The organism is Flavobacterium sp. xlx-214, assembly GCF_013874595.1.
GTDB lineage: Bacteria > Bacteroidota > Bacteroidia > Flavobacteriales > Flavobacteriaceae > Flavobacterium.
This window is the reverse complement of sequence record NZ_CP059431.1, coordinates 2824838-3000622: the sequence shown is the minus strand read 5'-3', so window position 1 is coordinate 3000622 and position 175785 is coordinate 2824838. Positions and strand designations below refer to the sequence as shown.

Below are 175785 nucleotides of genomic sequence, written 5' to 3'. Positions count from 1 at the left end.
TATTGTAAGCAGAATTTAAAACAAATAAGCAAATTTTTAGACAAAATTTTTTATGAAAAAGCATGAAGTTAAGCTACGCGTGCGTTACGCTGAAACAGATCAAATGGGAGTGGTTTACCACGGTAATTATGCGCAGTATTTTGAAATAGGACGTGTTGAATGGCTTAGAAATCAAGGGGTTTCGTATAAATCGCTTGAGGAAAGTGCCATTATGCTGCCTGTGGTGTCTTTATCAATGAATTATAGGAAACCTGCTTTCTATGACGATGAATTAACCATTACTACCATTCTTAAATACATGGGTGGTGTGAAGATTGAATTTGACTACGAAATTACCAACCAAAATGGTGAGTTATTAACAACTGCTAACAGCGTTTTGGTGTTTGTTGATATGAAAACAAAACGCCCAATTTCGGTACCTCAATATTTAGATGATTTAATTAATAAAGAATAAATTACTAATTCGTTTTTTCTTTTTAAGAATTGTTGTAAATTAAATGAAAATTTAAAATAGTAAGCTATGAGAAATTTAGTGTTGTTCATTTGCTTGTTTTGTTCGTTTATTGGTTTTAGTCAATCACCAGTTGCGGTAAAAGTTCGTTTGTACAAATCCGATGCTAAAGCAGTGCTTTCTGTGCAAAAAAATAACGATCGTTCTGAAAAGATAGAGCAGAATGTTTTTAAAAATTTTGATTTAAAGACAAACGATGTTCTAAGTTTTTATATCAATAATAATTTGGTTGAAACATTAGAAGTTTCTTCAAAGGTTATTGAACGTAAAAGTTTAAGTGTTTTAATTACTGAATCAACTGTTTTGGATGAAGTTGAAATTGAATACACCAATTTAAATAATAAATTAGGTTTAGATGGTACAAAGTATACCAAAGCAGAACGGGCTGTAAAAAAAGATAAGCAGATTACTTATGATGATAAATACTCTGCAACAGGAAACATTAAGTTAGATGGTTTGGTTAACAAACTTTCGGGTAGAGCGAAAACCAATAAAAAAGTGCTTTCTGTAGAAAATGAAATTAATGCTATGGAACGATTTTTAAGTGTGTATTCTGCTGATTATCTATACAAAAATTACAAGTTGCCTAAAGAAAAAGCGCCTTATTTTGCCTTAAAAATGATTGATTACATTCAAAAAGATACCAAAATTGATTCTGATAGCTTTAGAATGTTAATGGAAGAACAGTTGTTGAATTTTAAATACGATTAAGCGTCTTTTTCTTTGATAGATACTTCAAAAATTTGATCAAAGGCATTGAAAATTTCTTCTTGTTGCGTTAAGCGACACGATATTTCAATCAAACAATCTAATTCTAAGGTTTGATTTACCACATGGATGTTTTTCTCTTTAATAACACGCATTACTTTGTTCATATTTTTATAATCAAAACGAATTAAAAAATGAACATCGATGGTTTTTTCAACAATATCTGCAACTTCTAAAGCCATTTGCGCACCTGTTTTGTATGCTGTAACCAAACCGCCAACGCCTAATTTTACACCGCCAAAATAACGTACCACAACCACCAACACATTGGTTACATCAAACGATTGTATTTGTCCGTAAATAGGCATTCCGGCGCTGTTGTTGGGTTCGCCGTCATCATTTGCTCTGTAGTTTTTTGTTTTGGTACCTATTTGGTACGCATAACACCAATGGCGTGCAGTGTAATGTGTCTTTTTTAACTGATCTAAAATAGGTTTTACTTCTTCCTCTGATTGAACAGGAAAGGCGTATCCAAAAAACTTACTATTTTTTTCTTTGAATAAAATTTCTTCGCTAGGTCCTTCTATCGTTTTATAAGTATCAATCATTAGTTGTTTGTGTTTTTATAAATAACCAACGTGTTGTTTGTTATTTTTTGGTGTGATGTTACTACAGCCGATGTTAACTGTGGGGCTTTAATGCCCTTTAAAATAACGGTTTCGCTTTTAAAAACACGGGCTTCATCCCAAATACCTGCATCAATAAATTGTTGTAAAGTGTTTAAACCTCCTTCTATAATAATCGATTGTAGTTTTTCATCGTAACAAACCTTACAAATAGCATCTACCAAATTATTAAAATCTACATCTTTATAAATAATATGCGCTATAGGATTTTCAGGAAGTTGATTTGTTAAACAAAGGGTTGTAGCCTCGGCATTTGTAACAGCAAAATGTTCTGTAATTTTGTGGTTAGCATCAATATATAATCGTGTAGGGTTTTTACCAACATAATCACGAGTAGTTAAACTTGGGTTATCATCTAAAACAGTGTTTGTTCCTACTAAAATAGCCATTTCTTCACTGCGCCATTTATGGGTTAATTGTCTGCTGTATTTGTTAGATAGCCAAACAGGTTTTTGCTCATTTTTAGCAATAGGTGCTATAAAACCATCGGCACTTTCGGCCCATTTTAAAATAATATGAGGTCGTTTTTTAAGGTGAAACGTAAAAAAACGTTTGTGACTTTCCACACATTCTTTTTCTAATACACCCACGGTAACTTTAATGCCCGCTTTTTCAAGTTTTGCAATTCCTTTACCAGCAACCTCTACAAAAGGGTCGGTACAACCAATCACCACATGTTGTATTTGGTGCTTTACAATTAAATCGGCACAAGGCGGCGTTTTTCCATAATGGCTGCACGGTTCTAAGGTAACATACAGCGTACTTTCTGTTAACAAACTTTTATCCACCACACTATTAATTGCATTCACTTCGGCGTGCGCACCACCATAAGCACTCGTAAATCCTTCGCCAATAATTGTATCTTTGCAAACAATTACAGCCCCAACCGATGGGTTAGGCATAGCCGCCGCTAAACCTTTTGTTGCTAAAAACAAAGCGCGTTGCATATAATGTTCGTGTGTTGGCATACTGTAGTTTTTTACAAAATTAAGAAAAGATGACCGTAAACGATTATAAAAAGCAATTTCAATTAGTACTTCCACCGTTTTATGATGAAATGGAACGAACAACTATTTTTTATTGGGCAATAGAATTTGTTTTAGGATATACCAAAGTTACGGCTGTTTTGAATGGAAATGAGTCGGTTTCTGATGAAAATCAATCAAAAATCAACCAAATCATACATCGTTTGCAAAATAACGAACCCATACAATACATAACAGGCAAGGGGTATTTTTTTGGATACGAGTTTAAGGTTACTTCGGCAACATTAATTCCTCGCCCCGAAACCGAGGAATTGGTTGATTGGGTTTTAACGGAAATGAAAAAGCAACCTGCTAAAAAATGGCGTGTTTTAGATATTGGCACTGGCACCGGGTGTATACCTATTACCATTAAAAAAGAATTTCCGTTGGCTGAAGTGAGTGCTATTGATGTTTCGACAGAAGCTTTAAACGTCGCAACCGGAAATGCAAAGCAACTAAATGCCGAAGTTACGTTTATGGAAAAAGATATTTTAACAGTGAAGGATTTAGATACCTATGATATTATTATTTCGAATCCACCTTATGTTCGAAATCTTGAAAAAGTAGAAATTAAAGAAAACGTATTGCAACACGAGCCGCATTTAGCATTGTTTGTTGATGATAACGATCCGTTGATTTTTTACAAGAAAATTACCCAATTAGCACACCAAATTTTAGCAGATGATGGTATGTTGTTTTTTGAGATCAATCAATATTTAGGAAACGAAACCCAAGAAATGATGCAACCTTACTTTAAGAACATCACCTTACAAACCGATTTTATGGGCAATAACCGTATGATGAAAGCTCAAAATAAATTGTAAAGTAATTTAATTAAGTATTACGATATAGTAAACTTTTGACTTTCCACTTTTCAACATTCAAACTATAACAACTATATTTGCATAAATAAAAATTAAAATGGCACAGAAACCAAGCATTCCAAAAGGTACAAGAGATTTTTCTCCAATTGAAGTAGCAAAGCGTCAATACATCATCTCTATCATTAAAAAGCATTTTGAGCGTAGTGGATTTCAGCCCATTGAGACACCTTCTTTTGAAAACTCTGAAACTTTAATGGGGAAATACGGAGAAGAAGGCGATCGATTGATTTTTAAAATTTTAAACTCGGGTGATTTTTTATCAAAGGTAAACGATGCGCTTTTAAACGATAAAAACAGTTTAAAAGTAACACCGCAAATATCCGAAAAAGCATTGCGCTATGATTTAACCGTGCCGTTTGCGCGTTACGTGGTGCAACACCAAAATGAATTAGAATTTCCTTTTAAACGCTACCAAATTCAGCCTGTTTGGCGTGCTGATCGTCCACAAAAAGGTCGTTTCCGCGAGTTTTATCAGTGTGATGCCGATGTTGTTGGATCAACATCGTTATGGCAAGAAGTAGAATTGGTGCAATTATACGATGCCGTTTTTACCGACTTAAATGTGGCAGGTGTTACCATTAAAATTAACAATCGAAAAGTGTTATCGGGCATTGCCGAAGTAATTGGCGCAAGCGATAAATTGATTGATTTTACGGTTGCTTTAGATAAATTGGATAAGATTGGCGAGGATGGCGTGAAAAACGAAATGATGGAGAAAGGTATTTCGGCAGAAGCTATTGAAAAAGTACAACCATTATTTAATTTCACAGGTTCGTTAACTGATAAGTTACAACAATTGCGCAATTTATTAGCTACATCTGAAGAAGGCACCAAAGGTGTTGACGAGTTAACGTTTATTTGCGAAACGGTTGAAGAATTAGGTTTGCAATCGGCAACGTTGAATTTAGATGTTACCTTGGCGCGTGGTTTAAACTACTATACAGGCGCTATTTTTGAAGTAGCTGCCCCAGAAACAGTAAAGTTAGGATCAATAGGTGGCGGTGGACGTTACGACGATTTAACGGGTATCTTTGGTTTAAAAAATATGAGCGGTGTAGGTATTTCTTTTGGTTTAGATCGAATTTATTTGGTGATGGAAGAGTTGTATGTTTTCCCTACAACGGTATCTAATGTAACAGATGTTTTGTTTTTAAATTTTGGCGATGCCGAAGCAAAATATTGTATGAAAGCCATTCAAACCTTACGCAACCAAGATATAAAAGCTGAGTTGTTTCCTGATAAAGCTAAAATGCCAAAGCAGTTTCAGTATGCTGAGAAAAAGGGTATTAAACATGTAGTTATTGTTGGTGAAACTGAGATGAACGAAAATATATACGCTTTAAAAGATTTACAAACAGGCGAGCAGCAAAAATTAACCCTTGAAAAGTTAATTGAAAAGTTTAAATAAAGAAAAATCCAATCATTTGATTGGATTTTTTTTATCTTTAAAATAAAAAGAACATATGAAAAAGTTGGTATTGTTAACTGCGTTTTTTGCTACGTGTACATCGTGGGCGCAAATAACCGAAAGTGTTGTAAATAAAGAGAAATTTGAAAATTCAGGTTTTCCTTTTAAAGGCAAACGTGTTTTAATGGTCGATAATATTTCGGCAAGTAAGGAAGAAAATTATTTTGTGTTTTCTAAAAATGCCCGCGATGAAGCTCAAGACCGTTTGTATATTGAACAGTTTACTAAAGTAGATGGAAAGTGGGAGTTAAAAGTAACTGATGAAGTGGCAGAACCTGATGTTGTAACATCAACTTGGAGTTCAAGAAAAGCATTTTCAGATGTTGATAAAGATGGCAAAGCAGATGTTATTTTGGTGTATTCAAAACATCCAAAAGGGGATATGGATACGCAGTTAAGCGTAGTGCAGGTTTTGTTTTACAAACATCAAATGTATTGGATATCAAGTGATGCAGCTTCTAATTACACAAAAGATACTTTTAGCAACAATTTTAAAGATTTGCCTGAAGCTTTAAAAGAGTTTGCTTTGAGTTTTTGGAAAAGATTGGATAAAGCCTAAAGAACAGAAAACACCAACGTTAATTTATAATTGATTTTGGTGTTTTTTAATCAATTCGGTCAGTAATTTTTTAGCGCGAAGAATCTTTATTTTTACATTATTCAACGGTTCATTTATTATTTCGGCAATTTCGTTGTAACTTCTTTCTTGAAAATAACGCAACTGAATAATTTGTTGGTAATGTGGTTTTAATTGTTTGATACACAATTTTAACGTAGCTAAATTTTGTTCAAAAATCAATTGATCTTCTAAAGTGTCTTCATCAATAATGGTGTTGAAAAAGTATTCTTCATCTTCATCCAAATTAATGGTTTCGTTGTTTTTTCTTTTTCTAATTAAATCAATATGTACATTTTTGGCAATGGCAATAAGCCATGTATTAAACGCAAATTCATCTTTATAAGAAGCTAATTTATCAAATGCTTTGGCAAATGTTTCAATAGAAATATCTTCGGCATCGGTTTCATTTTCGGTTCTTTTTAAAATGAAATGATATACTTCAGACCAATAAACATCTAACAAAGAAGTAAATGCAGATTGATTTCCTTTTTGTGCTTTTTTAATGAGTTCTTTTATTTCTTTTTGCGATGTACTTGTCAATTTACTTTTTGTTTTTAGTAAATAAATTGTTTAAAAACAATCTTAGTTGCATAAAGATATAAAACAAATCAAGAAGTGGGAAATAAACAATTAAATCTGGGTAATGAAGTTTTTTTGCTGTTTTGCCAAAAACAATCCAAAGAATTAAATAACGCAATAAAACAATTGCTAAAGTTATATACCAATATTCAGGCACTATAATAAAAGAAGCAATGGCAACAATTAGAAAGAAAAATTGCAGTGCATTAAAACACTTTATTTTAAAAGCGCTACTACCATTGATGTTTTTTAAAAACTGAGCTTGTTGTTTGTTGAAATATCTAAAATCTGCTTTTGGTAACGCATTAACTTCAATCATAGCATCATTATGTTCGCTTATGGTTGTGTTTTTAGATGTTGAAGCATCGTTTACAAAATATTCGTTTACAAACAACGGTTTTTGCATATGATTGATAAAGCCATTTACTTTATAAAATTCTTCTTTTTTAAAGGCAAGCTGATGCAAATTTAAACTATACGGTTTGCTTACTTTAGACCAAGATAAAGCCTGAAGTTGTTGCATGGTATGATTAAAACGAAAGAATTTATTGAAAAAACCTTTGGTTTTAGAAAAATAAGACAAGCCAACAACAATGGTTTTGTTTAAGGTAAAATGCGATGTTAATTGTACCAACCAATTGTTTGAATGTATTTTTTTATCGGCATCAATACAAACTAAATATTCATATCTACTTGCTTTAATTGCCAAAGTAAGGGCGTATTTTTTGTTGCCCCAAAAAGCTTCGTTATTTACAACATCAACAATTTTAATATTTGGGTAAAGTAAGGCGTACTCTTTTATTAAATGTAGTGTATTATCGGTTGATGCATTGTTAATTAAAACCAATTCAAACTGATGATAGTTTTGGTTTAACAATACAGGAATTAAGTTTCTAAGTTCGTTTTCGTTATTTTTAGCATAAACCAAAACCGAAACAGGGATTCTTTTTGCATTATTTTCGTGCGGTTTGCTAAAAGCTGTGCCCGAGAAAATACCTAAATAAAAAATTAGTAAAACAACAAATAATACCGCTAAAATATAAAGTAATAGTAATGTCATAATTTGCCCTTAAAGTTGCTGCAAAAGTACTTTAAATGTTAACGAAGTACAAACTTAAAACACTAAATAATATTTACTTCGGGCTCTATTGTAATACCAAACTTTTCTAAAACGGTAGCCTGTACGTACTTAGCCATATCAATAAGTTCTTGACCTGTTGCCAAACCATAATTCACTAAAACCAAGGCTTGTTTTGCATGTACACCTGCATCGCCTTTTCTAAAACCTTTTAAACCTGCATGTTCTATAAGCCAACCCGCTGGTACTTTAACTTGGGTTTCATTTACGGTATAATGAGGAATATCGGCGTTTTTCTCTAAAAGTTGATTGTAAAAATCTTTAGAAATAATTGGGTTTTTAAAGAAACTACCGCTGTTGCCAATTTCTTTAGGATCGGGTAATTTTGATTGACGAATAGCAATAACGGCATTGCTTACATCTTTTATAGTTGGGTTTTGTACGTTTTGTGCATCTAATTCTTGCTGTATGGCTCCGTATGATGTGTGTAAAGTATGCGGAACTTTTTTTAGTTTAAAAACCACAGAAGTAATGATGTATTTTCCTTTTAAATCATTCTTAAAAACACTTTCACGATACCCAAAAGCACATTGCGTGTTTGTAAAGGTTTCAATTTCTAAAGTATCTAAATTTAAAGCTTGTAAAGAATCAAACGTGTCTTTTATTTCAACGCCATACGCGCCAATATTTTGAATAGGCGATGGGCCAACTTTGCCAGGAATCAACGATAAATTCTCTAATCCACCTAAGTTTAAAGCAATGGTATGTAAAACAAATTCGTGCCAAACTTCACCTGCTTGCGCTTCAATCCATACAAAATCATCATCTTCTTTAATAATAGCAATCCCTTTTGTGTTGATGTGAAGAACCAAGGCATCTACATTTTTGGTAAGCAACATATTGCTGCCACCGCTTAAAACAAATAAAGGTAACCCAGCATTATTTTCTTTAATGACGCTTTTTAATTGGGTTGTTGAGGTAATTTCTTGAAAATGAGATGCGGTTACGTCTATTCCAAAAGTGTTGTATTTTTTTAATGATTGATTGAATTGCATAGCTTAAATTTTATACAAATAAACAAAAAAGAGCTTGAGTTTAGTTGGATATTTTAAAAATTTCGTAATCTAAATTGGTCGATTTTACAATAAGTTCGGTGCGTTCTTCGTGTGTGTCGGTAATAAACAACTGACCAAAAGTAACATCGTTTACCATTTCAATGATTTTTTGTACACGATCCGCATCTAATTTATCAAAAATATCATCAAACAATAAAATAGGAGCAACGCCACTTTGTTTTTTAATAAAATCGAACTGAGCTAATTTTAAAGCAATTAATAACGATTTTTGTTGTCCTTGCGAACCGTATTTTTTAATAGGATGCGCGTCAATTTCAAAAAGTAAATCATCTTTATGAATACCAACCGATGTGTATTGTAATAGTCGATCTTTCTGTAAGTTTTCTTGAAAAAGTGATGCTAATGTTTTTTCGTGTAATTGACTCTCATATTTTATCTCAACACGCTCACCATTATTGGTTATTTGCTGATGATATTTCGTGAAGATAGGGCTAAAAACAGTGATGAAATCGTTTCTTTGTTGATGAATTTCGGTACCCAATTCATGTAGTTGTTCGTTGTAAATACTTAAAGTATCTTCATCAAACACTCGGTTTAAGGCAAAATATTTTAGCAGCGCATTGCGTTGTGCAATTATTTTTTGATACTGAATAATGTGTTGTAAATAAACAGGATTTTGTTGCGAAATTACTAAGTCAATAAACTTTCTACGGGTTTCACTGCCTTCCGAAATTAAATCTTGATCGCTTGGTGAAATCATTACCAAAGGTATCAATCCAACATGATCGGCAAATTTATCGTACATTTTTCCGTTGCGCTTCAATACTTTTTTTTGTCCTTTCTTTAAGCTGCAAACAATTTGTTCTTTTTTATCAATTTTAGTAAACAAACCTTCCACCACAAAAAAATCTTCGTTGTGCTTAATATTTTGCAATGCAACGGGGTTAAAATAACTTTTACCAAAAGCCAAATAATAAATAGCATCAAGTAAATTGGTTTTTCCTTGACCGTTTTTACCCACAAAGCAGTTGATTTTTTTTGTAAAAATCAATGTTTTATCTGAAATATTTTTAAAATTAAGTACGTGTAATTGCTCTAAATTCACCAAAAAAATCTTTAAAAGATAGTAAACTACAAATTTCATAAAAATATCTAACAAATAGCCTTTTAAATTTGGATAAAAATCCTATTTTTGCCCAGATTAAAATAATACACCATTATGGCAACATATAATAAAAGAGGATATAAGCCTGAAAAACCAGAGGTTGAAAAAGAACTAGACGCTCATCAAGCAGTACTGAACGATCATAGCGAAACCAAAGAAGTTTTTAGCTCTTTAGATTCATCTGCAAATAAAATAGGAACTTGGTTTACTTTAAATCAATCAAAAGTATTTTATGCAGTTGGTGCTTTAGCTTTAGCGGCTGTTGGTTATTTAGGATATCAAAATTTTATTTTAGAGCCAAAAGAAGATGATGCTGCAAACGATATGTTTCAGGCGCAACAATATTATGAGCAAGCTCTTAACGGAGAAGCTTCTGATTCATTGTTTAACTTAGCTTTAAAAGGGGGCGAAGGTAAGCAAGGATTTTTAGCAATTGCCGAGACTTATAGCGGTACACAAGCAGGTAAGTTGGCGCATTATTATGCTGGAACTACTTATTTAAACTTAGGTAAATACAAAGAAGCTATTGCGCATTTAGAGCAGTTTAACTCAAAAGATATGTTTTTAAAAGCAATGTCTTTAGGTGCTATTGGCGATGCTTTTTCTGAATTAAACCAATACCAAGATGCTTTTGATTTCTATAAAAAAGCAGCTGCACATACTCCAAACGATTTTACAACACCTCGTTACGCATACAAGGCTGGTTTAATGGCTTTAGAGTTAGGTAAAAAAGACGAAGCATTGAAATTGTTTACAGATGTTAAAGAAAATTATAAAGGTTCTGTAGAAGCTGCAAATATTGATGTTTACTTAGGAATGGCTCAATAATTATGGCAACTGCTAATAAAAATTTATCAGAATACAACAAAGCCGATTTAATAAATGCAAAAGATTTAAAGATAGGTTTAGTAGTTTCTGAATGGAACGATAAAATTACAAACGGACTTTTTCAAGGGGCTTACGATGTATTGATTGATTGTGGTGCATTACCTGAAAATATTGTACGTTGGGATGTTCCAGGAAGTTTTGAATTGATTTTTGGATGTAAAAAAATGCACCAAACAGAAGAATTCGATGCTGTTATTGCTATTGGATGTGTAATTCAGGGTGAAACCAAGCATTTTGATTTTGTATGCGAAGGTGTTACCCAAGGCATTAAAGATTTGAATGTAATTTACGAAGTGCCGACCATTTTTTGTGTACTAACCGATAATACCGAACAACAATCGATAGATAGAAGTGGCGGTATTCATGGAAACAAAGGTACCGAAGCCGCAGTTGCTGCCTTAAAAATGATTGCTTTAAACAATAATAATTAAAGTCTGGATTTTTCCAGACTTTTTTGTTTTCTTTTAACTTTTACAAAGCATTCTTCTAAGAAAAATACCGTAGAAAAAGCGTATTTTTGTACTTCACTTAAAAACTAAAAACGATACATGTCTAGTGTTATACGTTTATTACCTGATCACGTAGCCAATCAAATTGCAGCAGGCGAGGTTGTTCAGCGCCCTGCGTCTGTTGTAAAAGAGTTGCTTGAAAATGCTGTTGATGCAGGCGCAACTGCTATTAAATTGGTGGTTAAAGATGCGGGTAAAACCTTGATACAAGTTATTGATAACGGTAAGGGAATGAATGAGATTGATGCGCGTATGTGTTTTGAACGTCATGCAACCTCTAAGATTGCACTTGCCGAAGATTTATTTCAACTACAAACCAAAGGGTTTCGTGGAGAAGCTTTGGCATCTATTGCTGCCATTGCGCATGTTGAATTAAAATCTAAAGAACATACTGCCGAATTAGGTACACACGTAATTATTGAAGGAAGTAAAATTGTTTCTCAAGAAGTGGCTGTGGTGCCAGATGGTACATCGTTTTCTGTAAAGAATTTATTTTTTAACATTCCTGCCCGACGTAATTTCTTGAAGTCAGATCAAGTAGAATTGCGCCATGTTATTGATGAATTTGAGCGTGTTGCTTTGGCGCACAATAACATTCAGTTTACTTTTATTCACAACGGCAGCGAACTATTTAATTTACCTGCATCCAATTACCGTCAACGTATTGTGAATGTTTTTGGTGGCAAAACCAATGAAAAGTTGGTGCCTGTACAAGAATCAACCGAAATTATTGAAATTCATGGCTTTGTTGCAAAACCCGAATATGCCAAAAAAAGTAGAGGAGAGCAGTTCTTTTTCGTGAACGATCGTTTTATAAAAAGCGGTTATTTACATCATGCAGTAACTGCCGCTTTTGAAGGTTTGTTGAAAGATGGTACACATCCAAGTTACTTTTTATACTTAACCTTGCCTGCAAATAGTATTGATATCAACATTCATCCAACCAAAACCGAAATTAAGTTTGATGACGAGCAAGCTTTGTACGCTATTTTACGAGCTACCATTAAGCATAGTTTAGGGCAGTTTAATGTGGCGCCTGTTTTAGATTTTCAAAAAGATGATTTAGATGTTCCATATAGTTATGAAGGTACCAAATCAGTAGAACCAACTGTTGAGGTAGATACTTTTTTTAATCCTTTTGAAAGCATGAAGTCGAGTTCTAATTTGGCAAACCAAATTGGGTCTACTATTTTGAAAGGTGATTTTAACCCTTTTGAAACGGTGAAGCCTAAATCGAGTTCTTTTTCTGGTGGATCAAATACTTCGTTTCAAGAGAAGAAACATAAATCAGGCGGATGGGAAACATTGTATGAAGGAATTTCTGATGCAAAGGAAATAATCTTAACATCTGCCAATCATCAGTTTGATGAAGAAGTAATTACAGGATCTTTGTTTGATGATGATAATGTACAAGCAACGCATCATCAGCAATCGTATCAAATTCAAAAAAAATACATCATAAGTCCTATAAAATCGGGTATGATTATTATTGATCAACGCCGGGCGCATCAACGTATTTTATACGAACATTACATACAATCGTTTACGGTGAAACAAAATGCGAGTCAGCAATTGCTTTTTCCGTTATCTTTGTATTACACGGTGTATGAAATGGAGTTATTGCGTGGTATTGAGAGTGAATTAATACAAATGGGTTTCTTGTTTGATGAAATATCCAACGAAAAAATCATTATTTCGGGCATTCCTGTTTCTATTACCGAAAGTGAAGTTTCTATCGTTTTAGAAGATTTATTGAATGATTTACAAGACAATGTACCAAGTGATGTAATGATTTTACACGATAGAATTTCAAAATCGTTGGCGCAAAGTTTGGCTGTAAAAACAGGTACGTACTTAACCGATAAAGAACAAGAAAATATTGTAAATAGTTTGTTTGGCTGTGAAAATCCGCAAACGTCGCCTTTTGGCAAAACTACTTTTATAACCATGAAGGTAGAAGATATTGATAAAAAATTTATGTAATGAATCAAATTACCGAAGTTGTAAAACAATTATTAATTGTAAATATTATATTATTTGTAGGAAGTTTATTGGTTCCTGTCTTAAATGATTATCTGCCGTTGTATTATTTTGAAAACCCTGCTTTTCAATTATGGCAACCTATAACGCACATGTTTATGCACGGAAGTGTTTCGCATATTTTATTTAATATGTTTGCGTTGTATTCTTTTGGATCGGTTTTAGAACAAATTTGGGGAGGTAAAAAGTTTTTTATTTTTTATATTTTATGTGGTTTAGGAGCTGCTTTTTTACATACTGCTGTAAATTATTGGCAAGTGCATGATGTTATGAATACATTGAATTTAAATGGCTTTACAAACGAATCAATTTACGAGTTACTAAACAAAACAATGATTGATACACGCTGGCAACAGTTTGTTTCATCAGAGCAAATTCAAGCAATGGGTTCTAGTTATTTATCTGTAGCAGTAGGTGCATCAGGTGCTATTTATGGTTTACTAGTAGCTTTTGCATTTATGTTTCCTAATGCGGGTTTATCATTACTTTTTATTCCTGTGCCTATAAAAGCAAAATATTTTGTACCCGGAATTTTAGTTTTAGATTTAGTTTTAGGATTTAAAGGAGCTGCTATTTTTGGTGGCGGAACAGGAGTTGCGCATTTTGCGCACATTGGTGGAGCTTTAGTAGGCTTTTTGTTAATGTGGATGTGGAAGAAAAAACAATTTGATCAATACCGTTGGGATAAAAAATAATGATGAAAGCGCTGCAAATAAATAAACTTACTATTGTACATAAATTACTTATTGCCATTGCAAGCATAAGTATATTTGTTATGCTTACTAAGTTGTTTAATGTAGCAGTGTATAAAACAATTATTGAACAGTTTGCCCTTTTTAGCGATTTTACTATTTTTAAATACCGCATTTGGCAATTTGTAACCTATAGTTTTTTACATGCCGATATTATGCATTTAGTGCTTAATATGGTTATGTTGTATTTATTTAGTCAGTTGTTTTTTACTTTTTTCAACGAAAAGCAATTGCTAAAAGCTTATTTTTTAGGCGGAATTGCAGCTGGTATTTTTTACTTTGCAATTTGTAATATATTTGGCTTAAAAAGTTTTGTAGTAGGCGCATCAGGTGCTATAATGGCTGTTTTTTTTACTGTTGTTGGTTACAATCCAAAAATGCGTGTTACCATAATAATTTTTGGAAACATTGCAATATATTACATTGCACTAGCGTTTATTGCTTTTGATGTGGTACAATTGTTTTTTAATAATGCTGGCGGACATCTAGCACATATTGGTGGAAGTATTTTTGGTTTTTGTTACGGCAAGTATTTAGGGGGATTTTTATGGACGAATAAACAACCAACAAAGAAAAAATCACCGTTACGTACTGTACATAAAGTCAATCAAGATCAAAGAAAAAGTGCCCAAAATGATGTTCAAAAGCAAATAGATATTATTTTAGATAAGATTAGTAAATCGGGATACGAGAGTTTAACTCAAGAAGAAAAAGAGTTTTTGTTCAAACAAAAATAACCTTATGAAAAATTTAGCGTGGTTTAATAAAATTGCCTTTTTTTTAAATATAGCATTGGTAATACTTACCTTAATGGGGTATGTGTTGCCATCTATGGCGCCTAAATTATTTCCTTTTTTATCTGTATTAACGCTTATTTTGCCAACACTTTTAATGCTTAACTTGGTATTTGTAGTGTATTGGTTGGTACAGTTAAAAAGACAAGTTTTCTTATCAATTGTTGTTTTTTTAATTGGCTACACATTTTTTACTAAGTTCTACAAATTCTCTGCAACAAACGAAGAGCCAATTGAGAGTGATTTTACCGTTTTAAGTTATAATGTACGTTTGTTTAATTTGTTTAAATGGATACCTAACGAAAACGTACCTGAAAACATCAAGCGCTTTATTGAAGAACAAAATCCTGATATTATTTGTTTTCAAGAGTATTCAAAATCAGCTGATTATGAGTTAGATGATTACAAGTTTCGTCATATTATCATGCATGGTAATCAAATCAAAACAGGTCAAGCTATTTATTCCAAATTTCAAATAATTGATGAAGGCGAAATAGCGTTACCTAATTCTGATAACAATGTGGTGTATGCCGATATTAAAAAAGACAATGATACTATTAGAGTGTATAGTATTCACTTACAATCAGTAAATATTAGTCCTGATATTAACGAAATTAACGAGAGTAAATCTAAACGTATTTTCAATCGATTAAGTGAAGCTTTTAAAGTGCAACAATTGCAGTCAGAATTGATTCAAGCACACATGGAAGACTTTAAAGGACATAAAATTATTTGTGGCGATATGAACAATACGGCTTTTTCATACGTTTATAAAAACATTAGCGGTAATATGAACGATGCTTTTGTTGAAGCAGGTAAAGGTTTTGGACAAACGTATAATTACAAATATTACCCAGCACGTATTGATTATATTTTAACCGATGATGTTTTTGAAGTAAAAGAATTTAAAACTTTTAAAGAGTTTAAAAATTCAGATCATTTTCCTATTATGGCACGTTTAAATATGAAAAACACACAAAAAAAGGATAACTAATTTAGTTATCCTTTTTTAATTTATCTTTTTAAATATAAATACGCTTCAGTTCCAGCTGGTGGAGTTTCTCCATCAGCAGAAACTAATTTAACTTTTAAATCAGTAGCTGTTAACGAAACAACTTCAGTAATTAACGTATAATTATCGTCAGAATCAATCATTGTAATTTGTTTCTTAGCTGCATCATAAGACCATGTTCCAGGGTATTCCTCTTTTGCACAATCGTTATCTTCATCATGATAAACCTCATCTTTAGTACCACCTGTTTTTAGATTATAATAATCATAATCACAACTTCCAGGTTTTAAATCGTCTTTAGTAGATGTACCATCTTCTATAGTTTCCGACTGAATTAAATTCCATTTACCTTCTAATTTTGGTTGAGTATTTGGATTTTCACCTCCTGGCTTGTCATCATCACCACACGCTACCAATGTCATTGAAAGCAATGCTGAAAGAAACACCAATTTTTTCATAAGTAATTATTGTTAAAATTTAAACAAAGATAATTTTATTATAACATAAAACAATAAAAATGATATTTTTAACATAATGTAATTTATTTTAGCTTTTCTAATTCATCATCAATATCTTTCATAAAAATTTCATCAAAACGTTCTACATAAGGCTCTACCATTTTATCGTTTTTAAGATATAACTCCTTTGCTTTTAAAAAATGTTGTTTTGCTTTATCTTTTTGGTTTTTCATGGCATAAATTTGTCCAGCATAAAAGTTAAGTTCTGCCTTTACACTATACGCCATATTTAATTGCTCTTCTAAGTAATGAAGTGATTTATCTAAATCACCCAATTTAAAATAGCTTCGGGCAAGATAGAAATTGACTAGAAAATCATCTTTCCTGTTTTGACCTTGTTTTTCAAGTAAATCCAATAAATAATTAAAAGTATCAATAGCTTTTTGATATTCACTTAACTGATAATACGCTTGCCCCTTTAAAAGTAAACACGATTCACCATGACATGCTTTGTGTGGTATTTTACTTATTTCAATTACTTTGTCAACATCTTTAATGGTACTTTCGTAATCATGGTAAAAATACAACATACTCCAGGCTTTGTATTCTAAAGCTCTTGTTTTACCATTAGCAGTATCTATTGCTACTGCTTTGTTAAGCATTTCCATTGCTTTTATATGTTCGCCTGCTTTTTTGTACGAATAAGAAGCACGTTCCATATATTCTACATGATCAGGTACCGCCATTAAAGCACTGTCTTTATAGATTCGATGAAGTTTTCCTGTTTGAAACCAAGGGTTAAACTTCATCGACTCTTCATGATAATGGTCTGCTAATTTTGCACGCTCTTCTGTTGAAAGATTTGCAAATGGATTTTCGTTTTTCTGTATTTTGCAAGAAAATAGAACAATAACGAATGCTATAAGTACTGTTTTTTTTATGGACATAAATCTACAATTTTCCCGTCTTTAATTTTAAACATAAAAAACGCATGAATATCTTTGTGGTAGCTTATTTGTTCAAAATTGGGCCAATCTTTTAAAAGTGTAATTTCGTTTATTAAATGTTTTATAAGTTCTGGATTGTACGTTGTGGGTTGATACAAACTAGTCATTTGTTCTACCCCAAATCTCCCAATTTCTTTAGCACAATTAATAGTGAAATGTATGGTTATATATCCGTTACCTTTCGCTAAAGGTGCATTTTTGCCTATTTTTGATAAGATATAATTATTACCTTTTGTATAGGTATAATCTCCGTTATAATATTCTTTAGGATGACTGTCTAAACAAACACTAAATTCTTTTTCGGGCATGTATTTTAGGGTTGATTTTTTAAATGTTTCAGTAATTTTTTCTCGTTGATCGTAATAAACTAAAGAAAGCGTTTTTTTGTTTAATTTGATAATTTGATACAGCCTTTTAGTATCGTTTTCTTTTGATTGCTTAATTTCCAAAAACAGTGAATTATTTTTTTGAAATAATTCATAAGGAACCAATTCTTTCTCGGCATACATTAATTTATTTTCTAAAAAATAATTGTTTATAATTAAAAGAGAATCTTTTGAGAAAGTATATGATTTTTTTATTTGTAAATCGCTGTTAGGACTGCTGAATGTTTTGTCTATTTGTGTTTCAAATGTACTTTTTGGAAGTATTTTTTTTATATTTTTCAAATCTATTGATACATCTTCTATTACTTTAAAAAAAGTGTAATCTACTTTTGTATTGTCCTCATTTATAAACTTTAAGACTATAGATTCTTTTCCTTTTTCAATCAATACATTTTGAATAGAATCTTTTGAAACTTTATTATTTTTGTAGGCTTGATAAATTTTGTTATTAGAATCAAAAAAATAAATAGAATCATTTCTTATTTCAAGAAAAAAGTTGGTAGGGTAATTAATGTTTTCAAAGACATATCCTAAAACATACAAATTGTTTTCTTTTATGGTTTGAGTCCACCCCAAAGTAAAAGAAAAAAAGGAGAGAAGTAGTAATAGTTTTTTAATCATAGGTATACGTTTGTTTTTGGTAATACCAAATGTATACAAAGCCTGTTGATATAAACCTATTTTAACAAAGATATAAGTGTTTTGTATATAAACAAAAAGGAGATTTCAATTTGAAATCTCCTTTTTTTATTTTACCAATGTTTGACTTTTTAAATAATCAACAGCGTAACGTCCTTCGTTAAACAACAAATCTAAAATACTTAAGTTGTTTAAGAACCCATGTTTTTCTTGAAAAACCTGCGTGTATGGTTCAAAGGTATTGATGTCTATTTTACCGTTTGCAAGAAATCTTAAATCGGTTTGCTCTGGAGTTTTAAAATATTCTTCGGTTTTGGTATAAGGCAATTTTAAACCCAAACAATCCATCAATATTTCATGAATTTCAAAATTCAAATCCATCATAAATTGATGCTTCTTTTCAAAAATCGGACGAATATCATCTTCGAAATATTCAAAAAAAGGCGATGTTCTATACGCAGCTTCTAATGATTTAAAATGCTGTTTTTGCCAATCAAAAGCGGTTTCTAAACGGGTATCTTTAAATAAACGTTTGCTTTCTTCTTTAGAATGTTTTACAGGAATGTTTAATAGTTGTAAACCATTAGGACTGTAAATATACATTCGGTTTCGGTTGGTTTGTTTCTGAAAATTATCTTCTACTTCAAAGGTAACGTTATTGGCTTGCACCATGGCTACAAAATGACTAATAGAAGGGAAATAGGTTGGATGTATTAAAACATTCATTAATAATTGTATTTTTTTGCTTTGCGTTTTTTGATAAAACTATAAATAAGGTAGCCTACTAATGAAATGGCAAAATAAATGAAAAACGAATGTGGTTTACCAGTACCGTGAACGGTTGTAAATAATCGATCCCAACGAATTTTATCAAACAATTTACCCATTGGTACATTAGGATCTAAACTCATCCAAATAAAAACAGGTTTTCCTACAATGTGATCTTCTGGCACAAAACCCCAATAACGACTGTCTTCTGAGTTATGACGGTTATCTCCCATCATAAAATAATAATCTTGCTGAATGGTGTAAGTTGTAGCAACTTTATCGTTAATATAAATAGCACCGTTTTTAACTTCTAACTTATTATGCTCATAATCTTTTATTATGGCATGATACATTGGCAAAGTTTCTGTGTTTAATTGTACTACTTCACCTTTTGCTGGAATATGCAACGGACCTAAATTATCTGCGCTCCAAGGTTTGTTATGAGGGAAAATTCTTGGATCAGCACTTTGATCATTAATTTTAGTAACATCTTTTATAGATGATAATTGCTTTAATTGTTCAGCACCTTCGATAGTTAATGCATTAATAATAAAGGTATCTGATGTAGCTTGCTGAACACCATCTGTAACATGTAAATCTTTAATTAAAAAGTTAACATCTAATGGCGCACCATTTGTAGTTACTCTATAAGCATACTGAATTTTAGCTCTATCGCCTAAATCTAAAACTTTATCATTAATATAAACAACACCGTCTTTTACTTGTAAATTATCACCTGGTAAGCCAACAGTACGTTTTACGTAGTTTGATTTTTTATCTAAAGGTTTATCGGCTCTTCTACCAGAACGATCAAAGAATTGATATACCGTGTCAATAGGCCAGTTAAATACCATAATGTCATTATGATCTGGTTTTTCAAAACCAGGAAGACGCATATATGGAATTTGAGGAAACTTACTGTATGATTTTACCTTAGCAACAGGAATGGTATCATGAACCATTGGTAACGCAATTGCTGTTTGCGGTAAGCGCGCACCATAGTTTACTTTACTTACAAATAAGAAATCGCCTACTAAAAGGGTTTTTTCTAATGAAGATGTAGGAATGGTAAATGGTTGAATAAAATAGGTATGGATAATAGTTGCTACTACCACTGCAAAAAGGATGGAACTTACTGTTTCACCAGCTTCAGTAGTTGGTTTAAGGCTTCTGTTAGGGATATAAGTTACATTTTCAAAGTAATTTACATAGTATACATAAAAACCTAGAGTTACAACACCTAAAACAGTATCGGTAACCGATTTTTTACCAAAACTACGTAATGTTTCAACCCAAACAACTGGAAACATAATTAGGTTTACAATAGGTATAAAAAGCAAAATTACCCACCATTTTGGTCGGTTAATAATTTGCATTAAAACAACTGCATTATAAACAGGTACTGCTGCTTCCCAAGCTTTTCTACCTGCCTTTATGTATAATTTCCAAGTTCCTAAAAAGTGTATTACTTGTACAACTAGGAAAAAGATAAACCATTGTGTAAATGTCATAAAATAATATTTTTAACGAATGTAATTTTTTTTGTGTTATTAACCTAAACTCAATACATCTTTCATACTGAAAATACCTTTTTTGCCTAAAATCCATTCAGCGGCAACTACGGCGCCTAATGCAAAACCTTGTCGGTTAAAAGCAGTGTGCTTAATTTCGATTTCATCAACCGCCGATTTGTAAAAAACACTGTGCGTTCCAGGAACATCAGCAATACGTTTGGCATCAATATGAATTTCATTTTCTAAAGGATTTTCTAAAGACCAAGCATTGTAGTTTGTTTCTTTAAAAATGCCTTCTGCTAATGATATGGCAGTTCCGCTAGGAGCATCTAATTTTTGTGTATGATGAATTTCTTCCATAGAAACATTATACTCTTTCACTTTAGACATCAACTTAGCAAGGTATGTGTTTAATTCAAAAAATAAATTTACACCTACGCTAAAATTCGATCCATATAAAAAGGCTCCGTTTTTTTCGTTACATAAAGCTACCATATCTTGGTAATTTTCTAACCAACCCGTTGTACCCGATATTACAGGGATATTATGGTTAAAACAAGTGCTAACATTTTCAATAGCAGCTGTAGGAATACTAAAATCAATAGCTACATCTGCATTTTCTAATCCTGAAAAATCGTTTTCTTCCGTTTTTCTTAAAACAATTTCATGACCACGTTCTAGAGCAATTTTTTCAATTTCTTTGCCCATTTTACCGTAACCTAATAACGCAATTTTCATAATTTAAAATTTATAAGACAATTTAGCCCCAAATTGATAGTTGTTATAATTAGGGTTGTATTCAAAAGCTGGTTTAAAACTAAGATCTTCATCTACATTAAATTGTTGTAAATGAGCATCAACATTAGCATCAACAATATTTAAAATATAAATACCCAAGGTTATAAACAAAGACAAATCTCTGTTTCTTTGTGCGGTGCGTTGTACAATTGCTAATTGTTCTTTAGTATAAGTACCCACTTTGGGGTTGTCGGTTTTTTCAACTCCCCTTAAACGCAATTTGTACTCATCACGTGCGCGGGTATATTTTTTTTGGTTATCTAAATAAAAATACAAACTGGTACCCATACCACCGTAAACCAATGGTATTTTCCAATAGCTTTTATTGTAAAATTGCCCCATACCTGGTACAATAGCCGAGTAAAAAGCAGCTTTGGAAGGCGCCAACGGATTTAATGCTTGTTCATTTAGTTTGGGTTGCTGAGGTACAACTAATTTCAATGAATCATTTTGTGCCCATAAACTACCTACAAACAAGCAAAATACAACCGTATATATTTTAGAAAACACTATGTATTTAAAAGTTTAATGATACGTTCTAAGTCTTCAGCAGAATGAAAAGGAATGTTGATTTTACCTTTGCCATTTGCCGCTATTTTAACATCTACTTTTGCTCCAAAAAACTCTGTGAATGCTTTTCTTTGAGAGTCAGAAACCGTATATGTTATTTTCTTTTTAGGAGCTGATGCTGGTGTGTTGTTTAACAAACCTTCATGATATGCTTTTACTAAAGCTTCGGTTTCACGTACCGATAAATTATCTAAAATGATTTTATGATAGATATCGGTTTGCGCTTCGAGATCTTCAATATTAATGATGGCTCTACCGTGACCCATTGAGATAAATCCATCGCGGATACCACTTTGGATAATAGGATCAAGCTTTAATAAACGCAAATAATTGGTAATGGTTGAGCGTTTTTTACCTACACGATCGCTCATTTGTTCTTGCGTTAACTGAATTTCATCAATTAAACGTTGGTACGACATGGCAATTTCAATAGGATCTAAATCATGGCGTTGAATGTTTTCAACCAAAGCCATAACCAAAGATTCGTTATCATTTGCAATACGTATATAAGCAGGAATGGTTAGTAAACCTGCTAATTTTGAAGCTCGTAAACGACGCTCACCCGAAATTAATTCGTATTTATTAAAATCAAGTTTACGTACTGTAATTGGCTGAATAACCCCTAATTCTTTAATTGAGGTAGCTAATTCTTTAAGCGTTTCCTCGTTAAAATGCGTACGCGGCTGAAATGGATTTACCTGAATAGTATCCAATTCTAACTCAATAATATTACCAACAACTTTATCTGCATTTGTATCTTCAACCGATTGTATATCGTTTGCAGGATCTTTTAAAAGTGCCGATAATCCACGTCCAAGCGCTTGTTTTTTTACTGCTTTTGCCATTTTAGTTGTTGCTGTTTTTCTGTATAATTTCCTGAGCCAAACTTAAGTAGTTACTAGCACCTTTACTTGCTGCGTCGTAATTAATAATGCTTTCGCCAAACGATGGTGCTTCGCTTAATTTTACGTTACGTTGAATAATAGTTTCAAAAACCATATCGTTAAAATGCTTCTGAACTTCATCAACCACTTGGTTTGATAAACGTAAACGCGAATCGTACATTGTTAGTAATAAACCTTCGATATCTAAATTAGGATTGTGTATTTTTTGAACACTTTTTATGGTGTTTAACAACTTACCTAAACCTTCTAAGGCAAAGTACTCACATTGAATAGGAATAACCACAGAATCTGCTGCTGTTAAGGCATTTAAGGTTAGTAAACCTAACGATGGCGCACAATCAATAATAATATAATCGTAATCGTCTTTAATAGATGCTAAGGCTTGTTTTAACATGTATTCACGATTTTCTTTATCAACTAATTCAATTTCAATAGCTACTAAATCAATATGTGCCGGAATCAAATCAACATTTGGTGCAGTACATTCTAAAGCAGCTTCTTTTGGTGTTACTGTATGTTCTAAAATTTGATAAGTACCTGCTTCAACCGATTCAACATCAATTCCTAACCCCGATGTGGCGTTTGCTTGCGGATCGGCATCAATCAACAAGATCTTCTTTTCTAATGCACCTAACGATGCCGCTAAATTTACAGAAGTAGTTGTTTTTCCTACTCCGCCTTTTTGATTGGCTATAGCAATGATTTTACCCATTTTTCTTTTACAAAAATTTCAAGTGTAAAAATACAATTAATTATCTTAACTAAAAACGCTAATGGTATTTTCTATATTCTTTTAGCTGCTTTTTTAGTGTATTTTTTGTATTGTATTTAATTTCAATTTGTAATGATATACTAAAATGAATGCGCTTTACGTTTATTTAACAAATTTAAAGATGGTTAATTGTTTTTAAGCATCATTTCAATTTGTAACTTTGTTTTTCTTTAGACAAAAAATGAACATTAAAACACTTATAATCATTGTCTTTGTTTTTACTTCTGCATTGGGTTGGTCTCAAAACGATTCTCTTGTAAAAAACATCGATACTTTATCAATTACCACAACTAAGGTAACAGATTCCTTGATGGTATCGCCTAAAAAAACAAACGATGCAGTACGTATTGTAGATGCTTTTGCATATACACTTTCATCACCTATTAGATGGGATAAAGAGGATTGGTTGTATTTTGGAGGATCAATGGTGGCTACTTCTATTATTTCTTTGGCCGATAAACCGGTTAATAGAGTAATTAACAAAAATGCTTCTGGTTTTTATAAAGAATTTGCCGATTTTGGATACCATAACGGAAAACCCTACGCTGCTGCAATTGTGGCAGGTGGTTTTTATGCTACGGGATGGATTATTAATGATGAATGGACAAAAGAAACCGGTGTTGCTTTAACAACAGCTTATATGACTTCGGGAATTTTACAAACAGCTTTAAAGAAAATTGTTGGTAGAGCCAGACCATCAGAAGGTTTAGGACCGTACGAGTTTAGACCTTTTAAAAACGATCCTGGTTTTAGTTCTTTTCCTTCGGGGCATTCGCAAATAGCTTTTGTAACCTCTATGGTTTTGGCAGAACGTGTAACCCAACCTTGGTTAAAAGTAGTTTTTTATACAGGTGCAGCACTTACAATGACTAGTAGAATGTATGCCAATGCACATTGGTTAAGCGATGTAAGCTTTGGAGGATTTTTAGGTTATGTTTGTACCAAAACGGTTTTAAAACGATTAAATCAGAATAAAAATAACGGTCCATGGGAAAATTATCGTAAAAATAAAATCACGTGGACAGCAACACCAACCGCTAATGGTTTTGGTATTATTGGCACTTTTTAAGTAAAAAAGCACTGTTTTAAAACAGTGCTTTTTTATTATTTACTTCCTTTAGCTTTTATCATTTGTTCTAACATATCCCACAATTCTTTTGGGATGTTTTCTAACATATTAAACTCGCCTGCGCCTTGTAACCATTCGCCACCATCAATAGTGACTACTTCACCATTAATGTAACTCGAGAAATCAGAAACCAAATAAGCCGCTAAATTCGCTAACTCTTGATGTTCGCCTACACGTCGTAACGGAACTTGTTTACTAATATCAAACTGATCTTTTAAATCACCTGGTAATAAACGATCCCAAGCACCTTTTGTAGGAAAAGGTCCTGGAGCAATGGCATTCATACGAATTCCGTATTTAGCCCATTCTACCGCCAAACTTCTGGTCATAGCCAAAACACCCGCCTTTGCAGTAGCGCTCGGTACCACATAACCCGATCCTGTCCACGCATAAGTAGTTACAATATTTAAAACCACTTTGTTTTTCTCGCCTTTAGCAATCCAATGTTTACCCAAAGCCAACGTGCAGTTTTTACTTCCTTTTAAAACAATATCAATAATGGTATCAAACGCATTCGCCGATAAACGCTCGGTAGGAGAGATGAAGTTACCCGCTGCGTTGTTCAATAAAACATCAACCTTACCAAACGCATTTAAAACTTCGTTCAGTATATTTTCTACCTGATCGTAGTAACGTACATCACAAGCCAATGGCAAACATGTACCACCTGTTTTTTCTTCTAACTCTTTGGCAGTAGTTTGTAGTTTGTCTAAATCGCGCGATGTAATGGCAACTTTAGCACCTAATTCTAAGAAATAAGTTGTCATAGCTTTACCTAAACCGCTACCGCCGCCTGTAACAATAATCACTTTATCTTGTAATGCATCATCGCGAAGCATTTTTTTAGTGTAATCCATAATTTTGTATTTGGTTTGTTAGTAAATATACAAAAATATATGCACGCATAGTATAAAAAAGAATGTATAGCTTTAAAAACAATCTTTTTATGAAATATGTTTAAACAAAAAAATCCTGAAGTGTAGTACTTTAGGATTTTTTATGTTTAAGTATTTTAATCTTTTATGATATATGATATTGTTGTTTTTTTACAGCGTAATAATCGCATAGTTTTGGTCAAGCGGATGTAAGTTTTGCAATAGGGCATCTATCATTTTTTGACCAAATTCAGTATAAAGCGTTGAAAAATTATCTACGCGTTCTTGTAAGCTGTTGTTAGGGAAAAGGGCTATTTTTAAATCGAGCATCCTATCTAACGCATCTTGGTTTTTTAAACGCTCGGCTTTAAAATAACGATTCTCTAAATGCTCTAATCCTTTAATTTGCTTTTGTTGTTGTGCTTTAACGGCTCCTAAAAACGATGGGTTTGTTTTTTGGGTTAACGCTAATAAATCATCAAACTGTTTGCGTAAAAAAGCTTTTTGTTGCTCAAAATCGAATGCGTTATCAGATAAATCGTGTGTTTTCTTTTGGGTAAAAGCTTCGGTTTTTAAAAACAATTCTTCCCAAGAAAGTTCCAGTTTTTCGCGCTTTTCGTTTTGCTTTTCGGTAGCCAATAATACCGAATTTCGCAACAATAACATTGGGAAAGGTGTGTTGTGTATTTGGAAAACCTTTTGTAATTCTAACCAATACGCTAACTCGCCACCACCGCCAATATAGCATAAATTAGGCAAAATAACTTCTTGATACAAAGGGCGTAAGATGACATTTGGACTGAATTTTTCGGGATGTGTATCAACCAAATCCAAAATCTCATCTTTTGTAAACTGCATATTGGTATGTAAAACCTTGTACACATCATCCTCAAAAACAATGCGTTCTCTTAAACCGTTTTCAATGTAAAATAAGTTGATTTCACGCGGATTTACCTGCACAAAATAATCTTTTAGCGTAGCAAAACTTTCTTCAACAGCCTTAATAGACGATTGATTGATTAATTCTTCCTTAATATGAGGGGCAAAAACATTTTTTAAAGCAGCATCGTCTCCATCAATAATTACCAAACCTTGCTCTTTAAATAATTCGTTAGCTAAATAACGGGTAGCATCTGCCAAGTTATCGTGCTGTAAATAAGCATTTTCAAACCAAGTAGCCAACTGTTTTGCGTTATCGCCGTGGGTTAAATAGTGCTTAAACTGATTAAAAACGGCTTCTAAACCTTGGGTTGATAATCGTCCAACGGGTCCTGAAACGTCTTTATTCCATTGAAACTTAATGCGGTTAAAATTAAAAAAGTTGATTTCCTCAAAATCGTGATCTTCCGTTGCCATCCAATAAACAGGTACAAAATGGTAATTTGGATACGCCTTTTTTAACTCTTTACACAAATTAATGGTTGAGATAATTTTGTATAAAAAATACAGCGGCCCCGTAAATAAATTTAACTGATGACCCGTTACCACCGTAAAAGTGTTGGTATTACCTAATTGCTGAATGTTGTGCAATGTTGCTGAGGTAGCGTTAACTTTTGCGTATTGTTTGGTTAATTGCTGTACTAATATATGGCGATTTTCTAAAGGAAAAGCCTGTTGTTTTTCTTCGATTTGAAGTTTAAAATTTTCTAACGTAGGAAAACGATTATATAAAGAAGTGATGTGATTGTCTTGGTTAAGATAATCAATCATTAGTTTTGAAAAATAGCCCGTTTGTGCGTAAGGGATTGAAAACATCATTTGTTTTTGATTTTTTCAAAGTTAGCAAATATGTGGTTATGGTGGGCATCTTTTTGAGTTAAAGAAATGTTGATAACTATATCGATATGAAATTGTACTTTTGCATAAATTACCATCCGTTGAAAACAGAAATCTTACTTATAACGCCGCCTTTTACGCAATTAAACACGCCTTATCCGGGTACGGTTTATTTAAAGGGTTTTTTAAACACGAAAAACATTACTTCGTATCAAGCCGATTTGGGAATTGAAGTGATTTTACAGTTGTTTTCTAAAAAAGGCTTGCAAGATTTGTTTGCGTTTATTGCACAAAATAATACCGATTTGGGCGAAAATGCACAGCGTATTGTAGCATTACAAGATGATTATATTCAGTCGGTTGATGCGGTAATTGGGTTTTTACAAGGGAAAAATCCAACGTTGGCAAACGCCATTGTACACGATGATTTTTTACCACAAGCATCGCGTTTTTCGCATTTAGAAGAGTTAGATTGGGCGTTTGGATCGATGGGTTTTCAAGACAAAGCCAAGCATTATGCAACATTGTATTTAGAAGATTTGTCGGATTTAATCATTGAAACCGTTGATGATAACTTTGGATTTAGCCGCTATGCAGAACGTTTGGGTAGATCTGCTAATTCGTTTGATGAATTGTATCAAAAATTAAACGAACAACCTACTTATATTGATGCCATTACACTACAATTGTTAGATGCTTTGGTACAAAAATCAAACCCTAAAATTATTGGTTTTTCGGTGCCTTTTCCAGGTAACTTATACAGCGCTTTTCGTTGTGCGCAATACATTAAAAATCATTATCCTAACATAAAAGTAGTAATGGGTGGTGGTTTTCCTAATACCGAATTGCGTAGTGTTTCGGACGTGCGAGTGTTTGAGTTTTTCGATTTTATTAATTTAGATGATGGCGAAGCACCCACCGAACAATTAATCAAGTTTGTGAATAATGAAATTGTTCAAAGTGAATTAAAGCGCACATTTGTTTTAGAAAATAATACCGTTCAATACATCAACAATCCTTTAATAAAAGATTACAAGCAAAACGAAGTCGGTTGTCCTGATTATTCTGATATTGATTTAAACCAGTACATTTCGGTCATTGAAGTGGTAAACCCTATGCATCGTTTATGGAGTGATGGGCGTTGGAATAAATTAACGATGGCGCATGGTTGCTATTGGGGTAAATGTACGTTTTGCGATATTTCGTTAGATTATATAAAAATATACGAACCTATTGCTGCAAAGGAAATTGTAGATAGAATGGAGCAGTTAATTGCTACCACAAAGGCTACAGGTTTTCATTTTGTGGATGAAGCTGCACCACCTGCGTTAATGCGCGAAGTAGCTATAGAAATCATTAAACGTAAGTTAACTGTTTCGTGGTGGACCAACATTCGATTCGAAAAAAGTTTTACATTAGATTTATGCAGGTTGCTAAAAGCATCGGGTTGTATTGCTGTTTCAGGTGGATTAGAAGTAGCATCAGATCGATTGCTTCAACTTATTGATAAAGGCGTAACTGTAGAACAAGTGGCACGTGTAAACCGCAATTTTACCGAAGCAGGTATTATGGTGCATGCGTATTTAATGTACGGTTTTCCTACGCAAACGGCTCAAGAAACCATAGATTCGTTAGAAATGGTGCGTCAAATGTTTGAGGTAGGCATTATGCAATCGGGGTTTTGGCATCAGTTTGCCATGACAGCCCATAGTCCAGTTGGACTAAACCCGGAAGCGTTTGATGTGATTAATCATTCTACCACTTTAGGAACTTTTGCCAATAACGATATGGTGCATGAGGATAAATCGGGTGCTGTACACGATAAATTTTCGTTTGGATTGAAAAAATCGTTGTTTAATTATATGCACGGTTTGTGTTTTGATTTTCCGTTGCAAGAATGGTTCGAATTTAAAATTCCGCGTACCAAAATAGCACCCGATTATATTGTATCGGTTTTAGAAAGCGAAGCTTTTTCTACGTATAAATCAACTCAAAAAGTGGTTTGGTTAGGAAGTTTGCCAACAATGGAGTTTTTTACGAAGACCAAAAAAGGAAGAACGTTTGAGAAAGCGCGATTGGTATTTCACTCTAAACACGATTTATTAGAATTGGAAGTTGATAAGGAAGTAGGCGAGTGGCTGCAAAATTTCTTAAACGAGCTAAAACAAAATCCAAAAGGTGTGTTGTCATACGGACAAATGAAACAAAGTTTTGAAACACAAACACAACAAGATTTAGAACCTTTTATTTTCTCTAAACAAGGAGAACAGCTAAAAGATTTCGGATTGTTGGTATTATAAAAAAAAGAAAAGAGCTTACCTTTTGGGGTAAGCTCAAGTTATCTAATATCTTGTTTTATTGAAAAAACAAGCGATTGATTGGTAAAACAAAAATACTATTTATTATTAAGTGGCTAATGAGTATTTTACTCACAATATGTTAATTGTGAATTTATTGATTAAATTTTCTTTAGTGCTTTTTCAACAACAACAATCATTGTAATAACTCCTATAAGAGGTAAGGCAACACCTAAGATTACATCTGTTTCTTCACTAGTTTTAATAACAACTTTAAAGAAAGATACAACTATTAAAACAATGCCCAAAATAAATAATAATTTGGCACTATATGTTTGAGAAAAATCCCATTTCTGTTGATTTTTCATAGAAGAGGCTGTTCTGTATCCATACAAACTATTAATTTTTTTTGGAGGAAAAACATACATAATACCTCCGGCTATAGCAAAAAGTAACCCCATTAAAAGTATCATTTGGTTACAGTAATTTAGAATTGTTTCCATAGTTTATTCAATTAAAAAAGTTCCTTCGTGTGTGTAAACTCCAATAGCTAAAAATAATCCAAGTAAAAAAAGAAATGCTAATACAAAATAATTAACGGCATACTGCCACTTAGGATATGTGTTTGGATCGTATTTTTTACCTAAGAAAAATAGTGGTATAAAACCCCAAGTACACGTTAAAGTTAATAATGCAGCCCAAAAATTTTCGTTTTCAAAAAAATAACTCAGTATACCTATTGCAACTAAAATTAATGCGATGCTAAAAAAAACGGTTTGAAAAACTTTTGCTATACCTTTAAAATCAACATTCTTCTTTTTTTCATCGCTCATGGTATTGTAGCCGCTAAGTAAGCCAGGAGCTGTTTCTTCGGTAACCATACCGCCAATAAAAAAAATAATAAATGCAATAACTAAACAAGGAGTTAACATATTATTTTACGGTTTTGTTTAACCAATTGCTAATATCTTCTAAAACTTTTGGTTCAATTGTGGTTTCAATTTCACCGTATTCTTCTGGCATACCTGTATTTGCGGTTTGAAACATATGGTTTAAATCGCGGTAAGCCATTACCACTAATTTATCTTTATTACCAATATGTGCTGCTATGCTTGCTAGGTTTTCCTTGGCAGGAACTTGAATGTCTTTATTACCATTTAAAGCTAAAACGTGGCAATTTATTTTTGATAAATATTCTTGCGAATTAAATTGTATGAATGCTTTCATCCAGTCTGTCGCTAACGAAGCTGCTTTTGCATTAATTTGACTGTCTTTTGCATCTTTATAATTTTTGTTTGATTTAAAATAAGTAACTAATTCTTTCTTAATAGATGCAATATCTTTTCCTTTTTTGATGATGCTGTAAACAGCTTTGTTTTCATCTTGTAGTTCGTCTATTTCTGATTGAGAAAGGTTTGCGTTTTCTGCAAGAGCTTTTGTTTGGTGCATCAAAATTTCATCTCCTCCAATGGCAGGAGAAGCCATTAAAATGATAAAATGTACCGAAGGATCTTGCGCAGCTACAATTTGCGCTACTTGTCCACCTTCGCTATGTCCCCAAATTCCAATTTTCTTTGAATCTATTTCTTTTCTCGATTTTAAATATTCAATCGCAGCTTTTGTATCATTTGCAAAATCAAAAACTGTCGCGGCAGCAAAATCGCCTTCTGAAGCAGCTACACCGCGTTTATCATATCTTAAAACGGCATAGCCTTTTTTGGTTAAATAATCGGCAATTACTAAGAAAGGTTTGTGACCAAAAAGCTCTTCGTCACGATCGTTCGGTCCGCTACCAGCAACCAAAATTACAGTTGGAAATTTTCCATTTCCATGAGGCGTCGTTAAAGTACCTGCCAATTTAATTTTTGCTTCTTTATTTTCAAAAGTAACATCTTCAATTTTGTAATTAAATTTAGGCTTAGGTTCTTGTGGGCGGTTGCGTTTAAACTCGCCTTGGGTTAAATCTAATGTAAAAGATTGACCACCCTGCATAAAAGTACCTTTAATAGTATTGTTGCTTTGCAATACACCTTTGTAGGTCATCATCATTTGCGGATGTTTTAAATGAAGTGTGTTTTCTTCAAAACGAATTTCAGGAATTTCAATACCAAAACCACCTTGGTCTGGACTATCAAAAGTTGCTTTTAATTGATTGTTTTCTTTTGTAACATGTAAAACAAAAGGTAATTTAACTGTTGGTAATTCAATAGCTCCGTTCCAAGTTCCTTCAATTTGTGCAAAGGTTGAAATACTGAATAACAGTGTAAATAATAAAAATAGTTTTTTCATAATGAGGTGTTTATATGTTTTTAATAATCAATGATGAGGTAATAATAAATATTAAAAGAGTGCCTATTAATAATAAATAATCAGTTGTTTTTTTAGCGTTACAAATTGTTTTAAAACTTCTGTAAACTGAAATGCCTATAACTACTAAAAAGCTTATAAGTAAAAAAAACATTGAATAACCAATAACCAGCTCAGTTATGTCATTAAATAAATTGGACTCCTTGTCTATGTTTTTGTTTGAAGTTTGATCACTAAATAAAAAAAACAAATTAATTAATGTTAAAAAATAATAAGGAATGCGTAAATACATAGCCAGATTTAAGCAATCTATAAACCTTGTTTTTCTATTGATTATTTTTGCTGCCAAAAAAAATGCCAAGCATAAGCTAATTATTGATATAGTATTTCCAAAGAATGTTTGCGCAGGCACCATTTTTTCAGAAAAATGTAAGCTAATTGGCGATTCAAAAGTTGCGTGCAACGCCACAGATAAAAGAGTGCCGCAAACAAAAATGATAAGATTGATAAGAAGCAGCTTTTTATCGTTAAAAAATTCAATAGGATTTAGAATTTTTTTCATACTTAAATTGAATTAATCAAACCAGATGTTAAAAGATCTATTGCAATTAAAATAACAAAGAACAAAAGGTAATGCCATATTTTTTTTGCATTAGTAGCTGTTTTAAAACCAACAAATAGTAAATAGATGTAATAAATAAAAAAGCAAAACCCAATTAAACCTACAATTATTAATAAAAAAGGAGGTGTTTGTGTGTAAATAGTTCCATCTTTTACTGCATTTTCAATTTTTGAAGTTTCATTAGATAAAAAACCATTAATATTTTGAAAAAGTGAAATGTAAAGAGGTATCAAACTAATTAATACACTACTTAAAATGTCAATAAAACGAGTTTTCTTATTGATAACTTTTCCTAAAATAAAAAAGCTTACAGTTAAACAAATTATAATAATTAAATGCCCAATAACAACCTCTAATAAGTTTGGTATTTTTAAGGTATTAATTCTTAATATTTGAAGCTGTATTTGAAATTGAAAAGCTAAAAAAACACCAATTACAAAAGCAACAACTCCTGTTAATAGTATTTGTTTATCGCTTAATACAGCAAACGGATTTTTTAATAGTAGTCCTATTTTTTTCATACGTAAAGGTTTAAACATTTAAATCTTTAATGTGTTGAATCATATCGTCTAATTGGTTGCGAACCGTTGGGTAAGAAATACCTTGTTGTGCCGCCATTTCCTTTAAACTACCACTTGATAAAAAAAACTGTAAAATAAATTCTTGTTCTTTTGGCGATAATTTTAAAAACACAGGCAATGGATAATTACCTTGTACTACGGTTTGGCAACTTTCGCAACTTAATTGCGATACGCTTAATAAGCTTTCGCAACTTGGACATAATGTTGGTAATTTAGCCTTCATTTAAATAAAATTAAGTTTTGTTTTAATTTTGTTAAGTCAAATATAAATATAATTTATTTTAAAATCAAAAAAGTCCATCAAAATTTAATTTGACAGACTTTTGTTAAACACATATTTATATTTCTTTTGTCTTTTTTAATAAATTCAAATTGATTAAAATAACGGCTGCCAAAATAATAAGGATACCCAACCATTGAATACCTAAAACTTGTTCTTTTAGCAGAAAGAAGGCAAATGTAACCGACACCGGTAGTTCTAAAGCCGATACAATACTGCCTAAACCAACACCGACAAGCGGAAACCCTTTGTTTAATAAAATTGGAGGTAACACCGTACCAAATAAGGATAGTAAAATACCCCAAGTGTATAAAATACTAAAATCAAAGCTTTTAATGGTAATAAATTCGGATCCTATTAAATGTATCTGAAAATAAGTAGGTAGTATTTGTGTTAGTAAGGTAAAAGTTAATACAATCATTCCTCCACCAAAAAGCATGAATAAACTGCGTTTATAAGCATGTAAATGTTTAGCAACGCTGTTGGTGCTGTAAAGTGTCATTGAAAATGAAATAGCTGCTAAAAAACCAAATAGGTATCCTTTAAAGTTAAAAACCAATTCATTATCAAGAATATTAGTAGCTAATGCGGTTCCAAATAAAACAAACAATACGGCTATTATTTTTGCTTTAGAAGGTTTCTGCTTGTTTAAATAAGCTTCTACAAACACCCCAATCCAAACCGATTGCATAAGTAAAACTACCGCGATACTTGCATTTACATATTTTACCGATAAGTAATATAAAACACTGGTAAAGCCCATTGAGGTTCCACTTAGGATGAGTTTTTTTAAATCGGTTGAAGAAGCAATTGCCTGGCTTTTTTTGGTAATAGCGTTTAAAAACAATAAACAAAGAATGGCAAAAACGTATTGAGAAGTGGTTACTTCTGCGGTAGTAAAACCTTGATCATAAGCTATTTTTACAAAAGTAGCCAACATGCCGTAACTACTTGCACCAAAAGCAACAAACAAGATTCCTTTTAAAGTAGGGTTCAAAATAATTGTTTTAGAGTGAATACAAAATTAAAACAAAAAATCCTGAAAGGTACATTTCAGGATTTTTTTGATTACATCATATCTTCCATATCTTCAGAAGATGGTCTGGTATTTTTATTTTTCTGTCTATCGGCTTTTGTTTGATTAAATCGATAGGTAAATGCTAAATTAATAGTACGTTCTCTCCATTGCATTTCAGAATAAGTATACGCTTGTGGTAAATTTGTTTCCATCATGCGTTTTCTAGAATTAAACAAATCTTGAACGTTTAAGGCAATACTTGCTTTGTCTTTTAAAACATCTTTACTTAATGCCATATTTACAGAAACGTTTCCTAATACTTTACCTTGTGCCGTGGTTTGCGGACCTTGATACATTACATTGGTTTGCCAATCTATTTTTGCAGGAAGGGTAACACGTGAATTTAAACGACCCGACCAAGTGAAGGTATCGTTATCAAAGTTTTGAGTAACAGTTTTTCCTTCAAAATCAACATAAGAATAATCGCCTCTTGTTGATTGTTGAAAAAGATTCATATTGGCATTTAAACGCCACCATTTAAACGGATTGTAGTTTAAGTTTAATTCTAAACCATAACGATATTCGGTTGCTAAGTTAATAGGACCGCTGATGGTAATTGGAATTCCTTCTTCGTTTACTCCATCAACTCTGCGAACAAATTGAACAGCATCGGTTGTTTTATTAAAATAAGCCGAAGCATTTAATGTAAACTGATTCCATCGTTTCATATATCCTAAATCAAAAGCATCTGTAAATGATGGATTTAAATCAGGATTACCCATAAAAAAGTTAATAGAACTTGAGTAGTTTGAAACTGGGTTTAACATGCGCCCGCGTGGTCTGCGTACTCTACGACTATAACTTGTTGAAACATTTTCGCTATCGCTAAACTCGTAATTTAAGAAAGCACTTGGGAAAAAGTTATTGTACGTTTTACGGTTAAAATCCATTGTTGTTAATTGGTTTACATCAATAGCCGAATATTCCCAGCGTAAACCTAACATATAGCTAAACTTATTTATTTTGTCACCAAACTGCGAATACAAAGCATGTACAGTTTCTTTGTAATCTAAATTGTTTTTAAACAAATCATTTGCAATATAATCACCGTTATCGTTTAATGAATTAATATTAAACTGGGTATTCAACTTATTAAAGTTACCCAAATAACCTGCTTCAAACTGGCTATTTTCATTAAAAGGTAATACATAATCTACACGTGCAATGTGTCTTAATTCATTTTCGGTTGCTTTTGTAATATCACTAGCATCAATAACATTGTTTAAACCATATGTGGTAATGTTAGAATCTTCAATATCCTTGTTTTTATTAACACTGCCCGAAACAAATAACTGATGTCCTTTATCATTGAATTTATACGTAAAATCGGTTGTATATTCAACGGTTTCTTTTAAATCATCTTCTTCGGTTTGACGAATGTTTCGGTACAATAAATTACGGTTTGCATCGTAATTATCGTAGTTTAAAGTACGTGGATTATCGCCTGTACTTTTGCGATACGTAAAACCTTGATTCCAAGTTAATTTATCGGTTAAATTCCATTCAAAACCAAAATTACCATTAACGCCTTCACGTAATCGTTCACTTTTAGAATATTCGTTTACATATTTAGAAGTATTTCCGTTTTCATCAAAATATTGCGATTCGTTTAAAGAGTTACCAAAAGTTTTGTTTTTAGAATAGCCTAAATTGGTGTAGAAATTATAGTTTTTTTCTCTAAAGTTTAAAGTTCCGTTTAAGCCATAACTTGTAGGATCGCCTACATTGGCAGTTACACTACCATTTACTCCGTTGTTACTTCCTTTTTTTAGAATGATGTTGATGATACCAGCGCCACCTTCCGCTTCATAACGAGCAGATGGATTGGTAATTACTTCTACGCGATCTAAGGCATCAGCAGAAATCATTTTTAAAGCATCGCCAATATTTGAAGCCATGCCCGAAGGTTTTCCATCAATTAAAACCTTAACCGATTCGTTTCCTCTTAAGCTTACATTTCCTTCAGAATCTACTTCAACAGAAGGTATATTATCTAGAACATCGCTTGCACTACCACCTTTTACAATGGTGTTATCGGCAACATTATAAATACGTTTGTCTAGTTTTAATTCAACCGCAGCTCTTTTAGCTTCAATAACAATGCCTTCTAAAACTTCAGAATCGCCAGCAATTTTAATAACCCCTAAACTGGTAGACGATTGAATTTCTTTAGCATCAATAACATACGTTTTATAGCCTAAGTATTCAATACGAATTTGATACGTATCTGGGGTTACAGGTATGTTGAAATTACCCGATGCATCGGTCATATCACCTGTTATGTTTTCTGGATTTGATGTACTTTCAATAGTAACACTTGCATACTCTAAAGGTGCATTGGTAGATGCTTCTATTACAGTACCTTTTACATACACTTGGTTATTGTCTTGTGCAAAACCAACCGTAGAAGCTAAAGCAAAAGCAGAACAATAAACGTAATTTATTGCTTTCATATATTTATTTTTAGTTCTTTAAATTTGTGGCAAAAATACTATGCGTTTAAGGATTAATTCTAAATTTATTGTTAAATGGTCTTAAAATGAGGTGAATTATAGTATTTCTGCGATTTTCTCTGCAGGTCTTGCAACAACTGCTTTTTTATTGTTTATAACAATAGGGCGTTCTATTAATTTTGGATGATCAACCATAGCCTGAATAATTGCTTCATCGGTTAGGTTTTTATCCTTAAAGTTTTCTTTCCAAATAGTTTCTTTTGTTCTAACTAATTCAATAGGTTTAATGTCCAAAAGGGAAATGATATTTTTTAATTCGTTGTAAGTTAAAGGATTTTCTAAGTAATTAATTACTTCAAAAGGTTGGTTTAGATTTTCAACAAAACACAAACCTGCTCTAGATTTACTGCAACGCGAATTGTGGTATATTTTTATCATTTTTTACAAAATTTAGTATCATCAAAATTACTTAACTTCGTATAAATAAGAAAGCATTTTATGTATTTAGAACAGTTTACAAAAGATTTAAAAAGTATTAAAAAATACTTTCCATTTGTTATTGGCTTTTTAGGCTTTATGGCATTTAATATAGGTGTTACCTACCTTATGAATATTGATAGCGCTGAAATGATTGAGAAGAACATTCAGTTACTTGGTAAAAACATTACCTTTTTAACGTTTATAATTCCTTTTTTGTTTTTCTTAGGCTTTCTTTTTTTATGGTGGATATTGGTTCATAAGTATTCTATTAAAGAATTAACCACTGCAAGGAAACGAGTTGATTGGAAACGTTTGTTTTTTTCCTTTGGTTTATGGATTTTCTTAAACACGATCATTTTTGCGGTAACTATTTGGTTAAATCCTGCCGATTATAAATTTCAATTTAATGTTTTGGCATTTGTACCACTACTTGTTATTGCCTTAATTTTTATACCAATACAAACCAGTTTTGAAGAGTATTTCTTTAGAGGGTATTTTATGCAATTTATGGCATATGTGTCTAAAAATAAAGGGGTTGCCTTGGTGGTTACATCAGTTGTTTTTGGATTAATGCATATGTCTAACCCAGAGGTTGATAGCATGGGATGGGCTATTATGATTTTTTATATTGGCTGTGGTTTTATGTTGGGTATTATTACTTTAATGGATGATGGTTTAGAGTTAGCCCTTGGTTTTCATGCAGCTAACAATCTTTTGGGTGCTTTAGTGGTAACAAGTAGCGGAGCCGTTTTTCAGACCGATGCTCTTTTTGTTTATTCTGGTGACGCAAGTATTAACGAACTTTTATTACAAGTTTTTATTATTTTCCCTATCTTGTTATTCATTTTTGCTAAAAAGTATCAATGGACAAATTGGAAAGAAAAATTATTTAAATCGATTTAGCTATGGAAAACAACATTTGTATACATCCCAGTTTTAGGCTTAACGGACATGCATTCACTAAAGAAAGTATTAGTGAAATGGCAATCTCGTTAATTAGAGAAGGCGAAGCTCATGAAAAAGATTTAGGAAACCTTATATTACAATGGTTCGATGAGAATGATTATATAGAACTTACTACATCTGGTACTACGGGAAAACCCAAGACCATTAAACTTTCTAAAGAAGCAATGGAACATTCTGCCTTAGCTACAGGAGAGTTTTTTAAGCTAAAACCGGGCGATTCTGCTTTATTATGTTTGCCAACGCGCTACATTGCTGGTAAAATGATGTTTGTACGTGCAGTTGTTTTAGGTTTGGCTTTAGATTATGTAAATCCAACAAAGGATCCTTTAAAAGGCAATAATAAAGTATATGATTTTGTTGCAATGGTTCCTTTGCAAGTTCATAATTCGATTACTCAAATTGAGCAATGTAAAATTTTAATTGTAGGTGGCGCAAAATTAAACAGTCTTACAAAAGAGATGCTTAAAGATATGTTGGTTGATGTATATGAAACATACGGAATGACCGAAACAATTACACATATAGCTGCTAAAAAAATAGACGATCCTTACTTTACCGTTTTGCCTCACGCCAATATATCTACCGATGATAGAGGTTGCTTAATGATTGAAGCACCACTTGTTGCGAACGGTTTGGTTGTTACCAATGATATTGTTGAAATGCAAAACGATATTCAATTTAAATGGATTGGCAGAATTGATAATGTAATCAATAGTGGCGGAGTTAAGTTAATACCCGAAAAAATTGAACAAAAACTGTCTGATTATATTCCGTATCGCTTTTATGTAATAGGTAAAAACGATGAAAGCTTAGGTCAGAAATTAGTTTTAGTTATAGAGCATGAACCTTATACATTGGTACCCGAAGCAATGGAAAGTTTAGAAAAGTTTGAAAAACCTAAGGAAATACTATTTGTAAATAAGTTTAAAGAAACCCCAACGGGTAAGATTTTAAGGAAAGAAACATTAGAAGTATAACTTTGGTATTATAAAAAAAGTGGATGTTAGCATCCACTTTTTTTATGAAGTAAGCTTTTTAGTTGCGGCTTATAGGTCTACTTTTTTATTTTAAAACTTCTTCTAAAAATAATAAAACATGTTGCCTTTTATTTTATTGAATGTTGAATATTTATAATTTCACACAGGATATTTATACTTGCAGCTACAATATTTATACTTGCAACTGCAATATTTATACTTGCAACTGTAATAATTCTAAATGCGTAAACAATAATTCTAATTGCACATGCAATAATTCTAATTACATATGTGATAATTCTACTAGCATAAGTAATAAATCTAATTGTAGATGTGATAAATCTAATCGCACATATAATAAACCTAATTACTTAAGTAATAATTTTTTTTACAATTGTGATATTTCGTTTTGGTTAAAAAGAATTACAATGTTATTAGTTATATTTTGAACCTATTTTTAATTAAGTACTAATTGTTTGTTTTTTAATATATTACTTATATCTTAAAAGTATTTTATTAGCAAAATCAATAGCCATTTCAGGAGTCATTGTTTTTTCTATTTTATCAACTTGTTGATTAATTTTATCTTCATCAAAATAATAGATATCTTCTTTTATAAATTCATATAAGGAGTTAAAAAAATTATTACCAGAATTTTCAATTCTGTTATAAAACTGCAAAATGTTTTCATGAGAAATTTGTGATTCATTTTTGAACTCATTAGGAAGTATTCTTGAATTACTTATTGAAGAATGTTTGATTGCATTGTTAACATTTCTTAATTCATCAATTTCTTTAAAACAATTAATTTTTTTAGGATCTATATTTTTTGATTTTAAGAAATCTAAAATTGTATCCCATTTATATAATTCAGATTTTTTTAATTCAGGATAATAGCTTTTTAATAGAGACTTCATCTGAAATACGATCAAAACTATTATTTTCATAATTTAGTATAAACACTGAAAACCCTAAATCTTCTGCTTTTCTATTATTCTTGTAAAGATTACTCATTGTTTTATCATTTTAAAAATTAATAAAAAAGAGGAATGCTATTCCTCTTCGTTATTGTAATCATCTTCAATATCAAAATCATCGTCGTCATCGTCATCTGATTCTTCTTGTTCGTATTCAAAAAATGAAAAAATAGAACCTCCGTATTTTCTACTGTTTGTGAAATGTTCTAAATGCTCCATTTTAGTGTATTGCGAATGTTCTATAATCAACAAACCATCGGGTTGTAATAAATCGTTTGCAAAAATTAATTTTTGAATGGTGTCAAACTGTTCTTGCGTAAAATCGTACGGTGGATCGGTAAAAATAATATCGTACTTCATTTTACTTCGCTCTAAGAATTTAAAAACATCACTTTTAATAGCGGTAATGTCCATATCAAACTCTTTAGCCGTTTTTTTTATGAAGTTTACGCAACCTAAATCGCCATCAACACAAGTAATAGGTTCGGCACCTCGCGATGCAAATTCGTAACTAATGTTGCCGGTGCCTGCAAATAAATCCAATACGTTTAATTCGCGAAACGAAAACTGATGGTTTAAAATATTAAATAAAGCTTCTTTGCTTAAATCGGTAGTTGGACGAACGGGTAAGTTTTTAGGCGGTGTTATGCGGCGACCTTTGAATTTTCCTGAAACAATTCTCATGCTTGTAATAAAATGTAATGTTGTTGTACTTGTTGTGTTGTTACCGATAGGGTTTGTGCTAATGTGTGTAATGAGGTTACGTGTACATTGCGAATAAATTGATAGGCTATTTGGTATAAAGGACTTTCTTCATCAACACAACCTATTAATTGTACTTTTTGTTCTTGGGTGTTTAGTTGTAATTGTTCAAAAACAAAGAGTAGGTAGTAAATAAAATCTTCTTTTGTTTGGTATTCGTAGCTGTTAAAAAACTGTAATTGTTTGTTTTGTACCAATACTATTTCAAAACGCGAAGCGGTGATGTGCACATAAAAATCGATGCCATTGCTACTTGCCGATTTATGTAAAAAATGCTGTACCAAGTTGGTGTTAATGTGCTGAAAATTAAAACCTCCAAACTTATCTAAAAAGTAATTGTTAAAGGCTACATAAGGCACATAAACGTTTTCCATTTTTGCTTGTTCTAAAGAATCGTGCGCAAAATAATCGGTAGGAAAAACCTTAACATTGTATTGCAAATAGCTTCCTAATGCGGTTTCATCAAACAAAGGGGTAGGTACAAAAGTGTTTAAATTATTATCGTGTAAAACCAACACATCTTCATACCCAGCTTGCAATGCTTCTTCTTTATCAAAAAAGAAATCTAATTGCTGCTCAATGGTTTTAAACGGATCTAAAGCAAAGGTTTTAAATCCTGTAATTTGATTGTTTACCTGATTTTTTATACAATAACTAAAATAATTTAAAGAAACTTGTATGTATAGTTTTTGAAACGAAGCGTTGCTCATATATCATAAATGTATGGAAATCAAAAGTACAATTATTTATTGATTTTTTAGGAATTACGCTATAGGTTTCTTTAAAAGGATAGAAGATGTTTATAAAAAAATCCTTACACAATGGGTAAGGATTTTTAACTAGGAATGTCTCATTTTTAATTTATTCAACATTTCATCAGTAATGTCTTCGCTATAAATACCGTAAGCGTTTACTAAAACACCTTTTAAATTGTATTTATCCGATGAAATTGCATATAAAATAGATTCTGCCGATGGGTCAGTATCGTCATCAAATCTATGGTATTCGTCTATTTCAAACTCGTTATGAAAAATTCTATAATTGCGATTTCTACATTCAATACAATTCTGCTTTAAATTAAAATCTTCGTCGTATCCACGGGCTTTTAAATCGTTTAAAGCTTCAACTAAATTATCGTATTCGTTCATAATTTTCTCTTATTTTGATTGTTGCACTAAGTTCTGCTTTTTTATTGATTTTAAAAAATGATCATCTTAAATAAATCGTTATTTATGAAAATCTTATGTAATTACAAACCACACTTTTTAAAAAGGCATTGTGTATCTTTGTTGAAACCCAAAGTTTATAATGACCATTACCCAGTTTTATCAGCAATTAGCAAACAGTTTTCCGTTTGATTTAACCTTAAAGCAAGATGCCTTTTTAAAAAAAATTGCACAATTTGTTTTAAGTGAAAATCAAGACGAACTATTTGTTTTAAAAGGCTATGCGGGTACGGGTAAAACCACTTTGTTATCTAATTTGGTGCATCAATTGCCATTGGTGCATAAAAAGTATGTAATGCTAGCGCCAACGGGTAGGGCGGCAAAAGTAATTTCTAATTACGCCAAACAACCTGCGTATACCATTCACAAAAAAATTTACTATCCTAAAAAAGATAAAAATTCGGGAATGGCTTTTACCATGCAAGCCAATAAGCATAAAAACACCGTTTTTATTGTAGATGAATCTTCGATGATTTCCGATTCGTTAACCGATGCAACCATGTACACACACGGATCATTGTTAGATGATTTAATGTATTATGTATATTCGGGGCAAAACTGTAAATTGATTATTGTAGGCGATACTGCACAGTTACCGCCTGTTGGAATGGATGAAAGCCCAGCTTTAAACGAACAAAAATTGGCAATGAATTACGATATGAAAGTCGATTTTATAGAACTTACTGAAGTAATGCGCCAAGAAGAAGATTCAGGTATTTTGTATAATGCCACCGAATTACGTGAACAATTACAACAAGAGTTTTACGATTTTTTTGAGTTTGATGTAAAACCTTTTAAAGATATTATTAGGTTACAAGACGGTTACGAAACCTTAGATGCTATTAGTGATGCTTTTTACAAAAAAGGATCCGAGGAAACCATTTTTATTGTACGCTCAAATAAAAGAGCCAATCAATACAACCAACAAATTAGAACTCGTATTTTAGATATCGACAGTGAAATTAGTGCAGGTGATTATATTATGGTGGTAAAAAATAATTATTTTTGGTTAAAAGATTCTAAGGTAACCGATTTTATTGCGAATGGCGATGTGTTGGAGATTTTACAAATTTACAGACATCACGAGCTGTATGGTTTTCGATTTGCTTCGGTGAAAGTTCGTATGATTGATTATCCCGATTTAGAGCCTTTTGATACCATTGTTTTGTTGGATACGTTACATTCTGAATCGGCAAGTTTAAGCTATGCAGAATCGAATAAGCTGTATCAGGAAGTTTTGTTAGATTATCAAGACGAAATTACAGCCTATAGACGGATGCAAAAAGTAAAAAACAACGAATATTTTAATGCCTTGCAAATAAAGTTTTCTTATGCAGTAACGTGTCATAAATCGCAAGGTGGGCAATGGGATACCGTTTTTATAGAACAACCTTATTTACCCGATGGTGTTTCTAAAGATTATATGCGTTGGTTGTATACCGCGATAACGCGTGCCAAAGAAAAAGTATATTTAATAGGATTTAACGACGATTTTTTCAATGAGTAAATTAAAAATAATAGCTGTAATACCAGCACGATATGCATCCACTCGATTTCCAGCTAAATTAATACAAGATTTAGGAGGTAAACCCGTTGTAGTGCAAACTTATTTAGCAACGGTTGCCACACAATTGTTTGATGAAGTTTTGGTAGCTACCGATCACGAAATTATTTATAATTTGTTACAACAGCATCAAGTAAACGTTGTTATGAGTAGTGATACGCATGAAAGCGGAAGCGACCGTATTGCAGAGGTTATTCAAAATGTAGAGTGCGATGTAATAGTGAATGTGCAAGGCGATGAACCTTTTGTAAGCAAAGAAAATTTACAAAGTTTAATTGAAGTTTTTGAAAAAGACAGTCAAAATGCAATTGATTTAGCTTCGTTAATGTTTGAAATTACAGATTTAGAGGTTATTCAAAACCCTAATAATGTAAAGGTGGTGATTGATGAAAATAATAAAGCCTTGTATTTTTCGCGTGCGGCTATTCCTTTTCCAAGAGATGGTAAAAGTTACGTGCCTTACTACCAGCATATAGGCGTTTATGCATATAGAAAACAAGCCTTGTTAGATTTTACTACCTGGCAAATGAAAGGCTTAGAAGCTACCGAAAAATTAGAGCAATTACGTTATTTAGAGCACGGTAGAACGTTGCAAATGGTAAAAACACAGCATATAGGCGTAGGTATTGATACTAAAGAAGATTTAGACAAAGCACGATTGCTTTGGAAATAAAAAATCGAGCTAATGCTCGATTTTTTATTTATGTAAAATCATTGAAATTTCAATATTTACGTTACGTGGTAATTTTTCAACCTGTACACATTCTCTTGCAGGTGCCGTTTCTGATGTAAAATAACTGCCGTAAATTTCGTTAATCAAACCAAAATGATCCATATTTCTAATAAAAATAGTTGCTTTTACAACATGCTCAAAAGTTAAACCAGCTTCTTCAATTATGTAAGCTAAATTTTGCATTACTTGTTTGGTTTCGTCTTGAATACCTGTTGTTACCAAAGTTTCGGTAGCTTGGTTAAAAGGTATTTGTCCTGATATAAAAAGCATATCGCCTACCATTACAGAATGGTTGTACGGACCAATAGGAGCAGGTGCTTTAGATGAATTGATTATTTTTTTCATTATATTAATTTTTATGAGATATCCTTATTTCCCTTTCTACTTTAAGACATTTGTCTTTCAACTTCATTATCTGTTTCTATAACGACGTTCACCAGAGTTTCGTTTTTCGTACTTAATATCTTGTAAGATTGTTGATTTAATTCCAATAAAGAACGTCCATTGTTTGTAATAACCGTTTGGTATCCAAGAAAAATCCATACGCCATGATTTTAAATCGCGCTCAAAACGTAATTGTGTATAAGTAACCCCTTTGTTTTTAAAATCGTATCCTGTAGAAAAACCTGTAATCCAGCCCGGAGCAAGTGTTACGTTTCCTGAAACCATTAAAGAGTTATTAGATATTTCTGAATTTCTACGAGCATTGTTGTAAGTTAAACTCCAAGCAAAAGTTAAATCCCAAGGAATATCGGTATTGTAAAACACCGTTTTCTTAGGCTTTTCTTTTTCCTCATCATCGTTAAACATCGATTTTTGTCTGTCAGCTAAATCAACTGATTGTCCAAATAAATCATCGGCTCTACCACCGTTTTGAACATTTTTATTATCGCTGCTTTTTACATCGGTACCACCAAATAATGGGTCGGTACTAGCTAATGAATAGTTTAATGTAACATTGGCGCTGGTTAAACGTAATAAACTACCACCGTTTGCAATGTTGAATTTATCAATACGATTTCCTGCGTTATCAATTGCCAAAGGATCTAAACTAGTACCTAAATTTAAGCGTAACTTATCTTTTAATAAATTGGTATTGGCACTCATACTAATAGGTGCTAACGCCAAATGCAATGAATCTGCTGTGAAATTGTATGAAGTCCCAAAATTTAACGAGTTTAACAACATTACTTTTTTAGGTTCGCCAGTGGTTGATTTATCATCGCGAACTTTCGCTTCAAAATTATTACCTAACGAAAAACTCATGATGTTAGACATACTTTGACCTGGAGCTCCGAACAAAGTACCTTCAAAACGCGAGTATTCTTCCATCGTAGTTCCTAAAGCATCTATAGCGTACGTATCATAATACTGCTTAAAACTTGGTGTATATGTGTACGAAACCGAAGGACGCATTACATGACGAATAGCTTGTATTTTAGCGTTTTTGTCAAAATTAAATGTACCATAAATGGTAGTTCCTATGTTGGCTGAGAAATTATACGTACGGTAACTATCAAAGCCATTATCGCGGGTAATTTCTTTTTGGTTTGTTAAGAAACTATAATTTCTTCTGAACGTATTTAAAACCCAAGTTTCGTTATAGTTTCCTGTTAACGAAACAGAAAAGTAGCGAAACAGTTTAAAATTGGTTGATAAAGGAATACTATGTTGTATACCAGCATTCATTTCATTGAACATTTCCTTTTTAAAGAACAAAGAATCGGTTGTTTGAAACTGATTTCTTCCACTTAAATTATATTGTAAGTTAATGTTTTGCAGGATGCCTTTTTTAGATCCGTTTTTAGGTGCAAAAGGATAAACACGATCAACACTTGCCTGAATATTAGGTAATGACATGTTGATTTGCTTTGTATTGGTGTTTTGCTGATGATTTGCCGAAATGGTATAGTTAACTTGTGGAACTGTTTGTAACGTTTTAGAATAACTTATAGACGATTGCATGGTGTTATTCATATTAGCACCAATGTTTTGCGTATTTAATGAGTTACGAAAATAATTACTACTACCTAAGTTAACCGATGCTGAAAAACGCGAATTTGGATTTGCTTTGGCATCTTGAGAATGACTCCACTGTATGTTGTAAATTTTTGTTTTACTGTAATCATTAAAACCACGCTCGCCTTCAATTAAATTTTCAAAACGAATATTAAAGTTACCATTGTACTTGTAGCGTTGGCGGTATTGCGATTGTGCATTTAAGGCAAAACTTCCGTTGGTGTAATAATCTCCTAATAAAGTTAAATCTATTTTATCACTTAGTGCTAAATAATAACCACCGTTTTGTAAATAATAGCCACGTAAATTTGTATCACCAAAACTAGGGAAAATAAAGCCCGACACTGCTTTCTGACTCATTGGAAAAAAAGCAAACGGCAAACCAATAGGGGTTGGTACATCTTCAATTACCAAATTGGTAACACCAGTAACTACTTTTTTACCAGGTACAAATTTTACTTTTCTTGTTCTAAAATAATATTCTGGGTGTTCAATATCTTCAGCAGTTGTAAAAATAACATCTTTCATAAAGTAAACAGAATCGTTTACTTTTTTTGTTTTTTCTGCTTTTATTCTAAAATCGTTATACGTAGTTCGGGTATTCCAAACAATCGCTTTTTTTGTTTTTGTATTAAATCGAATAGAATCTGGCTCAATAATTTGTGTACCTTGTTTAAATACAGGGCGCTGTATTAAATTTCCCAACGAATCTTTAATTCTACCTGCATAAACTTCTTCTTTGTCATAATCATATATAATGATACCCGCCGTAAGTTCATAGTCTTGATACTTAAACTCGGCCTCATTATATAAGGTAACTCGTTTGTTTTTTTGATCTAACTTTTCATAGTCCTTTGCTTTTCTAAACATAGGAGCTTCCAATTTCTGACCCTTTTTAGGCTTAATACTATCCTTTTTAATAGTATCTAAAACTTTAGTTTGTGGTGCAGCTGTTCTTAAAGTATCCCTTTTAGTATCAATGTTTAAACGCTTGTCTACATGAGGGAATTCTTGCGCCGAAACCTTTGATAAACCCGCAGGAATCAAAATCAAATTAAAAACGATATATATTACTTTTGTATGCAATTTTAAGATGCTATTTTGTAAAAAAGTGGGTTCGATTTTTAGACTTCAAACTTACTAATATTTTTTTTTAATTTTAGACTTTATAAATAAGAATCGAAAAATATAAAATATACCATGTTTGCAAATAAATTTAAAGTAGCTTTTGCCTCTCTTTTAATAGGTGTAATACCAAGTATTTATGCCCAAAATTTTAAAGTTGTTTTAGATCCGGGTCATGGTGGAAAAGATACGGGTGCTTTGTATGGAAAATTTGTAGAAAAGCAAATAGTTTTAGATGTAGCTTTAAAAGTAGGTGATATCTTAAAAAGAGACAAAGATTTTAAAGTAGTTTACACCCGTAAAACTGATGTATTTATTGAAGTTGCAGAACGTACTAAAATTGCCAATAGAGAAAAAGCAGATGTTTTTGTATCCATTCATATTAATGCCGCAAAAAACTTATCAGCTTACGGTGCCGAAACCTATGTAATGGGGGTAAGTAAAATGGCGTCAAACTTAGAAGTAGCAAAAAAAGAAAATGCCGCAATTACGCTAGAAGATAATTACCATGTAACGTATGCGGGATATGATCCTAATCGACCAGAGTCTTTAATTGGTTTAACATTAATTCAAGAACAGTTTGTTACTCAAAGTATAGATTTGGCTTCTAAAATTCAAACACGTTTTACCAACGATGTTCAAAGAGAAAATAGAGGGGTAAAGCAAGGTCCTTTCTGGGTTTTACACAGTGCTCTTATGCCTAGTATTTTAATTGAATTGGGTTTTATTTCTAATAAAGAAGAAGGTACTTTTTTACATTCTGAAGAGGGTAAAGAGCAAATGGCACAAGCTATTGCAAAAGCAATTATTGATTATAAAAAAGAAAATTTTGTTCGCTAAATAGCGTCTTTTTTACTTATTTGTTAAATTAATTTTGCTTTTTTTGAGAATGTATTTTTTAGTAACTACATTAAAAACGGTGTATATTACTTTTGTATGCAATTTTAATATGCTATTTTTGTAGCCTAATAGGTTTGTTTTTTAACAACTACAAACGTATTTTTTAATTTAAGCTTTTAAATAAGAAACCAAAATATAAAATTAGCTATGTTTATAAATAAAGTTAAAGCAACTTTTAGTGTTTTTTTAATATGCGTAGGGTCAAGTGTTTACGCTCAAAATTTTAAAGTAGTACTAGATCCTGGTCATGGTGGTAAAGATTTTGGTGCCGTACGTGGCGTATATGTTGAGAAGAAAATTGTTTTAGATGTTGCCGAAAAAGTAGGCGATTTATTAAAAAAAGATAAAGGTATTAGCGTTGTATATACAAGAAAAACCGATGAGTTTATTGAGTTAAGAGAACGTACAGCTATTGCCAATCGTGAAAAAGCCGATATTTTTGTTTCGATACATGCCAATGCTGTAAAAAACGCTCCAAGCGCATCAGGAACCGAAACTTTTGTAATGGGTCTTAGTAAAAACGAATCTAACTTAGAAATTGCTAAAAAAGAGAATGCCGTTATTACATTAGAGGATAACTACGAAAGTTCTTACTCTGGATACGATCCTTCTAAGCCGGAATCTTTAATTGGTTTAACCTTAATTCAAGAACAATTTGTAACCCAAAGTATTGAGTTGGCTTCTAAAGTTCAAACGCGTTTTACAAATGATGCCGATAGAAAAAATCGCGGTGTAAAACAAGCGCCTTTTGTAGTACTTTATACTGCTTTTATGCCAAGTATTTTAGTTGAATTAGGCTTTTTATCAAACAGTGATGAAGGAGAGTATTTAAATAGTGAAGAAGGTAAAAATGAGTTAGCACGCTCTATTGCAAACGCTATTATTGATTATAAAAAACAGTACCATTCTGCAAGCGATAATATTCCTGCTAATCGTACTACCACAAAACCTGTTGAACGCGATACACCTAAACAAGTTGATACAGTAAAAGCAAAACCTGTAGAACCTGCAAAAACATCTTCTGTTGATGCTTCAAAACCAGAAAAAGTAACCAAAGAAGGTATTACTTTTAAAGTACAAATTGCAGCTAGTGGAAAAGATATTGCTTTAACACCAAGTAATTTTAATGGGTTAAATAATATATCGGTTATTAAAGAAGGAAATACCTTTAAATATTTCTATAACGCTACAACCGATTACGATCACGCGCGTAAAGCGTTAGAAGTTGCTAAAAATAAAGGGTATACATCGGCATTTTTGGTAGCCTATAAAAATGGTAAAAAAATAAGCATACAAGAAGCAATAAAATAGTAATTTAAAGAAATAGACTTTGAAATCAATAATGTCAAGAGAAGTAAAAACAGCCGTGTTGGTGCTTTTATCTATAGGAATGTTAATTTGGGGATATACATTTTTAAATGGTAAAAATTTATTTAGCAGCTCGCGCACGTTTTATGTTGAATATGATAATGTAGAAGGTTTATCTACAGCATCATCAGTTACTATTAACGGAATGGTTGTAGGTAAGGTGCATCATATTTCTTTAAAAGGACAAGGTAAGTTGTTAGTTGAGTTAATGATGACTAATGATGTAGATGTTCCTAAATCGTCTAGAGCCGTTATTTATTCGCCTGGTTTTATAGGTGGAAAACAGATTGCTTTAGAAATAAATTACAAAGACCCAACTTTAGCAAAAAGTGGAGATTATTTAAACGGAGGTGTTGTAATGGGTATGATTGATGGTTTAGGTGACAAAGTAGATCCTATTGCCAAGAAATTAGATTCGGTATTATACAATGTAAACGTTTTAGTAGGAACTATTAATAAAACATTAGATCCTGTGGCGCAAAAAAACTTACAAAATGCTTTGGCTGAGTTAAACGCTACTATGAAAAATGCCAATGCTATTACAGGTAAGTTTGATAGAATTGTAACTACAAATGAATCTAAAATCAACAATATTGTAAGCGATTTTAATAATACTTCTAAAAATTTGTCTTCTTTTTCTAACGATTTAGATAAAATTCAATTACAAAAATTACAAGAAATTTTAAATAAATTTGATAGTGCTGCTTCTAATTTAGATCAAATGATGAAAGATGTAAACAGCGGAAAAGGAAATATTGGTAAGTTGCTTAAAGAGGAGCAAATGTATAACAACCTAGAAAGTGCTACCAAAGAATTAAATCAATTGCTAGAAGATGTTAAATTAAATCCACGCAGATACATAAATATTTCGGTTTTTGGTAAAAAAGCACAGCCTTATCAAGAAACGGTCAAGCCATAACATACAAAACCATACAAAACAAAATACAAACAAAACAATAATTAATTCATTACCTAAATGCAAATTTTAAGCAGTATTATATTTATAGCTTTAACTGTGGTAGGATTTGGTTTTTTTGCAATAAATGCTAAAAAAATCTATCGCAACATTATGTTAGGGCAAGCTGTAGACAGAACAGACCGATCTTCTGAACGATGGAAAAACATGCTTTTAGTAGCCTTTGGCCAAAAAAAGATGTTTGCTCGTCCTATTCCAGCATTGTTACACTTTGCTATTTATGCAGCTTTTATGATTACTCAAATTGAGCTAATCGAGATTTTTATTGATGGAATTTTTGGTACACACCGTATTTTTAAAGAACCACTAGGAGGCTTATATACTTTTATTATTAGCTTAATAGAAATAGTTTCTGTTGGAGCTTTAATAGCAACCATTTTCTTTTTATCACGAAGAAATTTATTAAAATTACCTCGTTTAAACATGAAAGAAATGATAGGTTGGCCAAAGAAAGATGCCAACTTAATTTTAATGATGGAACTTATTTTGGTTATCTGCATTTTTACAATGAATGGTACCGATGAAGTTTTATACAACATGGGTAAATCGCATTTTGAAGGTCAAGGCTCATTTAATTTTACTATTTCACAGTTTATTGGTCCTGCTGTTTTTGGATCTATGAGCGAGGGTACTTTGCATGTTTTAGAACGTATTGGTTGGTGGGGTCACTTTATGATGGTACTTTCTTTCCTAAATTATTTGTACTATTCTAAGCACTTGCACATTTTATTGGCTTTCCCAAATACATATTTTGCTAATTTAAATCCATTGGGTCAGTTTGATAATTTACAAGCAGTAACAAACGAAGTAAAATTAATGATGGATCCTAATGCTGATCCGTTTGCTGCACCTGCACCAGATGAGAATGCTGCACCAGCAAAATTTGGAGCTTCGGATGTTATGGATTTAAACCGCGTACAATTATTAAATGCTTATTCTTGTACAGAATGCGGGCGCTGTACTTCTTCTTGTCCTGCAAATATTACAGGCAAACAATTATCGCCTCGTAATATTATGATGAAAACGCGTGATCGTTTAGAAGAAGTTGGTAAAAATATCGACCTAAATAAAGGAACTTTCGTAGAAGATGGAAAATCATTATTAAACGATTATATTACACCAGAAGAATTATGGGCATGTACTTCTTGTAATGCGTGTGTTGAAGAATGTCCAATAGAAATCAGTCCATTGTCAATTATTATGGATATGAGAAGATATTTAGTTATGGAGCAAAGTGCTGCGCCAATGGAATTAAATACCATGATGACAAATATCGAAAACAACGGCGCTCCATGGCAATACAGTCAATTAGACCGTTTAAACTGGAAAGACGAAAATTAACAACACACTAAAAATTAAAAAATCATGTCAGAAAATATAGTAGTACCAACAATGGCCGAAATGATGGCTCGCGGAGAACAACCTGAAGTTTTATTTTGGGTTGGATGTTCTGGGAGTTTTGATGATAGAGCTAAAAAAATAACCAAAGCTTTTGTAAGAATATTAAACAAAGCAAATGTAAAATTTGCTGTTTTGGGTGCAGAAGAAAGTTGTACAGGAGATCCTGCAAAGCGTGCTGGAAACGAATTTTTGTTTCAAATGCAAGCCATGATGAATATTCAAGTATTTGATGGTTACGAAGTAAAGAAAATTGTAACAGCTTGCCCGCATTGTTTTAATACGTTGAAAAACGAATACCCTGGTTTAGGTGGTGCTTATGAAGTAGTACATCATACAGAATTTTTAAAATCGTTACTTGAGGAAGGTCGCTTAACAATTGAAGGCGGTCAGTTTAAAGGAAAACGCATTACCTTCCACGACCCTTGTTATTTAGGTCGTGCAAATAAAATTTATGAAGCACCTCGTGATTTAATCCAAAAATTAGATGCCGAGTTGGTAGAAATGAAACGTGCAAAAGCAAACGGTTTGTGCTGTGGTGCTGGTGGTGCGCAAATGTTTAAAGAACCTGAAAAAGGTAACAAAGATGTAAACATGGAACGTACCGATGACGCTTTAGAAGTAAAACCAGATATTATTGCGGCAGGTTGTCCGTTTTGTAACACCATGTTGACTGATGGTGTTAAATTTAATCACAAAGAAGGTGAAGTTCAAGTGTTGGATGTAGCTGAATTAATTTCAAATGCACAAGACTTATAATTATGTTTGTACCTTTTGAAGAGATGCCTAAAGCATCGCGTATTTGGATATATCAGTCAGACAGAAAATTGTCTGATGATGAAGTAGCAACAGCAAACGAATTGGTTTCAAATTTTGTTGAAAATTGGGCGGCACATAGTACTCCTTTAAAAGCTTCGTATCAAATAAAATACAATCGTTTTATTATTTTGGCGGTAGATCAAGAGTATCATGCTGCTTCGGGTTGTTCTATTGATGCTTCGGTTAAAATCATTCAAGATTTAGAACAAAAATTCAAAGTTGATTTGCTTGATAAAATGAATGTTACTTACAAAACAGGTGAATTCATTGCACATAAATCGTTGATTGATTTTAAGAAAATGGCAAAAGAAAAAGCAGTTAATGCAAATACCATTGTTTTTAACAATTTAGTAAATACTATTGAAGAATTTGAAGATTTTTGGGAAGTACCTGCTGGTGAAAGTTGGCATAGTCGCTTTTTTTAAAAGCTTCTACACAGTATATTTTTAAAACATCCTCAAAGTTTATTTTGAGGATGTTTTATTTTTACAAAATAGGTATATTAGTAGGACAAAGTTTTAAGCTCAAGAAATGAAAATTGAAATTGATGAGAAAGAGATAATTTCTCTATCTAGATTTGAACTTGGATGGAGATTCAATGAGATTAATATGAGTGAACAAGACTTGTCTCAATTATTTCCATTAAATGAAAATGAATCGAAAAAAATATATAAAATCATTCAATTTTATGAGAATGGTTTAAATATAAACGAAAAATATATAGAGACAAATTGGTTTCGAGCAAGTAGTGAAACTGAAGAAAAAATTCGGAGTTTTAGAAAGGTTCTTGAAAATAATTTAAGCCAGTATAATGAAGATTTAATTATCTCATGGCATCGAAAAACAAGTTTGAAAACTTCAAAAGATATTTTTATTAAATATTGGACAGCGTTTTTATATTCTGCTTCTGATGATGTAACAATAATTTCTGTAAATCTAAATTGGGTTTTAATTTATCATCATACCGAAGTGGCAAATCTTTGGATAAAAAAATAAAATCATGAAAACAATAATTACTTTTCTTGCCTTGTTGTGTTTTTCCGTTTGTTCTTTTGGACAATCAAAAGAAGTGCAACAACGTTTTAGGGCGCTTAAAGCAAACGAGTGGTTAGGTATTTGGGATAAAAACAACTCCGAACCAAAAATTAAAATAGATACTTTAAGCTATGATGATATTCCAAAATATTTAGATTTTAGAGGCACTGTTGTTGAGGCTTTAAAATGGAAAGATACATTGGGTGATAAAATGTTAATACAAACTGTAACAGGACAGTTTAATTGGAAAGATTACGAAAAAGCAACTAATGAATACACTATTCAAGACAAATCTGAATTATATGTGTATTTGTTTGAGCAAAAACAAGGTGAAACTAAATTTAGTCTTTCTTGGAAAATGTACGATTTTAATGAATGTTTTGGTGTTGATTGGTTTACTGGATTTATACCCAAGGCTACAACAATTACAGATTTAAACAATGATGGAATTTCTGAAATAACCATACCTTATGTTTTAATTTGTAGAGGCGGAATGGATCCCGGAACAATGAAAATAATACTATATACTAATGGCGAAAAATATGCATTAAGAGGTTCAACAATGTTAATGTGTGATACTAAAAATGCAAACGGAGGAGAACATACAGCAAGCGATAATTTAAAGTTAAATAAATTATTCTTAAACTTCATGATGAAGCGTTGGGATGTTCATAAATGTGAACAAAGCAGGTTCAACTAAAATTGAATTGTTTCAAAACTTGATTAGGTCACTTTTTTTAACGGAAAATTTCGAATTTATATTATTAATTTCATCTTCAAAAGTTTATTTTTGAGGATGTTTTATTTTACAACACTATGAAGAAAATCTGGTTATCACTTTTATATATACCTTTTACCGTTTTTGCACAACCAAAATCAAAATTTACATCACCTGAAAAATGGGTCGATAGCGTTTATAATCAAATGTCGTTCAATGAAAAAGTAGGACAGTTGTTTATGGTTGCAGCTTACTCTAATCGTGATGAAAAACATGTTAATGAGTTGTTAGAATTAGTAAAATCAAAAAATATTGGCGGCGTTATTTTCTTTCAAGGCGGTCCAGGTCGTCAGGCAACTATGACCAACAAATTACAAGCTGTTTCTAAAGTACCGTTGTTTGTAGGAATTGATGCCGAGTGGAGTTTGGGCATGCGTTTAGATTCTACCTATAGTTACCCTTGGAACATGAATTTAGGTGCAATTCAAGACAATAAGTTAATTGAACAAATGGGTGGGCAAATGGCAGAACAAGCCAAAAGAATGAATATACAGTTTATGTTTGCGCCTGTGGTTGATATTAACATCAATCCGTTAAATCCAATTATTGGCAATCGTTCATTTGGAGAAACCAAAGAAAATGTTGCCGATAAAGCGGTTGCTTTAATGCGTGGTTTGCAAGAAAATCAGGTTTTTGCAACAGCTAAACATTTTCCTGGGCATGGCGATACAGCAACTGATTCTCATTATTCTTTGCCGCATTTAGATTTTGATAAAAAACGTTTAGATAACATAGAATTGTATCCTTATAAAAAATTAATTAAGGATGGATTAGCTTCGGTAATGGTTGCACATTTAGATGTTCCTGCTTTAGAATCTACAAAAGGGGTACCTACATCGTTATCATACAATACCATTACAAAAGTTTTAAAAGACGAGCTTAATTTTAAAGGATTGATTTTTACTGATGCTTTAAATATGAAAGGTGTTGCTAATTTTAAATCGCCTGGTGAAGTTGATTTGGCTGCCTTTTTAGCAGGGAATGATGTATTGCTGTTTGCGGAAAACGTTCCGTTAGCAATAGAAAAATTCAATAAAGCGTATGAAAATAAAGAGTTTACTGATGAACGTTTGGCACATTCTGTAAAGAAAATTTTATTATATAAGTACAAAGCTGGTTTAAATAAGTACAAGCCTATTAATAAGAAAAATTTATACGAAGATTTAAATAAAGTTGCTTATAACGATTTAAGTTATAAGCTGTATGAAAATATGGTGACTGTTGTAAAAAACAATAAAAATATTTTACCATTCAATTCAACTACATCTCAAAATATTGCGTATGTAAAATTAGGCGATGATGTAAACGATACTTTTATTGAAGCGTTACAGGCAAATCAACCAATTACTGTTTTCAATCATTATCAAATTGAAGATCATTTAGACGATTTAAAAGGTTTTGATTTAGTAATTGTAGGATATCATAAAGCAGATGGTGTATGGAAAAAACACGATATGACAGCTAGTGAAGCTACTTTGTTAGATAAAATTGCCAATACCAATAAAACCATTTTTACATCTTTTGTAAAACCATATGCGTTAAACGCAGTTAAAGATTTTTCAAGATTTGAGGCTGTTGTTTTAGGATATCAAAACAACGTAATTGCGCACAGAAAAGTTACCGATGTAATTTTTGGTATGCAAGGTGCAAAAGGAAAATTGCCTGTATCTATAGGAAATCATTTTAAAGTAGGCACCGGAATTGAAACCAAAGCAAACAAAAATTTGTACTATGGTAGAGCTGCAGAAGCGGGTGTAAACGAAGAAAAATTAAATGAAATTGATGTTTTGGTTAATAAAGCAATCAAAAATCAATACACGCCAGGTGCTCAAGTTTTGGTTACCAAAAACGGAAAAATTATTTATAATAAATCCTTCGGTACCATGTCTTATGATGATCCTGAAAAAGTAACCAATCAAACCATTTACGATTTAGCTTCGTTATCAAAAATGTTAGGTACATTGCCAATGGTCATGAAAATGTACGATGATGGTAAATTGCGTTTTGATCAAAAATTAGGCGATTTGTTACCTGAATTTAAAAAAACAGACAAAGCAAATATCACTGTAAAAGAAATGTTGACTCATAATTCAGGTTTGGTTGCTTGGATTCCTTTTTACAAAGAAACCTTAGATGCTAATGGCAAGCCCAAAAAAGAATTGTATCAAGCAACTTCTTCAAAAGAGTTTAATATTCAAGTTTCAGAAAATTTGTATTTAAAATCCGATTATAAGAAAACAATGTTAGAAACAATTGCTGATTCTAAATTAGGTAAGAAAGAATACAAATACAGCGACTTGAATTTCATTTTATTGGCTGAAATTGTTGAACGTTCTTATAAAAAACCTTTGAATGAGTTGGTTAACACTTATTTTTATGAGAAAATAGGAGCAAACAATTTAACCTATTTACCTCAAACTAAATTTGATGTTTCGCAAATAGCTCCAACAGAAAAAGATAATTATTTTAGATATACAACCGTTCAAGGTTACGTACACGATATGGGCGCAGCTATGTTAGGTGGTGTTGCGGGGCACGCTGGCTTATTTGGTAATGCCTTAGATGTAGCTAAAATGATGCAATTGTTCTTAAATGAAGGATCTTTTAATGGTGAACGTTTATTGTCTGCTAAAACCATTAATGATTTTAATACATGTTATTATTGTAAAGAAGGAAATAGGAGAGGAGCTGGTTTTGATAAACCTCAGTTAGGTAAAAGTGGACCAACTTGTGGTTGTGTATCCATGAAAAGTTTTGGACATACAGGTTTTACAGGTACTATGGCTTGGGCCGATCCTGAAAAAGATTTAGTATACGTGTTTTTATCAAATAGAACATACCCTAATGCCGATGATAATAAATTGTCAAAAGCAAATACGCGCGAAGACATTCAACAAGTAATTTACGACGCGCTTACTAATTAATTTTTGATTTTATAAAATGAAAATAGCAATAGTTTGCTACCCAACTTTTGGCGGAAGTGGAGTAGTTGCAACTGAGTTAGGTATTGAATTAGCCAATCGTAATCACGAAGTGCATTTTATTACCTACAATCAACCTGTGCGCTTGGCACTTTTAAATAAAAACATTCATTATCATGAAGTGGTGGTACCTGAGTATCCCTTGTTTCATTACCAACCGTATGAGTTAGCTTTGTCAAGTAAGATTGTTGATACGGTAAAAGAGTTTGGAATTGAATTACTGCACGTTCATTATGCCATTCCGCATGCTTTTGCAGGTTATATGGCAAAGCAAATGTTGGCAGAGCAAGGCATTTCGTTACCTATGGTTACCACTTTGCATGGTACCGATGTTACATTGGTGGGTAATCATCCATTTTATAAAACGGCAGTAAGTTTTAGTATTAATCAGTCTGATTATGTGACTTCTGTTTCTGCTGATTTAAAAAAATCGACCTACGAATTGTTTGATACTATTAAAGAAATTGCTGTTATACCGAATTTTATCGAAGATAAAAATGTTTTAGATATTCCAGCTCATTGTAGAAGAAATTTGTTTGCTGAAAATGGAGAACGTATTGTAACGCACATTAGTAATTTTAGAAAAGTAAAACGAATTTTGGATATTGTAAAAGTTTTCAATGGTATTCAGAAAGAAATTCCTGCTAAACTAATGATGGTAGGCGATGGTCCGGAACGTTTAGGAGCAGAAAAATTAGTAAAAGAATTAGGAATAGAATACAAGGTTATTTTCTTTGGAAATTCAACCGAAGTAGATAGTATTTTAAAGTATTCCGATTTGTTTTTATTACCATCAGAAACCGAAAGTTTTGGTTTAGCTGCATTAGAAGCCATGGCAAATAAAGTACCTGTTGTTTCATCAAATACAGGCGGTTTACCAGAAGTAAATGTGGAAGGCGTTTCAGGATTTTTAAATAATATTGGAGATATTGAAGGCATGACTAAAAATGCCTTAACTATTTTAAAAGATGATGTTACCTTAAATAAATTTAAAGAGCAAGCGTATCAACATTCAAAAGAGTTCAGTGTAGAAAAAATAGTTCCTTTATATGAAGCTATTTATCATAAAGCATTAAAAAACACTCCTGTTTAGGAGTGTTTTTTGTTTTAATAATCTTTAGAATTTCGTTTTGGCTCTTTTACAGTTGGCCATTCAATATCTTTAGGTAAAGTTCGTTTTTCGTTTGAAATTTCGTTGGGGTCGTTGGCTGCTTCTAATGCCAGAATTGTGGTTGTAATTACATTTTTTTCTAATTCTTCAAAAACAATCTTATCGTAGGTATCGCGGTTGGTATGCCATGTGTATTGACCATAATCCCAATTTTGGGTACTTAAGTTAAAAGCTGGAATACCTGCTGCTATAAACGATGCATTGTCGGTTCCGCCACCTTGTGGCATTCCTGGAAATTCAGTTTTAATGTGTTTACGGATATTTTCGGGTACATTTTGCAACCAGTTTCCTAAATAATCATAAGATTTAGTAAAACCTTGTCCACCAATATAATTAATTCTACCCGTGCCACTGTCTTGATTAAATAGGACTTTTATTTTTTGAACTTCAGTCGGATGATCCATTATATAGGCACGCGATCCATTTAAACCTTGTTCTTCACTTCCCCAATGTCCAATTACAATGGTCCTGTCGTTATTTGGAGCATATTTCTGAATTAAGCGGGCAACTTCCATCATTAAAATGGTTCCTGTTCCATTATCAGTTGCTCCTTGAGCACCATCCCAAGAATCTAAATGTGCTGAAAGCATCACATATTCATTAGGCTTAGTTTTACCAGGAATTACAGCTATGGTATTATAGGTTTTTGTAGTGCCTAAATTCTTAGATTGTGTATTAATTTTAACTTTAGGCGCTTTATTGTTTTGCGCTAAACGATACAACAAGCCGTAATCTTCTAAGCTTACATCAACCATTGGAGTGTTTTTGGCAAAACTGTAAAAAATACGGTTGCTACCCATAGTTCCTGTAAAAAACGATTGTATAAAACCAGCAGTATTTTTTGTTTCTAGATATTCCACGATTTCACGCAAGGTTTTACCAGTTGTCTTGATACTGTTATTCCAAGCGGTTAGTTCATCTGCTTTTTGCTGTTTATATTTAGCAAAATCTTCTTCGGTAGCGTTTTCTTTCCATTGATTTTCTGGCCTGCCTGAAGAGATGTACTGAGAAATTAAAACAATTTTACCTTTAACAGAGTTTGACCAAGTTTCGAATTCTTGTTTTGATTTAAAAATAGGCATTATTACTACTTCAGCTTCTACAGCCTTATTTACATTCCAAGCCAATTGCATACCATCAATAGATTTGATACGCGGGTACGTCATTTCAACTTGAGTGGTACCTCGTTGCCAAGATTTCCATTCACCATATGGAATATTTTCTGCATTTATATTCCAATTTTTGTATTTGGAAATCACCCAATGATGTGCCTTTTCCATTTCTGGAGAACCTACTAACCGAGGACCAATTTCATCTAATAATTCTGAAGCCAATTGTTCTAATTCGTTATTAGATGAAACTTCATCTGAAATTTTTGAATAGATATTTTGTTTGTTTTCTTGAAATGATTGAGCTTTAGTTGTAATTGTACTTAAAAATAGAATTAGTGATACAATTAAAAATTTTCTGTTTTTCATAGAATTCACTATTTCTTAGAAGTTATTGTGCCAATTTATAACTTTCGTAACATTCGTTTACTGCGTTAAAAATTTGATAATCGTTTGCAGTATAAATAAATCGTTCTGATTGATTACAACGTTGTAGAACCTTAACAATTTCTTCTTTGCTTATATTTAACAAAGCTGAAACAGTTTCACGATCAAATTTTGTTTTCATTATTTCAATCAATTCTACTTCCTTTCGAATGGTTTCAATCTTTTTTCGATCTTTATTGTTGCGTTTTATAGCATTGTAAATTCCGTTAATGGGATTTAAACCTGTATTGTAAGCAACTGAATAACCTGTTGAAGATAGATCACGGTAATAAGGATAATCGGCCAAAGCAATTAGCTTGGTATCAACAGCTAAAATACCTGTCAGTTTTAAAGTGTTAATAACTACTTCGTCTAAAACAGTTGAGGTATCTTTAATGTAAATTTTTACAACATTTTCTTTAAACCAATCATTGGTAACCTTGATTTTCAATGCTCTAAAGCCATCTGCAGAGATATGCAATGTGTCATTTACCTTAGCTAAAATGGTGAAAGTACCATCGTCTGAGGTTTTAGAAGCCTTTAAATTGGAAAGATTAATAACACTAACTTTTCCTTCAGGAGTGTAGGATAGTTCGCTATATACAACTCCTTTCACATTTTTTTCTTGAGAAAAGGAAACGAAAGAAGATAGAAGAAAAAGTAAAACTGCAAAATGTCTCATAATGTTTTTAGTAATAAACCAAAATTAAAAGATATTTTGCAGTTTTATATGCTTATTTTGTAAAAATTAACAAGAATGTTAGTTTGAACGTCTTGGGCGATCGCCTCGAGTAGAACTTCTTTCGTTTCTTGGGCGATTTTCGTCGCGGTTACGTCCAAATCTACTTTCTGTTTTACGGTCGTTAAAACGATCTCCACCACCTGATGATCTTCTGTCTGAAGAGCGTTCGCCACGGAAACCTCCACTACGTTCTCCTCTAAAACCACCACCAGATCTTCCACGTCCGTTGTGATCTCTTCTAGATGATGATCCACCACCACTTGTAGAAATCTCAACATTTACTTGGCGACCTTCGTGGTTCATATTGTTTAAAATTTCCATAATACGTTCGCTATGAGCAGCATCGGTATTAAAGAAAGAGAAACCTTCTTTTACATCAACCTTAAACAAATCATCTCTACCTAAATCTAACGTTTCACGTAAGAAATCTTTTAAACTCATCCAGTCAAAGTTATCGCGAGAACCTAAGTTTAAGAAATAACGAACCGATCCATCAGAATTAACAGTTGCTTCACCTTTTTCACGAGCTTTAGGCGAATCCATCGTGTTTTGTTTTTTGTAGTATTCAATGAAACGATTAAATTCTACCGAAAACATTTTTTTGATTAACTCTTCTTTTGATAAATCGCCTAATAATTCTTCAATTTTAGGTAAATATTTGTCAATTTCAGCATCAACCTCAACTCCTTTAACTTTATTTGCCAAGTGAATTAATTGCACTTCACAAATTTCCATTCCTGTTGGAATTGATTTATGTTCGAATTTAGTTTTGATGATACGCTCAATCATCTGAATTTTTTTGTATTCAGACTTGGTAACAATTACAATAGATGTTCCTGTTTTACCTGCACGACCTGTACGACCAGAACGGTGGTTGTACGTTTCAACTTCATCAGGTAATTGATAATTAATTACGTGTGTAATATCATCAACGTCAATTCCACGAGCAGCAACGTCTGTAGCTACTAACATTTGAATTTGACGACCACGGAATGCTTTCATTACACCATCGCGTTGTGCTTGCGATAGATCGCCGTGTAATGCAGCAGCATTGTAACCATCTTCAATTAATTTTTCAGCAACTGCTTGTGTATCACGTTTGGTTCTACAGAAAATAACCGAGAAAATATCAGGATTCATATCTGCTAAACGCTTTAAAGCTGGGTAACGATCACGAGCACCAACTAAATAATATTCGTGAGAAACAGTTGTTGATCCTTGGTTTTTATGCCCCACCGTAATTTCTTGCGGACGCTTCATAAATTCTTTTGCAATTCTAGATACCTCTTGTGGCATTGTTGCAGAGAATAACCAAGTTTGTTTTTCATCTGGTGTATCTGATAAAATAGAAGTAATGTCTTCATAGAATCCCATGTTTAACATTTCATCTGCCTCATCTAATACACAAATTTGTATGTTTTTAATGTTAACAAGATTTCTGTTAATCATATCCTGCATACGTCCTGGTGTAGCCACAATAATTTGCGCTCCACGCTTTACATCTTTTGCTTGCTCTGTAATGCTAGCTCCACCATAAACCGCAACTGTATGTAAGCCCCTTACATACTTAGAATATTGCTTAATTTCATTGGTGATTTGTAAACACAATTCTCTGGTAGGCGATAGGATTAATGCCTGTGTGCTTCTGTTCTCTGGATCAATTTTTTGAATCAGAGGAAACCCGAAAGCAGCTGTTTTCCCAGTACCCGTTTGCGCCAGTGCAACAATATCAGTATCTTGTTGCAACAATAAGGGAATAGCTTTTTCCTGAACCTCTGAAGGGTTTTCAAAACCTAAGTCCTGAATTGCTTTTAATAACAATTCATTTAATCCTAATTCTTGGAATTTATTCATATAATTTTAAAATATCTGCAAAGGTACGTTATTTTTTACGAATATTAGAATTTGTTTTGTATATTAGCTATTTATTTTCAATTTTTGATAAAAAGATAACAAGCTGTTCTACAGCTCTTCCTCTGTGACTCATTTTATTCTTTTCTTCCATTGTCATTTCAGCGAATGTTTTTCCTAAATTTTCGGGTTCAAAAATAGGATCGTAACCAAAACCATTAGTTCCAGTTTTTTCATTTCTAATTTTACCTTCAACAATTCCAGTAAATAAAATCTGTTGATTATCAATGTTTAATGCGATTACGGTTTTGAATTGCGCATTTCGGTTTGTTGATGTACTTAATTTTTCTAAAACCAAATCCATGTTCTTATCGGCGTTTTTATCTTCACCTGCATATCGTGCCGAATACACACCAGGCTCGCCATTCAATGCTTCAATTTCTAACCCTGTATCATCTGCAAAACAAGGCAAGCCGTATTTTTCGGTAATATAATTGGCTTTAATAATAGCATTTCCTTCAATGGTAGTTGCGGTTTCTTCGATATCTTCAGTACAACCTATCTCTTCTAAAGTAACTATTTGAATGGATTTTGGTACTTGATTTTGAATTTCTTGTACTTTATTTTTATTGTTTGATGCAAATATGATCTTCATTTTTTAACTGATATAATTCCAAATATTATTTTTTCTTGCTAATAGTTCAAAAACGTATTTTAAGGCTTGATGTTCTGGTTTTTCTAAATTAATATCTTCTTTTAAAATTTCGATGGCTTTTACACGAGCTAATTTTAGAATGTCTTGATCTTTAACTAAATCGGCAATTTGTAAATTTAAAACACCACTTTGTTGTGTGCCCATAATATCGCCAGGTCCTCGCAATTTTAAATCGATTTCAGATATTTCAAAACCATCATTTGTACGGCACATTGCATCCATTCTAACTTTGGTATCGGTACTTAACTTATTACCTGTCATTAAAATGCAATAACTTTGCTCGGCACCACGTCCAACACGTCCGCGTAATTGATGCAGCTGACTTAATCCAAAACGTTCGGCACTTTCAATAATCATTACTGAAGCATTAGGTACGTTTACACCAACTTCAATTACCGTTGTTGCAATCATGATGTGTGTATCGCCTTTAACGAATTTTTCCATTTCGCCGTCTTTGTCTTTCGCGGGCATTTGACCGTGAACCACGCTTACTCGATATTCAGGAAAAGGGAAATCACGTGAAACAGCCTCATATCCTTCCATTAAATTTTTATAATCAAGTTTTTCACTTTCTTGTATCAACGGAAAAACAATATATACCTGACGACCTTTGGCAATTTCTTGTTTTACAAAATGCCAAACTTGCAAACGTTTGCTTTCAAAAAAATGCAAGGTTTGTATGGGTTTTCTACCCGGTGGTAATTCATCGATTATCGAAACATCCAAATCACCATACAAACTCATAGCTAACGTTCTTGGAATAGGGGTGGCGGTCATTACTAAAACGTGAGGAGGTAAACTGTTTTTTTTCCACATTTTTGATCGCTGTTCTACACCAAAACGATGTTGCTCATCAATAATAGATAAACCTAAATTTTTAAATTTCACTTTATCTTCTAACAAGGCGTGTGTACCTATAACTATATGAGTGGTTCCGTTTTCAAGTTCTTCATGAATTAACGTACGCTCTTTGGTTTTGGTTGATCCTGTTAAAAGCGCCACTTTAACACCTATTTTATCAGCCATTTCTTTAATACCAATAAAATGTTGATTTGCCAAAATCTCTGTCGGCGCCATTAAGCAAGCCTGAAAACCGTTATCTAAAGCCAATAACATACTCATAAAGCCTACTATAGTTTTACCCGCACCAACATCACCTTGTAATAAACGATTCATTTGCGCTTCGTGCGCCATATCGGTTCTAATTTCCTTAATAACACGTTTTTGCGCATTAGTTAATGGAAAAGGCAAATGGTTATGATAAAAATTATTGAAATAGTCGCCAACGTTTTCAAAAGCGAAGCCTTTTATTTTGTGCTTTCTTACTAAGTTTTTTGATAATAACTGCATTTGAATGAAGAACAATTCTTCAAACTTTAATCGAAATTGTGCTCTACTTAAAAGTTCGGCATTTTTTGGAAAATGGATATTAAAAAACGATTCGTTTTTAGGTAATAATCGCAATTCGTTGATTAAATTTTCGGGAAAAACTTCTTTAAATAAATGATGTGTTTCTATAAAAACCTGTTGCATCATTTTATTAATACTTTTGTTGGAAATGTTTTTTTTCTGAAGATTTTCAGTTGAAGGATAAACCGCCTGCATGGCAGATTTTAAACTTTTTTGATGTTCCTCAACAGTTTCCATTTCAGGATGAGGCATTGAAAAGGTTCCATTAAAATGATTAATCTTTCCAAAAACAACATAGGGTTCGTTTAATTTAATACTTTCTTGAATCCATTTAATACCTTGAAACCAAATGAGTTCCATTTGAGTACTGCCATCAGTAAAAATAGCTACTAAGCGCTTACCTCGTTTTTGTTCAACCGTTTTAATATGAATTATTTTACCAATAAGCTGAATTTCAGAACTCATGTTTGCAGATAACTCTGCTATTTTATAGTATTTTGTTCGATCTAAATATTTAAAAGGATAAAAGTTTATTAAATCTTTATAAGTAAAAATTTGCAACTCTTTTTTTAACACAGCAGCACGTTGCGGTCCAACGCCTTTAAGATATTCTATGGGAGTGTCTAAAATATTTTGCTGCATTTTTACTTTTTTGTAAAGTTAAAAGTATTTTGCGAAATTGAAAATTAGCACATCAAATTCCTATTAAATCATAAATTAATTTATATTTACAAGCAATTAACAATTATTTTATTTCTTATGAAAAAAATTATATTATTCTTTGGGCTTATTGCTACAATGACTGCTTGTAAAGACGATGCACCAACAGATGATAAACCAGCAGATTCTAAAGTAATAAACGTAAAAACGTTTGATAATGTAAAAGTTGCTTTTGGTGATGGCTTATCTCAAAGTGCTGAAGGAACATTTACATTTCCTGACAATTTAGACAATATTAAAACAGTTAAAATGTATATTAAAGATATTTGTCCAAATAAAGATTGTGACGAATGGGACAGATATGCAAATATTTATGTGAAAGATAAAACAACAGGTGTTTTCTATGAAATGGGGCGTTTTATTAATCCTTATTGGGTGGGTAATGAAAAATTAGAGCGCGGTTATGAAATTGATGTTACCGATTTTAAATCACTTTTAAGTGGTAAAACCGAACTTAAAATTTATACAGAAACTTGGAATGCAAAAGGAAGAAAGTACAGTGTAGAGTTTGATTTTGAAAAAGGAACTCCTGACTTTAAATATTCTGCGGTAATCCCTGTTTTTCAATACAATAAATCGTCTATAGATGGTGTGCCTTATGGAACTTCTTTTGATACCAATGTATTTGATTTAACGCAGTCTGTAAAAATACCAAGTAATGCAGAGGTAGCTTATTTTAGAACCATTATTTCGGGATGGGGACATGCTACTCCAAACGATAAAGAAGGAAATCGTCCTTGTGCAGAGTGGTGTTATAGAACACATCACATTAATATAAATGGTACGCAAACTTATGCACATGAATTAAAAGGAATGAGTTGTGCACAAAATCCTGTTAACAATCAAGCTCCAGGAAATTGGAAACCAGATAGAGCAGGTTGGTGTCCTGGAATGGTAGTACCAGCTCGTTTTGATAATATCTCTAAAAATCTATTCGGAAGCACTGTTAATTTTGAATATAAGTTTGAAGATTGGGTACGTGATGATGTTAAAGATAATAATGCATTTTACGCTATTTCAACTTTTATGGTAGTTAAAAGTAATACAGCAATTAGTTTGTAATTGTTTTTCAGATAACAAAAAAGGCTTTCAGTTTTGAAAGCCTTTTTTATTTTAAAATTTGGTTTGTATGTTCTTTGGTTTTTACCTTTTCAATGATATTTTCAATCACACCTTTTTCATCAATAATAAAAGTTGTTCTGTGAATACCATCAAATTCTCTTCCCATAAATTTCTTAGGTCCCCATACACCATACGCATTAATAACTGTTTTATCTTCATCAGCAATCAATGGGTATTGTAAATTATTTTTGAAAGCAAAATTAAGTTGTCTTTTTTGCGAATCGGCACTAACACCTATTACTTGGTAATTATTTGTTAAAAAACGATCTATATTATTTTGCAAATCACAAGCTTCTGCCGTACATCCTGGAGTAGATGCTTTGGGATAAAAAAACAAGACTACTTTTTTGCCTTTATAATCAGATAGTTTAATCATATTTCCGTTTTGATCTACTCCTTCAAAAAAAGGAGCTTTATCACCAATTTTTAATGTTGTCATAATTTCGTTATTTTTGTAAAGCTACAATCTAATAATAAAATGACCAAAAAACAAAAAGCGCAATATGTAATTGATACTTTAGAAATGTTGTATCCTGATGTGCCTATTCCTTTAGATCATAAAGATCCGTATACCTTATTAATAGCCGTTTTGCTTTCTGCGCAATGTACCGATGTTCGTGTAAATCAAATTACACCAAAATTATTTGCTATGGCTGATAATCCGTATGATATGGTTAAATTATCCATTGAAGAAATTGCAGATATTATTCGTCCATGTGGCTTATCTCCTATGAAATCGAAAGGAATTTACGGATTAAGTAAAATGTTAATTGAGCAATATAATGGCGAAGTTCCTGCCAATATACAAGCATTAGAATCTTTTCCGGCTGTTGGTCACAAAACAGCATCAGTAGTTATGGCGCAAGCTTTTGATATTCCCGCTTTTCCTGTAGATACACACATTCATAGAATTATGTATCGATGGAATTTAAGTTCGGGCAAAAGCGTAGAACAAACCGAAAAAGATGCTAAATTATTGTTTCCTGAAGATAAATGGAACAAATTGCATTTGCAAATGGTGTGGTATGGTCGAGAATATTCACCTGCAAGAGGATGGAAATTAGAAAAAGACATCATTACTAAAACCATTGGAACAAAGAAAATGATTGCCGATTTACTTAAAAACAACAAACAATAAAAAAAAGGAACTTTTTAAAGTTCCTTTTTAGTTTTGAAAAGTTATGAAATTAAATTTTCCCTTTTGTACAGCCTTAGTACTTTTTGAATAGTTAAGAATAAATTGTATTGTACTATTTTTTGGCATTAAGGGTGATTGTTTTTTGTTGTTGCTTTTGTAATTTTTTATCATATAATTTTTTATTTATAATGATAACGCAACATTGTGTATAATATTGTTAGTCGTTTAAAATAATTTGCTTTTTATCAATCATTTTACGCAAATTTATAATGGCATAGCGCATTCTACCTAAAGCGGTATTAATACTTATATTATTCATTTCTGCAATTTCTTTAAAACTTAAATCATCATAAAGACGTAAACGAATTATTTCTTGCTGATCTTGAGGTAGTTTTGCAATTAAACAATGCAAATCATCTTCAATTTGATTTGAAATCAATTGATTTTCAATATTTAAACCAGTATCCAAAATTCTACTAAAAATAGAAAATTCTTCGTGATCGCGTTGAAAAGTGACTTTGTTTTGTTTTCTAAAGTGATCAATAATTAAGTTATGAGAAATGCGCATTACCCAAGGTAAAAATTTGCCTTCTTCGTTATAATTTTGTTTTTTAATGGTATTTATTACCTTAATAAAAGTTTCTTGAAAAATATCATCAGATAAATCTCTATCTTTTATTTTAGAAAATATAAAACTGTATATCCGAGATTTATGGCGCTCTATTAATTGCGCTAAAGCCCACTCATTTCCAGAAGCGTATTCACTTACTAATACTGCATCTGGCAAAGTTTCTTTTGCCATCTTACTTATTTTTTAGGTTTTTACTATAAGTACAGATGTTTAATAGGCTTTTGTTTAAAGTTTGTAAAACAAATATATAAAAAAAACTTTCTTAAAAAAAACTTAAAGAAATTTTATTGTTAAATAACGCTTTTTTATGTTTTTCATTTCAATAATCTTCATTTAATAATTTGTAAATTTGTAGTTATTTTATAAAAAATGAAAAAAATAGATTTTTCTAAAATCAATCCTAAGCAAAATATCATCATAAAAGGGGCGCATCTTCATAATTTAAAAAATTTAGATGTTGTTATTCCTCGCAATAAAATGGTTGTAATCACTGGTTTATCGGGCTCTGGTAAATCAAGTTTGGCTTTTGATACACTATATGCCGAAGGTCAGCGCCGTTATGTTGAAAGTTTATCTTCATACGCTCGTCAGTTTTTAGGCAGAATTAATAAACCTAAAGTTGAATATATTAAAGGTATCGCTCCTGCTGTGGCAATTGAGCAAAAAGTAAACACTACAAATGCACGGTCAACCGTTGGTACTTCTACAGAAATTTACGATTATCTTAAATTGTTGTACGCGCGTATTGGCAAAACTTTTTCGCCTATTTCTGGTAACGAAGTAAAAAAACACACAGTAACTGATGTTATTGATGCTGTAAAAACTTTTGAAGAAGAATCAAAATGGTTGTTGTTGGCACCTTTATATGATTTAGATGGTAGAACGGTTATTGATCAATTAAAAATAGCGTTGCAGCAAGGTTTTGCCCGATTATTTTATAAAAACGAAACCAAAAGAATTGATGATTTTATTGATGAATTTTCGTCGAAAAAAATCGCAACAAAAGATATTCAATTAATTATTGATCGTTTGGTGGTTCGCCACGATGAAGATTTTTACAATCGATTATCAGATGCTGTAGATACTGCTTTTTTTGAAGGAAAAGGCGTTTTATATCTTTATGAATTAGGTACAGGAAATCAGTTAGAATTTAATAATAAATTTGAATTAGACGGAATTACGTTTTTAGAACCTAACATTCATTTATTCAGTTTTAACAACCCATACGGTGCTTGTCCTAAATGCGATGGTTTTGGAACCACAATAGGAATTGATGAAGATTTAGTGGTACCAAACACCGCTTTATCGGTTTATGAAAACGCAATCTATCCTTGGCGTGGCGAAAGTATGTCGTGGTATCGCGATCAATTGGTTAACAATTCACATAAATTTAATTTCCCTATTCACAAGCCTTATTTTGAGCTTAGTAATGACCAAAAACAATTAATTTGGGAAGGAAATACGCATTTTATCGGATTAAATGATTTCTTTAAAGAATTAGAAGAAAACAATTACAAAATTCAAAATAGAGTTTTATTATCTCGTTACCGAGGAAAAACAAAATGTGCCGCATGTCAAGGAAAACGCTTACGTGCCGAGGCTAATTATGTTAAAATTGATGCAAAAACAATTTCTGATTTAGTTGATTTACCAATTAATGAACTGCGTGATTTCTTTAAACAAATTACACTAAATGAATTTGAAGAAAAAGTAGCCAAGCGTTTATTGCTTGAAATTAACAATCGTTTGCAGTTTTTAAGCGATGTTGGTTTAGATTATTTAACCATTAACCGTAAATCGTCTACACTTTCTGGTGGTGAATCGCAGCGTATTAATCTGGCTACCTCTTTAGGTAGTAGTTTGGTTGGGTCGATGTATATTTTAGACGAACCAAGTATTGGTTTGCATTCCAGAGACTCTGAAAAACTAATTGAAGTTTTAAAAAACCTGCGAAATTTAGGAAATACCGTCATTGTTGTTGAACACGATGAAGATGTTATGAAAGCTGCTGACGAAATTATAGATATTGGTCCAGAAGCAGGTGTTTTAGGCGGAGAATTAGTAGCGCAAGGCACTTATAACGAAATTTTAAAGGCAGATACCTTAACAGGTAAATATTTAAGTGGCACTTTGTCAATTGAGGTTCCTAAAAAACGACGTGTTGTTAAAAACTTTGTCGAAATTAAAGGTGCTAGAGAAAACAATTTAAAAAACATAGATGTTGTTTTTCCTTTAGATTGCTTAACTATGGTAACAGGTGTTTCGGGCAGTGGAAAATCAACCTTAGTTAAAAAAATACTTTATCCTGCATTAGAAAAACAATTAACAGGCGTTAGTGAAAAAGTGGGACAATTTAATGAATTAACAGGCTCTTATTCGCATATAAAACATATCGAATATGTAGATCAAAACCCAATTGGTAAAAGTTCTCGTTCAAATCCTATCTCATACATTAAAGCGTATGATGATATTCGCGATTTATTTTCTAAACAAAAATTGTCTAAAAATAGAAATTATCAACCAAAACATTTTTCGTTTAATGTTGAAGGCGGTCGATGCGAAGTTTGTAAAGGCGATGGTACGGTAACTATTGAAATGCAATTTATGGCCGATGTACATTTAGAATGTGAAGTTTGTAAAGGCAAACGATTTAAAAAAGAGATTTTAGAAGTACAGTTTGAGGGTAAAAACATTTACGATGTTTTAAACTTAACAGTAGACCAAGCAATGGACTTTTTTACTTTACACAAGCAAGATAAAATTGCTCAAAAAATTCAGCCCTTGCAAGATGTTGGTTTGGGATATGTAGCATTGGGGCAATCATCATCAACTTTATCGGGTGGAGAAGCACAACGTGTAAAATTAGCCACTTTTTTAGGAAAAGGAGCCGTAAAAGAACGCGCCTTGTTTATATTTGATGAACCCACTACAGGATTGCATTTTAACGATATTAAAAAATTATTACAATCTTTTCAGGCGCTAATTGAAAAAGGACATTCTATTATTGTTATTGAACACAATTTAGACATGGTTAAATGTGCCGATTATGTTATTGACATTGGTCCTGATGGTGGTAAAAATGGCGGAACAGTTGTTGCCATAGGAACACCAGAAGAAATCGTAAAAAATAAAAAATCAATTACTGGTTTTTATTTAAAAGAAAAACTATAAAAATAAAAGCTAGTATTTACTAGCTTTTATTTTTATAGAAATTAACTTTTAAAATTTATCAAATCGCTTATATTTGCTATTCTAGTTAACTAAATAATGAAAAATATATATTTACCCCTAATTTTATTAGGGTTGGTAATGACATCTTGTGATAAAAACTTTGATATTGCGCAAGTTGTAAGAAAAAGAAGCGAGCTTTTAAAGAAAGAAAGTATAATACCTGAAGCAGATCCAAATTCTTTTGATGTAAAATTTAATCCTGTATCACCAAAATATAAATTAGAAACAAGAGAAATTGTTGAAACTTTTTACCACAACCGTATTAATAGAGGTGGTTTTTGGGGACAGTTTCTTGTTGCTAAAAATGGTGAGATTATTTACGAAGATTATCAGGGATATTCAAATTATCAAACAAAAGATAAAATAAACGATTCAACACCAATGCACGTAGCATCGGTTGGTAAAGTTTTTACAGGTGTAACTGTTTTACGTTTAATCAACAACAAAAAAATAGCTTTAGATCAAAAAGTAAATACCATTTTACCAGATTTTCCTTATGATGATATTACAGTTCGTTTATTATTAAATCATCGTTCTGGTTTGCCTTATTATGGTCATTTTACAGCAAAAAATAATATTTGGGACACTAAAAAAACAATCACCAATAAAGATGTTTTAGAGTTACTTGAAACTAAAAATATCAAGTTAGATTTTAAACCCAATACTAAATTTACTTATTCTAACACTAATTATGTTGTTTTGGCTTTAATTGTTGAGAAAATTACAGAAAAATCTTTTCAAGAAGCTATGAAAGAACTTGTTTTAGATCCTTTAAAAATGAACAATACTTTTGTGTTAGATAATCTAGAAAACAAAGATAAAATTACACAATCTTATCATGCTAATAATGCAAAAATGCATTGGGATTATTTGGATGGAACGTATGGTGATAAAAATATTTATACTACAGCGCGTGACATGCTAAAGCTTGATAAAGCTTTATACTCTGATAATTTTATTAGTAAAACGCTTAAGGATGAAATGTACAAAGGTTATTCTTATGAAAGATCGGGTGCTAATAATTACGGTTTGGCTATTAGAATGGTTGAACCTAAAAATAATGAAGGCAATTTGTATACCTTTCATAATGGATGGTGGCGTGGTAACAGAACATCATATGTAACCTTAAGAAAAGACACTATTACCATTATTTGCTTCAACAACCATAATTCGCAATTAGCTTATAAAACAAAAGAGTTGGCTCCTAGATTAGGTAATTATCCTTTTATTGAAATTAACGATTAATACAAAGCGACGCATGTCGCTTTTTTTTGAATATTATATGAAAAAAATACTACTTTTTTTAACATCATTGGTCATTTTATCGTGTGCTAGTCACGATAAGCATAATAAACACTACTATAAAAAGATAGAGCCTAAAAATTTAAAGAAAGATGTTGCGTATGTTAAGAAGAAACTTACCAAAATGCATCCTGATTTATATTGGTATATTTCGAAAGAAAATTTAGATAAAAAGTTTGATAGTTTAGCCAATAGCTTAAATCAGCCTTTAACACCAAATGAATTTTTCTTAAAGATAAGTCCTGTTGTAGCATCTTTTCATCAAGGACATATGAGCATGAGTATGTATTCGTTAACATCGCCAGATTCTTTAAAAAAGAAATACAAAAAATCTACCAATCCGTTAGAGAATTTGGAGTATGAGTATCTAGAAAACAGACTTTTTATTAAAAGAAATAAATCTGATAAAGACTCATTATTACAAGTAGGAACAGAAATTCTTGATATTAATGGTCTTTCACCCCAAAAATTGTATGCTAAATACAGAAAAACATTTACATCTGATGGATACAATCAAACAGCAATTCCTAAATTTTTTGCACGTAGAGCAAACAGCTTTTATATTAGCGAGTTAGGTTTTGTTGACAGTGTAAAACTAAATGTAACTTGTGCTGACACAGCTTTTTACTACACTTTAAAGCGAACGTTTAAAAAAGGAAAAGAAGTTACTCTTAACAAAGAAAAAGAGTCTAAAAATACTCAAACAGATACAATTCAGAAACTTACTAAAAAAGAAGAAAAGCTCAAAAAAGAAGCTTTAAATAAGAAACAAAAAAGCGAATATCGTAAAAAAGAATGGTATGGTTATGATGCCAAAACAAAGCTTTTTTCAAAAGAAGTAAGTTATCCAGTATCACAAGATAGCACTATTGCTGTATTAAAAATCCGCGACTTTGTTGAAGGAAAAGTAAAAGTATACGATACTATTTTTTCTGAATTTAAAAAGAACAATGTTCAAAACTTAATTATTGATTTAAGAGGAAACCCTGGTGGAAGAATTAATGATGTTTATAGATTATCGCAGTATTTAAATGATAGCAAATTTGCTTTTACACAACCAGCTACTATTACCAATAGAACCACATTTTTTAATGCTTTTAAAGGAAGAAGCGTTGTTGAAAAAGTATTTGCAGCGCCATTCTTAAGTATTTATGCAACTGTTAGGGGAATTTCGGCCAAAAGAGATGAGAACAATGTTCTAAAACTTCCTCTACAATCGTCTAAATATAAAGAACCTAAGTCGTTAAATTATAAAAATAAAATATACGTAATTACTGATGGAATGACATTTTCAGCTGCAGCTTTAATTTCATCGCATTTAAAAGGTAGAAACAGAGCTTTCTTTGTAGGAGATGAAACGGGTGGAACTTTTAACGGAACTGTTGCTGGTATAATGCCTGTGGTAAAATTACCAAATTCTAAACTTAAAGTTCGTATTGGCTTAATGACGATTAAACCTTTTGAGCAAACCACCGAAGAAGGTTTTGGAGTGAAGCCAGATGTACAAATTAAACCAACTATTAAAGAATTTATTGACGGTACTGACCCTGAATTAAATTGGATTTTACAAGATATTAACCAACAAAAAATGTTGAACAATTAAATTTTTAAAACGTTATTTAAATAAACAAAGAGCCTAATTAGGCTCTTTGTTTATTTAAATATGAATATACTTTATTTCGTTTTCGTAAGAGCGTATACCTCCATTTTTTAAAACAACTAACAAGCGTCCTTCATCACTCCATCTAGCTGCTTCAATTTCTTCGCCCACAAAAAGTTCTAATTCATGTCCTTTTTCGTCATAAATAAATAAAATTTGACCATGAATTTTAAAATTGTCTGATTTTCTAAAGTTTTCTGTAAATACCATTTCTAATTATTTTTATAGTAAAAATACAAAATGTTTTTATGATTATATCATTTACTATTTATTTTATTTATACAATTATAAGTAGTAATTTTGGTAATTAATTGATACATTTTAAACTATGTCAGACGATAAAAAAGTAATTTTTTCAATGTCGAAAGTAAGTAAAACTTACTCTTCAACAAATAAAACTGTTTTAAAAGATATTTATTTAAGTTTTTTTTACGGAGCTAAAATTGGTATTTTAGGTTTAAACGGTTCCGGAAAATCTTCTTTATTAAAAATTATTGCAGGTATTGATAAAAATTACCAAGGTGATGTTGTTTTTGCACCAGGTTATACCGTTGGTTATTTAGAACAAGAACCTCAGCTTGATGATACTAAAACAGTTATTGAAGTTGTGCGTGAAGGAATGGCAGAAACAGTTGCTATTCTTGATGAGTTCAACCAAATTAATGATATGTTTGGTTTGCCTGAGGTATATGAAGATGCTGATAAAATGCAGAAATTAATGGATCGCCAGGCTGAACTACAAGATAAGATTGATGCTGTTGGTGGTTGGGAATTAGATAATAAGTTAGAAGTTGCAATGGATGCGCTTCGTTGTCCTGAATCAGATACTCCTATTTCCGTTTTATCAGGAGGTGAACGTCGTCGTGTAGCTTTGTGTAGATTATTATTGCAAGAACCAGATGTTTTGTTGTTAGATGAGCCTACCAACCACTTAGATGCTGAATCGGTTCATTGGTTAGAACAACATTTGCAACAATATAAAGGAACCATTATTGCTGTAACGCACGACCGTTATTTCTTAGATAATGTAGCAGGATGGATTTTAGAATTAGATAGAGGAGAAGGTATTCCATGGAAAGGAAACTATTCTTCTTGGTTAGATCAAAAATCTAGTAGAATGGCTTTAGAAGAAAAAGTAGCTTCTAAACGTCGTAAAAACTTAGAACGCGAGTTAGATTGGGTTCGTCAAGGAGCAAAAGGTCGTCAAACAAAACAAAAAGCGCGTCTTCAAAATTATGATCGATTATTAAATGAAGATCAAAAACAATTAGAAGAAAAACTAGAAATTTATATTCCAAACGGACCTCGTTTAGGAACTAATGTAATTGAAGCTAAACACGTAGCAAAATCATTTGGAGACAAATTGTTGTATGACGATTTAAATTTCACTTTACCACAAGCAGGTATCGTTGGTATTATTGGTCCAAATGGTGCAGGTAAATCTACTATTTTCCGCATGATTATGGATGAACAAAAAGCCGACGGAGGTGAATTTGTAGTAGGGGATACTGTTAAAATTGCTTATGTAGATCAATCACATGCAAATATAGATACTGAAAAATCAATCTATGAAAACTTTGCCGATGGTCAAGAATTAATCATGATGGGTGGTCGTCAAGTAAATGCGCGTGCTTATTTATCTAGATTTAATTTTGGAGGATCGGATCAAAATAAAAAAGTTTCAACTTTATCTGGTGGTGAGCGTAACCGTTTGCATTTAGCAATGACTTTGAAAGAAGAAGGAAACGTTTTGTTATTAGATGAGCCTACGAATGATTTGGATATTAATACATTACGAGCTTTAGAGGAAGGTTTAGAGAACTTTGCTGGTTGTGCTGTAATTATTTCTCACGATCGTTGGTTTTTAGATAGAGTTTGTACGCATATTTTGGCTTTTGAAGGTGATTCTCAAGTATATTTCTTTGAAGGATCTTTCTCTGAATACGAAGAAAATCGTAAAAAACGAATTGGTGATATTGCGCCAACAAGAATTAAATACAAGAAATTAGTTAGATAATAAACAAAAAAGCTCTCAATAATTTGAGAGCTTTTTATTTACACTATTTCTTTAATTTCTTTTAAAATTCTTTCGGCTAAATCGTCAGCATTTTTTTGAGAAGGTGCTTCTGTATAAATACGTATAATAGGCTCGGTGTTTGATTTTCTTAAATGTACCCAGCTATCTGCAAAATCAATTTTTACACCATCAATAGTACTTACTTTTTCTGTAGCATATTTTTGCTTCATTTCCTCTAAAATTGCATCAACATTAATTTCGGGTGTCAATTCAATTTTATTTTTACTCATAAAGTACGCAGGATATGAATCGCGTAAGCTTGCAACATCTAAATCTTGATTAGCTAAATGTGTTAAAAATAAAGCGACACCTACCAAAGAATCTCTTCCATAATGTAATTCCGGATAAATAATTCCACCATTACCTTCACCACCAATTACAGCGTTATTTTTCTTCATTAACTCAACCACATTTACTTCGCCAACAGCCGATGCTTCGTACATTCCATTATGTTTTTCAGTAACATCTCTCAAAGCTCTTGAAGACGACATATTTGAAACCGTATTACCAGGCGTTTTACTTAAAACATAATCGGCAACTGCTACTAAGGTATACTCTTCACCAAACATTTCGCCATTATTGCTAATAAAAGCTAAACGATCAACATCTGGATCTACTACAATACCAAAATCAGCGTTTTCTTTAACAACTAATTCGCAAATATCGGTTAGATGCTCTTTTAAAGGTTCTGGATTGTGAGGGAAATGTCCGTTTGGTTCACAGTACAATTCAACCACTTCAACTCCCATCCTTTTTAGTAAAGCCGGAATTACAATTCCTCCCGATGAATTTACACCATCAACTACTACTTTAAAGTTTTTCTTTTTAACAGATTCAGCATCAACTAGTTTTAAATTTAAAACTTCCTCAATATGACGATCCATATAATCGGTTATTTCAGTAATGGTTCCTAACGAATCAACATCAGCAAAATTGAAATCATCTGATTCTGCAATTTCTAAAATAACAGCACCATCAGCACCACTTAAAAATTCACCTTTATTGTTTAATAATTTTAAAGCATTCCATTGTTTAGGGTTGTGTGATGCTGTTAAAATAATACCACCATCGGCTTTTTCCATCGGCACAGCAACTTCAACTGTAGGTGTGGTAGACAAGCCTAAATCAATCACATTAATGCCCAAACCTACTAAAGTTTGCATTACTAACTGATGAATCATTGGACCAGAAATACGAGCATCACGACCAATAACTACTGTTAAATTTTCTTTGTTTAAACTCTTTTTTAAGAAAGTTCCATAAGCCGATGCAAATTTTACTGCATCAATAGGAGTTAGATTATCGCCAACAATACCACCAATTGTTCCTCTAATTCCTGAAATCGATTTTATTAAGGTCATTTAATTTATTTTTTACTTAAAACAAATATAAAGAATGATTATCTTAGATGTACAATCTTTGAGTTATTTTTACGATATGAATTTTCTAGCACATATTTTTCTTTCTGGAGAAAACAAGCGCATTCAAATTGGTAATTTTATGGGCGATGGTATTCGTGGCAAAGATTATCTGCATTTTCATACAGACATTCAAATTGGTGTTCTTTTGCATCGATCAATTGATAGTTTTACCGATTTTCATCCTGTTTTTAGAGAATCAAAACATCGATTAATACCTAAATACAATCATTTTTCGGGTATCATAACAGATATGTTTTACGATCATTTTTTGGCAAAAGAATGGCATTTGTATCACAATGAAAGTTTAAGCAATTTTGTGCAAGCATTTTATCAAAATTTAGAAGAGCACAAAGCAGAATTAAACATTAAAACGCGAAATTTATTGCCGTATATGAAACAGCAGAATTGGTTAGAACGTTATGCTAATTTGGTTGATTTACAACAAATTTTAAAGCAAATGGATCAACGTTTTTCTTTTCCTTCAAATATGAATGAAGCAGTTGAGGATTTATACGAACATTACGATGCTTTTCAACGTGAGTTTCATTTGTTTTTTAAAGATTTAATGGTTCATGCTGAATCAGAAAAAAAACGAATTACAAAAGAGTTTGAAAAATAGTTTTTTATTAGTTCTCTGCGTTTTATTTTTGTGCTATGGATGAAAAAAACACACAAAAGAAACCCAAAAAGTTTTTTAGGACATTTAGATACTTAGAAGGTGTCTTGTATTTGCTTAAAACCATCATATCTGAACGTCAGTTTTTATATGTTTCTTGTGTTTTGGTTGGTGTTTCATCTGCATTAGCAGTAATTCTTTTAAAAACATTTGCTCATTCGGTATTTGAGTTTGTAACCTATATTGATACTTTATTAAAACTACCTTTTTCTAATAGTATTTTACCTGTAGTTGGTATTTTACTGACCGTTTTTGTGGTAAAAAAGTTTCTTGATGGATCAATAGAAAAAGGTACTAGTCAAATTATGATTGCGGTTGCCAAGCGTTCAGGTTACATGCCACGTAAACAAATGTACGCGCAAATCATAACAAGTTCGTTAACCGTTGGTATGGGAGGTTCTGCCGGATTAGAATCGCCAATTACCATTACAGGTGCCGCTTTTGGTTCTAATTTTGCGCAAAATTTTCGGTTTAATTATAAAGATCGTACTTTATTATTGGCCTGTGGTGTAGCATCAGGGATAGCTGCGGCTTTTAATGCGCCAATTGCAGGTGTTTTGTTTGCTATTGAAGTTATTCTGGCAGATATGAGCGTTTCGGCATTTATTCCATTAATGATTTCATCTGCAACAGGAGCCATTGTATCAGGAGTGGTTTTAAAAGAGAACATCATTCTTAATTTTAAAGAACAATTTACCTTTAACTATAGCAATACTTTTTATTATGTTTTTTTAGGAATTGCTGCAGGTGTTTTTGCTTTGTATCATGCCCGAATGTTTCGTAGAGTTGAAGAATACGCATCTAAATTGCCATTTAAAACGTACAATAAAGCACTTGTTGGAGCAGGTTTGTTAGCGGTGCTTATCTTTTTGTTTCCAACGCTTTTTGGTGAAGGATATGAAAGTATTAAAGCCCTAGCAAATAACAAGGCTAGTACTATTTTAGATAATTCTCTTATTGAAAAATTTAACGATAATAAATGGGTTGTTTTAGCGTTTGTTACCGCTACTTTATTTATTAAAAGTGTTGCAACTGGTTTAACTTTAGGTTCTGGAGGAAACGGTGGTAATTTTGCACCCGCACTTTTTGCAGGATCATATTTAGGTTATAGCGTAGCTAAGTTTTTTGAGTTAATTGGTGTTAAAGATTTGCCTATAAATAATTTTACTGTTGTTGGTATGGCAGGTGTGTTAAGTGGTTTATTTCATGCACCATTAACAGCTATTTTCTTAATTGCTGAAATTACAGGTGGTTACGGATTAATGATTCCTTTGTTAATTGTATCTTCTATTAGTTTTGCAATTTCTAAGCATTACGATAAATATTCAATGGATATTTTTACTATTGCCGATAAAGGTTGGGTTTTTACATCAGATAAAGACAAAAACATTCTTAATAAAATTGAACTTCACAATATTTATAATAATAAGGTAACCACCGTTACTTTAAACGATACTTTGTTTGATGTAAGGGCTATTTTTGTTGAAACCACTCAAAATTTTATTCCTGTTATTAATGATGAAAAGCACATAATAGGCATTATTTATTCGAATGATATTAGGCATTTATTGTTCAGCGATTTTAAATTAAGAGCTACAAACATTGAGCAAGAAATGAAAGAAGCTTTTACCGTTTCGTTATCTGAAAATACGGGGAATGCTATAAAAATAATGGAAGATCATGATTTAAAAGAAGTTCTATTAACACAAAATAATGTTTTAGTAGGATATGTTACCAAAGTGAAAATTTTAGAAATGTATCGCGAATATCTAAAAAGTTTAAGGATTGAGTAAATGGAATAGATATGAAAGATGATGTTTATATTTTAGATTGTTTTGAAATTGAAGATTTTGAAGCTCAGTTGCTTATTTTTATAGAACATTATAAAATTGAACTAAAAGAGCAAAAAACAAATGTCTTAAGTTTTAAAGAACTTGTCGAGCTAATTTTAAGTAGCATTAACTCTGAAGAATCTTCTGATTGTACCTTTCAACATATTTTTTATAAATTAAGAAGCAGTATTCAAAAACATACAAAATTCACTAAAGAAATTACTCCAGAAACTAAACTTGTAGATATATTTCCAAGAAAAAGACGAAGAACAGAACTTTTAAAAATAGAGCGTGATTTAGGTTTTAAATTAAATATATTACAACCTAAAAAATGGATTATTAAAACACTTTATGTCTTATTTTGTATTTCAATACTTCTTTTGTTTATTCATTATTTATTAGGATTTTTATCTTTACTATCTGTTGTCCTTTCGTTTATACTTGTTAATAAGTACGGAAAAGATTTTAAAGGAACAACCATTAGAGATTTAATCAATAAAAGTTCTATTGAAAATTATAATAGTTTTAAAAAGAATAAAGAAACTATTAATAAAAGCGAATTTAAGCAAGTTATATATAATTGGTTTGAAGAATATACAGGATATAGTAAAGATAAACTTGAAAAAATTCAGTTCTCTTAAACTTTTTACCAAAGCTTTAATATCTTAAAAACAAAGCAATTCGTATATTTGCACTTTGAATTTTTCTATGCAAAATACCGAAGAAAATATCGAAGTATTGGGCGCTCGCGTTCATAACTTAAAAAATATAGATGTTACCATTCCACGTGAAAAACTGGTTGTAATTACGGGTTTATCGGGCTCCGGCAAATCATCCCTAGCTTTTGATACTATTTATGCCGAAGGACAACGTAGATACATTGAAACCTTTGCTTCTTACGCAAGACAATTTTTAGGTGGTTTAGAACGCCCAGATGTTGATAAAATCGAAGGTTTATCGCCTGTAATTGCTATTGAGCAAAAAACGGTGAACAAAAATCCGCGTTCAACGGTTGGTACCATTACAGAAATTTATGATTTTATTCGTTTGTTGTACGCACGTGCCTCTGATGCATATTCGTATGAAACGGGCGAAAAAATGATCAGTTATTCTGATGAGCAAATTCAAGAATTAATTTCAGAAAATTACAACAATCAGCGTTTAAATATTTTATCGCCTGTAATTCGCTCACGTAAAGGACATTATCGCGAATTATTTGAACAAATTGCAAAGCAAGGTTTTGTGAAAGTTCGAGTTGATGGTGAAATTCGTGATATTGTTTCGGGTATGAAATTAGATCGTTACAAAACACACGATATCGAAATTGTAATTGATCGTTTGGCAATTGATGATACAGAAGAAACGCAAAAACGTTTAACAGAAAGTATTAAAACAGCCATGTATCACGGCGATGATATTTTAATGGTAATTCCGCATGAAGAGCAAACACCTCGTTTTTTCAGTCGTCATTTAATGTGTCCAACTTCGGGCATTTCGTATCCAATTCCAGAACCTAACAGTTTTTCGTTCAACTCACCAAAAGGAGCTTGCCCTGTTTGTAATGGTTTGGGAGCAATACATGAAATCAACCTGAAAAAAATCATTACAAATGATGAACTTTCTATAAAAGCAGGTGGAATTGTGCCTATTGGCGAATATAAAAACACTTGGTTTTTTAAACAATTAGAGGTTATTGCACAACGCTATAATTTTAAATTAACCGATGCTATTAAAGACATTCCTGCAGATGCAATGGAGGTGATTTTAAACGGAGGTAAGGAAAGTTTTGCGATTGAGTCTAAGGTTTTAGGAATAACCAAAGATTATAAAATTGATTTTGAAGGAATTTCAAATTTCATAAAAAGTCAGTATGAGGATGCGCCAACATCATCTATCAAACGTTGGGCTAACGATTTTATGGATGAAATTATTTGTCCAGAATGCAACGGTTCTCGCTTGAGAAAAGAATCACTTTTCTTTAAAATAAACGATTTAAATATAGGCGAATTATCGTCAATGGATTTAGATCAGTTGGCTGTTTGGGTTGATGATTTACCAAAGCATATAAGTGAAAAACAAGCAGTTATTGCATCAGAAGTCATCAAAGAAATTACCACGCGTTTATCGTTTTTATTAGATGTTGGATTGAATTATTTAACCTTAAATAGATCTTCTAAAACATTATCGGGCGGCGAGGCACAACGTATTCGTTTGGCTACACAAATTGGTTCTCAATTAGTGGGCGTTTTGTATATTTTAGATGAGCCAAGTATTGGATTGCATCAACGTGATAACGAACGATTAATTCATTCTTTAAAGCAATTACGTGATGTTGGTAACTCGGTTCTAGTGGTAGAGCACGACAAAGATATGATTGAAGAGGCTGATTATGTAATTGATATTGGTCCTAAAGCGGGTGCTAATGGCGGTGAAATCATCAGTGCATCTACACCCAAAAAACTTTTAGAGAGCAATACTATTACAGCTCAGTATTTAAACGGTAAACTTGAAATTCCTGTACCTTCTAAAAGACGAGAAGGAAATGGTAAAACAATAAAATTAAAAGGTGCTAAAGGCAACAATCTTAAAAATGTAACTGTCGATTTTCCTTTAGGAACGCTCATCGGTGTTACGGGAGTATCCGGTTCTGGTAAATCAACCCTTATTAATGAAACGCTGTATCCTATTTTAAATGAGCACTTTTTTAACGCGCTAAAAGTGCCACAACCTTATGATAAAATTGAGGGGTTAGAACATATTGATAAAGTAATTGGTATCGATCAAAGTCCTATTGGGCGTACACCACGATCAAATCCAGCTACCTATACTGAGGTTTTTTCAGAAATTCGTACCTTATTTACCAAAACGCCCGAAGCCAGTATTCGTGGCTATAAACCAGGTCGTTTCAGTTTTAATGTAAAAGGCGGACGTTGTGAAACTTGCGAAGGATCAGGATTACGAACTATAGAAATGGGCTTTTTACCTGATGTTTATGTAGAATGTGAAACCTGTCAAGGCAAACGATTTAATCGTGAAACTTTAGAAATTCGATACAAAGGAAAATCAATTGCAGATATTTTAGATATGACCATTGATGAAAGTGTACCTTTTTTTGAGAATATTCCTAAAATTTATCGTAAATTAAAAACCATTCAAGATGTAGGTTTGGGATATTTAACCTTAGGGCAGCAAAGTACTACTTTATCGGGTGGCGAGGCGCAACGTATTAAATTAGCAACCGAATTATCTAAAAAAGATACAGGAAATACCTTTTATATTTTAGATGAACCTACAACTGGCTTGCATTTTGAAGATATTAGAGTGTTAATGGAAGTGCTTCAAAAATTGGTAGATAAGGGCAATACCGTTTTGGTTATTGAGCATAATTTAGATGTAATAAAAATGACCGATTATATTATTGATATCGGTCCAGAAGGTGGAAAAAATGGTGGCGAAGTTGTTGCTAAAGGAACACCAGAGCAAGTGGCAAAAAGCAAAAAAAGCCACACGGCACGATTTTTAAAGAAAGAATTAAAATAAAAAGTTATGAAAGACGATATTTTAGATGAAGAATCAAGAATAAAAGAAAGTTTTACCCAAAAATCATGGAACGAAATTAGATCGAATGATTCATGGGCAATTTTTAAAATTATGTCTGAATTTGTAAATGGATATGAAAAAATGGGGCGTATTGGTCCTTGTGTATCTATTTTTGGATCGGCACGTACTAAAAACGATAATCCGTATTATAAATTAGCCGAAGAAGTTGCTTTTAAGATAAGTAAAGCAGGTTACGGAGTAATTTCTGGCGGTGGTCCAGGTATTATGGAAGCTGCCAATAAAGGTGCGCATTTAGGCGGTGGCGCTTCGGTTGGTTTAAATATCGATTTGCCTTTTGAGCAACATTTTAATCCATACATTGATCACGATAAAAACTTACAATTCGATTATTTCTTTGTACGCAAAGTAATGTTTGTTAAATATTCGCAAGGTTTTGTGGTAATGCCTGGTGGTTTTGGAACTTTAGACGAATTGTTTGAGGCTATCACTTTAATTCAGACAAAGAAAATAGGTAAATTTCCTATTATTTTGGTTGGAACCGAGTTTTGGTCTGGTTTAATAGATTGGGTTAAAACCGTTTTAGTAACCAAATACGCAAACGTGTCACCAGAAGATATGAATTTGATAAAAATTGTTGATACTGCTGATGAAGTGGTTGAGATTATTGATAATTTTTATAAAAAGTACAATTTAAGTCCAAACTTTTAAATGATGAATCCGTTTTCAAAAGAAACGGATTTTTTTATGCTATTTACTAAGAAGTATCTATCTTTGAGTATCAATAGATCGTAGTTAATGAAAACCTTATTTTACAATATAAAAGAACTTTTTCAGGTTCGTGAAAACAATACTGCTATTTTAAAAGGAGCTGAAATGAAAGAGCTTCCTTCTATAAAAAATGCCTTTTTACTAATAGAAAATGACCGAATAATTGATTATGGTTCTATGGAGAATGTTCCAGAACTTTTTGATGAATCGGTTGATGTTTCTGGTAAAATGATTTTACCAACGTATATTGATAGTCACACGCATATTGTTTATGCGGGTAATCGTGAACAAGAATTTGTTGACCGTATCAACGGTTTAAGTTACGATGAAATTTATCAGCGCGGCGGTGGAATTCTAAATTCAGTAGAAAAATTGCGTCAAACTTCAGAAGAAGAATTGTATGCTGATGCTGCCAATCGTTTAGAAGAATTAATCGGGCAAGGTACGGGCGTTATTGAAATAAAATCGGGTTATGGCTTAAATTTAGAATCCGAGTTAAAAATGCTTCGCGTTATCAAACGTTTAAAAGACAATTATCCTGTTGAAATAAAAGCTACTTTTTTAGGAGCGCATGCAATACCACCAGAGTTTAAAGGAAATCAGTCTGGATTTGTAGATGAAATTTGCAATAAAATGATTCCTGAAATAGCTGCTTTAGGTTTAGCAAATTATGTAGATGCTTTTTTAGAAACCGGTTATTTTACGGTTGATGAAACTCGTAAAATTGTACAAGCAGCAGCTAAACATGGGTTAAAATCTAAAATACACGTTAATCAATTTACGGCTATTAATGGTATTGAAATGTGTGTTGAGGAAAATGTACTTTCGGTTGATCATTTAGAAGTTGTTTCAGAACACGATATTGAAGCACTTAAAAAAGGCAACACCATTCCAGTGGCTTTGCCTACATGTTCGTATTTTATATCCATTCCATACACACCTGCTCGCAATTTATTAAATGCCAATTTACCATTGGTCATCGCTTCTGATTACAATCCAGGAACAACGCCAAGTGGTAATATGAATTTTGTTATTGCAACTGCTTGTATCAAAATGAAGTTAACACCAGAAGAAGCTTTTAATGCCGCAACAATAAATGCTGCTTATGCTTTAGAAGTAGAAAAAGAGTATGGAAGTATTACAAAAGGTAAAAAAGCATCATTTATTATTACCAAACCGTTGCATTCAATATATGCCATTCCGTATAATTTTGGGAGCAATTTAATTGAAACGGTATATTTACAAGGTAGTAAACAAAAACACACCAGTAATTAGATTACTGGTGTGAAAAAAAATAGTTATGAAAAAGATTTTTATAATCGACTAATAATCGATATATATTTACCTATTACAAATTTAATAATAATAACTTAACAATCAATAACATAAAAAGTGGTTTTTTACACTTTGCAATAAATAAAAATTATAGTTGTTGATTTTTGGGGACTCGTGAAAAGTTATAAATGGAAAATTTAAGATACTTTAACAAAATTGAATTAGATACTATTTTATCTGTTCGTTTAGGTGAAACCAAATTAGGCGAAAAAGTAAAATACAATACCAAAAATTTAACCGATATTTCTGAGGTTCTTACCGATTTAGATTGCGATTACATTGTTTATGGTATTAAAGAATTTGTAGGTATTAAAGCTAATTTTGGAAAACCAGGAACAAAACATGCTTGGGATGTGTTTTTACCTACTTTTTTAAACATACAAAACAATACTTTTTTAAAAGGTAAGAAAATTGGAATATTAGGTTTTTTAGATTATTCACAATTTGATGAAGAACTATTAAATTTAAGTCCAAATTATGGAACCGATTTAGAACGATTAACGCAGATTGTGTCGTTAATAGATAAAGATGTTACTTACTTAAACACACTCATTCATAAATCGGGAAAAAAGCCAATTGTAATAGGAGGCGGACATAATAATGCGTACGGCAACATAAAAGGTTTGGCTTTAGCAAAAGGCGCAGCTGTAAATGTGGTTAATTTTGATGCACATACCGATTTTAGAGCTTTAGAAGGCAGACATAGTGGTAATGGGTTTTCATATGCTTTTAACGAAGGTTTTGTAAAAACGTACTGTGCTTTTGGCGTACATGAAAATTATTTAAACAAATACATGTTGCAACAATTCAAAGAACATTGGGATCAATTAAAAATGTTCACTTTTGATGAAATGAAAGTTCGTTTTGAAAAAGAATTTCGCAACAGTATTAACAATGCACATCGTTTAATTAAAAATACAACTTACGGAATCGAAATTGATATCGATGCAATTGAAAATACCGCAAGTAGCGCAATGACACCTTGTGGTTTCTCTTCAACAGAAGCCAGACAATTTGTTAGTTTAATGGCTAATCATTCCAATGCAAGTTATTTACATATTTGCGAAGGTTCTCCAAGTTTGTCAACACTTCCTGAAAATTTACTCGGAAAACTATATACGTATTTAGTATCCGATTTTATAAAAGCGCAAATAAATATTTTAAGGTAAATAAGCCAATTTATGCAATTATCAGTTATCATTCTTAACTACAATGTAAAGCACTTTTTAGAAGCTTGTATTAGCAGTGTACAAAAAGCAATTGCTACACTTGATGCTGAAATTATTGTGGTTGATAATGCATCAACAGATGGTTCTAAGGAAATGATGAAAGATGTGTTTCCTACTATTACTTATTTATATCAAACAACAAATGCAGGTTTTCCTAAAGGAAATAACATTGGTGTAACAAAAGCCAAAGGTAAATATATTTGTATTTTAAATCCTGATACTATTGTTGCTGGAAATACGTTTGAAGCTATTTTGAAACACATTACAACTTTACCAAATTTTGGTATTTTAGGATGTAAATTAATTGATGGTTCAGGTAATTTTTTACCCGAAAGTAAAAGAGGAATTCCTACACCTTGGGTTGCATTTACTAAAGTTACGGGATTATATAATGTTTTTCCAAAAATAAAGTTATTCAATCAGTATTACGCGCAAGATATTGATGAAAATGAAAACGGAAAAGTATCAATATTAGTTGGTGCTTTTATGTTTTTAGAAAAGCAATTGTATGAAAAAGTAGGTGGGTTTGATGAAGATTGCTTTATGTACTCAGATGATATCGATTTGTCGTACTTAAGTTTAAAAGAAGGAAAACAAAACTATTATTTTTCTGATGTTCGTTGTATTCATTTTAAAGGCGAAAGTACGTTGAAAGATGGAACTTATATGAAAAGGTTTAAAGAAGCCATGCAGTTTTTTTATAAAAAACACTTTAAGGTTTCGCCTTTCTTTAACGGAATGATGAATTTAGGGATTACTTTATTTGCTTTTAAAAAGAAAACCGAGAAAAGACAAAAGGTAAAACAGCCAGATCATTATATTTTGGTAAGTAAAAACGCTACTGTTTATAATCAATTAAAGCAAAAATATCATTTTTCTATTGATTGGGTTCAGTATTTAGAAGATGTTTTAACTTTAGATAATCCCCAAAAAACAATTGAAGTTTTAGTAGATAATGCTACTGTTTCTTATCAAGATTACATCAACTTCATCGAGAAAAACAAAAAATCAAACAAGACATTTAAAATAAAGCCTGAAAACGCTCCTTTTTTTGTAGGAAGCAATCATAAAAACGATAAAGGTGAAATTTTAGAGGTACATTATTAAATATTCAAAATAAATAAGCAAATAGTCTTAAAAATTATTATTTTTGTAAAGCTTAAAATAAAACACAACTCTTTATTAAATATATGGCAAAGTTTGAATTAAAATTACCTAAAATGGGTGAGAGTGTTGCAGAAGCAACAATTACAAATTGGGTAAAAAACGTTGGTGATACCGTTGAACAAGACGAAACAGTAGTGGAAGTTGCAACGGATAAAGTAGATAGTGAAGTTCCGTCTGAAGTAGGAGGGAAGATTATTGAAATTTTATTTCAAAAAGATGATGTTGTTCAAGTAGGACAAACCATTGCTATTATAGAAACCGAAGGTGGAAATGCTGAAGCTGCTCCAGCTGCAACAAACACAACTGAAACAGCGTCTGTTAAAGCTGTTGAAAAAACGGTTGAGGTTGCTAAAGAAGCAGTAGCTACTAATTTTGCTGATTCTGATAAGTTCTTCTCGCCTTTAGTAAAAAATATTGCTAAAGAAGAAGGTGTTTCTTTACAAGAGTTAGAATCTTTAAAAGGAACTGGAAAAGAAGGTAGAATTACCAAAACGGATATTTTAGAATACGTAAAAAATAGAGGAACACAAACTGTTGCTCAGCCTGCACAACCAGCAGTACAAGCTACACCAATGCCAGTTGCTCAAACAGCTACAAAGGCAGCGCCTGTTTCTGTAAATGGTCAGGATGAAATTATTGAAATGGACCGTATGCGTAAAATGATTGCGCACCACATGGTACAATCTATTCAAACGTCGGCTCACGTTCAATCTTTTATCGAGGTTGATGTAACAAATATTGTAAATTGGAGAAATAAAGTGAAAAACGCCTTTGAAAAACGAGAAGGTGAAAAATTAACATTCACTCCAATCTTTATGGAAGCTGTTGCTAAAGCATTGAAAGATTTACCAATGATGAACATTTCTGTTGATGGTGATTTTATCATTAAACGTAAAAACATCAATTTAGGTATGGCAGCTGCTTTACCAAACGGTAACTTAATTGTACCTGTAATTAAAAATGCAGATCAATTAAATATTGTTGGTATGGCTAAAGCGGTTAACGATTTAGCTAACCGTGCACGTATGGGTAAATTAAAGCCAGACGATACACAAGGAGGAACTTATACTGTAACCAATGTAGGTACTTTTGGATCTGTTTTTGGAACACCAATTATCAACCAACCACAAGTAGGTATTTTAGCTTTAGGAGCTATTCGTAAAGTGCCTGCTGTAATTGAAACTCCTGAGGGTGATTTTATTGGAATCCGTCAGAAAATGTTCTTATCACACTCATACGATCACCGAGTTGTAGATGGTTCATTAGGAGGACAATTTGTACAAAGAGTAGCACACTATTTAGAAGCTTTTGACGCTAATAGAGAATATTAATAAAAAAATCCCGAAGTTTAAACTTCGGGATTTTTTTTATTCATCTTCTGCAAAACGAGTAATTTCTCTTTCGTAAAAAGCGGCAGCTAAATCAATTAAGCGATCCATTTCTTCTTTTAATTCTACTTCTTCCGTTTCATCTAGTTCCTCTAAAAATTCAATATCTTCTGTTTCTAAATCAATTACAAATCGAGGATATTCTAAATGTATTACAAATAAATTATTGGGAAAATCGGTATTATCGGCTAAAACAAATTTTGGTAATTCCATCATGTTAATTAAATTGTATTAGTAATGTATTTTTTTGCTACGTAATGAAAGCGAAGATACGAAAAAATTGCGGCAACAGTTAAACCTGCTAATAAACCATACCAAATTCCTTCTGCTTTTAAAGGCGTGTACAATCCTAAATATATACAAAGCGGAAATCCAACTACCCAATAAGAAATAAAGGTAATAATCATAGGTAAATTTACATCCTGTAACCCTCTTAATGAACCTAAAGCAGTTACTTGAACCCCATCGGATATTTGAAAAATTGCAGCAATTAATAATAATTTCCCAGCCATTTCTATTACTTCTTTATTTATAACTGCTTGTTCTGCATTATTACTATCTAAGAAAAGTAATGGAATGTAATTGTGAAAAACAACAAAGAAAATAGCAAAACCTATGTATAAGAAAAAGGTCATTAACATAATTGATTTAGCAACTACTTCCATTTTTACATAATCTTTTAATCCTTTTTGATTTCCAACTCTAATCATTCCAGCTACACTTAATCCAGATGCAAACATAAAGGTCATGGATGCCATTGAAAGAGCAATTTGGTTAGCGGCTTGTGCGGTAGTACCAATCATTCCAGAAAGCCATACAGCGCCTGTAAATAAAGCAACCTCAAACAACGATTGCATAGATGAAGGCACGCCTATTTTACTAATATGCTTTAAAACAGTTGATTTAACTTCTGAAAATCTAATATTTTGCACATAAGGCTTAAATATTTCTAATTGATACATGATGTAAACATAGTAAATTAGCATAGCAATTCTTGATAATAAAGTACCATAAGCGGCACCCATCATACCCATTTCGGGGAAAATCCACACACCATAAATCAATAAATAATTGAAAACTACATTTACAACATTTGAAATAATTGTAGCATACATGGCATATTTTGTTTGCGATTTTCCATCAGCAAATTGTTTAAAACCTTGATACATTACCAACGGAATTAACGAAAGAGCAACAATATCCAAAAAAGGTTTCGCTAAATTGGTTACTTCAACAGGTTGTTGCATTAGATCAATAAACGGCTTTAAAAAAAACAAAAGGGCAAACAAAAAAACACCCAAAAAAGTACATAAAAACACACCGTTTATAAACACACTTCTTCCTTTAACATCATCATTTTCAGCATCTGCCGAAGCCGAAAGCGGAGTAATAGCAGTAGAAAATCCAACACCAACAGATAGCGCAATAAAAACAAAACTATTAGCCAACGATGCAGCTGCTAGTTCTGTAGCACCAATTTTACCAACCATAATATTATCAATTATTCCTACAACTGTATGTCCTAACATTGATAAAATAATAGGGTAAGCTAATTTAAAATTGTAGCCAAATTCTTGCGTATACTTTTTTAAGTTCATTCAAAAAATTTTTGCAAAGATATTCACATTTTGCGTATTGGCATAACGATTGAATGTATCTAACCAAAAAGAAATTATGAAAAAGATATTTTTTACCATTGGTGCAAGTTTGTTAATTGGAACAATGGCATATAGTCAAACAGAATATAATAAAGGTTTTAGACTTGGTTTTGGATTGAATGGAGGATTTCCTACTGATGGAGATTATGATGGTAGTCTAGGAATAGATGTACGTGCACAATATGATTTTACTAAAAAAACTTCAATTACTCTTACATCTGGCTATACACATATGTTTGCCGATCCTGAAGATGTTGGTTTTGTACCAGCAAAATTTGGATTTAAATATTTTCTAGGAAATCAGTTTTATTTAATGGGCGAAGCAGGTGTTGCTTTTGGTGTAAAAGGCAATTTAGATAATTCTCTAATTGTAGCTCCTGTTTTTGGTTTTGCTAATAAGTATTTAGATGCTAGTGTGCGCTATGAACATTATAACGATTATGAAACCGATCAAATTGCGTTACGTTTAGCTTACGGATTTAGTTTAAAAAAGAAAAAGTAGTATATTTGAAATAAAAAATGAAAACTTTTTTAACATTAGGACTTATTATTTGTTTGAATTTAGGAATGACTTCTTGTAGTTCATCACAAACGTTTCATTCAAACAAAGCTACATCAGAAAAAATTATGAGTACTTTAAACAATACTTCATGGGTTTTAAAAAGATTAGACGTAGAGAATCGCGACTTTAAGCCAACCAAAGAGCAAAAAGAGTTGGTACTTTCTTTCACAGATAACTATTACGGTTCTAGTGATGGATGCAATGGTCAAGGAGGTGATTTCACTATTGAGGATAATAAAGTTACATTTGGTATAGGTATGTCAACTATGCGTTATTGTGGAGAGGAAATGAAACATTTAATTTACTCAGTCCCATTTCTTAAGACAAAAACAATAACAATTAAAGGCAAACAACTACAATTAATAGATGAAAGTGGTAAAGTAATTGCTACTTATATTAAAAAAGAAGCATAGAAAATTTGAAACTAAAATCAATTTTCAAATAAAAAGCATCTCTAATTTTAGAGATGCTTTTTATTTAAGAAAGTTTGATGATTAATTTGTTCTTACCCAAGTTTGCGTACGCCCCAAAGCTTGTATACCAACATAACCTCTTACATCTAATTTATCTTTACCATTTAATTTAATAGCACATTTATACTCTTTTCCTGATGAAGGATCAGTAATGGTTCCACCAGAATACTCAGATCCATCCTTTTTTAAACCTTTAATAATGGTTAATCCTTTAATTGGCTTACCTTTATCGGCACCAGGGCATTTGTCGCACTTAGCTTCTTTTTTATCCGTTAATATCTCTATTACTTTTCCATAATACTTTCCATCTTTCTCTGATATTTCAACAATAGATTTGGCTTTACCCGTTTCATCATCAATTGTTTTCCATTTACCAGTTACTTGTGCTTGTAAGCCAACAACCGCAAAAGCAGTTAACAAGAATGTTACAATTACATTTTTCATACTTAATTTTGTGTTTTAGTGTTACTAATATACATTTTTTTTCTTTTGGCTGTATATATTGCAGCGTTTAATTCAAAACCTAGCAATAAAATCATACAGTTTATCCATATGTAAATCATAATAACCAAAAGTGTACCAATTGATCCGTACAACTCATTATATTTTGCAAATTTAGAAACATAAAACCCAAAACCTACAGAAGTCATTGACATTAAGATAGTTGTAAAAATAGATCCGTAAGAAATAAATGATAGATGTTTTGTTTCTTTAGTACCAAATTTATACAAAATAGATACGGTAAGTAATATCATTAATACTACAAAAATATTTCTACCAACATCGGCCAACACAGGATTATCAGAAACATGCATTAAAACTTCTACTGTTAAGTAAACCGCTACTGAAATAACTAATAGTAAACTTAATAAAACAGATAAGACTATTGAAATAAGGTATTGTCTAAAAAAACTACGTGAAACAGATAAGTGTGTTGATGATTCAAATCCACCAATAATTGCGTTAACGCCATTCGCCATAAAAATCACAGACATGATAACCCCCGTTGATAATAAACTTTTATAGGAATTATTCATGATATCTACCAAAATTAACTCAATAGCATCGTATGTATTTGGCGGAACGTTTTCTTCTACAAATGATAAAAAACTTTGCTGAAAATTATCAATAGGTATATAAGGAATAAGGTTTAAGAGAAATAATGCAAACGGAAACAACGCCATAAAAAACGTAAAAGCAATGGAACCAGCTTTGTAGTTAAACGCTCCTTTTACAATACCTTCAATGTAAATTCGTAAGAGTCCATAAAGTGTTAAACCTTCTAATCCGGGTAATTTTAGCCGCATAGAAAATTTAATTAATTTACCTATAACAGGTAATTTTGTTATTTTAACCGATGAACTCTTCAAAATAATTTACAATACCGCCTTTAAACTTAAATCCATGTTATAAACCGAATGTGTTAATGCACCACTTGATATAAAATCAACACCACATTCAGCATAATTTCGAATGGTTTTCTCGTTAATATTACCCGATGATTCTGCAAAACACTTACCATTTATCATAGCAACTGCTTTTTTAGTATCCTCGTAATTAAAGTTATCAATTAAGATTTGATAAACGCCATCGTTTTGAAGAATTTCTTCAATTTCCTGAAGATTTCGAGCTTCAACAACAATTTTTAAATCTTTATTTTTTTCTTTTAGATACGATTGCGTTTTTTGAATAGCTTGCGTAATTCCTCCAGCAAAATCAATGTGATTGTCTTTTAACATGATCATATCATACAAAGCAAAACGATGATTTTCACCACCACCAATCTTCACTGCCCATTTCTCAATAGCACGAATTCCAGGCGTAGTTTTACGAGTATCTAAAATTTTTGCTTTGGTGCCTTTTACTAAATCAACAAAATATTTGGTCTTGGTAGCAATAGCGCTCATGCGTTGCATACAATTTAGAACAACGCGCTCAGCTTTTAAAATTGATTGCGATTTTCCTGTAACATAAAAAGCAATATCGCCATACTTAACAGGTGTGCCATCTTCCATTAAAACTTCAACTTGCATTTCTGGATCTACATAGTGAAACACCATTTTAGCAAACGCAACACCAGCCAAAATTCCTTCATCTTTAACTAAAAGCTTTGCTTTGCCCATTGCATCTGCAGGTATACATGCTAATGAACTATGATCGCCATCGCCAACATCTTCGCGAATAGCATTTTCAATGATTAAGTGCAGTTCTTTATTAAATTGTTCTTGTGAAATCATCTAAATTATGTTTATTTGCTAAAGTACAATTTTTTATTTGTAGTAAAGAAATTGAAAAAATAAGTTTTAACAGACAGTATATTAGAAAGCAATACACTTATATATTGAAAGCGAAATATAAAAGAAAAATGTTCTAACAATATTATTTCTAGCTAATGCTTAATCTTAATGGCTAGGATTTCTTTAATTTATCTTTTAAAAAGTCCTTATTAAAATTAAGAATAAAAAAACCAGTAGTGAAAACTACTGGTTTTTTTATTCTTAAAACTTTTCTTATTTAAAATCAGCGTCTGAAACACCTTCATTTACTTTTACATCAGAAGCTTTAAATTCAACTGACATTCCTGGACCTAATGGTAATGAAGTTGCATGTGCTACTTTCACACCTTTAACTTCTTTATAATCTCCATAAGTTGAAGTCATTTCAAAAGTTTGTCCTTGTGCTTCAACAGATTCTGTAGCTGCTACTTTTAAGTTACTTGCTACACTATAATATATAGTAGATTTATCTTTTTTCAACACATAAACCTCTTCTCCGTTTAACACTTCAATTCCAGTTAATTCAAATTTTGAAGCATTTTTTAAATCCTCTAATTCATCAAATAATTTTGTAGATTCTTGAGCATCTTTTAAAGCATCACCTTTTAAATCTTGTTTCTGTCCTTGTTGCACAGTGTAACCTAAAGTAGGCGTAACCACTTGCTTCATAATTTCCATTCCCATACCGTTTAAAGACATCGCTGATTGACCTTTATTGGTTTGTTTTTGAGTCATTGTAAGCTCCATACCTTGCATAGTTCCTTTAGAAACAACGCTTAATGATTTCACTTCTTTCAATTTTTTCTCACCACCAATTGCATTGATATGGTTTTCGATAACTGTTTTAGCAGTAACACCTGCTGGTACTGCTTTCTTGAAAACTGGTTTTTCTACCGAATTTGCAAAACGATCGTAATAATTTACTGGGTAACCTAAACGATCTAAAGTTCCCGCAACATCAGCACCTTTACCAACAATTACAATACGTTGATTGTCTTTCTTGAAATATTGATTTGCTACACGTTGAACATCAGCAATAGTTACCGCTTGAATGTTTTTAATGTAGTTTTCATAGTAATTAGCTGGTAAATTTTGCGTTTTAGTTCTTAAAGCAAAAGCTGCAATAGTACCTGGTTTTTGTGTTTCCATTACAAAGTTTCCAATATACTTTGCTTTTGCTAAATCTAACTCAGCTTGTGTAACAGGTTGTGTTCTAATTTTGTTGATTTCGTTTACAAATTCAACTACAGCAGAATCGGTAACTACGTTACGTACAGATGCTGACGATTTAAATTTAGAAGTGTATTTACCTGAACCTAAAGAAGAGTAAGCTCCGTATGTCCATCCATGAGCTTCACGTAAGTTTAAGAACAAACGTCCTTCACCACCACCACCTAAGATTTGGTTTGCAATTAAACCTGCAAAATAATCTTTATCGGTTAATTTTAAGTTTACTGTGTTTACTAAAGCAATTTCAGACTGAACTGCATTTGGCATATCAACAAAATCAATTTGAGTTTTGATAACATCACTTGGTTCTGGATATTTAGCAACTGGTGCAGATGCTTTTTTCCATCCTTTAAATAATTTTTCTACTTGCTTTTTAACATCTTTATAGTTAACATCACCCACTACAATTAAGTAAGCGTTTTCTGGCACAAAGTAAGATGCGTAGTTTTGTTTAACATCTTCTAAACTAACTGCGTTTAAACTTTGCTCTGTAACAAACTCACCGTTTGGATGATTTTTACCATATAATAAAGCATCTGTAACACGACCAGCTACTGAAGCTACCGATTTTTCATCAGCTTTTAACCCTTCGATAGATTGTTGTTTTGCTTTATCAAATTCTTCTTGAGAAAATAACGGACTTAAAGATCCTTCTGCCATTAATTCTAATAAGCGAGAACTGTATTTTGATAAACCACTTGCTGATGCACCTGTGTTCCAAAAGTTAACGCTTGCACCTAAAAAGTCAATTTCATCATTGAATTTTTCTTTAGATGTTTTTGCGGTTCCGTTACCTACAACAGCACTTGTTAAACTAGAAACACCTGCTTTTGCACCTTCTGCATAAGGTGGTGTATCAATTGTTAATGAGTAGCTTACACGTGGTAATTTGTGATCTTCTACAACTAAAACTTTTAACCCGTTTTTTAATGAAAATTCTTGTGGTTTTTTCACGTTAACCGTTGGCATTGGTCCTGCTTGTGGTTGCGGGCGTTTAATTTGAGCTTCGGCACTAATTGTTAGTAACAAAGCTGATGCGAATACTAATATTTTTTTCATTTTGTTAACCGAATTATTTAGCTGAATCTTCTTTAGCTGGTACATAATCTAATAATAAACGAGAATTACTTTTTAAGTATTTCTTAGCAATATCACGAATTTCTTCTCTTGTGATAGAACGGTAAATATTAATTTCTTCGTTAATTAAATTAATATCACCATATAACAAATAATTTGTTGCTAAATTCTCTGTTAACTGCTCTAAATCTGAGTTTCCACTCACATAACGGTTTTCAAAATCGTTTTGTAATTTTTGGTAATCTCTTTCAGAAATTAATTCTGTTTGTAATTTTGTTACTTCATCATCAATTTCTTTTTGTAAAGTAGCTCTAGATGTATCACCCATTGGCATTGCACCAATTAAATACATACCGTAATCTTCTTGTGCATAGTTGAAAGCAAATAACTGTAAAGCCATTTTTTTCTCATCAACAATTTTCTTTTGCATTGGCGATGATTTTCCACCTGTTAAGTAAGAAGAAATCATATCTAAAACTCTTGCCTCACGCGTTTTCATTGATGGCGTTCTATAAGCTGTGATGTACATTGGAATTTGAATGTTTGCATCATGAGCTGTAGCAATAATAGGTTTTGTAATTTCATCTTCTTTGATGTTTACTCGTGGAACATCAGCTCCTCTTTTAACAACACCAAAATATTTTTGAACCAATTCTTTTGTTTTACCAAATTCAATATCACCAGCAATTACCAATACAGCATTGTTAGGTACATAGAATTTTTTGTTGAAAGCTTGGAACTCTTCTAAAGTAGCAGCATCTAAATGCTCCATAGAACCAATAGGTGCCCAACGGTATGGATGTTTCTTGAATAAATTTTTCTTAACCTCTGTAATCCAGTTTCCGTAAGGTTGATTATCTACACGTAAACGTTTTTCTTCTTTTACAACTTCGTTTTGTGTATCAACACCAATTTGGTTGATAACTGGTTGTAATAAACGATCACTTTCCATCCAAATAGCCAATTCTAAATTGTTTGATGGAAAAACTTCGTAATAATACGTACGGTCATCAGAAGTGTTTGCGTTATTGTGACCTCCGTTAGAAGTTACCAACTTAAACCATTCTCCTCTTCCAATGTTTTCAGTACCTTCAAACAAAAGGTGCTCAAAAAAGTGCGCAAAACCAGTACGCTCTGGGTTTTCATCTTTAGCACCAACGTGGTACATTACAGAAGTAACTACAACTGGCGCCGATTTGTCTTGATGTAATACTACATGCAAACCATTGTCAAGTGTATACTCTTCAAACTCAACTTTCTGAGCAACTGCAACACTACTAATTAAAAGTGCAGAAGCTAAAGCCGTTAAAGATTTTCTCATAACTTCGATTTAAATTAATTTGATTTTGTAAATTAGTTCGCAATTTCGTGATTTTGTTACATTTAACTTCTTCTTTTTTTTAAATATTTTTTCAGTTAGAATTAATTTTTTAAAAACGAACAACTTAGGCTTTGATTTTAGATATTTTTTGTATATTTGCAGTCTTAAAATTAATTTTAATTTAATTGTTATGTACGCAATCGTAGAGATAGCAGGGCAACAATTCAAAGTTAGCAAAGACCAAAAAGTGTATGTACACCGTTTAGCTGCTGAAGAAGGAACTAATGTTACTTTTGACAAAGTTTTCTTAGTAGACAACGCAGGTGCAATTACTTTAGGCGCCCCAGCTATAACAGGAGCTTCAGTAGGAGCGAAAGTTTTAAAACACCTTCAAGGTGACAAAGTTATCGTTTTCAAGAAAAAAAGAAGAAAAGGATACAAAAAGAAAAACGGTCACAGACAAGCATTGACTCAAATCGTAATCGAGGGAATCAACATCTAATCTGTAACTAGAAAGTATTAACAATTTTAAAAACCAAACATCATGGCTCACAAGAAAGGTGTCGGTAGTTCTAAGAATGGTAGAGAATCAGAATCGAAACGTTTAGGCGTTAAGATTTATGGTGGTCAAGCAGCTATTGCTGGAAACATCATCGTTAGACAAAGAGGTTCAAAACATAACCCAGGTGAAAACGTTTACATGGGAAAAGATCATACTTTACATGCTAAAGTTGATGGAGTTGTACAATTTACAAAAAAGAGAGATAACAAATCTTTCGTTTCTATTGTACCGTTTGAAGCTTAATCTTCTTAGACAACAAAGAACAAAAAGCATCTCTTAAGAGATGCTTTTTTTATTTTAGTAGTTATTATAAGTTTATTTGGTCTATTAAAATTATTTTTTTTAAATAATTCGTTTTAATTAAACCGCAACGTTATGCTCTCTTAAAGCATCGTTTAAAGAAGTTTTCTTATCAGTACTTTCTTTTCGTTTACCAATGATTAAAGCACAAGGTACTTGGTATTCACCCGCTGCAAATTTCTTGGTGTAAGAACCCGGAATTACTACAGAGCGCTCTGGAACATATCCTTTAATTTCTACAGGCGTATCACCTGTTACATCAATAATTTTAGTAGATGCTGTTAAACAAACATTAGCGCCTAAAACAGCTTCTTTACCCACGCGAACACCTTCAACTACAATACAACGAGATCCAATAAAAGCATTATCTTCAATAATTACTGGTGCAGCTTGTAAAGGTTCTAAAACACCACCAATACCAACACCTCCAGATAAATGCACATTTTTACCAATTTGTGCACAAGAACCAACGGTTGCCCATGTATCTACCATAGTACCTTCGTCTACATAAGCTCCAATATTTACATAAGATGGCATTAAAATTACACCAGATGAAATGTAGGCACCATGACGTGCTACTGCATTAGGCACTACACGAATTCCTTTTTCGGCATAATTACGTTTTAAAGGTATTTTGTCGTGATATTCAAAAATTCCTGCTTCTAAGGTTTCCATTTTTTGAATAGGGAAGTACATTACAACAGCTTTTTTAACCCATTCATTAATTTGCCAACCACCATCTACGGGTTCTGCAGTGCGTAATTCTCCGTTATCAATTAAATCTATAACTTCTCTAATAGTTTTTTGCGTTTCTTCTTGCTGTAATAATTCTCGGTTTTCCCAAGCTTTTTCTATAATGTTTTTTAACGATTCCATACTTAAGTTTAATTTCATACAAATATATCAAAACCTTTTATTTTTCTGTCTTTTTATAAAGATATAGAAATAAAAAAACCTACTAAAAAGTAGGTTTTATATATGTAAGTAAGATAAACGGGGTTTTACAAACGTTTATTTAATTTTATTAACGATAGCTGTGAAAGCTTCTGGGTGGTTCATTGCTAAATCAGCTAAAACCTTACGGTTTAATTCGATGTTGTTAGCTTTGATTTTTCCCATGAATTGAGAATAAGACATTCCGTGTAAACGTGCACCAGCGTTAATACGCATAATCCATAATGAACGGAAATTTCTTTTCTTTTGTTTTCTGTCACGGTAAGCGTAAGACATTGCTTTCTCTACCGCGTTTTTAGCTACTGTCCAAACGTTTTTACGTCTTCCGAAGAAACCTTTGGCTTGCTTCAAAATTCTTTTTCTTCTTGCTCTTGATGCTACTGCATTATTTGCTTTTGGCATAATTCTTAGATTTTTGTAGTAGGGCGGATGTTGCCATCGCTTTTGATCTTTTAATTAGTTACGATCAGCCCACTCCAGGGTTATTAAATTGTTTTAACCGAAAGAATCAATTAAGATTAAATAATTCTTAATTGTTCTTTGATGCTTTTCTCGTCAGATTTATGTACTAAACCAGAGTGAGTTAAAGCTAATTTACGCTTTTTAGACTTCTTTGTTAAGATGTGGCTTTTGAAAGCGTGTTTTCTTTTAATTTTTCCAGAACCAGTAACGGTAAAACGTTTCTTAGCACTAGATTTAGTTTTCATTTTAGGCATCTTGTTCCTAGGTATTTATGTTATCTTACTTAACAATATTGTGCAAAAGTACTAATTTTTCTTTTTAGGTGCAATATACATTGTCATTCTTTTACCTTCAAGAACGGGCATAGCTTCTACTTTTCCAAATTCTTCTAAGTCTTGCGCTAAACGCAATAATAAAATTTGACCTTGTTCTTTGTATATAATTGAACGACCCTTAAAGAATACAAATGCTTTTAATTTTGAACCTTCTTTCAAAAATTTCATTGCATTTTTCTTTTTGAACTCATAATCGTGCTCGTCTGTTTGAGGTCCAAAACGAATTTCTTTAACAGTAATTTGAGCAGTTTTAGCCTTCAACATTTTGTCGCGCTTCTTTTGCTCGTAAAGAAACTTTTTGTAATCGATAATTTTACAAACAGGTGGGTTTGCATTTGGAGAAATTTCAACCAAATCTAAGGCCTGAGCATCAGCCATAGCCATTGCTTCAGTTGTTTTATAAACACCTGGTTCTATGTTATCGCCTACTAAACGAACTTCTGGCACGCGAATTTTATCATTAATTCTGTGTGCATCTTCCTTCTTTTCTAGAGGTTTAAAACCTCTTCTGTGATTTACTGCTATGGTATTATAGTTTTGTGCTTTTTACAGCGGTTTAACTTAAAATTGTTTTATTGTTTTGTTTACTTCTTCTTCAATTAAAGAGATAAATTCTTCAATTTTCATAGAGGTATTTGATTTACCTGATTCTCCTTGTTTACGAACAGAAACGGTTGCATTTTTCTCTTCATCCTCACCAATAATTAACATGAAAGGATATTTTTGTAACTCTGCCTCACGGATTTTTTTACCGATGGTTTCATTACGATCATCAAGTTTGGCGCGAATTTCGTGATTTTCTAGCAAATTTAAAACTTTTTTTGCATAATTTTCATATTTCTCGCTCAAAGACAGGATGATAACTTGTTCTGGCATTAACCATAATGGAAAATGACCGCCTGTGTTTTCTAATAAAATAGCAATGAAACGTTCCATTGAACCAAATGGTGCACGGTGTATCATTACAGGTCTGTGTAACTTATCATCAGATCCTTTGTATGACAAATCAAAACGTTCTGGTAAATTGTAATCTACCTGAATGGTTCCTAATTGCCAACTACGGCCTAATGCATCTTTTACCATAAAGTCTAATTTAGGTCCGTAGAAAGCGGCTTCGCCAGATTCTATTACATAAGTTAAACCTTTATCTTTTGCTGCATTAATAATTGCTTGCTCTGCTTTTTCCCAGTTTTCAACTGATCCAATGTATTTTTCTGGCTTGTCTAAATCGCGAACAGAAACTTGAGCCGTAAAATTATCAAATCCTAAAGAACCAAAAACATACAATACTAAATCGATTACTTTTTTGAATTCTTCGTCTAATTGATCTGGTGTACAAAAAATATGCGCATCGTCTTGCGTAAAACAACGAACACGTGTTAAACCGTGTAACTCACCCGATTGTTCGTAACGGTAAACGGTACCAAATTCTGCATAACGTTTAGGTAAATCTTTGTACGACCAAGGTTTTGCATTGTAAATTTCACAATGGTGTGGGCAGTTCATTGGTTTTAATAAGTATTCTTCTCCTTCAACAGGTGTGTGAATAGGTTGAAAACTATCTGCACCGTATTTTGCGTAATGCCCTGAAGTTACATATAATTCTTTATGACCAATATGTGGTGTTACCACTTGTTCATAACCCGCTTTTTTCTGTGCTTTCTTTAAAAATGATTCTAAACGCTCACGTAAAGCAGCTCCTTTTGGTAACCATAATGGCAACCCTTGACCTACTTTTTGTGAGAATGTGAACAATTCTAATTCTTTACCTAATTTACGGTGATCGCGGCGTTTTGCCTCTTCAATCATTTCTAAATATTCGGTAAGGTCTTTTTGTTTAGGGAACGATATTCCATAAACACGAGTTAATTGTTTGTTTTTTTCATCGCCTCTCCAATATGCACCTGCAACTGAAAGTATTTTTACCGCTTTAATGATGCTTGTGTTAGGAATGTGCCCACCACGACATAAATCGGTAAAAGTAGCGTGATCACAAAAAGTAATTGTTCCGTCTTCTAAGTTCTGAATCAATTCTGTTTTGTACTCGTTGTCTTTATATAATTCTAAAGCTTCAGCTTTTGTAGCTGAACGCATTTTAAATTCGTATTTTTCTTTAGAAATGGCTAAAATTCGATCTTCAATTGCTTTAAAATCTGCATCTGATATCTTATTATCACCAAAATCAACATCGTAATAAAAACCATTGTCAATTGCAGGACCAATAGTTAATTTAATTCCAGGATACATTTCTTGTAAAGCTTGCGCCATAACGTGTGATGTAGAGTGCCAAAATGCTTTTTTTCCTTCATCATTCGTCCAAGTGTATAAAACCAAACTACCATCGGTGGTTAACGGCGTAACGGTTTCAACGGTAGTACCGTTAAAATTAGCTGAAATTACGTTACGTGCTAAACCTTCGCTTATACTTAAAGCTACATCGTACGGAGTAACGCCTGAAGCATACTCACGAACCGAACCATCTGGTAATGTTATTTTAATCATTTTGTTATTGAAATTTTTTTATCACGCAAATATAAGAAAGAATTATTTTCAATGATAAAAAATCACACGGTTTCGTTATGAAATGTTAATGTTTTTACGTTATTTCGTTTCTTAGTATGAATATTGATAAAGCCATAACCATAATTCAGTATAACGAAAGTTATAAAAGTACTTGGGATTCTTTTGTTGATTTAAGTAAAAATGCCACTTTTTTATTTAAACGCGATTTTATGGAATATCACAAAGACCGTTTTGCTGATTGTTCGTTATTGTTTTTTTTAGAAGATGAATTGGTTGCTATTTTGCCAGCTACTATAAAAGACGCTAGTGTTTTTTCACATCAAGGTTTAACATATGGTGGCTTATTGGTAAAACAAACTGTTCGTTTTGCATTATACAAGCAATTGTTTGCACATTTGATAGCGTTTTTAAAAGAACGTTCTATAACTGATTTATTTATTAAAACAATTCCATCAATATATAGTGAAAGTGCAAATGATGAATTAATGTTTTTACAACAATCGTATCAGTGTTCAATTGAGTACAACATTGGATCTGTAATTTATAATAATGAGTCGTTAATTGTATCAAAATCAATTCTTAGAAACGCTAATAAAGCCAAACGATTAGGTATTGAAATTAAAAAAAGTAATGATTTCGATTTTTTTTGGAACGAATTACTTGTTCCTCGCTTAAATAATAAATTTGGTAAAAAGCCTATTCATTCGTTAGAAGAAATGATAAAATTAAAAGCTCTTTTTTCTAATGAAATTGAGCTAATTGGGGCTTTTTTAAACAATGAAATGATTGCTGGAACGATACTGTTTCAAAACAAAAAATATACAAAATCACAATATATTGCAGGTAATCCAAGTTTTAATAAATTAGGAGGTTTAGATTTGTTACATTTAGAAATCATACATCAATTAAACAAACCTTATTTTGATTTTGGTACATCAAGTTCCGATGAAACGTTTATAGAAAAAGAGTCGCTTTTGGCTTGGAAAGAGCAATTTGGCGCGCGAACTATCGTTTTTTCAACCTATCACTTTAAAATTTAAGCAAATTAAGATGATTCCATATTTAAATTTAAGTAAAATAAATGCTCCTTATAAAGAAGCTTTTTTACAAAAAACATCCTTGTTTTTAGATAAGGGATATTACATTTTAGGTGACGAAGTTTTACACTTTGAAGAAGAGTTTGCTAATTATTGTAATACAACCCATTGTATTGGTGTTGGTAACGGTTTAGATGCTTTAGTTTTAATATTTAAGGCTTATGTTGAGTTAGGTGTTTTAAAAGTAGGAGATGAAATTTTAGTACCTGCTAATACCTATATTGCTAGCATTTTAGCGGTGTTAAACGCAGGTTTAATACCTAAGCTGGTTGATACTAATTTGTTGAATTACAACTTAACTTTAGAAGTATTACAAAATCAAGTATCGCAACATACAAAAGGTGTTTTAATGGTGCATTTGTACGGGCAGGCGACTGATGCTTTAGCAATTAAAACTTTTTGCAAAGATTTTGGTTTGTTGTTAATTGAAGATGCAGCGCAAGCCCACGGAGCTGTTTGTAATAATTTAAAAGTGGGTGCAATTGGCGATGCTGCGGGTTTTAGTTTTTACCCTGGAAAAAATTTAGGGTGTTTAGGTGATGGTGGAGCTGTTACAACATCAAACACCTTGTTAGCAAATTGCATACGTAGTTTACGTAATTACGGATCTGAGCTTAAATATCATAATATTTATAAAGGAATTAATTCTAGATTAGACGAGTTACAAGCGGCTTTTTTGCGCTTAAAATTACCCGATTTAGATTTTGATAACAACATTCGCAAAGGAATTGCTAAACGTTTTATTAACGAAGTTTCAAATCCAACCATTGTTTTGCCTTTTATTGCAGACTACAATGCGCACGTGTTTCATATTTTTCCTATTAGAGTTGAAAACCGACAACAATTTCAACAATATATGTTAGAACATAACATACAAACATTAATTCATTATCCTATTCCGCCTCATAAACAAGAGGCAATGACAGAGTTTAGTGCGCTTTCATTACCAATTAGTGAATTAATACATCATCAAGTTGTTAGTATCCCTCTAAATCCTTCGTTAACTGTAGAAGAGCAAGATTACATTATTGATAAGTTAAATGGCTTTTAATGGATATTTATATTAAATCATTTAATCGTGCTTACTTGTTACATCGTACTATTGCAAGTATTTATCATTTTTTAGACGGTTTTTCTGATAAAATTATTGTTTTAGATGATGGTACACCACAAAGGTATTTAGATAAAATTCAGCAACTTTTTCCTGATGTTATTATTAAGAAATCTCCAAATTTTGAAAAGAAAAGCAATCATATTTTATTAGAAACTGTTCCTGAAAAGGTAATTCCTGCCGATTTTTGGCGAAATGAAATTTTAAAAGTTTCAGCGAATTTTATTCTTTTAGAAGATGATATGTGGTTTAAAGAGCACATAAATTATACTGATTTTGTAAGCGAAGTTTGCAATATGAAAGTTGATATGATAAAGTTTATGTGGCTAAAGAACGAAAAATTAAGATCTAAAAACATTGTTCAATCAAAAAAATATTTTGATATCATAGAACCTAAAGTTTTAACAACTAATGGTTTTTTATTTACGTCAATTTTTAAAACCAATCAGTTAAAAGTAAGCAGTATTGTTTCTAAATTCAAATCAAAAAAAGATGAACTTTTAAAGTATTATCATTTATACATTGTTGCTGGTGGTGTTTTTTCGCAAAAATATTATGAAAAGGTTTGGTGTAATTCTGCCAATATTGTTGATGAATTATTACAAATAAGGGAAGTTTTAAAGCATATAAAAAGTTTTAAATTTGCACATACTAAAACAGAAATTATTAAAGCTACTTATAAATTTACAGCTTCTACAATTGATAAAGAGCATTTTGCTACTTCACTTGACGTTTTTAAGTTGAACAAGATTTTAAACGAAGCTTGGGTAAATGGTAAAGAATATGATATTTTAGATTTTGAAAACGATATTTCTTCTAAATGGATTGAAGAATGTTGTACTAATACTGATGTAGATTTTAATGATTGGAAAAATTGGTATGAGCAGTTTAAGGCAAGTTATGAAAGCATGGGTTGCGTAATTGAATAAAATGAGTTCACAAAAACAATATAAAACACTTTTTAAAGCTACCAGTTTATTTGGTATTGTAGAAGTTTTAAGATTATTTTTAAAATTAGTAATCAATTTTGCTGCTGGTAGAATTTTAGGAGTTCAAGGGTTTGGTTTAGTGGGATTAATTGAAAATACAACACAGTTAATTACATCGTTTACAAATTTTGGAATTAATTTTATTGGAATAAGAGAAATTGCTGCTAAAAAAGGTGTGAATGAGCAAGAGTTTCAAAAAACAATAAAAGCAATCAATTTTTTTTCTATTGCTACGGGGCTTTTAGCTGCCATTGTTTCCATAGTACTATCTTCTTTATTAAGTAAACTAACTTTTGAAACTACCGATTATTATATTTGGTTTATACTTCTTTCGGTTTATTTTGTGTTTACAAGTTTAACTCAGAACAAAATTATTTTTTTAGAAGGAACTCAAAATTTTTCTAAATTAATCAGAATAAACATCTTATCAAATGCTGTTAACACTGTTGTTGTAATACTTAGCTATTATTTCTTTAAAATAAATGGAATTATAATAGCTATGATATTAAGTGCAATTGTAACCTATTTGATATACTTAAAACTTACGCTTGTTCCTAATACAAACATAAAACTAACAACTAATGAAAAGCAAACCTATTTTAAAGAATACATAAAGTCTGGTAGTTTAATGGCTTTAAACGTTTTTATAGGTTTCTTGTGTTATTATGTAATTCGGATATTTTTAAAGGATCACAATTCCGCATATTTGAGCTATTATAATGTAGGTAACATTATTTTGGTTTCGTATTTAGGAATGATTTTTATAGCAATGAGTAAGTATTTTTTTCCAAAACTTACACAAACAATTAAAGAGAAAGATGATTCTAATTTATTAATTAACAATCAGTTAGAAATGAGTTTATTGGTTATTTTACCTGCAATATTAATTGTGTATTCTTTTGGAAACGAGTTGATTAGTTTATTTTTTTCTAAAGATTTCAAACCAGCCTATAGCATCTTGATTTTTGGATTGTTATCTATTGTTTTTAGAGGATTTAATTACGCAATAGGATATTTATTTTTAGCTCATAAAAATTACAAACAGTATTTTATTATTAATGCATTAAGCGATGTTTTAAATGCCGTTTTATCCATTATTCTGTTTAATAAAATAGGTTTGTATGGTATTGGTTTGGCTATTTTGGTTAATTATGTACTTTCTTCAATTTATATTTACTTCTATGTAAATAAAGTATATGATTTTAAGTTAAATAAGGCTACAAAAACATTGTTTTTAGGTTCTGTATTAATTACTGCATGTTTAATTTGGCTCTATTTTAATTTAAATGCGCATTATTTTTTTATAATTGCTGTAGTATTAGCAATACTTTCTTTGTTTTTTAGCGTTTTGAAATTTGATAGTTATATATTTGATAATAAAATCAAGAATAAAATTAAATCACTATTTTGATTCAGAGATTAAAACATTTCATTTCAATTAGTTGGATTCAAACAATTAAAATTAACTTTAAAACGTTGCCTTTTAAAGAAGCTTTATCATTGCCTATAATTATTTATAAAGGCTTTAAAGTTGTTGAGTTAAAAGGGAAAATATGCTTTAATGTTCCTGTTACTTTCGGCTTAGTAGGCTTTGGTCAACCATATGAAATATTTACAAAAGGAGGCAGTAAAGGAGAGGCTGTTGTAAATGGTACTTTAAATATTAACGGACGTGTACAATTTGGAATTGATACAAAGGTTTATATAAAAAAGGAGGCTGTTTTAACCCTAGGACATATAAATTCGTTTGCAGCAAGAACAGAAATTATTTGTTTTAAAAAAATTACGATTGAAGATTGGGTACAATTTGGAAATGATTGTCTAATTTGCGATACAAATTTTCATGAGGTAAAAGATGTATCAACAAATATAATAGAACCAATGAATAAAGATATTTTTATTGGTAATCATAACTATATTGGTGCCCGTACTACAATAAAAGGTAATTGTTATACAGCTCCTAACAACATTGTGGCAACCAATTCTTTATTAAATAAAGACTATATTTCTTATGGAGAAAATATTTTAATTGGTGGTATTCCTGCAAAGAAAATCAAAGACAATATAACAAGAGATTGGGAAACTGAAAAAAAAGCTTTAGAAAACTACTTAACTATAAAACTATAAATGAGTAAAATAATTACACTACCTAAAATTGAAGATCCTCGTGGTAATTTATCTGTTTTACAAGGAGAAACCATTCCTTTTGAAATAAAACGAGTGTATTATTTATACGATGTACCAAGTGGTGCAGAAAGGGGCGGGCATGCGCATAAGGCTCAACAAGAGTTTATTATAGCGGTTAGCGGAAGTTTTGAAGTTGTTTTGAACGATGGCACACAAGAAAAAGTATACCATTTATTTAAACCTAATGAAGGTTTATATGTGCCAATAAATACTTGGCGTGAACTCCGTAATTTTTCATCAGGATCTGTTTGTTTAGTTGTTTCATCAGCTGAATTTGATGAAAGCGATTACATTCGTGATTTTAATGATTTCAAAAACTATTTAAGTAAATAAAGATGACATTTTAGTTTTATTATAGAAAATTTAAAAAGCTCTAACCACAGTTTGTTTTTTAAACATTTATCCATACTAAAGTGAATTCTTTTTAGCAAAGCTTTATTTTCTTCTTTTGAAATATTTCTTTTTAAAGACTGATTGTAAATTATTCGAAGTGATTTATTAATGTTTTTTGAATACGTTTTTTTATCATAAAATTGATTACCTAAAGAATTTTCTAAGAAACGTTTTTCAACCAAAAAATCATCTATAAATTTAATTTCAAATTGTCTAGAAAGTCTTAACCAATAATCTAAATCTTCAAAAAACAAATCTTCATTAAAACCATTCAATAATTCAAAATGCTTTTTTGTAAACATTGCTGAAACCGAACAGATTGACAAGCCACTTGAAAGAAGCTTTACATAATTGGTGTTAAATAATGAGGAATCAATTACGTTATTATTATCGTTTACAGGAAAATAAGGTTTTAATTTTTGCCCATTTTCATTTATATGGTAAGCATTTCCAAAAATAAGTGCAACATTATCAGATTGTTGTGAAAAGAAAGATGTTTGTTTTTCAATACAATCTTCCAATAAAACATCATCAGCAGCTAAATCAATAAAATAGACACCATTAGCATATTTTGCAGCTTTATTAAATGCTTTTGTAATACTAATTGTTTCTGGAAGATTAATATATTTAATTTCTGGATATTGTTTTAAAAAGGTGCTTATAATTTGCGAAGAATTGTCTGTACTACCATTGTTAATAACAATTAATTCTATATTTTTATAAGTTTGATTTAATACCGATTGAATAGCTTGTAAAACAAAGCCTTCGTGATTAAAACAATTGCAAATAACAGTAACTAATGGTAACATCATAAATATTTAAACAAATATAAAATAAGTATTTCAATTGAAGCAAACTAAAATTTTAATAATTGTTACCGATTTAACATTAGGCGGCGTTCAAAATTATGTTCGTAAAAGTGCAATGCTTTTATATGAAATGGGATATAATGTTTCTATTATAGCAATAAACGAAAGCCATCCTTTTAAAAACATAAATACAATAAGTTTAATAAAATATAAAAGTTTTCAGAAGCCTTTTTTTATTAGAAAATTTGTTAAAGAAAATGCTGTTGATTTAATATTAGATCATAGGTCTAAATCAAATTTTATTAAACAAAAAGTATACGATGCATTACTAAGCAAAACTCCCAAAGCACAATTTATACACAGCGCCAACCTTAAAATGTATTTTTACCAATTAAAATGGTTAAATACTATTGTATATAAAAATACAGATGTTTTTGTAAGTGTTTCAGAGTTTATTGATGGTTTAGTAAAAAAGCAAATTAATAGAAATTCTACTGTTGCCTATTATTTTTTCGATTTTACAAAGCACAACAATACATCAACTAATGGTATAAAAAAAGATATATTGTTTATTGGTAGATTTGATAATGATGCTAAAGATTTACTTTTTTTGCTAGAAGCTTACAAACAGTCAAAATTAAACGAGCAAAATATTCGTTTTAATTTTTTAGGAGCTGGAAAAGATGAGGTATTAATTATTGATTTTGTAAAAGAAAATCATCTAGAACATTGCATTTCTATAAACAAACCTGTTGAAGATACAAGTGCTTTTTATAAATCGGCAAAAGCGGTTGTTTTAGCAAGTAATTTTGAAGGGTTGCCTTTGGTTTTGTTAGAAGCGTTATATTACAACACTCCTGTTATTACAACAATATATAACCCTTCGGTATTTGAAATTGTTAAACATGATGTTAACGGACTAATTGTTGAAAAAAATAGAGCTGCTTTTGCTAATGCTTTACAGACATTTTTTTTAAACGACAACTATTACGAAAAATGGATGCAGCGCAATACCGAAATGCTTCCTAAACATTTTACAAAAGAAAATGCTAAATTAATATGGATTAAAATTATTGAAGATTTACTTAAAAACAGAGTTTCTTAGTCCATTTTTAATCAATGTATTTTGGGCTTTAATTAGTAAATGAATAACGGATGTAGGGGTGTATAAAAGTATTTTTTTTCGCAAAGGAAGATTTTTAAGTTTAATTTGTTTTCGTAAATTTTCTAAATTGAAATAATCGTTATTCAATTTACAATGCATAGCCAAAGCATATCTGTTTAAATCTAAATACTGATTAAGTTTATTGTTTGTTTTTTCTTGTTCAATGAATTTAGAAAAATTTAATCGATCGTTTAAATTGTCCGTTTTTTTTGCCAAACTTTTACTATCGTATTTATGAATAGCTAAAATATTCCATGTAAAAACAATAGGATATACCAATCCAATTCTAATCCATAAATCAGTGTCTTGAGCAATTTTAATGGTTGAATCAAACATTCCTACCTTCTGAAACACCGATTTATGAAAAACGCAACAAGAGGTCCACAAAACACATTCTTGCTGACTTGCATCAAAAAAATCTACAATTAAATCATTGTATTCTTTTAAAATGGAGTATTTGGCATTAAACGTTTTCCATTGTGTTTCAACCTGAAAAGCAGCACTAAATACACTTTCTTTATTATATTTTACAATAAGCTCATAAAAAGTTTGTAAAAAGTTTGGATACCAATAATCATCCGCGTCTAAAAAGCAAACATATTCGGTATTTGCCATTTCAATTCCTTTATTGCGTGCAACAGAAACTCCTTGGTTTTCTTGATGAATAATTTTAATTCTATCATCGTTTAAACGTGTTATTTTATCAACACTGGTATCAGTAGACCCATCATTAACAATAATTATTTCATAACTATTAAATGATTGCGAAAACACACTGTTAAGTGTATTAACAATAAAGTTTTCTTTATTATATAGAGGGATAATGATACTAAAAAAAGGCTTCATCATTTAAGTTTAAATAAATATAATAGACGATATAAATCAAAAGCACGTAAATTAGGTTGAGGTTTAAAAAAAAGCTTTTTTAAAAATGGACCAATGATTTTAAAAGTAATACCAAATATTGAATTTAAAGGAAAAAAATTGAATTTGTTGTAAGTTTTTAGTAACGTGTTGTTATTAGAGAAGTTTTTTATTACAAGCCAATTTTCTTTTCTTAATTGTGCAGATTTTAAAGATTTTTCTAGAAAAACTTGATTTTCTTCAAGTCCACAATGCCAAACGGAATTATCAATATGAATAATTTTTTTGTTATGAATATTTAATAAGTAACTAAAATAATTATCCATACCATACGCATTTGTATTAGGGATATTTAGTAATAAAAAATCACTTTTTAAAATTAAAAAATTTGCCGATAATATATATTTAAAAGGTTTTTTATTACGCTCAAAACTACTTATAGCTTCTCTTTTTTTTCCAAAATGAAATCTTAAACTTGTAGCTCTAGAATATGAATTATCATGATAAGAACATCCACCAAAAACAACGCTATTAGGTTTATTGCAATACAATAAGTATTTGTTTATAAAATCTGGTGAAATAAGTCTTACATCGGCATCTAAAAAAAGTAAATGCGTAAAAGCAGCTTTTTCGGCTAATAAATTACGTACAGCACTGCGTCCGATATTATACTTTAAACAAATGTGTTTACAATTTTTTAATGTAATAATTTGATTGTTTTCCTTGGTATATAATGTTGAACCATCTTCAATTACTATAATTTCAAATTGAAGTTCATCAATCAAAGTACATTGCTTGTGTAATTCTTCAACCAAAGAAAAAATGTTATAATTATAGGTTGGAATAAGGACAGAAAGCATTAAGATTGTTTTTCACAAATGTAAAGAAATAATGACAAAAATCATTACTTTTGGAAAAAGCCTTATTCATTATGGATAGAAAAATAATTGCTAATTATATTTTCGATAAAATTCAAGAAAATAAAGAAAACATAAAACAACAATACAACAATTCTAAAAATAAAATAGGTTATTTTTTTATTGATAATTTACTGCCTGAAGAATTAGCTTTAAAAATATTTGATGTTTTTCCAAAATCAGAAGAAATGGTTTTGAAAAAAAGCTTAAAAGAGGATAAATACGTTGCAGTGCAAATGAATAAGTACAATCCTATTTTAGAAGAAGTTATTTATGCTTTTCAAGATGAAAGAATTGTAAAGTTAATATGTGAACTATGTGAAATAAGAGAAGCTGTTCCTGATGATAATCTTTATGCTGGAGGACTTTCTATGATGGGAGAACATCAGTTTTTAAATCCACATTTAGATAATTCACATGATAAAGACCGAAAATTATGGCGTGTATTAAATTTATTGTATTATGTAACACCTAATTGGAAAGAAGAATACGGCGGAAATTTAGAGCTTTGGCCAAATGGAATGGACAAGTCTCAAATAACTATTAATAGTAAGTTTAATCGTTTAGCTGTAATGGCAACACATAGCAACTCATTACATTCTGTTTCGCCAGTTGTTTATAATGGGTTTAGATGTTGTGTGTCTAACTATTATTTTTCAAAAGAACCACTTTTAGAAACAGATAATTTTCACATAACATCTTTTAGAGCAAGACCAAATAATAAATTCTTAGATTTAGTTTTGCGTACTGATGCACTATTACGAATGGGTATTAGAAAAGTTTTTAAAAAAGGAATTATAGAAAATCCTCATGTATATAAAAAAAATAAGGATTCTTAATTAAGAACCCTTATTTTTATATTGTTTTTTGAACTACTTCAAAAACTTTTCCTTCATCACATTTTAAAGTTTTAGCCGGATATTTTAATAGTAAAGCATAATCATGTGTAGCCATAACAATAGTACGTCCATTTTGATTGATTGCTTGTAAAACTTCCATTACTTCAACACTTGTTTGCGGATCTAAATTTCCGGTAGGCTCATCTGCTAATATTAAAACGGGATCATTTAATAAAGCTCTAGCTATAGCTACGCGTTGTTGCTCACCACCAGAAATTTGATGTGGCATTTTTTGAATATGTTGCAACATACCAACACGCTCTAAAACATCATTAATACGGTTACTCATTTCAGTCTCATTTTCCCAACCAGTAGCTTTTAAGACAAAATGTAAGTTGTCAAAAATATTACGATCTGGTAATAATTTAAAGTCTTGAAAAACAATACCTATTTTTCTTCTTAAATAAGGAATGTCACTTTCTTTTAACGATCTTAAATTATAATCTACAATTGAGCCTTCTCCATCTTTTAAATCTAAATCGGCATACAACGTTTTCATTAAACTACTTTTTCCCGAGCCTGTTTTACCAATTAAATAAAGAAATTCGCCTTTTTCCACATCAATGGTAACATTACTTAAAATAGCATTGTTTTCTTGGTATATGGTAGCATTTTGTAGCTTTAAGATAGATGTTGACATGATTGTTTTTTTTGTAAAAATATCAAAAGTTATTGTTTAATAAAAGTGAGAGAGTAAAAAAAGGAACAATAAGTTTTATCATAGCGTTTATTGCGCCAACTTATTTAATTCTGCTGTATTAATAATTTTTATCTTTTTTCCTTTTAGTTCAATATAGCCCAATTTTTTAAGTTCGGCTAATAAACGAATGCCACTTTCTGTAGCTGTACCAACCATACTGGCAATTTCGTCTCTTGTTAATTGTAGGTTTAAATAGCCTTCATTATCAACACCAGATAATTTATCAATGTTTAATAATGTTAAAGCTAAACGCTCTTTTACTGTTTTGTGAGTGTGATTTGCAGCAAAATCATTGGCATCTTTTAGCCTATTGCACATATCTTTGGTAACTTCTAAAGAAAATTTATTGTTGGTATTAATAAAGCCAAGAATTTCGCTTTTAGGAATAAAACAAACAGTCATGTCTTCAACAGCAACTGCAGTTAGTGATGCTTTATCTTCCGTTAAAATAGATGTTTGCCCTAACAAATCACCTTTGGTAATTAATTTTAAAATGGTGTCTTTACCATTTGAATTCATTTTAACCAACTTGCAAGTGCCTTCTTTAATACAGTATACACCATTCATTAAATCGCCTTCATTAAAAATAACATCGCCCTTTTTAATATTGTAATTATCCTTACAGTGAGATAAATGAATTAATTCTTCTTTAGATAAAGCCTTTAAAGAACTTAATTCTCTTACAATGCATTGCTCACACTTGCTCATATCCAACATATTTTATGCAAATATACTACTAATATGATAAATATCATTTTTTTAAAATATTGAAGTTGAGAATTTTGTACAAGGTATAAAGTAAGTAAGTTATGTTAAATTGTTATCATTGTGGAAATGATGCAGTTGAAAGTGAAGTTATTGTTTTTGATAACAAGAATTTCTGCTGTAAGGGTTGCCAAACCGTTTACGATTTGTTTTCAACCAGTGGATTATCTACGTATTATGATTTTGAAAAAAATCCGGGAGCTACACCTAAAAATGTATCAGCTAAATACAATTATTTAAATAATGTTGATATTGTTGATAAGTTGCTAGATTTTAAAGAAGACACCACTCAGATTGTGCGTTTGTATATTCCACATATTCATTGTAGTTCTTGTATTTGGATTTTAGAGAATTTAAATACGTTAAACAAGGGCATTACGCACTCGCAAGTGGTATTTTCGCAAAAAAAGGTGAGTATCACTTTTAATAGCAATGCTATTTCTTTAAAAGATTTAGTGCTTCTTTTGGCTTCTATTGGCTATGAACCTTACATAAGTTTAGAACAGTACAATGCAAAACCAAAATTAATTGATCGAAGTTTATTGTATAAAATAGGAGTCGCTTTTTTTGGCTTTGGTAATATCATGTTGCTGTCTTTTCCTGAATATTTTAATGTGGATGATTTATGGATGCGAGAATATCAGGGCTTTTTTAGATACTTCAATATCCTTTTAGCTTTGCCTGTATTTTTATATTCGGCTACTCCTTATTATATATCGGCTTATCACAGCATCAAAACAAAGGCGTATAATATTGATATTCCTATGGCATTGGGTATTATTGTAATGTTTGTACGTAGTTTGGTTGATATCTTTTTTCAAGACGGAGCCGGTTTTTTAGATAGCATGTGCGGTTTGGTGTTTTTTATGTTATCAGGTAAATTAATTCAGCAAACCACGTATAACTTTTTATCGTTTGAAAGAGATTATAAATCATATTTCCCAATTGCAGTAACCAAGCTGGATAAAAATATAGAAACACCTATTCAAGTTTATGAAATAGAAAAAGGAAATCAATTATTAATTAGAAACGAAGAATTGATTCCTGTTGATGCTGTCTTACTTTCGGATACTGCTTTTATTGATTACAGTTTTGTTACGGGTGAAGCCGTACCTGTTGAAAAAAAATCGGGTGATAAAATTTTTGCAGGTGGTAAGCAAGTAGGCAATGCTGTGGTTGTAGAGGCAGTAAATACAGTTTCGCAAAGTTATTTAACGCAATTATGGAGTAATGATGTTTTTCAGAAAAAAGTATCTCAAAAAATAAAAACCATTACCGATAAAGCGAGTCATATTTTTACACCCGTGTTACTATCAATTGCTATTATAGGCTTTATAGTATGGAGTTTTACTAGTTTTAACGATGGTTTTAATGTGCTGACTGCCGTTTTAATTGTGGCATGCCCTTGTGCCTTGGCATTAACTGCGCCGTATACTTGGGGAAATGTGATTCGATTAATGGGCAAGCAAAAACTGTATCTTAAAAACACTGCGGTTATAGAACAGTTGTCTAAAGTAGATACTATTGTTTTTGATAAAACGGGTACTTTAACATCAACCGCTAATCAGCAAATTAAATACATAGGTACGCCTTTTACAAAAGAAGAACTTATTGCTTTAAAAAACTGTGTTAGAGGTTCTAACCATCCTTTAAGTCGTCGTTTGTATCTTTTATTACCTCATGCATCTATAGAGAAACCTCAAGAGTTCAATGAAGTTGCAGGTAAAGGTATCAAAGCCGTTTTTAATAATCTTTCTATTAAAATAGGATCGGCGCATTGGGTAGGGGTAAAGGATGATGCTCATATAAATGAAACCAAAGTATTCATAAGTATTAACGATAAAGTGAAAGGTTTTTATGTTTTTGAAAACGAATACCGACCTGGCATTGAAAAATTGTTTGAAACTTTAAAACAAAAAAAATACAATTTGTATGTATTATCGGGCGATAATGATGGCGAGCAACACATGTTACAACGATTATTACCCACAACAACCCAATTGGTTTTTAATCAAAAACCTGATGATAAATTAGAGTTTATTAAACAACTGCAAACGCAAGGTGCAAATGTTTTAATGATAGGCGATGGTTTAAATGATGCCGGTGCTTTGGCGCAAAGCAATGTGGGGATTTCTATTTCAGAAAACGTAAATGTATTTACACCTGCTAGTGATGCTATTTTGGATGCTAGCGTTTTTACAAAGCTTCCTTATTTTTTAAAATTTGCTAAAAACGCCATGAAAACTATTAAAATGAGTTACTGCTTGGCAATTTCGTACAACATTATAGGTTTAAGCTTTGCGTTAACCAACAATTTATCACCATTGGTTGCTGCTATTATAATGCCTGTTAGTACAGCAACTATTATAACATTTGTTAGTGTAATGAGTACTTATTTTGCTACAAAACGTTGATACAGGTATTTAAGCTTGTTGTTTATAAGGTATTTGTTAAAATATAAAAACTATTGGTGGGTTTAAATGTATTGTGCAGATTATCTGTGTATTAGTTGTTTTTAAAATGCTAAAAAAAACTTAAAAAATATTTAGTAATGTGATAATTATCATGTTTTAGAAGTAGCAACCAAAGTAATTTTACACAAAGATTTAAGGTATGGGCGTAATTTATATTTTAATATGCATAAGCGTATTTGTGGCGGCTGTTTTTTTGTATCTCTTCATAAAATCAGTCAAAAGTGGTCAGTTCGATGATCAGTATACTCCTTCGGTTCGTATGCTGTTCGATGATGAATTAAAAGAAAAAAAGAAAAATAAATCACAAAAACAATCAAATTAATTTTTATGGAAGTACAACAATTTTACTACGACAACAAAATTGTTAAGAAGTTTCTCTATGCATCCATACTGTTCGGAGTAGTAGGTATGCTGGTGGGGTTGCTTTTAGCAGTTATGTTTATCTTTCCAAATATTACCGATAATATACCTTGGCTAAGCTTTGGTAGGTTAAGACCTTTACATACCAATGCTGTTATTTTTGCCTTTGTTGGTAATGCTATTTTTGGTGGAGTTTACTATTCGTTACAACGTTTGCTAAAAACCCGTATGTATAGTGATGTTTTAAGTAATATTAACTTTTGGGGCTGGCAGCTTATTATTGTGGCAGCAGCCATTACGTTACCGTTAGGTTTTACATCGTCTAAAGAATATGCCGAACTTGAATGGCCTATTGATATTGCTATTGCAGTGGTTTGGGTGGTTTTTGGTATTAACATGATTATGACCATTATTAAACGTCGTGAACGCCATTTGTATGTTGCTATTTGGTTTTACTTGGCAACGTTTGTAACGGTGGCGGTTTTACACATCTTTAATAATATTGAGTTGCCTATTACCATGTGGAAATCATATTCAGTTTACGCAGGTGTTCAAGATGCTTTAGTGCAATGGTGGTATGGGCACAATGCGGTGGCATTCTTCTTAACTACACCGTTTTTAGGGTTGATGTATTATTACCTACCTAAAATTGCAAACCGTCCGGTGTATTCTTACCGATTATCTATTATACACTTTTGGTCGTTAATATTTTTGTACATCTGGGCAGGACCTCATCATTTATTGTACACCGCTTTACCAGAATGGGCACAAAACTTAGGTGTTGTTTTTTCGGTAATGTTAATTGCACCTTCTTGGGGAGGAATGATCAACGGGTTGTTAACGTTACGTGGTGCTTGGGATAAAGTTCGTACAGAACCTGTTTTAAAATTCTTTGTTGTAGCAATCACAGGTTATGGTATGGCTACGTTTGAAGGTCCTTTGTTATCATTTAAAAACGTTAACGCTATTGCACATTACACTGATTGGATTGTTGCTCACGTACATGTTGGTGCCTTAGCTTGGAATGGTTTTATGACATTTGCTGTGGTGTACTGGTTGTTACCTAAAATTGCTAAAACAGAATTATACTCTAAAAAGTTAGCCAACTTCCATTTCTGGATAGGTACTTTAGGAATCATTTTATACACCATTCCGTTATACGTTGCAGGTTTCAGTCAACACATGATGTGGAAAGAATTTAACCCAGACGGTACTTTAAAATACGGTAACTTCTTAGAAACAGTTACGGCTATTATGCCTATGTATGCTATGCGCGCTATCGGTGGTTCTTTATACGTAATTGGAGTTTTAGTATTGGTTTACAATATTTACAAAACCATGAAAGCAGGTGCTAAGGTAGAAGATGAGTTAGCAGAAGCACCAGAATTAGCACGTATTGCACCAAATAGAGTAAAAGGTGAGCGTTTTCATGCTTGGTTAGAAAGAAAACCTATTCAATTAACCCTTTTAGCAACTGTAGCTATTTTAATTGGTGGTGTTGTGCAAATTGTACCAACTTTAGTGGTTGATTCTAACATACAAACCATTTCTAGTGTAAAACCTTATACACCGTTAGAGCTTGAAGGTCGTGATATTTACATTCGTGAAGGTTGTGTAAACTGTCACTCACAAATGATTCGTCCATTTAGATCTGAAGTAGAACGTTACGGCGAGTATTCAAAATCAGGAGAATATGTATATGATCATCCTTTCTTATGGGGATCAAAAAGAACCGGACCCGATTTACATCGTTTAGGTGCTAAATATTCTGATAACTGGCATTTTAATCACATGTATGATCCGCAAAGTACCTCGCCAGGTTCTATTATGCCAGGATATAAGTGGTTGTTTGATAACAAAGAAATGGATTATTCTGAGGTAGAAAACAAAATGCGTGTGATGCAAAAGTTAGGAGTTCCTTATACCGATGCTGAAATTGCAAATGCTAAAAAAGCTGTGAAAGAGCAAGCACAAAAAATTGAGGAAAATTTAAGAAACGATCCTGATTTTGTAAAATCATACGAGGCTAGCAAAAAAGCAGCTATGGCAAAAGGAGAAAAATTTGTTCCAATGAGCGATCGTGAAATAACAGCCTTAATAGGTTATTTACAACGTTTAGGAACCGATATTAAAGTTAAAGAAGAAAATAAATAGTTATGTTAAAGTTTATTAAACACAATATGGACACCATTATTGGGATAGAAATATACCCAATAATTGCCCTACTAATCTTCTTTGGTTTCTTTGTAGGCTTAATTATATGGGTATTTACATACAAAAAAGAAGCCTTGGAAAAAATTAGCATGATGCCTTTAAATAACGAAGAAGAAAATACTAACCTAAAAGACAACTAAATATGAAAAGATTATTTCCTGTATATGTACGTGTTCCGTTGGTTTTCTTTATTTGTTACGGTATTATAGAATATTTAATAGATTCTGGCGATAAACCTTCTTATGTAGCATATCCTTCTGTTTTATTGCTTTTAGGTATGATTTTATTGGTGCTAATTGCCATAGAAATTGTTGCAAGTGTATCAAACAGTTTTATTGATAAATTAAGTACGCCTGAAGAACTAGCAGAAAAGGAACGAATTGAAAATCTTGCTATTACCGATTTACCGGGTTATAAAAAGCTGATGCAAAAATTAACCAAAACGCGTAAGATGGAAGAAGAGCATGAAATTGAACTAGATCATGATTACGATGGTATTAAAGAGTTAGATAACGATTTACCGCCTTGGTGGGTGTATTTATTCTACGCTACCATTATTTTCGGAGTCATTTATTTAGGTAAGTATCATTTATTTGGTGGTCAAAACCAAATTCAAGAACTAGAACATGCTTTAACTATTGCTCAAAAAGAGGTAGAAGAATACAAAAAAACAGCACCCGATTTATTAACTGCAGATCAAGTTGTTTTATTGACAGATGCGGGCGAGTTAGCCGCTGGTAAAGCTGTTTTTGACGCAAACTGTGTGGCATGTCACCGTGCTGATGGAGGAGGAGGTATTGGACCTAACTTAACAGATGATAGTTGGATTTTAGGTGGCGATGTAAAAGAAATCTTCAATACCATTATGGAAGGTGGTCGTGATGGAAAAGGAATGGTTGCTTGGAAAGCACAAATAAAACCAAGTGATATTCAAAAAGTAGCCAGTTATATTTTATCGCTTCAAGGTAGCAATCCAGCCGACGGCAAAGCGCCAGAAGGAGATTTAAAAACACCAGCAGCAGGAGGTGAAGTTGCACCTGCTGAGGTAAAAAAAGATAGTTTAGCAACAAGTGCCCAACCAGCACCATAATATTCCAAATTCATTTGGAGGGTTTTAGTTTTATTTTTCTTCCGCAGCCCTCGTAACAAAGGGCTGTGGTTTTTGTAAAGAGTTTAAAAATAGGGTATGCGTAATGTAGCTGATGAAAGTTTTAGAGATAGTATAGGAACTATTGATAATGAAGGTAAAAGAGTATGGATTTATCCTAAAAAACCAAAAGGTTGGTTTTATGATAAACGTAAAATAGTAAGTTATTTATTAATTATAATGCTATTGGTAGCTCCGTTTATTAAAATAAATGGCAATCAATTGTTTTTGTTTAATGTATTAGAACGTAAGTTTTCGTTTTTTGGAGTAACCTTTTGGCCGCAAGATTTTTATATTGTGGTAATTGGGTTAATAATTTGTGTGGTGTTTGTGGCTTTATTCACCGTTGTTTTCGGACGTATTTTTTGTGGATGGATTTGCCCTCAAACTATTTTTATGGAAATGGTTTTTCGCCGCATTGAATATTGGATTGAAGGCGATCGTGGAGCTCAAATTCGCTTAAACAAACAAGAATGGAATGCAGAGAAAATTCGTAAAAAAGCAATAAAAGGCATTTTGTTCTTTTTAATATCGTTTGTAATTGCCAATGTGTTTTTAGCGTACATCATAGGTAGTGATCAGGTATTGTTAATGATAAAACACGGTCCGTTTCAGCATGTATCTACCTTTATATCGCTAATTATTTTTACAGGCGTTTTCTATTTTGTTTTTGCATGGTTTAGAGAACAAGTTTGTTTAATTGCTTGTCCGTACGGTAGGTTGCAAGGCGTTTTGTTAGATGAAAAATCAATTGTAGTAGCTTATGATTACAAACGTGGTGAAGCAGAAAAAGGCAGAGCTAAATTCAAGAAAAATGAAGACAGAACTGAAAAAGGATTAGGCGATTGTATTGATTGTTCTCAATGTGTACATGTATGCCCAACCGGAATTGATATTCGCAACGGTACGCAACTAGAATGTGTAAACTGTACCGCTTGTATTGATGCTTGTGATCACATGATGGAATCAGTAAATCTTCCAAAAGGATTAATTAGATACGCTTCTGAAAATGAAATCTCTAAAAAAGAGAAATTTAAATTCACAGCACGTATGAAAGGATATTCGGCAGTGCTTCTCATATTAGTCGGTATTTTAACAGGATTGATGTTTTTAAGGAGCGATGTTGAAGCTAAAGTACTACGATTACCAGGACAGTTGTTTGAACACAAAGGCGAAAACATTAGCAATGTGTACACTTATAAAATTGCCAATAAAACGGCTCGGGATTTTAGCAATGTTACCTTTAAAATCATCCATCCAAAAGGAAAAATCACCTTGGTTGGCAAACAAGTACTTAATATTGAAAAAGAAGCCATGATACAAGGTACTTTGTTTATTGAAATTCCGCAGGTTTTGTTAGAAGGTGATAAAACCGAAGTTCAGTTAGAATTGTACAGTAATGGCGAATTAATAGATCAAACTAAAACAAATTTCTTGGGGCCAAGAAGTTTTAATTAAAAAGAAAAAACTTAAAACGTAAACAAATGAAATTTAATTGGGGAACAGGTATTGTAATTGGTATTATTTGCTTTGTGGCATTTATACTGCAGTACGTTTTACGCGTACAATTTGATTCAAAATATGATAATGAATTGGTTACCGAAAATTATTATCAAAAAGAAGTTGAAATTGATGCCAATCGATTAAAAATAGAAAATGCTTTAGCTTTGGGAAATAGCCTTAGAATGGAACCAACAAAAGAGGGTTTAAAGATTTATTTTCCAGAAGATATCGATTCAAAACAAGTAAAAGGAACAATATCCCTATACAGACCATCCAACCAAGCACTTGATCAAACAATTCAACTTGAATTGTCATCAAATTACTTGCTTATACCTAAATCCCGCTTGGTTGATGGTCGTTGGGATGTTACTTTAAGTTACGCCTATAATGGCAAAGAATATTTAAAACAACAAACACTTATTTTATAACATGATTATTCCTTTGCTATTAGGTTTATTAAGTAGTCTGCACTGCGTAGCCATGTGCGGACCCATAGCATTGGCGTTACCTGTACACCATTTAAACACCACCAAAAAAACCTTGTATATTTTACTATATCATTTAGGTAGAATAGGCATGTACTTTTTGCTAGGCTGTTTATTTGGTGCCTTAGGTAAAGGATTGTTTCTTGCAGGGTTTCAACAAAACGTATCTATTGTTTTAGGGATTTTGCTTATTTTGAGTGTGTTGCTTTTTAGAGAAAAACATTTAGAAAAATACATAATTAACAATAATTCTAAATGGTATCTGAAACTTAAAAATAGTTTTGGAGCGCAACTTAAGAAAAGAACCGCTTCATCGTTCATTGTTTTAGGTGCTTTAAATGGATTATTGCCATGCGCTATGATTTATATGGCATTGTTTGGTGCCACTGCTACACAAGGTGCTTTATATGGTGGTTGGTTTATGTTTTGCTATGGTTTAGGCACCATACCTTTATTAACTGCTGTGGTATGGGTTAGCCAATGGGTAAACCACTATTTTAAAAATAAATTTAAAAAATTGGTTCCTGTGTTTTTATGTTTTACTGGTATTTTATTAATTGTTAGAGGTTTAGGGTTGGATATTCCTTATATATCGCCTAATACATTACAGCTCTTTATTACAGGAAATCCGCAGTGTTTTTAAATTATTTTATACTTTTAAAACCTACAATTCTTCATTTGAATGTATTTAAGAGTTGTTAATTTTTAGGTTTTTAGCTAAATTTATTTTAATTTTCGTTTTAATTGAGATAAATGATGCTAATATGAAAAACTACTTTTCTTTTTCAGTAATTTTATTATTCTTTAGTAGTATTATTAATGCTCAAAATTTTGGTTTTGAAAATTGGTCATCAACAAATACTTTTGTTCCAATAACAGGTGTTTCAAATTGTTATCCTTATTTAATTAATAATAGTGAAAGCTTGCAAAATAATGGTGGAGTTATAGGTAGTAATACTATTTTGCCAGATTGGTCAGCTTTGTCATTTAGTATTATGCGCACAACAGATGCACATACAGGTTCTTATGCTGCAATAGTTCATATGTGGTATAATGGAGCTAAAGGTATTTTGGCTTTTGGTAACAGTTCTAATGTACAACAACAAATACCAAAAGTACAATTAAGTAGTAAGTTGCATGGTGTTTCTGGATATTATAAATACCGTAGAGATAATTTAAGCACTAATGATACTGTTAATAAAGGAGTTTATTTACATATTAATACATACAAAAACGATGTTAATGGACATTTAATAACTTTAACTCAAGATACTTTAAAATACAAACCTACAACTAATTACACCTATTTTTCATTACCTATAACTTACTTAGATGCTAATGTAATACCAGACTCAGTAAGTGTTTGGTTTGAATCTAGAAACAATAATTCAGGAACTATTGTATGTGAGTTATCACATTTTTTAAGTTTAGATGATATTGAGTTTCATTATACACCTTTAAGTATCCCAAAAAATACAATGCAATCATTATTTAAAGTATTTCCTAATCCAACAAGTTCAATAATTCACTTAACTTATGAAAAGAATATTCAAATTGAAACCTTACAATTAATTGATGTTACGGGTAAAGTGGTTAAGAATTTTAATACTTTTAACCAAGAATTAGATGTAAGTGATTTAGAAAAAGGATATTACATTTTACTCATTAAAACAAAAGAAGGGCTTTTTAATGAAAAAATACTCATTAATTAGAAATCAAATCTAATTTAAGGTTCGATTTCTAATTTCATTGCAAAGCAAATTTCATCGTTTCGTTGTACATAAATAAACAAATCATGGTTTTGTTCTGAAATGTAGATAGATACTTTTTCGTTAAATAAAACTTCTTTTAAATAATTTAGTTCAACTGCTTTTATACTTTTGTTTTCTAAAATAGCAATTGAAATGCTGTCTAAACACCATTCTATATATTTTACATTGTTCACATGGTTTAGCACATCTAAATCAGAATAAACTACAGTATAATCTCTTGTAAAAGTACTGGCTTGGGTCAGATCAATTTTTGAAAAAGGTTTTTTTGTCGGTTTTTTATCAGGATATTTTGTTAAATGATTGTGTGGTAATGCAATAGATTCTGGTCTGCGTTTTTCTGTGTTTAAAACCACCCATAAACTGTTTGCACCAATGATTTTTTCGTTATTCATCAATACTTCAAAATCTCGAACAGAGCGCAAACCTTTTAAACTTTCAATCCAAGTGCAAATCTCAATATTCTCATGCCATTGAGGTAAGTTTTCTATTTCAATACGCATACTGCTTAAAACCCACGCTTGCTTATTTTGTTGCATATCAAAATAACTCATACCACCTAAAGCCGAATGTTTACCAGCAACAGCTTGTAATAAATTACACAAATCGGTTATGCGTAGTTTATTGGTTGTATTGCATTGATCTATGGTAATTTCGCAAGATCCTGAATATATAGATGAAAACTTATTGGGTAAATTCATTAATATATTTTATAATGTTTTGGGTTGGTTCTTGATAAGAAAACCATTTTGTTTGCTCGTTTCGTTTAAACCAAGTAAGTTGTCTTTTAGCAAATCTGCGTGTATTCTTTTTAATTTCTTCTATTGCTTCATCTAAAGTAAGCGCTTCATCTAAATAATCAAATGACTCTCTGTAACCAACTGTTTGTAAAGCGTTTAGTTTTTGATGTTTTTTTAAATCGGCAACTTCTTTTAGCAAGCCTTTTTGCATCATAATATCCACTCGTAAATTAATACGATGGTACATTTCTTCTCTAGGTGCTTCTAAACCAATAACAATTGGAGTAAAGTTACGCTTGTTTTTTTCTTGATTTAAAAAAGAAGAATAAGGTGCATTTGCAGCTAATGAAACCCCTACAAAACGTTTCATACGTTGTTGATTGACCAATGTTTGAGGATTGGTTTCAGCTAAAAAATGATAGTAAGTAGGATCTAAATTCTTTAATTGATTTTGTAAATATGCAATGCCTTTGGTTGCATATCCATTTTCAACTTGTTCTTTTATTTCGGTTGAAACATCAGGAAAATCATCAAATCCTTTTAAAATAGCATCCACATACAATCCTGATCCTCCTACAACAATTTGAATATTGTTTTTAAAAAATAACGAATCTAACAAAGGAATCACTTCTTTTTCGTAATCGCCTACATTATAATCATCAAAAATGGATTTGTTTTGTATAAAATGATGCGGAGCTGCACTTAATTCTTCAGGCGTAGGCACAGCAGTACCAATTTCCATTTCTTTATAAAATTGGCGACTATCGCATGACACAATATCGCAGTTAAAATGCTGCGCTAATTGTATAGCCAAAGCCGTTTTGCCTATGGCTGTTGGGCCAACAATAATAAGTAAATAATTATTCATCTATTTCAACTTCACCAACTACAAATTTTTCGCCACAATTATAACAAAAGTTAGCGTATTCATTGTAAATGAATGTTTTACAATTAGGACAGTGGTTTTTTACATTCGTTTTCTTTCTGTTTTTAGCAAATTCTGCCGTTACAATTCCTGTAGGTACCGCAATAATACCGTACCCCATAATCATAATAAACGATGCAATTGCTTTACCAACAGGGGTAATAGGGGCAATATCGCCATAACCAACGGTTGTCATAGTTACAATACACCAATAAATACTATTGGGTATGTTGGTAAAACCATTGTGACGCCCTTCAACCATAAACATAATGGTTCCTAAAATAACCGACATTACAAGTATAAAATACACAAAAACAATGATTTTATTCATGCTGGCTTTTAAAGAATCTTTGATATGTGAGGATTGATTTAAAAAAGGAATTAAATCTAATATGGCAAATAAACGCAATAATCTAAGTGAACGAATAACACCTAAAACCTCTGATCCTGGTATAAAAAAACTTAAATACATAGGTAAAAGCGATAATAAATCAACAAAACCATAAAAACTAAAAATATAGTTCAGTGGTTTTTTGTTACTTATAATGCGTAAAATGTATTCAATTGAGAAAAATATGGTAATAATCCATTCACTAATTACAAAAAAATCATGATAGTGTTGATCGTACCTTACAACACTTGCCATCATAATTAAAAGTACACTTAATAGAATAACACCTAAAAGTAGTAAATCAAAGGTTTTACCAGCAAATGTATTAGAGCCATAAATAATAATGTAAATTTTCTGGCGTAATATTTCGTACTTGGTTTTAATTTGCTTCATTTTAAAATGAAATTATCTTGTAATCTTTTTTTGTGTAAAGATAGTACTTAATTGTATTAAGAACATCTTTAGTATGAACAAGTGGAATTAAGATTTTACTTAAAACTTCAGCATTTAGTATTTGATAATTTAAATCGAAGAAACAATAGCCTTTAAAAAGACCATTTTCTATAACAATTGCGCTTTTTTCTGATGTATTTCTACCTTTTAAAACAATGATGATATGTTGCCATTGTGCTTGCTCTTTTTCTAACAAACTTGTAAATAAATCGTTATGTAAAAGGGTAGGGTATTTGGTTTCATTACCTGATAAAAGATTGTTTTGAACTTCTTCTATAATTTCATTTTGATTAAAGAAATCATTTATAAAACTCAATGCATTCTTTTGATTTTTAAATGATTGCAACGCATTTTTTCTTCCGTCACTTTTGTGAATTTTTAAAGTATAAAATCCTAAAGCATTTTTTTCTTGATAAACTCCCCACAAAAAAGGCGATTTTCTTTGGTTGGTGTTTAATACAGGTTTATTATGCAATAATTCTTCACGTTCTTTTAAAAGTGCAATTAATTCGTTGCCTGTTTCTTCAAAAGTAATGGTGTATACTTCTTTTTGAATACGTTTTGCAATTTTGGTATCGGCAGTAAAAATCTGACTTATTTTTTTACGAATGTTGTTGCTTTTACCAATATAAATGATGTTTCCTTTGGTATCATGTACATAAAAAATACCAATTGTGGTTGGCAAACTTTCTAAAATATCAAATAGTTTTGGTGAAATGCCTTTGTGAATTTCGTTTTTTATTTGCTCTTTTACAATTTGTTTGTCTAAATCTTTATCTAACAATAACTTAAAAAGTTTTAACGTTGCCATAGCATCACCACTAGCTCTGTGTCTGTCAGCAATAGGAATTCCTAAAGAACGCACCAATTTACCTAAGCTATACGCCTTTGCATCGGGTAACAATACTTTTGATAATTCTACAGTACATAATGTTGATTTTTGAAATTGATAGCCCAAACGATCAAATTCTAGCTTTAAAACACGATAATCAAAAGCAGCATTATGTGCCACAATAACGCAACCTTGTGTAATTTCTATAATACGCTTGGCAACTTCATAAAATTTAGGCGCCTGACGTAACATGGCATTATTAATACCAGTAAGCTTTACCACAAAAGGCTGAATTGGTATTTCAGGGTTTACTAAACTAATAAACTGATCTACAATTTCAACACCGTCAAACTTGTAAATAGCAATTTCGGTAATACCTTCTTTGTTAAATTGCCCACCTGTGGTTTCTATGTCTAATACTGCGTACACGTTGTTTTTAGTTTGCTGTTTAAAAAAATACAGCTTGTTTATTTAAGTGCTAAAGTACAAAAAATGTTAATGTGATAAGAATAGCATTTTTAAAAAGAGAATTACTTTTATTGATTGATTTTAAACCAAATGAATTGCTCATAACTGTATTGAAATTTATACTTAATGAAATTAGAATACCTCAAAGAAATAAAAAACTCCAATTAGTTTAACTAATTGGAGTTTTTTAATCTTATAAAGGATATTGTCTTATTTTAAAAGTTCAGCAACTTTAGCTTCAAGTTCAGCACCTCTTAAATCTTTAGCTACAATGGTTCCGTTTGCGTCTAAAATAAATGTTGCTGGAATTGATTCTACTGCATAATCTTTAGCAATTGGATCTTCCCAAAATTTTAAGTTAGAAACTTGTAACCAAGCTAATTTATCATCTGCAATGGCTTTAACCCATTTTTCTTTTTCTTTATCTAAAGAAACACCAATGATTTTTAAACCTTGATCTTTGTATTTATTGTATAAAGCTACTACGTTAGGATTTTCCTGACGGCATGGTCCACACCATGAAGCCCAAAAGTCGATAATAGTTACTTTACCTAAATTTTTAAGTAATGATTCTTGTTTTCCTTCAGGAGTTGCAGCTGTAAAATCTGGAGCTTTTTGTCCTACTGCTACTTTTTGTTGTTTTGCTTCGCTTTCTTTAAGAGATTCTTCCATCTTTTTTAAGCTTTCAGCAAATTCTTTTCCTTTTTTACTATCTTTTACAGAAGCATCGAAATCATTGTAGTATTTTTTAATTTCTTCTGGTTTTAATGCGTCAGACATTGATAATTGCATTAACAATAATAAAGAAACAAAAGAATCTTTGTTAGTGCCAATGAATTTTTTGTTTTGATCAATATACTTTTCTTGCATTTTAGTAATTTGATCCATTAATGTTTTCATGGTTGCTTGATCTCCTTTTTGTTGAGCTTCCATGAATTTTGCTTGATTTTGTTGTTGGAAATCCATGATTTCCTTGTTGATTTTGTTTGCTTCTTCGTTATAAGAAGTCATTAAATCATTATTTTTTGTACCATTAACTTTTGCGTTTTCTGGTTTTGCTTTGTCAAATGTAAATTTAATATCTCCTTTTTCTAAGATAAAAGGAAAAGCAAATTCTTGAGTTTTACCTAATTCAATGAAATAAATATCAGTATCAGGTGTTTTTTCGTTCTTAAATTCAAAAGTACCACCTTTAATCTCAGTAGAATCAATTTTTGTAAATCCGTTTTCGTCCTGTTTGTTAATGTATACTTTTGTTCCGTCTTCAAAGCCTTTTACATCACCAGCAATTTTGTATCCATCTTTATTACAAGAAACTAAAACGGCAGCTGTAAAAGCAAGTGCAAAAATTTTTTTCATTTAAATAAGTTAATTTAATTGTGTGTAAATGTATAAAATTTAATGTTAATAAAAATAAAATTAAACAATTGAATTTAAAAATAGTAAAACCCACGCTAACAGTAGTAATAAACCACCAATTGGTGTAATTGGACCTAATATTTTTAGCTTTTTATTAAGAGCTGATGAAATACATAAACCATAAATACTAAAACTAAAAAGCAAAATACCAAAAGTTAAAACATAATAAATACTATTTGTGTAGTTGGTAATGTGATGTAAATTAAAGCCTAATATAACCAAAAGCAAAGCATGATACATTTGATATTTTACGCCTGTTTCAAAATTTTTTAATTGTTCATCATTGAAGATTTTTTTTAAAGCATGTGCACCAAATGCACCTAAAATAATTCCTAAAGCACCAAAAACAGCGCCTGTTGTAATAAAATGATTCATTAGTTTAGTGTTAATTCTCCTAAAATTTCTTCAGACATAAAAGGTCCGCCAGGATATTTGGCTGTATAATCTAAATTAAGCCAAACTTGCCCACGCTCATCAATATGATAATGAATTGTTTTTCCTTTAGATTCCTTTTCAAAAAGTACTTCTTTAATTAAATAAATAATATTTTCTAAATCTGCTTTAGTACCAATAAGCATTTCCGGATATATATGTTCTTTTGTATGTATTAAACGTGGTGTGCCACCAATAGCGCGTATTGAAGCTGCCATTAAAATTGCATGGTCATCACAATCGCCAGAAAAATGTTCTAATGATTCTGATGCTGTTGCAATGTATTCTCTGTTTTTAGGATCGTTTACATAATTCCATTTGCTTTGAATTTCCTTAAAAATAGCAAAACATTGTATTATTTGTCGGTATTCCTTATGACCTTTAATGTTTCTAAAATGCTTTGTTGTTGCAGATAAAGCAAAATTACGCACCTTAGGATTATCAAATTCTATTGATTTGATGATTTTTGATTTATTAGGAAACGGAAGTAGTTTTGATACAATGATATCTTGAGGATTTGGGTTATCGCTCATAGCGAAAATCATGGAACGATAATCTTCGTAAACTGATTTAAAGCCATATCCCGCAAAAATAGTTCCGAAAAACAAAACCAATACATATAATATAATGACAAACAGTAAAAAACGTTTTATGTACAGTAAGATATAGGTAACAAAGGCGGTTATTGCAACAAAAAGTAAAATACGATCTAAATGAAAAGGCCACTCAGGATCGATTAAATTTTGATGCATTATGATAAAAACGGGTACTAATATTAAGATGGTTAAAAGCAAAATAAGGATGATATCCCAAGGTTTTGGGATTGAAATTTTGTTTAAAAAACGTAATATCTGTATTTTGCTAATGTCCATTTTAGGTTATTGCGCTATAACTTGATGAAAACTTAAAGGCTCAGAAATAATGTTGTATTTAATTAAATCGGTATTTATTTGATTGAATTCTACTTCAGTAACTTGTTTTTGCGACCATTTGGTTATTTGTAACCATTGTTGAATATCTTCTAGTTTTTGATCAAAGGTACTAGCTAACGTTTTATCAATGCTTGGTATCAATTTAAATTCAACTGTTGTTTGATTAATAATTTTTAACAAGTGCTTTACCAACGCTTTGTTTTCTTCATAAAAAGCTGTTCTGGCAACAACCATAAAACAAGGCCAAGGTGTAGGGCAAACATCTATTCTACGAAAAATACCTTTATCAACAATAGGTTGCGTCATGAATCTATCCCACATAAAATAATCGGCTGTGTTGTTACTTAAAGCTTCAACAGCGCCATCTAAAGTATGCGCAACTTCAAATTTTATAGAGTTTGCATCCCAATTTTGATTAGCAGCATTTACGTAAGCCATTAATTCTGAACCAGAACCATATCTAGAAATAGCCACTTTTTTGTTATGTAAATCGGCAACTGTATTAAAGTTACTTTGTGCGTTTACATGAATTCCCCATTGTAATGGCGATTTTACATACGTTTGTAAAATAACAGATGGGTTGCCATTTGCAATATCCTTTAAAATACCTTCTGTTAAAATGACAGCTAAATCGGTTTCCTTATTGCGCAACATTTCACACATTTTACCTGTTCCTTGTGGTATATCTGTCCATTGTAAATCAATTCCAGCATTGTGAAACAAACCTTCGTTAATGGTTAATTGCCACGGATAATTAAAATGCTCAGGTACGCCAATAATTCTAACTGTTTTCATTTAAAATTTTTAAAGTAAATTTACGTAAAAGTATTATTTTAATTTTGTTTTTAGAAGTTTAATTAGCGCTTGGTATTTAGAAAATTCAACCAAATCATCGTCATTAAAACTAGTGTCAATTAAAGTGTCTAATAAACTACTAGCTTCGTTAATTTTCTCTTTTGCTAATAAAGGTTGCTTGTTGCCAATGGCGTTAATTGCTTCTTGGGTAAGCTTATGTAAATTTGTTATGTTCAAAATGGTAAATTTTATGAAGCAAAAATAAGCTATCTGTATACTTTATGTATCTTTGATTTACAAAAATATCGTTAAAAATGGCAAAAAAAATTTCGAGCTTAGAAGATTTAGGTGGATTTGTTTTTTCAACCAATAAAGATTTTGAATTTGATCAAAATAACAATGATGAAATAACTTTAGATCCCAAAGATCAGTTTTTAGAAGCACATTTAGATAAAAAAAATCGTGGTGGTAAAGTTGCAACCGTAATTAAAGGTTTTCAAGGAAGTACCGATGATTTAAAAGCGTTAGGAAAAGAGCTTAAGACCTTATGTGGTGTTGGCGGAAGTGCTAAAGAGGGCGAAATAATTATCCAAGGAAATTTTAGAGATAAAATAATGGATTTTTTAAAAAACAAAGGATACAAAGTTAAACGAGTAGGAGGTTGATATGAAAGACATGAAACAATCTGAATTAATTTTAAATGCTGATGGTAGTGTTTATCATTTAAATTTAAAACCCGAAAATATTGCTAACGATATTATTTTTGTTGGCGATCAAGATAGGGTTGAAGAAATAACCAAATATTTTGATACTATTGAATTTACAACCCAAAAACGTGAATTTAAAACACAAACAGGTACTTACAAAGGCAAACGCTTAACGGTTATATCAACAGGGATTGGACCTGATAATATTGACATTGTTCTTAATGAGTTAGATGCCTTGGTAAATATAGATTTAGCAACACGGACGATTAAAAATAAACTGATATCGTTAAATATCATTCGTGTAGGTACTTCAGGATCATTACAAGCAGATATTCCTGTTGATTCTTTTCTAATGTCTACGCACGCTATTGGTACCGATAATATGTTGCAAAGTTATGTAATAGATTATGTTACAGCCTCTGATATTGAAGATGCTTTTATAGAGCATACCCAATGGCATCCTTTAAAAGGCAGACCCTACGCAGTTGCTGCAAGTGATGTTTTGCTTAATACTTTTAAGAATGATGCTGTTTTTGAGGGAATTACCATTACTACCGGAAGTTTTTATGGTGGTCAAGGAAGGGTTTTGAGATTACCTGTGCAAGATGCTGATATGAATGGTAAGTTAGAAACTTTTGAATTTAAAACACACAGAGCAACCAATTTAGAAATGGAAACGGCGGCAATTTATGGTTTATCAAAACTATTAAATCATCATGCGGTTTCTTTAAGTGCCATTGTTGCAAACAGAAAATTAGGAACTTTTAGTAAAGATTCGCATCAAACAATTGATAAATTAATTCAATTTGTACTGAGTAAAATTACCAATTAAGTTTTTTTACATCTAAATTATTTTTACTTTAAAAATTAATTCTTAAAATATTGTTCATTTCTTTAAAAATTTTGGATAATTACAGTTATTTTACATTGTATTGTTTAGTATCATTAGTATTTAGTAAATTTACAATTGTTTAATTTTATTTTAATACAATAGAAAATAGGTAATGAATAGGATATTATATAAAGATTTTGAAAATAAGGTAATAACAGCAAGTGAGGCAGCTTTATTGATTGAAAATAATGCAGTAGTTGGCGCAAGTGGTTTTACAAAAGCGGGCGATAGCAAATCAGTTTTACCCGCTTTTGCTAAAAGAGCTGCTACAGAAGATGTTGCTATTACGCTAATAACAGGTGCTTCTTTAGGATATACTACCGATGCCGACTTAGCCGAAAACAATGCCTTATTGCGTAGAATGCCTTTTATGGCCGATCCTGCTTTACGAAAATCAATCAATGATTATCAATTAAAATATATTGATCAGCATTTAAGCGAAACCGTAGAACAACTTATCTGTGGGCACATTGCACCTGTTGATATTGCTATTATTGAAGCATCTTTAATTGATGAAAACGGAAACATTGTACCGACAACTTCAATAGGAAATTCAGCTTTTTTTGCAGCTCAAGCAAAGAAAATTATTATTGAAATTAACACCAAAATTCCTTTAAGTTTTCAAGGTATTCATGATTGTTCTGTTCCTAAAACATATCCAGACCGCGATGTAATTGAAGTTCATAATGTAACAGATCGTATTGGAGAACCTTTTATTAAAATCGATCCAAAAAAAGTAATTGCTATTGTTTATACAGATATTACAGATCAGCCTGCTATAGTTGCAGAACCTGATGTTAAAACAACAGCAATTTCATCACATTTATTGAAATTTTTTGAAAGCGAAGTTGAAAAAGGTAAATTAACACATAGCCTATTGCCTTTGCAAGCGGGTATTGGTAAAGTTGCCAATGCGGTTTTAATGGGTTTTAAAGATTCTAAATTCAAAAATCTAACTATGTATTCTGAGGTTTTGCAAGATTCTACTTTTGAGTTGATAAAATCAGGAAATTTAGATTTTGCTTCGGGTTCATCAATAACAGTTTCTGAAGGATGCTATGAAAATTTAATTGCAAATTTTGATGAATACAAGGATAAATTAATTTTAAGACCTCAAAATATTTCAAATGCACCTGAAGTGGTTCGCAGATTAGGAGTTATTGGAATTAATACAGCAATTGAGTTTGATATTTACGGAAATGTGAATTCTACACATATTTCGGGTAGTAAAATGATGAATGGTATTGGTGGTTCTGGTGATTTTGCTCGTAATGCGTACTTAAGTATTTTTGTATGTCAATCGGCATCTAAAGAAAACAAAATTTCTCATGTGGTACCTATGGTAACGCATCACGATCATACTGAGCATGATGTGGATATTTTAGTAACCGATCAAGGTTTGGCTGATTTAAGAGGTTTGGCACCAAGAGAACGTGCCGAAGTTATTATTGAAAACTGTGTACACCCAGATTATAAAGCTGAAATTAGAGATTATTTTGAAAGAGCTTGTAAAACCGTTGGTGGACAAACACCTCATATTTTAGAAGAAGCTTTCATGTTTCACAAACGTTTAAAAGAAACTGGTAGTATGATATAACCAAAAAGCAACTCAATTGAGTTGCTTTTTTATTGTCCTAATTTAGTCATTCGTGAAATTCTTTTCTCAATCATCTTTTTTAAATTACGCGGACCTAAAACTTCAATGTTTTCCCCAAAACCTAATATTTCACGTTCTAATTCAAAATTAGGAATTACATCAATACGAATAATTAATCCTGATTCATCATGTTGAATAACTTCTTGTGTGTGATGTAAAGGTTTGGTTAATACATACGGCGCGTTTCTAATATTAAACTTAAGAATAATCTTATGTGGTCGGTCTTTTTCAGTTCTCGTTACTCCAATACATTCGTTATAATAGGTGTCAAAATCAATGCCTTCATAGGGTTTGTATAATTTTGAGTCTAATTCATAAAAAGCTTCTATACGGTCTAAAGCCAACGTAAGTAATAGTTTTCCTTTATTGCTTCTACAAATTAAAAACCACCGATTTCGGTATTCTTTTAGTAAATAGGGATGATAAATATCTTTTTTAGCTTCTTCTGCTCTAAAAGATTTGTATTCTATCAATAAAGGCTTTTGCTGTAAAATAGCTTGATACAACGCGTTTAAATGTTCAATTCCTTTTAGCTGTTTATTATCTTCAAATTGAATGTAATTAGGTGATTTTTTTGCAGATTTGTAAATGTTGTTCTCCAATTTTGCAATTAATTCTGTCATTTCATCAAAATAATGAAAACCATTAAATTGCTTTAATAACGAAACTACTTCTTTCATTTTATCAACATCTTCCTCTTTTAAAGGTGATTGTGTAATAGAATAATTGGCGTCTTCGTACGTGTAATATTTTCTGTCAACCACTACAATAGGGGCGTTATATCCTAATTTATCACTTCGCATAAATTGAATATCAGCTTGTATGGTGCGTTTGCTAACACCTGTTGTAATGCCTTCGTATTCATACAATGCATCCGAAACTTTTTCAATTAAATCTTCTAACGACCATTTTCTGTAGTTGTTTTTTAAACATTGATCAATGGTTTTGTAACGAATTAATGCCGATTTATTGGTTGCCATCTTTTTTTAGATATTAAAATCCATCAAATATACTATTTATTACGCAATATAGTTGCGTACTTTTGTTTTTGTAATTCCTTCTTCAAATTATTTTTAAAATTAATTAATTGATATTTAGATGATTAAATTTTTATATAAAAATATTTTTTTACTACGTATTTATACTGCGCACATTGGCTTGCATCTTTGTAATGTTCAAAACAACAAAACATTCTATTCAAATGTTTCAAAAGGCATTGTAGTGCAGGTTGCTGTATACTGAATGTTTTGAAATGATGAACGGTTCCTCGGTCGTGGGTTCGAATCCCACTTTTCAGAAATGAAAATAGTTCAGTTGGTTAGAACAAGGATTCTGGTGGGTTCGATTCCCACACTTGATTTAGGCTCAAGTTCTGGTTTGACGAAGCAAAAGCTTCACCGTAAAGTTGATCACTTGTAAAACAGATCCCAATTAAAAAGTTCTTTTCAATTATTCGGTTTCATTCTTTTGAGAATAAAAAACACTTTAATCAAAGCCAGAAGCTTTATCGCTTTGTTTTTGAACAAATGCTGTAGCATAAAATGTAAATAGTAGATTTTATCAAACATCATTTCAGTAGTAGAACAAAAACATTTAGGTTCCGCATTTGAAAAAGGAAGAACTGAAAAGAACTTATCATTTAGTTAATCATATAAAAAAATATAAAATGAAAAAGATTACAATTAAAAACAACGAAAAAGGATTGGTATTCAAAAACAATGTATTAATAAAAGTTATTGAACAAGGTGTTCATTGGTTTTTTCGTGGCGAACGTATAGATATTTGCAATGTTTACAATCAGTTTACCGAAGTTGAACAAGGTATTTTTGAGAATGAAATAATAAAAAATCAATTAGAAATTATTGAAGTTGCTGACGATGAATTGGCTTTGGTTTTTGAAAAATCAAACTTTAAACAAGTTTTTGTTCCGGGTGTTTACGCTTTTTGGAAAAACCAACATGCGTTTACCTTTCAAAAGGTTTCATTAGCATCTTATGAAATTGAAAATGTTTCAAAAGCTATTTTAGAAAAATCGCAAATGAATTTGTATGTGAGAAATTACAGAATTGAATCGTTTGAAAAAGGATTGTTGTTTGTTGATGGTGCATTTGTAAAAATGTTAGAGCCTGGGAATTATTTTTGGTGGAAAAACGCGCAAATTGTTACAGTTGCTAAAGGCGATACGCGTGTACAAACTTTAGAGATTTTAGGACAAGAAATATTAACAAAAGACAAAGTACAGTTGCGTATAAATTTTGCAGTTCAATACCAATTAACCGATTTTATTAAAGCATTTGTTGATACAAAAGATTACGAAAAACAGTTGTATGTTTTGGTGCAAATGGCGTTGCGTACTTTGGTTGGCGGTTTGTCTTTTGATGAATTAATGGATCAAAAAAATCAAATTGCCGAAATGGTTTTTAATGAAATTTCAGAAAAAACAATTCGTTTAGGAGCAACAATTATTGAAACAGGTTTAAAAGATGTGATTTTACCAGGTGAAATTCGCGAGATTATGAATCAGGTTTTAATTGCCGAGAAAAAAGCGCAAGCCAACAGCATTATGCGTAGAGAAGAAACAGCTTCTACACGTTCGTTGTTAAATACCGCCAAATTAATGGAAGAAAATCAGATGTTGTATAAATTAAAAGAAATGGAATACATTGAAAAAATCGCTGATAAAATTAATACCATTTCGGTTTCAGGTAGCAACAATATCGTTTCAGAGTTGAAACAAATTTTTACAAAATAAATACGATCACAGGTTCAACTTTAAGAATATTTTAATGATGAATCTGTGATTAAAAAAACAAATAAAATGAAAAAAATAACAGGAAAAGACTTATTGCGTATAGGTTTTGAAGAAAATATAATTTTAGGAAAAGTATTACAATTCTGTGAAAACTACCAAGGTGTTTTAAACAAAGGTGAAGTTTTAATACAATTAAAAAGAATGGTTGAAACACCCGAGTTAACTCCAGATAATTCTGAATTTTATGAATTATCTCAAACAATAATTGAGCTTCAAAAAAGTTTAGAAACAGACATTATTCCTCTAAATGAGAATGCATTAGCTTTTGAAGTATTTGGAGCAGAAAATATCGAAGAAGGTGCCAAAAAGCAAATGCAAGTTGCTATGAAATTGCCAATTACTGTTGCTGGTGCGTTAATGCCTGATGCGCATCAAGGTTATGGTTTGCCTATTGGTGGTGTGTTAGCTACTAAAAATGCTATTATTCCGTATGGTGTTGGTGTAGATATTGGTTGTAGAATGGCGCTTTCTATTTACGATATGAATGAGGATTTCTTTTATGAAAATCAATCAAAATTTAAGCGTGAACTTATTGCGCAATCTAATTTTGGTGCAGGTAATGGATTTCGAGGTCAATACAAAGCCGATCATCAGGTATTAGAAAATAAATTGTTTCACGAAAACGAGTTGTTACGAAGCTTAAAAGACAAAGCTTGGACGCAATTGGGAAGCTCAGGTGGAGGAAATCATTTTGTTGAATTTGGAATCATTGAATTTTCTCAACGCGATGAAGTTTTAAACATTGATAAAGGTACATATGTTGCTTTATTAACACATTCTGGTTCGCGTGGTTTTGGGGCAACTATTGCGGGACATTATACGCAATTAGCTAAAAAAATGTGCAAATTACCACAAGAAGCGAAAAACTTGGCTTATTTTGACTTAAATACAACCGAAGGACAAGAGTATTGGTTGGCAATGAATTTAGCTGGAGATTACGCATCAGCTTGTCACGAAATCATTCATAAAAAAATAGCAAAAGCCTTAGGAGCTCAAGTATTGGCAACAGTAGAAAATCACCATAATTTTGCTTGGAAAGAACAATGGAATGGAGAGGAAGTGATTGTTCACCGAAAAGGAGCTACGCCAGCTAGTAAAGGCGTTATGGGAATTATCCCAGGATCTATGACGGCACCAGGTTTTTTGGTTCGTGGTAAAGGTGAACCTTCTGCAATTCAATCGGCTTCACACGGAGCTGGTCGACAAATGAGTAGAACGCAAGCTAAGAAAGAAATTCCAAAATCTGATTTTAAAGCTATTTTAAAAGATCATAATGTTACATTGATTGGGGCAGGGTTAGACGAAGCACCTATGGCTTATAAAAATATTGAAGACGTTATGGCTGCGCAACAAAATTTAGTTGATGTAATTGCCAAGTTTACACCTAAAATGGTTCGTATGGCTGATGATGGAAGTAGAGAAGATTAAAAAAGCCCTTACCTAAAATGTAAGGGCTTTGTTAATTAGTTACTCCTGAAAATAACTAAAATTATGATTGTTTTTAATTTTTAATAAGGTCGAGTAAATCAATTTAATTACATGTTCAACATCGTCTTTATGAACCATTTCAACAGTTGTGTGCATATAACGCAAAGGCAATGAAATTAAAGCAGATGTAACACCACCATTACTATAAGCAAAGGCATCGGTATCTGTTCCTGTAACACGTGAAGAAGCTAAACGCTGAAAAGGAATTTTGTTTTGTTCAGCTGTTTCAATAATTAAATCGCGTAGGTTATTTTGTACCGCGGGGGCATAAGTTATTACAGGTCCTAAACCTATTTTATTATCACCTTCTACCTTTTTATCAATCATAGGCGTACTGCTATCATGACAAACATCGGTAACAATGGCAACATTTGGTTTTATGGTTTGCGTAATCATTTCGGCACCTCTCAATCCAACTTCTTCTTGAACTGAATTCACAATGTACAAACCAAAAGGTAATTTCTTTTTGTTTTCTTTTAATAAACGGGCAACTTCTGCAATCATAAAACCACCCATTCTATTATCTAAAGCTCTACAAACAAATTTGTTGTTGTTTAAAATTTCAAAAGTGTCAGGGTAGGTAACAACACATCCTACATGAATACCTAAAGCTTCTACTTCGGCTTTTGAATCACAACCACAATCAATAAAAATATTTTCAATTTTTGGAGTTGGTTCTTCTTTTCCAGCACGTAAACGCGTGTGAATAGCTGGCCATCCAAAAACACCTTTAACAATACCTTTTTTTGTGTGAATATTCACTCGTTTAGAAGGTGCAATCATTTGATCACTTCCTCCATTACGAATCACGTAAATCAATCCATCCTCAGAAATGTAATTAACATACCAAGAAATTTCGTCAGCATGCCCTTCAATCACAACTTTAAACGCTGCATCTGGGTTAATAACACCAACACAAGTACCATAAGTATCGGTAAAAATGGTATCTACGTACGGTTTTAAATAATTCATCCATAATTGTTGACCTTGGCTTTCAAAACCAGTTGGCGATGCGTTATTTAAATAGTTCTCTAAAAATGATAAAGACTTGGTATTTAGTATGGTTTTTGTACTCATGATTTTATTAAAATTTTAAACAAAATTACTGATTATTTTATTTTATATTTGATTATAATTTCACAATGAAAATGAAAAAAATATTTGGGCTTATCATTCTTTTATTTTCGATAACAAGCAATGCGCAAGTTTACGATTGGGAAAAGTATGCAGATTCACTTCGTACTAACGTTTTGGATGACGGAGATATTGAAAAAGAATTTATGTTACCCGAAATGCACATTAATTTTTCTAAGGAAGATATTGAGCGAATGAAAATTCAAAGTATTCTTAGAAGACGTATTTTAAGAGTGTATCCATATGCTTTAATGACAAGTGATAATTTAACCATATTAAACGAAAATATGGCTAAAATGGAAACGAATTCTGAAAAAAGAAAATATTTAAAGAAAACAGAAAAATATTTAAAAGAACAATTTGAAGATCGTTTGAAAAAACTATCTCGAAAAGATGGTCAAATTCTAGTTAAATTGATTAATCGCCAAACAAACAAAACTACTTTTGCTTTGGTAAAAGATATCAAAAGTGGTTGGAGTGCCTTTTGGAGTCAGCAAACTGCTAAATTGTTTGATATCAATTTAAAAACGGTTTATGCACCAAATGATGTTTTGGAAGATTTTTACATTGAAATTCTTTTAAAAGAGCTAGGTGATGAGGGTAAGATTGATTATCGTGAAGCAGCTCGCAATTTAAATATGCCTCAGGTAAAAGCCAATTGGAAAAAGAAATTAGGTGAAAGTGGGTACTATCCCGTAACAGAATAACCAACTTTTTTTGGTATATTTGCCTTAACAAAATAGTTATGGAACAATTCATTGTATCTGCTCGTAAATACCGTCCGCAAGTTTTTCAAGATGTTGTTGGGCAACAAAATATTACCAATACTTTAATAAATGCTATTGAAAACAATCACTTAGCGCAGGCTTTGTTGTTTACAGGTCCGCGTGGTGTTGGTAAAACTACTTGTGCTCGTATTTTAGCTCGAAAAATAAACCAAGAAGGTTACGATGATCCTAATGAAGATTTCGCGTTTAATGTTTTTGAATTAGATGCAGCATCCAATAACTCTGTTGACGATATTCGAAACTTGATAGATCAAGTACGCATACCGCCTCAAACAGGAAAATATAAAGTTTATATTATTGATGAGGTGCATATGTTATCTCAGGCAGCTTTTAATGCTTTTCTTAAAACCTTAGAAGAACCGCCTAAACATTCTATTTTTATTCTGGCTACAACAGAAAAACATAAAATTATTCCTACTATTCTTTCTCGTTGCCAAATATTTGATTTTAAAAGAATTACGGTAAACGATGCAAAGGATCACTTAAAGTTAGTTGCACAAAGTCAAAACATTACTTTTGAGGAAGATGCTTTGCAAATTATTGCTCAAAAAGCTGATGGTGCTATGCGTGATGCTTTGTCTATTTTTGATAGAGTAGTTTCTTATTGTGGTACTAATTTAACAAGACAAGCAGTAGCTGAAAATTTAAATGTATTAGATTTTGATTATTATTTGCAAGTAACCGATAGTATTATTGCCAACAATATTCCAAGTTTATTACTTTCTTATAATGATATTTTAGCCAAAGGTTTTGATGGTCAGCATTTTGTTATGGGGCTTGGAACACATTTTAGAAACTTATTGGTTTGTAAAAATCCAGAAACATTACAACTTTTGGATGTAAGCGATGAAAACAAAAATTTGTTTTACACTCAAGCACAAAAACTAGATAACATTATTTTAGTTGAAGCCATAAATATTGCTAATAATTGCGATTTAAAATATAAAACCTCTCAAAATCAGCGTTTGTTGGTAGAGTTATGTTTAATGCAGTTAGCAACGTTAACTCATCCTGAAAAAAAAAATTCAATTCTAAATTAATTCCCGCACATTTCTTTACAAAAACCGAAAGTAAGAAAGTATCAGAAATTGTTGTTACAGAAGCAACTGAAGTAAAAGGAACAACGCAAGCTCAAACTCAAGAAACCGATAAGAACGAACTAGCTATTCAAAACATAGTGGTTTCTAAAAGCTCTAATGAGCATATGGTTTCGGCACTTTCATTAAAAAGTATTAAGAAGAAACGTGAATTAGAATCGTCTATCAACCACACGCAAATCAATCCTGAGGATTTACCAAAAGATGATTTTACCTTTGAACAACTGAAACATTTTTGGGATTATTGCGCAGATGAGTTTTACAAAACAGGTAGAATGTTAATGGCATCTACCATGAATATGGCGCAATTAACCTTAAAGGATAATGTATTGCAAATTGAATTTCCAAATACAGGCAGTAAGATTAGTTTTGAAGAAAATTTATACGATTTAGTTTCTTTTATACACAGAAAATTAAACAATTACCACCTTAAATTTGATGTAAAGGTTAATGAGCAAGCTACCTTTAAAAAAGTATATACGCTAGAAGATAAATTAAATTATTTAAAAGAAATTAACCCTGTTTTAGATGATTTAATTAAAACATTTGATTTAGATATTAAACCATAAAAAAATGAAGATTACTCTTCATTTTTTTTCTGATCAATTTCTAGTTTTAATAGAATTTTAGCAACATCATTTTCTGCAAATGATAAATTTCCTGCAACAAAAACACCTTTATCACCAGAAATTTTATTTAAAATACCGTAAACGGTAGCTTCATCATCTGGATTGCTCATCCCTTCATATCGGTAAATTTCAACAATTTCAAATTCGGCAGCTCTTTTTAAAATTTGCGCTTCTTCTACATTGTAATCAATGGTAAAACCTTTTTGCCCTAGTTCTTCTAAAGCTTTTAATACTGTAGCATAATGATACATTTGTTTCATTTTTATTTACAATTTACAAAATATTTTTTAAAAGATAACAAAAAAGCAGGTAATCGATTTTAATGTTTGTATTTTTGCGTAAATTTTCTTGCAACATGATATCAATTGGCACATTCAATACTTTAAAAATTGCACGTAGAACCAACGTTGGTTTGTTTTTAACAGATGGCAATGAAGACATTCTTTTACCCAAAAAATACATTCCTGATGCGTTTGATTTAGGTGAAGATATTGATGTTTTTGTTTATTTAGATCATGAAGAACGTTTAGTTGCAACTACTTTAGAACCTTATATTTTTTTAAATGAATTTGCTTTGTTAAAGGTAAATTATATTAATGATTTTGGTGCATTTATGGATTGGGGCTTAGAAAAAGATTTGTTTGTTCCTTTTCGTGAGCAAGCGCGCCCAATGAAAGAAGGTAACTATTATATGGTGTACATGTTTTTAGATGTTAAAACCAATCGTTTAGTAGGAAGTTCTAAATTAAATCAGTTTTTAAGTAACGATGAAATTTCTGTAAAAGTAGGAGAAGAGGTAGATTTAATTGTTTCTCATATTACAGAAGCTGGTATTAATGTTATCATTAATGAAAAGCACAAAGGTTTAATGTACCAAAACGAAGTTTTTGAAGATTTTAGAACAGGAGATCGTATAATTGGATACATTAAAAACATTCGTCCTGATGGAAAAATTGATGTTTCTAGACAAAAATTGGGCTTTGAAAAAGTGAACGATCATGTCACTAAAATTTTGGACGAATTGCAATATAACAATGGTTTTTTAGGTTTGCATGATAAAAGCCATCCAGATGAAATTAAAAGTGTTTTAGAAATGAGCAAAAAAACATTTAAACAAACCATTGGTGTGTTGTATAAAGAAAATAAAATTTTGATTAAAGAAGATGGAATTTATTTGATATAATGTTAAAGTTTTATTAAAACAATTTATTTTTCTGTATATTTAGAGGGCAACAAATCTAAATTACAGAGTTATGAAGAAAATATTACTATTTTGTTTATGTTCCACTGCTTTTTTAGCATGTAATAAAAAAGCCGATTGTGGTGATTTAACGGGAACATATACCACATTTGTAGAAGCTCGTAAAGATATTACAAAAGCAAATTATCCTGTAAAGCATATTCAATCAACTCCAGAAAGTTCTTGGATTAAAAGAATTGAATATTATAGTTGTGATGGTGCACAAGGATATTTAATTATTTACACAACACGCGCCGAAGAATACATTCACGCCCATGTACCTATTGAAGTTTGGAAAGAATTTTCAACCTCAAAATCAAAAGGATCTTATTACAATACCAATATAGTAAATAGGTATGTTTTTGAAATTAAACCTTAAGTTTAAAAATGGTATATAAGTTGTATATATTAAGGTGTAAAAACAGGTAAATATGATGCTAATATTTTATTTATGCTTTACATTTACGCCTTAATATTTTGTAATGAAAAAGTACCTATATATTGTTTTAAGCTTATTGGCTTTTAATACTTGGCAAGCAAATGCACAAATTGAAGATACCGATATGGATGAATTGGTTATCGATAAGTTGTCTCGTGCCAATATTATTGAAATTATAAAAAAGGTGCGTAACCAAATGTATAATAATTACGCATCTAACAACTACCAATATTTTGTATCGCATCAAGCTACTATTAATGATACTGCTCAATTATTAAAAACTGATGTGTTGTACAATGTATCTATCAATTTAAAGAACAAGAAAATTAATAAAAGCGTTGTTAAAGATCCTATGAATAAAATTTCTATGGACACGCTTTTCTTTAATCGCTATTCAGGGAATGATTCTCCTATGTATTGGTTAACCGAAATTGTGATTAGAAAATACGTAAATGTGCCCGAATTAGATTTCTTTAATAATTTTAAAGATTACATGTTTACACGTAAAAAGGCAAAAAACGGTCAGTACGTAATAGAATTTTATTCGGATGATTTTTATGAAGGTTATTTTCAGTACGACCAAAATTTCAATTTAAAGAAAATGGAATTTGAGCTTTTAAAACCGTATCCAATTGATCATAGTCAATCAAAAAATGGAAAGTTTATGTTTGAAAAAAGTTGGTTGTATAAAAAAGAAAAGGTTGCTATTACGTTTGTAACCAATGCTGAAGGTAAAAATGTGGTGGATGAGTTAAAAGCATATGAAGAAATTGATGATTACAATTTTACACGATTTAACTCTGTAGGCGAAGTAATGATAAAAGATACCGATCTTGATTTTAAATCAAACTTAGTTTTTAAAAGAAAATAAAAAAAAGCTATTTCTAATTAGAAATAGCTTTTTTGTTTGTTATCTTAATTCAGCACCAACTTCGGTTTGTAATTGCTTTTGAATTTTAGACATTATTTTGTCAATTTGTACATCAGTTAATGTTTTTTCCTTGTCTTGTAACTTAATACTTATTGCGTAAGATTTTGTCCCTTCTGGTAGTTTATCTCCTTCGTAAACATCAAAAAGCGAAACATCAGAAATTAAATTTTTATCAACCAATTTCACCGTTTTATAAACTTCGGCAAAAGTTATATCGTTCTTTAACAATAAAGCTAAATCGCGTTTTACAATTGGATATTTAGAAATCTCGGCAAACTTAATTTTACTTGAAACAACAGATAAAATAGCATTCCAGTTAAAATCGGCAAAAAACATTTCTTGTTTGATATCAAAATGTTTTAAAATAGATTTTTTCAAACTACCAAAACTCACTATTTTTCGATCTCCTAAAAAGTAAACCAATCCTTCAGAAAATTGATCACTTTCATTAGGCATGCTTACTAATTTATTTATTCCCAAACGTTGTAATAAAGCATCAATATATCCTTTGAAAAGGAAAAAATCAACAGCAGCAGCTTTATTATTCCAATTGATTTGAGATGCGTTTCCTGTTGCAAATAACGCTAAATGCTTGTATTCTTCATATCCAGAAAGTGTTTTAGCATACGTTTTTCCAAATTCAAAATACTTTAAATCGGTATTTTTACGGTTAATATTATATGCCATTGACTCTAATCCACCAAAAAGAAGCGTTTGACGCATTGCTGCTAAATCACTACTTAAAGGATTTAAAATTTGCACTTGCTGCGCTTTGTTTAAATCACTTATTAAATCAGAATACGCAGGAGATGTTAAAGAATTAGCCATAATTTCATAAAAACCTTGACTAACTAATTGATTAGCAGTAATGTTTTGAACCTTATGATCGTCTGTTTTAGAACCGTTAGCAATGGTAGCATTAATTTTAGATCCGGTTTTAATATTGTTAAAACCATAAACACGTAAAATTTCTTCAATAACATCAATTTCACGCTGAACATCTACTCTATATGCAGGAACAGCCATTCCTAAACCTTTATCGGTAATATTGTTAATTTTAATATCTAAAGATGCCAATATTTTTTTGATGGTTTCTTGAGGAATTACTTCGCCTAATATTTTATTAACTTGACTGTAGTTTAAGAATACTGAGAAATCTTCTATTTTTTTAGGATATAAATCGGTTACATCAGATGTAATTTCACCACCCGAAATTTCAGTTATTAAAATGGCAGCATGTTTTAAAGCATAATCGGTAATGTTTGGATCAATTCCACGTTCAAAACGGAAAGAAGCATCTGTAGAAATTCCATGACGTTTTGCCGTTTTACGAATGCTAACTGAATTAAAATAAGCACTTTCTAAAAATATTGCAGTTGTGTTTTCTGAAACTCCAGATTGTTGTCCGCCTAAAACACCAGCTAAACATAATGGCTGATTTTCATCGCAAATTACAATATCTTCTTCATGTAACGTACGCTCAACACCGTCTAAAGTAATGAACTTAGAACCTGCAACAGCATTTTTTACAATGATTTTATTGCCTTTAATACGTGATGCATCAAAAGCATGTAAAGGCTGCCCTAATTCATGTAAAACATAATTGGTAGCATCTACAATATTATTTTTTGGAGTAATACCAATTGCCTTTAAAGCATTTTGCAACCAAGCTGGCGATGGTTTTACGGTTATACCAGAAATAGTTACACCACAATATCTAGGTGCTAATTTGGTATCTTCAACTTGTATATCGTATTTTAAGGTACGTTTTTCAACTTTAAATTTACTAACACTTGGCGTTATAAGCTCTGAATATGATTGTGTTGGTTTTTGCTGAATTAAACCTGCTCTTAAATCGCGGGCAACACCCCAATGGCTCATTGCATCAGCACGGTTAGGAGTTAAACCAATTTCAAGAACAGCATCTGTATAAATATCAAAAACCTCAGAAGCCTTGGTACCTGGTTCTAAATCATTATCTAAAACTAAAATTCCGTCATGACTTTCACCTAAACCTAATTCGTCTTCGGCACAAATCATTCCATGACTTTCTTCGCCACGAATTTTACCTTTTTTAATTACAAATTCGTTGCCTTCTTTATCATATAAAACAGTACCAATAGTTGCAACAGGTACTTTTTGACCAGCTGCTACATTAGGTGCGCCACAAACAATTTGTACAGGTGGTTCACCATTGCCTAAATCTACCCTGGTTACGCTTAATTTATCGGCATTAGGATGTTGCTCACAAGAAATTACATGACCAACTACTACACCTTTTAATCCACCTTTTAAACTTTCAAAAGCTTCAATTCCTTCTACTTCTAAACCTAAATCGGTTAAAATTTCGGCTGTTTCTTCAGGAGTGGTGTCTAACTTAATAAACTGTTTTAACCAGTTATATGAAATTTGCATGATTTGAATTTTAAAGCACAAATATACGCATTGACGTACGTTTGATGAAATTATTTAATGATTTATAATAAAAATTTTGACCTTATTTCAGCAGATGGTATTTCACATTGCTCTTTTTTGCCAAACCATTTGTATCTGTTTTTGGCAAAGTATCTATAAGCTGCATTTCTTAATGCTTTAGGAAAAAGAGAGCCTATTTGTAACAAAGGGTAAAAACCTTTTAATTGTTTAGCAATGTTTATAGCAGCATCACTTTCAATGTAATAAGCAATGTTTGGTTGATATAAAATAATAGAATCTATGTTTGGTTTTACACCAATATACTTTACAATTTGTTGCCCAATTTCTGATTGTAAGGAAGCAAATACGAAAAGATTATGAACATCGGCTTTAATGATTTTTTGTACTGTTTGATCACAAAAATGACACACACCATCAAATAAAATGATTTGTTTGTTTTTGGGAAGTTGGTCAAGTATTTTATTCATTTTTAATGTAAATTACGATTTACTTAAGTGTATCTTCTTCATCTAAAATTGGTAATTCTTCTAGTCTTATAGCATTTTGTTTATGTTGTTCAATATAGTTTAGAATATAATCAAAATTTTTAAGCTTTCCTTTTATTACTCCATTTATAGTGTAATGACCAAAATAATCTAAACAAATAATCATTGAGTTTATTTCAATCCTATATCTAACATCTATATAATTGGGTATATAACTTATATCCGTTTCATTAGAGTTAAGTTTGAGTTGTTCAATAAATTGTTTATCATTAATTTTGATATATGAAATAGCCGTTTTAAGATTATTTATAAATTCATCACAATTAACACTTTTAATGGTACTTACGTCTTCATAACAAAAATAAATCATTCCATAGACAGGAAGATTTTCTATCACTTTATTATTCTCATTTTTACAAGACAATAATAAAATTGTAAAAAAAACTAATAGTAACTTTTTAAGCATCTTAACTTACCTTTAAATGTTATTTCTTACGTTCTACCATTTCTAACTCTTCTAAAGAAACTTTTGAGGTAAAAAAACCATAATTAACAGTTGCTTTGTTTTTCTCAATTACATCAATAGTTCCCACAGCACGACCATCAATCATACGAACCCGATCGCCAACTTTTAACTCAAAATTAGTTTTGTTAGCTTGCTGTATTTGTTGCTCTTTTGTTTTTTTCTCTTTCTTTTCTTCTCTTATTTTTTCAATCTTTTGTTCAACTTCAACTTTTAGCTTAATATCCTCTTGTTCTTTAATTTTTTTCTCTTTAACAGTTATTTTTTTACGTTTAGAATTTTCTATTTCAACCGTTTTAAGTAATTCGCCAATTAAGAATTTTTTGTCTTTGTTGTTAAAGTATTTTTCAGATAAATCATCTAATCGTTGACCTAAATAAATCAAACGTTGGTTGGCATCATATAATTCTTGATAACGTTCTAATTTATCTTGAATTTTTGTGTTAATGGATGATAACTTAGTACTTTCTTCACGCGCTCTTTTTTCTTCTTCACGTAAATTTTCTGAAGTTTTTTCTAGTTTAGAGCGTTCTTTCTGAAGATTTGCAATGGTTTTGTCAAATCTTACTTTATCTGTTTCAACTTTCTTTTTAGCTCTGTTAATTAAACTGTACGGAATGCCATTTTTTTGTGCTACTTCAAAAGTAAACGAACTTCCTGCCTGACCCAAACTTAATTTATACATAGGCTCTAATGATTGCTCATCAAACATCATGTTGGCGTTGGTTGCATGTGGTAATTCGTTTGCAAGTATTTTTAAATTGGTATAATGTGTTGTAATGATACCAAAAGCTTCTCTATCGTAAAATTCTTCCAAAAAAACTTCGGCTAAAGCACCTCCTAATTCAGGATCAGATCCGGTACCAAACTCATCAATCAAAAACAATGTTTTAGCATTACACTTCTTTAAAAAGTAGTTCATGTTTTTTAATCGATAACTGTATGTACTTAGGTGATTTTCAATGGATTGATTGTCTCCAATATCCGTCAGAATTCTATCAAATAAAAAAGTTTCACTTCGTTCATGAACCGGAATCAGCATTCCACTTTGCAACATTAATTGTAACAAACCAATGGTTTTTAAGGTAATAGATTTACCACCAGCATTGGGGCCCGAAATAACAATAATACGCTCATTATTATTTAGTTCAATAGTTTGCGGATAGGTTGGTTTACCTTTTGCTTTATTGTTTAATAATAAAATAGGGTGAAAGGCTTCTCTAAAAAACAGACGCTTTTCTGTTGATATTTGAGGTAAAATTCCATTGATTTTTTCTGCATGCTTTGCTTTTGCTGCAACAATATCAATATGAGCAAGTAAATTTTGATAAACAATTAAATCTTCATGAAACGGACGTATTTCGTTTGTTAGTGCTTTTAAAATACGCATAATTTCCTCACGTTCTTCGTATTCTAAATTGTTTAATTCACGAGTAAATTTAAACGTACTTTCTGGTTCAATATAAACAATGCTTCCCGTTTTAGATTGACCTAAAACTGATCCTTTTACTTTTTTTCGATGCATGGCAATAACAGCCAAAACCCTACGATTTTCTATTATTGATTCTTTAATATCATCTAAATATCCCGAAGAATTGTATTGCTGTAGCGCAAAACCAAAACTTTGATTTATTTTGCCACGAACCATGTTAATGTTTTGTCTTATAGCCTTTAAATCAACAGAAGCTGTATCCTTAATTTCGCCATATTTGTCTAAAACTTGATCAATTTTCTGAAGAATTACTTTATTGGGTTCTGTAATTGTTGTTGCCTGATAAAGTGCTGCGTAATATTCTTGAAATTTCTTTAAAAATACAATTAACTCATTGGTTGTATTTACCAACGATGCAATTTTTTTAAAACCAGATGCTTCCAAGAAACTATCTTCAATACGCAACATTTTTAACTCATGTATTATAGGGTCAAAATAATGTGATGGTATTGCGTTTTGATTGCTAAAACTTGAAACATATTCTGATGTTTGTTGTAGCTCTGCAACTAAATGTTCTTTATCTTCAAACGGTTCAATAAGCAATGCATGTTCTTTACCAATTTCGGTAGTACATAAATCGCTAATTTGTTCTAATATCGTGCTGAATTCTAAATCTTGTAATGTTTTTTTAGCAATCGATTTCATCTATTTAATATCTATCAATCATCAAATTTACAAACAAAATATCATTTTACAGAATTAGTCCTACATTTGAGAAAAAATTATGACAATGAAGAGTTGGGAAGATTTTATTGAAGGCGAATCAAAAAAAGTATATTTTCAAACCTTAATGCAACAAGTAGATATTGATTATGAGAACAATACGGTTTATCCTCCAAAAGATTTAATTTTTAATGCTTTTAAGTTGTGCGCAATAAATAATGTTAAAGTTGTTATTTTAGGACAAGATCCGTACCACGGACCAGGACAAGCTAATGGTTTGAGTTTTTCTGTAAATGCAGGTGTTGATTTTCCGCCATCATTACGCAATATTTTTAAAGAATTAGTAAGTGATGTGCAATTTGAAGTGCCTCTTTTTGGTGATTTATCAGGATGGGCGCAACAAGGTGTTTTGCTTTTAAACGATGTTTTAACGGTACAGCAAGGAAAACCAGGTAGTCATCAAAAAATAGGATGGGAGCAGTTTACTGATGAAGTAATTTCTTTTTTATCTGAGCAAAAAAAAGGATTGGTTTTTATGCTTTGGGGTGCTCATGCTCAAAAAAAAGGTAAAAAAATTGATCGATCAAAACATTTGGTTTTAGAAAGCGGACATCCTTCTCCCATGAGTGCTAATCAAGGAAAGTGGTTTGGAAACAAACATTTTTCTCAGGCAAATGCATATTTAAAAAGTAAAAATAAAGACATTATTGTTTGGCAATTAAGTCATTAATTAAAAAAACAAAAGTTATTGTCTGAATCATTTTCGTTTTTTGAAAATTAAATTATCTTAGCAAGGAAGAAAATCAATAAAAAAAATTAAACTATGAAAAAGATTGTAATGGCAGCATTCTTGCTAGGAATGTTCACAACTTCGCATGCTCAAATTAATTTAGGTAAAGCTGCAAAAGCAGTATCTAAAGGAGCCCAAGCCTTAACTTTTACAAATGCCGATGCTGCTAAATTGGCAAAAGAAGGGGTTGATTGGATGGATAAAAACAATAAGGTTGCAGGTGCTAAAGATCCCTATACCGTACGTTTAAACAAAATTATTGGTAAACATACTAATGAGGAAGGCTTAAAATTAAACTACAAAGTTTATTTAGTTACCGATATTAATGCGTTTGCATGTGCAGATGGTAGTGTACGCGTATTTTCATCTTTAATGGATATTATGACAGATGATGAATTACGTGCCATTATTGGTCATGAGATAGGTCATGTTAAAAATGAAGATACTAAAGATGCTATTAAAAGTGCTTACCTAAAAGCAGCTGCTATGGAAGCAGGTTCGGCAGCATCAAATGCAGTTGCTACCTTAACCGATTCTCAAATAGGTGAAATGGCAAATGCAATGTTAGATGCATCACATAGCAAAAAACAAGAAACCGAGGCAGATACTTATTCATATGATTTTATGAAAAAGCACGGATATGATGTTACAGCAGCTTATACAGCTTTTAAAAAATTAGCTTTATTGTCTGAAGAAGGTTCAAAACAAAGTGGTTATCAAAAAATGTTTAATTCGCATCCAGATAGCAACAAAAGAGCTGAAGCAATAAAGAAACGTGCCGAAAAAGATGGTTTGTGGAAAGATCCAGGAAAAGTTTCATTGCCAATATCTAAATTAACAAAGTAAAGAGCAATCTTTCGCTGTTAAAAACGTTTTATTATTTGATAATTGAATTTAATAAAGGTATATTTAACACATATTTTCTGTTTTGTCATAAACAGAATTTGTTTGTTGTTTACTTTAAATATAAAAGCTATTTGAAAAAATAGCTTTTATTTGTTATGTATAAATTTAAATTATGACTGGAAATTCATTTGGAACTTCTTTTAAGATAACTACTTACGGAGAATCGCACGGAGTAGCAATTGGTGGTATTATTGAAGGTGTGCCTTCTAATTTTGTATTAGATTTAGAAGCTGTTCAAAATGAGTTAGATCGTAGAAAACCGGGGCAATCTAAATTAGTAACACAGCGAAAAGAAGCCGATGAAGTTGTTTTTTTATCAGGAATTTTTGAAGGAAAAACGTTAGGAACTCCTATTGCGTTTCAAATTAACAATACCAATTCAAAATCAAATGATTATAATTTGTTAAAAGATGCTTACAGACCAAGTCACGCCGATTATGTTTATCAACAAAAGTACCATTATCGCGATTATAGAGGAGGAGGTAGAAGCTCTGCACGTGAAACTGCTGCAAGGGTAGTGGCAGGCGCAATTGCTAAGCAAATCATTCAACCAGTTCAAATTCAAGCCTATGTTTCATCTGTTGGTACCATTAGTTTATCAAAAAAATATACTGAATTAGATCTTTCTTTGATTGAATCAAATGATGTTCGCTGTCCAGATATTGAAATGGCTCAAAAAATGGAACAGTTAATTTTAGATGTTAAAAAGCAAGGCGATACAGTTGGCGGAATTATTACATGTGTTATTAAAAATGTTCCCGTAGGGTTAGGAGAGCCTGTTTTTGATAGATTAGAAGCGCAACTTGCTAAAGCCATGCTTTCTATTAATGCTTGTAAAGGATTTAGTTTTGGAAGTGGTTTTGAAGGTACTAAAATGTTAGGATCGCAACACAACGATTATTTTAATGTAGATGGAACAACAAAAACCAATTATTCGGGAGGTATCCAAGGCGGAATTAGTAATGGTATGGATATTTACTTTGATGTTGCCTTTAAACCTGTTGCTACTTTGTTACAGCCTCAAGAAATGTTAAAAGCCGATGGAACTATTGAAGTTATTAAAGGAAAAGGAAGACACGATGCTTGTGTACTACCAAGAGCAGTACCAATTGTAGAAGCTATGGCTGCCCTTGTAATAGCCGATTTTATGATTTAATTAATCGTTACATTCCATTAGTAGTAAATAACCCGTTTCATAGCTTATTTCGACAAAACCATCGATTATAACTTTGTTACTATTTCCTCTTTTAAAACCAAGAATTAAAGTATCATTTTTTAATTCATACTCTAAATTAGTACTGTTTATACCTGTTACAGTGCCTACTGGTATAAGTGAAAGTATGGTTTGGGTAGGATACCATTTTCTAAAATCTTTATTTAAAACAAAAATTTTAGAATAATCATCTAACAAAACCAATTTAATTTGATCATAGTAACTTGCTAAGTTGGTAATGTTGGTAAAGGTATGATCCATACGTTTGCCTGTTGCCCAAACAATATTAGCAGCAGGAATGTTTCTGTTTATTAAATAGTTAATAGCCTTGTCTAAATCGGTATTATCCTGATTTTCTATCTTAATTATTTCAAGCGGATATTGTTTTTCTTTGTAAAAATTATAATTAAAATCTCTATCAAAATCGCCAATTAAAACATCTACTTTAATACCCAATTCTAAAACCCTGTCAATAGCACTATCTAACACAATAACCAAAGGATTCCATTCTAATAATTGATGTAATAATTCGTTTGAACAGGCTTCACCATTAGCAATAATTAATGCAGGTTCCTGATCATCTCTTACAATATGATGTGATGACATTTCCTTAATTTTAAACTACTAAATTAATATGTTTTGCGCATTTTAAAAGGTTTTTTTTATATTTGAAGAAAAATTACAACTTACAATGGATTTACAACAAGAACAATGGTGGGCAGATGCTCAAAATGATCAAAATGCTGTTATTTTAGATGTTCGTACAGATGAAGAAGTTAGCGAAGGAAAAATACCAGGGTCTGTTCATCATGATTTTTACCAAGGTCAAGATTTTTTAAATGCTTTAGAAGCTTTAGATAAAGATAAAAATTATTATGTATACTGCCGTTCAGGTAATCGTAGCGGGCAAACTTGTATGTTAATGAATCAGTTAGGCTTTCAAAATACATTCAATCTTATAGGTGGAATGAATGATTGGGAAGGACCAACAGAATAGTATAAAAGGCGAAAGCCTTTTTTTTATGCATTAACTAAAGTTTAAATTACTTATAATGGAATTAATAGATTTTATTCTTCATATTGATCAATATTTACAAGTTTTTCTAGAAGATTACGGAGTTTGGGTGTACGCCATTTTATTTCTAATCATATTTGTTGAAACCGGTTTGGTTGTAATGCCTTTTTTACCTGGCGATTCATTACTTTTTGCTACAGGTATGCTAGCTGCCCAATTTCCTGAAAGCTTAAATATTTGGCTGGTACTTATTTTATTATTTGTTGCTGCAGTTGCTGGTGATACTTTAAATTACAGTATTGGTAAAGAAATTGGCATGCGTATTGTAAATTTTAAAATATTTGGAAAGCAGCCTATAAAAATGGAGCAGATTGAAAAAACACACAAGTTTTACGAGAAATATGGAAGTAAAACAATTGTAATAGCTCGTTTTGTTCCTATTGTACGCACTTTTGCACCTTTTGTTGCAGGAATTGGTAGAATGAATTACAAAACGTTTTTAAGTTACAATTTTATTGGCGGCTTTATTTGGGTTTTTGGAATTACTATTTGTGGATATTTTTTAGGAAATATTCCATTGGTAAAAGATAATTTCTCAAAAGTTGTCATCTTAATAATTGTTGTTTCGGTATTACCAATTATTTTTTCAATCATAAAAGAGAAATTAAATAAAGGGAAATAAAAAACAGCCTCAATTTGAGGCTGTTTTTTTATTATCTAACTGTTAAACTATCTTTTGCATTTGATTCCTCTACAATAGGAATGTAACTTTCATTAATAGGAATTACAAATTCTGTTACCCATTCATTCGCTTTTTGAGTGGTTAAAATTGAATTTTTATAAATAGCAATAGGTTTGATGTCTGCTCTTTGCGTTAGACCTTTTAATTGAACTTGTTTTTTGGCTTCAGCCCAAGCTTTATCGCTATGAATATAATCACCTGTTAAAACTACTTTATAACCATTAAAAGCAGTTAGTTTTTCACAAACAATATCACTGCCATCAGCAGTACTAAAAAAGTTTTTAATAGGCAAACAAACTGCATATTTTACATTTCCCGATAATAAATTTATGTTTTCAAAAACTGTAAAAGGCGATCCGTAAGGTTCTAATTCAAAATTCTTAGCAAAATTATTCATATGCTCCATACTTTGAAAAATCTTATCGCCTAAACCTTCAATATCCGATTCTACAATTTGTTTGATGTAATACGTTTCTTGAATAACCGCTAAATTCTCATTCTTTATGGTGTATTTCTTTAAACTTTCTGTAATAAAATGATTGATATTACTTAATCCTTTATCAAAAACAGGCGCTATTAAAGTTTCTGGAGTTCCTTTAAAGAATAATTGAAACTTCTCCATAAACGATAAATTTCCCTTTACATTCCAATGTATGTTTGTTTTTCCATTAGAATCAGTAAAATACATCTTTGTAGTATAATCATTACCATCTACATTTAAATCTAAAAATAAGGTATCATTAGGCAATGCTTTTTTTACAAAAGCCTGATTTCCGCTCCATTCAACTTTAGCATTTGTTCCTTTGTAAATAGAATCTAATTTAAAAGCACCTTCATTATTATTCCATGGATTCCACTCTGAAAAATTCTGAAGATTATTAGTGTATCTAAACATACGTTGATTAGATAATTCTGTAGCTTTAGAAAGATTTAGTTCAAAATTGCTTTTTCCCGTTGCAATATAAACAGATAAAAAAACAACTGATAAAGCTAATATGATAAGTACATATTTTACAATTTTCATAGCATTTAGTGTTTTAAAGTGGTTTTAATAATAAATAAAAGTCCAATAAATAATAAAAATACAACTAAAATGCGCAAACTACCTTTGTAATAAGTATTGTGCATTTTAATATCTTTTCTATACATTACAATCATTGCAATTATAAAAACTACAACAAAAATTAATGCAAAAATAAGCTGACCTTGAGAAAACATTTTTTTAACAAATATAAGTATTTTAAGCCATAAAAAAAGGCTTGTTGTAACAAGCCTTTAGTATTATAATTTTACAGTCCAATTAAAAGGATCATCTCCTAATTTGTTTTGTAACTTTGTTAAAGCTTCTTTTAATTGTAATGCATATGAATCTTCATCTGCAACATCTTGTAACTGATAATATTGTTCTTTATATAAGAAACCTTCAATTTGATTTACAACAGCTGCTGTACCTGCTCCAAAAATTTCTTTTAAAGAACCATCTTGTGCAGCCGAAATTAATTCATCAACTAAAACTGGGTTTACATCAAATTTATAACCTAAATGTTGTCCTAATTGAATTAAACTTTTACGTGTAACACCATCTAAAATACGATCAGAAGTTGGTGCAGTACGTAACGTATCGTTAATTCTAAAGAACACGTTCATGGTTCCTGCTTCTTCTAATTTTGTATGTGTTGAATCGGTCCAAATTACTTGATTATAACCTGATTCTTGAGCTAATTTTGTAGGATAAAATTGTGCAGAATAGTTACCTGCCGCTTTTGCAGCACCAATACCACCATTTGCAGCACGGCTATAATAATCAGCAATTTGTACTTTAATTTTACCTGCGTAGTAAGATTTTGCTGGCGATAATAAAATACAGAATAAAAATTCATTTGAAGGGCTTGCAATAACGCCACTTTCTGTAGCAATCATAAACGGACGGATGTACAATGAATTACCTAAACCTTTGCGAACCCATTCTTTTTCAACCTTTAAAAGTTCTTTTAAACCACCAATAAAACGAGTTTCATCAATTGTAGGCATTGCTAAACGAACAGCCGATTTGTTCATACGTTCAAAATTTTGATCCGGTCTGAACATCCAAATATCTTCATTACTGTCTTTGTAAGCTTTCATTCCTTCAAAAATTGCTTGACCATAATGAAAAACACGTGCAGAAGGATCTAAAGTTATAGGTGCATAAGGTTTAATTTCTAAATCGCCCCAAGCTCCGTTTTTGTATTCACAAATCAACATGTGATCTGTAAATTTAGCTCCAAATTTTACATTTTCGAAATCAAAAGTATCAATTTTAGAGTTCTCAACTTTTGTTAATTTTAAGTTGTTTAAAATGTTAGATTCCATTTTTATTATACTAAGTTATGTCGTTGTTATGTTTTGACATTTACAAATTTAGAAAAAAAAAATCGTTATAAACCATAAACATTGTTTAATTTATAATAAAAACCTAATTATAGTACTTTATTTCTAAAACTATAAGCTCTCCTAATAATTAGCAAGTAAGCGTTTTATTTTAATTTTTATCTTTGTAGAAAATAAAAGATGATGAAAAAAATATTTAGTGTTTTAACTATTGTAACATTAGTTGTTGCTTGTAATAAAAAGGAAAATAATGAAACTGCTTTAGAAACATCAAAAGATACGCTTTCTTATACTGTTTTTGGTGATAGCATTACAAAAGAAGGTGCATTAACAAGAGAAGAAATGTTTGCTAAATATGAAAGTATGAAAGCAAATGATACCTTAGATGTTAAGTTTGCTTCAGATATCAACGCAACTTGTAAGAAAAAAGGATGCTGGATGACTTTAAGCTTGATTAAAGACAAAGAAGCTTTTGTAAAGTTTAAAGATTATGCCTTTTTTGTACCTAAAGAAGGTGCTGAAAAACACAGTGCTATTGTTGAAGGAAAAGCTTTTATTGAGGAAACTTCGGTAGATCAATTAAAACACGAAGCGAAAGATGCAGGAAAATCTCAAGCTGAAATTGATCAAATAACGCAGCCAGAAAAAAACTATCGTTTTATGGCTAATGGCGTATTAATTGCTGATGTAAAATAATGAAACTAGCTTTCAATTTATTAGTCATTGCTCTCTTTTTTGTTGGATGTAATAAGCAAACAGAAGAGAAAAAAGCTACAAAAGAAACGGAAAAATCTTCAAAGTTTCAAATGTATCAAATGTCAGAAATGGCAGCATTGATGGAGCAAATGTATGCCTATAACACACAGTTAAAAGAACGTATAATTGCCAAAGACTCATTAGATAGTTATCCTGTGGCGTTTGATAAATTGCATACTGCTATTTTAACCGATGCTTCAGATAGAGATGCCTTTTTTAATGAGCAAGCTTATAAATTCATTGCTGCTCAAAAAAAGATTTATCAAGAGCCTAGTAATGCCAAAGAAAATTTCAACAAAATGGTAAACCAATGTTTAGAATGTCATTCTAAAAAATGTGGTGGCCCCATTCCACGTATAAAAAAACTATTGATACCTTAATGAAACGCGAAGTTATCATAACCAACGATGGGTCGTCATCTTTAAGTGTTACCAATTGGGGTGAAAATTTTCACTCCATTCACGGTGCTTTACAAGAGTCAACGCATGTTTACATTAATAACGGTTTGGCTTTAGTTGAAAAGGAGGAAATATCAGTATTAGAATTTGGTTTTGGCACAGGTTTAAATGCTTTGTTGTCTTTTGAATTTGCTCAGAAAAACAACAAAAAATTACATTACGAAGCTATTGAAGCATATCCATTAACAAAAGATGAATATTTGTCTTTGAATTTTGATGCGTTTATTAAATCGAATATTTCAGTTAATGACATTCATGATTGTGAATGGAATCAACTAAAAACATGGAATAATATGCATACTCTTTTAAAGCATTCAATTCTAATAGAAGATTTTGTTTCAAACAAACAATTTGATATCGTTTATTTTGATGTTTTTGGATATGATTATCAACCTGAACTTTGGAGTAAAGCTATTTTAGAAAAAGCTTATCAATTACTAAAGTCCGAAGGTATTTTTGTTACATACGCGTGCAAAGGTGTTGTTAACCGAACTTTGAAAGAATTAGGTTTTACGGTACATAAAGTTGCCGGACCGCCAGGAAAACGAGAAATGATTTTTGCTGTTAAATAAAACTAAAAGTTTTAGCTTTTATAGGGGTTTTTATTACATTTAGAAAAAATAAAAAGCCATGACAGAAAGTTTAAAACATACCATCAAAATTTTAGAAAAAGTAAGCTTTAGCAAAGATTTATTTATAAAAGAAGTTACCAAAGCAATTGATTTATTGTTGCCTTATGAAATTGACCAATTAAAAGAATGGATTTTGAATTTCACAAAAAACAAATCAGATTTTAAAGAAGTTTTAAATTATGTATAACAAAAAAGGATGAAGTTTTGCTTCATCTTTTTTTTATTTAGTTACTTTAGGACTAATAATAGCCACATCTTGAAAAGCAATGGCTCCTTTTACAACTCCTAAAATAGTAGCTCTTAAAGCATCAATAATTTGCACTTTTAATTCGCTTTTAGCATAAATTAAACTTACCTCTCTTGATGGTTTTGGATCTTTAAAAGCTATTATATTTTTCTTATCGCTTTCGTTTAAACTTAAAGTGTGCAAATAAGGTAGCAAGGTTACTCCTAAACCTTCGTTTGCAAGCCTAATTAATGTTTCAAAACTACCCGAAGTTAATTCAAAACCTTGAGATGGTTGTAATTTTGATGCTTTGCAAATATTCAAAATACCGTTGGTAAAGCAATGACCATCTTGTAACAATAAAATATCGTTGATGTTTAAATCGTCTGGTGTAAGTTCTTTTAAATCATTTCTGTATTCCATTGGAAAATATCCCACAAAAGGCTCATAATACAAAACAACCTCTTTCAAATCGGGCTCACTTAAAGGCGTTGCAGCAATAGCGGCATCTAACTGACCTTTTTGCAAACGATTTATAATTTCTTCTGTGGTATGCTCTTCAACAATTAAATTAACTTTTGGATACTTTTTAATAAAGTTTTTAAGAAACATAGGCAAAAGTGTTGGCATTATAGTAGGTATAATTCCTATTCTAAAATCGCCTCCAATAAACCCTTTTTGTTGGTCAACAATATCTTTAATTCTATCCGCTTCATTAACAATGCTTTTAGCTTGTTCAACAATCCGTTTTCCAACTTCGGTTAATTGAATTGGTTTTTTATTTCTATCAAAAATTTTAATGTCTAGTTCTTCTTCCAGCTTTTGTATTTGCATACTTAAAGTAGGTTGCGTAACAAAACATTTTTCTGCTGCCAATGTAAAGTTTTGATACTCGGCAACTGCTAAAACGTAATGTAATTGTGTAATGGTCATCTTCAAAAGGATTTAACTATAGTACTATTACAACTATCAATATTATTTATACAAATATCGTTCTTTTATTTGTAATTTTGATAATGAATTTAAAAAACAACATTATGAATATGTTAGGATTACCTGAAAAAGAAACAAAAGAGAATATTGAATTGTTAAATACTTTATTAGCTAATTTTCAAGTATATTATCAAAACTTGCGTGGTTTACACTGGAATATTAGAGGAAAACGCTTTTTTGAACTACATGTTAAGTTTGAAGAATTATACAACCAAGCGCAATTAAGAATTGATGAAATTGCAGAAAGGGTACTTACATTAGGAGGTACACCATTGCATACTTTTGAAGATTATATGAGCAAAAATAGTTTAGAAATTGGCAAAAATATTACAAACGATGAAGTAGCGGTGCAATTAATTGTAAAGTCGTTAGCTACATTATTAATGATTGAAAGAACTATTTTAGAAAAATCTGGCGCAATTAATGATGAAGGAACCAACGCTTTAATAAGTGATTTGATCACAGAACAAGAAAAAGATATTTGGATGATGCAAGCATTTTTGGGATAATAAAAAAGAGGTCTAAAAGACCTCTTTTTTATTTTAATTATTTAGCATTACAGGCATTACCAACATGGTAACTGTTTCGCCTTCATCTAATCCGTCTACTGGAGTCAAAATTCCGGCTCTGTTAGGAAGCGACATTTCTAATTGAATTTCATCAGATTGTAAGTTTGTCAACATCTCAGTTAAGAATCGAGAGTTAAAACCAATCTGCATATCATCTCCTTGATAATCACATGTTAAACGCTCATCTGCTTTGTTTGAATAATCAATATCTTCAGCAGAAATGTTTAATTCAGTTCCTGCAATTTTTAGTCTAATTTGATGTGTTGTTTTGTTTGCGTAAATAGCCACACGACGAACTGAACTTAAAAACTGAGTACGAGAGATAATCAATTTATTAGGATTTTCTTTTGGTATAACCGCTTCATAATTAGGGTATTTACCATCAATTAATCTACAAATTAAGGTGTAGTTATCAAAACTAAACATGGCATTAGAATCGTTGTATTCAATGGTAACATTAGCATCAGATGTTGCTAAAATGCTCTTTAAAATATTCAACGGTTTTTTAGGCATGATAAAATTAGCTTCGGTAGAACTTTGTAAATCGGTTCTAGAATATTTTACTAATTTGTGTGCATCTGTAGCAACAAAAATAACACCTGTTGGGGCAAATTGAAAATACACTCCAGACATTACTGGGCGTAAATCATCATTACCTGCTGCAAAAATGGTTTTGCTAATTGCTGTTTGTAAAATTTCTGCAGGAATATTTGTTTTAGATGGATCTTCTAACATCTCCGCCTTTGGAAATTCATCTCCTGGTAAAAATGCTAATACATATTTTCCTAAATCAGAGCTAATTTCTATGGTATTGTTGTCTTTTACTGTAAATGTTAACGGTTGTTCTGGAAAAGTTTTTAACGTTTCTAATAACAAACGCGCAGGTACAGCAATTGATCCTTCGCTGGTTGACTCTATCTCTAAAGTAGCAGACATCGTAGTTTCTAAATCAGATGCTGATACTTTTAATTGATTTTGATCAAGTTCAAATAAGAAATTATCAAGTATGTGTAAGGTATTACTACTGTTAATTACACTACCCAACACTTGTAATTGTTTTAATAAATACGAGCTCGATACAATAAATTTCATGAGTTTCTTTTTAAATACCGTAAAAACGGATGTTTGTACAAATATATTTCTTTTAATGTGAAAATAAAACTTTATTTATCAACACTATTTTGTGTATTTCTTTTTGCGTAAATAAGTAAAAATAAAGCCAAAAACTGCCAAAACTATTAATGGTAAAACCACTACAATTATGCGTATTTTATCATAATTAGCATATACTTTTTCTTTGTTTAAAAGTGGTAATTTTACTTCTTTGGTACGCAAATTTATAAGACCATTATCATCTAACAAATAATTTACCGCATTTAGCAAAAACTCTTTATTACCGTATAATGTATTGGTCCATTTATCATAACCCAACTCCATTGGTTCTTTGTTCTGATCTAACTGATTTTTAGCAATATCGCCATCAGAAATCACAATCATCTTTGTTGGTTTTCCTTCGTTTAAATAGCCTTCCGATTTAAAAGGAACGATTCTATTTTTAAATACCGATGTAAAAGATCCTTCCAATAAAACTGCCAACGGAATAGGTTGCGAAAGTTTTGCCGTTTTAGGATCTACTTGATCATTAACCGTTTTAGCAAGACTTACAACACTTGGTGTACCTACTTTTGAAGCGTAAGGAGATGATGCTAATAAAACGGTTTTCTTTATATTATTGTTTAAAACATCAATACTGTTGGCAAAATCAAATTTAACGCCTTCGATGTTTTTTACCATTGGATGATTGGATTGAATTACAGCATACGGCGCAAATTTCCAATTAAAAGTTTCGTAAACAGTTTCACTACCTTGTTGACCTACTGCTAATTTAATTGGCGATCCCATTTCATCTTTTACCAAATCAGGATTTACACGAACACCATATTTAAAAAGCATTTCGCCTAAACTATAATCTTTAGGATACGCCAGCATTTCACCTGTTTTGTTGTACAGACTGTCCATATCTGCTTGAACTTGATCTAGCATCCAAATTGATTTTCCGCCGTTCATTACAAACTGATCCAAAACCTGAATTTGATTTTCATCAAATGTTTTTGTAGGTTTTGTAATAATAGCTAAATCATATTCTTGTAAATCTTTTAAAGTTTTCTGCGGATTTACAGCAACACTATCTAACGTAAAAGGTGCAATATAATAACTATCACGAAGTGAACGTAAAAAATCGGCTATGTAAATATCGTTTGGCTCACCAATTCCTTTAATAATAGCCACTTTTTTAGATTTCTCTGTAGAAACTTTGTAAATAGCTTCGGCAACAGCGTATTCTAAATGCTGTACAGAAACTGATACTTTTTCTTCGGTGCTTCCTGCAGAAACATTTTTTAACAACTGTATTTTTGCGTGTTTAGTACCGCTAGTTGCTACTGCCCAAGGAAAAACCATTTCTTGTGATTGTTTTCCTTTATCATTAACGGTTACACTAATAGGTTTCATGCCATTTGCAAAAAGCTGTTGCGCCATTTGCGTAGCATTTTTCTCATCTTCTAACGGATTTACAAATATGAAATTTACATTGCTGTTATAAGATTGAAATTCCTCTAAAAGTTGTTTGCTTTCTGTTTGTAATCTTCTAAATTCTGCCGGAAAATCTCCTTCCAAATACACATCTATAAACAAAGGATCTTTTACCTTTTTTAAGATATTTTTGGTTGTTTCAGAAAGCGTATATCTGTGATCTGCTGTTAAATCAAATCGTTTAAAAGCATAATTTCCTGCAATATTAATGGCAACCAATCCTAAAGTAATTCCTAGAAATGCCTTTAAATTTTTATTTTTTTTCATTAGTTGCGAATTTTTTTAATATTGAATACCGTTGCACTTAAAAAGAAAAAGGTAATGGAAATAAAATACAGCAAATCACGTGTATCTAACACACCTCTGCTAATACTTTTAAAGTGATAATTCATACCGATTTTTTCAATGATAGTTGCAGATGATTTGATAATAGTAGCTAATTGATCAAAACCTAAATACATTAAAAAACAAATAATTACGGCTAAAATAAAAGCCACAATTTGATTTTCTGATAAAGCAGAACAAAAAATACCAATGCTGGTGTAAGCTGCCATTAAGAATAAAAGTCCTAAATACGATCCTAAAGTACTTCCTAAATCCATATTTCCTTCAGGATTTCCGTACGGATTAAGAATAACAATGTATAAAATGGTTGGTAAAATAGCCAATACTACTAAAATAAAGGCTCCTAAAAACTTACCAATAACAATTTGAGTAATACTTAAAGGCTTGGTAATTAAAAGTTCTATGGTACCTTGTTTACGCTCGTCTGAAATACTTTTCATGGTAACGGCAGGTATAAGCAATAGCAAAACCAATGGAGCTAATTGAAAAAACGGACTTAAATCGTTATATCCGCTTTGCAAAATATTGTATTGTCCATCTAAAACCCATAAAAACAAACCGTTTAACACTAAAAAAACGGCAATAACCAAATAACCAATTAAGGAACCAAAAAACGATTTGATTTCACGTAATAAAAGTGCTTTCATATTATGGTAATGATTCTAATTTATCTACACTCCACGCTTGTGGCTTGTCATTAAATAGTGCTTTTGTAAACGCCCATACTTCTGTAAAAAGTTGTGACTTTCGGTAGTTTTCCAAATCATTTTCTTCGTTCCAAATAGAATAGGTGAAGAAAATATTGTTGTTATTTTTATCTTGATATAATTCTAAAAAGTTATTTCCAGGATAGTTTCTTATTTGTTCTTTTACACTATGAAAATTTTCTAAAAACAAAGGAATTTTATCTTCATGAAAACTCATTTTTACTATTCTAATAAACATATATTGTGTGTTTTTTTAATCAATAAATTCAATAATAATGGCATCGCGGTAGGTTAAACCAAATAGTGATTTAACATTACCAATAGTACTAGGATTTGATTTGTAGATAGACATTTGCAAGAAATCTAAATCATTGAATATAAACATCATATCACCCTCATATTCTCTAATAGATTTAACTTCTGTGTTAAAATCGGCGTAAAATTCATTGATACGATACGCTTTGTATCTACTAGCATTTATCACAAATTTGCGATTGTTTCTAATCTTTTCAAATAATTCTTTTGTAATATTGGTAACTGCGTTTCCGTAGTGATCTTCGTAAATAATAGAGCCTCTAATAGCATTCTCGTCATCGGCAACTTTTACTTTTAATTCAACCAATTCTTCACAATCGGCATACTTAATTGCAGTTCCCAATTCAGCAAACTTATTTTCGTTTATCACTTTATTTGCAACAAATATATACAACGATTGCGTATTTGCACAAGAATTTGGAATATCTAATTCAATAATTTCAGCATTTTCATTTTCCGAAGCTAAAAGCGATAACGTTCCATTATTAGCTGTTAATATATATTGATTGTTTAATTTAATCAATAAAAAAGAGGTTTGATCATACATTTCAGCTTCAACCAAAACCATATGTACAGAATTAGCAGGGAAATTTTTGTAAGCACCCAACAACACATAACTAGCATTGGCAATGTTGTAAAGATCAATACAATGCGAAATGTCAACTATTTGTGCATGAGGTATTGCTGTTAAAACCGCACCTTTTACAGAAGCAACAAAATGATCTTTAATACCGTAATCGGTTGTTAATGTAATAATTGACATTAATTAATTTTTGTTAGTGTTTTTTAATAATTTTTGTTAGATTTGAGATATACAAAACTAATTTTTTTTAATTAAATCTAATAGCTTTTGAACGAAAGAATCATCGAATTAGAACATATTACACCAAAAGATTTTTGGGGTCCGCAGGATATACATTTAGAACTACTTAAAAAACTGTATCCTAAACTTAAAATAGTAGCACGCGGTACAACGATAAAAGTGTATGGTGAAGCCGAAATTTTAGATCAATTTCAATCGCGTTTTGATCGAATTTTGAAATATTATGAAAAATACAATCAGTTAAATGAAAACATCATTGAACGATTAATAATTGATGATGCACCACAGAGAATGGACAAATCAGATGAAATTTTAGTTCATGGTTTAGGTGGAAAGCTGATAAAAGCAACTACACCAAATCAGCAAAAATTAGTCGATTTGGTTTTTAAAAACGACATGGTTTTTGCTATTGGTCCGGCGGGTACAGGTAAAACGTATACAGGTGTTGCTTTGGCTGTAAAAGCGTTGAAAGAAAAGCAGGTAAAACGTATTATTTTAACGCGCCCTGCTGTTGAAGCTGGTGAAAATTTAGGTTTTTTACCGGGTGATATGAAAGAAAAGCTTGACCCATACATGCAACCTTTATATGATGCCTTGCGTGATATGTTGCCGCCCTCTACTTTAGAAGATTATTTGTTAAAAGGCATTATTCAAATTGCGCCTTTAGCCTTTATGCGTGGTAGAACTTTAGATAATGCTTTTGTAATTTTAGACGAAGCACAAAACACCACCCACTCGCAAATGAAGATGTTTTTAACGCGTATGGGTAAAAATGCTAAGTTTATCATTACTGGCGATCCTGGTCAGGTTGATTTACCTAGAAAAGTAACATCGGGCTTGCGTGAAGCATTGCGTATTTTAGAAGGTGTTGAAGGAATTGGCTTTGTATTTTTAGATGATAAAGATATTGTACGCCACCGTTTGGTTAAGAAAATTGTGGAAGCTTACAAAAAGGTTGAAACTGCTAACGAATTTGCATCACACCAAAATTATTATAACAATACCAACAGAGGTAATGAAACAGAAAATCCGACGAGTTAGTCGGATTTTTTATATCATTTTACATCACATTGAATTCTATAAGAAGGAAAAATAACACCTAGAATAATTATCACATAAAAAGAAAAGTAAAATTTAATAAGGGCCGCATATCCAGGACTTACATCAAATTTTGGCATCTTATTTTTCCAGATTCCTATCAATCCAATAATTATCATCAAAATACTAATTATAATATAAGTCATGATTAAGATGAATTTTAATTTTATAAGTGATTAATTAAAACATTCGCATCAATACCTTCGTGTCATTTGATAAGAATATTAAAATTATTACAAAAGTTAATAATTAAGGAACAACTTCTGGTTTGTTGTAATAAAAAAGATTACTTGAGTTAAATTAATGTCTTAATCTGCAATTAGATATTTATAACATCAGCTAATTTCTCAGTTAGTTTTTTTCTACTAAAATATTGCAAGCCAATACCATTTGATTGTAGTGTTCCAGTTTGATATTTAGCATATGAATCTAGTATACTATTTTTAACTTCTTCTAAATCATCGTAAGAAAAATAAGTACCTGTATTGGTTTCCTTTAAAATTTTTGCAACATCGCTACCTTCGGGACCTAAAGCCAAAATAGGTCGTTCAGCTGCCATATATTCAAACAGTTTTCCTGGGATTATACCAATAGTTTCGTATGAATCAATTTCTATTAATAATAAAAGTTGTGAACTTCGTTGGTATTGTAAAGCTTGTGTATGAGATACGTAACCTATTAAACTTACATATTCATCCAATCTAAACTCTTTAATTGTATCTATTATTTCGGTGCTTACTTTACCTATTAATTGTAATTGAAAATCGTTTTTAAAAGATTCATTTTCTTTTAAAATTTCTTTTAAAGCTTTCCATAAAATACGTGGATTTCTTTTAGAAAGTAATGAACCTATGTGGCTGATAGTGAATTTTTTATCTAAACTTGGTTTTGCTAAAGGTTCAACATCATATCCATTGGTTATTACATGAATTGGTTTAGAAGTAATAGCTTCAAATTCAGCTTTTGTGGTATAACTTGTAGTTAAAACTACATCGGCACTATTTAAAACATCATGTTCTAAATCCTTATGTTTTTGTGCTGATTTAGCAGTTAATTTTAACTCTTTATGATAGCCAATGGATGTCCAAGGATCTCTAAAATCGGCGATCCATTGCACCGCAAATTTCTTGCGTAATTCCATTCCAATTAAATGCATACTATGAGGCGGACCAGTAGTAATAATGACATCAACAGGATGTTTTTTGATATATTTAGCTAAAAAAGCAACAGATGGTTTTACCCATCCAACGCGAGCATCGGGTATAAAAAAATTACCTCGGATGTAAAGCAACAGCTTATCTACAAAAGTTTGCTTTTTAGCTTCTTTAATAATACCCGAACTTATTGTTTTGGTTTTGTTTTTTGAAAAAAGGGATGCTATTTTATAAGGCTCTTTTATTGGTTGTTTTATGATTTTTATGTTTGGAGAGACATCCTTTATTAAGTCTTCGTCAATAATAGGATATTCAGCATTTTCAGGTACATAAACTATAGGTTCAATGTTGTAATCTGGTAAGTATTTTACAAATTTCAACCAACGTTGAACACCTGGTCCACCTGCCGGCGGCCAATAATAGGCTATTATTAATACTTTTTTCATGATTACATTTGCTTTGCTAAATAGGCTCCTAAAAATACAGCTACTAATCCTAATAGAACTGAACTTATTAAATACAGTGCAAAATAGCTGTATTGATGATTTACGAGCATTTTATATAAATCTAACGAAAAGGTTGAATAAGTGGTAAATCCGCCACAAAAACCAATTCCGGCAGCTATAAATAACTGAGGTTGGTTTACTGCATATTTTACAAATAAAAAACCTAAGAATAAACTCCCTAAAGCGTTAATTAACAAGGTAGCTACAGGAAAATCTTGATACGAAATTACTTTGCCAATTTCGTATCTGCATATGGTTCCTAAAGCTCCAGCAATTGCTACTAGTAAAATATTCATTACATTTCTACTACTTTGTTGTTCTGTTGTTTTTTGAAGGTGAAAAATATCCCTAAAATTACAATTATTAAGGCAATTATAGAAGTAATTAACGAAATGAAACTTCCTGTTTTTATAACTTCTGGATCAAATGAAAACTCAATTTTATGATTTCCAGCAGGAATTTCTAATCCGCGTAACGTATAATTTACTTCTTTCATTTCAACAGGTTTTCCATCAATTGAAATTTTCCATCCTTTTGGATAATATACTTCAGAAAAAACAGCAAAACCATCATTTTTGTTACTACTTTGATATACTAATTTATTAGGCTGATAATTCGTCAATTTAATTTGAGCCAAACTATCTACAGCAAAATTTGATTTTGATACAGCTTCTTTATCATACACTAAAGCCGTTTGTTTTGATTTAAATGTTTTCATTTGCTGCATCATTTCATCAGCATTTTTCACTTTTTTTACATCTTGTACAAACCAAGCATTACCATTAGCGTCGGGGTTTTTTAAAGGAATATCTTGTCCTTGCTCATCTTTACCAATTACATATTTAACATTTAACATGTTTAATACTTCTATGTTTTGCTGTGTAATTTGATAATCAAACAAGTCTTGAATTTTCTTAGGCTTTGCAGCATGATAACCACCTAACGAATGATGAAAGAACGAGCTACGAGCACTACTGAAACCACCTGCTTGTTCAAAAACTCTGAATTGAGATTTATCTGATAAAATTTGAGCATCGGCTGGTGTTGCTTGAAAAGGAACTTGAACCATTTGTTTAGGCACAAAATTATCTTTGTTTACATAGTTTAGATCAATCATTACCAAGTCTAAAATACCTAAAGCACCTACCAAGATAACAGCTGTTTTTATATTTAATTTATCTTTTATAAAAGCAAATAACACAGCTGCTGAAGCTGCAATAAAGAATAAAGTTCGCAACAAATCTTTATTATATAATGCTTTTCTATCTTCAATTAATGCACTTAAAAAATCTGAACCTGCTTGTTGGAACATTTGGGCATAATTTTGATCATTTGCACCTACAAAATCAACCATTGATTTAGCTACAAATAATAGAACTATCAATCCACCAAAAATCATAGATGTCTTTTTTAAAGCATTTAATTGATTTTCTTTATCAGCTCTAAAAAAAGCTTGTAATCCTAAAATAGCGAGTACAGGAAAACATAATTCGGCAATAACTTGAATAGATGTTATGGCTCTGAATTTGTTATACATTGGGAAATTATCAATCAAGAAATCGGTCAAGAAAAAATGATGACCCCATGATAATAGAATCGATACCAAAGCACCAGTTCCTAAATAATACTTCACTTTTCTATCATCAACAAAAAAGCATAAAACCGCTAAAAATAATACAACGGCCCCTATATACGCTGGCGCTGCTACAATTGGCTGACTACCCCAATAAGTTGGCGCATGATTTGCAAATTGTTCTGCTTGCGCAGGATCATATCCTTGCGATTGTAGTAAATTATATACAAATTGGTACGTTTTTGAATTGGTTCCAATATTTTCACCATTTCCGCCACCTGTAATTCTAGGAACCAAAAGGTTAAACGTTTCAAAAATACCATAACTATACTCGGTAATATATTCATGCGTCATGGCATTGGTTGATGCCTTAGGAGAACCATCGGGAGCAATGGTTAACGAACTATCGCTACGCGTACTAAACTGTGCGTATTCGGAAGTTGCTAATAAATTAGTTGCATTTAAACCAATTGCCAAAATACCCGCAATAGCAAACACTCCAAACATTTTTAATAATGCTGCTACTTGTTTTTCTTTGATATAATGTATGGTATAATAAATACAAACAATCAATAAGAAAAGTAGCAAATAATAGGTCATTTGAAAGTGATTGGTAGATATTTCAAGCGCCGCAGCAATCATGGTTAAAATACCACCTAACAAATATTTCTTTTTAAACACTAAATGCACACCTGCCAAAACCAAAGGCATATAGGCAATTGCATGCGCTTTTGCATTGTGTCCGGCACCCAGAATTACAATTAAATAGGTTGAAAAACCAAATAATAGGGCGCCAATAAAAGCCTTTAAAGGTTTTACTTTATAAGTTAAAAGAAGGATATAAAACCCTATGAAATAAAGAAAAACATAATCGGCAGGGCGAGGTAAAAAACGGATAATCGAATCTAATTGTTTAATGTAATTATGAGGATATTTTGCACCTAACTGATACGTTGGCATACCACCAAAAGCATTGTTTACCCAATATGTTTCTTCATTATTGGTTTGGCGAAAATCGTTTAATTCTTTTGCCATACCCGTATACTGAACAATATCTGTTTGTAAGATTTGTTTTCCTGAAAGTACTGGATAAAAATAGGCCAAAGCAACAACTATAAAACCACAAAGTGCTAAAATATGAGGTACATAGTTTTTAAAATTCTTCATAAAACATTATTTTGACGCTAAATGTACTTATAATTTAGGACTTGATAAAAAAAAGTCTTGCATTGCAAGACTTACTTTACTATTCTACTTCTTCAAAATCGATGTACTCACCAACTTTTTTCTTTTCTTTTGGAATTTTGTTTTGATTCAAACTCGATTCAAAATCATCATGCTGTGGATTATTCTGCTGTTGATTGTATTGATTTTGATAAGCCTGTTGTTGGTTTTGAAATTTTTCATTCACTTTCTGCACCGCCTTTTTCATCATATAGGGTGCTAAAAGTCTAAAAGCGAATTTTAATAAATAAAAAACCAAAATAAGGATAATTACTGTTCTAATAAAACTTTGAAAAGACGCATGGTCCATTTTTATTTTTTTTATAATTGATTTTCAAATATATTAAATATGTTCGTATTAAATTCTTATGAAAATCTTAAAATAAAGACTTATAGATAAATTTTTAATCAACTTCTACAAACTAGTTCCTTTGCTATTCAACTTACTATGAAAGCGAGAATAACTAAAATAAATAAGCAAGCCTATAATAAGCCAAATGGTAAAGTAAATCCAGTTCCAAATAGTTAATTCGGCCATTAAATAAATACAGCAAATTAAACCTAACATTGGTATTAAGGATAAATTCATTTTAAAGCTCCAAATACTTAAAAATACCAAAGAAATTAAAAACAGCCACATTGGAATTTTATGTTTGAATAAATCAAAACCTTTTTCAAATTTCTTATCATTATCAATTGGTGCGTTTGTAACAAGAGAGATATAAGAAGTGTTTGATTTTTCTGAAACCGAAGAAAGCATCGCCTCTAAATCATTATTAAAATCTTCTTTATTTATTTGGAACTCTTCTTCTAAATAATAAGTCATTTTACTTATTTCTTCTTTAGATAATTGAGTAACCAGATTAGTAGCATCGTATACTTGAGGTTTGTTGTATACAAAATTACTGACTCCGTTTTTGTTCCAAGCAAACAACAAAATAAATCCTATAACAATACCAATAGGTAAAATGAATTTACCATTTACATACGGAATTTTAAATTTTCCTCTTGGTACATTTTTGTCTTGTAACACCAAAACACCCGCACAAACTAGCGCAAAAGCAAACAAAGTACCAATACTGCATAAATCGGTTACCATTGTAAGGTTCATAAATAAGGCTGGTATAGCCACAACAAAACCCGTTACAATGGTTGCAAATGATGGCGTTTTAAATTTAGGATGTACTTTAGCAAATTTGGGTGGCAATAATCCATCTCGACTCATACTCATCCAAATTCTAGGTTGCCCCATCTGAAAAACCAATAGCACACTAGCCATTGCTACTACAGCACTTACTGCAATAATACCTGCTAGCCATTTTAAATTGAGTTTATCAAAAACATATGCCAACGGATCGCCCACATTTAATTCTTTATAATTAACCATTCCCGTTAAAATAAGCGCAATGGCAATGTATAAAATGGTACAAATAACAATAGACCATATCATGCTTCTAGGCAAATCGCGTTGTGGATTTTTACATTCTTCAGCTGTTGTAGAAATAGCATCAAAACCAATATAAGCAAAAAACACTGCCGATACTCCCTTTAAAACACCTCCTAATCCATTTGGAGAAAAAGGATCCCAGTTATCTGTATTTACATAAAAAGCACCTACAATT

General features: G+C 31.4%; 173 protein-coding genes (1 of these 173 running past the window's edge). 85 read left to right on the top strand and 88 right to left on the bottom strand.

Going from position 1 to position 175785, the window contains the following annotated elements; all coding sequences use genetic code 11:
• The first annotated feature begins 52 nt into the window (after positions 1-52).
• Together H1R17_RS14150 and H1R17_RS14145 are read left to right on the top strand one after the other, a co-directional pair.
• The gene (locus tag H1R17_RS14150; protein ID WP_163430584.1) at positions 53-454 is read left to right on the top strand and encodes a thioesterase family protein; all 402 of its coding nucleotides are present in this window, start codon (positions 53-55) and stop codon (positions 452-454) included.
• Between the two features lie 66 nt (positions 455-520).
• Complete coding sequence (locus H1R17_RS14145) at positions 521-1222, top strand: hypothetical protein (RefSeq protein ID WP_163430586.1); 702 nt, start codon at positions 521-523, stop codon at positions 1220-1222.
• Here H1R17_RS14145 and H1R17_RS14140 read toward each other — a convergent pair.
• Entirely contained in the window at positions 1219-1827 is a 609-nt protein-coding gene (locus tag H1R17_RS14140; protein WP_163430587.1) for a YigZ family protein, read from the bottom strand. The genes H1R17_RS14145 and H1R17_RS14140 overlap by 4 nt on opposite strands.
• Complete coding sequence (gene ribD, locus H1R17_RS14135) at positions 1827-2873, bottom strand: bifunctional diaminohydroxyphosphoribosylaminopyrimidine deaminase/5-amino-6-(5-phosphoribosylamino)uracil reductase RibD (RefSeq protein ID WP_163430589.1); 1047 nt, start codon at positions 2871-2873, stop codon at positions 1827-1829. Before ribD ends, H1R17_RS14140 begins: the two co-directional genes overlap by 1 nt.
• 29 nt (positions 2874-2902) lie before the next feature.
• On the opposite strand from ribD, the gene prmC reads away from it, so the two are divergent.
• The 3 genes from prmC to H1R17_RS14120 all read left to right on the top strand — a co-directional run bounded on the left by prmC (position 2903) and on the right by H1R17_RS14120 (position 5841).
• Entirely contained in the window at positions 2903-3754 is an 852-nt protein-coding gene (prmC, locus tag H1R17_RS14130; protein ID WP_163430591.1) for a peptide chain release factor N(5)-glutamine methyltransferase, read from the top strand.
• Between the two features lie 97 nt (positions 3755-3851).
• Positions 3852-5222: a histidine--tRNA ligase gene (gene hisS / locus H1R17_RS14125; protein WP_163430593.1), complete on the top strand. Its 1371-nt coding sequence runs from the start codon at positions 3852-3854 to the stop codon at positions 5220-5222.
• Between the two features lie 55 nt (positions 5223-5277).
• Positions 5278-5841, top strand: a complete 564-nt coding sequence (locus H1R17_RS14120) for a hypothetical protein (protein ID WP_163430594.1) — start codon at positions 5278-5280, stop codon at positions 5839-5841.
• A gap of 24 nt (positions 5842-5865) precedes the next feature.
• On the opposite strand, the gene H1R17_RS14115 is transcribed toward H1R17_RS14120, so the two are convergent.
• From H1R17_RS14115 to H1R17_RS14100, 4 genes are all read right to left on the bottom strand, one after another.
• Complete coding sequence (locus H1R17_RS14115) at positions 5866-6441, bottom strand: RNA polymerase sigma factor (RefSeq protein ID WP_220458647.1); 576 nt, start codon at positions 6439-6441, stop codon at positions 5866-5868.
• Position 6442: 1 nt separating this feature from the next.
• Positions 6443-7540, bottom strand: coding sequence for a glycosyltransferase (locus tag H1R17_RS14110; RefSeq protein ID WP_163430596.1), 1098 nt, complete (start codon positions 7538-7540; stop codon positions 6443-6445).
• A gap of 62 nt (positions 7541-7602) precedes the next feature.
• Positions 7603-8613, bottom strand: a complete 1011-nt coding sequence (murB, locus tag H1R17_RS14105) for a UDP-N-acetylmuramate dehydrogenase (protein ID WP_163430597.1) — start codon at positions 8611-8613, stop codon at positions 7603-7605.
• A gap of 40 nt (positions 8614-8653) precedes the next feature.
• Positions 8654-9739, bottom strand: coding sequence for a DNA replication/repair protein RecF (locus tag H1R17_RS14100; protein ID WP_163430947.1), 1086 nt, complete (start codon positions 9737-9739; stop codon positions 8654-8656).
• Positions 9740-9853: 114 nt separating this feature from the next.
• Here H1R17_RS14100 and H1R17_RS14095 point away from each other — a divergent pair, with 114 nt between their 5' ends.
• The 6 genes from H1R17_RS14095 to H1R17_RS14070 all read left to right on the top strand — a co-directional run bounded on the left by H1R17_RS14095 (position 9854) and on the right by H1R17_RS14070 (position 15776).
• A complete protein-coding gene (locus H1R17_RS14095) occupies positions 9854-10627 on the top strand; it encodes a tetratricopeptide repeat protein (RefSeq protein WP_163430599.1) in 774 nt (257 codons plus the stop codon).
• A gap of 2 nt (positions 10628-10629) precedes the next feature.
• Positions 10630-11118, top strand: coding sequence for a 6,7-dimethyl-8-ribityllumazine synthase (ribH, locus tag H1R17_RS14090; protein WP_163430601.1), 489 nt, complete (start codon positions 10630-10632; stop codon positions 11116-11118).
• A 117-nt stretch (positions 11119-11235) separates the two neighbouring features.
• Complete coding sequence (gene mutL / locus H1R17_RS14085) at positions 11236-13179, top strand: DNA mismatch repair endonuclease MutL (RefSeq protein ID WP_163430603.1); 1944 nt, start codon at positions 11236-11238, stop codon at positions 13177-13179.
• Positions 13179-13931 (top strand): rhomboid family intramembrane serine protease, encoded by a 753-nt coding sequence (locus H1R17_RS14080; RefSeq protein WP_163430605.1) that lies wholly within the window; start codon positions 13179-13181, stop codon positions 13929-13931. The genes mutL and H1R17_RS14080 overlap by 1 nt, the downstream gene beginning before the upstream one ends.
• Complete coding sequence (locus H1R17_RS14075) at positions 13931-14725, top strand: rhomboid family intramembrane serine protease (RefSeq protein WP_163430607.1); 795 nt, start codon at positions 13931-13933, stop codon at positions 14723-14725. Before H1R17_RS14080 ends, H1R17_RS14075 begins: the two co-directional genes overlap by 1 nt.
• 4 nt (positions 14726-14729) lie before the next feature.
• Positions 14730-15776, top strand: a complete 1047-nt coding sequence (locus H1R17_RS14070) for an endonuclease/exonuclease/phosphatase family protein (protein WP_163430609.1) — start codon at positions 14730-14732, stop codon at positions 15774-15776.
• A gap of 20 nt (positions 15777-15796) precedes the next feature.
• On the opposite strand, the gene H1R17_RS14065 is transcribed toward H1R17_RS14070, so the two are convergent.
• From H1R17_RS14065 to H1R17_RS14025, 9 genes are all read right to left on the bottom strand, one after another.
• On the bottom strand, positions 15797-16252 hold the full coding sequence (locus tag H1R17_RS14065; RefSeq protein WP_163430611.1) for a lipocalin family protein: 456 nt from the start codon (positions 16250-16252) through the stop codon (positions 15797-15799).
• Positions 16253-16335: 83 nt separating this feature from the next.
• The gene (locus H1R17_RS14060) at positions 16336-17199 is read right to left on the bottom strand and encodes a lipopolysaccharide assembly protein LapB (protein ID WP_163430613.1); all 864 of its coding nucleotides are present in this window, start codon (positions 17197-17199) and stop codon (positions 16336-16338) included.
• Entirely contained in the window at positions 17190-18266 is a 1077-nt protein-coding gene (locus H1R17_RS14055; RefSeq protein ID WP_163430615.1) for a hypothetical protein, read from the bottom strand. Before H1R17_RS14055 ends, H1R17_RS14060 begins: the two co-directional genes overlap by 10 nt.
• Before the next feature lie 126 nt (positions 18267-18392).
• Positions 18393-19010 (bottom strand): WbqC family protein, encoded by a 618-nt coding sequence (locus tag H1R17_RS14050; RefSeq protein ID WP_163430617.1) that lies wholly within the window; start codon positions 19008-19010, stop codon positions 18393-18395.
• Entirely contained in the window at positions 19010-20563 is a 1554-nt protein-coding gene (lepB, locus tag H1R17_RS14045) for a signal peptidase I (RefSeq protein ID WP_163430619.1), read from the bottom strand. The genes H1R17_RS14050 and lepB overlap by 1 nt, the downstream gene beginning before the upstream one ends.
• Before the next feature lie 39 nt (positions 20564-20602).
• Positions 20603-21304, bottom strand: coding sequence for a 4-hydroxy-tetrahydrodipicolinate reductase (gene dapB, locus H1R17_RS14040; protein WP_163430621.1), 702 nt, complete (start codon positions 21302-21304; stop codon positions 20603-20605).
• A gap of 3 nt (positions 21305-21307) precedes the next feature.
• A complete protein-coding gene (locus H1R17_RS14035; RefSeq protein WP_240453306.1) occupies positions 21308-21805 on the bottom strand; it encodes a DUF5683 domain-containing protein in 498 nt (165 codons plus the stop codon).
• A 68-nt stretch (positions 21806-21873) separates the two neighbouring features.
• Positions 21874-22779: a ParB/RepB/Spo0J family partition protein gene (locus tag H1R17_RS14030; protein ID WP_163430623.1), complete on the bottom strand. Its 906-nt coding sequence runs from the start codon at positions 22777-22779 to the stop codon at positions 21874-21876.
• Position 22780: 1 nt separating this feature from the next.
• Complete coding sequence (locus H1R17_RS14025) at positions 22781-23551, bottom strand: ParA family protein (RefSeq protein WP_163430625.1); 771 nt, start codon at positions 23549-23551, stop codon at positions 22781-22783.
• Positions 23552-23792: 241 nt separating this feature from the next.
• On the opposite strand from H1R17_RS14025, the gene H1R17_RS14020 reads away from it, so the two are divergent.
• Entirely contained in the window at positions 23793-24680 is an 888-nt protein-coding gene (locus H1R17_RS14020) for a phosphatase PAP2 family protein (RefSeq protein WP_163430627.1), read from the top strand.
• A 35-nt stretch (positions 24681-24715) separates the two neighbouring features.
• Here H1R17_RS14020 and H1R17_RS14015 read toward each other — a convergent pair whose 3' ends face one another.
• Positions 24716-25597 (bottom strand): SDR family oxidoreductase, encoded by an 882-nt coding sequence (locus H1R17_RS14015; RefSeq protein ID WP_163430628.1) that lies wholly within the window; start codon positions 25595-25597, stop codon positions 24716-24718.
• Positions 25598-25786: 189 nt separating this feature from the next.
• Positions 25787-27373, bottom strand: a complete 1587-nt coding sequence (bshC, locus tag H1R17_RS14010) for a bacillithiol biosynthesis cysteine-adding enzyme BshC (protein ID WP_163430634.1) — start codon at positions 27371-27373, stop codon at positions 25787-25789.
• A gap of 119 nt (positions 27374-27492) precedes the next feature.
• On the opposite strand from bshC, the gene H1R17_RS14005 reads away from it, so the two are divergent.
• Entirely contained in the window at positions 27493-29691 is a 2199-nt protein-coding gene (locus tag H1R17_RS14005; RefSeq protein ID WP_255489044.1) for a radical SAM protein, read from the top strand.
• Between the two features lie 158 nt (positions 29692-29849).
• Here H1R17_RS14005 and H1R17_RS14000 read toward each other — a convergent pair whose 3' ends face one another.
• From H1R17_RS14000 to arsC, 9 genes are all read right to left on the bottom strand, one after another.
• Positions 29850-30191: an SdpI family protein gene (locus tag H1R17_RS14000; protein ID WP_163430638.1), complete on the bottom strand. Its 342-nt coding sequence runs from the start codon at positions 30189-30191 to the stop codon at positions 29850-29852.
• Between the two features lie 3 nt (positions 30192-30194).
• Positions 30195-30620 (bottom strand): DUF3784 domain-containing protein, encoded by a 426-nt coding sequence (locus tag H1R17_RS13995; protein ID WP_163430640.1) that lies wholly within the window; start codon positions 30618-30620, stop codon positions 30195-30197.
• Between the two features lies 1 nt (position 30621).
• Positions 30622-31977 carry a S9 family peptidase gene (locus tag H1R17_RS13990; RefSeq protein ID WP_163430642.1) on the bottom strand — a complete coding sequence of 452 codons (1356 nt, stop codon included), beginning with the start codon at positions 31975-31977 and terminating at the stop codon, positions 30622-30624.
• A gap of 10 nt (positions 31978-31987) precedes the next feature.
• Entirely contained in the window at positions 31988-32557 is a 570-nt protein-coding gene (locus H1R17_RS13985) for a YIP1 family protein (protein ID WP_163430644.1), read from the bottom strand.
• A 2-nt stretch (positions 32558-32559) separates the two neighbouring features.
• Positions 32560-33138, bottom strand: a complete 579-nt coding sequence (locus H1R17_RS13980; RefSeq protein WP_163430646.1) for a YIP1 family protein — start codon at positions 33136-33138, stop codon at positions 32560-32562.
• Positions 33139-33148: 10 nt separating this feature from the next.
• Positions 33149-33421 (bottom strand): DUF2089 family protein, encoded by a 273-nt coding sequence (locus H1R17_RS13975; protein ID WP_163430648.1) that lies wholly within the window; start codon positions 33419-33421, stop codon positions 33149-33151.
• A 115-nt stretch (positions 33422-33536) separates the two neighbouring features.
• On the bottom strand, positions 33537-34481 hold the full coding sequence (locus tag H1R17_RS13970; protein WP_255489065.1) for a DMT family transporter: 945 nt from the start codon (positions 34479-34481) through the stop codon (positions 33537-33539).
• Between the two features lie 65 nt (positions 34482-34546).
• Positions 34547-37009 (bottom strand): outer membrane beta-barrel family protein, encoded by a 2463-nt coding sequence (locus H1R17_RS13965; protein WP_163430650.1) that lies wholly within the window; start codon positions 37007-37009, stop codon positions 34547-34549.
• 96 nt (positions 37010-37105) lie between these two features.
• Entirely contained in the window at positions 37106-37447 is a 342-nt protein-coding gene (gene arsC / locus H1R17_RS13960) for an arsenate reductase (glutaredoxin) (protein WP_163430652.1), read from the bottom strand.
• A 60-nt stretch (positions 37448-37507) separates the two neighbouring features.
• Here arsC and H1R17_RS13955 point away from each other — a divergent pair, with 60 nt between their 5' ends.
• Positions 37508-38392: a CPBP family intramembrane glutamic endopeptidase gene (locus H1R17_RS13955; protein WP_163430654.1), complete on the top strand. Its 885-nt coding sequence runs from the start codon at positions 37508-37510 to the stop codon at positions 38390-38392.
• Between the two features lie 2 nt (positions 38393-38394).
• Complete coding sequence (locus H1R17_RS13950) at positions 38395-39432, top strand: AMP-binding protein (protein WP_163430656.1); 1038 nt, start codon at positions 38395-38397, stop codon at positions 39430-39432.
• Positions 39433-39923: 491 nt separating this feature from the next.
• On the opposite strand, the gene H1R17_RS13945 is transcribed toward H1R17_RS13950, so the two are convergent.
• From H1R17_RS13945 to H1R17_RS13930, 4 genes are all read right to left on the bottom strand, one after another.
• On the bottom strand, positions 39924-40379 hold the full coding sequence (locus tag H1R17_RS13945) for a hypothetical protein (protein ID WP_163430657.1): 456 nt from the start codon (positions 40377-40379) through the stop codon (positions 39924-39926).
• 105 nt (positions 40380-40484) lie between these two features.
• A complete protein-coding gene (locus H1R17_RS13940; protein ID WP_163430658.1) occupies positions 40485-41093 on the bottom strand; it encodes an RsmD family RNA methyltransferase in 609 nt (202 codons plus the stop codon).
• Positions 41090-41881: a DUF3822 family protein gene (locus H1R17_RS13935; protein WP_163430659.1), complete on the bottom strand. Its 792-nt coding sequence runs from the start codon at positions 41879-41881 to the stop codon at positions 41090-41092. Before H1R17_RS13935 ends, H1R17_RS13940 begins: the two co-directional genes overlap by 4 nt.
• A gap of 129 nt (positions 41882-42010) precedes the next feature.
• Positions 42011-42319: a phosphoribosylpyrophosphate synthetase gene (locus H1R17_RS13930; protein ID WP_163430660.1), complete on the bottom strand. Its 309-nt coding sequence runs from the start codon at positions 42317-42319 to the stop codon at positions 42011-42013.
• 160 nt (positions 42320-42479) lie between these two features.
• Here H1R17_RS13930 and H1R17_RS13925 point away from each other — a divergent pair, with 160 nt between their 5' ends.
• Both H1R17_RS13925 and kdsB read left to right on the top strand, forming a co-directional pair.
• A complete protein-coding gene (locus tag H1R17_RS13925) occupies positions 42480-43904 on the top strand; it encodes an ATP-dependent RecD-like DNA helicase (protein ID WP_163430661.1) in 1425 nt (474 codons plus the stop codon).
• The gene (kdsB, locus tag H1R17_RS13920; RefSeq protein WP_163430662.1) at positions 43897-44634 is read left to right on the top strand and encodes a 3-deoxy-manno-octulosonate cytidylyltransferase; all 738 of its coding nucleotides are present in this window, start codon (positions 43897-43899) and stop codon (positions 44632-44634) included. The genes H1R17_RS13925 and kdsB overlap by 8 nt, the downstream gene beginning before the upstream one ends.
• 24 nt (positions 44635-44658) lie before the next feature.
• Here the strand turns inward: kdsB and H1R17_RS13915 are convergent, their stop codons facing one another.
• Both H1R17_RS13915 and H1R17_RS13910 read right to left on the bottom strand, forming a co-directional pair.
• Positions 44659-45039, bottom strand: coding sequence for a Rid family detoxifying hydrolase (locus tag H1R17_RS13915; RefSeq protein WP_163430664.1), 381 nt, complete (start codon positions 45037-45039; stop codon positions 44659-44661).
• Between the two features lie 66 nt (positions 45040-45105).
• Entirely contained in the window at positions 45106-47799 is a 2694-nt protein-coding gene (locus H1R17_RS13910; RefSeq protein WP_181729234.1) for a putative LPS assembly protein LptD, read from the bottom strand.
• A gap of 114 nt (positions 47800-47913) precedes the next feature.
• Here H1R17_RS13910 and H1R17_RS13905 point away from each other — a divergent pair, with 114 nt between their 5' ends.
• The 10 genes from H1R17_RS13905 to bshA all read left to right on the top strand — a co-directional run bounded on the left by H1R17_RS13905 (position 47914) and on the right by bshA (position 59186).
• Positions 47914-48678, top strand: a complete 765-nt coding sequence (locus tag H1R17_RS13905; RefSeq protein ID WP_163430666.1) for an N-acetylmuramoyl-L-alanine amidase — start codon at positions 47914-47916, stop codon at positions 48676-48678.
• A 207-nt stretch (positions 48679-48885) separates the two neighbouring features.
• Positions 48886-50049: an N-acetylmuramoyl-L-alanine amidase gene (locus H1R17_RS13900; RefSeq protein ID WP_163430668.1), complete on the top strand. Its 1164-nt coding sequence runs from the start codon at positions 48886-48888 to the stop codon at positions 50047-50049.
• A 19-nt stretch (positions 50050-50068) separates the two neighbouring features.
• A complete protein-coding gene (locus H1R17_RS13895; RefSeq protein WP_163430670.1) occupies positions 50069-51025 on the top strand; it encodes an MlaD family protein in 957 nt (318 codons plus the stop codon).
• Between the two features lie 57 nt (positions 51026-51082).
• The gene (locus H1R17_RS13890) at positions 51083-52423 is read left to right on the top strand and encodes a (Fe-S)-binding protein (RefSeq protein WP_163430672.1); all 1341 of its coding nucleotides are present in this window, start codon (positions 51083-51085) and stop codon (positions 52421-52423) included.
• Between the two features lie 24 nt (positions 52424-52447).
• On the top strand, positions 52448-53239 hold the full coding sequence (locus tag H1R17_RS13885; RefSeq protein ID WP_163430674.1) for a (Fe-S)-binding protein: 792 nt from the start codon (positions 52448-52450) through the stop codon (positions 53237-53239).
• A 2-nt stretch (positions 53240-53241) separates the two neighbouring features.
• Entirely contained in the window at positions 53242-53724 is a 483-nt protein-coding gene (locus H1R17_RS13880) for an ABC transporter ATPase (RefSeq protein ID WP_163430676.1), read from the top strand.
• A 106-nt stretch (positions 53725-53830) separates the two neighbouring features.
• Positions 53831-54295 carry a DUF2947 family protein gene (locus tag H1R17_RS13875; RefSeq protein ID WP_163430678.1) on the top strand — a complete coding sequence of 155 codons (465 nt, stop codon included), beginning with the start codon at positions 53831-53833 and terminating at the stop codon, positions 54293-54295.
• Between the two features lie 4 nt (positions 54296-54299).
• On the top strand, positions 54300-55034 hold the full coding sequence (locus H1R17_RS13870; RefSeq protein ID WP_163430680.1) for a M949_RS01915 family surface polysaccharide biosynthesis protein: 735 nt from the start codon (positions 54300-54302) through the stop codon (positions 55032-55034).
• Positions 55035-55150: 116 nt separating this feature from the next.
• Positions 55151-58036: a glycoside hydrolase family 3 N-terminal domain-containing protein gene (locus H1R17_RS13865; protein WP_163430682.1), complete on the top strand. Its 2886-nt coding sequence runs from the start codon at positions 55151-55153 to the stop codon at positions 58034-58036.
• A 16-nt stretch (positions 58037-58052) separates the two neighbouring features.
• Complete coding sequence (bshA, locus tag H1R17_RS13860) at positions 58053-59186, top strand: N-acetyl-alpha-D-glucosaminyl L-malate synthase BshA (protein WP_163430683.1); 1134 nt, start codon at positions 58053-58055, stop codon at positions 59184-59186.
• A gap of 14 nt (positions 59187-59200) precedes the next feature.
• Here the strand turns inward: bshA and H1R17_RS13855 are convergent, their stop codons facing one another.
• The 5 genes from H1R17_RS13855 to recG form a co-directional block, all read right to left on the bottom strand.
• Positions 59201-60742 (bottom strand): M28 family peptidase, encoded by a 1542-nt coding sequence (locus H1R17_RS13855; protein WP_163430685.1) that lies wholly within the window; start codon positions 60740-60742, stop codon positions 59201-59203.
• Between the two features lie 22 nt (positions 60743-60764).
• Positions 60765-61481 (bottom strand): hypothetical protein, encoded by a 717-nt coding sequence (locus H1R17_RS13850; RefSeq protein ID WP_163430687.1) that lies wholly within the window; start codon positions 61479-61481, stop codon positions 60765-60767.
• A 78-nt stretch (positions 61482-61559) separates the two neighbouring features.
• Complete coding sequence (locus H1R17_RS13845; protein ID WP_163430689.1) at positions 61560-63395, bottom strand: DEAD/DEAH box helicase; 1836 nt, start codon at positions 63393-63395, stop codon at positions 61560-61562.
• A 67-nt stretch (positions 63396-63462) separates the two neighbouring features.
• Positions 63463-64047 (bottom strand): non-canonical purine NTP diphosphatase, encoded by a 585-nt coding sequence (locus tag H1R17_RS13840; protein ID WP_163430691.1) that lies wholly within the window; start codon positions 64045-64047, stop codon positions 63463-63465.
• 3 nt (positions 64048-64050) lie between these two features.
• Positions 64051-66159, bottom strand: coding sequence for an ATP-dependent DNA helicase RecG (gene recG, locus H1R17_RS13835; RefSeq protein ID WP_163430694.1), 2109 nt, complete (start codon positions 66157-66159; stop codon positions 64051-64053).
• A gap of 117 nt (positions 66160-66276) precedes the next feature.
• On the opposite strand from recG, the gene H1R17_RS13830 reads away from it, so the two are divergent.
• Positions 66277-67299: a peptide-N-glycosidase F-related protein gene (locus tag H1R17_RS13830; protein WP_163430696.1), complete on the top strand. Its 1023-nt coding sequence runs from the start codon at positions 66277-66279 to the stop codon at positions 67297-67299.
• Between the two features lie 46 nt (positions 67300-67345).
• Here the strand turns inward: H1R17_RS13830 and bcp are convergent, their stop codons facing one another.
• Positions 67346-67798, bottom strand: coding sequence for a thioredoxin-dependent thiol peroxidase (gene bcp / locus H1R17_RS13825; RefSeq protein ID WP_163430697.1), 453 nt, complete (start codon positions 67796-67798; stop codon positions 67346-67348).
• Between the two features lie 39 nt (positions 67799-67837).
• On the opposite strand from bcp, the gene nth reads away from it, so the two are divergent.
• Positions 67838-68497: an endonuclease III gene (nth, locus tag H1R17_RS13820; protein ID WP_163430699.1), complete on the top strand. Its 660-nt coding sequence runs from the start codon at positions 67838-67840 to the stop codon at positions 68495-68497.
• Between the two features lie 217 nt (positions 68498-68714).
• On the opposite strand, the gene H1R17_RS13815 is transcribed toward nth, so the two are convergent.
• Positions 68715-69299: an RNA polymerase sigma factor gene (locus H1R17_RS13815; protein ID WP_163430701.1), complete on the bottom strand. Its 585-nt coding sequence runs from the start codon at positions 69297-69299 to the stop codon at positions 68715-68717.
• Positions 69300-69497: 198 nt separating this feature from the next.
• On the opposite strand from H1R17_RS13815, the gene uvrA (H1R17_RS13810) reads away from it, so the two are divergent.
• From uvrA (H1R17_RS13810) to H1R17_RS13800, 3 genes are all read left to right on the top strand, one after another.
• Positions 69498-72299, top strand: coding sequence for an excinuclease ABC subunit UvrA (gene uvrA / locus H1R17_RS13810; protein WP_163430702.1), 2802 nt, complete (start codon positions 69498-69500; stop codon positions 72297-72299).
• 96 nt (positions 72300-72395) lie between these two features.
• Positions 72396-73604, top strand: coding sequence for a serine hydrolase (locus H1R17_RS13805; protein ID WP_240453307.1), 1209 nt, complete (start codon positions 72396-72398; stop codon positions 73602-73604).
• A 37-nt stretch (positions 73605-73641) separates the two neighbouring features.
• Positions 73642-75264 (top strand): S41 family peptidase, encoded by a 1623-nt coding sequence (locus tag H1R17_RS13800; protein WP_163430705.1) that lies wholly within the window; start codon positions 73642-73644, stop codon positions 75262-75264.
• Between the two features lie 54 nt (positions 75265-75318).
• Here the strand turns inward: H1R17_RS13800 and H1R17_RS13795 are convergent, their stop codons facing one another.
• Positions 75319-75531 carry a hypothetical protein gene (locus tag H1R17_RS13795; RefSeq protein WP_163430707.1) on the bottom strand — a complete coding sequence of 71 codons (213 nt, stop codon included), beginning with the start codon at positions 75529-75531 and terminating at the stop codon, positions 75319-75321.
• Positions 75532-75649: 118 nt separating this feature from the next.
• On the opposite strand from H1R17_RS13795, the gene ettA reads away from it, so the two are divergent.
• Positions 75650-77338, top strand: coding sequence for an energy-dependent translational throttle protein EttA (gene ettA, locus H1R17_RS13790; RefSeq protein WP_163430709.1), 1689 nt, complete (start codon positions 75650-75652; stop codon positions 77336-77338).
• A gap of 38 nt (positions 77339-77376) precedes the next feature.
• On the opposite strand, the gene glmM is transcribed toward ettA, so the two are convergent.
• Entirely contained in the window at positions 77377-78759 is a 1383-nt protein-coding gene (gene glmM / locus H1R17_RS13785; RefSeq protein WP_163430711.1) for a phosphoglucosamine mutase, read from the bottom strand.
• 34 nt (positions 78760-78793) lie between these two features.
• Here glmM and H1R17_RS13780 point away from each other — a divergent pair, with 34 nt between their 5' ends.
• From H1R17_RS13780 to H1R17_RS13740, 9 genes are all read left to right on the top strand, one after another.
• Entirely contained in the window at positions 78794-79438 is a 645-nt protein-coding gene (locus H1R17_RS13780; RefSeq protein WP_240453308.1) for an ACP phosphodiesterase, read from the top strand.
• Between the two features lie 35 nt (positions 79439-79473).
• Positions 79474-81288, top strand: a complete 1815-nt coding sequence (locus H1R17_RS13775; protein WP_163430713.1) for a chloride channel protein — start codon at positions 79474-79476, stop codon at positions 81286-81288.
• Positions 81289-81299: 11 nt separating this feature from the next.
• Positions 81300-81968 carry a hypothetical protein gene (locus H1R17_RS13770; RefSeq protein WP_163430714.1) on the top strand — a complete coding sequence of 223 codons (669 nt, stop codon included), beginning with the start codon at positions 81300-81302 and terminating at the stop codon, positions 81966-81968.
• Between the two features lie 67 nt (positions 81969-82035).
• The gene (uvrA, locus tag H1R17_RS13765; RefSeq protein ID WP_163430716.1) at positions 82036-84867 is read left to right on the top strand and encodes an excinuclease ABC subunit UvrA; all 2832 of its coding nucleotides are present in this window, start codon (positions 82036-82038) and stop codon (positions 84865-84867) included.
• 6 nt (positions 84868-84873) lie between these two features.
• On the top strand, positions 84874-85596 hold the full coding sequence (locus H1R17_RS13760; protein ID WP_163430718.1) for a TIGR00730 family Rossman fold protein: 723 nt from the start codon (positions 84874-84876) through the stop codon (positions 85594-85596).
• An 87-nt stretch (positions 85597-85683) separates the two neighbouring features.
• Complete coding sequence (gene hutI / locus H1R17_RS13755; RefSeq protein ID WP_163430720.1) at positions 85684-86931, top strand: imidazolonepropionase; 1248 nt, start codon at positions 85684-85686, stop codon at positions 86929-86931.
• A 188-nt stretch (positions 86932-87119) separates the two neighbouring features.
• Positions 87120-88160: a formimidoylglutamase gene (locus tag H1R17_RS13750; protein WP_163430722.1), complete on the top strand. Its 1041-nt coding sequence runs from the start codon at positions 87120-87122 to the stop codon at positions 88158-88160.
• Between the two features lie 12 nt (positions 88161-88172).
• Positions 88173-89327: a glycosyltransferase family 2 protein gene (locus H1R17_RS13745; protein WP_163430724.1), complete on the top strand. Its 1155-nt coding sequence runs from the start codon at positions 88173-88175 to the stop codon at positions 89325-89327.
• Between the two features lie 83 nt (positions 89328-89410).
• Positions 89411-90718, top strand: a complete 1308-nt coding sequence (locus H1R17_RS13740; RefSeq protein WP_163430726.1) for a dihydrolipoamide acetyltransferase family protein — start codon at positions 89411-89413, stop codon at positions 90716-90718.
• Between the two features lie 36 nt (positions 90719-90754).
• Here the strand turns inward: H1R17_RS13740 and H1R17_RS13735 are convergent, their stop codons facing one another.
• The gene (locus H1R17_RS13735; protein ID WP_163430953.1) at positions 90755-90988 is read right to left on the bottom strand and encodes a hypothetical protein; all 234 of its coding nucleotides are present in this window, start codon (positions 90986-90988) and stop codon (positions 90755-90757) included.
• Between the two features lie 8 nt (positions 90989-90996).
• Positions 90997-92373 (bottom strand): MATE family efflux transporter, encoded by a 1377-nt coding sequence (locus H1R17_RS13730; RefSeq protein WP_163430728.1) that lies wholly within the window; start codon positions 92371-92373, stop codon positions 90997-90999.
• 76 nt (positions 92374-92449) lie between these two features.
• Between H1R17_RS13730 and H1R17_RS13725 the strand changes: the two genes are divergently transcribed.
• Complete coding sequence (locus H1R17_RS13725) at positions 92450-92935, top strand: hypothetical protein (RefSeq protein WP_163430730.1); 486 nt, start codon at positions 92450-92452, stop codon at positions 92933-92935.
• A 17-nt stretch (positions 92936-92952) separates the two neighbouring features.
• Entirely contained in the window at positions 92953-93408 is a 456-nt protein-coding gene (locus tag H1R17_RS13720) for an META domain-containing protein (protein WP_163430732.1), read from the top strand.
• Between the two features lie 81 nt (positions 93409-93489).
• Here the strand turns inward: H1R17_RS13720 and H1R17_RS13715 are convergent, their stop codons facing one another.
• From H1R17_RS13715 to H1R17_RS13695, 5 genes are all read right to left on the bottom strand, one after another.
• Entirely contained in the window at positions 93490-93912 is a 423-nt protein-coding gene (locus H1R17_RS13715) for a DUF2147 domain-containing protein (RefSeq protein WP_163430734.1), read from the bottom strand.
• 2 nt (positions 93913-93914) lie between these two features.
• Entirely contained in the window at positions 93915-94775 is an 861-nt protein-coding gene (locus H1R17_RS13710) for a YihY/virulence factor BrkB family protein (RefSeq protein WP_163430735.1), read from the bottom strand.
• A gap of 69 nt (positions 94776-94844) precedes the next feature.
• Complete coding sequence (nadC, locus tag H1R17_RS13705; protein ID WP_163430736.1) at positions 94845-95705, bottom strand: carboxylating nicotinate-nucleotide diphosphorylase; 861 nt, start codon at positions 95703-95705, stop codon at positions 94845-94847.
• 273 nt (positions 95706-95978) lie between these two features.
• Positions 95979-98033: an insulinase family protein gene (locus H1R17_RS13700; RefSeq protein ID WP_163430737.1), complete on the bottom strand. Its 2055-nt coding sequence runs from the start codon at positions 98031-98033 to the stop codon at positions 95979-95981.
• 13 nt (positions 98034-98046) lie between these two features.
• A complete protein-coding gene (locus H1R17_RS13695; RefSeq protein ID WP_163430739.1) occupies positions 98047-99372 on the bottom strand; it encodes a pitrilysin family protein in 1326 nt (441 codons plus the stop codon).
• 190 nt (positions 99373-99562) lie between these two features.
• On the opposite strand from H1R17_RS13695, the gene rplU reads away from it, so the two are divergent.
• Together rplU and rpmA are read left to right on the top strand one after the other, a co-directional pair.
• Complete coding sequence (rplU, locus tag H1R17_RS13690; protein ID WP_163430741.1) at positions 99563-99874, top strand: 50S ribosomal protein L21; 312 nt, start codon at positions 99563-99565, stop codon at positions 99872-99874.
• Positions 99875-99916: 42 nt separating this feature from the next.
• Positions 99917-100177: a 50S ribosomal protein L27 gene (gene rpmA, locus H1R17_RS13685; protein ID WP_163430743.1), complete on the top strand. Its 261-nt coding sequence runs from the start codon at positions 99917-99919 to the stop codon at positions 100175-100177.
• A 117-nt stretch (positions 100178-100294) separates the two neighbouring features.
• Here the strand turns inward: rpmA and H1R17_RS13680 are convergent, their stop codons facing one another.
• The 5 genes from H1R17_RS13680 to thrS form a co-directional block, all read right to left on the bottom strand.
• A complete protein-coding gene (locus H1R17_RS13680; protein WP_163430954.1) occupies positions 100295-101110 on the bottom strand; it encodes a 2,3,4,5-tetrahydropyridine-2,6-dicarboxylate N-succinyltransferase in 816 nt (271 codons plus the stop codon).
• Positions 101111-101245: 135 nt separating this feature from the next.
• Positions 101246-101590 carry a 50S ribosomal protein L20 gene (rplT, locus tag H1R17_RS13675; protein WP_163430745.1) on the bottom strand — a complete coding sequence of 115 codons (345 nt, stop codon included), beginning with the start codon at positions 101588-101590 and terminating at the stop codon, positions 101246-101248.
• Between the two features lie 116 nt (positions 101591-101706).
• Positions 101707-101904, bottom strand: a complete 198-nt coding sequence (gene rpmI / locus H1R17_RS13670; RefSeq protein WP_163430747.1) for a 50S ribosomal protein L35 — start codon at positions 101902-101904, stop codon at positions 101707-101709.
• A gap of 51 nt (positions 101905-101955) precedes the next feature.
• A complete protein-coding gene (infC, locus tag H1R17_RS13665; protein ID WP_163430955.1) occupies positions 101956-102510 on the bottom strand; it encodes a translation initiation factor IF-3 in 555 nt (184 codons plus the stop codon).
• 36 nt (positions 102511-102546) lie between these two features.
• Positions 102547-104487: a threonine--tRNA ligase gene (gene thrS, locus H1R17_RS13660; RefSeq protein WP_163430749.1), complete on the bottom strand. Its 1941-nt coding sequence runs from the start codon at positions 104485-104487 to the stop codon at positions 102547-102549.
• A 116-nt stretch (positions 104488-104603) separates the two neighbouring features.
• On the opposite strand from thrS, the gene H1R17_RS13655 reads away from it, so the two are divergent.
• Genes H1R17_RS13655 through H1R17_RS13630 form a run of 6 tightly spaced genes read left to right on the top strand, consistent with a single transcriptional unit; the run spans position 104604 to position 110225 of the window.
• On the top strand, positions 104604-105548 hold the full coding sequence (locus H1R17_RS13655; RefSeq protein ID WP_163430751.1) for a GNAT family N-acetyltransferase: 945 nt from the start codon (positions 104604-104606) through the stop codon (positions 105546-105548).
• A gap of 10 nt (positions 105549-105558) precedes the next feature.
• A complete protein-coding gene (locus H1R17_RS13650; RefSeq protein ID WP_163430753.1) occupies positions 105559-106656 on the top strand; it encodes a DegT/DnrJ/EryC1/StrS aminotransferase family protein in 1098 nt (365 codons plus the stop codon).
• Positions 106656-107645: a glycosyltransferase family 2 protein gene (locus H1R17_RS13645; protein ID WP_163430755.1), complete on the top strand. Its 990-nt coding sequence runs from the start codon at positions 106656-106658 to the stop codon at positions 107643-107645. The genes H1R17_RS13650 and H1R17_RS13645 overlap by 1 nt, the downstream gene beginning before the upstream one ends.
• A 1-nt stretch (position 107646) precedes the next feature.
• On the top strand, positions 107647-109116 hold the full coding sequence (locus H1R17_RS13640; protein ID WP_163430757.1) for an oligosaccharide flippase family protein: 1470 nt from the start codon (positions 107647-107649) through the stop codon (positions 109114-109116).
• Positions 109113-109832 carry a hypothetical protein gene (locus H1R17_RS13635; RefSeq protein ID WP_163430759.1) on the top strand — a complete coding sequence of 240 codons (720 nt, stop codon included), beginning with the start codon at positions 109113-109115 and terminating at the stop codon, positions 109830-109832. The genes H1R17_RS13640 and H1R17_RS13635 overlap by 4 nt, the downstream gene beginning before the upstream one ends.
• Positions 109833-110225 carry an FdtA/QdtA family cupin domain-containing protein gene (locus H1R17_RS13630; RefSeq protein ID WP_163430760.1) on the top strand — a complete coding sequence of 131 codons (393 nt, stop codon included), beginning with the start codon at positions 109833-109835 and terminating at the stop codon, positions 110223-110225. It begins immediately after the preceding gene.
• Here the strand turns inward: H1R17_RS13630 and H1R17_RS13625 are convergent.
• Positions 110210-111097: a glycosyltransferase gene (locus tag H1R17_RS13625; protein WP_163430762.1), complete on the bottom strand. Its 888-nt coding sequence runs from the start codon at positions 111095-111097 to the stop codon at positions 110210-110212. The two genes, H1R17_RS13630 and H1R17_RS13625, sit on opposite strands and share 16 nt — an antisense overlap.
• A 34-nt stretch (positions 111098-111131) precedes the next feature.
• On the opposite strand from H1R17_RS13625, the gene H1R17_RS13620 reads away from it, so the two are divergent.
• A complete protein-coding gene (locus H1R17_RS13620; RefSeq protein ID WP_163430764.1) occupies positions 111132-112199 on the top strand; it encodes a glycosyltransferase in 1068 nt (355 codons plus the stop codon).
• Here H1R17_RS13620 and H1R17_RS13615 read toward each other — a convergent pair.
• Together H1R17_RS13615 and H1R17_RS13610 are read right to left on the bottom strand one after the other, a co-directional pair.
• Positions 112176-113108, bottom strand: a complete 933-nt coding sequence (locus tag H1R17_RS13615; protein ID WP_240453309.1) for a glycosyltransferase family 2 protein — start codon at positions 113106-113108, stop codon at positions 112176-112178. The genes H1R17_RS13620 and H1R17_RS13615 overlap by 24 nt on opposite strands.
• The gene (locus tag H1R17_RS13610; protein WP_163430766.1) at positions 113105-113983 is read right to left on the bottom strand and encodes a glycosyltransferase family 2 protein; all 879 of its coding nucleotides are present in this window, start codon (positions 113981-113983) and stop codon (positions 113105-113107) included. Before H1R17_RS13610 ends, H1R17_RS13615 begins: the two co-directional genes overlap by 4 nt.
• A 71-nt stretch (positions 113984-114054) precedes the next feature.
• Between H1R17_RS13610 and H1R17_RS13605 the strand changes: the two genes are divergently transcribed.
• The gene (locus H1R17_RS13605; RefSeq protein WP_163430768.1) at positions 114055-114879 is read left to right on the top strand and encodes a 2OG-Fe(II) oxygenase; all 825 of its coding nucleotides are present in this window, start codon (positions 114055-114057) and stop codon (positions 114877-114879) included.
• Between the two features lie 16 nt (positions 114880-114895).
• Here the strand turns inward: H1R17_RS13605 and H1R17_RS13600 are convergent, their stop codons facing one another.
• Complete coding sequence (locus H1R17_RS13600; RefSeq protein ID WP_163430769.1) at positions 114896-115579, bottom strand: cell division ATP-binding protein FtsE; 684 nt, start codon at positions 115577-115579, stop codon at positions 114896-114898.
• An 87-nt stretch (positions 115580-115666) separates the two neighbouring features.
• On the bottom strand, positions 115667-116347 hold the full coding sequence (locus H1R17_RS13595; RefSeq protein WP_163430770.1) for a Crp/Fnr family transcriptional regulator: 681 nt from the start codon (positions 116345-116347) through the stop codon (positions 115667-115669).
• A gap of 101 nt (positions 116348-116448) precedes the next feature.
• On the opposite strand from H1R17_RS13595, the gene H1R17_RS13590 reads away from it, so the two are divergent.
• From H1R17_RS13590 to H1R17_RS13550, 9 genes are all read left to right on the top strand, one after another.
• A complete protein-coding gene (locus tag H1R17_RS13590; RefSeq protein ID WP_163430771.1) occupies positions 116449-118818 on the top strand; it encodes a heavy metal translocating P-type ATPase metal-binding domain-containing protein in 2370 nt (789 codons plus the stop codon).
• A 199-nt stretch (positions 118819-119017) separates the two neighbouring features.
• On the top strand, positions 119018-119200 hold the full coding sequence (ccoS, locus tag H1R17_RS13585) for a cbb3-type cytochrome oxidase assembly protein CcoS (RefSeq protein WP_163430772.1): 183 nt from the start codon (positions 119018-119020) through the stop codon (positions 119198-119200).
• A gap of 5 nt (positions 119201-119205) precedes the next feature.
• Positions 119206-121392: a cytochrome-c oxidase, cbb3-type subunit I gene (gene ccoN, locus H1R17_RS13580; RefSeq protein WP_163430773.1), complete on the top strand. Its 2187-nt coding sequence runs from the start codon at positions 119206-119208 to the stop codon at positions 121390-121392.
• A 2-nt stretch (positions 121393-121394) separates the two neighbouring features.
• Complete coding sequence (locus tag H1R17_RS13575) at positions 121395-121592, top strand: CcoQ/FixQ family Cbb3-type cytochrome c oxidase assembly chaperone (protein ID WP_163430774.1); 198 nt, start codon at positions 121395-121397, stop codon at positions 121590-121592.
• A 2-nt stretch (positions 121593-121594) separates the two neighbouring features.
• Positions 121595-122542: a cbb3-type cytochrome c oxidase N-terminal domain-containing protein gene (locus H1R17_RS13570; RefSeq protein ID WP_163430775.1), complete on the top strand. Its 948-nt coding sequence runs from the start codon at positions 121595-121597 to the stop codon at positions 122540-122542.
• A gap of 96 nt (positions 122543-122638) precedes the next feature.
• A complete protein-coding gene (gene ccoG / locus H1R17_RS13565) occupies positions 122639-124057 on the top strand; it encodes a cytochrome c oxidase accessory protein CcoG (RefSeq protein ID WP_163430776.1) in 1419 nt (472 codons plus the stop codon).
• Positions 124058-124083: 26 nt separating this feature from the next.
• Positions 124084-124530, top strand: a complete 447-nt coding sequence (locus H1R17_RS13560) for a FixH family protein (RefSeq protein ID WP_163430777.1) — start codon at positions 124084-124086, stop codon at positions 124528-124530.
• A gap of 1 nt (position 124531) precedes the next feature.
• On the top strand, positions 124532-125230 hold the full coding sequence (locus tag H1R17_RS13555) for a sulfite exporter TauE/SafE family protein (RefSeq protein WP_163430778.1): 699 nt from the start codon (positions 124532-124534) through the stop codon (positions 125228-125230).
• Positions 125231-125351: 121 nt separating this feature from the next.
• A complete protein-coding gene (locus H1R17_RS13550) occupies positions 125352-126299 on the top strand; it encodes a T9SS type A sorting domain-containing protein (RefSeq protein WP_163430779.1) in 948 nt (315 codons plus the stop codon).
• Positions 126300-126313: 14 nt separating this feature from the next.
• On the opposite strand, the gene H1R17_RS13545 is transcribed toward H1R17_RS13550, so the two are convergent.
• The 9 genes from H1R17_RS13545 to H1R17_RS13505 form a co-directional block, all read right to left on the bottom strand.
• Positions 126314-127057: an acyl-[acyl-carrier-protein] thioesterase gene (locus H1R17_RS13545; protein WP_163430780.1), complete on the bottom strand. Its 744-nt coding sequence runs from the start codon at positions 127055-127057 to the stop codon at positions 126314-126316.
• Positions 127041-127964 carry a tRNA (adenosine(37)-N6)-dimethylallyltransferase MiaA gene (miaA, locus tag H1R17_RS13540; RefSeq protein WP_163430781.1) on the bottom strand — a complete coding sequence of 308 codons (924 nt, stop codon included), beginning with the start codon at positions 127962-127964 and terminating at the stop codon, positions 127041-127043. The genes H1R17_RS13545 and miaA overlap by 17 nt, the downstream gene beginning before the upstream one ends.
• A complete protein-coding gene (locus tag H1R17_RS13535) occupies positions 127957-128805 on the bottom strand; it encodes an ion transporter (protein ID WP_163430782.1) in 849 nt (282 codons plus the stop codon). The genes miaA and H1R17_RS13535 overlap by 8 nt, the downstream gene beginning before the upstream one ends.
• Before the next feature lies 1 nt (position 128806).
• The gene (locus H1R17_RS13530; RefSeq protein ID WP_220458652.1) at positions 128807-130159 is read right to left on the bottom strand and encodes an exonuclease domain-containing protein; all 1353 of its coding nucleotides are present in this window, start codon (positions 130157-130159) and stop codon (positions 128807-128809) included.
• 216 nt (positions 130160-130375) lie between these two features.
• Complete coding sequence (locus tag H1R17_RS13525) at positions 130376-131524, bottom strand: TlpA disulfide reductase family protein (RefSeq protein WP_163430784.1); 1149 nt, start codon at positions 131522-131524, stop codon at positions 130376-130378.
• A gap of 60 nt (positions 131525-131584) precedes the next feature.
• Positions 131585-131959: a DUF423 domain-containing protein gene (locus tag H1R17_RS13520; RefSeq protein WP_163430785.1), complete on the bottom strand. Its 375-nt coding sequence runs from the start codon at positions 131957-131959 to the stop codon at positions 131585-131587.
• Complete coding sequence (locus H1R17_RS13515; protein WP_181729233.1) at positions 131959-132888, bottom strand: transglutaminase domain-containing protein; 930 nt, start codon at positions 132886-132888, stop codon at positions 131959-131961. The genes H1R17_RS13520 and H1R17_RS13515 overlap by 1 nt, the downstream gene beginning before the upstream one ends.
• Positions 132889-132894: 6 nt before the next feature.
• Positions 132895-133743, bottom strand: a complete 849-nt coding sequence (locus H1R17_RS13510; RefSeq protein ID WP_181729232.1) for a substrate-binding domain-containing protein — start codon at positions 133741-133743, stop codon at positions 132895-132897.
• A gap of 33 nt (positions 133744-133776) precedes the next feature.
• Positions 133777-133980, bottom strand: a complete 204-nt coding sequence (locus tag H1R17_RS13505) for a hypothetical protein (RefSeq protein WP_163430786.1) — start codon at positions 133978-133980, stop codon at positions 133777-133779.
• A gap of 77 nt (positions 133981-134057) precedes the next feature.
• On the opposite strand from H1R17_RS13505, the gene H1R17_RS13500 reads away from it, so the two are divergent.
• The 3 genes from H1R17_RS13500 to H1R17_RS13490 all read left to right on the top strand — a co-directional run bounded on the left by H1R17_RS13500 (position 134058) and on the right by H1R17_RS13490 (position 136939).
• A complete protein-coding gene (locus H1R17_RS13500) occupies positions 134058-134408 on the top strand; it encodes a translation initiation factor (RefSeq protein WP_163430787.1) in 351 nt (116 codons plus the stop codon).
• A gap of 10 nt (positions 134409-134418) precedes the next feature.
• Positions 134419-135282: a nucleoside phosphorylase gene (locus H1R17_RS13495; RefSeq protein WP_370520211.1), complete on the top strand. Its 864-nt coding sequence runs from the start codon at positions 134419-134421 to the stop codon at positions 135280-135282.
• A 172-nt stretch (positions 135283-135454) separates the two neighbouring features.
• Entirely contained in the window at positions 135455-136939 is a 1485-nt protein-coding gene (locus H1R17_RS13490; protein ID WP_163430789.1) for a succinate CoA transferase, read from the top strand.
• Between the two features lie 29 nt (positions 136940-136968).
• Here H1R17_RS13490 and H1R17_RS13485 read toward each other — a convergent pair whose 3' ends face one another.
• A complete protein-coding gene (locus tag H1R17_RS13485) occupies positions 136969-137979 on the bottom strand; it encodes a YafY family protein (RefSeq protein WP_163430790.1) in 1011 nt (336 codons plus the stop codon).
• A 686-nt stretch (positions 137980-138665) separates the two neighbouring features.
• Here H1R17_RS13485 and H1R17_RS13480 point away from each other — a divergent pair.
• Both H1R17_RS13480 and H1R17_RS13475 read left to right on the top strand, forming a co-directional pair.
• Positions 138666-139751 carry a slipin family protein gene (locus H1R17_RS13480; RefSeq protein WP_163430791.1) on the top strand — a complete coding sequence of 362 codons (1086 nt, stop codon included), beginning with the start codon at positions 138666-138668 and terminating at the stop codon, positions 139749-139751.
• A 66-nt stretch (positions 139752-139817) separates the two neighbouring features.
• On the top strand, positions 139818-141239 hold the full coding sequence (locus tag H1R17_RS13475; RefSeq protein WP_163430792.1) for an RtcB family protein: 1422 nt from the start codon (positions 139818-139820) through the stop codon (positions 141237-141239).
• A gap of 39 nt (positions 141240-141278) precedes the next feature.
• On the opposite strand, the gene H1R17_RS13470 is transcribed toward H1R17_RS13475, so the two are convergent.
• Entirely contained in the window at positions 141279-142376 is a 1098-nt protein-coding gene (locus H1R17_RS13470) for a M42 family metallopeptidase (protein WP_163430793.1), read from the bottom strand.
• 71 nt (positions 142377-142447) lie between these two features.
• On the opposite strand from H1R17_RS13470, the gene H1R17_RS13465 reads away from it, so the two are divergent.
• The 3 genes from H1R17_RS13465 to H1R17_RS13455 all read left to right on the top strand — a co-directional run bounded on the left by H1R17_RS13465 (position 142448) and on the right by H1R17_RS13455 (position 144887).
• Entirely contained in the window at positions 142448-143140 is a 693-nt protein-coding gene (locus H1R17_RS13465; RefSeq protein WP_163430794.1) for a DUF4294 domain-containing protein, read from the top strand.
• A 38-nt stretch (positions 143141-143178) separates the two neighbouring features.
• Complete coding sequence (gene dnaX / locus H1R17_RS13460) at positions 143179-144261, top strand: DNA polymerase III subunit gamma/tau (RefSeq protein ID WP_163430795.1); 1083 nt, start codon at positions 143179-143181, stop codon at positions 144259-144261.
• 137 nt (positions 144262-144398) lie between these two features.
• Positions 144399-144887 carry a hypothetical protein gene (locus tag H1R17_RS13455; protein WP_163430796.1) on the top strand — a complete coding sequence of 163 codons (489 nt, stop codon included), beginning with the start codon at positions 144399-144401 and terminating at the stop codon, positions 144885-144887.
• Between the two features lie 11 nt (positions 144888-144898).
• On the opposite strand, the gene H1R17_RS13450 is transcribed toward H1R17_RS13455, so the two are convergent.
• Positions 144899-145207 carry a hypothetical protein gene (locus tag H1R17_RS13450; RefSeq protein ID WP_163430797.1) on the bottom strand — a complete coding sequence of 103 codons (309 nt, stop codon included), beginning with the start codon at positions 145205-145207 and terminating at the stop codon, positions 144899-144901.
• A 95-nt stretch (positions 145208-145302) separates the two neighbouring features.
• On the opposite strand from H1R17_RS13450, the gene H1R17_RS13445 reads away from it, so the two are divergent.
• The 3 genes from H1R17_RS13445 to H1R17_RS13435 all read left to right on the top strand — a co-directional run bounded on the left by H1R17_RS13445 (position 145303) and on the right by H1R17_RS13435 (position 147497).
• Entirely contained in the window at positions 145303-146130 is an 828-nt protein-coding gene (locus tag H1R17_RS13445; RefSeq protein WP_163430798.1) for a S1 RNA-binding domain-containing protein, read from the top strand.
• 70 nt (positions 146131-146200) lie between these two features.
• Positions 146201-146566: a KTSC domain-containing protein gene (locus H1R17_RS13440; protein WP_163430799.1), complete on the top strand. Its 366-nt coding sequence runs from the start codon at positions 146201-146203 to the stop codon at positions 146564-146566.
• A gap of 103 nt (positions 146567-146669) precedes the next feature.
• A complete protein-coding gene (locus H1R17_RS13435) occupies positions 146670-147497 on the top strand; it encodes a hypothetical protein (protein ID WP_163430800.1) in 828 nt (275 codons plus the stop codon).
• Between the two features lie 39 nt (positions 147498-147536).
• Here H1R17_RS13435 and pheT read toward each other — a convergent pair whose 3' ends face one another.
• The 4 genes from pheT to H1R17_RS13415 all read right to left on the bottom strand — a co-directional run bounded on the left by pheT (position 147537) and on the right by H1R17_RS13415 (position 153138).
• Positions 147537-149972 (bottom strand): phenylalanine--tRNA ligase subunit beta, encoded by a 2436-nt coding sequence (gene pheT, locus H1R17_RS13430; RefSeq protein ID WP_163430801.1) that lies wholly within the window; start codon positions 149970-149972, stop codon positions 147537-147539.
• 62 nt (positions 149973-150034) lie between these two features.
• Entirely contained in the window at positions 150035-150451 is a 417-nt protein-coding gene (locus H1R17_RS13425; RefSeq protein WP_163430957.1) for a thiol-disulfide oxidoreductase DCC family protein, read from the bottom strand.
• Positions 150452-150479: 28 nt separating this feature from the next.
• Complete coding sequence (locus H1R17_RS13420) at positions 150480-150944, bottom strand: hypothetical protein (RefSeq protein WP_163430802.1); 465 nt, start codon at positions 150942-150944, stop codon at positions 150480-150482.
• 19 nt (positions 150945-150963) lie between these two features.
• Positions 150964-153138, bottom strand: coding sequence for a DNA mismatch repair protein MutS (locus H1R17_RS13415; RefSeq protein ID WP_163430803.1), 2175 nt, complete (start codon positions 153136-153138; stop codon positions 150964-150966).
• Between the two features lie 79 nt (positions 153139-153217).
• Here H1R17_RS13415 and ung point away from each other — a divergent pair, with 79 nt between their 5' ends.
• The 3 genes from ung to aroC all read left to right on the top strand — a co-directional run bounded on the left by ung (position 153218) and on the right by aroC (position 156008).
• The gene (ung, locus tag H1R17_RS13410; protein ID WP_163430804.1) at positions 153218-153886 is read left to right on the top strand and encodes a uracil-DNA glycosylase; all 669 of its coding nucleotides are present in this window, start codon (positions 153218-153220) and stop codon (positions 153884-153886) included.
• A gap of 93 nt (positions 153887-153979) precedes the next feature.
• Positions 153980-154792, top strand: coding sequence for a M48 family metallopeptidase (locus tag H1R17_RS13405; protein ID WP_163430805.1), 813 nt, complete (start codon positions 153980-153982; stop codon positions 154790-154792).
• A gap of 172 nt (positions 154793-154964) precedes the next feature.
• Positions 154965-156008 carry a chorismate synthase gene (gene aroC / locus H1R17_RS13400; RefSeq protein WP_163430806.1) on the top strand — a complete coding sequence of 348 codons (1044 nt, stop codon included), beginning with the start codon at positions 154965-154967 and terminating at the stop codon, positions 156006-156008.
• Here the strand turns inward: aroC and H1R17_RS13395 are convergent, their stop codons facing one another.
• Positions 156009-156671 carry a thiamine diphosphokinase gene (locus tag H1R17_RS13395; RefSeq protein WP_163430807.1) on the bottom strand — a complete coding sequence of 221 codons (663 nt, stop codon included), beginning with the start codon at positions 156669-156671 and terminating at the stop codon, positions 156009-156011. It lies immediately after the preceding gene.
• A gap of 85 nt (positions 156672-156756) precedes the next feature.
• Between H1R17_RS13395 and H1R17_RS13390 the strand changes: the two genes are divergently transcribed.
• Together H1R17_RS13390 and H1R17_RS13385 are read left to right on the top strand one after the other, a co-directional pair.
• On the top strand, positions 156757-157062 hold the full coding sequence (locus H1R17_RS13390; RefSeq protein ID WP_163430808.1) for a rhodanese-like domain-containing protein: 306 nt from the start codon (positions 156757-156759) through the stop codon (positions 157060-157062).
• Between the two features lie 55 nt (positions 157063-157117).
• Positions 157118-157762, top strand: coding sequence for a DedA family protein (locus H1R17_RS13385; protein ID WP_163430809.1), 645 nt, complete (start codon positions 157118-157120; stop codon positions 157760-157762).
• Between the two features lie 31 nt (positions 157763-157793).
• Here the strand turns inward: H1R17_RS13385 and H1R17_RS13380 are convergent, their stop codons facing one another.
• Together H1R17_RS13380 and H1R17_RS13375 are read right to left on the bottom strand one after the other, a co-directional pair.
• Entirely contained in the window at positions 157794-158846 is a 1053-nt protein-coding gene (locus H1R17_RS13380; RefSeq protein WP_163430810.1) for a hypothetical protein, read from the bottom strand.
• 257 nt (positions 158847-159103) lie between these two features.
• Positions 159104-160174: a branched-chain amino acid aminotransferase gene (locus tag H1R17_RS13375; RefSeq protein WP_163430812.1), complete on the bottom strand. Its 1071-nt coding sequence runs from the start codon at positions 160172-160174 to the stop codon at positions 159104-159106.
• A 198-nt stretch (positions 160175-160372) separates the two neighbouring features.
• Between H1R17_RS13375 and H1R17_RS13370 the strand changes: the two genes are divergently transcribed.
• Genes H1R17_RS13370 through H1R17_RS13355 form a run of 4 tightly spaced genes read left to right on the top strand, consistent with a single transcriptional unit; the run spans position 160373 to position 162225 of the window.
• A complete protein-coding gene (locus H1R17_RS13370) occupies positions 160373-160888 on the top strand; it encodes a DUF4920 domain-containing protein (RefSeq protein WP_255489041.1) in 516 nt (171 codons plus the stop codon).
• A complete protein-coding gene (locus H1R17_RS13365) occupies positions 160888-161328 on the top strand; it encodes a hypothetical protein (protein WP_163430814.1) in 441 nt (146 codons plus the stop codon). Before H1R17_RS13370 ends, H1R17_RS13365 begins: the two co-directional genes overlap by 1 nt.
• On the top strand, positions 161328-161978 hold the full coding sequence (mnmD, locus tag H1R17_RS13360) for a tRNA (5-methylaminomethyl-2-thiouridine)(34)-methyltransferase MnmD (protein WP_163430815.1): 651 nt from the start codon (positions 161328-161330) through the stop codon (positions 161976-161978). Before H1R17_RS13365 ends, mnmD begins: the two co-directional genes overlap by 1 nt.
• Before the next feature lie 58 nt (positions 161979-162036).
• Positions 162037-162225: a hypothetical protein gene (locus H1R17_RS13355; RefSeq protein WP_163430816.1), complete on the top strand. Its 189-nt coding sequence runs from the start codon at positions 162037-162039 to the stop codon at positions 162223-162225.
• 33 nt (positions 162226-162258) lie between these two features.
• On the opposite strand, the gene H1R17_RS13350 is transcribed toward H1R17_RS13355, so the two are convergent.
• Positions 162259-163197 (bottom strand): LysR family transcriptional regulator, encoded by a 939-nt coding sequence (locus H1R17_RS13350; protein WP_163430817.1) that lies wholly within the window; start codon positions 163195-163197, stop codon positions 162259-162261.
• Between the two features lie 104 nt (positions 163198-163301).
• On the opposite strand from H1R17_RS13350, the gene H1R17_RS13345 reads away from it, so the two are divergent.
• A complete protein-coding gene (locus tag H1R17_RS13345; protein WP_240453310.1) occupies positions 163302-163766 on the top strand; it encodes a Dps family protein in 465 nt (154 codons plus the stop codon).
• 33 nt (positions 163767-163799) lie between these two features.
• On the opposite strand, the gene dnaN is transcribed toward H1R17_RS13345, so the two are convergent.
• The 5 genes from dnaN to H1R17_RS13320 form a co-directional block, all read right to left on the bottom strand.
• Positions 163800-164918, bottom strand: coding sequence for a DNA polymerase III subunit beta (dnaN, locus tag H1R17_RS13340; protein WP_163430819.1), 1119 nt, complete (start codon positions 164916-164918; stop codon positions 163800-163802).
• Positions 164919-165002: 84 nt separating this feature from the next.
• Positions 165003-166685, bottom strand: coding sequence for a gliding motility-associated ABC transporter substrate-binding protein GldG (gldG, locus tag H1R17_RS13335; RefSeq protein WP_163430820.1), 1683 nt, complete (start codon positions 166683-166685; stop codon positions 165003-165005).
• The gene (gene gldF, locus H1R17_RS13330) at positions 166685-167410 is read right to left on the bottom strand and encodes a gliding motility-associated ABC transporter permease subunit GldF (RefSeq protein ID WP_163430821.1); all 726 of its coding nucleotides are present in this window, start codon (positions 167408-167410) and stop codon (positions 166685-166687) included. The genes gldG and gldF overlap by 1 nt, the downstream gene beginning before the upstream one ends.
• Position 167411: 1 nt before the next feature.
• The gene (locus H1R17_RS13325) at positions 167412-167708 is read right to left on the bottom strand and encodes a putative quinol monooxygenase (protein ID WP_163430822.1); all 297 of its coding nucleotides are present in this window, start codon (positions 167706-167708) and stop codon (positions 167412-167414) included.
• Positions 167709-167723: 15 nt separating this feature from the next.
• On the bottom strand, positions 167724-168548 hold the full coding sequence (locus tag H1R17_RS13320) for an S-adenosyl-l-methionine hydroxide adenosyltransferase family protein (protein ID WP_163430823.1): 825 nt from the start codon (positions 168546-168548) through the stop codon (positions 167724-167726).
• 87 nt (positions 168549-168635) lie between these two features.
• Here H1R17_RS13320 and H1R17_RS13315 point away from each other — a divergent pair, with 87 nt between their 5' ends.
• On the top strand, positions 168636-169649 hold the full coding sequence (locus H1R17_RS13315) for a PhoH family protein (protein WP_163430824.1): 1014 nt from the start codon (positions 168636-168638) through the stop codon (positions 169647-169649).
• 376 nt (positions 169650-170025) lie between these two features.
• Here H1R17_RS13315 and H1R17_RS13310 read toward each other — a convergent pair whose 3' ends face one another.
• The 5 genes from H1R17_RS13310 to H1R17_RS13290 form a co-directional block, all read right to left on the bottom strand.
• Positions 170026-171306, bottom strand: a complete 1281-nt coding sequence (locus H1R17_RS13310; protein ID WP_163430825.1) for a glycosyltransferase family 4 protein — start codon at positions 171304-171306, stop codon at positions 170026-170028.
• Positions 171307-171308: 2 nt separating this feature from the next.
• A complete protein-coding gene (locus tag H1R17_RS13305; protein WP_163430826.1) occupies positions 171309-171662 on the bottom strand; it encodes a CrcB family protein in 354 nt (117 codons plus the stop codon).
• A complete protein-coding gene (locus tag H1R17_RS13300; protein ID WP_163430827.1) occupies positions 171662-174106 on the bottom strand; it encodes a YfhO family protein in 2445 nt (814 codons plus the stop codon). Before H1R17_RS13300 ends, H1R17_RS13305 begins: the two co-directional genes overlap by 1 nt.
• A 79-nt stretch (positions 174107-174185) precedes the next feature.
• Positions 174186-174473, bottom strand: coding sequence for a DUF4834 family protein (locus H1R17_RS13295; protein WP_163430828.1), 288 nt, complete (start codon positions 174471-174473; stop codon positions 174186-174188).
• Positions 174474-174578: 105 nt separating this feature from the next.
• Positions 174579-175785 carry the 3' portion of an amino acid permease gene (locus tag H1R17_RS13290; RefSeq protein WP_163430829.1) on the bottom strand. The gene runs 719 nt beyond the window's last position, so only the last 1207 of its 1926 coding nucleotides appear in the window; its start codon lies beyond the right edge, outside the window; it ends in the stop codon at positions 174579-174581.

Excerpts from the sequence above, each read along its gene's own strand:
- H1R17_RS13735 (WP_163430953.1), bottom strand. The coding sequence starts at position 90,988 with ATGGAATTACCAAAATTTGTTTTAGCCGATAATACCGATTTTCCCAAT.
- H1R17_RS13865 (WP_163430682.1), top strand. The coding sequence starts at position 55,151 with ATGAAGAAAATCTGGTTATCACTTTTATATATACCTTTTACCGTTTTT.
- H1R17_RS13420 (WP_163430802.1), bottom strand. The coding sequence starts at position 150,944 with ATGCTTAAAAAGTTACTATTAGTTTTTTTTACAATTTTATTATTGTCT.
- H1R17_RS14110 (WP_163430596.1), bottom strand. The coding sequence starts at position 7,540 with ATGACATTACTATTACTTTATATTTTAGCGGTATTATTTGTTGTTTTA.
- H1R17_RS13295 (WP_163430828.1), bottom strand. The coding sequence starts at position 174,473 with ATGGACCATGCGTCTTTTCAAAGTTTTATTAGAACAGTAATTATCCTT.
- H1R17_RS13370 (WP_255489041.1), top strand. The coding sequence starts at position 160,373 with ATGATGAAAAAAATATTTAGTGTTTTAACTATTGTAACATTAGTTGTT.
- H1R17_RS13840 (WP_163430691.1), bottom strand. The coding sequence starts at position 64,047 with ATGAAGATCATATTTGCATCAAACAATAAAAATAAAGTACAAGAAATT.
- H1R17_RS14000 (WP_163430638.1), bottom strand. The coding sequence starts at position 30,191 with ATGGAAACAATTCTAAATTACTGTAACCAAATGATACTTTTAATGGGG.
- rpmI (WP_163430747.1), bottom strand. The coding sequence starts at position 101,904 with ATGCCTAAAATGAAAACTAAATCTAGTGCTAAGAAACGTTTTACCGTT.
- uvrA (WP_163430716.1), top strand. The coding sequence starts at position 82,036 with ATGCAAAATACCGAAGAAAATATCGAAGTATTGGGCGCTCGCGTTCAT.
- H1R17_RS13850 (WP_163430687.1), bottom strand. The coding sequence starts at position 61,481 with ATGAGACATTTTGCAGTTTTACTTTTTCTTCTATCTTCTTTCGTTTCC.
- H1R17_RS13495 (WP_370520211.1), top strand. The coding sequence starts at position 134,419 with ATGAAACAATCTGAATTAATTTTAAATGCTGATGGTAGTGTTTATCAT.
- uvrA (WP_163430702.1), top strand. The coding sequence starts at position 69,498 with ATGAAAAAAATAGATTTTTCTAAAATCAATCCTAAGCAAAATATCATC.
- H1R17_RS13590 (WP_163430771.1), top strand. The coding sequence starts at position 116,449 with ATGTTAAATTGTTATCATTGTGGAAATGATGCAGTTGAAAGTGAAGTT.
- H1R17_RS14080 (WP_163430605.1), top strand. The coding sequence starts at position 13,179 with ATGAATCAAATTACCGAAGTTGTAAAACAATTATTAATTGTAAATATT.
- H1R17_RS14025 (WP_163430625.1), bottom strand. The coding sequence starts at position 23,551 with ATGGGTAAAATCATTGCTATAGCCAATCAAAAAGGCGGAGTAGGAAAA.
- H1R17_RS13720 (WP_163430732.1), top strand. The coding sequence starts at position 92,953 with ATGAAAACTTTTTTAACATTAGGACTTATTATTTGTTTGAATTTAGGA.
- mutL (WP_163430603.1), top strand. The coding sequence starts at position 11,236 with ATGTCTAGTGTTATACGTTTATTACCTGATCACGTAGCCAATCAAATT.
- H1R17_RS13855 (WP_163430685.1), bottom strand. The coding sequence starts at position 60,742 with ATGAAAAACAGAAAATTTTTAATTGTATCACTAATTCTATTTTTAAGT.
- glmM (WP_163430711.1), bottom strand. The coding sequence starts at position 78,759 with ATGACCTTAATAAAATCGATTTCAGGAATTAGAGGAACAATTGGTGGT.
- ribH (WP_163430601.1), top strand. The coding sequence starts at position 10,630 with ATGGCAACTGCTAATAAAAATTTATCAGAATACAACAAAGCCGATTTA.
- H1R17_RS13830 (WP_163430696.1), top strand. The coding sequence starts at position 66,277 with ATGAAAAAAATTATATTATTCTTTGGGCTTATTGCTACAATGACTGCT.
- H1R17_RS13490 (WP_163430789.1), top strand. The coding sequence starts at position 135,455 with ATGAATAGGATATTATATAAAGATTTTGAAAATAAGGTAATAACAGCA.
- H1R17_RS13350 (WP_163430817.1), bottom strand. The coding sequence starts at position 163,197 with ATGACCATTACACAATTACATTACGTTTTAGCAGTTGCCGAGTATCAA.
- H1R17_RS13770 (WP_163430714.1), top strand. The coding sequence starts at position 81,300 with ATGAAAGATGATGTTTATATTTTAGATTGTTTTGAAATTGAAGATTTT.
- H1R17_RS13450 (WP_163430797.1), bottom strand. The coding sequence starts at position 145,207 with ATGAAACAAATGTATCATTATGCTACAGTATTAAAAGCTTTAGAAGAA.
- H1R17_RS13955 (WP_163430654.1), top strand. The coding sequence starts at position 37,508 with ATGTATTTAGAACAGTTTACAAAAGATTTAAAAAGTATTAAAAAATAC.
- H1R17_RS13945 (WP_163430657.1), bottom strand. The coding sequence starts at position 40,379 with ATGAAAATAATAGTTTTGATCGTATTTCAGATGAAGTCTCTATTAAAA.
- H1R17_RS13885 (WP_163430674.1), top strand. The coding sequence starts at position 52,448 with ATGTCAGAAAATATAGTAGTACCAACAATGGCCGAAATGATGGCTCGC.
- hisS (WP_163430593.1), top strand. The coding sequence starts at position 3,852 with ATGGCACAGAAACCAAGCATTCCAAAAGGTACAAGAGATTTTTCTCCA.
- H1R17_RS13985 (WP_163430644.1), bottom strand. The coding sequence starts at position 32,557 with ATGAAAAAAATTCTAAATCCTATTGAATTTTTTAACGATAAAAAGCTG.
- H1R17_RS13650 (WP_163430753.1), top strand. The coding sequence starts at position 105,559 with ATGATTCCATATTTAAATTTAAGTAAAATAAATGCTCCTTATAAAGAA.
- dnaN (WP_163430819.1), bottom strand. The coding sequence starts at position 164,918 with ATGAAATTTATTGTATCGAGCTCGTATTTATTAAAACAATTACAAGTG.
- H1R17_RS13975 (WP_163430648.1), bottom strand. The coding sequence starts at position 33,421 with ATGAAGGCTAAATTACCAACATTATGTCCAAGTTGCGAAAGCTTATTA.
- H1R17_RS14070 (WP_163430609.1), top strand. The coding sequence starts at position 14,730 with ATGAAAAATTTAGCGTGGTTTAATAAAATTGCCTTTTTTTTAAATATA.
- H1R17_RS13375 (WP_163430812.1), bottom strand. The coding sequence starts at position 160,174 with ATGGAATCTAACATTTTAAACAACTTAAAATTAACAAAAGTTGAGAAC.
- gldF (WP_163430821.1), bottom strand. The coding sequence starts at position 167,410 with ATGAAAGCACTTTTATTACGTGAAATCAAATCGTTTTTTGGTTCCTTA.
- H1R17_RS13300 (WP_163430827.1), bottom strand. The coding sequence starts at position 174,106 with ATGAAGAATTTTAAAAACTATGTACCTCATATTTTAGCACTTTGTGGT.
- H1R17_RS13345 (WP_240453310.1), top strand. The coding sequence starts at position 163,302 with ATGAATATGTTAGGATTACCTGAAAAAGAAACAAAAGAGAATATTGAA.
- H1R17_RS13520 (WP_163430785.1), bottom strand. The coding sequence starts at position 131,959 with ATGAATCATTTTATTACAACAGGCGCTGTTTTTGGTGCTTTAGGAATT.
- H1R17_RS13440 (WP_163430799.1), top strand. The coding sequence starts at position 146,201 with ATGAAGAAAATATTACTATTTTGTTTATGTTCCACTGCTTTTTTAGCA.
- H1R17_RS13965 (WP_163430650.1), bottom strand. The coding sequence starts at position 37,009 with ATGAAAGCAATAAATTACGTTTATTGTTCTGCTTTTGCTTTAGCTTCT.
- H1R17_RS13935 (WP_163430659.1), bottom strand. The coding sequence starts at position 41,881 with ATGAGCAACGCTTCGTTTCAAAAACTATACATACAAGTTTCTTTAAAT.
- kdsB (WP_163430662.1), top strand. The coding sequence starts at position 43,897 with ATGAGTAAATTAAAAATAATAGCTGTAATACCAGCACGATATGCATCC.
- H1R17_RS14020 (WP_163430627.1), top strand. The coding sequence starts at position 23,793 with ATGAACATTAAAACACTTATAATCATTGTCTTTGTTTTTACTTCTGCA.
- H1R17_RS13880 (WP_163430676.1), top strand. The coding sequence starts at position 53,242 with ATGTTTGTACCTTTTGAAGAGATGCCTAAAGCATCGCGTATTTGGATA.
- ccoG (WP_163430776.1), top strand. The coding sequence starts at position 122,639 with ATGCGTAATGTAGCTGATGAAAGTTTTAGAGATAGTATAGGAACTATT.
- H1R17_RS13605 (WP_163430768.1), top strand. The coding sequence starts at position 114,055 with ATGGATAGAAAAATAATTGCTAATTATATTTTCGATAAAATTCAAGAA.
- H1R17_RS13485 (WP_163430790.1), bottom strand. The coding sequence starts at position 137,979 with ATGGCAACCAATAAATCGGCATTAATTCGTTACAAAACCATTGATCAA.
- H1R17_RS13525 (WP_163430784.1), bottom strand. The coding sequence starts at position 131,524 with ATGAAAAAAATTTTTGCACTTGCTTTTACAGCTGCCGTTTTAGTTTCT.
- H1R17_RS13990 (WP_163430642.1), bottom strand. The coding sequence starts at position 31,977 with ATGAAAAAACTATTTTTATTATTTACACTGTTATTCAGTATTTCAACC.
- H1R17_RS13325 (WP_163430822.1), bottom strand. The coding sequence starts at position 167,708 with ATGTTTATTAGAATAGTAAAAATGAGTTTTCATGAAGATAAAATTCCT.
- H1R17_RS13385 (WP_163430809.1), top strand. The coding sequence starts at position 157,118 with ATGGAATTAATAGATTTTATTCTTCATATTGATCAATATTTACAAGTT.
- ribD (WP_163430589.1), bottom strand. The coding sequence starts at position 2,873 with ATGCCAACACACGAACATTATATGCAACGCGCTTTGTTTTTAGCAACA.
- H1R17_RS13630 (WP_163430760.1), top strand. The coding sequence starts at position 109,833 with ATGAGTAAAATAATTACACTACCTAAAATTGAAGATCCTCGTGGTAAT.
- hutI (WP_163430720.1), top strand. The coding sequence starts at position 85,684 with ATGAAAACCTTATTTTACAATATAAAAGAACTTTTTCAGGTTCGTGAA.
- rpmA (WP_163430743.1), top strand. The coding sequence starts at position 99,917 with ATGGCTCACAAGAAAGGTGTCGGTAGTTCTAAGAATGGTAGAGAATCA.
- H1R17_RS13925 (WP_163430661.1), top strand. The coding sequence starts at position 42,480 with ATGACCATTACCCAGTTTTATCAGCAATTAGCAAACAGTTTTCCGTTT.
- aroC (WP_163430806.1), top strand. The coding sequence starts at position 154,965 with ATGACTGGAAATTCATTTGGAACTTCTTTTAAGATAACTACTTACGGA.
- H1R17_RS13875 (WP_163430678.1), top strand. The coding sequence starts at position 53,831 with ATGAAAATTGAAATTGATGAGAAAGAGATAATTTCTCTATCTAGATTT.
- H1R17_RS13470 (WP_163430793.1), bottom strand. The coding sequence starts at position 142,376 with ATGAGTACAAAAACCATACTAAATACCAAGTCTTTATCATTTTTAGAG.
- H1R17_RS13805 (WP_240453307.1), top strand. The coding sequence starts at position 72,396 with ATGAAAAATATATATTTACCCCTAATTTTATTAGGGTTGGTAATGACA.
- H1R17_RS13800 (WP_163430705.1), top strand. The coding sequence starts at position 73,642 with ATGAAAAAAATACTACTTTTTTTAACATCATTGGTCATTTTATCGTGT.
- ettA (WP_163430709.1), top strand. The coding sequence starts at position 75,650 with ATGTCAGACGATAAAAAAGTAATTTTTTCAATGTCGAAAGTAAGTAAA.
- H1R17_RS14065 (WP_163430611.1), bottom strand. The coding sequence starts at position 16,252 with ATGAAAAAATTGGTGTTTCTTTCAGCATTGCTTTCAATGACATTGGTA.
- H1R17_RS13415 (WP_163430803.1), bottom strand. The coding sequence starts at position 153,138 with ATGAAATCGATTGCTAAAAAAACATTACAAGATTTAGAATTCAGCACG.
- H1R17_RS13775 (WP_163430713.1), top strand. The coding sequence starts at position 79,474 with ATGGATGAAAAAAACACACAAAAGAAACCCAAAAAGTTTTTTAGGACA.
- H1R17_RS13710 (WP_163430735.1), bottom strand. The coding sequence starts at position 94,775 with ATGCGGCTAAAATTACCCGGATTAGAAGGTTTAACACTTTATGGACTC.
- H1R17_RS13980 (WP_163430646.1), bottom strand. The coding sequence starts at position 33,138 with ATGAAAAAAATAGGACTACTATTAAAAAATCCGTTTGCTGTATTAAGC.
- H1R17_RS14075 (WP_163430607.1), top strand. The coding sequence starts at position 13,931 with ATGATGAAAGCGCTGCAAATAAATAAACTTACTATTGTACATAAATTA.
- H1R17_RS13500 (WP_163430787.1), top strand. The coding sequence starts at position 134,058 with ATGGCAAAAAAAATTTCGAGCTTAGAAGATTTAGGTGGATTTGTTTTT.
- ccoN (WP_163430773.1), top strand. The coding sequence starts at position 119,206 with ATGGAAGTACAACAATTTTACTACGACAACAAAATTGTTAAGAAGTTT.
- H1R17_RS14015 (WP_163430628.1), bottom strand. The coding sequence starts at position 25,597 with ATGGATTACACTAAAAAAATGCTTCGCGATGATGCATTACAAGATAAA.
- H1R17_RS13595 (WP_163430770.1), bottom strand. The coding sequence starts at position 116,347 with ATGAGCAAGTGTGAGCAATGCATTGTAAGAGAATTAAGTTCTTTAAAG.
- H1R17_RS13815 (WP_163430701.1), bottom strand. The coding sequence starts at position 69,299 with ATGGCAAAAGAAACTTTGCCAGATGCAGTATTAGTAAGTGAATACGCT.
- H1R17_RS13365 (WP_163430814.1), top strand. The coding sequence starts at position 160,888 with ATGAAACTAGCTTTCAATTTATTAGTCATTGCTCTCTTTTTTGTTGGA.
- H1R17_RS13355 (WP_163430816.1), top strand. The coding sequence starts at position 162,037 with ATGACAGAAAGTTTAAAACATACCATCAAAATTTTAGAAAAAGTAAGC.
- H1R17_RS13390 (WP_163430808.1), top strand. The coding sequence starts at position 156,757 with ATGGATTTACAACAAGAACAATGGTGGGCAGATGCTCAAAATGATCAA.
- H1R17_RS13780 (WP_240453308.1), top strand. The coding sequence starts at position 78,794 with ATGATTATCTTAGATGTACAATCTTTGAGTTATTTTTACGATATGAAT.
- H1R17_RS13305 (WP_163430826.1), bottom strand. The coding sequence starts at position 171,662 with ATGAATATTTTACTAGTAGCAATTGCTGGAGCTTTAGGAACCATATGC.
- dapB (WP_163430621.1), bottom strand. The coding sequence starts at position 21,304 with ATGAAAATTGCGTTATTAGGTTACGGTAAAATGGGCAAAGAAATTGAA.
- H1R17_RS13515 (WP_181729233.1), bottom strand. The coding sequence starts at position 132,888 with ATGGACATTAGCAAAATACAGATATTACGTTTTTTAAACAAAATTTCA.
- H1R17_RS13725 (WP_163430730.1), top strand. The coding sequence starts at position 92,450 with ATGAAAAAGATATTTTTTACCATTGGTGCAAGTTTGTTAATTGGAACA.
- H1R17_RS13900 (WP_163430668.1), top strand. The coding sequence starts at position 48,886 with ATGTTTATAAATAAAGTTAAAGCAACTTTTAGTGTTTTTTTAATATGC.
- ccoS (WP_163430772.1), top strand. The coding sequence starts at position 119,018 with ATGGGCGTAATTTATATTTTAATATGCATAAGCGTATTTGTGGCGGCT.
- nadC (WP_163430736.1), bottom strand. The coding sequence starts at position 95,705 with ATGATTTCACAAGAACAATTTAATAAAGAACTGCACTTAATCATTGAA.
- H1R17_RS13640 (WP_163430757.1), top strand. The coding sequence starts at position 107,647 with ATGAGTTCACAAAAACAATATAAAACACTTTTTAAAGCTACCAGTTTA.
- dnaX (WP_163430795.1), top strand. The coding sequence starts at position 143,179 with ATGGAACAATTCATTGTATCTGCTCGTAAATACCGTCCGCAAGTTTTT.
- H1R17_RS14030 (WP_163430623.1), bottom strand. The coding sequence starts at position 22,779 with ATGGCAAAAGCAGTAAAAAAACAAGCGCTTGGACGTGGATTATCGGCA.
- H1R17_RS13995 (WP_163430640.1), bottom strand. The coding sequence starts at position 30,620 with ATGTTAACTCCTTGTTTAGTTATTGCATTTATTATTTTTTTTATTGGC.
- H1R17_RS13695 (WP_163430739.1), bottom strand. The coding sequence starts at position 99,372 with ATGAGAAAATCTTTAACGGCTTTAGCTTCTGCACTTTTAATTAGTAGT.
- H1R17_RS13700 (WP_163430737.1), bottom strand. The coding sequence starts at position 98,033 with ATGAAAAAAATATTAGTATTCGCATCAGCTTTGTTACTAACAATTAGT.
- H1R17_RS14145 (WP_163430586.1), top strand. The coding sequence starts at position 521 with ATGAGAAATTTAGTGTTGTTCATTTGCTTGTTTTGTTCGTTTATTGGT.
- H1R17_RS13940 (WP_163430658.1), bottom strand. The coding sequence starts at position 41,093 with ATGAGAATTGTTTCAGGAAAATTCAAAGGTCGCCGCATAACACCGCCT.
- H1R17_RS13550 (WP_163430779.1), top strand. The coding sequence starts at position 125,352 with ATGAAAAACTACTTTTCTTTTTCAGTAATTTTATTATTCTTTAGTAGT.
- H1R17_RS13890 (WP_163430672.1), top strand. The coding sequence starts at position 51,083 with ATGCAAATTTTAAGCAGTATTATATTTATAGCTTTAACTGTGGTAGGA.
- H1R17_RS13535 (WP_163430782.1), bottom strand. The coding sequence starts at position 128,805 with ATGAAGCAAATTAAAACCAAGTACGAAATATTACGCCAGAAAATTTAC.
- H1R17_RS14055 (WP_163430615.1), bottom strand. The coding sequence starts at position 18,266 with ATGATTAAAAAACTATTACTACTTCTCTCCTTTTTTTCTTTTACTTTG.
- H1R17_RS13310 (WP_163430825.1), bottom strand. The coding sequence starts at position 171,306 with ATGAAAAAAGTATTAATAATAGCCTATTATTGGCCGCCGGCAGGTGGA.
- H1R17_RS13405 (WP_163430805.1), top strand. The coding sequence starts at position 153,980 with ATGAAAAAGATTGTAATGGCAGCATTCTTGCTAGGAATGTTCACAACT.
- H1R17_RS13740 (WP_163430726.1), top strand. The coding sequence starts at position 89,411 with ATGGCAAAGTTTGAATTAAAATTACCTAAAATGGGTGAGAGTGTTGCA.
- H1R17_RS13870 (WP_163430680.1), top strand. The coding sequence starts at position 54,300 with ATGAAAACAATAATTACTTTTCTTGCCTTGTTGTGTTTTTCCGTTTGT.
- bshA (WP_163430683.1), top strand. The coding sequence starts at position 58,053 with ATGAAAATAGCAATAGTTTGCTACCCAACTTTTGGCGGAAGTGGAGTA.
- H1R17_RS13905 (WP_163430666.1), top strand. The coding sequence starts at position 47,914 with ATGTTTGCAAATAAATTTAAAGTAGCTTTTGCCTCTCTTTTAATAGGT.
- H1R17_RS13625 (WP_163430762.1), bottom strand. The coding sequence starts at position 111,097 with ATGATGTTACCATTAGTTACTGTTATTTGCAATTGTTTTAATCACGAA.
- H1R17_RS14050 (WP_163430617.1), bottom strand. The coding sequence starts at position 19,010 with ATGAATGTTTTAATACATCCAACCTATTTCCCTTCTATTAGTCATTTT.
- H1R17_RS13745 (WP_163430724.1), top strand. The coding sequence starts at position 88,173 with ATGCAATTATCAGTTATCATTCTTAACTACAATGTAAAGCACTTTTTA.
- H1R17_RS14140 (WP_163430587.1), bottom strand. The coding sequence starts at position 1,827 with ATGATTGATACTTATAAAACGATAGAAGGACCTAGCGAAGAAATTTTA.
- gldG (WP_163430820.1), bottom strand. The coding sequence starts at position 166,685 with ATGAAAAAAAATAAAAATTTAAAGGCATTTCTAGGAATTACTTTAGGA.
- H1R17_RS13655 (WP_163430751.1), top strand. The coding sequence starts at position 104,604 with ATGAATATTGATAAAGCCATAACCATAATTCAGTATAACGAAAGTTAT.
- H1R17_RS13380 (WP_163430810.1), bottom strand. The coding sequence starts at position 158,846 with ATGAAAATTGTAAAATATGTACTTATCATATTAGCTTTATCAGTTGTT.
- H1R17_RS13555 (WP_163430778.1), top strand. The coding sequence starts at position 124,532 with ATGATTATTCCTTTGCTATTAGGTTTATTAAGTAGTCTGCACTGCGTA.
- murB (WP_163430597.1), bottom strand. The coding sequence starts at position 8,613 with ATGCAATTCAATCAATCATTAAAAAAATACAACACTTTTGGAATAGAC.
- H1R17_RS13570 (WP_163430775.1), top strand. The coding sequence starts at position 121,595 with ATGAAAAGATTATTTCCTGTATATGTACGTGTTCCGTTGGTTTTCTTT.
- ung (WP_163430804.1), top strand. The coding sequence starts at position 153,218 with ATGACAATGAAGAGTTGGGAAGATTTTATTGAAGGCGAATCAAAAAAA.
- H1R17_RS13615 (WP_240453309.1), bottom strand. The coding sequence starts at position 113,108 with ATGATGAAGCCTTTTTTTAGTATCATTATCCCTCTATATAATAAAGAA.
- H1R17_RS13545 (WP_163430780.1), bottom strand. The coding sequence starts at position 127,057 with ATGAATTTACCCAATAAGTTTTCATCTATATATTCAGGATCTTGCGAA.
- H1R17_RS13480 (WP_163430791.1), top strand. The coding sequence starts at position 138,666 with ATGAAAAAGATTACAATTAAAAACAACGAAAAAGGATTGGTATTCAAA.
- rplU (WP_163430741.1), top strand. The coding sequence starts at position 99,563 with ATGTACGCAATCGTAGAGATAGCAGGGCAACAATTCAAAGTTAGCAAA.
- lepB (WP_163430619.1), bottom strand. The coding sequence starts at position 20,563 with ATGACATTTACACAATGGTTTATCTTTTTCCTAGTTGTACAAGTAATA.
- H1R17_RS14060 (WP_163430613.1), bottom strand. The coding sequence starts at position 17,199 with ATGTCCATAAAAAAAACAGTACTTATAGCATTCGTTATTGTTCTATTT.
- recG (WP_163430694.1), bottom strand. The coding sequence starts at position 66,159 with ATGCAGCAAAATATTTTAGACACTCCCATAGAATATCTTAAAGGCGTT.
- bcp (WP_163430697.1), bottom strand. The coding sequence starts at position 67,798 with ATGACAACATTAAAAATTGGTGATAAAGCTCCTTTTTTTGAAGGAGTA.
- mnmD (WP_163430815.1), top strand. The coding sequence starts at position 161,328 with ATGAAACGCGAAGTTATCATAACCAACGATGGGTCGTCATCTTTAAGT.
- bshC (WP_163430634.1), bottom strand. The coding sequence starts at position 27,373 with ATGATGTTTTCAATCCCTTACGCACAAACGGGCTATTTTTCAAAACTA.
- H1R17_RS13610 (WP_163430766.1), bottom strand. The coding sequence starts at position 113,983 with ATGCTTTCTGTCCTTATTCCAACCTATAATTATAACATTTTTTCTTTG.
- H1R17_RS14120 (WP_163430594.1), top strand. The coding sequence starts at position 5,278 with ATGAAAAAGTTGGTATTGTTAACTGCGTTTTTTGCTACGTGTACATCG.
- H1R17_RS13575 (WP_163430774.1), top strand. The coding sequence starts at position 121,395 with ATGTTAAAGTTTATTAAACACAATATGGACACCATTATTGGGATAGAA.
- H1R17_RS13320 (WP_163430823.1), bottom strand. The coding sequence starts at position 168,548 with ATGTCAATTATTACATTAACAACCGATTACGGTATTAAAGATCATTTT.
- H1R17_RS13435 (WP_163430800.1), top strand. The coding sequence starts at position 146,670 with ATGAAAAAGTACCTATATATTGTTTTAAGCTTATTGGCTTTTAATACT.
- H1R17_RS13395 (WP_163430807.1), bottom strand. The coding sequence starts at position 156,671 with ATGTCATCACATCATATTGTAAGAGATGATCAGGAACCTGCATTAATT.
- miaA (WP_163430781.1), bottom strand. The coding sequence starts at position 127,964 with ATGAATAATTATTTACTTATTATTGTTGGCCCAACAGCCATAGGCAAA.
- nth (WP_163430699.1), top strand. The coding sequence starts at position 67,838 with ATGACCAAAAAACAAAAAGCGCAATATGTAATTGATACTTTAGAAATG.
- H1R17_RS13795 (WP_163430707.1), bottom strand. The coding sequence starts at position 75,531 with ATGGTATTTACAGAAAACTTTAGAAAATCAGACAATTTTAAAATTCAT.
- H1R17_RS13715 (WP_163430734.1), bottom strand. The coding sequence starts at position 93,912 with ATGAAAAATGTAATTGTAACATTCTTGTTAACTGCTTTTGCGGTTGTT.
- H1R17_RS13760 (WP_163430718.1), top strand. The coding sequence starts at position 84,874 with ATGAAAGACGATATTTTAGATGAAGAATCAAGAATAAAAGAAAGTTTT.
- H1R17_RS13560 (WP_163430777.1), top strand. The coding sequence starts at position 124,084 with ATGAAATTTAATTGGGGAACAGGTATTGTAATTGGTATTATTTGCTTT.
- H1R17_RS13950 (WP_163430656.1), top strand. The coding sequence starts at position 38,395 with ATGGAAAACAACATTTGTATACATCCCAGTTTTAGGCTTAACGGACAT.
- H1R17_RS13465 (WP_163430794.1), top strand. The coding sequence starts at position 142,448 with ATGAAAAAAATATTTGGGCTTATCATTCTTTTATTTTCGATAACAAGC.
- rplT (WP_163430745.1), bottom strand. The coding sequence starts at position 101,590 with ATGCCAAAAGCAAATAATGCAGTAGCATCAAGAGCAAGAAGAAAAAGA.
- H1R17_RS13680 (WP_163430954.1), bottom strand. The coding sequence starts at position 101,110 with ATGGAATCGTTAAAAAACATTATAGAAAAAGCTTGGGAAAACCGAGAA.
- arsC (WP_163430652.1), bottom strand. The coding sequence starts at position 37,447 with ATGATAAAAATATACCACAATTCGCGTTGCAGTAAATCTAGAGCAGGT.
- prmC (WP_163430591.1), top strand. The coding sequence starts at position 2,903 with ATGACCGTAAACGATTATAAAAAGCAATTTCAATTAGTACTTCCACCG.
- H1R17_RS13930 (WP_163430660.1), bottom strand. The coding sequence starts at position 42,319 with ATGAACGAATACGATAATTTAGTTGAAGCTTTAAACGATTTAAAAGCC.
- H1R17_RS13730 (WP_163430728.1), bottom strand. The coding sequence starts at position 92,373 with ATGAACTTAAAAAAGTATACGCAAGAATTTGGCTACAATTTTAAATTA.
- H1R17_RS13845 (WP_163430689.1), bottom strand. The coding sequence starts at position 63,395 with ATGAATAAATTCCAAGAATTAGGATTAAATGAATTGTTATTAAAAGCA.
- pheT (WP_163430801.1), bottom strand. The coding sequence starts at position 149,972 with ATGCAAATTTCATATAACTGGTTAAAACAGTTTATTAAGTTAGACACC.
- H1R17_RS13445 (WP_163430798.1), top strand. The coding sequence starts at position 145,303 with ATGATATCAATTGGCACATTCAATACTTTAAAAATTGCACGTAGAACC.
- H1R17_RS13645 (WP_163430755.1), top strand. The coding sequence starts at position 106,656 with ATGGATATTTATATTAAATCATTTAATCGTGCTTACTTGTTACATCGT.
- H1R17_RS13510 (WP_181729232.1), bottom strand. The coding sequence starts at position 133,743 with ATGAAAACAGTTAGAATTATTGGCGTACCTGAGCATTTTAATTATCCG.
- thrS (WP_163430749.1), bottom strand. The coding sequence starts at position 104,487 with ATGATTAAAATAACATTACCAGATGGTTCGGTTCGTGAGTATGCTTCA.
- H1R17_RS13750 (WP_163430722.1), top strand. The coding sequence starts at position 87,120 with ATGGAAAATTTAAGATACTTTAACAAAATTGAATTAGATACTATTTTA.
- H1R17_RS13475 (WP_163430792.1), top strand. The coding sequence starts at position 139,818 with ATGAAAAAAATAACAGGAAAAGACTTATTGCGTATAGGTTTTGAAGAA.
- H1R17_RS13915 (WP_163430664.1), bottom strand. The coding sequence starts at position 45,039 with ATGAAAAAAATAATCAATTCATCTAAAGCACCTGCTCCTATTGGTCCG.
- H1R17_RS13600 (WP_163430769.1), bottom strand. The coding sequence starts at position 115,579 with ATGTCAACATCTATCTTAAAGCTACAAAATGCTACCATATACCAAGAA.
- H1R17_RS14095 (WP_163430599.1), top strand. The coding sequence starts at position 9,854 with ATGGCAACATATAATAAAAGAGGATATAAGCCTGAAAAACCAGAGGTT.
- H1R17_RS14150 (WP_163430584.1), top strand. The coding sequence starts at position 53 with ATGAAAAAGCATGAAGTTAAGCTACGCGTGCGTTACGCTGAAACAGAT.